Annotated in this window: 197 protein-coding genes and 8 pseudogenes (2 of these 205 only partly in view); 74 read left to right on the top strand and 131 right to left on the bottom strand. The window is 57.0% G+C overall.

Annotated elements, in window-relative coordinates; all coding sequences use genetic code 11:
• From ACA069_RS08670 to ccmA, 3 genes are all read right to left on the bottom strand, one after another.
• Positions 1 to 139, bottom strand: partial view of a heme ABC transporter permease gene (locus tag ACA069_RS08670; RefSeq protein WP_187677403.1) — the beginning only. Its footprint begins 617 nt before the window's first position; 139 of the gene's 756 nt are visible here — the first part of the coding sequence; the start codon lies at positions 137 to 139; the stop codon falls past the left edge of the window.
• Positions 140 to 217: 78 nt separating this feature from the next.
• The gene (ccmB, locus tag ACA069_RS08665; RefSeq protein WP_085710502.1) at positions 218 to 886 is read right to left on the bottom strand and encodes a heme exporter protein CcmB; all 669 of its coding nucleotides are present in this window, start codon (positions 884 to 886) and stop codon (positions 218 to 220) included.
• The gene (ccmA, locus tag ACA069_RS08660; protein ID WP_489878529.1) at positions 883 to 1518 is read right to left on the bottom strand and encodes a cytochrome c biogenesis heme-transporting ATPase CcmA; all 636 of its coding nucleotides are present in this window, start codon (positions 1516 to 1518) and stop codon (positions 883 to 885) included. The genes ccmB and ccmA overlap by 4 nt, the downstream gene beginning before the upstream one ends.
• Positions 1519 to 1716: 198 nt before the next feature.
• Between ccmA and fliK the strand changes: the two genes are divergently transcribed.
• Positions 1717 to 3291, top strand: a complete 1575-nt coding sequence (fliK, locus tag ACA069_RS08655; protein WP_497617083.1) for a flagellar hook-length control protein FliK — start codon at positions 1717 to 1719, stop codon at positions 3289 to 3291.
• On the top strand, positions 3288 to 3617 hold the full coding sequence (locus ACA069_RS08650) for an EscU/YscU/HrcU family type III secretion system export apparatus switch protein (protein WP_401271680.1): 330 nt from the start codon (positions 3288 to 3290) through the stop codon (positions 3615 to 3617). Before fliK ends, ACA069_RS08650 begins: the two co-directional genes overlap by 4 nt.
• A 124-nt stretch (positions 3618 to 3741) precedes the next feature.
• Here the strand turns inward: ACA069_RS08650 and ACA069_RS08645 are convergent, their stop codons facing one another.
• The 14 genes from ACA069_RS08645 to flhA form a co-directional block, all read right to left on the bottom strand.
• Positions 3742 to 4134 (bottom strand): DUF2802 domain-containing protein, encoded by a 393-nt coding sequence (locus tag ACA069_RS08645; RefSeq protein ID WP_401271677.1) that lies wholly within the window; start codon positions 4132 to 4134, stop codon positions 3742 to 3744.
• Complete coding sequence (locus ACA069_RS08640; protein ID WP_010456928.1) at positions 4135 to 4620, bottom strand: chemotaxis protein CheW; 486 nt, start codon at positions 4618 to 4620, stop codon at positions 4135 to 4137.
• Positions 4621 to 4710: 90 nt separating this feature from the next.
• Entirely contained in the window at positions 4711 to 5664 is a 954-nt protein-coding gene (locus tag ACA069_RS08635) for a CheW domain-containing protein (protein WP_401271675.1), read from the bottom strand.
• Between the two features lie 2 nt (positions 5665 to 5666).
• Positions 5667 to 6455, bottom strand: coding sequence for a ParA family protein (locus tag ACA069_RS08630; RefSeq protein WP_187677397.1), 789 nt, complete (start codon positions 6453 to 6455; stop codon positions 5667 to 5669).
• A gap of 43 nt (positions 6456 to 6498) precedes the next feature.
• Positions 6499 to 7389 (bottom strand): flagellar motor protein MotD, encoded by an 891-nt coding sequence (motD, locus tag ACA069_RS08625; RefSeq protein WP_187677396.1) that lies wholly within the window; start codon positions 7387 to 7389, stop codon positions 6499 to 6501.
• A 12-nt stretch (positions 7390 to 7401) separates the two neighbouring features.
• On the bottom strand, positions 7402 to 8142 hold the full coding sequence (locus ACA069_RS08620) for a flagellar motor protein (RefSeq protein ID WP_187677395.1): 741 nt from the start codon (positions 8140 to 8142) through the stop codon (positions 7402 to 7404).
• Complete coding sequence (locus ACA069_RS08615) at positions 8142 to 9278, bottom strand: protein-glutamate methylesterase/protein-glutamine glutaminase (RefSeq protein ID WP_489878524.1); 1137 nt, start codon at positions 9276 to 9278, stop codon at positions 8142 to 8144. The genes ACA069_RS08620 and ACA069_RS08615 overlap by 1 nt, the downstream gene beginning before the upstream one ends.
• Positions 9279 to 9327: 49 nt before the next feature.
• Complete coding sequence (locus tag ACA069_RS08610) at positions 9328 to 11601, bottom strand: chemotaxis protein CheA (RefSeq protein ID WP_497617080.1); 2274 nt, start codon at positions 11599 to 11601, stop codon at positions 9328 to 9330.
• A gap of 54 nt (positions 11602 to 11655) precedes the next feature.
• Positions 11656 to 12444, bottom strand: a complete 789-nt coding sequence (locus tag ACA069_RS08605; protein WP_027613919.1) for a protein phosphatase CheZ — start codon at positions 12442 to 12444, stop codon at positions 11656 to 11658.
• Positions 12445 to 12461: 17 nt separating this feature from the next.
• On the bottom strand, positions 12462 to 12833 hold the full coding sequence (locus ACA069_RS08600; protein WP_161986607.1) for a chemotaxis response regulator CheY: 372 nt from the start codon (positions 12831 to 12833) through the stop codon (positions 12462 to 12464).
• Between the two features lie 166 nt (positions 12834 to 12999).
• Complete coding sequence (fliA, locus tag ACA069_RS08595; protein WP_003222919.1) at positions 13000 to 13740, bottom strand: RNA polymerase sigma factor FliA; 741 nt, start codon at positions 13738 to 13740, stop codon at positions 13000 to 13002.
• Positions 13737 to 14567 carry a flagellar synthesis regulator FleN gene (fleN, locus tag ACA069_RS08590; RefSeq protein WP_003222917.1) on the bottom strand — a complete coding sequence of 277 codons (831 nt, stop codon included), beginning with the start codon at positions 14565 to 14567 and terminating at the stop codon, positions 13737 to 13739. Before fleN ends, fliA begins: the two co-directional genes overlap by 4 nt.
• Before the next feature lie 116 nt (positions 14568 to 14683).
• Positions 14684 to 16024: a flagellar biosynthesis GTPase FlhF gene (flhF, locus tag ACA069_RS08585; RefSeq protein ID WP_497617078.1), complete on the bottom strand. Its 1341-nt coding sequence runs from the start codon at positions 16022 to 16024 to the stop codon at positions 14684 to 14686.
• Between the two features lie 11 nt (positions 16025 to 16035).
• Entirely contained in the window at positions 16036 to 18165 is a 2130-nt protein-coding gene (flhA, locus tag ACA069_RS08580) for a flagellar biosynthesis protein FlhA (RefSeq protein WP_187677392.1), read from the bottom strand.
• Positions 18166 to 18808: 643 nt separating this feature from the next.
• On the opposite strand from flhA, the gene ACA069_RS08575 reads away from it, so the two are divergent.
• Together ACA069_RS08575 and ACA069_RS08570 are read left to right on the top strand one after the other, a co-directional pair.
• A complete protein-coding gene (locus ACA069_RS08575) occupies positions 18809 to 19168 on the top strand; it encodes a DUF6124 family protein (RefSeq protein ID WP_401271978.1) in 360 nt (119 codons plus the stop codon).
• Between the two features lie 246 nt (positions 19169 to 19414).
• Complete coding sequence (locus ACA069_RS08570) at positions 19415 to 22171, top strand: immunoglobulin-like domain-containing protein (RefSeq protein WP_497617076.1); 2757 nt, start codon at positions 19415 to 19417, stop codon at positions 22169 to 22171.
• 214 nt (positions 22172 to 22385) lie between these two features.
• Here ACA069_RS08570 and ACA069_RS08565 read toward each other — a convergent pair whose 3' ends face one another.
• From ACA069_RS08565 to ACA069_RS08295, 55 genes are all read right to left on the bottom strand, one after another.
• On the bottom strand, positions 22386 to 23054 hold the full coding sequence (locus ACA069_RS08565) for a hypothetical protein (RefSeq protein WP_497617075.1): 669 nt from the start codon (positions 23052 to 23054) through the stop codon (positions 22386 to 22388).
• Positions 23055 to 23186: 132 nt separating this feature from the next.
• A complete protein-coding gene (locus tag ACA069_RS08560) occupies positions 23187 to 23438 on the bottom strand; it encodes a hypothetical protein (protein WP_497617073.1) in 252 nt (83 codons plus the stop codon).
• Positions 23439 to 23566: 128 nt separating this feature from the next.
• Positions 23567 to 24706 carry a flagellar biosynthesis protein FlhB gene (flhB, locus tag ACA069_RS08555; protein WP_305442064.1) on the bottom strand — a complete coding sequence of 380 codons (1140 nt, stop codon included), beginning with the start codon at positions 24704 to 24706 and terminating at the stop codon, positions 23567 to 23569.
• Positions 24707 to 24709: 3 nt separating this feature from the next.
• Positions 24710 to 25495, bottom strand: coding sequence for a flagellar biosynthetic protein FliR (gene fliR / locus ACA069_RS08550; protein ID WP_489878519.1), 786 nt, complete (start codon positions 25493 to 25495; stop codon positions 24710 to 24712).
• A 3-nt stretch (positions 25496 to 25498) separates the two neighbouring features.
• Positions 25499 to 25768, bottom strand: coding sequence for a flagellar biosynthesis protein FliQ (gene fliQ / locus ACA069_RS08545; RefSeq protein ID WP_008077662.1), 270 nt, complete (start codon positions 25766 to 25768; stop codon positions 25499 to 25501).
• On the bottom strand, positions 25765 to 26523 hold the full coding sequence (fliP, locus tag ACA069_RS08540; RefSeq protein WP_123465773.1) for a flagellar type III secretion system pore protein FliP: 759 nt from the start codon (positions 26521 to 26523) through the stop codon (positions 25765 to 25767). Before fliP ends, fliQ begins: the two co-directional genes overlap by 4 nt.
• Positions 26523 to 26981, bottom strand: a complete 459-nt coding sequence (gene fliO / locus ACA069_RS08535) for a flagellar biosynthetic protein FliO (RefSeq protein ID WP_497617072.1) — start codon at positions 26979 to 26981, stop codon at positions 26523 to 26525. Before fliO ends, fliP begins: the two co-directional genes overlap by 1 nt.
• Positions 26982 to 27437: a flagellar motor switch protein FliN gene (gene fliN / locus ACA069_RS08530; RefSeq protein ID WP_123533702.1), complete on the bottom strand. Its 456-nt coding sequence runs from the start codon at positions 27435 to 27437 to the stop codon at positions 26982 to 26984.
• Positions 27438 to 27493: 56 nt separating this feature from the next.
• Positions 27494 to 28462, bottom strand: coding sequence for a flagellar motor switch protein FliM (fliM, locus tag ACA069_RS08525; protein WP_003222890.1), 969 nt, complete (start codon positions 28460 to 28462; stop codon positions 27494 to 27496).
• Between the two features lie 9 nt (positions 28463 to 28471).
• A complete protein-coding gene (gene fliL / locus ACA069_RS08520) occupies positions 28472 to 28975 on the bottom strand; it encodes a flagellar basal body-associated protein FliL (protein WP_007920033.1) in 504 nt (167 codons plus the stop codon).
• 210 nt (positions 28976 to 29185) lie between these two features.
• Positions 29186 to 30556 carry a flagellar hook-length control protein FliK gene (locus ACA069_RS08515; RefSeq protein ID WP_497617070.1) on the bottom strand — a complete coding sequence of 457 codons (1371 nt, stop codon included), beginning with the start codon at positions 30554 to 30556 and terminating at the stop codon, positions 29186 to 29188.
• Between the two features lie 106 nt (positions 30557 to 30662).
• The gene (locus tag ACA069_RS08510) at positions 30663 to 31010 is read right to left on the bottom strand and encodes an Hpt domain-containing protein (protein WP_187677384.1); all 348 of its coding nucleotides are present in this window, start codon (positions 31008 to 31010) and stop codon (positions 30663 to 30665) included.
• A 31-nt stretch (positions 31011 to 31041) separates the two neighbouring features.
• On the bottom strand, positions 31042 to 32748 hold the full coding sequence (locus ACA069_RS08505) for an ATP-binding SpoIIE family protein phosphatase (RefSeq protein ID WP_497617069.1): 1707 nt from the start codon (positions 32746 to 32748) through the stop codon (positions 31042 to 31044).
• A 5-nt stretch (positions 32749 to 32753) separates the two neighbouring features.
• On the bottom strand, positions 32754 to 33059 hold the full coding sequence (locus ACA069_RS08500; protein ID WP_489878513.1) for an STAS domain-containing protein: 306 nt from the start codon (positions 33057 to 33059) through the stop codon (positions 32754 to 32756).
• Positions 33060 to 33137: 78 nt separating this feature from the next.
• Positions 33138 to 33587 (bottom strand): flagellar export protein FliJ, encoded by a 450-nt coding sequence (gene fliJ / locus ACA069_RS08495; protein WP_305442054.1) that lies wholly within the window; start codon positions 33585 to 33587, stop codon positions 33138 to 33140.
• A gap of 6 nt (positions 33588 to 33593) precedes the next feature.
• On the bottom strand, positions 33594 to 34952 hold the full coding sequence (gene fliI, locus ACA069_RS08490; protein ID WP_187677380.1) for a flagellar protein export ATPase FliI: 1359 nt from the start codon (positions 34950 to 34952) through the stop codon (positions 33594 to 33596).
• Positions 34942 to 35748, bottom strand: a complete 807-nt coding sequence (gene fliH / locus ACA069_RS08485) for a flagellar assembly protein FliH (protein WP_187677379.1) — start codon at positions 35746 to 35748, stop codon at positions 34942 to 34944. Before fliH ends, fliI begins: the two co-directional genes overlap by 11 nt.
• A gap of 4 nt (positions 35749 to 35752) precedes the next feature.
• The gene (gene fliG, locus ACA069_RS08480; protein ID WP_095191139.1) at positions 35753 to 36772 is read right to left on the bottom strand and encodes a flagellar motor switch protein FliG; all 1020 of its coding nucleotides are present in this window, start codon (positions 36770 to 36772) and stop codon (positions 35753 to 35755) included.
• Positions 36765 to 38552 carry a flagellar basal-body MS-ring/collar protein FliF gene (gene fliF, locus ACA069_RS08475; RefSeq protein WP_187677378.1) on the bottom strand — a complete coding sequence of 596 codons (1788 nt, stop codon included), beginning with the start codon at positions 38550 to 38552 and terminating at the stop codon, positions 36765 to 36767. Before fliF ends, fliG begins: the two co-directional genes overlap by 8 nt.
• A 15-nt stretch (positions 38553 to 38567) precedes the next feature.
• The gene (fliE, locus tag ACA069_RS08470; RefSeq protein WP_401272007.1) at positions 38568 to 38897 is read right to left on the bottom strand and encodes a flagellar hook-basal body complex protein FliE; all 330 of its coding nucleotides are present in this window, start codon (positions 38895 to 38897) and stop codon (positions 38568 to 38570) included.
• A 127-nt stretch (positions 38898 to 39024) separates the two neighbouring features.
• Entirely contained in the window at positions 39025 to 40416 is a 1392-nt protein-coding gene (locus tag ACA069_RS08465) for a sigma-54-dependent transcriptional regulator (protein WP_187677376.1), read from the bottom strand.
• 5 nt (positions 40417 to 40421) lie between these two features.
• Positions 40422 to 41615, bottom strand: a complete 1194-nt coding sequence (locus tag ACA069_RS08460; protein ID WP_489878735.1) for a sensor histidine kinase — start codon at positions 41613 to 41615, stop codon at positions 40422 to 40424.
• A 127-nt stretch (positions 41616 to 41742) separates the two neighbouring features.
• Positions 41743 to 43218, bottom strand: a complete 1476-nt coding sequence (locus ACA069_RS08455; RefSeq protein ID WP_187677375.1) for a sigma-54 dependent transcriptional regulator — start codon at positions 43216 to 43218, stop codon at positions 41743 to 41745.
• 172 nt (positions 43219 to 43390) lie between these two features.
• Complete coding sequence (fliT, locus tag ACA069_RS08450) at positions 43391 to 43687, bottom strand: flagellar protein FliT (RefSeq protein ID WP_187677374.1); 297 nt, start codon at positions 43685 to 43687, stop codon at positions 43391 to 43393.
• Positions 43688 to 43697: 10 nt separating this feature from the next.
• The gene (gene fliS / locus ACA069_RS08445; protein WP_187677373.1) at positions 43698 to 44093 is read right to left on the bottom strand and encodes a flagellar export chaperone FliS; all 396 of its coding nucleotides are present in this window, start codon (positions 44091 to 44093) and stop codon (positions 43698 to 43700) included.
• A gap of 128 nt (positions 44094 to 44221) precedes the next feature.
• Entirely contained in the window at positions 44222 to 45652 is a 1431-nt protein-coding gene (gene fliD / locus ACA069_RS08440) for a flagellar filament capping protein FliD (RefSeq protein WP_497617064.1), read from the bottom strand.
• Positions 45653 to 45734: 82 nt separating this feature from the next.
• The gene (locus ACA069_RS08435; RefSeq protein ID WP_187677371.1) at positions 45735 to 46100 is read right to left on the bottom strand and encodes a flagellar protein FlaG; all 366 of its coding nucleotides are present in this window, start codon (positions 46098 to 46100) and stop codon (positions 45735 to 45737) included.
• A 74-nt stretch (positions 46101 to 46174) separates the two neighbouring features.
• Entirely contained in the window at positions 46175 to 47026 is an 852-nt protein-coding gene (locus ACA069_RS08430; RefSeq protein ID WP_123465735.1) for a flagellin domain-containing protein, read from the bottom strand.
• Between the two features lie 252 nt (positions 47027 to 47278).
• Positions 47279 to 47542, bottom strand: a complete 264-nt coding sequence (locus ACA069_RS08425) for a hypothetical protein (protein WP_497617061.1) — start codon at positions 47540 to 47542, stop codon at positions 47279 to 47281.
• Positions 47539 to 48831, bottom strand: coding sequence for a motility associated factor glycosyltransferase family protein (locus ACA069_RS08420; protein WP_497617059.1), 1293 nt, complete (start codon positions 48829 to 48831; stop codon positions 47539 to 47541). The genes ACA069_RS08425 and ACA069_RS08420 overlap by 4 nt, the downstream gene beginning before the upstream one ends.
• Before the next feature lie 92 nt (positions 48832 to 48923).
• A complete protein-coding gene (locus ACA069_RS08415; RefSeq protein ID WP_401271060.1) occupies positions 48924 to 49850 on the bottom strand; it encodes a ketoacyl-ACP synthase III in 927 nt (308 codons plus the stop codon).
• A gap of 228 nt (positions 49851 to 50078) precedes the next feature.
• Positions 50079 to 51131: a pseudaminic acid synthase gene (gene pseI / locus ACA069_RS08410; protein WP_401271057.1), complete on the bottom strand. Its 1053-nt coding sequence runs from the start codon at positions 51129 to 51131 to the stop codon at positions 50079 to 50081.
• Positions 51128 to 52630 (bottom strand): UDP-2,4-diacetamido-2,4,6-trideoxy-beta-L-altropyranose hydrolase, encoded by a 1503-nt coding sequence (pseG, locus tag ACA069_RS08405; RefSeq protein ID WP_497617057.1) that lies wholly within the window; start codon positions 52628 to 52630, stop codon positions 51128 to 51130. The genes pseI and pseG overlap by 4 nt, the downstream gene beginning before the upstream one ends.
• Entirely contained in the window at positions 52627 to 53322 is a 696-nt protein-coding gene (pseF, locus tag ACA069_RS08400; RefSeq protein ID WP_497617056.1) for a pseudaminic acid cytidylyltransferase, read from the bottom strand. Before pseF ends, pseG begins: the two co-directional genes overlap by 4 nt.
• A complete protein-coding gene (locus ACA069_RS08395) occupies positions 53319 to 53939 on the bottom strand; it encodes a pseudaminic acid biosynthesis-associated methylase (protein ID WP_497617054.1) in 621 nt (206 codons plus the stop codon). Before ACA069_RS08395 ends, pseF begins: the two co-directional genes overlap by 4 nt.
• Before the next feature lie 31 nt (positions 53940 to 53970).
• Positions 53971 to 55128: a UDP-4-amino-4,6-dideoxy-N-acetyl-beta-L-altrosamine transaminase gene (gene pseC, locus ACA069_RS08390; protein WP_187677364.1), complete on the bottom strand. Its 1158-nt coding sequence runs from the start codon at positions 55126 to 55128 to the stop codon at positions 53971 to 53973.
• Positions 55125 to 56126: a UDP-N-acetylglucosamine 4,6-dehydratase (inverting) gene (pseB, locus tag ACA069_RS08385; RefSeq protein WP_305442024.1), complete on the bottom strand. Its 1002-nt coding sequence runs from the start codon at positions 56124 to 56126 to the stop codon at positions 55125 to 55127. The genes pseC and pseB overlap by 4 nt, the downstream gene beginning before the upstream one ends.
• 31 nt (positions 56127 to 56157) lie before the next feature.
• Positions 56158 to 59091, bottom strand: coding sequence for a TIGR00180 family glycosyltransferase (locus ACA069_RS08380; RefSeq protein WP_489878503.1), 2934 nt, complete (start codon positions 59089 to 59091; stop codon positions 56158 to 56160).
• 52 nt (positions 59092 to 59143) lie between these two features.
• Positions 59144 to 59881 carry a cephalosporin hydroxylase family protein gene (locus ACA069_RS08375; protein ID WP_187677361.1) on the bottom strand — a complete coding sequence of 246 codons (738 nt, stop codon included), beginning with the start codon at positions 59879 to 59881 and terminating at the stop codon, positions 59144 to 59146.
• A gap of 17 nt (positions 59882 to 59898) precedes the next feature.
• On the bottom strand, positions 59899 to 60969 hold the full coding sequence (locus tag ACA069_RS08370; RefSeq protein ID WP_497617053.1) for a class I SAM-dependent methyltransferase: 1071 nt from the start codon (positions 60967 to 60969) through the stop codon (positions 59899 to 59901).
• Positions 60966 to 61817 (bottom strand): NAD-dependent epimerase/dehydratase family protein, encoded by an 852-nt coding sequence (locus ACA069_RS08365; RefSeq protein WP_497617051.1) that lies wholly within the window; start codon positions 61815 to 61817, stop codon positions 60966 to 60968. Before ACA069_RS08365 ends, ACA069_RS08370 begins: the two co-directional genes overlap by 4 nt.
• The gene (locus tag ACA069_RS08360; RefSeq protein WP_401271040.1) at positions 61814 to 63040 is read right to left on the bottom strand and encodes a methyltransferase domain-containing protein; all 1227 of its coding nucleotides are present in this window, start codon (positions 63038 to 63040) and stop codon (positions 61814 to 61816) included. Before ACA069_RS08360 ends, ACA069_RS08365 begins: the two co-directional genes overlap by 4 nt.
• Entirely contained in the window at positions 63037 to 63597 is a 561-nt protein-coding gene (locus ACA069_RS08355; RefSeq protein WP_497617050.1) for a dTDP-4-dehydrorhamnose 3,5-epimerase family protein, read from the bottom strand. The genes ACA069_RS08360 and ACA069_RS08355 overlap by 4 nt, the downstream gene beginning before the upstream one ends.
• Positions 63594 to 64676, bottom strand: coding sequence for a CDP-glucose 4,6-dehydratase (gene rfbG / locus ACA069_RS08350; protein WP_187677356.1), 1083 nt, complete (start codon positions 64674 to 64676; stop codon positions 63594 to 63596). The genes ACA069_RS08355 and rfbG overlap by 4 nt, the downstream gene beginning before the upstream one ends.
• A complete protein-coding gene (gene rfbF, locus ACA069_RS08345) occupies positions 64658 to 65431 on the bottom strand; it encodes a glucose-1-phosphate cytidylyltransferase (RefSeq protein ID WP_401271033.1) in 774 nt (257 codons plus the stop codon). Before rfbF ends, rfbG begins: the two co-directional genes overlap by 19 nt.
• 248 nt (positions 65432 to 65679) lie before the next feature.
• Positions 65680 to 67650 (bottom strand): calcium-binding protein, encoded by a 1971-nt coding sequence (locus ACA069_RS08340; RefSeq protein WP_497617048.1) that lies wholly within the window; start codon positions 67648 to 67650, stop codon positions 65680 to 65682.
• A gap of 173 nt (positions 67651 to 67823) precedes the next feature.
• A complete protein-coding gene (locus tag ACA069_RS08335; RefSeq protein WP_497617047.1) occupies positions 67824 to 71384 on the bottom strand; it encodes a glycosyltransferase in 3561 nt (1186 codons plus the stop codon).
• 96 nt (positions 71385 to 71480) lie between these two features.
• Positions 71481 to 73046: a flagellar hook-associated protein 3 gene (locus tag ACA069_RS08330; RefSeq protein ID WP_401271028.1), complete on the bottom strand. Its 1566-nt coding sequence runs from the start codon at positions 73044 to 73046 to the stop codon at positions 71481 to 71483.
• A gap of 14 nt (positions 73047 to 73060) precedes the next feature.
• Positions 73061 to 75121: a flagellar hook-associated protein FlgK gene (gene flgK / locus ACA069_RS08325; protein ID WP_401271026.1), complete on the bottom strand. Its 2061-nt coding sequence runs from the start codon at positions 75119 to 75121 to the stop codon at positions 73061 to 73063.
• A gap of 22 nt (positions 75122 to 75143) precedes the next feature.
• Entirely contained in the window at positions 75144 to 76439 is a 1296-nt protein-coding gene (gene flgJ / locus ACA069_RS08320; RefSeq protein ID WP_401271023.1) for a flagellar assembly peptidoglycan hydrolase FlgJ, read from the bottom strand.
• 11 nt (positions 76440 to 76450) lie between these two features.
• Positions 76451 to 77539: a flagellar basal body P-ring protein FlgI gene (locus tag ACA069_RS08315; RefSeq protein ID WP_401271073.1), complete on the bottom strand. Its 1089-nt coding sequence runs from the start codon at positions 77537 to 77539 to the stop codon at positions 76451 to 76453.
• Between the two features lie 27 nt (positions 77540 to 77566).
• Entirely contained in the window at positions 77567 to 78262 is a 696-nt protein-coding gene (flgH, locus tag ACA069_RS08310; RefSeq protein ID WP_187677349.1) for a flagellar basal body L-ring protein FlgH, read from the bottom strand.
• A 52-nt stretch (positions 78263 to 78314) separates the two neighbouring features.
• Positions 78315 to 79100 (bottom strand): flagellar basal-body rod protein FlgG, encoded by a 786-nt coding sequence (gene flgG / locus ACA069_RS08305; RefSeq protein ID WP_187677348.1) that lies wholly within the window; start codon positions 79098 to 79100, stop codon positions 78315 to 78317.
• Positions 79101 to 79145: 45 nt separating this feature from the next.
• A complete protein-coding gene (locus ACA069_RS08300; RefSeq protein ID WP_187677347.1) occupies positions 79146 to 79886 on the bottom strand; it encodes a flagellar basal body rod protein FlgF in 741 nt (246 codons plus the stop codon).
• A 286-nt stretch (positions 79887 to 80172) separates the two neighbouring features.
• The gene (locus ACA069_RS08295) at positions 80173 to 81735 is read right to left on the bottom strand and encodes a sigma-54-dependent transcriptional regulator (protein WP_489878497.1); all 1563 of its coding nucleotides are present in this window, start codon (positions 81733 to 81735) and stop codon (positions 80173 to 80175) included.
• Positions 81736 to 82107: 372 nt separating this feature from the next.
• Here ACA069_RS08295 and phhA point away from each other — a divergent pair, with 372 nt between their 5' ends.
• The 6 genes from phhA to ACA069_RS08265 all read left to right on the top strand — a co-directional run bounded on the left by phhA (position 82108) and on the right by ACA069_RS08265 (position 86454).
• Complete coding sequence (phhA, locus tag ACA069_RS08290; protein WP_158830660.1) at positions 82108 to 82899, top strand: phenylalanine 4-monooxygenase; 792 nt, start codon at positions 82108 to 82110, stop codon at positions 82897 to 82899.
• Between the two features lie 69 nt (positions 82900 to 82968).
• The gene (locus ACA069_RS08285) at positions 82969 to 83325 is read left to right on the top strand and encodes a 4a-hydroxytetrahydrobiopterin dehydratase (protein WP_003222798.1); all 357 of its coding nucleotides are present in this window, start codon (positions 82969 to 82971) and stop codon (positions 83323 to 83325) included.
• The gene (locus tag ACA069_RS08280; protein WP_489878495.1) at positions 83325 to 84518 is read left to right on the top strand and encodes an amino acid aminotransferase; all 1194 of its coding nucleotides are present in this window, start codon (positions 83325 to 83327) and stop codon (positions 84516 to 84518) included. The genes ACA069_RS08285 and ACA069_RS08280 overlap by 1 nt, the downstream gene beginning before the upstream one ends.
• 246 nt (positions 84519 to 84764) lie before the next feature.
• Positions 84765 to 84896, top strand: a complete 132-nt coding sequence (locus ACA069_RS08275) for a hypothetical protein (RefSeq protein WP_262410290.1) — start codon at positions 84765 to 84767, stop codon at positions 84894 to 84896.
• A gap of 72 nt (positions 84897 to 84968) precedes the next feature.
• Positions 84969 to 85151 (top strand): hypothetical protein, encoded by a 183-nt coding sequence (locus ACA069_RS08270; protein WP_497617045.1) that lies wholly within the window; start codon positions 84969 to 84971, stop codon positions 85149 to 85151.
• Positions 85152 to 85254: 103 nt separating this feature from the next.
• Positions 85255 to 86454 carry an MFS transporter gene (locus ACA069_RS08265; protein ID WP_489878493.1) on the top strand — a complete coding sequence of 400 codons (1200 nt, stop codon included), beginning with the start codon at positions 85255 to 85257 and terminating at the stop codon, positions 86452 to 86454.
• Here ACA069_RS08265 and arfB read toward each other — a convergent pair.
• On the bottom strand, positions 86451 to 86864 hold the full coding sequence (gene arfB, locus ACA069_RS08260; protein ID WP_497617044.1) for an alternative ribosome rescue aminoacyl-tRNA hydrolase ArfB: 414 nt from the start codon (positions 86862 to 86864) through the stop codon (positions 86451 to 86453). The two genes, ACA069_RS08265 and arfB, sit on opposite strands and share 4 nt — an antisense overlap.
• A gap of 140 nt (positions 86865 to 87004) precedes the next feature.
• Between arfB and queC the strand changes: the two genes are divergently transcribed.
• Positions 87005 to 87703: a 7-cyano-7-deazaguanine synthase QueC gene (gene queC, locus ACA069_RS08255; protein WP_489878492.1), complete on the top strand. Its 699-nt coding sequence runs from the start codon at positions 87005 to 87007 to the stop codon at positions 87701 to 87703.
• Positions 87704 to 87767: 64 nt separating this feature from the next.
• Here queC and ACA069_RS08250 read toward each other — a convergent pair whose 3' ends face one another.
• Both ACA069_RS08250 and ACA069_RS08245 read right to left on the bottom strand, forming a co-directional pair.
• Positions 87768 to 88646: a queuosine precursor transporter gene (locus ACA069_RS08250; protein WP_489878491.1), complete on the bottom strand. Its 879-nt coding sequence runs from the start codon at positions 88644 to 88646 to the stop codon at positions 87768 to 87770.
• Positions 88630 to 89235 carry a helix-turn-helix transcriptional regulator gene (locus tag ACA069_RS08245; RefSeq protein WP_489878490.1) on the bottom strand — a complete coding sequence of 202 codons (606 nt, stop codon included), beginning with the start codon at positions 89233 to 89235 and terminating at the stop codon, positions 88630 to 88632. Before ACA069_RS08245 ends, ACA069_RS08250 begins: the two co-directional genes overlap by 17 nt.
• Positions 89236 to 89767: 532 nt before the next feature.
• On the opposite strand from ACA069_RS08245, the gene glyA reads away from it, so the two are divergent.
• Positions 89768 to 91117 carry a serine hydroxymethyltransferase gene (glyA, locus tag ACA069_RS08240; RefSeq protein WP_497617041.1) on the top strand — a complete coding sequence of 450 codons (1350 nt, stop codon included), beginning with the start codon at positions 89768 to 89770 and terminating at the stop codon, positions 91115 to 91117.
• Positions 91118 to 91171: 54 nt separating this feature from the next.
• Here glyA and ACA069_RS08235 read toward each other — a convergent pair whose 3' ends face one another.
• The 7 genes from ACA069_RS08235 to ACA069_RS08205 form a co-directional block, all read right to left on the bottom strand.
• A complete protein-coding gene (locus ACA069_RS08235; protein WP_497617039.1) occupies positions 91172 to 92593 on the bottom strand; it encodes an amino acid permease in 1422 nt (473 codons plus the stop codon).
• A gap of 818 nt (positions 92594 to 93411) precedes the next feature.
• A complete protein-coding gene (gene rluB, locus ACA069_RS08230) occupies positions 93412 to 94626 on the bottom strand; it encodes a 23S rRNA pseudouridine(2605) synthase RluB (protein WP_489878487.1) in 1215 nt (404 codons plus the stop codon).
• A 143-nt stretch (positions 94627 to 94769) separates the two neighbouring features.
• Positions 94770 to 94961, bottom strand: coding sequence for a DUF1289 domain-containing protein (locus ACA069_RS08225; protein WP_187677335.1), 192 nt, complete (start codon positions 94959 to 94961; stop codon positions 94770 to 94772).
• A 44-nt stretch (positions 94962 to 95005) separates the two neighbouring features.
• Positions 95006 to 95977, bottom strand: a complete 972-nt coding sequence (scpB, locus tag ACA069_RS08220; RefSeq protein WP_497617037.1) for an SMC-Scp complex subunit ScpB — start codon at positions 95975 to 95977, stop codon at positions 95006 to 95008.
• An 11-nt stretch (positions 95978 to 95988) separates the two neighbouring features.
• Positions 95989 to 96810, bottom strand: coding sequence for a segregation and condensation protein A (locus tag ACA069_RS08215; RefSeq protein ID WP_103305317.1), 822 nt, complete (start codon positions 96808 to 96810; stop codon positions 95989 to 95991).
• Positions 96811 to 97440, bottom strand: coding sequence for an L-threonylcarbamoyladenylate synthase (locus tag ACA069_RS08210; RefSeq protein ID WP_401268964.1), 630 nt, complete (start codon positions 97438 to 97440; stop codon positions 96811 to 96813).
• Positions 97441 to 97453: 13 nt separating this feature from the next.
• A complete protein-coding gene (locus ACA069_RS08205) occupies positions 97454 to 98317 on the bottom strand; it encodes a PHP domain-containing protein (RefSeq protein ID WP_187677332.1) in 864 nt (287 codons plus the stop codon).
• Positions 98318 to 98404: 87 nt separating this feature from the next.
• Here ACA069_RS08205 and ACA069_RS08200 point away from each other — a divergent pair, with 87 nt between their 5' ends.
• The 6 genes from ACA069_RS08200 to ACA069_RS08175 all read left to right on the top strand — a co-directional run bounded on the left by ACA069_RS08200 (position 98405) and on the right by ACA069_RS08175 (position 102642).
• Complete coding sequence (locus ACA069_RS08200; RefSeq protein ID WP_187677331.1) at positions 98405 to 99001, top strand: septation protein A; 597 nt, start codon at positions 98405 to 98407, stop codon at positions 98999 to 99001.
• A gap of 1 nt (position 99002) precedes the next feature.
• A complete protein-coding gene (locus ACA069_RS08195) occupies positions 99003 to 99302 on the top strand; it encodes a YciI family protein (RefSeq protein ID WP_187677330.1) in 300 nt (99 codons plus the stop codon).
• A gap of 120 nt (positions 99303 to 99422) precedes the next feature.
• Complete coding sequence (locus ACA069_RS08190; protein ID WP_187677329.1) at positions 99423 to 99833, top strand: SH3 domain-containing protein; 411 nt, start codon at positions 99423 to 99425, stop codon at positions 99831 to 99833.
• A gap of 7 nt (positions 99834 to 99840) precedes the next feature.
• The gene (locus ACA069_RS08185) at positions 99841 to 100518 is read left to right on the top strand and encodes a response regulator transcription factor (RefSeq protein ID WP_187677328.1); all 678 of its coding nucleotides are present in this window, start codon (positions 99841 to 99843) and stop codon (positions 100516 to 100518) included.
• A gap of 135 nt (positions 100519 to 100653) precedes the next feature.
• Positions 100654 to 101103, top strand: a complete 450-nt coding sequence (locus ACA069_RS08180; RefSeq protein ID WP_497617034.1) for a Spy/CpxP family protein refolding chaperone — start codon at positions 100654 to 100656, stop codon at positions 101101 to 101103.
• A 198-nt stretch (positions 101104 to 101301) separates the two neighbouring features.
• Positions 101302 to 102642, top strand: coding sequence for a sensor histidine kinase (locus ACA069_RS08175; RefSeq protein WP_497617032.1), 1341 nt, complete (start codon positions 101302 to 101304; stop codon positions 102640 to 102642).
• Between the two features lie 225 nt (positions 102643 to 102867).
• Here ACA069_RS08175 and ACA069_RS08170 read toward each other — a convergent pair whose 3' ends face one another.
• Entirely contained in the window at positions 102868 to 103434 is a 567-nt protein-coding gene (locus ACA069_RS08170) for a nitroreductase family protein (protein WP_187677325.1), read from the bottom strand.
• Between the two features lie 121 nt (positions 103435 to 103555).
• Between ACA069_RS08170 and ACA069_RS08165 the strand changes: the two genes are divergently transcribed.
• The gene (locus tag ACA069_RS08165; RefSeq protein ID WP_187677324.1) at positions 103556 to 105010 is read left to right on the top strand and encodes a TrkH family potassium uptake protein; all 1455 of its coding nucleotides are present in this window, start codon (positions 103556 to 103558) and stop codon (positions 105008 to 105010) included.
• Here ACA069_RS08165 and ACA069_RS08160 read toward each other — a convergent pair.
• Positions 104967 to 106028: an AraC family transcriptional regulator gene (locus ACA069_RS08160; protein WP_401268954.1), complete on the bottom strand. Its 1062-nt coding sequence runs from the start codon at positions 106026 to 106028 to the stop codon at positions 104967 to 104969. The genes ACA069_RS08165 and ACA069_RS08160 overlap by 44 nt on opposite strands.
• A gap of 164 nt (positions 106029 to 106192) precedes the next feature.
• On the opposite strand from ACA069_RS08160, the gene ACA069_RS08155 reads away from it, so the two are divergent.
• Positions 106193 to 106504, top strand: coding sequence for an Mpo1-like protein (locus ACA069_RS08155; protein WP_187677323.1), 312 nt, complete (start codon positions 106193 to 106195; stop codon positions 106502 to 106504).
• Between the two features lie 22 nt (positions 106505 to 106526).
• Positions 106527 to 107111: an HD domain-containing protein gene (locus ACA069_RS08150; protein ID WP_187677322.1), complete on the top strand. Its 585-nt coding sequence runs from the start codon at positions 106527 to 106529 to the stop codon at positions 107109 to 107111.
• Positions 107112 to 107190: 79 nt separating this feature from the next.
• Here ACA069_RS08150 and ACA069_RS08145 read toward each other — a convergent pair whose 3' ends face one another.
• Positions 107191 to 108006 carry a UDP-2,3-diacylglucosamine diphosphatase gene (locus ACA069_RS08145; RefSeq protein ID WP_497617030.1) on the bottom strand — a complete coding sequence of 272 codons (816 nt, stop codon included), beginning with the start codon at positions 108004 to 108006 and terminating at the stop codon, positions 107191 to 107193.
• A gap of 135 nt (positions 108007 to 108141) precedes the next feature.
• Here ACA069_RS08145 and ACA069_RS08140 point away from each other — a divergent pair, with 135 nt between their 5' ends.
• On the top strand, positions 108142 to 108906 hold the full coding sequence (locus ACA069_RS08140) for a helix-turn-helix transcriptional regulator (RefSeq protein WP_497617029.1): 765 nt from the start codon (positions 108142 to 108144) through the stop codon (positions 108904 to 108906).
• A 126-nt stretch (positions 108907 to 109032) separates the two neighbouring features.
• Positions 109033 to 109926 carry a DMT family transporter gene (locus tag ACA069_RS08135; protein ID WP_187677319.1) on the top strand — a complete coding sequence of 298 codons (894 nt, stop codon included), beginning with the start codon at positions 109033 to 109035 and terminating at the stop codon, positions 109924 to 109926.
• Here the strand turns inward: ACA069_RS08135 and ACA069_RS08130 are convergent.
• A complete protein-coding gene (locus tag ACA069_RS08130; protein WP_095187805.1) occupies positions 109920 to 110207 on the bottom strand; it encodes an Rdx family protein in 288 nt (95 codons plus the stop codon). The two genes, ACA069_RS08135 and ACA069_RS08130, sit on opposite strands and share 7 nt — an antisense overlap.
• 71 nt (positions 110208 to 110278) lie before the next feature.
• Here ACA069_RS08130 and ACA069_RS08125 point away from each other — a divergent pair, with 71 nt between their 5' ends.
• A complete protein-coding gene (locus ACA069_RS08125; protein ID WP_497617027.1) occupies positions 110279 to 112468 on the top strand; it encodes a patatin-like phospholipase family protein in 2190 nt (729 codons plus the stop codon).
• A 106-nt stretch (positions 112469 to 112574) separates the two neighbouring features.
• Here ACA069_RS08125 and ACA069_RS08120 read toward each other — a convergent pair whose 3' ends face one another.
• From ACA069_RS08120 to recQ, 3 genes are all read right to left on the bottom strand, one after another.
• The gene (locus tag ACA069_RS08120; protein WP_497617026.1) at positions 112575 to 114359 is read right to left on the bottom strand and encodes a motility hub landmark protein FimV; all 1785 of its coding nucleotides are present in this window, start codon (positions 114357 to 114359) and stop codon (positions 112575 to 112577) included.
• A gap of 127 nt (positions 114360 to 114486) precedes the next feature.
• A complete protein-coding gene (locus ACA069_RS08115) occupies positions 114487 to 114921 on the bottom strand; it encodes a MarR family transcriptional regulator (protein WP_187677316.1) in 435 nt (144 codons plus the stop codon).
• A gap of 134 nt (positions 114922 to 115055) precedes the next feature.
• Positions 115056 to 117185, bottom strand: a complete 2130-nt coding sequence (gene recQ / locus ACA069_RS08110; protein ID WP_187677315.1) for a DNA helicase RecQ — start codon at positions 117183 to 117185, stop codon at positions 115056 to 115058.
• A gap of 277 nt (positions 117186 to 117462) precedes the next feature.
• Between recQ and ACA069_RS08105 the strand changes: the two genes are divergently transcribed.
• The 3 genes from ACA069_RS08105 (at position 117463) to ACA069_RS08095 (ending at position 119219) form a co-directional block, all read left to right on the top strand.
• The gene (locus ACA069_RS08105; protein WP_187677314.1) at positions 117463 to 118050 is read left to right on the top strand and encodes a UPF0149 family protein; all 588 of its coding nucleotides are present in this window, start codon (positions 117463 to 117465) and stop codon (positions 118048 to 118050) included.
• A 10-nt stretch (positions 118051 to 118060) separates the two neighbouring features.
• Positions 118061 to 118456: a YbaN family protein gene (locus tag ACA069_RS08100; RefSeq protein WP_025110581.1), complete on the top strand. Its 396-nt coding sequence runs from the start codon at positions 118061 to 118063 to the stop codon at positions 118454 to 118456.
• A 403-nt stretch (positions 118457 to 118859) separates the two neighbouring features.
• Positions 118860 to 119219 carry a DUF6124 family protein gene (locus ACA069_RS08095; protein ID WP_489878478.1) on the top strand — a complete coding sequence of 120 codons (360 nt, stop codon included), beginning with the start codon at positions 118860 to 118862 and terminating at the stop codon, positions 119217 to 119219.
• Positions 119220 to 119433: 214 nt separating this feature from the next.
• Here ACA069_RS08095 and ACA069_RS08090 read toward each other — a convergent pair whose 3' ends face one another.
• A complete protein-coding gene (locus ACA069_RS08090) occupies positions 119434 to 128037 on the bottom strand; it encodes a retention module-containing protein (protein WP_497617025.1) in 8604 nt (2867 codons plus the stop codon).
• 533 nt (positions 128038 to 128570) lie between these two features.
• On the opposite strand from ACA069_RS08090, the gene ACA069_RS08085 reads away from it, so the two are divergent.
• From ACA069_RS08085 to ACA069_RS08075, 3 genes are all read left to right on the top strand, one after another.
• Positions 128571 to 129929 (top strand): TolC family outer membrane protein, encoded by a 1359-nt coding sequence (locus ACA069_RS08085; protein WP_187677312.1) that lies wholly within the window; start codon positions 128571 to 128573, stop codon positions 129927 to 129929.
• A gap of 171 nt (positions 129930 to 130100) precedes the next feature.
• Positions 130101 to 132260: a type I secretion system permease/ATPase gene (locus tag ACA069_RS08080; protein ID WP_497617023.1), complete on the top strand. Its 2160-nt coding sequence runs from the start codon at positions 130101 to 130103 to the stop codon at positions 132258 to 132260.
• 9 nt (positions 132261 to 132269) lie between these two features.
• Positions 132270 to 133631 (top strand): HlyD family type I secretion periplasmic adaptor subunit, encoded by a 1362-nt coding sequence (locus tag ACA069_RS08075; protein ID WP_497617021.1) that lies wholly within the window; start codon positions 132270 to 132272, stop codon positions 133629 to 133631.
• 34 nt (positions 133632 to 133665) lie between these two features.
• On the opposite strand, the gene ACA069_RS08070 is transcribed toward ACA069_RS08075, so the two are convergent.
• Complete coding sequence (locus ACA069_RS08070; RefSeq protein ID WP_497617020.1) at positions 133666 to 134262, bottom strand: tRNA-uridine aminocarboxypropyltransferase; 597 nt, start codon at positions 134260 to 134262, stop codon at positions 133666 to 133668.
• A gap of 4 nt (positions 134263 to 134266) precedes the next feature.
• Entirely contained in the window at positions 134267 to 135160 is an 894-nt protein-coding gene (locus ACA069_RS08065) for a LysR family transcriptional regulator (RefSeq protein ID WP_497617018.1), read from the bottom strand.
• Between the two features lie 349 nt (positions 135161 to 135509).
• Here ACA069_RS08065 and speB point away from each other — a divergent pair, with 349 nt between their 5' ends.
• The 6 genes from speB (at position 135510) to ACA069_RS08035 (ending at position 141114) form a co-directional block, all read left to right on the top strand.
• On the top strand, positions 135510 to 136460 hold the full coding sequence (gene speB, locus ACA069_RS08060; protein WP_123536038.1) for an agmatinase: 951 nt from the start codon (positions 135510 to 135512) through the stop codon (positions 136458 to 136460).
• 10 nt (positions 136461 to 136470) lie between these two features.
• The gene (locus ACA069_RS08055; protein ID WP_489878472.1) at positions 136471 to 136893 is read left to right on the top strand and encodes a YybH family protein; all 423 of its coding nucleotides are present in this window, start codon (positions 136471 to 136473) and stop codon (positions 136891 to 136893) included.
• A gap of 56 nt (positions 136894 to 136949) precedes the next feature.
• Positions 136950 to 138452: a purine-cytosine permease family protein gene (locus ACA069_RS08050; protein WP_489878471.1), complete on the top strand. Its 1503-nt coding sequence runs from the start codon at positions 136950 to 136952 to the stop codon at positions 138450 to 138452.
• A gap of 177 nt (positions 138453 to 138629) precedes the next feature.
• A complete protein-coding gene (locus ACA069_RS08045) occupies positions 138630 to 140009 on the top strand; it encodes a sodium:solute symporter family protein (RefSeq protein ID WP_401266630.1) in 1380 nt (459 codons plus the stop codon).
• Positions 140010 to 140095: 86 nt separating this feature from the next.
• Positions 140096 to 140821, top strand: coding sequence for an MBL fold metallo-hydrolase (locus tag ACA069_RS08040; RefSeq protein WP_489878470.1), 726 nt, complete (start codon positions 140096 to 140098; stop codon positions 140819 to 140821).
• A gap of 44 nt (positions 140822 to 140865) precedes the next feature.
• The gene (locus ACA069_RS08035; protein WP_187681250.1) at positions 140866 to 141114 is read left to right on the top strand and encodes an acyl carrier protein; all 249 of its coding nucleotides are present in this window, start codon (positions 140866 to 140868) and stop codon (positions 141112 to 141114) included.
• A gap of 107 nt (positions 141115 to 141221) precedes the next feature.
• Here the strand turns inward: ACA069_RS08035 and ACA069_RS08030 are convergent, their stop codons facing one another.
• The gene (locus ACA069_RS08030; protein WP_007914492.1) at positions 141222 to 141350 is read right to left on the bottom strand and encodes a PA1414 family protein; all 129 of its coding nucleotides are present in this window, start codon (positions 141348 to 141350) and stop codon (positions 141222 to 141224) included.
• Positions 141351 to 141492: 142 nt separating this feature from the next.
• The gene (gene ptrR, locus ACA069_RS08025) at positions 141493 to 142386 is read right to left on the bottom strand and encodes a putrescine utilization regulator PtrR (protein WP_497617015.1); all 894 of its coding nucleotides are present in this window, start codon (positions 142384 to 142386) and stop codon (positions 141493 to 141495) included.
• 104 nt (positions 142387 to 142490) lie between these two features.
• Between ptrR and ACA069_RS08020 the strand changes: the two genes are divergently transcribed.
• Positions 142491 to 143669: an MFS transporter gene (locus tag ACA069_RS08020; RefSeq protein WP_497617014.1), complete on the top strand. Its 1179-nt coding sequence runs from the start codon at positions 142491 to 142493 to the stop codon at positions 143667 to 143669.
• Here ACA069_RS08020 and ACA069_RS08015 read toward each other — a convergent pair.
• The 3 genes from ACA069_RS08015 to ACA069_RS08005 all read right to left on the bottom strand — a co-directional run bounded on the left by ACA069_RS08015 (position 143617) and on the right by ACA069_RS08005 (position 146029).
• Complete coding sequence (locus ACA069_RS08015; RefSeq protein ID WP_222944310.1) at positions 143617 to 144501, bottom strand: DMT family transporter; 885 nt, start codon at positions 144499 to 144501, stop codon at positions 143617 to 143619. The two genes, ACA069_RS08020 and ACA069_RS08015, sit on opposite strands and share 53 nt — an antisense overlap.
• A 241-nt stretch (positions 144502 to 144742) precedes the next feature.
• Positions 144743 to 145147 (bottom strand): DUF2177 family protein, encoded by a 405-nt coding sequence (locus ACA069_RS08010; RefSeq protein WP_187681254.1) that lies wholly within the window; start codon positions 145145 to 145147, stop codon positions 144743 to 144745.
• A gap of 45 nt (positions 145148 to 145192) precedes the next feature.
• Entirely contained in the window at positions 145193 to 146029 is an 837-nt protein-coding gene (locus tag ACA069_RS08005; protein WP_187681255.1) for a CvfB family protein, read from the bottom strand.
• 341 nt (positions 146030 to 146370) lie between these two features.
• On the opposite strand from ACA069_RS08005, the gene ACA069_RS08000 reads away from it, so the two are divergent.
• The 3 genes from ACA069_RS08000 (at position 146371) to ACA069_RS07990 (ending at position 148437) form a co-directional block, all read left to right on the top strand.
• Positions 146371 to 146559: a PFL_1563 family small protein gene (locus ACA069_RS08000; protein ID WP_016985943.1), complete on the top strand. Its 189-nt coding sequence runs from the start codon at positions 146371 to 146373 to the stop codon at positions 146557 to 146559.
• Positions 146560 to 146774: 215 nt separating this feature from the next.
• Complete coding sequence (locus ACA069_RS07995; RefSeq protein ID WP_497617013.1) at positions 146775 to 147491, top strand: TorF family putative porin; 717 nt, start codon at positions 146775 to 146777, stop codon at positions 147489 to 147491.
• 76 nt (positions 147492 to 147567) lie between these two features.
• On the top strand, positions 147568 to 148437 hold the full coding sequence (locus tag ACA069_RS07990) for a DUF6279 family lipoprotein (RefSeq protein ID WP_497617012.1): 870 nt from the start codon (positions 147568 to 147570) through the stop codon (positions 148435 to 148437).
• Positions 148438 to 148514: 77 nt separating this feature from the next.
• On the opposite strand, the gene ACA069_RS07985 is transcribed toward ACA069_RS07990, so the two are convergent.
• A complete protein-coding gene (locus ACA069_RS07985) occupies positions 148515 to 148907 on the bottom strand; it encodes a transcriptional regulator (protein ID WP_401266616.1) in 393 nt (130 codons plus the stop codon).
• A gap of 175 nt (positions 148908 to 149082) precedes the next feature.
• Here ACA069_RS07985 and ACA069_RS07980 point away from each other — a divergent pair, with 175 nt between their 5' ends.
• Positions 149083 to 149823 carry a DUF899 domain-containing protein gene (locus ACA069_RS07980; RefSeq protein ID WP_497617011.1) on the top strand — a complete coding sequence of 247 codons (741 nt, stop codon included), beginning with the start codon at positions 149083 to 149085 and terminating at the stop codon, positions 149821 to 149823.
• A gap of 80 nt (positions 149824 to 149903) precedes the next feature.
• Here ACA069_RS07980 and ACA069_RS07975 read toward each other — a convergent pair whose 3' ends face one another.
• From ACA069_RS07975 to ACA069_RS07965, 3 genes are all read right to left on the bottom strand, one after another.
• On the bottom strand, positions 149904 to 150083 hold the full coding sequence (locus tag ACA069_RS07975; protein WP_497617010.1) for a hypothetical protein: 180 nt from the start codon (positions 150081 to 150083) through the stop codon (positions 149904 to 149906).
• An 8-nt stretch (positions 150084 to 150091) separates the two neighbouring features.
• Positions 150092 to 150502, bottom strand: a complete 411-nt coding sequence (locus ACA069_RS07970) for a hypothetical protein (protein WP_497617009.1) — start codon at positions 150500 to 150502, stop codon at positions 150092 to 150094.
• Positions 150503 to 151151: 649 nt separating this feature from the next.
• Positions 151152 to 162593: a two-partner secretion domain-containing protein gene (locus ACA069_RS07965; RefSeq protein WP_497617008.1), complete on the bottom strand. Its 11442-nt coding sequence runs from the start codon at positions 162591 to 162593 to the stop codon at positions 151152 to 151154.
• 447 nt (positions 162594 to 163040) lie between these two features.
• Here ACA069_RS07965 and ACA069_RS07960 point away from each other — a divergent pair, with 447 nt between their 5' ends.
• From ACA069_RS07960 to ACA069_RS07950, 3 genes are all read left to right on the top strand, one after another.
• On the top strand, positions 163041 to 163316 hold the full coding sequence (locus ACA069_RS07960) for a hypothetical protein (RefSeq protein ID WP_497617007.1): 276 nt from the start codon (positions 163041 to 163043) through the stop codon (positions 163314 to 163316).
• Between the two features lie 268 nt (positions 163317 to 163584).
• Complete coding sequence (locus tag ACA069_RS07955) at positions 163585 to 164169, top strand: C39 family peptidase (protein ID WP_497617006.1); 585 nt, start codon at positions 163585 to 163587, stop codon at positions 164167 to 164169.
• 12 nt (positions 164170 to 164181) lie between these two features.
• On the top strand, positions 164182 to 164781 hold the full coding sequence (locus ACA069_RS07950; protein WP_497617005.1) for a hypothetical protein: 600 nt from the start codon (positions 164182 to 164184) through the stop codon (positions 164779 to 164781).
• 62 nt (positions 164782 to 164843) lie between these two features.
• On the opposite strand, the gene ACA069_RS07945 is transcribed toward ACA069_RS07950, so the two are convergent.
• The gene (locus ACA069_RS07945; RefSeq protein WP_038358505.1) at positions 164844 to 166184 is read right to left on the bottom strand and encodes a DEAD/DEAH box helicase; all 1341 of its coding nucleotides are present in this window, start codon (positions 166182 to 166184) and stop codon (positions 164844 to 164846) included.
• 192 nt (positions 166185 to 166376) lie between these two features.
• On the opposite strand from ACA069_RS07945, the pseudogene ACA069_RS07940 reads away from it, so the two are divergent.
• The 5 genes and pseudogenes from ACA069_RS07940 to ACA069_RS07920 all read left to right on the top strand — a co-directional run.
• A pseudogene (locus tag ACA069_RS07940) lies at positions 166377 to 167078 on the top strand (mechanosensitive ion channel family protein); the annotation flags it as partial.
• A 1298-nt stretch (positions 167079 to 168376) separates the two neighbouring features.
• Complete coding sequence (locus tag ACA069_RS07935) at positions 168377 to 169726, top strand: tyrosine-type recombinase/integrase (RefSeq protein WP_497617004.1); 1350 nt, start codon at positions 168377 to 168379, stop codon at positions 169724 to 169726.
• Positions 169727 to 169728: 2 nt separating this feature from the next.
• A complete protein-coding gene (locus ACA069_RS07930) occupies positions 169729 to 171627 on the top strand; it encodes a hypothetical protein (protein ID WP_497617003.1) in 1899 nt (632 codons plus the stop codon).
• Positions 171624 to 173597, top strand: coding sequence for a hypothetical protein (locus ACA069_RS07925; RefSeq protein ID WP_497617001.1), 1974 nt, complete (start codon positions 171624 to 171626; stop codon positions 173595 to 173597). The genes ACA069_RS07930 and ACA069_RS07925 overlap by 4 nt, the downstream gene beginning before the upstream one ends.
• A gap of 8 nt (positions 173598 to 173605) precedes the next feature.
• On the top strand, positions 173606 to 174034 hold the full coding sequence (locus ACA069_RS07920; RefSeq protein WP_497617000.1) for a hypothetical protein: 429 nt from the start codon (positions 173606 to 173608) through the stop codon (positions 174032 to 174034).
• A 499-nt stretch (positions 174035 to 174533) separates the two neighbouring features.
• On the opposite strand, the gene ACA069_RS07915 is transcribed toward ACA069_RS07920, so the two are convergent.
• From ACA069_RS07915 to ACA069_RS07890, 6 genes are all read right to left on the bottom strand, one after another.
• Positions 174534 to 175370, bottom strand: a complete 837-nt coding sequence (locus tag ACA069_RS07915; protein ID WP_497616998.1) for a hypothetical protein — start codon at positions 175368 to 175370, stop codon at positions 174534 to 174536.
• A gap of 247 nt (positions 175371 to 175617) precedes the next feature.
• Positions 175618 to 176133, bottom strand: a complete 516-nt coding sequence (locus tag ACA069_RS07910; protein WP_497616996.1) for a hypothetical protein — start codon at positions 176131 to 176133, stop codon at positions 175618 to 175620.
• A gap of 344 nt (positions 176134 to 176477) precedes the next feature.
• A complete protein-coding gene (locus ACA069_RS07905) occupies positions 176478 to 178667 on the bottom strand; it encodes a DEAD/DEAH box helicase (protein ID WP_497616994.1) in 2190 nt (729 codons plus the stop codon).
• A complete protein-coding gene (locus ACA069_RS07900) occupies positions 178664 to 180283 on the bottom strand; it encodes a HamA C-terminal domain-containing protein (protein WP_497616993.1) in 1620 nt (539 codons plus the stop codon). The genes ACA069_RS07905 and ACA069_RS07900 overlap by 4 nt, the downstream gene beginning before the upstream one ends.
• Before the next feature lie 717 nt (positions 180284 to 181000).
• Positions 181001 to 182005 carry a GIY-YIG nuclease family protein gene (locus ACA069_RS07895; RefSeq protein WP_497616992.1) on the bottom strand — a complete coding sequence of 335 codons (1005 nt, stop codon included), beginning with the start codon at positions 182003 to 182005 and terminating at the stop codon, positions 181001 to 181003.
• A gap of 234 nt (positions 182006 to 182239) precedes the next feature.
• A complete protein-coding gene (locus tag ACA069_RS07890) occupies positions 182240 to 182689 on the bottom strand; it encodes a hypothetical protein (RefSeq protein WP_497616991.1) in 450 nt (149 codons plus the stop codon).
• Positions 182690 to 182960: 271 nt separating this feature from the next.
• Here ACA069_RS07890 and ACA069_RS07885 point away from each other — a divergent pair, with 271 nt between their 5' ends.
• On the top strand, positions 182961 to 184463 hold the full coding sequence (locus ACA069_RS07885; protein ID WP_497616990.1) for an HNH endonuclease: 1503 nt from the start codon (positions 182961 to 182963) through the stop codon (positions 184461 to 184463).
• 660 nt (positions 184464 to 185123) lie between these two features.
• Here ACA069_RS07885 and hyoA read toward each other — a convergent pair.
• Positions 185124 to 189467: an NACHT domain-containing antiphage protein HyoA gene (hyoA, locus tag ACA069_RS07880; RefSeq protein WP_497616989.1), complete on the bottom strand. Its 4344-nt coding sequence runs from the start codon at positions 189465 to 189467 to the stop codon at positions 185124 to 185126.
• Positions 189468 to 190153: 686 nt separating this feature from the next.
• Between hyoA and ACA069_RS07875 the strand changes: the two genes are divergently transcribed.
• Both ACA069_RS07875 and ACA069_RS07870 read left to right on the top strand, forming a co-directional pair.
• A complete protein-coding gene (locus ACA069_RS07875; protein ID WP_497616988.1) occupies positions 190154 to 190831 on the top strand; it encodes a histidine phosphatase family protein in 678 nt (225 codons plus the stop codon).
• Positions 190828 to 191445 carry a 3'-5' exonuclease gene (locus ACA069_RS07870; RefSeq protein WP_497616987.1) on the top strand — a complete coding sequence of 206 codons (618 nt, stop codon included), beginning with the start codon at positions 190828 to 190830 and terminating at the stop codon, positions 191443 to 191445. Before ACA069_RS07875 ends, ACA069_RS07870 begins: the two co-directional genes overlap by 4 nt.
• Here the strand turns inward: ACA069_RS07870 and ACA069_RS07865 are convergent.
• Positions 191426 to 191749, bottom strand: a complete 324-nt coding sequence (locus ACA069_RS07865; protein ID WP_497616986.1) for a hypothetical protein — start codon at positions 191747 to 191749, stop codon at positions 191426 to 191428. The genes ACA069_RS07870 and ACA069_RS07865 overlap by 20 nt on opposite strands.
• A gap of 331 nt (positions 191750 to 192080) precedes the next feature.
• Between ACA069_RS07865 and ACA069_RS07860 the strand changes: the two genes are divergently transcribed.
• Positions 192081 to 193142: an SDR family oxidoreductase gene (locus ACA069_RS07860; protein ID WP_497616985.1), complete on the top strand. Its 1062-nt coding sequence runs from the start codon at positions 192081 to 192083 to the stop codon at positions 193140 to 193142.
• A gap of 143 nt (positions 193143 to 193285) precedes the next feature.
• On the opposite strand, the gene ACA069_RS07855 is transcribed toward ACA069_RS07860, so the two are convergent.
• Both ACA069_RS07855 and ACA069_RS07850 read right to left on the bottom strand, forming a co-directional pair.
• Positions 193286 to 193963 carry a glutathione S-transferase family protein gene (locus ACA069_RS07855; RefSeq protein WP_497616984.1) on the bottom strand — a complete coding sequence of 226 codons (678 nt, stop codon included), beginning with the start codon at positions 193961 to 193963 and terminating at the stop codon, positions 193286 to 193288.
• A gap of 208 nt (positions 193964 to 194171) precedes the next feature.
• A complete protein-coding gene (locus ACA069_RS07850) occupies positions 194172 to 195044 on the bottom strand; it encodes a patatin-like phospholipase family protein (protein WP_497616983.1) in 873 nt (290 codons plus the stop codon).
• A gap of 175 nt (positions 195045 to 195219) precedes the next feature.
• Here ACA069_RS07850 and ACA069_RS07845 point away from each other — a divergent pair, with 175 nt between their 5' ends.
• The 6 genes and pseudogenes from ACA069_RS07845 to ACA069_RS07820 all read left to right on the top strand — a co-directional run bounded on the left by ACA069_RS07845 (position 195220) and on the right by ACA069_RS07820 (position 198343).
• Complete coding sequence (locus ACA069_RS07845; protein WP_497616982.1) at positions 195220 to 195858, top strand: cytochrome b/b6 domain-containing protein; 639 nt, start codon at positions 195220 to 195222, stop codon at positions 195856 to 195858.
• Positions 195855 to 196631, top strand: a complete 777-nt coding sequence (locus ACA069_RS07840) for a molybdopterin-dependent oxidoreductase (RefSeq protein ID WP_497616981.1) — start codon at positions 195855 to 195857, stop codon at positions 196629 to 196631. Before ACA069_RS07845 ends, ACA069_RS07840 begins: the two co-directional genes overlap by 4 nt.
• Positions 196632 to 196701: 70 nt before the next feature.
• On the top strand, positions 196702 to 196983 hold the full coding sequence (locus ACA069_RS07835) for a pentapeptide MXKDX repeat protein (RefSeq protein WP_497616979.1): 282 nt from the start codon (positions 196702 to 196704) through the stop codon (positions 196981 to 196983).
• 250 nt (positions 196984 to 197233) lie between these two features.
• Positions 197234 to 197401: pseudogene (locus ACA069_RS07830) on the top strand (transposase domain-containing protein); the annotation flags it as partial.
• A 22-nt stretch (positions 197402 to 197423) separates the two neighbouring features.
• Positions 197424 to 197930 carry a P-loop nucleotide/nucleoside kinase family protein gene (locus tag ACA069_RS07825; protein WP_339508664.1) on the top strand — a complete coding sequence of 169 codons (507 nt, stop codon included), beginning with the start codon at positions 197424 to 197426 and terminating at the stop codon, positions 197928 to 197930.
• 80 nt (positions 197931 to 198010) lie between these two features.
• On the top strand, positions 198011 to 198343 hold the full coding sequence (locus tag ACA069_RS07820; RefSeq protein WP_497616978.1) for a GNAT family N-acetyltransferase: 333 nt from the start codon (positions 198011 to 198013) through the stop codon (positions 198341 to 198343).
• Between the two features lie 86 nt (positions 198344 to 198429).
• Here ACA069_RS07820 and tnpC read toward each other — a convergent pair.
• A pseudogene (gene tnpC / locus ACA069_RS07815) lies at positions 198430 to 199221 on the bottom strand (IS66 family transposase); the annotation flags it as partial.
• A gap of 2 nt (positions 199222 to 199223) precedes the next feature.
• Here tnpC and ACA069_RS07810 point away from each other — a divergent pair.
• From ACA069_RS07810 to ACA069_RS07800, 3 genes and pseudogenes are all read left to right on the top strand, one after another.
• A pseudogene (locus tag ACA069_RS07810) lies at positions 199224 to 199454 on the top strand (DUF393 domain-containing protein); the annotation flags it as partial.
• 279 nt (positions 199455 to 199733) lie between these two features.
• Positions 199734 to 199892, top strand: a complete 159-nt coding sequence (locus tag ACA069_RS07805) for a DUF2256 domain-containing protein (RefSeq protein ID WP_497616976.1) — start codon at positions 199734 to 199736, stop codon at positions 199890 to 199892.
• A 30-nt stretch (positions 199893 to 199922) separates the two neighbouring features.
• Positions 199923 to 200390, top strand: a complete 468-nt coding sequence (locus tag ACA069_RS07800; protein ID WP_497616974.1) for a PAS domain-containing protein — start codon at positions 199923 to 199925, stop codon at positions 200388 to 200390.
• 367 nt (positions 200391 to 200757) lie between these two features.
• On the opposite strand, the gene ACA069_RS07795 is transcribed toward ACA069_RS07800, so the two are convergent.
• The 3 genes from ACA069_RS07795 to ACA069_RS07785 all read right to left on the bottom strand — a co-directional run bounded on the left by ACA069_RS07795 (position 200758) and on the right by ACA069_RS07785 (position 203217).
• A complete protein-coding gene (locus ACA069_RS07795; protein WP_497616972.1) occupies positions 200758 to 202047 on the bottom strand; it encodes a sensor domain-containing diguanylate cyclase in 1290 nt (429 codons plus the stop codon).
• The gene (locus ACA069_RS07790; protein ID WP_497616970.1) at positions 202044 to 202412 is read right to left on the bottom strand and encodes a hypothetical protein; all 369 of its coding nucleotides are present in this window, start codon (positions 202410 to 202412) and stop codon (positions 202044 to 202046) included. Before ACA069_RS07790 ends, ACA069_RS07795 begins: the two co-directional genes overlap by 4 nt.
• Positions 202413 to 202887: 475 nt before the next feature.
• Positions 202888 to 203217 carry a YuaX family protein gene (locus ACA069_RS07785; RefSeq protein ID WP_187680976.1) on the bottom strand — a complete coding sequence of 110 codons (330 nt, stop codon included), beginning with the start codon at positions 203215 to 203217 and terminating at the stop codon, positions 202888 to 202890.
• A 210-nt stretch (positions 203218 to 203427) separates the two neighbouring features.
• Here ACA069_RS07785 and ACA069_RS07780 point away from each other — a divergent pair, with 210 nt between their 5' ends.
• Positions 203428 to 204228, top strand: coding sequence for a CHAD domain-containing protein (locus ACA069_RS07780; RefSeq protein WP_497616969.1), 801 nt, complete (start codon positions 203428 to 203430; stop codon positions 204226 to 204228).
• A 57-nt stretch (positions 204229 to 204285) separates the two neighbouring features.
• Here ACA069_RS07780 and ACA069_RS07775 read toward each other — a convergent pair whose 3' ends face one another.
• Together ACA069_RS07775 and ACA069_RS07770 are read right to left on the bottom strand one after the other, a co-directional pair.
• Positions 204286 to 204468 (bottom strand): hypothetical protein, encoded by a 183-nt coding sequence (locus ACA069_RS07775; protein ID WP_187680978.1) that lies wholly within the window; start codon positions 204466 to 204468, stop codon positions 204286 to 204288.
• Between the two features lie 52 nt (positions 204469 to 204520).
• Positions 204521 to 204742, bottom strand: a complete 222-nt coding sequence (locus tag ACA069_RS07770) for a hypothetical protein (protein ID WP_187680979.1) — start codon at positions 204740 to 204742, stop codon at positions 204521 to 204523.
• A 231-nt stretch (positions 204743 to 204973) separates the two neighbouring features.
• Between ACA069_RS07770 and ACA069_RS07765 the strand changes: the two genes are divergently transcribed.
• Positions 204974 to 205396 (top strand): arsenate reductase ArsC, encoded by a 423-nt coding sequence (locus tag ACA069_RS07765; RefSeq protein WP_497616967.1) that lies wholly within the window; start codon positions 204974 to 204976, stop codon positions 205394 to 205396.
• Between the two features lie 500 nt (positions 205397 to 205896).
• Here ACA069_RS07765 and ACA069_RS07760 read toward each other — a convergent pair whose 3' ends face one another.
• Both ACA069_RS07760 and ACA069_RS07755 read right to left on the bottom strand, forming a co-directional pair.
• Positions 205897 to 206262: a histone-like nucleoid-structuring protein, MvaT/MvaU family gene (locus ACA069_RS07760; RefSeq protein WP_497616966.1), complete on the bottom strand. Its 366-nt coding sequence runs from the start codon at positions 206260 to 206262 to the stop codon at positions 205897 to 205899.
• A 196-nt stretch (positions 206263 to 206458) separates the two neighbouring features.
• Entirely contained in the window at positions 206459 to 207169 is a 711-nt protein-coding gene (locus ACA069_RS07755; protein ID WP_497616965.1) for an SOS response-associated peptidase family protein, read from the bottom strand.
• A 98-nt stretch (positions 207170 to 207267) separates the two neighbouring features.
• On the opposite strand from ACA069_RS07755, the gene ACA069_RS07750 reads away from it, so the two are divergent.
• On the top strand, positions 207268 to 207699 hold the full coding sequence (locus tag ACA069_RS07750) for a LexA family protein (protein WP_497616964.1): 432 nt from the start codon (positions 207268 to 207270) through the stop codon (positions 207697 to 207699).
• A complete protein-coding gene (gene umuC / locus ACA069_RS07745; RefSeq protein ID WP_497616962.1) occupies positions 207686 to 208966 on the top strand; it encodes a translesion error-prone DNA polymerase V subunit UmuC in 1281 nt (426 codons plus the stop codon). Before ACA069_RS07750 ends, umuC begins: the two co-directional genes overlap by 14 nt.
• Before the next feature lie 164 nt (positions 208967 to 209130).
• On the opposite strand, the gene ACA069_RS07740 is transcribed toward umuC, so the two are convergent.
• Entirely contained in the window at positions 209131 to 210189 is a 1059-nt protein-coding gene (locus ACA069_RS07740) for an SDR family oxidoreductase (protein ID WP_497616961.1), read from the bottom strand.
• A gap of 138 nt (positions 210190 to 210327) precedes the next feature.
• Here ACA069_RS07740 and ACA069_RS07735 point away from each other — a divergent pair, with 138 nt between their 5' ends.
• The gene (locus ACA069_RS07735) at positions 210328 to 211284 is read left to right on the top strand and encodes a LysR family transcriptional regulator (RefSeq protein ID WP_497616960.1); all 957 of its coding nucleotides are present in this window, start codon (positions 210328 to 210330) and stop codon (positions 211282 to 211284) included.
• A gap of 266 nt (positions 211285 to 211550) precedes the next feature.
• On the opposite strand, the pseudogene ACA069_RS07730 reads toward ACA069_RS07735, so the two are convergent.
• Positions 211551 to 214364, bottom strand: a pseudogene (locus tag ACA069_RS07730) (beta strand repeat-containing protein); the annotation flags it as partial.
• 1632 nt (positions 214365 to 215996) lie between these two features.
• Between ACA069_RS07730 and ACA069_RS07725 the strand changes: the two are divergent.
• Positions 215997 to 217458, top strand: a pseudogene (locus ACA069_RS07725) (IS1182 family transposase).
• 457 nt (positions 217459 to 217915) lie between these two features.
• On the opposite strand, the gene ACA069_RS07720 reads toward ACA069_RS07725, so the two are convergent.
• Together ACA069_RS07720 and ACA069_RS07715 are read right to left on the bottom strand one after the other, a co-directional pair.
• A complete protein-coding gene (locus tag ACA069_RS07720; protein ID WP_497616959.1) occupies positions 217916 to 221095 on the bottom strand; it encodes an autotransporter outer membrane beta-barrel domain-containing protein in 3180 nt (1059 codons plus the stop codon).
• A 1048-nt stretch (positions 221096 to 222143) separates the two neighbouring features.
• Positions 222144 to 222326, bottom strand: a pseudogene (locus ACA069_RS07715) (ice nucleation protein); the annotation flags it as partial.
• Between the two features lie 389 nt (positions 222327 to 222715).
• Here ACA069_RS07715 and ACA069_RS07710 point away from each other — a divergent pair.
• The 3 genes from ACA069_RS07710 (at position 222716) to ACA069_RS07700 (ending at position 225105) form a co-directional block, all read left to right on the top strand.
• Entirely contained in the window at positions 222716 to 223012 is a 297-nt protein-coding gene (locus ACA069_RS07710; protein ID WP_497616957.1) for a hypothetical protein, read from the top strand.
• Between the two features lie 92 nt (positions 223013 to 223104).
• Positions 223105 to 224307, top strand: coding sequence for an HBL/NHE enterotoxin family protein (locus ACA069_RS07705; protein WP_497616956.1), 1203 nt, complete (start codon positions 223105 to 223107; stop codon positions 224305 to 224307).
• 237 nt (positions 224308 to 224544) lie between these two features.
• On the top strand, positions 224545 to 225105 hold the full coding sequence (locus tag ACA069_RS07700) for a fasciclin domain-containing protein (protein WP_428551970.1): 561 nt from the start codon (positions 224545 to 224547) through the stop codon (positions 225103 to 225105).
• A gap of 352 nt (positions 225106 to 225457) precedes the next feature.
• Here ACA069_RS07700 and ACA069_RS07695 read toward each other — a convergent pair whose 3' ends face one another.
• Positions 225458 to 225757: a hypothetical protein gene (locus tag ACA069_RS07695; protein ID WP_497616954.1), complete on the bottom strand. Its 300-nt coding sequence runs from the start codon at positions 225755 to 225757 to the stop codon at positions 225458 to 225460.
• Positions 225758 to 225910: 153 nt separating this feature from the next.
• Between ACA069_RS07695 and ACA069_RS07690 the strand changes: the two genes are divergently transcribed.
• Complete coding sequence (locus tag ACA069_RS07690) at positions 225911 to 226207, top strand: hypothetical protein (RefSeq protein ID WP_497616952.1); 297 nt, start codon at positions 225911 to 225913, stop codon at positions 226205 to 226207.
• A 61-nt stretch (positions 226208 to 226268) separates the two neighbouring features.
• Here ACA069_RS07690 and ACA069_RS07685 read toward each other — a convergent pair whose 3' ends face one another.
• The 5 genes from ACA069_RS07685 to ACA069_RS07665 form a co-directional block, all read right to left on the bottom strand.
• The gene (locus ACA069_RS07685; RefSeq protein WP_497616950.1) at positions 226269 to 226793 is read right to left on the bottom strand and encodes an HAD domain-containing protein; all 525 of its coding nucleotides are present in this window, start codon (positions 226791 to 226793) and stop codon (positions 226269 to 226271) included.
• Between the two features lie 42 nt (positions 226794 to 226835).
• Complete coding sequence (locus ACA069_RS07680; RefSeq protein ID WP_497618207.1) at positions 226836 to 226988, bottom strand: antitoxin VbhA family protein; 153 nt, start codon at positions 226986 to 226988, stop codon at positions 226836 to 226838.
• A 101-nt stretch (positions 226989 to 227089) separates the two neighbouring features.
• Entirely contained in the window at positions 227090 to 227653 is a 564-nt protein-coding gene (locus tag ACA069_RS07675) for a hypothetical protein (protein WP_497616948.1), read from the bottom strand.
• A 78-nt stretch (positions 227654 to 227731) separates the two neighbouring features.
• Positions 227732 to 228136: a DUF6957 family protein gene (locus ACA069_RS07670; RefSeq protein ID WP_497616946.1), complete on the bottom strand. Its 405-nt coding sequence runs from the start codon at positions 228134 to 228136 to the stop codon at positions 227732 to 227734.
• A 22-nt stretch (positions 228137 to 228158) separates the two neighbouring features.
• Positions 228159 to 228479 carry a hypothetical protein gene (locus ACA069_RS07665; protein WP_497616944.1) on the bottom strand — a complete coding sequence of 107 codons (321 nt, stop codon included), beginning with the start codon at positions 228477 to 228479 and terminating at the stop codon, positions 228159 to 228161.
• Positions 228480 to 228780: 301 nt separating this feature from the next.
• Here ACA069_RS07665 and ACA069_RS07660 point away from each other — a divergent pair, with 301 nt between their 5' ends.
• Both ACA069_RS07660 and ACA069_RS07655 read left to right on the top strand, forming a co-directional pair.
• Positions 228781 to 229245, top strand: a complete 465-nt coding sequence (locus ACA069_RS07660; protein ID WP_497616942.1) for a helix-turn-helix domain-containing protein — start codon at positions 228781 to 228783, stop codon at positions 229243 to 229245.
• 432 nt (positions 229246 to 229677) lie between these two features.
• Positions 229678 to 230274, top strand: a pseudogene (locus ACA069_RS07655) (mechanosensitive ion channel family protein); the annotation flags it as partial.
• 123 nt (positions 230275 to 230397) lie between these two features.
• Here ACA069_RS07655 and ACA069_RS07650 read toward each other — a convergent pair.
• Positions 230398 to 230686 carry the 3' end of a carboxylate/amino acid/amine transporter gene (locus ACA069_RS07650; protein ID WP_497616940.1) on the bottom strand. Its footprint extends 578 nt past the window's final position, so the window shows 289 of its 867 coding nt (coding positions 579-867); its start codon lies beyond the right edge, outside the window; its stop codon occupies positions 230398 to 230400.

Genomic DNA, 230686 nt, shown 5'->3' with positions numbered 1-230686 from the left:
GCGGCGCGAAGGCCAGGCCCCAGACGACGCCAACGCCAATCAACAGCAACGCAGCGATGCTCAGCCACGGCAAAAACTTGCTGCTGATGCCGTAGAACCACTTGGGCGAGCCGAGCTTGTGAAACCAGGTCCAGTTCATACTGTTTCCATCACGGTTGCCGCTCATCAGTGTGAGCGGTCTCAGGGTCTTTGCTGGTTAAATTTTAACCAGACCTCATTATTCGCCGACGCTGATCTTCAGGCCAGCCGCTATTGCAAAGGGTGTCAGGGTGATCGCCAGGGCGGTCAGGCTACCAAGCCACAGCAGATACCCGGTCGCCGGCATGCCTTGCAACGCCGCTTGCAGGGCGCCACTGCCAAGGATCAACACCGGGATGTACAACGGCAGAATCAGCAGCGCCAGCAACAGGCCGCCACGTTTCAAACCGACCGTCAGTGCCGCGCCCACCGCGCCGAGCAAGCTCAGCACCGGTGTCCCCAGCAGCAACGAAAGCAGCAACACCGGCAGACAAGCGGCAGGCAAACCGAGCATCAACGCCAGCAAGGGCGAGAGCAACACCAGTGCCAGTCCGGAAAAAAGCCAGTGTGCCAGCACCTTGGCCAAGACCAGAAGAGGCAGCGGGTGCGGCGAAAGGACCCACTGTTCCAGGGACCCGTCTTCGAAATCACTGCGAAACAGCCCGTCCAGCGAGAGCAGGACCGACAAAAGTGCGGCCACCCAGACTAACCCCGGGGACAGGTTTTGCAAGACTTGAGTTTCCGGGCCGACGGCCAGCGGGAACAAAGCGATGACGATGGCAAAGAAAATCAGCGGATTGGCCAGTTCCGCCGGGCGGCGAAACAGCAGTCGGGACTCACGGGCAACCAGCAGGCCGAACACACTCATACTGCCCAGTTCCCCAGATCGATGTCGCGATAACCGGCCGGCATCCGGCTCAGGGTGTGGTGGGTGGTCAGGACGACGAGGCCGCCGCGCTCACAGTGCCCGGCCAGGTGTTCTTCCAGTTGCGCCACGCCCTGCTTGTCGAGGGCGGTAAACGGCTCATCGAGAATCCACAGCGGCGGGCTGTCCAGATACAACCGCGCCAGCGCCACGCGGCGTTGCTGGCCGGCGGAAAGCGCGTGGCAGGGAACATCTTCGAATCCGCGCAATCCTACGGCTGCCAGTGCCTGCCAGATCGCCTCGCGTTCGGCGGGTTGATGCAGGGCGCAGAGCCAGGACAGGTTTTCTTCCGGGGTCAGCAGATCCTTGATCCCGGCGGCATGGCCAATCCACAAGAGGTTGCGCGCCAGTTCGCCGGGCTGTTCGGTCAAGGGCTGGCCGTTGAGCAACACCTGGCCGCTGGTCGGTTGCATCAAACCAGACAACAATCGCAAAAGGCTGGTTTTACCGCTGCCGTTGGGACCGCTGATCTGCACCATATCGCCACTGGCCAGTCTCAATTCGAGATTTTCGAAGAGCAGTCGCAGGTCTCGCTCACACGCGAGGGCAACGGTTTGCAGGACAGGACTGGTCAAGGGATCACGGGCCTTATACGGTTCAAGTCGGCTCTGGCGCGGCCGTTAAAGAGATGCAGCATAGATGCATTGACGGCTCGATCTAGAGAGCTGCGTCAAACAATTGCTATGTTTTTTTGAACGAAGCGCAAGACGGGCGGCATTATACATGCCGTGCCTTACTCTCAAGAGTGCAATTTCCTCAGGTTGTGTCCGCGTATGACAGGCGAAATGAACATCCTCCCGCTCCCGCCAACCACCCCGGCGACCGCTCGCCCGCAGGTCGGCGAACTCCTCAAGCTGCTGACGCCAGTCGAAGGCTTGATCGGTGCCGGGCAAAGCGCCAAGGCTGAGGTGTTGTCGCTTAAACAGGCAGATCAGACCTTTCAATTGTTGCTGAAGGTGACACTGGACAGCGGCCGCCAGACCACCGTGCAAGCGACCAGCAATCTACCGCTGGCGCAAGGCACCAGTCTGGCAATCACTCAACCGTCAGCGGGCAATCTGGCGATTACCGTGCAACAGGCGATTGCCAGCAGCGTGGCCAACCTCACCCGCATCGATACTGCGCAATTGCCGGTGGGCACGTTGCTGCAAGGCAAAGTCGTGACGTCGCAGGCATTGCCACAGACGCCGGGGCAAGCGACGGTTTTTCGTTCGATGGTCAGTTTGCTCAACACGGCGTTGAGCGGGAGCACATTGACGATCGACAGCCCGCAGCCGTTGCGCATCGGGACTTTGCTCTCGGCGCTGGTGCAGGATTCGCAAACCCTCAAGTTCGTGCCGCTGAGCAACCGTCAGGAACAATTGGCGGTGAGTCAGCAACTGGTCGGCCAGCAGAGTCGCCAGGCGTCGCTGAACGGTTTGTTGAATGCGCTGCAAAGCCTGCCGCCAGCCACCGATCAGACATCGGCGGATTTGCGCGCCGTGGTCGACAAACTGCTCGCCAGCCTGCCAGACGTGCAGCAGATGAGCACTGCCAAAGGTGTCGCCCTGGCGCTGGCCAACAGCGGCGCCTTCCTCGAAGCCAAACTGCTCACCGGGCAAAATCCTACGCTGGCCCCGGACATGAAAGCCGATCTGCTCAAACTGATCGCACAACTGACCCCGGGCCTGCCGAGCAGCACCAGTTTCAACGCCATCATCGCCGCCAACACCCTGGCGCAGGCGCTGCCGAGCTTCGTGCGCAACGCCCTCGGCACCCTCGGCCAGGTCAGCGCGAAACCCGTGCCGAGCAGCTTTCCCCTGCCCGACCGCTTGCTGCAAAGCCTGGAAGGCGAAGGTGATCTGGAGCAATTGCTGCGCCTCGCCGCCGCTGCGGTGTCGCGCTTGCAAAGCCATCAACTGTCGAGCCTGGAACAGACCGGCGTCACCGATGACGGCCGCCTGCTCAGCACTTGGCAACTGGAAATCCCCATGCGCAACTTGCAGGACATCGTGCCACTGCAGGCCAAGTTCCAGCGCGAAGAAGCGCCGCAGAAAGACCCCCAACCCGACGAGCGCCGCGACGAACGCGAACCGAAGCAACAACTGTGGCGCGTCGATCTGGCGTTCGACATGGAGCCGCTCGGGCCGATGCAGATTCAGGCGCAGTTGATCGCCGGCAGCCTGTCGAGTCAGCTGTGGGCCGAACGACCGTACACCGCCGACCTGATCGAAAACAATCTGGCCGCGCTGCGTCAGCGTCTGCTGGATCGCGGCTTGAATGTCGGCGATCTCGACTGCCACCTCGGCACCCCGCCGCAAGGCAACCAAACCCGCCTCGAACACCGCTGGGTCGACGAAACCGCATGAATGACACTACCGCTCCACGCCAGGCCATCGCCCTCAAGTACGACGGCAACCACGCCCCGACCCTCACCGCCAAGGGCGACGAAGAACTGGCCGAAGAAATCCTGCGAATCGCGCGCGACTGCGAAGTGCCGATTTACGAGAATGCCGAATTGGTGCGCTTGCTGGCGCGGATGGAACTGGGCGACAGCATTCCCGAGGAGCTGTACCGCACCATCGCCGAGATCATCGCGTTTGCGTGGAATCTGAAAGGGAAATTCCCCGAGGGACGGGATCCGGATGCGCCGATGGTCGAGAAGGACGTCACCGATCGCGGGGATGATTACTGAGGTTTCAAAGGCGCTTTCGCGAGCAGGCTCGCTCCCACATTTGGCCGCGCTCCTACTGGAGGAATGCGATCGAATGTGGGAGCGAGCCTGCTCGCGAATAGCGCTTTGAGCTTGAGCGCAAAAATCAGCTCTTGTGCAACTTGCGCATCAACTCCGCCTCAGCCTGGGTCAAACCGCAGGACTGAGTCAGTTCATCAACGCTCGCGCCCATGCCCACCAGTTTCGCCGCCTGGGCGAACGAAAGGCTCGACGGGTCGCGCTGTTCCAGCTGAACAATTTTGTCCGGCAACGGACCGACTACCGCGCGCAGCTCGTGCAGGGCCTCGCCCATGTGCACATTACCGTTCTGGTAGTCGTCAACGCGCTTGGCCAGGTCCTTGATGCGCTGATCACGCAGCGCATCGCCCTGAGCCTGTTGCGCAGCGATGACCCGCTGCGCCTTGATGTACGCCAGAAACATCGCCAGCGTGCCCGCCCAGAAGAGGAACAGGACAATGACCGCAACCTCGAGAATCAATCAGATGTTCTCCAGATCCGACCATTCTTCTTCGCTCATCATCTTGTCCAGTTCGACCAGGATCAGCAGTTCGTTGTTCTTGTTGCACACGCCTTGAATGAACTTGGCCGACTCTTCGTTACCGACGTTCGGTGCGGTTTCGATTTCCGACTGACGCAGGTAAACCACTTCCGCCACGCTATCGACCATGATCCCGACCACTTGCTTGTCGGCTTCGATGATGACGATACGGGTGTTGTCGCTGATCTCGGCATTCATCAGGCCGAAGCGCTGACGGGTGTCGATTACGGTGACCACGTTACCGCGCAGGTTGATGATGCCCAGCACGTAGCTTGGCGCGCCCGGCACCGGAGCGATTTCGGTGTAGCGCAGCACTTCCTGAACGCGCATCACGTTGATGCCGTAGGTTTCGTTGTCCAGCTTGAAGGTCACCCATTGCAGGATCGGATCTTCAGAACCTTTTGCATTCGTCGCCTGACTACTCATACCCTGACCCCTCGAAAAAACCGCACTGAGCGGTGTGTGTTCTGTGTGGCGGCATTCAACAATGCCGTCGCCTGATTGTTATGTCGGCTGCTATGTCGGTTTATGTAGCGGCTTGCTGCCGCCCAAGTGCTTTGCCCCACCGCTGGCGATCAACTCGGCCAGTGCGGAAACGTCCAGCAATGCACACATGTGCTCAATCACGGTGCCGGCGAGCCATGGCCGCTGACCCCGGTGACTTCTCCATTTGATTTCATTCGGATCAAGACGCAACGAACGGCTGACCTGATGCACCGCCAGGCCCCACTCGTAACCTTGTACCGAAATCACGTACTGCAAGCCCTGACGGAAGTCATCACGATAACGATCCGGCATGACCCAACGCGCGGTGTCCAACACTTTCAGGTTGCCGGCCTGGCTCGGCAGAATCCCGAGGAACCATTCCGGCTGACCGAACAGCGGTGTCAGCTCGTGACCGGCCAGTGAATAGATCGAGCCGAGGCACACCAGCGGCACGGCAAGGGTCAGCCCGGCAACGTCGAACAGCAAACATTCGAACGCTTCGGAGGCCCAGGCCGGACGGCCGTCGGTTTCAACCGGCGGCGGTGTGTTGCTCGGCGGCAGATGCACTTCCACCAGTGGCGGCACCAGCGTCTGTTCGACGGGTGCGGGCACGACTGGCGCAGGCTCGACCACTGCCGGTTCCGGTGTGGTCTTCAGCAACTGAGTTTGCAGCAGCGGTGCCAATGTCGAGACCGATGCGCGAACCGGTTCGGCTTCTTCGATCAACGCCACCGGCGCTTTGGCAACTGGCGCCATCGCAGGCGCGGCAACCGGCGTGACAGGTTTGGCGGCTTTCTGCGCATCACGCGCCTGCTCTTCCAGCACGGCAGCCTGGAATTCATCCAGCGCTTCAGCGCTTTCAATCACCTCAGGCTGTGCCGCAATCTGCGCCGGCAATTCGTCGGGAATCTCCTCCAACAAACTGTCCAGATAAGACTGCAACGCCAACTGCGGCTTCGACGTCGATTTCAGCGGCCGATTCATGCTCAAGCCACCTGCGGAACAAGTTGTTGCGCCAACAGATGTTTGAGCAGCGCACGGTAAGCCAGCACACCACGGCTCTTGCCGTCGAATTGCGAAGGCGTGACACCGGCGCGGCTGGCGTCGCGCAGACGAGTATCGACCGGGATGTAACCCTGCCAGATCTCGTCCGGGAATTTGTCGCGCAACACACGCAAGGTGCCCAGCGATGCCTGAGTACGGCGGTCGAACAACGTCGGCACAATGCTGAAAGGCAGCGCCTGTTTGCGCGAGCGGTTGATCATCGCCAGGGTGTTGACCATGCGCTCCAGGCCTTTGACGGCCAGGTGTTCGGTCTGCACCGGGATCACCAGTTGCTGACTCGCCGCGAGGGCGTTGACCATCAGCACGCCAAGCAACGGCGGGCTGTCGATAACGGCGTAATCGAAGTCCTGCCACAGCTGCGCCAGACTCTTGGCGATCACCAGGCCCAGACCACTCTGCCCCGGCGACTGACGCTCGAGGGTGGCCAGCGCGGTGCTGGACGGCAACAGGGAAATGCGTTCGTCACTGGTCGACAGCAACAGTTGCCCCGGCAGGCCTTGCGGCACGGTGCCCTTGTGCAGAAACAGGTCGTAGTTGCTGTGTTCCAGGCTGTCGGGGTCGTAACCGAAATAACTGGTCATCGAGCCGTGCGGGTCGAGATCGACCACAACCACGCGCTTGCCCGCCTCTGCCAGCAAACCGGCTAAAGCGATGGAAGATGTGGTTTTACCAACACCACCCTTTTGATTGGCGACTGCCCAGACTCTCATTCGTTTCTTTCCTCCCGGCCGAGATGCTCGACCGAGACATGGCTCAGCGTATTAATGCGGGCGACGGAGAATTGACGGCACTCTCGCGTCCCGGCGTCTTGACCGGGGTCGGTGCAGTTTGTGTGCCAGCGCGCTTCAGTGCGGCATCCGGTTGCGCGTTGGCGGTTCCGGTGCCCGTGAGGCTGCGGCGTACATCGAGATTGCGCGACACCACCAACACCACACGACGGTTTTTCCCGCGACCTTCGGCGGTGGCATTGTTGGCCACTGGCTGGAACTCACCGTAACCCACCGAAGCCAGACGGCCGGGATTCACACCCTGCATCGCCAGCATGCGCACGATGCTTGCCGAGCGCGCCGAGGACAGCTCCCAGTTGGTCGGGTACTGCGCGGTGCGGATCGGTTGATCGTCGGTAAAACCTTCGACGTGGATCGGGTTGTCGAACGGCTTGAGGATCGCCGCAACCTTGTCGATGATGTTGAACGCAATGTCGCTCGGCATGGCGTCACCGCTGCCGAACAACAGGCTGGAGTTGAGTTCGATCTCGACCCACAACTCGTTGCCGCGCACGGTCATCTGGTTGGAGCTGATCAGGTCGCCGAACGCTGCGCTGATGTCATCGGCAATGCTTTTCAGCGGATCGCTGGCACCGGCGATACCGGCGTCAATCTGCTCGGCGTCCTTGACCAGCGGCTTGGCCGGGGTCACGGTCTTCGGTCGTTCGTCGCCAATCGGGATCGGTTTGAGCGCGCGGTCGGAATCCTTGAAGACCCCGACCAGCGCTTCGGAAATTTCCTTGTACTTGCCTTCGTTGATCGACGAAATCGAGTACATCACCACGAAGAACGCGAACAGCAAGGTAATGAAGTCCGCGTAGGAAACGAGCCAGCGCTCGTGGTTGACGTGTTCTTCCTGATGTCTGCGACGAGCCATGAGGTTATTCCCTTAGTCCATGAAGCCTTGCAGCTTCAACTCGATGGAGCGTGGGTTTTCACCTTCGGCGATCGACAGAATGCCTTCCAACAACATTTCGCGATAACGCGACTGCCGCAACGCGATTGACTTCAACTTGGCCGCCACCGGTAGCAGGATCAGGTTTGCACTGGCCACGCCGTAAATGGTCGCGACGAATGCCACGGCGATGCCGCTACCCAGTTGCGTCGGGTCGGCAAGGTTGCCCATCACGTGGATCAGGCCCATCACCGCGCCGATGATGCCGATGGTCGGCGCGTAGCCGCCCATGCTTTCAAAGACCTTGGCCGCTTCGATGTCGCGGGCTTCCTGGGTGTAGAAATCCACTTCAAGGATGCTGCGGATCGCTTCCGGCTCGGCGCCGTCGACCAGCAGTTGCAGACCTTTGCGCGAGTAGCTGTCGGGTTCGGCATCGGCCACCCCTTCCAGACCCAGCAGGCCTTCCTTGCGTGCGGTGAGACTCCAGTTGACCACGCGGTCGATGCCGCCGGCCAGATCCACACGCGGCGGAAAGAAGATCCAGGCGAGGATCTGCATGGCGCGTTTGAACGCGCTCATCGGTGATTGCAACAGCGCAGCACCGATGGTGCCGCCCACTACGATCAGCGCCGCCGGGCCGTTGGCCAGCGCACCGAGGTGACCACCTTCAAGGTAGTTGCCGCCGATGATGGCGACGAACGCCATGATGATGCCGATAAGGCTTAGAACATCCATCAGATACAGGCCTCGACGATGTGCTTGCCGATATCGTCCAGACCGTACACCGCATCAGCGAGGTCGGCTTTGACGATGGCCATCGGCATGCCATAGATCACGCAGCTTGCCTCATCTTGCGCCCACACCGAGCTACCGCCCTGTTTGAGCAGACGCGCGCCTTCGCGGCCGTCGGCGCCCATGCCGGTCAGTACGACCGCCAGAACTTTGTCACCGTAGGATTTCGCGGCGGAACCGAAAGTAATGTCCACGCACGGCTTGTAGTTCAGACGCTCATCGCCCGGGAGGATTTTCACCGCACCACGGCCGTCGATCATCATCTGCTTGCCACCCGGAGCCAGCAGCGCCAGGCCCGGACGCAGGATGTCGCCATCCTCGGCTTCCTTGACGCTGATGCGGCAGAGCTTGTCCAGACGCTCGGCGAAAGCCTTGGTGAACGCCGCCGGCATGTGCTGGATCAGCACGATCGGTGCCGGGAAGTTCGCCGGCAACTGAGTCAATACTCGTTGCAGCGCAACCGGGCCGCCAGTCGACGTGCCGATGGCAACCAGTTTGTAGGCCTTGCGTTTCGGTGCCGGCGACGAAGCACTGGCAGCCGATGCGCGAGCAGGTACAGGCGCGGGTGCCGGACGTGCCGGAGCAGCAGTGCTGTGGCTGCTGTAACTCGACGCAGCCGGAGCTGCCGCAGGTGCAGGCGCTGCGGCCGGGGCCGGCGCGCTGTAGGCACTGAAACGACGGTTACTGCGCGAGATGCTGTGAACCTTCTCGCACAGTAGTTGCTTGACCTTCTCCGGGTTACGGGAGATGTCTTCGAAATTCTTCGGCAGGAAATCCACCGCGCCGGCATCCAGCGCATCCAGGGTTACCCGGGCGCCTTCGTGGGTCAGCGAGGAGAACATCAACACCGGGGTCGGGCAGCGCTGCATGATGTGCCGCACTGCCGTGATGCCGTCCATCATTGGCATCTCGTAGTCCATGGTGATCACGTCCGGCTTGAGGGCCATGGCCTGATCGATCGCCTCTTTACCGTTGGTTGCCGTGCCGACAACCTGGATGCTCGGATCCGCTGAAAGAATTTCCGAGACGCGGCGGCGGAAAAAACCCGAATCGTCCACCACCAGGACTTTGACTGCCATAAACACTCCATTAGGTGCAGCGGGGCGTCGTCGCCCCGCCGCCCCGGATTCAAATACGCCGTGCGGCGTAACGCTTGAGCATGCTTGGAACATCGAGAATCAGTGCAATGCGGCCGTCACCGGTGATGGTGGCGCCGGACATGCCCGGAGTCCCTTGCAGCATTTTGCCCAATGGCTTGATGACCACTTCTTCCTGGCCAACCAGTTGATCGACGACGAAGCCGATCCGCTGCGTGCCCACCGAAAGGATCACCACATGGCCCTCGCGCTGCTCTTCGTGAGCGGCGGAGCTGACCAGCCAGCGCTTGAGGTAGAACAATGGCAATGCCTTGTCCCGCACGATCACCACTTCCTGACCGTCCACGACGTTGGTGGTCGACAGATCGAGGTGGAAGATTTCGTTGACGTTGACCAGCGGGAACGCGAACGCCTGATTGCCGAGCATCACCATCAGGGTTGGCATGATCGCCAAGGTCAGCGGCACCTTGATGACGATCTTCGAGCCCTGGCCCTTGGTCGAGTAGATGTTGATCGAACCGTTGAGCTGGGAAATCTTGGTCTTCACCACGTCCATGCCGACACCGCGGCCGGACACGTCGGAGATCTCGGTCTTGGTCGAGAAGCCCGGAGCGAAAATCAGGTTGTAGCACTCGGTGTCGCTCAGGCGATCGGCCGCGTCCTTGTCCATCACGCCGCGTTTTACCGCGATCGCACGCAGGACGTTCGGGTCCATGCCTTTGCCGTCATCGGAGATCGACAGCAGGATGTGGTCGCCTTCCTGCTCGGCTGCCAGTACCACGCGACCGCCACGGGCCTTGCCCGACGCTTCACGTTCTTCCGGCGACTCGATACCGTGGTCGACGGCGTTGCGCACCAAGTGGACCAGCGGGTCGGCCAGAGCCTCGACAAGGTTTTTGTCGAGGTCGGTTTCTTCGCCGACCAGTTCCAGGTTGATCTCTTTCTTGAGCTGACGCGCCAAGTCGCGAACCAGACGCGGGAAGCGCCCGAAGACTTTCTTGATCGGCTGCATCCGCGTCTTCATCACCGCGGTCTGCAAGTCAGCCGTGACCACGTCGAGGTTCGACACGGCCTTTTGCATGGCTTCGTCGCCGCTGTTGAGACCCAGGCGCACCAGACGGTTACGCACCAGCACCAACTCGCCGACCATGTTCATGATTTCGTCGAGACGTGCAGTGTCGACCCGCACGGTGGTCTCGGCTTCGCTCGCCGGTTTTTCCGGTGGCGGTGCAGCCGGAGCACGGGCCGGAGCCGGTGCAGCAGCGGCAGCGGCAGCCGGTTTTGGCGCTTCAGCTTTTGGCTCAGGCTTGGCGGCAGGTTTCGGCGCAGCAGCGACCGGTGCCTTCGCGGCAGGCGTGGCGACTGTCGAAGCGGAGCCTGCAGCAGCGGCGCCAACTTCAGTGAACTTGCCTTTGCCGTGCAATTCGTCGAGCAGCGATTCGAACTCGTGATCGCTGATCAGATCACTGCCGGCAGCGGCAGCCACCGGAGCGGCAGGCGCAGCAGGTGCCGAAGCAATTGCCGACTCCAGCGCTTCAACGGCGAAGTTGCCTTTGCCGTGCAACTGATCGAGCAGTGCTTCGAATTCGTCGTCGGTGATGTCCGAACTGTCGCCCGCCGCAGGTGCCGCAGGTTTGGCCGCTGCTGGCGTGACCGCGTCGGCTGCAAACTGACCTTTGCCGTGCAGTTGATCGAGCAACGACTCGAACTCGGCATCGGTGATTTCATCGCTGGCTGCCGCATCGGCAGTTTGCGCAGGTGCAGCAGCGGCCGGGGCCTCGGCTTCGGCCTTGACGGCGTTCAGCGAGTCCAACAGCTGTTCAAATTCGTTATCGGTGATGTCGCCAGAATCGCCCTCGACGACCAGTTCCTCGATCATCTCGGCCACTGGCGAAGCCGGGGCTTCATCCGCCGTTTGCGGCTCGGCCAGACGTGCCAGTGCAGCCAGCAGTTGCGGAGTCGCCGCGGTGATCGGGGCACGTTCACGGACTTCGCTGAACATGCTGTTCACCGCGTCCAGTGCTTCGAGGACAACGTCCATCAGTTCTGCATCAACGCGACGCTCACCCTTGCGCAGGATGTCGAACACGTTTTCGGCGATGTGACAGCACTCCACCAGCTCGTTGAGCTGAAGGAAGCCGGCGCCCCCTTTTACAGTGTGAAAACCGCGAAAAATTGCGTTGAGCAGATCTGCGTCATCCGGACGGCTTTCCAGCTCGACCAGTTGTTCGGACAGTTGCTCAAGAATCTCGCCGGCCTCAACCAGGAAATCCTGAAGGATCTCTTCATCGGCGCCGAAGCTCATTAATGGGGTGCTCCTACAGGTCTAAAAACCCAAAAAACCTAAAATTCAAAAACTCTAGAATCCAAGGCTGGATAACAAATCGTCCACATCGTCCTGACCGGACACAACGTCTTCTCGTTTATCGGCATGAATCTGCGGACCTTCACCCTGCGAGAGATGTTTTTGTGGATCTTTTTCTGCAAGCATCGCCGCACGGTCATGTTCGATGCCCGCAAAGCGGTCCACCTGACTGGCCATGAGGACGAGTTTGAGCAAATTGCTTTCGACTTCGGTGACCAGTTGGGTCACACGCTTGATCACTTGACCGGTAAGGTCCTGATAATCCTGAGCCAGCAGGATGTCGTTCAGATTGCTCGACACCGCACGGTTGTCCGTGCTGCTGCGCGACAGAAAACCGTCGACCCGGCGCGCCAGTTCGCGGAACTCTTCAGCCCCGACTTCACGACGCATGAAACGCCCCCAATCGGTACTCAAGGCCTGGGCTTCTTCAGCCAGACCATTGACCACCGGCGTGGCGCTTTCCACCAGATCCATGGTGCGGTTGGCCGCGGCTTCTGTCAGCTTGACCACATAGCCCAGGCGTTCGGTGGCGTCGGTGATTTGCGACACTTCCTCGGCCTGCGGCATGTGCGGATCGATCTGGAAGTTGACGATCGCACTGTGCAGTTCGCGTGTGAGCTTGCCCACTTCCTGATACAGGCCGCGGTCACGGGTCTGATTGAGCTCATGGATCAGTTGCACAGCGTCGCCGAACCTGCCTTTTTCAAGGCTCTCGACCAGTTCGACCGCGTGTTTTTTCAGGGTCGATTCGAAATCGCCCTGTGAAGATTCGTTATGCTCCATAGCTCCCCCGCGCGTCATCAGCCGATGCGTTCGAAAATCTTCTCGATTTTGTCTTTCAACGCCTGAGCCGTGAAAGGTTTGACCACGTAGCCGTTCACACCGGCCTGAGCGGCCTCGATGATTTGCTCGCGCTTGGCTTCAGCGGTCACCATCAGCACTGGCAGGTGCTTGAGTTTTTCATCGGCACGCACGTGACGCAGCAGATCGATACCGGTCATGCCCGGCATGTTCCAGTCCGTTACCAGAAAGTCGATGCTGCCGCTGTTGAGTACCGGAATGGCGGTGACGCCATCGTCGGCCTCTACGGTGTTGGTGAACCCAAGATCCCGCAGCAGGTTCTTGATGATCCGCCGCATCGTTGAGAAGTCATCAACGATGAGGATTTTCATGTCTTTGTTCAATTCGACCTCCAAGCAGTCTTAAACGCGCCCAGCACCTGGACGCGCCACTTCAATCAATCGGCGCAGCACTCGAAGACTGTCTGGAGCACAACAGAGCAAGACCGGTGCCGTTTATCACCGCACCAGCCTCGTTCGCAGTGTCCCCACACTGCCTTCAGCGCGCTCGCCACTCCCCCAAACGCCCCCGCAAACGGGCCGCGCACTGGCTGTGTAACTGGCTGACCCGCGATTCACTGACGCCAAGGACTTCACCGATCTCCTTGAGGTTCAGCTCTTCGTCGTAGTACAGCGCCAACACCAGTCGCTCACGCTCCGGCAAATTGGCAATCGCGTCCGCCAGCGCTGCCTGGAAGCGTTCATCTTCCAGATCGCGTGACGGCTCAAGATGAGCACTGGCGCCATCCTCGTGCAGCCCTTCGTGTTCGCCGTCCTGCAACAGGTCGTCGAAACTGAACAAGCGGCTGCCCAGGGTGTCATTCAAAATCCCGTAGTAATCGTCGAGACTCAATTGGAGTTCGGCCGCAACCTCGTGATCTTTAGCATCACGGCCGGTTTTAGCTTCAATTGCACGAATCGCGTCACTGACCATACGGGTGTTGCGGTGAACCGAGCGTGGCGCCCAGTCCCCTTTGCGCACTTCGTCGAGCATCGCGCCGCGGATTCGAATGCCCGCGTACGTTTCGAAACTGGCGCCTTTGCTGGCGTCATATTTGGTCGAGACTTCGAGCAGACCGATCATCCCGGCCTGGATCAGATCCTCGACCTGCACACTCGCCGGCAATCGCGCCAGCAGGTGATAGGCAATGCGTTTTACCAGTGGCGCGTAACGCTCGATCAATTCGTACTGCGCGTCACGTGCCGACTTCTTGTAGTAATTCATACCGCTGGCGGTCATAGCACAGGCCCTGCCGTTTGCTGCACGAGGCGTTCGACGAAAAACTCAAGGTGGCCGCGCGGGTTGGCAGGCAGCGGCCAGGTGTCGACCTTCTGGGCGATCGCCTTGAACGCCAGCGCGCACTTGGAACGCGGGAAGGCTTCATAGACCGCACGCTGCTTCTGCACCGCCTTGCGCACGCTTTCGTCGTAAGGCACGGCGCCGACGTATTGTAGGGCCACGTCAAGAAAGCGATCCGTGACCTTGGTCAACTTGGCGAACAGGTTGCGACCTTCTTGCGGGCTCTGGGCCATGTTGGCCAGGACGCGGAAGCGGTTCATGCCGTAATCGCGATTGAGCAACTTGATCAGGGCGTAAGCGTCAGTGATCGAGGTCGGCTCGTCGCAGACCACCAGCAACACTTCTTGCGCGGCGCGAACAAAACTGACTACCGAGTCACCAATACCCGCAGCGGTGTCGATCACCAAAACGTCGAGATTGTCGCCGATGTCACTGAAGGCCTGAATCAGACCGGCATGTTGCGCCGGGCTGAGGTGAACCATGCTCTGAGTGCCGGACGCAGCGGGCACGATGCGGATCCCGCCCGGGCCTTGCAACAAAACGTCGCGCAGCTCGCAGCGGCCTTCGATCACGTCGGCCAGCGTGCGTTTGGGCGTCAGGCCCAGCAGAACGTCGACGTTCGCCAGCCCCAGATCGGCGTCCAGCAGCATGACCCGACGGCCAAGCTCTGCCAGCGCCAGAGACAAGTTCACTGACACGTTAGTCTTGCCGACGCCACCTTTGCCGCCGGTCACCGCGATCACCTGTACGGGATGCATGCTGCCCATGTTATTTCTTTACCTTGTCTTGCATAGACGGAGGCCACATTACTGGCTGCGCGTTCACAACCGGAACAATGCGTGGCAGACCATCGATGTAGGTACAAAAACTGTTCATGAATACCTCAGCCTACCTGCTTGGTCGGGCTGTGATAGATATCAGCGAACATGTCAGCCATGGCTTCTTCGCTGGGTTCTTCCTGCATTTGCACGCTGACGGCGCGGCTGACCAGTTGATGACGGCGCGGCAGATGCAAATCATCCGGAATCCGTGGGCCATCGGTCAGGTACGCGACCGGCAATTCATGACTGATCGCCAGGCTCAACACTTCGCCAAGGCTGGCCGTTTCATCCAGTTTAGTCAGGATGCACCCGGCGAGCCCGCAACGCTTGTAACTGTGATAAGCGGCGGTTAGAACCTGTTTCTGGCTGGTGGTTGCCAAGACCAGATAATTTTTTGAACGAATGCCACGACCGGCCAGGCTTTCGAGCTGCATGCGCAGTGCCGGATCGCTGGCTTGCAGGCCGGCGGTATCGATCAGCACCACGCGTTTGCGCAGCAGCGGATCCAGCGCCTGGACCAGCGACTGGCCCGGATCGACGTGGGTTACCGGCACGTTGAGAATCCGGCCCAGGGTCTTCAGTTGTTCCTGAGCGCCGATGCGGAAACTGTCCATGCTCACCAGCGCGACGTTCTGCGCGCCGTATTTGAGCACATAGCGCGCAGCAAGCTTGGCCAGCGTGGTGGTCTTGCCCATGCCGGCAGGGCCGACCATCGCAATCACACCGCCCTCTTCCAGCGGCTCGACTTCCGGTACGGCAATCATCCGCGCCAGGTGCGCCAGCAACATGCGCCAGGCCTGACGAGGTTCTTCGATATCAGTGATCATCGCCAGCAAGTCGCGCGACAGCGGGCCGGACAGACCGATCCGTTGCAGACGGCGATACAGGTTGGCTTGCGCCGGACGGCTGCCTTGCAGCTGATTCCAGGCCAGGGTGCCGAGCTGGACTTCCATCAGCTCGCGCAGGCTGTTCAATTCAAAACGCATCGAATCCAGTGCACGCGGATCAACACCGCCAGACGATTGCGCAGGTGCCGGAGCTGAACGCGCTGGCGCAGCGTAAGTCGGCTCGCTCAACGGTTCGGCGGCAGTCAGCGGCAGGCCAGCGGTCAACGGCAGCCCGGCAAAGATCTGGCGATTGCTATTGCCGTCGGCTTCGCCACGCAGGCTCAGTTCGGCTTGTGCAGTGACGATACGCGACTGGGTCTTGCGCAGTTCATCCTCGAGTTCCATGTTCGGAACTCGTGGCGCCAGCGCCGACAGTTTGTAATCCAGCGCCGCCGTCAGCTCGACGCCGCCGGCAATGCGGCGGTTGCCAATGATGGCGGCATCAGCGCCCAGCTCATCACGAACCAGCTTCATGGCCTGACGCATATCGGCGGCGAAAAAACGCTTAACTTGCATAAACCACTACCTCAGCCGTTGGGCCCTACTGTCGCAACGATCGTCACTTGCTTGTTGTCCGGGATTTCCTGGTAGGCCAGCACGTGCAGCCCCGGAACTGCGAGGCGACCGAAGCGCGAAAGCATCGCGCGAATCGGGCCTGCTACCAACAGGATCACCGGCTGACCTTGCATTTCCTGACGCTGCGCCGCTTCGATGAGCGACCGTTGCAGCTTCTCGGCCATGCTTGGCTCCAGCAGAACGCCCTCTTCCGAGCCTTGTCCTGCCTTCTGCAGACTATTGAGCAATATTTGTTCCAACCTTGGCTCCAACGTGATCACAGGCAGCTCGGACTCAGTGCCTACAATGCTTTGGACGATGGCGCGGGATACGCCGACGCGCACGGCGGCCACCAGCGCGGCGGTATCTTGACTCTTCGCGGCGTTGTTAGCGATAGCTTCGGCAATGCTGCGGATATCGCGTACCGGCACGTGTTCGGCCAGCAGCGCCTGCAACACTTTGAGCAACTGCGACAGCGAGACCACACCCGGCACCAGCTCTTCGGCCAGTTTCGGCGAGCTTTTGGCCAGCAATTGCATGAGTTGCTGCACTTCCTCGTGGCCGATCAGCTCACTGGAATGCTTGTACAAAATCTGGTTCAAGTGGGTCGCGACCACAGTGCTCGCATCAACCACGGTGTAACCAAGGGATTGCGCCTGCGCCCGTTGGCTGATTTCGATCCACACCGCTTCCAGACCGAAAGCCGGATCTTTGGCGTTGATGCCGTTGAGCGTGCCGTAGACCTGGCCCGGGTTGATCGCCAGTTCGCGATCCGGGTAGATCTCGGCTTCAGCAAGGATCACGCCCATCAGGGTCAGGCGATAGGCGCTCGGCGCCAGATCGAGGTTGTCACGAATGTGCACAGTGGGCATCAGGAAGCCCAGATCCTGCGAGAGCTTCTTGCGCACGCCTTTGATCCGCGCCAGCAATTGTCCGCCCTGATTGCGGTCCACCAGCGGAATCAGGCGATAACCGACTTCCAGGCCGATCATGTCGATCGGGGTCACATCGTCCCAGCCAAGCTCCTTGGTTTCCATGGCGCGGGCCGGCGACGGCAGCAGTTCCTGCTGACGCTTGACCTCTTGCAGCGCCTGCACCTTGACGACGTTTTGTTTCTTCCAGAACAGATACGCGCCACCGGCGGCCAGTGCAGCCATGCTCAGGAACGAGAAGTGCGGCATGCCCGGCACCAGGCCCATGACCGCCATCAAACCAGCAGCCACCGCCAGCGCTTTCGGCGAGGCGAACATCTGACGGTTGATCTGTTTGCCCATGTCTTCCGAACCGGAAGCACGGGTCACCATGATCGCTGCCGCTGTTGATAACAACAGTGATGGCAATTGCGCCACCAAACCGTCACCAATGGTCAGCAAGGCGTAAACCTTGCCGGCGTCGGCGAAGGTCATGTTGTGCTGGAAGATACCGACAGCCATGCCGCCGATGAGGTTGATGAACAGAATCAGCAAACCGGCGATGGCGTCACCGCGAACGAATTTGCTGGCACCGTCCATCGAACCGTAGAACTCAGCCTCTTGGGCGACTTCCTGACGGCGCGACTTGGCTTGGTTCTGGTCGATCAGGCCGGCGTTGAGGTCGGCGTCGATGGCCATTTGTTTGCCAGGCATTGCATCGAGGGTGAAACGTGCGCTCACCTCGGAAATCCGCCCGGCACCCTTGGTCACCACAACGAAGTTGATGATCATCAGGATCGCGAAGACCACGATACCGACCACGTAGTTACCGCCGATCACCACTTCACCAAAGGCCTGGATCACCTTACCGGCGGCGGCGTGGCCGTCCTGCCCGTGGAGCATCACCACCCGCGTCGACGCCACGTTCAACGCCAGCCTCAGCAATGTCGCGACCAGCAGAATGGTCGGGAACACCGCAAAATCCAGCGGCCGCAGCGCGTAAACGCAGACCAGCAGGACGACGATCGACAGAGCAATGTTGAAGGTAAAAAACACGTCCAGCAGGAACGGCGGGATCGGCAACATCATCATTGCCAACATGACCAGCAGCAACAACGGCACGCCCAGATTGCCTCGACTGAGGTCGGCAACGTTAGTGCGAGCAGTGTTGAATAACTGAGAGCGATCCACCGGTTTTCCCCGTTCCTTTAAAGCAAACTTTTGACGCCCAGAGCGGGCTCACGGCGGCTATTGCAAGAAGCCTTCCAACTTTTGCCGGGGAATGAAATAGAGCGGGTTGGCGGGGAGTTTTTTGCTGATTGGGCTGGCCCTTTCGCGAGCAGGCTCGCTCCCACAGGGAACCGCATTCCAAATATGGAATGAAATACAAACCAAAATGCGGGATTGGAATGCATTCCAAATGTGGGAGCGAGCCTGCTCGCGAAGGGGCCAGTGAAGTCAGCGAAAATTGCGTCTTAAACTCAGGTGTTTAAAAGACACCTTCTGACACGCCTCCAAGGCTACAAATCCTTGCGCCATTGCCTACAGCCAAGCCAGAATCCGCCGGCTTGTGCACCTTGGGGTCGGGTTCTATTGTGGTCCGGTCGCTGACCAATCAGCGATCGGGTTTAGCGACTCGGATCAGATTAAAGGTGCATCAGCGTTCCTGGCTTCGTTGCGGATCTGTATGTCTGCAATGTCTCTATGGTGGCTGTATGCGGGAGACCCTCGCGGTCTACCGGGTGCCTTTGACCGGTTCGCTAACCTGCGTACAGCCGCCACCCCTCCTGTTTAGCGACAGGATTTGGCGGCTCCCCCTCAAAGGAGCTTCACCATGATCAAACCAACACCCAACCCGCCCGAAACCGATCCCACCTCGCCCTACGAATCCCTCGATTCGAAAAAGCTCCACGAAGCCGCCGACCGCGCCCTCGATCACTATCTCTGCCCGCCCGGTTCCACGCCGCCGCCACGTAAAACCCGTGCGATGTACGCCGTTACCGCAGACTTCAAAAACGAGGAACTCTTGGCCAACGCTTGCGAAACTCTCGCCTCAGCAAGAACCATCGCCAATGACTTCGCCCATCTCATACCCGCCTCGCAACGCAGGACGCTGCTGGGCATTGCGCAACTGATCATGCTCGGGGAACTGGCGGTGAATCGGGTGCTGGATAATCTGGAGTTGCCGAACTAGCCCGCTGCCCCCAGGCCTGAAGATCGTTCCCACGCTCTGCGTGGGAACGATCAAAAAAACCGCCGCCCCGTTCAATCGGGACGGCGGTTTTTTTGGTTTCAGCTGTTTGAGATCTATCAGAGACAACCCACATTTACTTCGCACTGATGACCACTCGTCGCCACCTGTCAGATCTGACAGGTGTCTAATTCATCGTTTAGCGCTCTGATAGCTCCTGCCCGTTCCCTCTGCGCAGGAGCTTCGCCCATGACCACCTCAACCCCACCAGACAACACCATTCTTGTGCTCCGCCCACCCCGAGTAATTGAAGCCACTACCCCGGTAGTCGGCGCCATTTATGGTGTGCCCAAACATGTCTATGACCTCAAACCCATGGGCCTGACAATCGCAGTCGATCCGCCGGCGTCGGGTACGGTTGATGCCGGCGATGTCATCCGACTCGTGCTGAACGGCGCCAGCACCGAGGCCACAAAAACCATCCCGGATGGCGGAGAGAACAACATTCAAACGTTGTATCTGCCCATAGGCCTGCTGCTGACAGACCTTGTCAATGAACTCGTTTACACCATCACCCGCGGCAGTCTGAACAAGGGGACTTCGACGCCGGCGCTGACATTGCTGTACAACCGCATCCGTCCTGGCCTCAAAGATCGCTTGACCGATCCCGGTGGTCACTCCGAACTCAAATTGCTGCTGCCCGACGCCATCAAGAACGGCGTCGCCCCGGACTTCGTCAGCGCAGAGGTGTGTGTGGCGTACCCCTACTGCCGGGCTTACGACCGCATCAGCCTCAAATGCAACGGCGAACTGATGACGGCCGATGTCAATCCGAATCAGGCGCCGCAACCACCGGATCATGGCTCCGAAGTGCCGATCACCATCTGCTTCACCGTGGATCGCGCTTACCTGGACAAGGCGAAACGGCTGGATCACAAACTGAATTTTTCCTACACCGTCATCGACCAGCTCGGTAACGGCCCGGACACCGATGCACCGTGGTCGCCGGCGCAGACCGTGGATGAGGATCTGGATGGTGTCCTGCTGCCGATGCCGATTCTGCTGGAACGGCTGGAAGATTTTCCGGGTGATGATGCGAGCATCATCGATCTGGAAAAACTCGCCGGTAATCCGTTGCTGATGGTTGTGATAACGGCGGACAGCCGTTTTGTGGCCGGTGACGATGTCCTTGCCACCTACACCGCGAAAAATACAGGCCAACCCGCCGACGTGGTAGTGACTGTCCCCGGCAAAGTTGAAGCGGATCCTTTCGGTTCCAAGAAAACCTTGTTCCTTGAAATGGCCAACGACAAGGTCTTCGCTGGCAGTAGCGTGACAGTGACCTACGAACTGCGCCGCCCCAACGGTGATCTGGTGGGTAACTCAAAACCCGCGAAGGCCACGGTGACGGGTGCGGCCCCGATTAAATTGTTGAAGCCAAAAATCAAGCAAGCCCCCAACGATACAAGCCTCGAGCCGCTCGTTGCCAAGGACGCCCTGACGGCCGTGATTCCAGCCTACCCCAACATGATCGGCACGCAGGTCACCGTGACCTGGAGCGGCACCGCCGGTTCGGGCAGCCAGACCGTCGGCCCCATCAATGTGAGCACGCAAGGGGATCTGAACATCCCTCTGGACAACGCAGTCGTGGCGTTCAACCTTGGTAAAACGGTGACGGTGACCTACATCGTGACCGGCAATAGCACACCATCGGATCCGCTGGATCTGAGTGTGCTGCCGATTGCCGATGAAAACCCCGCCATGGGCATACCGTTAATCACCCAGGCGGCCAACAATGGTGCCGGCCCCGAGTTCGACGTCAGCAAGCTGACCACTGCCGCAACCGTGCGAGTGAACCGTTGGCCACTGATTGCGCTGGCTCAGTACGTCTGGCTGCGCCTGACAGGCACCAAAAAGGATGGCAACAACTACGACGAAACGTTTTGGCAACCACCGGGCTCGCAAACCAACACTACCTGGATCAGCCAAGGCTATTGGGAGCGCTTGATCCCCCTCGCCACCTTGCAGAATCTGAAAGACGGTAGCGAACTGACACTGGAGTTCAAAGCCGGACTTGGCGGAAGTCAGGACGTTGGTCTGGCGCTAATCTTCAAGAAACGCATTTATACCGTCAAGGCCGTTGAGGATGTGAAGCCTGAGATCACAATGATCACCGGCTCGCCGAGTGGAGACGAGATTCCCCCTGACGGTAAGACACTGGAAACGGCGGTCATCGTGACAGGCACGGCCAGTAAAGGTCAGGCGGTCAATGTTTACGACGGAATCACGCTTAAAGACCGGGCAGAGGCTAATCCAGACACCGGGATCTGGACCTTGAAGCTCAGTGACCTGAAGGTCGAAACACACCGCATTACGGCCGAAGCTATCTATGGATCTGGCGCGGTCTCCGCCCCCCGAATGTTCGAGGTATTGGCCAAGTTGAACTTTGGAACCGCACTCACGCTGAGTCTCCCAAACTATAGCGTTGTACGGGGTATTCCACCGCTGAACCCTGTAGGCGATGCTGCCTATACGCGAACGCCGACCGGCGGAATCGAGCCCTATCGTTTCAGCTCCAGCAACACCAACGTCGCATTGATAGACGCAAACACAGGCAAGGTACGCGTCTCTGGGCGAGGGACCACAACACTGAAAGTCACAGATCATCAAAACAATGAAGCCACTTATACACTCACCACGACAGGGTTAAAGATGTTCGTCAGGCTTGGTAATTTCATGACTGAGCCCGACGCAGAGCGAGCCTGTATAAACGCCGGGGGAGGTCTGCCCAACAATCGAGCTGAATTGCGTGCTGTATACAACACCTACAAAGGGCAACCAGGAGGCATTGTTGCTGCTGCAAACTGGCTCCCCAATAACACATGGACCAATGAAGGCCACCCACAGACGAACCATTTTTGGGTAATACGCATGGAGGACGGAGCAGATTCCTTTGCACATACCATCCAGGGCCAATCAGCGGTTGCCTGCCGAGTAGATACTTGAGTCAAGTCCGCGAACTGCCAATAAACCCGCTCGGGGAAGTACAACGGGAGCAAGCGCGGGTAACGACACTGTAGCTGCCGAAGGCGATGATCTTTTTTAACTTTGAGTTTTTAAAAAGCAAGATCAAAAGATCGCAGCCTTCGCCAGCACCTGCAGGAGTTCATTTCAACTGTAGGCGCTGGCGAAGACTGCGATCTTTTGCTTCAAGCGCTTGTTACTGCGCCGTCAGAATCTGACTGGGAGCAATATTACCGAAGCTGAGTTGCCGGCTATTGATGTATCGCGTCCCCCTGAACATCTGCAGACCTTCAACCTCAACCAGATCCTCATGTGCGTACATGAGCACGACCTTGGTTATTGGCGCCGTCACCCCCGGCTCCTCAGCATGGCCTTCCAGCAGATTGAGGGCCCATTGAAAACGAATGACCGGCAAGTCCTCGATTTCAATCTGACGTGAATCGTCCAGTACCCGGAAATCCTGGTGCGCGGTGATTCGCAGTTTGCGCTCGACAAGGCCAAACACTGGCTTGGCATAGCGCACCTCCAGATCATTACTGGCGGCCCAATCATCCATGTAGTTGTCTGGCGAGGTGAACAGTTTGAACAACGCCTCGTTATCGCGAATATTGCCCGCCGAGGAAAACAGGTAGTTGTAGGAATAGTGATAAGCCAGGCCGTCCAGCTCAGGCCTAATCGCGTTGACCGGACTATCCAGGTAACGCGGAATATAAACATTGGCCATTTGCACGAAGTGGGTGAAGTCCAGATCCATATCGAAGGACACCGTGTAACGAATGGCCCGCTCCTCGGGACGCTGTTCGAGCCGCCCTGACACATATTCCAGTGTCATTCCTTCAAGCTTTTTGTAGATTCGCTGTGTCATGAGTGCAGCCTCTGCGCTGTGGGATTATTCCCAAACACATGGGAGCGCTACCGGAGGTCGACGTCTACTGTCAGAACTAACAGGTATGCTGGCCTTTCAGACAGACGGAAGGCGTCAGAAATCAGCCGCAGACTACTTCAGAGGGCGATCCGGGCCCAGACGCAGATTTGTGGCTTTTCCTCGCGCCGTTTTCGGCTCGTCGAATTCCACAGAATCGCCCACTTTGATCTTGTCTCGATTTGAATCGGTCTTTGGAATGTGGAACTCGTAACCTGCGTCCGACAAAAAGAAGCCTGTAGCGGCCGCAAAAGAAGTCCCGGAGCGCTTAGGCGTAATGATGCCCTTGCCGGTTTTTGGGTCATAGCTACTGAATGTGCCTTTCATTGTCTTGCTCCCTTGCGCGTGCCGAGTACTCGCGCCAAGTGCGCGGTATAACCTGCATAAAACTGCAAAGACAAAACGAACGCACCTGTCAGAGTTGACAGGTATGCACCGTTTTCAGACAAACGGCATCAGGAGTCGCGGCGCAGATCCGGCGGAATCGGCAGGTCGTCCTTGAGCGGATCCGGGCGTTTGCCCTTGCCGGCGCGATGTTGGCGGATCTGATAGACGTAGGCCAAGACCTGGGCAACCGCCAAGTACAGCCCACCGGGGATTTCCTCATCGAGTTCGGTGGAGTAGTAGATCGAACGCGCCAGCGCTGGCGACTCGAGGAGCATGACGTTGTTGGCCACGGCGATTTCGCGAATCTTCAACGCCAGGAAATCGCTACCTTTGGCCAGCAGCAATGGCGCACCACCCTTCTCGGCGTCGTATTTGAGTGCCACCGCGTAGTGGGTCGGGTTGGTGATGATCACGTCGGCATCGGGAATCGCCGCCATCATCCGTCGCTGGGACATTTCGCGCTGAGTCTGGCGGATGCGCTGTTTGACCTCCGGCCGCCCCTCTTGATCCTTGTGCTCGTCACGCACTTCCTGCTTGGTCATTTTGAGCTTTTTCATGCTCTCCCAGATCTGCACCGGGACGTCGACCGCCGCGATCAGGATCAACCCGCAGGCCATCCACAAAGTGCTCCAACCCACTAGCAACACGCTGTGAATGATGGCCTGATCCAGCGGCTCATGGGCGATACGCAACAAGTCGTCGACGTCCGCAGACAACACCACCAGCGCCACGGCCAGCACGATGAAAAACTTGGCCAACGCCTTCAGCAACTCGACGATGGCTTTCATCGAAAACATGCGCTTGAGGCCCGCGCCGGGGTTCATCCGGCTGAATTTGGGTGCCATCGTGCCGGCGGAAAACAACCAACCGCCCAAGGCAATCGGACCCAACAGCGCGGCCAGCAACAGGGTAATCATGATCGGCTGAATCGCCACCAGCGCGAGCTTGCCGGAATGCATCAGAAAAGTGCCCATGGAGCGCTGATCCATGATCACTTCGCGCGGCAGCGAGAAGTTCATGCGCATCAGATCCATCAAGTCCTGCGCCAGCATGCCGCCAAACACCAGCAAAGCACCGGCACCGGCCAGCATCACGGCCAGGGTGTTGAGCTCTTTGGAGCGCGCGACCTCACCCTTTTCGCGGGAGTCCTTTTTGCGCTTCTCCGTGGGGTCTTCTGTTTTGTCCTGACCGCTTTCGCTTTCAGCCATGACTCAGCGCGCCTGTGCCAGTTCGCGTAAAAACTGCAAGGCCTCGGTGGCCAGCGGTTGATACTGATTGAGAATGTCCGCCAGGCCGACCCAGACGATGAAGAGGCCGAGCACCAGGGTCAGCGGAAAACCGATGGAGAAGATATTCAACTGCGGCGCCGCGCGGGTCATCACACCAAAGGCAATGTTGACCACCAGCAACGCCGTGATCGCCGGCAGCACCAGCAATAATGCTGCGCCGAGCACCCAGCCGAGTTTGCCGGCGAGCTCCCAATAGTGTGTCGTCATGAAGCCGCTGCCAACGGGCAACGTGGTGAAGCTTTCCGTGAGGACTTCGAACACCACCAGATGGCCGTTCATCGACAAGAACAGCAAGGTCACCAGCATGGTGAAGAACTGCCCGATCACCGCCACCGACACACCGTTGGTAGGGTCGACCATCGAGGCAAAGCCCATACCCATCTGGATCGCGACAATCTGCCCCGCCACCACGAACGCCTGAAAGAACAGCTGCAAGGAGAACCCCAGCACCGCGCCAATCAGGATCTGCTCGCCAATCAGCAGCAGCCCGCTCAGATCCAGCGCATTGACCGGTGGCATCGGTGGCAGATTGGGCGCAATCACCACAGTGATCGCCAACGCGAAATACAGACGGATACGCTTGGGCACCAGCGTCGTGCCGAACACCGGCATGACCATCAGCACCGAGCCCACACGAAACAGCGGCAACATGAACGTCGCCACCCAGGTACTGATCTGGGTGTCGGTCAGCTGAAGCAGCGATTGCATGGCTTAGCCGATGACCATCGGAATGTTGTGATACAGCTGAATGATGTATTCCATGAAGGTCTGCACCAGCCACGGGCCGGCGACGATCAGGGTAACCAGCATCACCAGCAGACGCGGGAGAAAGCTCAGGGTCTGTTCGTTGATCTGCGTCGCGGCCTGGAACATCGCCACCAGCAGACCGACCAGCAGACTCGGAATCACCAGCACCGCAACCATCATGGTCGTCAGCCACAGCGCTTCGCGAAAGATGTCGACCGCGACTTCCGGCGTCATGGCGAGACACCTCCAAAACTGCTGGCCAGCGTACCGATAATCAGGGCCCAGCCGTCCACCAGCACGAACAGCATGATCTTGAACGGCAGGGAAATGATCAGCGGCGAGAGCATCATCATACCCATGGCCATCAGCACACTGGCCACGACCAGGTCGATGATCAGGAACGGAATGAAGATCATGAAACCGATCTGGAAGGCGGTTTTGAGCTCAGAGGTCACAAACGCCGGCACCAGAATTGTCAGCGGCGCCTGATCGGGCGTGGCGATGTCGGTACGCTTGGACAGGCGCATGAACAGCTCAAGATCGCTGGAGCGAGTCTGGGCGAGCATGAAGTCCTTGATCGGCACCTGCGCCTTTTCCACCGCTTGCTGAGCGGTGAGTTTTTCCGCCAGATACGGCTGCAAGGCATCGTTGTTCACCCGATCGAACACCGGCGCCATGATGAACAGGGTCAGAAACAGCGCCATACCGGTGAGGATCTGGTTCGACGGTGTCTGCTGCAAGCCAAGGGCCTGACGCAGGATCGAGAAGACAATGATGATCCGGGTAAAACTGGTCATCAGCATGACGAACGCCGGGATGAAACTCAGCGCAGTCATGATCAGCAGAATCTGCAGACTGACCGAATACTCCTGCGCGCCATCGGCGTTGGTGCCCAGCGTGATCGCCGGGATCGACAACGGATCGGCGGCGAATGCCAGCGGCGCAGCCAGCAACAGGGCCAGCGTCAAGACGATGCGAAGCGCACCCATTACTTCTTATCCTTCTGATCCTTGCCGAGAATTTTCAGCAGATGCTGGGCAAATTCCGGGGTCGCTTTCTCGGTAGTGCTCGGCACTTGCACCGGTTCCTTCAGCACATGCAGCGCGGTGATGGTGCCGGGGCTCAAGCCAAGCAGAATCTGCTCGTTGCCGACCTGAACCAGCATCAACCGGTCACGCGGACCGAGCGCGCGGGAACCGATCAGCTCGATCACCTGCCCCTTGCCCGCCGGCCCTGCCTGCTGCACACGGCGCAGTAACCAGGCGAGGAAGAAGATCAAGCCCAACACCACCAGCAGGCCCAGCACCAACTGCGTCAATTGCCCGGCCACGCCGCTGCTGACCATTGGCGCGGTAGCGGCAGGCGCGGCGGCGGCGGCGCTGGCAACCGGCTCGGCGGCCAGCACGCCCAAAGGCAACGCCAGCAGCACCCAGAGAAACCTTTTCACTCAGCGCAGCTTCTTGATGCGTTCGCTTGGGCTGATCACGTCGGTCAGGCGGATGCCGAACTTCTCGTTGACCACTACGACTTCGCCGTGAGCGATCAGCGTGCCGTTGACCAGCACGTCCAGCGGCTCACCGGCCAAGCGATCAAGCTCGATCACCGAACCCTGGTTCAGTTGCAGCAGGTTGCGGATGTTGATGTCGGTACTGCCCACTTCCATCGAGATGGACACCGGGATGTCGAGGATCACGTCCAGGTTCGGGCCGTCCAGCGTCACCGGATCGTTGTTCTTCGGCACGCTGCCGAACTCTTCCATCGGCAGACGGTTGGAGCCCGACGCACCGGCGTCGGCCGCCAGCAGCGCATCGATGTCGGCCTGGCCGTCACCGGTCTCTTCCAGGGCCGCAGCCCATTCATCGGCCAGTGCCTGATCGTCCTGGGCGTTCATATCGTCGTTCATCATTTGTCCTCGGCGGGCAACAATTCAGCTAAATGTGTGGGGGTAAGAGCGCCGCTTCAGCGACGCTCGATCGGCTCGATCACCTGCAACGCGAGGTTGCCTTTGTGCGAGCCCATCTTGACCTTGAAGGCCGGCACGCCGTTGGCGCGCATGATCATGTCTTCCGGCATCTCGACCGGGATCACATCCCCCGGCTGCATGTGCAGGATGTCGCGCAGTTTCAACTGGCGGCGGGCCACGGTGGCGCCGATCGGTACGTCGACATCGAGCACGTCCTGACGCAGGGCGTTGACCCAGCGCTCGTCCTGATCGTCGAGGTCCGACTGGAAACCGGCGTCGAGCATTTCGCGCACCGGCTCGATCATCGAGTACGGCATGGTCACGTGCAGATCGCCGCCACCGCCGTCGAGTTCGATGTGGAATGTCGACACGACAATGGCTTCGCTCGGGCCGACGATGTTGGCCATGGCCGGGTTCACTTCCGAGTTGATGTACTCGAAATTGACTTCCATGATCGCCTGCCAGGCTTCCTTCAAATCGACGAAGGCCTGCTCCAGCACCATGCGCACTACGCGAAGTTCGGTCGGGGTGAACTCACGCCCTTCGATCTTGGCGTGACGGCCGTCGCCGCCGAAGAAGTTGTCCACCAGCTTGAACACCAGTTTGGCGTCGAGGATGAACAGCGCGGTGCCGCGCAACGGTTTGATCTTGACCAGGTTGAGACTGGTCGGCACGTACAGCGAGTGCACGTATTCGCCGAACTTCATTACCTGTACGCCACCGACGGCAACGTCCGCCGAGCGGCGCAGCATGTTGAACATGCTGATGCGGGTGTAACGGGCAAAACGCTCGTTGATCATTTCCAGAGTCGGCATGCGTCCACGGACGATGCGATCCTGGCTGGTCAGGTCGTAGCTTTTGACACTGCCGGGTTCGGCAGCGTTATCGGTCTGTACCAGACCATCGTCGACGCCATGCAACAGCGCGTCGATTTCATCCTGGGACAGCAGATCCTGCACGGCCATGTCGTGTTCCTACTGCAGTACGAAATTAGTGAAAAGCAACTGTTCGATCACCACTTTGCCCAGCTCTTTCTGCGCCACTTCCTGCACGCTCGCTGTAGCCTTCTGGCGCAACATCTCTTGCCCGACCGGTGTCGCCAAAGTGGCGAAATCCTGACCGGAGAAGAGCATCACCAGGTTGTTGCGGATCACCGGCATGTGCACTTTGAGCGCTTCCAGATCAGCCTGGTTACGCGCCAGCATGGTGATGCTCACCTGCATGTAGCGCTGACGGCCGTTCTGGTTGTAGTTGGCGACGAATGCCGGTGCCATCGGTTCGAAAATCGCCGGCTGCTTGCCGACCGGCGCAGCATCGGCGGCCTCGGCAGGCTTGCTCTGGGCACTGTGCATGAAGAACCAGGTCGCCCCCACGGATGCGCCAATGGCCAACAGCAACGCCAGCACGATCACGATGATCAGCTTGAGTTTGCCTTTGGTCGCGGGGTCTTTTACTGCTGCTGTTTCGCTCTTCGCCATGCCAATAATCCGTCACTATTCGGGTTTTCACAGTCGCACGGCAAGGCAAGAGCAAGTGTTATGCCAGAAGTGTCGGAGCACATTGGGAGAGCATCACAAAACAGTGTGGGAGCGAGCCTGCTCGCGAATACGATTTAACATTCAACATTTATGTCGATTGTTACACCGCTATCGCGAGCAGGCTCGCTCCCACAAGGGTTATGCGTTTGATCAGGCGTAATAGTCGACGGCGCTGGTGCCGATCACGCTGGTGGTCTGCGCGACAGCTTCAGCCACGCTGACAGGCGCCAACTCTTCATCCGCCGAATCCAGTCGACCACCCGCAGCGCTGGTGCGTCCACCCTGCCCCTGCTGCGCCTGCTCCTGCCCTTGCTGACCCTGCCAGCCACGGTTCTGGTCAGAGACATTGACGTCAACCTGACCCATGCCTTGCTGGGTGAACATGTCACGCAGGCGATGCATCTGGCTGTCGAGCGCTTCACGCACGCTTGGATGCGCGCTCATGAACGTCACCTGAGTCTGCTGGTCCGGAACCATGTTCACGCGAATATCCAGACGCCCCAACTCGGCCGGCTGCAACTGAATGTCAGCCGCTTTCAGACTGGTACTCGACAGATACATGACGCGGTTGACCACTTCCTCTGTCCAGCCGCTTTGATTCATGGCGATCGGCTGATTCACCGGCACAGCGTTCGCGGTCTTCGGCGTCGCGGCTTGAGTCAGCGCCGCCAGACGGTTGGCGAAGTCATCAACGCGGGTGTCACTGGTGGCGGATTTCAAGTCTTGAAGACCGTCATCGATCAATCCGCTGAAAGCTTTCTCGCCACCCTGACTGGTGCTGTCCTTGTCGGCCTGCACGTCGAGCATGCTCGCCATGCCAGCAGCGAAGTTCTGTGCCGAGGTCAATTCGCCATCGGCCTGGGTCTGGGCGGGTGAAGCTTTTGGCTGAGCCTGACTGGCGGCGGAAATGTGGCCGCCCTGCTCCATGGCCATGCGCACGGCTGGCAAAGCATCGAGGGGATCGGCCGAAGGATCGAAATCGCTGTCGGTCGTGGCCGCAGGCTCCTTGGTCACACTCGGCAACACGGCCAGCGCGGGAGTTTCGGTTTTTGCCTCGGCAGCCGTTTCGACAACCGGGGCCGCCACGACCGGCGTGGTCACCACCGGCTGAACGACTTCTGCCAACGCCGGTTCCAGCGTCGGGTCGACCGGAGCGGCATCGGCCACCGGGGTCTCTGCCGTATCAGCGGCATCGTCGCTGGTGGCGGTCTTGTCGTCGGTCGATGCCGGCTTGTCGGCAGGCAAGGCATTGCCGCTATCGGCAACTGCTGGCTGCGTATTGGCCGGTTGATCCTTGCCGACATCTTTCTTGCCGCTGTTGTCGGCGACCTTGTCGCGCGCCGATTTCAAAGGACTGTCTGCCGTCACCGCAGACTTGCCCGGCCCTTGATCGGCAAACACCTGAGCGAAGCTTGAGGCCTTGTCCCCGGCGTCTGCGGCCATTGCCGACGTTTTGGTCGAGGCGGCTTGCGCCTTGGCCTGAGCGGCGGTCTGAAGAAGAATGTTAGGGGTCGCAGGCATGAAACGGTCTCCGCTGCACTGGGATCGTAGGTACAGTTGGCGAAGTTAATTGCAAGTGCCGGGCCAGTTTTGCCCGGCGACTGAGAAAAGCGCCGGACGGCGCGAGTCAGTGGGTGTGAGAGTGCTGTTGCTCGTCTTCGTAGACAGGACGAACCTGCTCAAACTCGCCGCAGATGTCGGCGACCATCAGGGCAATTTCCGACGGACTTTTATGCCTGGCCTGGGCTTCGAGTTCATGACACAACTCAGCCAGTCGAATGGCTCCCATGTTGCTGGCGCTGCCTTTGAAACTGTGGGCAACGTCGGACAACGCCTTTGCATCGACGGTATTTTTAAGTTCGCCCAAGCGCGTTTTGGAATCCGTCAGAAAGGTATCCAGCAATTCCGGATAACTATCCTCCATGACGTCGCGCAATGCGCTCAGCGTTTCGCGATCTACATGTTCGTCAGTCACTTGCTCACTCCTTGATCAAGAATTGCGCGAATTATGCCTCAACCTCCCAGAAAAACTCTACGTGGGCACTGCGACCTTCGTCCGACCAACTGGCGTTACGCCCCAATTGTCGAACCAGACTGACCCCACGCCCCGACAAACGGACACCGTCCAGTGGCCGCTCCATCACCCGCGCCACGTCGAAGCCTTTGCCGCTGTCGTCGACTCGAATGACCAGACAGCCGCCCTCGCCTTGTGGCTTTACCTGCAAATGTACGCGCACATAGCCGTCCTGCAAGGCCTCCAGACGGGTGTTGCGCTGCTCATAGTAGCGGGCGAATCCCACAGCATCGCGCTTGAGGCTGGAGTCGAGCCCCAACACGCCGTGCTCCAGCGCATTGGAATACAACTCGGCGAGCACGCTGTACAACGCGCCGCTTTGCGCACGCAACCCATGCACCTCCTGGAGCAACTGCAACAAGTACGGCAACGGATTGAAACGCTTGAGCGTAGCACCACGAAACTCAAAGCTCACCGACCAGTCCAGCGGGCACGACTGGCCGCTGTCGGAATAGACCGGGACTGTCGGATTGACCTGCGCAGGCTCCAGCAGGCTCACCTCGACCATGCTCACATCGTCGCGCGCCTCGCCACGAAAATTGCGCAGCGCCTGCTCGATGTCCTCGAACAGGCAATCCGGCTCGCGATTGGCGGCAAACACCCGCTGCAAGCGTTCAACGCCGAACAATTGATCACTGGCATTGCTGGTGTCGATCACTCCGTCGGACAACAGAAAGACCCGATCACCGACGGCCATCGAGTAGACCTGGGTACAGTCATCGAATGCCTGCGGACTCAACACACCCAACGGCAGATGCCGCGCCGCCAACGGTACGCGCTCACCGCTGGCGATCCGATGCAGATAGCCGTCAGGCATGCCGCCGTTCCACACCTCGACCGAACGTCTTTGGGAACTCAGGCACAACAGGGTTGCGCAGCAAAACATGTCCACCGGCAAGATGCGCTTGAGCTTGGCGTTCATCTCGCGCAGCGTTTCGGCCAGACCGTAGCCCTTGGCCGTCATGCCGTAGAACACTTCGGCCAGCGGCATCGCCCCGACCGCAGCCGGCAAGCCATGACCGGTGAAATCGCCGAGCAGTACATGCATGTCCCCCGCCGGCGTGTACGCCGCCAGCAGCAGATCACCGTTGAACAGCGCATAGGGCGATTGCAGATAGCGAATATTCGGCGCGCTCAGACAGCCGGAATGCGCGACCTTGTCGAACACGGCTTTGGCGACGCGTTGTTCGTTCAGCAGGTAATCGTGATGTTTGGCGATCAGATCGCGCTGCTGCAGCACGGTCGCCTGCAATCGGCGCAAGCGATCCATCGCCTTGATTTTGGCGGCAAGGATCACTTGGTTGTAGGGCTTCGCCAGAAAGTCGTCGCCACCGGCCTCCAGACAACGGGCCAGCGCCTCGCTTTCAGTGAGCGAGGTAAGGAAGATGATCGGCACCAGCGTTTCCCCTGCCAGCGACTTGATCTGCTGGGCCGCTTCGAAGCCGTCCATCACCGGCATCATCGCGTCCATCAGGACAAGGTGGGGTTGCTGGCGGCGGAAGACGTCGACGGCCTCGGCACCATTGGCCGCCGTCAGGACTTCATGGCCCTGACGACGGACAATGGTTGAAAGCAGCAGCCGGTCGGCGGCGCTGTCTTCGGCGATCAGGATCGTCAGCGGCTCGGCATCAGCCTGCATTGCGTTTATGCCACGTCGAAGATTTGTTCGAAGTTCGAGATCGCAAGTATCTTGCGTACGTCGGCATTCGCGTGGGTCAAGGTGATTTCGGCATTTTCGCCGCCCGCATGGTCACGCAACAACAGCAGCATGCCGAGCGCGGAACTGTCGAGGTAAGTGGCGTCTTTCAAATTCACTTCAAAAGACTCGGGCTTCGGCTTTACACCCTCGTAGGACTGCCGAAACTCCTGATGCTTGGCGAAATCGAATCGGCCCTTGACCGAGATAGTCAGTTTTTTCCCACCCGAAGAGACTTCTGTAACGACTGACATTGACTGGCTTCCTTGTCATTGGCGAACGTGTACAAGGTTTAGCACTTGGACAGGGTTGGGGCAAGGTTGGAAGCCAGATCAAAACGGATCGTGTCGAGGTAAACGCTGAGACAACTCATCCAGTAATTTCTGCTCGCGCTTGTCTTCGAGGCGCTGAGCCTCGTCGCGATAGCGCTGGACCAGTTTGCGCAACCCCTCGACACGAGCGAACGCTTGCTGCCAAGCCTCCCGCGCCTTGTCCAGGTTGTTCTGGTGCCAGACCAGGCTTTGGCGTTGCTGATCGACGGCGGTGTCGAGTTGCGCCAGAAAGCCCTGAAAGCCGAGCAGCCATTGCCCGCTGACGCCGGTGCTGCCGCGCACGATCCACTGCTGCGAATAATCCAGACGAAAGGCGTGCAAGTCAGCGAGTTTGCTTTCGGCCACTTTGACCTGCCCCTGGAAATACCCGAGGCGTTGCACGGCGGCTTTTTCGGCCTTCTCGGCCATGTCCACCACCGGCACCAGACGCGCGGCTCGACTCTGGGCCATGGCGAGTTAGCCGCCAGGAGCCGGAGCAAAGATCGAGGCCAGCTGATTTGCACTGGCGCCCATGTTGATGTTGTCGTTCAAGCCCTGACGCAGATACATCGACATCGTCGGTTGCAGCTGGATCGCGGTGTCGGTTTCCCGGTCACCACCGGCCACATAAGCACCGACGCTGATCAGGTCGCGACTCTGCTGATAGCGCGACCAGTACTGCTTGAACATCTGCGCATGGTTCATGTGCTTGATGCCCACCACGGCCGGCATCACCCGGCTGATCGACGCTTCGATATCGATGGCCGGATAGTGCCCTTCCTCGGCCAGACGCCGCGACAGCACGATGTGACCGTCAAGCACGCCCCGCGCCGAGTCGGCGATCGGGTCCTGCTGATCGTCACCCTCGGACAGCACGGTGTAGAACGCGGTGATCGAACCGCCGCCCTTCTCGGCATTACCGGCGCGCTCCACCAGTTTCGGCAGTTTGGCGAACACCGAAGGCGGATAACCCTTGGTTGCCGGTGGTTCGCCGATGGCCAAAGCGATTTCCCGCTGGGCCTGGGCGAAACGGGTCAACGAATCCATCAGTAACAGGACGTTCTTGCCCTTGTCGCGAAAATACTCGGCGATGCGCGTGCAGTACATCGCCGCGCGCAGACGCATCAGCGGCGCATCGTCCGCCGGCGAGGCAACGACGACGGAACGCTTCAAGCCTTCTTCACCGAGGATGTGCTCGATGAATTCCTTAACTTCTCGACCCCGCTCACCGATCAGACCCACGACGATAATGTCGGCCTCGGTAAAGCGAGTCATCATGCCCAGCAGCACGGATTTACCGACACCGGTACCGGCGAACAGACCGAGACGCTGGCCACGCCCGACCGTCAACAAACCGTTGATGCAACGGATGCCGACGTCCAGCGGCACGCTGATCGGATCACGGTTGAGCGGGTTGATTGTCGGGCCGTCCATCGGCACCCAGTCTTCGGCTTTCATGCCGCCCTTGCCGTCCAGCGCGCGACCGGCGCCATCGAGTACACGACCGAGCATGCTCATGCCCATCGGCAGGCGACCGGTGTCGGCCAACGGCACCACGCGGGCGCCCGGGGCAATACCGGCGACGCTGCCGACCGGCATCAGAAAGACTTTACTGCCCGAGAAGCCCATGACTTCCGCTTCCACCTGCGAGGGGTGATAGCTGTCGTCGTTGATCACCAGGCAGCGCGTGCCCATGGCTGCGCGCAAGCCTTCGGCTTCGAGAGTGAGGCCGACCATGCGCAGCAGGCGACCTTCGAGAATCGGCGCGCCAGCCATTTCGGTGGCTTCGGCATACGTGCTGAGGCGCTTGGCGAAACTGGTGCGTTCAAGGCGCATCGGGTTCGTCCGCGAGCGGCTCGTCAGGGATGGCCGCCGATTTTGATTCTTCGGGGATATCCAGGCTCAGATCCGCTGCAGCCGGGTGCAGGGCCTGTTCGTGCAACTGATCGAACAGTTTGTCCATGACCTGAGTGACGCGGGTTTCAATGCTCGCATCGATGCGGCTGTGCGCAGTTTCAACCCGGCAACCGCCCGGCATCAGCGACTCGTCTTCGACGATGCGCCAGGTTTCCTCATGACGTTCGCGCAGGGCTTTGGCCTGTTCGAAGTCCTGTGGATTGACGTACAAACGCACATTGTCGACGCCCAGCGGCAACAGCTTGAGGGCGTCGCGCATGACGTGTTCGATCTGACTGGAGTCGATGGCCAACTCGCGCTTGATCACCTGTTTGGTGATGTGTTGCACGAGGTCAACCAGCGACTTTTCGATCTGGGTATCTTGCTCGGCGATGGGTTCGAACAGATGACCCATCAACTGCTCAAGGCTGGCGAGTTTCGCCGCCAGGGCCACTTCGGCTTCTTGACGCACCTTGAGCGTGGCACTGTGAAAACCTTCTTTTTCGCCGACGGCGAAGCCCTCGTTGTAAGCCTCCTGACGGATGCTTTCGAGTTCTTCGAGGGTCAGTGGCTGGACTTCTTCCAGCGGCACTTCTTCCATTTCCGGCGGTTCAGGCTCCGGTTCCGGCTCGGGTTCCGGTTTCGGCGGATCGAAGCTGGGCAACGCCCAGGATTCGAAACCACGGACATCGCGGGCACGGATCAGATCCGTCACATCGTCATCGTGCTTATCCATGGGCTTAGATCATTTCCTCGCCGCCCTTGCCACCGAGCACGATCTCGCCGGCTTCGGCCATGCGACGGGCAATGGTGAGGATTTCTTTCTGTGCGGTTTCCACGTCGCTGACCCGTACCGGGCCCTTGGCCTCGAGGTCGTCGCGCAACAGTTCGGCGGCACGTTTGGACATGTTCTTGAAGATCTTCTCTTTGACGCCTTCGTCCGAACCCTTGAGGGCCAGTACCAACACGTCGGAAGACACTTCGCGCAACAGCGCCTGAATACCGCGGTCGTCGACATCGGCCAGGTTGTTGAACACGAACATGAGGTCTTCGATCTGACCGGACAGGTCTTCGTCGACTTCGCGGATCGAGTCCATGAGCTGGCCTTCGATCGAGCTGTCGAGGAAGTTCATGATGTCTGCCGCACGCTTGATGCCACCCAGGGTGGTGCGCGAGGCATTCGAGTTGCCGGAGAACTGCTTCTCGAGAATCTGGTTGAGTTCTTTCAATGCCGCCGGCTGCACGGTGTTCAACGACGAGACGCGCAGGATAATGTCCAGGCGCACCTTGTGGTCAAAGTTGCCGAGCACTTCACCAGCCTGATCCGGGTCGAGGTAGGCAACCACGATGGCCTGGATCTGCGGGTGTTCATAACGGATCACGTCGGCAACGGCGCGCGGCTCCATCCATTTCAGGCTGTCGAGGCCGCTGGTGTTGCCACCGAGCAGGATGCGGTCGATCAGGCCGTTGGCCTTGTCTTCACCCAGCGCCTGCGTGAGCATCTTGCGCACGTAGTCATCGGAACCGACGCCCAGGCTGGTCTGGTCGCCGACGATGTCGACGAACTCGCTCATGACCTGTTCGACCTGCTCGCGATGGACGTTGCCCATCTGCGCCATCGCCACACCTACACGCTGAACCTCTTTCGGGCCCATGTGACGCAGCACTTGCGCAGCATCGGTCGACCCCAGGGACAGCAGCAGAATTGCGGCTTTATCAACCCGGGTCAGTTTGGCGACGGCGGCTCGGTTATCACTCATCTGCGTTAATCCACTCTTTCACGACCTGAGCCACACGACCCGGGTCTTCTGCCACCAGACTCTTGATTGCATTCAGCTGCGCGTCATAACCCTCGCTCGGGCTCGGCAACAGAATGCTCTGCGGACCACCGAGGCTCACGCGGTCGTTGGAAAGTTCGCCGTCCAGGCCGCCCATGCCACCGAGTTCCACGTCGCTGCCCAGACCGGCCAGCTCCTTGCCTTTGCCACCGCCGGTGATGTTGTTGAGCACCGGACGCAGCACACCAAACACCAGCACCAGGATGAACAACACACCCAGCACCTGTTTGACGATGTCCCAGAACCATGGCTGGGAGTAGAACGGAATATCGGCGATCACTTCACCGCGCTCGGCGGAGAACGGCATGTTGATCACGCTGACGCTGTCGCCACGGCTGGCGTCGAAGCCGACGGCGTCCTGCACCAGACGAGTGAAGCGCGCCAATTCGTCGGCGGTCCACGGCGCGCGGGTGGTTTCACCATTAGCCGCGTTGACCTTGACCTGATCATCGACCACCACCGACACCGACAGACGATTCAGGCGACCCTGCTGCTGCTTGGTGTGGCTGATGGAACGATCGAGTTCGAAGTTCTTGGTGGATTGTTGACGCTTGTCGGCCGGGTACGGCGCGAGCATCGGCTGACCGGTGGCCGGGTCCATGATCTGCTGACCGTTGGCGTCAACCAATGGCTGACCTGGCTGGATCATGCCGGCGGCGGCTTGAGCACCACCGGTGGTTTGCGGTGCCGAGGCTGGCGATGGCGGCTGGTTGCTCAGGGCACCCGGCACACCTTGCGGGCCGTTGCTGGCGGTACGTTGTTCGTTGACCGACTGCTCGCTGCGCAACGCCGGTTGATCCGGGTTGAACTGCTCGGCAGTCGATTCGACGGCACTGAAATCGACATCGGCCGAGACTTCAGCCTTGTAGCGATCATTACCCAGTACCGGTTGCAGAATATTGTGCACACGCTGAGTGAGCATGCTTTCCATGCGGCGGCTGTAATCGAACTGCTTGCCGGCCATGGTCATTTCAGAGTTTTCCGCCTGATCAGAGAGCAGGTTGCCCTTCTGGTCGACGACGGTGATCTGCGATTTGCTCAGCTCAGGAACGGAAGTCGCCACCAGGTTGATGATGGCAACCACTTGACCCGGCTCCAGCGAACGACCGGAGTACAACTCGACCAGTACCGAAGCGCTTGGCTTGCGTTCATCGCGCACGAACACCGAACTCTTCGGAATCGCCAGGTGCACGCGGGCACCCTTGACGTTGTTCAGGCTGGAAATGGTGCGCGCCAGTTCACCTTCAAGGCCGCGACGATAACGGGTCGCTTCCATGAACTGGCTGGTGCCCAGACCTTGTTCCTTGTCGAGGATTTCAAAACCGATGTTACCGTCGCTGGGAGTGACACCAGCGGCCGCGAGCTTGAGGCGCGCACGGGATAGGTCATCGGCCTTGACCAGCAAGGCGCCGGAGTTCGGTTCAACGGTGTAAGGAATGTCGGCGGAGGCCAGGGTATCCATGACCTGCTTGGCGTCCATGCCGGCCAGACTGCCGTACAACGGACGGTAATCCGGCTGCTGCGACCACAGCACCACGGCAAAGCCAATCGCCACGCTCGCAGCCAGGCCGACCAACAGGCCCACCTGACGCAGCACGGTCATCTCGGAGAGGTTTTCCAGGAAGGACAGGCCGAACAGCGGCGGTTTGCCGTCTATCGGGGTGGCCTTGGCCGGAACGTTATCGGCGACTGCTTCTGCCATGACTCAATCTCGTCCTTATACCGGCATCTGCATGATGTCTTGATAAGCCTGAACCAGTTTGTTGCGCACCTGGGTCAGAGCCTGAAACGACACGCTGGCTTTCTGTGAGGAAATCATCACGTCCGTCAGATCGACGCCGCTCTTGCCCACTTCGAATGCATTGGCCAATTGAGCCGACGCCTGCTGGGTATCGCTGACTTTATTGATCGCCTGACCGAGCATGTCGGAAAAGCTGCTGCCCGCCAGTTCAGGGACAGCGGCAGTCGATTTCGGCGCAGACATGGCATCCATTTGCATGGCCTTCATGTCCATCATCAACCGATTGAATTCAATACCTTGGCTCATGGTCTACTCTCTTGGGCGGCCCGCAATTTTTTGACACTCACTCGGCGGGTACACAGGTATTAGCAACAAGGGTGCCAGCTCATGGGCAGCCTTTTCAGAAAAGCGTTTTCAAGCATTGCGCCGGCAATCAGGTGGCGAACAAATAGCCTTCGACGTCCATGCCCGCATCGCGCATTTGCGCCAGTTTGTAACGCAGGGTGCGCGGGCTGATTCCGAGTTTTTCAGCCGCTTCCTTGCGTCGGCCACGCTCGCTGCGCAGGGTGTCGATGATCATCTGAAACTCCCGGCGGCGCAGGTCGTCGCCCAAGGCACCGGCCGAATCGGCGTCGATTTCGACCTCACGATTCACCGCAGGCGTCGGCGACTTGACTGGCAATGCAGCGAACGTCACGTAGCCCGCCAGACAAAAATCCTGCGGCTGGATCAAGCCGCCCTGCTGCAAAATCAGCGCACGCTGAATCGCGTTATCCAGTTCACGCACATTGCCCGGCCATGGATAACCGGTCAGGCACGCTTGCGCCTCAGGCGAGAGTTTCGCCGCGGCATGCTTCATTTTATTGACGTGTTTGGCCAGCAACCGCTCAGCCAGCGGCAAGATATCGGCAGTACGTTCGCGAAGTGGACGCCACGCCAGCGGGAAAACTGACAGACGGTAGAAAAGATCTTCACGGAAGCGACCCGCTGCCACTTCGCCGGCGAGATCGCGGTTGGTGGTCGCGACCACACGGATATCCAGGGTGATCGGCTTGCGCGCACCGACCCGCTCGACTTCTCGCTCCTGCAGCACACGCAGCAGTTTGGCTTGCAGACCGAGGGGCATTTCGGAAATTTCGTCGAGCAGGATAGTGCCGCCGTCGGCCTGTTCGAATTTGCCGGCCTGCGCCGCGATGGCGCCAGTGAACGAGCCCTTTTCGTGACCGAACAGCGTCGCCTCGAGCATGTTGTCAGGGATCGCGGCACAGTTGATCGCGATAAACGGCTGATTGGCACGATGGGATTGCTGGTGGATATAGCGCGCCAGCACTTCTTTGCCGGTACCGGACTCGCCCGAGATCAGCACGGTGGAATCACTGCGTGCGACCCGCGCCGCCAGCTCAAGCAATTGAGCACTGGCCGGCTCGACCGCAATCGGGCCTTCGGCATCACTGGCACCTAGACTGCCGAGAGCATGTCGAGACACCAGATCGAGCAGCGCCTTGGGCTCGAACGGTTTGACCAGATAATCCGCCGCTCCCTGGCGCATCGCATCGACGGCTCGCTCGACGGCGCCATGCGCAGTCATCAGCAACACTGGCAACTGCGGCTGCCGGGCACGCAGCAGCGCAAGCAATTGATGCCCATCCATGCCAGGCATGTTGACGTCGCTGACCACCAGACTGAACGCTTCGCGCGCCACCGCCGTCAACGCCTCTTCAGCGCTGCCGACCGCGTGATAATCGTGGCCCGCCAACAGCAGCGTATCGGCCAGCGCTTCGCGCAACGAACGGTCATCCTCGACCAGCAAAACCTTGATGCCCATGTCTTTCACTCAGCTCCCTGTACAGCGGAAAACAGCGGCAGGATCACCTGCGCGCACGTACCGCGCCCGACTCGCGAACGCAGCTGCAATTCTCCCTGATGCGCACGGGCGACAGCCTTGACCACGGTCAGGCCCAGGCCCGTGCCAGTGACTTTAGTGGTGAAAAATGGCTCGCCGAGCCGCGCCAGCACCGCCGGCTCAATCCCGCTACCGGTATCGCTGACACACAGCCGCAGGGTGTTGTCGCGGGTGTAGCAATGCACTTTCAAGCGCACATCGCCGGCGCTGGCCTGAATGGCGTTTTCGATCAGGTTCAAAAGAGCGCCGACCAGCGTGTCACGATTGCACAGCAACTCGCCGACATGGCTGTCGCACTGCCAGCGGATGGGCAAATCCTGCACATGGGTCAATGCGGCCGCTTGCAGCGACTGCATCAAGGCGTTAGGCGTGAGGCGGTCGGTCAGTGGCAATTCACCGCGGGCAAAAACCAGCATGTCGCGCACCTGATGCTCCAACTCATGCAGGCGTTCCTTGAGGCGGCCAGCGAACCGCTGCTGAGTGGCGACGGGCAGCTCCTGCTCAGTCAAATGGCTGGCGTAGAGCAACGCGGCGGATAGCGGGGTGCGGATCTGATGAGCCAGCGAGGCGACCATCCGCCCCAACGAAGACAAGCGTTCGTGGCGCGCCAGTTGATCCTGTAGATGACGGGTTTCGGTCAGGTCGTTGAGCAGCACCAATTGCCCCGGCTCGGCATCCAGCGAGCGGGTGGCAATCGACAGGCGCCGACCGTTTTTTAGAGAGATTTCGTGACCGTCGTCTTCACGCGGGGCGAAGCAGCGCGCGATGACATGGCGCCACAGCTCGCCTTCCAGTGGCAAACCGAGCAACTCGATGGCCGCCGGGTTGGCTTCGACCACAATGCCGTGACCATCGATCACGATGACGCCACCGGGCAATAGATCAAGGAGGTTTTGCAAACGGTTGGCCAGACGCTCTTTTTCCGCCAGTTCCTGCATGCGCTGAGCACTGACCACCGCCAGCTCACCCTTGAGCTCAGTCACCCGCGCTTCAAGCATGCTATAGGAGTCAGTCAACTGACTGGACATCTGGCTGAACAGCGCGAATGCCTGCTCAAGACCCTGTCGGCTGACCTGCTCTACGGAGGACGGCTGCCCCTCGGGACTGGAGGCAGAAGACATCTGGGCGACTTGGGGCATTGTGCTCTCTCGCTGGCTGACCGTCAGTTAAACGGAACGTTGCGAGGGATGTAGCAATACCCGTGCCTAAAAAAAACTGCTTATAAATGAAGAGGTTGAAAAACAGGCGTCAATCATCCGCCTGTTCATCACCATCGCGCCGGCTCATGCCGTACTTGCGCATCTTCTCCACCAGCGTGGTACGGCGAATGCGCAAGCGCTCGGCCGCACGCGCAACGATGCCATTGGCATCGTCCAGCGCCTGCTGAATCAGGCCCTGTTCCAGACCACCGAGGTAGTCCTTCAGATCCAGGCCTTCCGGCGGAAGCATGGCGTTGGCGGTGAAGTCCGGCGTATGGCCGTTGATTGCCACGCGCTCTTCCAGATCACTGCGCAGGCTGTCGACCAACTGCTCGTCTTCATCGTCGACGTAGCGGAATTTCTTCGGTAGCTCGACCACGCCGATCACCCCGTACGGATGCATGATCGCCATGCGCTCCACCAGGTTGGCCAGCTCGCGGACGTTGCCCGGCCAGCCGTGACGGCACAGCGACATGATTGCCGCCGAGTTGAAACGGATCGAACCGCGCTTTTCGTGTTCCATGCGCGAGATCAGTTCGTTCATCAGCAGCGGGATGTCTTCGACGCGCTCACGCAGCGGCGCCATCTCGATCGGGAACACGTTCAGGCGATAGTAGAGGTCTTCGCGGAAGGTGCCGATCTCGATCATGCTTTCGAGGTTCTTGTGGGTCGCGGCGATGATGCGCACGTCGACGCTTTGGGTCTTGTTGCTGCCCACACGCTCGAAGGTGCGTTCTTGCAGCACGCGCAGCAGCTTGACCTGCATCGGCAGCGGCATGTCGCCGATTTCGTCGAGGAACAACGTACCGCCGTTGGCCAGTTCGAAGCGGCCGGCACGGCTGGTGATTGCGCCGGTGAAGGCGCCCTTCTCGTGGCCGAACAGCTCGCTCTCGAGCAGCTCTGCCGGGATCGCCCCGCAGTTCACCGGCACGAACGGCGCGTCGCGGCGCTTGGAGTGGTAATGCAGGTTGCGCGCAACCACTTCCTTGCCGGTGCCGGACTCGCCGAGGATCAGCACGCTGGCGTCTGTGTCGGCCACTTGCTGCATCATCTGGCGCACGTGCTGGATCGCCCGGCTGGTGCCGACGAGGCTGCGGAACAGGTTGGGTTCACGATGACGGCCGCGCTCGCGGGCCTGGTCATACATCTCGCGATAGACCTGGGCACGGTGCAGGGAGTCGAGCAGTTTGCTGTAGCTGGGCGGCATTTCGAGGGTCGAAAGCACTCGACGACGCTGGTCTTCAGGCAAGTCAACGGAAGAATTATCGCCCATCAGCAAAACCGGAAGGAACTCATCCCAGGTTGAGAGTGTCTTTAACAAGCCCAAAAGCGCACCAGGAGCATTGACCGTCCCGATCAGTACGCAAATGACCTCACGACTAGATGACAAAGAGCCGACTGCCTGCTGCCAGTCATGGCTTCCGCAGGGTAAATTTTCTTCGCCGAGAAAATTTAAGATCACCGCCAGGTCGCGGCGGCGGACGCTATCGTCATCGATCAGCAGAATTTTGGTTTCACGCCACATGCAATAGCAACTTCCCTAGTCAACTCAATGCCCGAAAAATGGGGCAAGCGAGACGCTTGCAGGACACCATGTGCCTGTAGACGCCTGAAATCTGAAATCAGCCACTAGTTAAGTCAAAAAACCGTGCACAGTCAAATTTATGGCGCACATATCTGGATTAACTGGGGGTTAATTAACCAAACAGATGGTAAACCTTTGCCGCGTTCTGCGCTTGGGTGATCTGCGACATCTCGTTGGCTATCGCCTGCCGCTCCCCCGTCGCCGCCTCGAGCAGCTTTTTGTAAACCCCGAGCAATTCCTCAAGGTTATCGCGCAACGCGGCCTCGTCCACCGAAGCTTCACTCAAGACGTCTTCCATGCAGGAACGGCAAGCCAGATCCAGCTCGCCAATAGCTTCCCAGTTGCGCTCGGCCAGAGCACCGACCAGAGCCTCGCGGGTTTCTTCGATTCGCTGCAATACAAGACTCATGGTGATCTCCTTAAAACTGTGGAGCCGGCGTGCCGATGGCATCCCAGCCGTCCTTGACCGTGCGCAGCAGGTCAGCGACTTCGTCGAGGATCTTTGGATCGGTCTTGGCGTTGGCTTCGGTCAGACGCTTCATCATGTATTCATAGAGATTGGCCAACTCGCCAACCTGCTCCGACCGATTATCCAGATCAAGCCCTTCAAGCAGACCACCGATAATGCCGATGGCTTTGCCGATCAGGATGCCCTTGTTCGGGATGTCCTTGCGCTCCATGGCACCTTTGGCCTGGGCAATACGATCCAGACCACCTTCCATCAGCATCTGTACCAGACGGTGCGGACTGGCTTCGGAAGTCTGCGCCTGAGCGCCAATCTTCTGGTATTGGCGAAGGGCTAACATCGGATTCATGTTCTACCTCATCAAATTTCTATGGGACGCATATCAAGGGTATCGACGATGCGTCAAAAAACTTTAGATTGAAATACAAAAAGCCCGGAGCGTATAAAAACGCTGCCGGGCTTTTGGCGTTTCAGGCCTTAGCCTTTCTGTTGAGCGGTCAACGCCTCGAACATCGAAGTGATGTTGCTGGCGGTGGCCTTCAGCTTGCCGACAAGGGTGTCCATGTCGTTGTACTTTTTGGTCAGTACAGCGGTCAGGGTTTCGATACGACGATCGAGCGCAGCCTGATCATTGGTCAGTTTGGTCTTGGTCTTGTTCAGACTGGTGGTGCGCTGATCCAGAATCCCGCCAGTAGTGGAGAACGGCGTAATCGCTTTTTGCATGCGCTTGAGCAGACCGTTGTCAGAACCCAACTCGCCAACGAACATCTTCTGGACTTCGCCACCCAGCTTCTTGTCATTCATGGCAGCGGTGAACTTGGTGCTGTCAAAAGAGAGCGCACCGGTTTTCTGATCGGTGGTAATGCCCAGTTGCGCCAGAACGGTCAGCTTGTCGCCCGAACCGGTTTGCGACAGCGGCTCACGGATGGCCGACAGGATCGAACGCGGCAAGGCGTCGCCAGTCAGAGCCGCCGCAACGGTCGGCTTGCCATCATCGTCCAGGGAAGGCTTGGTCAGCGCAGTGATGCCGTTGGCCAGAGCATTGTAGGCATCGACGAACTTCTGAATGGAAGCCTTCAAGCCATCGTTGTTGCTGGCGACGGTGACAGTGGAGGTACCGGTCGCTACCAGATTCAAGGTCAGGCCGGAAACAGCCTTGTCGACGGTATTGCTCTTGCTGGTCAGGGCCATGCCGTCGATGGTGAATTCGGCATCGATCGCCAGAGCACCAATGGAACCCGCGGAAGTCGCCGTCATCGGCGAGCCGCTGGTGCCAATCACGGTACTGCCATTGATGGCCAGCTCGGAAATTCCGCTGACGGAAATATCGGAACCCGCACCCGTGGTAGTAGAACCCAATACCAGACGCGAACCAAAGGAGTCAGTGACGATGTTGGCACTGATGCCTGCGCTCTTGAGCTTGTCGTCACCGTTGATCGAGTCGCGCACCGATTGCAGTGTCGCCCCAGCCTTGATGTCGAGGTTATATGTGCCAGTACCCTGCTTGATGGTCAGCGTGCCAGCCGTAATCGGACTGGTGTTACCACCTGCAAAAGCGGCACTGGCAACCTTCGAGGAGGTGGCCAGCTTGCCGACGGTCACAACGTAGTTACCATTGACCGCCGTGTTGCCGGCAGTGGCGCCGAGGATCTTTGGATCAGAGGAAGTGGCAGCAAAACCCGGGAACTGTGGGTTGGAGAGACTGCCCAGGTCCGTCAAGGTCTGAGTGAAAGCCGTCATCAACGACTTCAGAGTACCGATACCGGAAATGCTTGCGGTGTTGGTCGCAGTCCCACGGTCGATCTGACCTTGCTTGGCCGCTTTGTCAGCGTTTACCAGGGCTTTGACGATAGCACCGGTATCAAGGCCGGAGCCTAAACCCGTGCCCGGTAGAATTGGACTTGCCATGTGGAACTCCCTTCAGTGTGTCGCCGGTCTTTTGACCACTACAACGCCCAAAAGAACATAGCAACAAAATTCGTGCCAGCTGTCAGACTTTAGCGCTGAACAACAGGCTGCTTGCATCATTCAAACTATTTGCCAGTTTCAGCACTTCTTCGTTGGGGATCTGACGGATCACCTCACCGGATTCGCTGGCAATCACTTTGACCACTACTTTGCCTGAAGGCTCATCGATCGAGAACTCCAGATTGCGCTTGACCGACTGCACAAACTTTTCGATTTCCTGAACGGCCATCTTCAGTTTTTCCTGCTCGGTCTGATCGCTTTTGCGTTCATCCTTGACGATAGCTACCGGGGCAACCACCGGGCGAGGCTTCTCCGCAGGCTTGTCGGCAACAGTCGTCGCCTGCTTGGCCGCAGGATAAGACAAGTTCAGCTTGGCGCTCATATCCATGTCCATCACCTCTTAAAAAAGTAAAAAGCGAGAGAGCGCGACAAGCGCACTCCCCCGCCAAAACTCACCAGCTATTACTGAAGCAGTTTCAGTACAGCGGATGGCAGTTGGTTGGCCTGAGCCAGAACTGCGGTCGAAGCTTGTTGCAGAGTTTGTTGCTTGGTCAGCTGTGCAGTTTCAGCAGCGAAGTCGGTATCTTGTACGCGACCCAGTGCAGCACTGGCGTTTTCGTTGATGTTTTGCAGGTTGGAGATAGTGCTGGTCAGACGGTTCTGAGCAGCACCGAGGTCCGCACGGCTGGTGTTGATGGTTTTCAGAGCTTTGTCGATCGCGTCGATTGCAGCTTTGGTGCTTGCTTCAGCAGTGGTGCTGTCGGTACCGGTAACAGCGATAGTAGCCGAACCAACGCTCAGAGTTGCAGCGTCGAAGCCGCTGTTCAGAGTGATGGTGATCTGGTTGGTAGCGCCAGTGTTGGAACCAACCTGGAAGGTCATGGTGCCAGCAGTACCGTCGATCAGGTTTTTGCCGTTCAGGTTGGTCGACTTGGCGATACGAGTCAGCTCGTCCGACATGGTCGCGAATTCTTTGTTCAGAGCAGCACGGTCGTCGGTGCCGTTCGAGTCGTTTCGTGCTTGAACAGCCAGTTCACGCATACGCTGCAGAATGTTGGTCGATTCTTGCATCGCGCCTTCAGCGGTCTGAGCGATCGAGATACCGTCGTTGGCGTTTTTGATCGCCATGGTCTGACCACGGATCTGCGAAGTCATACGGGTAGCGATTTGCAGGCCGGCGGCGTCGTCTTTAGCGCTGTTGATTTTCAGGCCGGAAGACAGGCGAGTCATCGAAGTCGACAGAGCGTCGGAAGCACGGTTCAGGTTTTTCTGAACGTTCAACGATGTGACGTTAGTGTTTACTGTTAAAGCCATGACGAATTCCTCGTTGGTTGGGTACTGCGGCTTCCGGCCCTGGCAACCGCCGGGTATGGCCTAGAGAACCTTCGTAATAGTTATCGTCGGGATTGGGACTTGCTTTAGGGGATTTTCGAAAAAAATTGCCATCAGACGGCCACCCCTCGTAAATCAAGGACTTGGCGGCCGTCGACAAACGAAAAAATGGCGTCAGGAATACGCCGGAAGCTCAAGATCGGGAGCCAGAACCGACGAGTGGGGAGAAATTGTCTAAACGGACAGACTGTCCGTGACCAGTTGAGTCAATTCGTATTCGAGGTAATCCGCCAGTGCCAGCCAGTTTTGCGCTTCCTGACATTCCAGCATCAGACTGAGAACCTGCAGCCATTGGTGTTGATTATCCGCACCCGCTTGATCGAAGGATGGTTGCAGCGCAGCGGCCAGATCAATCATCGCCAACCCTGCCTCAACGTCACGCCCCAGCCGGAACAACGTCGCACACTGCTGTGCCTGCTCGACAAACATTGCACTCATAGCGCCAACTCCGGATGAAAGGCGGTCCCGGCAATGATCGCCCCGGCCCGACTGCTGTTGTAAAAGCGCACCTGAGGATGCCCGGCGATAAAGCGCTCCAGTTCGCACAGATAGCTACGGAAGTTGAGTTGGGTTTTGATGCGTTGGCCGTGGCCATCGAGCACCCAGTGTTTCGCCGCACCGAGTTGAGGTCCCAGTTCACCGTCATTCCAGCCGGCATGGGTCTTGTCGCCCGGGAAGGCAAAGTCGGCACCGAACAGGGTGATTTCCCCGGCACCCATTTTCACCGCCAGATCCACTGCAGGGTGGATCACGCTACCGCCCCCATGCAATTCACCTCTGGGAAATTGCTGGCGCAAGGCCTGATAGATCGAACTAGGTGAATAGGCTACATAGCGCGGGCCTTGCCAGGCACTCAACACTGACGGATCGACCATGGGCATATACACCAGACGAATGGCGCTCGTGCCGGCCGGTGGCAAGTGACGCTCGGCAATGCGCTGATCGATCGTAACCACGATGTCGGGGCGAATCCCCTGTTCAAGCAACGGTCTATACGCGGTGTCGACACAGATAAACAGCGGCCGTGGCTGTTGCTCGCGGATCGTCCGCAATCGCTGGAAGTGCATTTCCAGGCTCGGCCCTGTCGCAATCACAAACACCGGCATGCCCGCGCATGTGCCGAACAGCTCGGCGACATCCGCATCGACGTGCATCAGCGTCTGACTGGCATGCAAGCGTTCGACAATGTGCGCAGCGTGCGGATCGAACTCGCGATTATTGAACGTAAGGTGCGTCTCGCTGATCAGTCGGTCGCGGATTTTCGCGTTGTAGTCGTCTGCCAGCACCAGCTCGGACGGCAAGGCAAAGAAAGGCAGGCAGATTTCCTCGCGATCACCGGCGTAGTGCAACTGGACGCGTGAATCGCCGAGCCACGGTGCTTGATCAAGCAGTTGCAGCACCAGCGAAAACACGGCGCCATTGAGAATGTGCACGTGCAATTGCGCGAGTGCCGGACGTAGCAGCAGCTCGTGTTGCAGATCGCCCAACCCGGCACCGTAGATGTGTAACACCGGGCTGTCGGCTGCCAGGCTTGCGGCCTGCACCTGCGCTTCACGCATACGGTCATGCCGACTGGTCAACTGAATGCCATTGACGCTCAAGGTCGAGCCCAGTCCTTCCAGCAGATCGGCCTGCAACGAGCTCGGGTCTTCGCTCAGCAGACGCGCAGCCACCGCAGGCCAGCGCTTTTCGATGATCTGGGTATTGGATTGAAAAAACTCGCTCATGGCGCCTCGCCTGACATCCGGGCAAAAAAATAGCGCTCAAGGTTACACCTTGAGCGCTTTTTTGTGCCGCGTTTTATAGAAAATCAGATGACTCAGGGACGATAGATGATCGCCGAACCCCAAGACAAACCAACGCCGAAACCACTGATCGCAACGCGACTCCAGTCAGAATCGAGCACGTGTTTTTCCAGCAGCAACGGAACACTCGACGACACGGTATTGCCGGTCTCGACCATGTCCTTGATGAACTTCTCCGGCTCGCCTTCGAAGCGCCGCGCCACCGCATCGACAATTGCCGCACTGCCCTGGTGAATGCAGAACGCATCGATGTCGTCAGCCTTGAGGCCGGAATCGTCGAGCAATTCATGCAGATGCGCCGGGACTTTGAGCAGCGCGAAGTTGAACACCTGACGACCGTTCATGAAGAACACACCATTGCTGACCTTAAGGTGCGGAGCGCCGGAGCCGTCAGTGCCGAACTTGGCTTTACCCAACGCCCAGGTCGGATCTTCGCCCATCCAGGTGGCGGTGGCGGCATCGCCGAAGAGCATGGTGGTGTTGCGATCTTCCGGGTCGACGATCTTCGAATAAGGGTCAGCGGTGATCAGCAAGCCGTTCTTCAGGCCTGCGGCTTCCATGAAGCCCTTGATCGCATAGATGCCATAGACGTAACCGGAGCAGCCCAAGGAAATATCGAACGCCGCGACATTGGTCGGCAGACCGAGCTTGTCCTGCACGATCGCGGCAGTATGCGGCAGGCCTTCTTCGTCACCGTTCTGAGTGACGACGATCAGCGCGTCGATCGACTCACGTTTCAGCTCAGGGTTGCTGGCAAACAGCGCATTGGCCGCTTCAACGCACAGATCGGAGGTTTCTTGTTCAGCGTCTTTGCGCGGCAGGAATGCCGAGCCGATCTTGCCAAGGATGAAGTCTTCATCCTTCTCGAATTTTGCACCTTGTGCGTAATTGTCCACGCCGGCTACAGGAACGTAGCTCGCAATGCTTTTTATGCCAATCATTACGGCTTCCCAATAAAAAACAGCCCAAAACCACCGCTCGCAAGGATTCGAGGGGCGCCGACAAACAGAAAATGGCTGCCACAACGGGCAACCAGAGGGGGAGCGCAAAGGGCTATCACTGGAACCGATAAAGGGCCAGGCGCCATCTCCCCGATCAATACAATACAGTGAAGATGCGCGTTATGACTCGCAGGTCACGCTATTTTGCCGAATCGGCTGTAGATCGGGTTATTCGACCAACGACCAATCCAGCGGCGTACCGCGCTTGATCGCGGCGCGAGCGTGGCGCCCGAGAACCGCATCGGTGTGCTTGGGCGGCAGACCGAGACCGGGGCGGATGGCACGCAGATTGGCAGCGGTGAAGGCCTCGCCCGCCGCCATGTCGGCGGTGACGTACAGCGAACGGCGGTAGACCAGCGACTTGCGCTCGGCCTCGGTGGGGCCGTATTGCACTTGGCCCATGGCCTGCCAGGCACGCTCGGTCTCGAGCACCAGACTGGCCATTTCCGCAGGTTCCAGCGAAAAACTGGCATCCACCCCACCTGCCGAACGGTCGAGGGTGAAGTGTTTTTCCACCACCGTTGCACCGAGCGCCACAGCAGCGACCGACACGCCGACGCCCATCGAGTGGTCAGACAGCCCGACCTCGCATCCAAACAGCTCACGCAGATGCGGGATCGTGCGCACGTTGCTGTTAAGCGGTGTCGCCGGATAAGTGCTGGTGCACTTGAGCAACACCAGATCCTTGCAGCCGGCCTCACGGGCAGCGCGCACGGTTTCATCGAGCTCTGCGATGCTGGCCATGCCGGTAGAAATAATCAGCGGCTTGCCAGTAGCGGCGACACGACGAATCAACGGCAGATCAGTATTTTCGAAACTGGCAATCTTGTAGGCCGGCACATCGAGGCTTTCGAGAAAATCCACCGCGCTGTCATCGAACGGCGTCGAGAACGCGAGCATCCCCAGTTCTTTCGCGCGGGCAAAGATCGGCGCATGCCACTCCCACGGCGTATGGGCCTTTTCATACAAATCGTAGAGCGAAGTGCCCGCCCACAGGCTGCCCGGATCCTTGATAAAGAACTCACCCTCTGCCAGGTCCAGTGTCATGGTCTGGGCCGTATAGGTTTGCAGTTTCAGCGCATGCGCCCCGGCCTTGGCCGCCGCCTCGACGATTTGCAGAGCAACGTCCAGCGACTGGTTATGGTTGCCGCTCATCTCGGCAATGATGAACGGCGGCGCGTCGGCACCGATCAGGCGATTGCCAATCTTGAAACTGCTCATTTGCGGTGATCCTTCAAAACACGGGTGAACGCGCAGGCACTTTGAGTGAACCCGGCGTCGCGAAAAACATTCAGTGAGGCCTGGTTGGCCGGCAACACTTGAGCGGTGATCGCGCTCATCTGCGGCCAATGTGCAGAGGCGAACGCTTCGCCCCGCGCCAACAGTGCACCGCCCCAGCCGAGACCAAAACGCCCTTGCAGCAAATACAGCGAGACCTCCGCGTCAAAACCACGCAAGTCATAGCGCAGAACGCCGACCGGGCCGTCATCGCCTTCAGCGACCAACAGCAGCCGCTGAGGGTTACGCAAGCTCGCAGTCAGCCAGTCCAGATGTTGCTTCCAGTCGATAACGCCAGCATCCAGTGACCAGCGGCGTACCGCCTCGGCATTGCGTCCGTCAAACAACAACTGCGCGTCGTCCAGCGTGGCCGGGCGCACCTTGAGCACCGCGCCCGCCAATGCCGCCGCAACCCGCAGCGCGCCGCGCCCGTCGACCAATTGCCGCGAACGTTCCGCCAGGCTTTGGCGCAGATAAACATTGTCGACGACCAAGCCGATGGCTTGGCGCAATTGCTCGACACTGACCTGCTCGCGGGCGCCCATGAACACATGCGCGCCAGCCGCCGCCATGACTTCGCCGTTGGCCTGCTGATTATTCGACACGGCTATGCAGATCGTTGGCAGCCCCAGTGCCGCGCGCTCCCAACTGGTGCCACCGCCGGCGCCGATAAACAAATCGGCCTCGGTCATGCGTTGATGGAAATCGCTGACAAAACTGTGCAATCGCCAATTCGGCCGTGTCTCGGCCAGGGCCTGCATCTGTGCCCATGCCGGGTTGTCGGCGCCGGCGACGAAATCCACTTCGAGCTCGGGAAAATCCGCCAGCGCCAGCATCGCGTGATGAGTCTGCATCGCCGCGTCGAAACCGCCGAAATTCACCAATACCCGCCGAGCCTTGGACTTGATCTCGATGGCTGGGCAAATGAACTCCTCGCGCAGCATGGCAAAACGCGGACCAAGCAATGTGCGACAACCGTCAGGCAACAGCGGCGCGTAATTCTCGCTCAGGCCGGAGAGGTTCTGATTGAGCAGCAGGTCAACGCTGTAGCACCGAGTGGCCAGATCATCCACTGCTGCAATCCGTGACGCCCAACGCCGGGCCGCCGTTTGCCAGTGATGATCGAGGCCATAGTGGTCGGCAATGATCCAGTCGAACCCTTCATGGCCGTCGAGCAATACATCCAGTGCATCAATGTCCGCTTGCCACGGCAGCATCGATTCGATGGCCTGCTGTGGATCTTCTTCGGCATAGCGTTCGGGTAATGCGAACGTCTCGAAACCCTCTGCCTGCAACGCATCAAGCCGGTGCCCCGGCAAGCGCCGACAGGCAAATGCGACGTGACCGCCCTGCTTGCGCAACACCCGGGCCAGCGTCAGGCAACGGGCAATGTGACCACTGCCGATGGTCGGCGACGCGTCCGCACGGATCAGCACTCTCATTGCACTTCCCCGCCAGCCTTGAGCGCGGCGTACAGGTATTCGGCGCGTATCCAGTCTTCGACGGTGTCGATGTCCTGCACCAGATGCCGAGGCAGGATTACCGGCAGACTGGCTGGCGAATACAACACCTCACCGCGCAGCCATGCCTGGCATCGGCCCCAGTAGAACTGACCGGCATCCTGGAATGCTTCAGGCAGATCCTGCGAGCGGGTGTTGCGAAACTCTGGATACAACGCCGTCAATGCCCCCTGCCCGTCCAGCGTTAACGCACGCTGCACGGGAAAACCAAAGCTGCAAACAGAAAACGCGAAGGACTTGTCGCACTGCTGCTCCAGCAATTCGAAGCCTTCACGCAGAAACCGCGCCTGCAACAACGGCGCCGTGGCATAGACGCAACAGGCGTAATCAAACGCTGGCAGTTGCTGCAAGGCATGCACGATCACTGCTGCCGTGCCGGTGAAATCATCGGCCAGATGCGCAGGACGCAAAAATGGCACCGTGGCGCCATGAGCCCGCGCGAGCTCGGCGATTTCTTCGTCGTCAGTACTGACCACAACCTCGTCGAACAATCCCGAGTCCAGCACCGTGCGAATCGAACGGACAATCATCGGCACGCCATCGAACGGCGCAAGATTCTTGCGCGGAATGCGTTTGCTGCCCCCGCGGGCCGGGATGATTGCAACGTTGCTCAAGGGCGTTTTTCCAGAAGGAACCAGGTGACGTCGTCAGCAGGAAATTGCCGGTCACGGTGATACACGAAGCCGTAATCCAGCAGGTGCAGATCAGCGTAGCGATCAAGCATTTCACCGGCGAAATCGCGTTTGAACAGTTTGCCGCTGTTGCCGCGATAGGACACTTCCACCGGCGCCGGATTGTAGTACTCCGCGATCAGGATATAGCGCTGGCTGAGCTCGTACAGCTGCGCGTAGGCCTTCGGCAACAGTTCCGGGGCAAGATGAATCAACACGCCTTTGCTCAGCGTCAGATCGTAGGAGCGTTCGTAGGGATAGTCGAACAGCGAACCGTGCCAGATCTTTGCGATGTCCAGTGCTTTGGCCTGTGCACAGGCATTGGCGTTGATCTCGACGCCGGACAACTCGCATTGCGGCAACAGTTGATGCAGCGCCTGCAAGTTGTTCCCGACATTGGTACCGAGTTCCAACAGGCTGTCGATCCGCCCCGTTCTTGCCAGCGCCTTGGCAAACAACGCCAGATTGGCCGCCACCAGCGATTGCCCGACGTTGCGCGCAACGTACTCGTTGCCGAAGTCACCCTGCCAGAATTGTTCCTGTTCACTCAGATTGCGCATTGCCATTTCCCATCCACCGCCACAGCGGTGTTCACTCAGTCAACCGTCGCAATTGCTCGACCACATAGTCCTGCTGCTGATCGCTCAGCAAAGGAAACAGCGGCAGGCTGATCGCTTCGGCGTAATAGCGCTCGGCTTCGGGGAAGTTTCCCTCGGCGAAACCCAGGTCGCGATAGTACGGCTGCAAATGCAGTGGAATATAGTGCAGATTCACCCCGACTCCGGCCGCGCGCAAGCCTTCGAAGACCTGGCGGTGGCTGAGATTGATCCGATCGGTCTGCAAGCGGATCACGTACAGATGCCAGGCGGATTCAGCGAGCGGTTGGGCGCTCGGCAAGGTCACGGGCAAATATGTCAGCAAATTCGCGTAACGTGCCGCCAGCTCGCGTCGACGGGCGATGAAACCGTCCAGTTTGTTCAGTTGCGACAAACCGAGCGCGGCTTGCAAGTCGGTGATCCGATAATTGAAGCCTAGTTCCACTTGCTGGTAATACCACGGGCCGTGGCTGGCTTCAGTCATCTGCTGCGGATCGCGGGTCATGCCGTGGCTGCGCAGGCGTTGCAAGCGCTCGGCCAGTTCCGGGCGATTGGTCAAGACCATGCCGCCCTCGGCACTGGTGATGATCTTCACCGGGTGGAAGCTGAACACGGTCATCGCGGCGAATTCGCCGCACCCGACCGGCCGCCCGGCATAGCTGGCGCCCACTGCATGGGAGGCGTCTTCGATGACGGTGAAGTTGTAGCGCTCGGCCAACTCGCCGATCTTGCGCATGTCGCAGCTCTGACCGGAAAACGCCACCGCCACCAGTACTTTTGGCAGTGTGCCGTCCTGCTCGGCCTGATCCAGCTTCGCTGCCAGCGCGAAAGCATCGAGGTTCCAGGTCAGCGGATCGATATCGACAAAATCAACGTCGGCGCCGCAATAACGCCCGCAGTTGGCCGACGCCAGAAAGGTGTTCGGCGTCGTCCACAGGCGGTCGCCCGGGCCAAGTCCGGCCGCCAGACAGGCAATGTGCAGCGCTGCGGTGGCGTTGCACACCGCCACCGCATAATTCGCCTGACAACGTTCGGCCATCGCCTGCTCGAAACGCTCGATGGTCGGACCCTGGGTCAGCCAATCCGACTGCAATACCTCGACCACCGCATCGATGTCAGCCTGATCGAGGCTCTGGCGGCCGTAGGGAATCATGCCGAGAGCTTCGCGTGCAGGTCAGCGATCTGTCCCACCGAGAGGAACTGCGGGTTGGTGTCGGAGCGGTATTCGAAGTCCTCACTCACCGGCTGGCCGCGCTCGCCGAGCTTGTCCACGGCAAAATCGACATCGACGCTGGTGAAGCGAATCGATGGCTGGATGGTGTAGTGATCCTCGAATTCAAGGGTCATCCGCGCATCGTCCAGCGGCACCATCAGCTCATGGAGTTTTTCCCCCGGACGGATGCCGACGTTTTTATGCGGCAGATGCTCGGCCATGCCCCGGGCCAGATCGACAACGCGGATCGACGGGATCTTCGGCACAAACACTTCACCGCCGTGCATGCGTGCAAAGCTGTCGAGCACGAACTGCACACCGTGATCGAGGGTGATCCAGAAACGCGTCATGCGCTCGTCGGTGATCGGCAGTTCGGTGGCCCCGTCAGCGATCAGCTTGCTGAAGAACGGCACTACCGAACCGCGCGAACCGGCCACGTTGCCATAACGCACCACGGCAAACCGGGTCTGCTGCTCGCCGGCAATGTTATTGGCGGCGACAAACAGTTTGTCCGACAGCAACTTGGTCGCGCCGTACAGGTTGATCGGGCTGGCAGCCTTGTCGGTGGACAGCGCGACAACTTTCTTCACGCCGTTATCGATGGCGGCGGCGATAATGTTTTCAGCGCCGTTGACGTTGGTACGAATGCACTCGGTCGGGTTGTATTCCGCTGCCGGCACTTGTTTGAGCGCGGCGGCGTGAACCACGTAATCGATACCGCGCATGGCTTGACGCAAACGATCGGCGTCGCGCACATCGCCGAGGAAGTAACGCATGCACGGCGCGTTGAACGTCTGCTGCATTTCGTACTGCTTGAGCTCATCGCGGGAGAACACCACCACGCGCTTGGGTTGGTATTGCTCCAACAGGCGACGAATGAAATTACGCCCGAACGAGCCAGTGCCGCCGGAGATGAAAATCGATTTACCGTTGAACATGTCTAGAGTCCTGTTTCCTGTGCACGAGGCGTCAGGCGAGCAACTGCGCCCAGTTCACACTGGACGCAGCGCCGAGAGTAAAGCCCTTGCCGGTCAGGGAAAGGTTCTGGTTGTAAGCCGTGTCTTGAGCGAAGCGAGCCTGCCACTTGTCACGTAGCGCGGCAGCCAGTTGCGGCGCTTCGGGGAGCACGCCCGGATGCTGGATTTGCGCTTGTGGGCACCAGACCGTCAGGTAACCGGCATCGGCTGCTTTCAGACACAGATCAATGTCGGCGAACGCCGTGTCGAAATGTTCTTCATCCAGACCACCGAGTGCTTCGAACAGTGCTTTGCGAATCATCAGACAGGCGCCGGACACCGCCGAATAGTTCTGTTCGACCAGATGGCCGAACAGGTAGCCCGGAGCGTCTTTTTTCTCACCGACGTACGCCGCGCCAAGCAGATCGTTGAGTCCCAGAATCAAGCCACCCTGAGTGGTGACGCCACGTGCATCCTGCAGTTTCGCTCCGACGATCCCGACTTCGGGCCGTTGCGCCTGATTGAGCAGTGCATCAAGCCAGTTGGCATTGACCACTTCGGCGTGCGCGGAAAACAGCACCAGGTATTCACCTTTGGCTTCAGCGCCAGCGAGGTTGTACAACGCCGATTCGCTCAACCGCTCGCTGCTGCGCAGCACCCGAACTCGCTCACCCTTGCCCTCCAGATTGCCCAGCCATTCAGCCAGTTCCGCAGACTGGCTATGGTTGTCGACAATGAGGATTTCGTGGCGCTGATAGCGGGTTCGTTGCAGCAGGCTGACCAGCGCCGACTGCAACGCTTCGAGGTTGTCCTCACTACGCAGAATGATCGACACCAGCGGCCGTTCGCTGTGCTGATAGTCGATTTGCCAGGTTTGCGGCAACGTCGAACCCACTTGGCCGCGGTATCCGCGCTTGGCGAGATGACGTGTCAGGGTCTGACGCTCATGAGCGTTTTCTTCAGCAGGCGGTGCGTCGCAGATCAGCAACGGCTCCGCCAGATGAGCAAGGCCAGCCAGCCCGCCGTCTTCGATCAAGCGCAGCAAAAGGTCGAATTCCAGCGCATCGCTGTACTCGGCGGCGAAGCCTTTGGCCTGAACCAACACATCGCGCTGGAACAACCAGTGTCGCGCCATCATCGACGGCACGGTTTGCAGCAGGTCGAAGTTGACCCCCGGACGGAACACATCCGCCAGCGCACCGCCCGGCTGACGCTGGATTTCATCCATCGCCACGGCGCGCACTCCTTCGGCCCCCAGTAGTTCAAGGCTTGCACGCAGCAGACCGCTGGCAGTGAACTGGACCCCCGCCTCGGCGAGCATGATCCAGTCGCTACCGATCTGAGGCAGCAGTTGATTGATCCGCTCGACGTAGTTGGTCGTGGTCACTTTGACGAAATGCACGGTATCGCGCACGGTCGTGGTCGCCGGCAACTCCCCGGTGGTGAGTACAACCAGTTTGAACGCCTTGCAATGGCCGCCAACCAGGCTGTCGAAGGTCGTCTGCAGCTTGACCATGTCGGCATCCAGATCCAGCAGGAGAATGCCCATTTGCGGACCGCCGGCATGGCTGGTCAGGTGCCGGGTGATTGCTGGCAGTTGCGCAGGCTCGGGATCACGCGCTTCGAGCCATTGCAGCAGCCGCCCGGTCGGCATGTTTTCGAAAAGCTTGCGCTCCTGTTGCCCCGGTACCGAATTCAAACGCTCCAGCCAGGCCTGTAGCTTCACCCCTTCTTCAGGCTCTTCACTGGCAAGCATGGACTCGGCCAGGCGTTCGACTACCTCGCGATTGAACATGTTCAGGGTCAGCGCTTCCCATAGACGCGCGCGAATCGTCCGTTCATCGTCATTGGGATGAACACGCATCAATTCGTGCTGACGCAGCAACACACCTTCCAGCTCCTGCAATTGCAGGCGCCCGGCAGGCATGGCGTGCAGCAGGAATTCGTACTCGGTCAACAAGTCGAAAACCGGCTTGTTGTAGAACGGCATCTCGACAAATTGCTCGGGCGCGAATGAGCGCACCGGCTCCTGACCCGGCTCAATCCACGCCGAGCGGAAAATCGCTGCACCGGACAGCGAACGCCCCTTGAGCAGGCAGTCAGCCATTTCGGCAAAACTGTTCAGGGCAATCTGCTTGATCGCGGCCGGATCCTGACCACTGAAAGCAGTAGGGATCGACGCCAAAAACTCGGCAAAGCGCTCGCGCTCGGCTACGGTTTTCGCGTCTTGCCAAGTCAGGACCGTCAACACGTTGGTGTTGTGATCAGAGCTGCCGTAGTTGGCTTCGCGCACCGCAAAAGCAATCGGCAGAACCCGCGCCTTGGCGCACGCCAACAGATAAAACGTGTGACCGATTTCCTGCCATTCGAAACTGGTGCCCGCCGGCAGCAAGCTATACCACTGCTTTAGCAGATCGGTTCGGGTCACCGCATAGAACGGCGGCAGGAACTGCCCCATGAATTCCATGACACGGGTTTCCGGCTGTGCCGAGTCATAGTCTTCCTGAATAAGCTTGTCGCGACGGTAATAGGTCACTTCGCTGGCACGGGTCAGGTACATGAACCCGTAGCCGTGGCACAGGCCGTAGTCAGGATTGGCCTGGAGGAAATCCACGGAGGCCGTCAGTGCGTCATGGATCAGGAAATCATCGTCGGCCGCAAACACCATGTACGGCGTAGTCACCTGCTGCACGCCCCAACTGAGCTTTTCCTGCAGGCCTTTGTAGGAGTACTGCGGCAAATGACGATAGTCCACCGACGGAAAATCGACAGCGATGCGATCATCGCCCTGCACCGTCGAATCCAGCACCAGCACCTTGGCCGCGTAGCTGCTGTAGTACTGCAATGTACGACGCAGAAACGCATTGCGGTTGTGGGTGATCACCACCACCGTGAACAGCTCGTTCAGCGGTGTCGTGTTGGTTTGAGTGCTGCTTTGAACCTGCATTTTTCCTATCCCCACAACCGGCCAGACGCCTGATGCCTGAAACTGTTTTTGATTAACGAACGCGACGCAGATAACCGTCCGGCGCCACGGTGATCAGCAGTTTGTTTTGCAGCTGCTGGTCAATCTCGAAATCCTTGTTCTCTTCCAGGTATTTCCATACCGCGGTTTTCGGGTTATCGCCCGGGCCCCATGGACGGTCCGGGAAGAAATCGGCCGGCATGTCTTCAACCACGGTGTCCATGACCACGCAGTAGCTGTCGACCGACACCAGCGGAGCGTACAGACGCAGCTCTTCGAGCACGTGATCGTGGGTGTGGTTGGAGTCGAGCACCAGAATGACTTTCTTGCCGGCGGCTGCGGCTTGCACCTGAGCGGCGATGGCCGCGTCGATGCTCGAACCTTCGATCATCTTGATGCGCTTGGCCATCGGATGGCTTTCGATCGCTTCACGGTTGTGCGGGCGAATATCGAGGTCGATGCCCAGCACTTCGCCGTGGCCTTGCAGCTCCAGCAGGGAGGCGTAGTAGATGATCGAACCGCCGTGGGCGATGCCGCACTCGATAACCAGATCCGGTTTGACCTGCCAGATGATCTCCTGCATCGCCATCATGTCTTGCGGCAACTGAATGATCGGGCGACCCATCCACGAGAAGTGGTAGCTGTACTTGTGTTTGGCCGATTCGTTGAAGAAATCACGGGCCAGGCCAGTGAGTTTCTGGTCGTCACCTTGCTGGGCGATCTGCTCGCGGCATTCGGCTTCAAAGGCTTGGTTAATGCTGTTGTCGGTCATGGTCAAAATCTCAATGGTCACTGGAACGAAGCGCTATCGACGGCGTGATAGACGTAGCGTCCACCGGTCATCCGCTTGATTTCTTCGAGGTAATTGGAGTTCATCACAAACAGGTTGGCGCCTTCGGGCAAGGCGTCCATGGCCTCTTGCGGCGAGGACACGCGAGCGCCGCTCAACGGCAGATAACGACCCTGCTTGGCCGGGTTGATATCCACCACACGATCCACCGCCACTCCCGCACGTTGCAGGGCCAGCGAATAGATCACGCCTTTGGAGGAGGCGCCCCAGATCGCCGAACCCTGCTCGGGGGCGGCCTGAATGATCTGCACCGTGCGCTCGAGGCTGGCGGTGAAACCGTCAGGCAGCGTCAGGCGTGGCACCGGTTGTTCCGGGGTCAGGCGCAGCGTTGAAAGGTCGGCGACGATGTACAGGTATTGGCCACCGAACAGGTGACCGGCCTCGTGCACGGTGCCGAACATCCGGCGCAGGTCATCGAGGCGGAAATAATTGACGTGTTCGTAGAACAGGTCGAACCAGGCTTTGTGCTCGAGGATCCAGTCGAAGCACGGCACTTCGATGTAGATCTGCCCGCCCTGATTGGCTTCGGCGATCACCGACAGGAAGCTCAGCGGGTCCTCGATGTGTTCAAGCACATGACGCAGCACGATAGCGTCCGCCGCCAGGCCAAGACCGCGAGTGAACGGTGCCTTGATCACGTCGGCATTTTCGCCTTCGTAAGCCGGATCGATGCCGGTGATCGAGTAGCCGAGGCCCTTGAGCAACTCAAGGAAGTAGCCTTTGCCACAGCCAACTTCGATCAGTTCCTGACCCTTGAAGTGTTTGGCGATGATCCCTTCAACGTCGCTCAGGTGCTTCTGGAACTGGCCGGAATGCGCCTGCTCGTTTTGATAGTCGGCGTCGTAGCTGAGTTTGTCGGCGTCGAACGCGGCGTTGAAGATCAAGCCGCTGCGCTCATCCTGCACCAGCAGCATGTCGGCACTGGCCGAGGCCTGCGCCGACTCGGGATCGGCGAAGGTGCGGTTCTGCAGCACCGGCAAATTGGTGACGCGGTACAACTCGTGCCTCATTGCGGCTCTCCCAATAACTGTTGCAAACGCTCGGTCACCGCCCAGAACGCCAGCGGTTCGTGGGTTGGGTATGGGTAGTGGCCGAGGTTCAGCTCGATGGACTTGCCGCGCTCACGCAGGCGTTGTTCGACCAGCGCGCGTACCGACACTGGCTGACCGCTGGCGCAATTGATCACGCCATTGAAATCGCGTTGATGCAGGATCGCGGCAAGGTTATCGGCAGCGGTCTTGATCGGCAGAAAGTCGCGCAGTTGTTCGCCGGCAGACATGTTGAACGATGGTTCACCCGCATCGATCGCCCGGTCCAGCGCCGCCAACAGACTGTTAGGGTTCTGCCCTTCTCCATGCAGGTAAAACAGCCGCGCCCATTGCAAGGTGAACGGATGTTCCTGCTGCAGATTCTGCAAAAACAGGTGCAACGTATGCTTGGCCAACCCGTAGGGATTGCTCGGGCGCGGCTCGGTACTTTCGCTTAGCGGCCCGCTCTGCATCCCATATTCAAAGCAGGTACCGGTCACCAGAACCTGCTTCACACCCGCCTCGACCGCGCTTTTGATAAAGCGATAATCGGCCATCAGGTTGTGCTCGAAATGAAACAACGCGCGATAGTTCGGCAACCCCGGCCAGGCCAGATGCGCCAGCGCATCGACATCCTCGGTCAATACAACGACGTCGAGATCGGCAGCGTGAATATCCGCCGCGACGAATTCGACGTCGTTGATCCACGGCATGCCCTGCGCGGTTTCTGCATTGCGCGCCACGGCTCGCACTGCGCAGCCGCGCGCCAGCAATGCCGCGACCAGATGCCGGCCGACGAAGCCCGTGGCTCCCGTCACCAGCACTTTCACAGCACGCTCAACTCAGGCACGGCGATCACGAAGCGGCCGTCCCATTGACGCACCTGCGCCAGTTGCTGACTGACTTCGTGCAGCAGGTTCCATGGCAGCACCAGCACATAGTCCGGTTTCTCGATGTCGATCTGCGCCGGCGCGACAATCGGGATGCGACTGCCCGGCATGAACTTGCCCTGCTTGTGCGGGTTGGCATCGGCCACCCAAGCCAGCAGGTCGGGTTTGACCCCGGCGTAATTGAGCAAGGTGTTGCCCTTGGCCGCTGCGCCGTAGCCGACCACACGCTTGCCATCGGCCTTGGCCTGCAACAGGAAGCGCAGCAGTTCATGCTTGATGCGTTCGGCAGCCGGCGCGAGGGTCGTGTAGTACGCGGCAGTTTTCACACCCGCATCGAGTTCAGCCTGCAACTGTTGCTGCACTGCCGGTTGTACCGCGCGGCGCTCGCCGTCCTTGCGCTGCACGAACACCCGCAGCGAGCCACCGTGAGTGTTCAACTGGCTGACGTCGAACACTTCCAGACCATTGCGCTCGCACAGGGTCTGCACGGCGGTCAGCGACAGGTAGGAATAGTGCTCGTGATAAAGCGTGTCGAACTGCGCGCCAGCCATCAGCGTCAGCAGTTGCGGGAATTCAAAAGTGGCTACGCCGGCAGGCTTGAGGAGTGCCGCGAAACCGCCCAGAAAATCGTTGATGTCCGGCACATGCGCGAGCACGTTGTTGGCCGCCATCAGGTCGGCGCCCCAGCCCTCGTTTTTCAGCTGCGCGGCCGTGTCGCGACCGAAGAACAGCTCACGAATCTCCAGACCCTTTTCCCGCGCTGCCTGCGCGGTGCTGCGAGTCGGTTCGACGCCCAGGCACGGGATGCCGCGACCGGCGACGTACTGCAACAGATAACCGTCGTTGGCGGCGACTTCAACCACACGGCTTTCAGTGCTCAGGTCAAAGCGTTCGACCATCTCGGCCACATAGCGCTCGGCATGCGCCAGCCAGGTGCTTGAAAACGAACTGAAGTAGGCGTATTCGGCGTCGAACAGGCTGTCGGCGCGGGTGTAGTCCTCGGTCTGCACAAGCCAGCATTGCTCGCACACGGCGACCTTCAATGGCACCCATTGCTCGGCCTGTTCCAGACGATCGGCATGCACGTAAGCATTGGACGGTGGCGAGGTACCGAGGTCGATCAGCGGCAGGCTCAACGGTGCGGCGCACCCACGGCAGTTCATAGACGCACTCCAGCAAAGTGTTGATCGAGCGCGGGATGGCTGGAATCACGCACTGACAAATTATTGACAGGCAACGGCCAGGCAATCGCCAGCCGTGGATCGTTCACCGACAGACCGCCCTCGTGCTCCGGCGCGTAATCGGCGCTGTGCAGGTAGAGCAACTCAGCATCTTCGGTCAGCGTCTGGAAACCGTGGGCGAACCCGACCGGGATCAACAGGCTGCGACCGTCACCGGCCTTCAGGTGCTCGGCGTGCCAGTGCAGAAAGGTTTCGGAATCGGGACGCAAATCCACCGCCACATCCCACACTTCACCGCGCAGGCAGGTGATCAGTTTGGCTTCCGGCGCATTCGCGTTTTGATAATGCAGACCGCGCACACTGCCCTTCTCGCGGGTGCAGGAATGGTTGATCTGGCGGATGTGAAATTCGCTGCCAAACGCACTCAAACTGCCTTCGCAGAACAGTCGAGCGAAGTGCCCGCGCTGATCTTCGAAGCGTTTGTGCTGGACACTGAACAGTCCGGACAGCGGCAATGCGAGCAAGGAGAACTCGCTCACAGCGCGCCTCGGTACAGATTCAGTTGGCCGAGAGTGACGGCGCGCATGTCGTCGCCGTTCTGCCACGCCAAATGCCAGTCGAGGGTCTGGGCCAGGCATTGCTGCAAGGTCCAGCGTGGTTGCCAGGCAAGCAGTTGACGTGCGCGGCTGCTGTCCAGACGCAGCAGACCGGCCTCATGCAGTTCGCTCGGCTCGATGCGCAGGCCACGCGCCTGTGGCCAGCCACTGGCGAGCAATTCGACCACTTCGCCGACGCTGCACATATCCGCTTCGCTCGGGCCAAAGTTCCACGCACCGGCGTATTCCGGGCCTTGTTCGTAGAGGCCGGCGGCCAGTTGCAGATACCCAGCCAATGGCTCCAGCGCGTGCTGCCATGGGCGCACGGCTTGCGGGTAGCGCAGGGTCACCGGCTCGTCTGCCGTCCAGGCCTTGAGTACGTCGGGAATCAGTCGTTCCGGGGCGAAATCACCGCCGCCCAAAACGTTGCCGGCACGCGCCGTGGCCAGGGCCAGACCGTGTTCGGCGTACTTTTCAGCCGGGAAGAACGACGCCGCATAAGACTGCGCCAGCAATTCACAGCAAGCCTTGCTGCTGCTGTAAGGATCGTGACCACCGAGGGCTTCGTCCTCGCGGTATGGCCACAGCCATTCCTTGTTGGCGTAGACCTTGTCGGTGGTCACCAGCACGCAGGCGCGCACGCAACCGACCTGACGGATCGCCTCAAGCAGGTTCAACGTGCCCATGACGTTGCTGGAGTAAGTGCCGAGCGGATCACGATAACCTTCACGCACCAGGGGCTGGGCCGCCAGATGCAGGACGATTTCAGGCTCGGTGTCAGCGATGATCTCCAGCAAGGCGCCGAGATCACGCAGATCGCCGCGTTGGTCGTTGATGCCTTCGTGGACCCGCGCCAGTTCGAACAGGCTTGGTTCGGTCGATGGATCGAGGGAAAATCCGCTGACTTGCGCGCCAAGGCTTTGCAGCCACAGGGTCAGCCAGCTGCCTTTGAAACCGGTGTGGCCGGTGACCAGCACACGCTTGCCACGCCAGAAATCAGCACTCAGGCCCATTGCTTCCATGGGGCCTCCCCGCTCATCCACAGCGCTTCAAGATGGTTCTTGTCGCGCAGGGTGTCCATTGGATGCCAGAAACCTTCGTGCTCGAAGGCTTTCAATTGTTCGTCCTCGGCCAGACGGGCCAAAGGTTCGGCTTCCCAGGTCGTCTCGTCACCGCTGATGTACGGCATCACTTTGGGGGAGAGCACGAAGAAGCCGCCGTTGATCCAGCCGCCGTCGCCACGAGGTTTTTCGGTGAAGCCAAGCACCTGATCGCCTTGACGTTCAAGGGCACCGTAGCGACCCGGCGGCTGCACCGCCGTGACGGTCGCGAGACGGCCGTGAGCTTTGTGGTAATCCACAAGCTGAGCGATGTTGATGTCGGAGACGCCGTCGCCGTAGGTGAAGCAGAACGCCTCCTCATCCTTCAGATAACGCGCGGCACGCAGCAGACGGCCACCGGTCATGGTTTCCTCGCCGGTGTCGATCAGCGTGACGCTCCATGGCTCGCTGTAGTTCTGGTGCACGTCCATGCGGTTTTCGCGCATGTTGAAGGTGACGTCGGAGGTGTGCAGGAAGTAGTTGGCGAAGAAGTCCTTGATCGCATAGCCCTTGTAGCCAAGGCAGATCACGAAGTCGTGAATTCCGTGGGCGGAATACTGCTTCATGATGTGCCAGAGAATTGGCTTGCCGCCGATCTCGATCATCGGTTTGGGCTTGAGGTGCGACTCTTCACTGATGCGCGTGCCGAGGCCACCCGCCAAAATAACTGCCTTCATCGTCTCCCCTCTTGTTCTTCACCTGACTCGGCCAAGCGGTTGCAGGCCTTTTGGCTAAACCTTTGCCAATCCGGGCGCGGGTCAATGACCGCGAGCGCTCGTTTTATGGCGATTTGAGGGGGACTTGCAGGAAACGCGCCAGCTCGATGGACGCTGCGTCGGCAGTGCGACGGGCATAAAAAAGGGACGAATCCAACAGTGGACTCATCCCTTCATCGCGCACGCCTCAAGTTGAAGGCGTCAAAGGATCAACCAAATAGGGCGAAAGCGTCACCGGTGGCCGGCAGATCGTAGATCATGCCGTCGGCCGTCTGGATATGCTCGATGGTGTTGCCCTGCGCGTACCAGTTTTCCAGCTTCACGCCACTGGCTGGAACGCCGCTACTGCCATCATTGGCACTGTGCAAATAGGCGTCCTTGCCCACCCGAGTGACACTCAACTGGCTGGCATTGGCGATGGTGTTCAACACCAGCGTGTCGTTAAGACTGCTGCCATATTCCTGAATGGTCACCAACCCCGTGGAGTTCACGACATAGGTGTCATCACCCTCACCGCCACGCGCCTGACCACCCGTGCCCTGGCTGCCCACGAGGTTCAGGATCAGCAGGTCATCGCCGTTGCCTGCGGACAACGTGTAATAGCTGCCGGTGCCGGTCAGAACATCATTGCCGTCGCCGCCGTCAGCACTGCCCCGATTGACCGTGATAGTGTCATTTCCCTCATCGCCACTGGCAAAAGTAGCCAGGTCGTTGGCAGCGCTGACGATAACGTCATCACCCTCGCCCCCCCAAAGCGTATCGCCCTGCGGTGCCGTGCCGTCGAGACCGGATGCCAACCCGCCATAAATGTGATCGGCCCCTTCGCCACCGCGAATGAAATCGTTGCCGGCACCACCCTCCAGATAATTGCCATTCGAATCCCCATCCAGCCAATCATCAAACTGACTGCCGCGCAGGCCTTCGATATCGTAGAACGTGTCACCCGAGGCAATACCGGTTTGTGAACCCCACGCCAGATTGATGTTTACCCCGGCATCACTGTCGTCATAACTGACAATGTCGATCCCCGCACCACCGTAAAAGGCATCACTGCCCGCGCCACCCGACAACACGTCATTGCCGGCGCCGCCTGTCAGCATGTTGTCACCGGCATTGCCATGGCCGGTGAAGTCACCCGTGCCGGTATAAGTCATGCGCTCGATGAACGGATCCATGGTCATCACTGACAGACTGGTATACAGCTCGTCCACACCGCCACTCTCTATTTCGGAAATGGTCACACCGGTACTGTTGATGATGTAGACATCATTGCCCTGACTACCGTCAACCGTTACGCCACCGGTGTCGATCGTGAAATGGTCGTCCAGCAGGGAGCCGACGATTTTTTCCACATTGCTGACCAGACCACCGATACGCAGCTCAACACTGACAGCCTCCGATGAATCGGAATAGTTCAGAACGTCGTAGCCATCGCCACCATCGAACGCTTGCCCGGCTTCCTTGCCAAACAGTACATCGTCAAAGCCTGAACCCTGAATGGCTTCGATTCCGGTGAACGTATCACCGTTGGCGAAACCGGTAGACATCCAGCCTTGCGCCATATCAATGAACACGCCTTCACTGCTGTCGGCGTAGCTGACCGTGTCAAAACCCTCACCACCAACAAAGTGATCCGCGCCGTTTCCCCCGAACAGCAGGTCATTGCCGGCACCACCAATGATCAGGTTGTCACCGGCATTTCCATAACCGGTGAAATCGCCGGTGCCGGTGAAGGTCATTTTTTCAACGGAAGCGTCCATCTGCATGTTGTTGAGCGTCGTGCGGAGCTCGTCGTATCCACCACCTACTCCCTCAACAATTTTCACGTCATCGCTGCCAATGATGTAGATGTCATCGCCGTCCTGACCATCCAGAGTCAGTCCAGCGATATTGCCAATGAAGGTATCGTCGAATTGAGTGCCCATGACGCCTTCAATTTCGATCAACGTATCGCCTTCAGCTTCACCGCCATGGGCGATCACCGAACCATCCTGAAACTCGATACTGATCGCTGCGGCAGAACCACGGTAATCGACCCAGTCAAAGCCCTCACCGCCATTCAGCAGATCAGCCCCTTCCCCCCCATAGAGCAAATCCCCGGACTCCAGCCCGTAGAGTTCGTCATTGTCAGGAGTACCGATGAGGTAGTCTGCTTCACCCGTTCCATTTATCACTGCCATGTGTTTCTTCCTTGCGTTGTTGTTGAACCCTGTCCCTGGGGCGAGGCACTCCTCGCTTGAGTGGGCACACATTTGAAATTTATCGACCAGTGCCATTAAAGGCTGAGAGCAAGACAAAAAAAAACGCAGGCAACCGTGAGTTCACCTGCGTTTTTTTGCCCGCCGAGTTCAGATCAATCCGGCAACCAGCCCCACAACCAATGATTGAGGTTGTCACCGCGTAACATGAAATCACGGTGCACCGCTTCCTTCAGTTCGTCGCCCATGCGGTAGCTGGCGTCCGGGTCGGCGAGGTGCATGCGAATCGCTTGCAGCCATTCTGCGGTGCTGTTGCTGTAGACCTTGGTGCATGGCAGGTGCCCGCGATAGGCCTCGGTGTCGGTGCAGATCACCGGGTAGCCGCAGGCACCGTACTCCAGCAGACGCAGGTTGCTCTTACAGTCATTGAAAATATGGAATTCCAACGGCGCCAGTGCCAGGTCGAGGTTCAGACTGGCCAGTTTGAACGGGTAGCTCTGCAGGCTGATGGCCGAATGAAATTCATGAATGTAGGGACGCAACTCGTCCGGGCACATGCCGAAGAATACCCACTCGACTTCGTTCGCCAGTTCCCGAACGACCTCGGCAATGATCTCAAGATCCCCCGAGTGGCTGGTGCCGCCACCCCAACCCACGCGCGGCTTGCTCGAGGTACGACGGTGACTGGTCAGGGTCGCCCACGGCTCCGGCGAAAGCATATTCGGCACAATGCGAATATCGCTGTGCATGCTCGACAACGCATCGGAAAGTGCCTGGGTGGTAACCACCACACGATCACACAGCGCAATACCTTCGCGCAGCATCTGTTCGGTGTTGACCGGTTTATTGCGCGCGTGGGTGTTTTTCTTTGGCGCACTGATCACGTAGTCGTCGAGTTCGAAGATTCGCAGCGCGCTGGAGTACTTCTTGATTCGCTGAATATCGCTGACCGCACCGTCGCTATAGCGGCATTGCAGAATGATCGAATCCGGGGCCAGACGCTCGATTTCGACGGTCGAAGGCGACTCGTAAGCCCAGCGGCCAAGCGCCCGGCCAGAGGCTTCAAGCTCGGCCAGCGGCCCGGTCACGCGGTAATGACCGACAGCCGAACTGTTGACCGGCAAGCCGAGAATCAACGGCAAGTGACGGGAACAGAACGGATTCCAGTTATTGCGCAACGACGGCTCCAGACTGAAGCTCGACACGCCGAGGCTGAGCGACGGACTGTACGCCGGATCCTTGATGATTTTCGGCATCCACTGGCGATGGAACGCTTCTTCCTCTTTTTCAGAGAGGGCAAGCGGCGCATTCTCGGTCAACGGCGCAATCACGACACTGGCATAAGGCGTCCAGACCACCAGGTAGCCATCGCTGCCTGCCCGCAGACACAGATCGACGTCGCTCAAACCCCGCGCGAACGTCTCGCCATCGAACTGCCCGAGCGCATCGAAAACTTGCTTGCGGACCATCAGGCATTGACTGCTGACCGCGCTCCAGTTCTGCACCACGTGCAGACGCTGCATGTAGCCGCGAGAGCTTGCCGACTCACCGGCAAATGGCGAACCGACCGGCCCCGCCAGCCCCAGAATCAAACCGGCACTGACAATCGCCCCTTCAGGGCTGAGCAGGCGGGCACCGACCACGGCAACCTCCGGACGCCGGGCCTGGTTAAGCAGTTCGTCGAGCCAGTCGCTTTCATAGATCACCGCCTCGGCGTCGAGCAGCAGTAAATACTCGCCCCGCGCCTGATCGGCGGCGAAGTTACGGAGGGCGGCGACATTGTCGGCTCCGGCGTACTGCACGACCCGCAGCATCGAGGCGCCCAATTGAGCCATGGCAGCCAGCCATTCGATCATCGCCGACTCAGTGCTGCCGGTGTCAACCAGCAGAATTTCGTAGCGACTGTAGGCGGTATGCTCAATCAGGCTCTCGGTGCAACGCTGCAAGGCGTGCAACGAATCGCCGGCCTGAATGATGATCGACACCAGCGGATTTTCTGCGTGGTGATAGTCGACGCGGTTGATCAGCGGCATCTCTTCATGACGAATGCTGTAATCCACACCGATGCGCTGCAAATGCGCGCCGACCATCGCGGCGTTGTGATCGATCACTTCCGGCAGCGACAGCCACTGGGCATACGTCAGGCTGGACTCCACCTGAATCTCGGCGATGTGCTCGATGGTCTGCGGGCCGGCTTCTTCCACCAGGCGCCACAACAAGTCATGCGGAGCGAGTTCGCCATGGGCCGGATCGAAGCCACCCACAGCCAGATAGCGCTGACGCTCGAAAGCCAGAGCGCGTCCAACATAAGGGTAGGCGCGCATCAGATCGAGATTGAAGTCCGGCTTGAATACCGGTTCGATTGATTCACCTTCGATCAGCGCCCCCTCATCGCTGTAGGCACACAACAGGCCCGGCGTTGCGGCGATGCGCTCGGCCAGAATCAACAGCGCTGATTCGCGCAAGGTGTCGCCGGCACGCAGCAGGTAAAACCAGTCGGCACCTTCCAGTTGCGGGATCACCGCGTTGAGTTGCTGCGCCCAGTCGGCCTGAAACGGCAACTGCAGCACTCGCTCGCCGACATCGCACTGCGCATCCGAAAGCAGCACAACCGCCGCCGGTGCATAAAGCTGAGCCTCGATGCCGCGCAACGTGGCCTGCAAGGCTTCTATATCGCCGTCAGGGTCGATGACAATCGGCACAATCTGCGCCCGCGTCGACCAACTGGCGATGCGTTGCGGCATCTGCTGTTGCTCGACCGGCGAGAAGCAGCGGATCGATAGCCACTCCCGATAGAAATCGTCATAGCTTTCGCTTTCGGCGCCGACCCGGCCGCTGACCACGGTATTGCGGTTACCGAGAATGCGCGTCACGCACAGCTCTTGCCAGGCGTGGGGCTGATCATTGATGTTGGCCAAATCGATATAGCGCACCCAGCCAGCCGCCGGCGCGGCTTCGCCACTACGGGCAACAAGCATTTGCGCCAGCCATTCCCACTCCACTCGCGCTCGCTTGAGCATTTCCGGTGTACGGCTCAGCCGCTCCGGGTACAACCGCTCGGTGCTCAGCACGGTGTTGAGCGAGACCATATTGCCGCGGCGCATCAGACACACGAACAAGGCGAAATCGAGCGTGGCGACAAAACCTGCACCCTCTTGAATAAGCGCAGGCAGTAACTCCAGCACGTCGGCGCGACGCATCAACGCGGCACTGAAGTTGCCGACAAAATTCAACGGCGTGGATTCGAAGATCGCCAGCATGTCGTCGCCCTTGAACAAGGCGTCGTTCGGGCTGAACCGGCAATTGTCAACGCGCGGCGGCAAGAGGAAATTGCCGGCGTCGCTGAGCATGCGCAAGGCAAACACCAGATTGGCATCAGCGTGATCAATCAGCACCTGCGCCTGCAGGGCAATGCTCGGCGCGAACAGTCGATCGTCATCGCACAACACTTTGACGAACTCGCCACGAGCCTCTTCGACGCAACGCAGCACGTTGTTCTGTAACCCCAGACGCTGTGGGTTACGCAGATAGCGGATCGGATGAGCCGGCTCGGCGAACGACTCGACAATCTGGCGAATCTGCTCATCGTCCGAGTCGTCACAAATGACGATTTCGAGGTGCTCATACGTCTGCGCGAGCGCACTCATCAGCGCCTGATCGAAGAAGCGCGGGTTGAAGGCGGGGATGACGATACTGACGAGGGGGTGTTGATTCACGGCGGGAAACTCTCGAGCGGCGGGTCCCTGCCCTCTTCAGGCAGGAACCCCGTAACCGCTTAGGAAAAGACGGTTGGCAGCTCGACAGGCACAGACTCAGATCTTGTTGAACAAGCCCAGTTGCGCAATCTTGCTGAAGGCCAGTTGCGAGGCTTGCAACATGGTTTGCTGCAGGGTCAGACGGGTCATGACCTCGGCCGGATCGGATTCGCGGATCGACGATTGTGTCTGCGCGTTGGCCAATACCAGCGACTGATTGGTATCGCTCTGGGTCACCAGCGACGAGCCACGACCACCGACCGAACTGATCGCACTGGATAACTGATCGGTGCCACTGGCGAGGTTGCCCAGACCGGAGGCCAGACCGGCCTGCAATTGCTGGATAGCCAGCGCATTGCCATTGGTTGGCGTGTTCAGCACGTTTTTCAACTGACTCACGCTGTCCAGAATGTTCTGGGTTTCGTGAGTATTGACGGCCACGCTGAACTGATCGTTGGCAGCCGGTGTACCGCTGATGTTGAAACTCACACCCGAAGCAGTGGCCACGCCTGCGACCACAGTGCCGCTGGACACCGGTTTGCTGTCAGCGGTCAACGGTGCAGCGTACAGATCGAACGCGGTCGCGCTGGTGAATTTCATCACCGCTGAACCGGTCGGGAAACTGGCTTTGTAGTCCGTCGAGTTGGTGACGCTGCTGCCGGTGATCTGGGCCGACGACGGGTTGCCCGGGCTGCGGGTGCCGGTGAAGGTGTCAGGCTTGGCCGCCAGTGTGAACGTATGACCCGGCAGCACGGTGCCCGGTACATCGCCCGATTGCAGGTTGATGTTCAGCGTCAGGTCCACGCCCCGGAAGCTGACCGTCTGACCGGCCGTGCTTTTCGGATCGAACGCGCCACCCTGACTGGCTTCGGCCGTCACATCATTACCGGCCGAGTCAGTGATTTTGAGCTGGGTGCCGCTGACAAAATCAACAGTGTACGGCTCGCCGCTACGGAACTTGCTGTTGTAGCTGACGTTCGACGACACCTGACCGTTGGACAGAACCACGCGATTGTCATTGACCGCAGGCGCCGTCATGGTGACCTGGCTGCGGCTGGTGTTGACCGCTTGCTGGAAAGCTTCCCAACCGGTGGTGTTGGTGGCCATCTTCATGTTGTCACCGATCGCCAGATCGAGGGTCACCTGGTCACCGTTGTAGGCGTAAGTGCCATCGTCATTGCGAGTGAACGGTACGGTGTCGCCCTTGGAGCCGGCGAAGATGTATTTACCGTTCTCGTCCTTGCTGTTCATCAGGCTGAGCAGTTGCTCTTCGATCTGACCCAGCTCGGACGCTGTGGCCTGACGGTCGGCGTCCGTGTACCCGGCGTTGCCGGCACTCACAGCCAATTCCTTGGCACGCTGCAGCACGTTGTTGATGCTGGTCATCACCGCTTCAGCGGTACCCAGTGTGCCTTTGATGGTAGTGGCGTTGGCTTCGTACTGATCAAGCATCGAAGCCTGTTGGCCCAATTGCAGCAGACGCGAAGCGCCAACCGGATCATCTGCCGCCGTGTTGACGCGAATCAGGCTGCTGGCCTCTTCGCTGCTCTTGACCACGTTGGCGAAGTTTTTCTGATAGTTGGCTGCCGAAGATTCGTAAAACTGGCCGGTAGAAATGCGCATGGATTACGACTCCCTTAAAGACTGTTGATCAGTGTGCTGAAAATTTCCTGCGCAGCCTTGATGATCTGCGAGGACGCGGTGTAGTACTGCTGAAACTTGACCAGGTTGCCGGTCTCTTCGTCGAGGTCGACGCCGGACAACGAATCACGCGCGCCCTTGGCGTTGGCCAGAATGGCGTCGGTGGCCGCGCTGTCGAGCTTGCCCTGGGCAGCTTTGGCGCCGACACCTTCGACCAGTTTGCCGTAGGAGTCGGTCAGGGAAATACCTTTGCTGGCCGAACCGGTGTCCACTGTCTGCTTGGTCTGCAAGTCAGCCAGTACACCGCCGTTGCGGTTGTCCAGTGTGCCCGGCTGGCTGAGGCTGACATTGATCGCCGAGCCTTTGCCTGGCGAGCCGGCGACGGTCATATCGAAATTGACGGTGTACTGGGTGGCCGGAGCTGGCGGGATCGCAGCGCCGGTCGAGTCCTTGAGCGGAATACTCAGGTTCAGGGTGTTGTTCTGGCCCGGCTTGATGGTGCCGCTGCTCAACACACCGCCCTTGGCATCGAGTAGCTGGTAACCCTGACTGGTGCCGTCCGCCGAAGGATCGCCAAACACCACTTTGACCGGCGTCGAGTACTTCATGCCGTTCTGCATCGCCGTGGTGGTGGTGGCGTCGTAGATATCGAACTTCGTGGTCAGGGTCGGTTGACCGCTGGCCGGAATAGTCAGCGTGCCGCTGCCGCCGGGGGCAATGGCAGCGCCCAACGGAGCTGCGATGGCCAGACGCTTGGAGTCGGTCATCTCGGTCTTGATGTTGGCCGCCGCGCTGCGCGTCGGGGTGATCTTGAACGTGTCGCCCGCCGCCGCCGTGCCGCCAGTGAGTTTCAACGAGAAGCCGTCGATGACCGGAGGCGGGTTGGTGGTGGTACTGAACGCGCCCATGGCGGTGCCTTCCGGCAGACGCTGCACGGTGTAGTCCGTGGCGCTGGTGAAGGTCACTTTGTAATCGTTGATGGTCAGCTTGCCGGTGTCTTCGATGCTCACATCGAATTTGCCGGAACCTGCGCTGTTGCCGATAGTGGCGGTGCTGCGCGCAGACATGTTCGCCGCAGTATTGATACTGGTGAACAGGCTGCCGCCAAAGTCACCGTTCTTGTCGATGCCTTGCGCCTGAATCGTGTTCATCTGATCGGCAACGACCAGTGCCACGCGGCCCAGCTCGTTCATCGCAGGGTCGAGCACGGTGCTGCGATAACGCAGCAGGCCACCGATCTCGCCACCGGTGATGCCCGAGGTGATGTCGACAGTGCTGGAGCCGTTATTGAGCTGCAGGGCCATACGCGATGGGTCGGTCTTGCTTGGCGTGACTTCCAGCTTGCTGACCGTGCTGCCCATCACCAGCGGCTGACCGTTGCCCAGATATATATCCATGTTGCCGCCACGCTCGACGACCTGCGCACCGGTGAAGGTCGACAGTTGGCGAATGGTCTCGTTACGCGCGTCGAGCAGCTCGTTGGGCTGGCCACCGGAGTTGGAAATTTCGGAGATTTTCTGGTTTAACTGAGCGACAGTGTTCGCCAGTTTGTTGACCTGATCAGCCATGCTCGTCAGGTTGCCGTTGATGTCCGAGTTCTGCGCGTTCAACTGGCTGGAAACCGAGTTGAAGCGCGCGCTCAAGGCTTGGGCATCACTGAGCAGCAGTTGGCGCGAAGCATCATCACCCGGCTTGGCGTTGACGTTCTGCACCGAGGCGAAAAACTTGGTCAGCGCGCCATTGAGGCCGGTGCCGCTATCGGACAGCAATTTGTCGAGCGGAGTGACCTGACCCAGATAAGCCGCCGCATCGCTGTTGAGCGAAGTGGTGGTCTGCAACTGGGCGTCGATGTAGCTGTTGTAGACACGGCGCACGTCGGCCAGGGTCGTACCGGTGCCGATCCAGAGGTTGCCGTTCTGAATCGAGCTTTTTGAATTCTGCACGGTTTGCTGGCGCGAGTAGCCGGCCGTATCGACGTTGGCAATGTTGTTGCCCGTCACCATCAAAGAAGATTGGCTAGCGGATAAACCCGACATCCCGATGTTGAGCAAACTCATGGTTCAAACCTTACTTTATGTTTTATAGAGGCGTTGTCGAAACGCCCGCCGCAGCGTAGTTCTGGTTAACGTTCATCTGCTTGGCAATCTGCGAAATCTTGCTTGCGTAGTTCGGGTCGGTGGCGTAACCGGCCTTTTGCAACTCGCGTACAAACTGTTCTGGGTTATCGGCCGACTTCAGCACTTCTTGATAGCGATTATTGCTCTGCAGCAAAGTCACCAGATCGTGGAAGCTGTCCTTGTACGAGGCATAGGAACGGAACTCGGCCGTCTCCTTGACCATCGCGCCATTACGGAACTCGCTGGTGATTGCCCGGGCCGAATCACCCTTCCAGTTGCTGCTCGCCTTGATACCGAACAGGTTGTGGCTGCTACTGCCATCCTGAGCACGCATGACCGACTTGCCCCAACCGGTTTCCAGTGCGGCTTGCGCCACCAGGTAACGCGGATCGACGCCGATACGAGCGGCGGCTTCCTCGGCCATCGGCAGCATGGTGTTGACGAATTCGTCGGCAGAACTGAAGGCTTTTTTCGCCGGCGCCAATGGAATCTGCGCCATCGCCCGGCCGTAAACCTGCATCTGCCCACCGGAGGCTTTGTCAGCCTCGGCGCGTGCCAGCCAGTCGCCGTTGTACAGCGGACCTGCGCCAGTGGTGGCGGCAGTCGTGGCACGCTGTGGCAATTGCGTTGCGGCGCTTGTCGTGGTGGCCGAAGGCACCAGGCCTGCGAGCAAACGATCGGCCAGTTTCGGCGGCAGAGCCAAACGGCGCTGGTTGATCAATTCCATGTCGTTGCGGTGGGCCAATTGCGTGTTAGGCGCATTGACCGAACGCGAGGCCCACAGCGGACGCTCACCATTGAGGCGCGACAACGGGCCATTGGTGGCGACGGTGCCAGCGGCAATCGGCGTGGCCACGGCAGCGGCCTTGGCTTTGGCTTCTTCCTGCTTGGCGGCGGACGCGGCCGCAGCCTCACCCGGCGCCATTGGTTTGTTCTTCGACATCTGGCGCATCAGCACGTCGGCCAGACCGATACCACCGCCCTCGCGTGACATGGAAACGGCCAGTTGCTGGTCGTACATTTCCTGATACTGCTTGGCGGCCGGCGTGTTGAGAGGATTGTCCTCACCCAGGGCATTGGTCGCCGAACGCATCGATTTGAGCATCTCGCCGAGGAACAGCGATTCGAATTCCTGCGCAACTTTGCGCATGTTCGCATCACTATCCTTGTCACCGACCTTTAGCTGGTTCAGACGATTGAGGTCAGAGTAAGAACCCGAATCGCTGCTGCTGACCAGACCGCTCTTGCGCATATCCATAGTCGTCGGCCTCAGATCACGATCAGGTCGGCTTGCAACGCGCCGGCCTGCTTCAGTGCTTCGAGAATGGCCATCAAGTCACCCGGTGCCGCGCCGACCTGGTTCACCGCACGGACGATCTCGTCGAGGGTGGTGCCCGGACCGAACTTGAACATCGGTTTGGCTTCCTGTTCGGCGTTCACGCGCGAACGTGGCACGACAGCGGTCTGGCCGTTGGAAAGTGGGCCTGGCTGGCTGACGATCGGGTCTTCAGTAATGGTCACGGTCAGGCTGCCGTGGGTTACGGCGGCCGGCGAGACTTTCACGTTCTGACCGATGACGATGGTGCCGGTGCGCGAGTTGATGATGACTTTCGCCACCGCCTGACCCGGATCGACTTCGAGGTTTTCCAGGATCGACAGGTAGTCGACACGCTGGCTCGGATCGAGCGGTGCGGTAACGCGGATCGAGCCGCCGTCGATGGCCTGAGCGACACCAGGGCCGAGCATGTCGTTGATCTTGTCGACGATGCGTTTGGCGGTGGTGAAGTCGGAACGGTTGAGGTTCAACGTCAGGCTATTACCCTGATTGAAACCGCTCGGCACCGAGCGCTCCACCGATGCACCGCCAGGGATGCGACCAGCCGACGGAACGTTGACAGTGATCTTCGAGCCGTCTCGACCTTCAGCATCGAAACCGCCCACGACCAGGTTGCCCTGGGCGATTGCATAGACGTTGCCGTCGATACCCTTGAGCGGGGTCAGCAACAGGGTGCCGCCACGCAGGCTCTTAGAGTTACCGATCGAGGCAACGGTGATATCGACCTGTTGGCCTGGCTTGGCAAACGCCGGCAGATCAGCACTGATGGACACCGCCGCGACGTTCTTCAACTGCACGTTGCCCGATCCCGGCGGCACTTTGATACCGAACTGCGAGAGCATGTTGTTGAAGGTCTGCAGGGTGAACGGAGTTTGCGTTGTCTGGTCACCGGTGCCGTTAAGCCCGACCACCAGGCCGTAACCGATCAATTGGTTGGACCGCACGCCGGAAATGCTGGCGATATCTTTCAGCCGCTCGGCGTGGGCACCAAAGGCTGCGGACATCATGGCCGCAGCGAGCATGAGGCTCTTGAAGTTCAACGTAGCCACCTAGAAAGGGAACAGCGGGCTGAGGAAGAAACGGTCGAACCAGCCTGGCTGACTCGCATCGGCAAACGAACCGGTGCCCGAGTAGGTGATGCGCGCGTCGGCGACACGGGTCGACGAAACAGTGTTGTCAGTGGCGATGTCATCGGCACGCACCAGACCGGCGATCCGCACCAGCTCATCGCCCGTGTTGAGGGTCATCCACTTCTCGCCGCGCACGGCGATGATACCGTTGGGCAATACGTCGGCCACGGTCACGGTGATCGAACCGGTCAGGGTATTGCCCTGCGCAGCCTTGCTGTCGCCCTTGGTCGCGCGGTCAGCGCTGTAGCCGGCGTTCAGGCTCAGGTCATTGCTGCCCAGCGGGTTATTGGTGGTCAGACTGGAACCGAACAACGAAGTCAGGCCGACCGTGGTATCGCTGTTCTTGCCGATCTGCGAGTTAGCGTTTTTGCTCGCCTGGGTTCTCTCGTTCAGGGTGATGGTGATGATGTCACCGACCCGGAACGCCTTGCGATCGCTATACAGGTTCTGCTCGAAGCCGGCCTGATAGATCGAGCCGTTGTTGGCGGCCGCCGGCAACGGCGTGCGCGGCAACACCGGGGCGTAGTAAGGGTCATTGGGCTTGGGCGTCGGAGCGACGCAGCCCGCGAGCGAGACGACTCCACTCAATGCCAGAACAGATACGAAGCGATTCATGACCCTACCTCACGGTGTTGCAGGCGACCTCATGGCCGCCTCATAGACTTGATTACAGATTCTGCGTTACGAACGAGAGCATCTGGTCGGCGGTGGAGATCACCTTGGAGTTCATCTCGTAAGCGCGCTGAGTGGTGATCATGTTGACCATCTCTTCAACGGTGCTGACGTTGGACGTTTCCAGGGTGTTCTGCAGCGTGGTACCGAAACCGTTCAGGCCCGGAGTACCGACTTGCGGCGCGCCGGAAGCAGCGGTTTCCAGGAACAGGTTGTTGCCCACCGCTTGCAGGCCGGCCGGGTTGATGAAGTCGGCGGTTTGCAGGTTGCCAATCACTTGGGAAGCCGGGTTGCCGGCAACGGTGATCGATACGGTGCCGTCACGGCCGACGGTGAAGGTCTGGGCATCGTTCGGAATGACGATGGCTGGTTCCAGAGCGAAACCGCTGGCGTTGACGACCTGGCCATTGGAATCGAGGTGGAAAGTACCGTCACGGGTGTAGGACGTGGTGCCGTCCGGTTGCAGAATCTGGAAGAAACCGCGACCGTCAACGGCCAGATCCAGCGGCTGTTCGGTGGTTTGCAGGCTGCCGGCGGTGAAGTTTTTCTGCGTGCCGACAATGCGCACACCGGTACCCACTTGCAGACCCGACGGCAGTTCGCTGTCCTGGGTCGACTGGGCGCCTGGCTGACGCTTGATCTGATACAGCAAGTCCTGGAACTCGGCGCGGTCACGCTTGAAACCCGTGGTCGAGACGTTTGCCAGGTTGTTGGAAATGGTGGTCAGGTTAGTGTCCTGGGCGGACAGACCGGTTTTGGCAACCCATAGAGCCGGAAGCATTCGATTCTCCTCGTGCGCCTGTTTTACGGCGCGACGTTCTGATAATTAGCTGATCTGCAAGACCCGAGCCATGGCTTGGTCGTCGTCTTTGGCGGTGTTCATCATCTTGACGTGCAACTCGAACTGCTTGGCCAGGGCCAGTACCGAAGTCATTTCTTCCACGGCATTGACGTTGCTCGACTCCAGGAAACCCGACACCAGTTTGACGTTGGCATCGATCGGCGCAGGCTGGCCGTCCTTGGTGTAGATCGAGCCGTCGAGGCCCTTGTTCATGTTCTTGATGTCCGGGTTGACCAGTTTGATCCGGTCGACTTCCGCCATGACGCGCGGGCCTTCGCCCATCGCACGAATACTGATGGTGCCGTCTTCGCCGACTTCGATCTGCTGCTCGGGTGGCACGGCGATCGGACCGCCATTGCCCATCACCGGCATACCATTGCCGGCACGCAGGACGCCGAGGGCGTCGACATTCAGGCTGCCGGTGCGCACGTAGCTTTCGCCGCCGTTGGGATTCTGCACGGCGATCCAGCCATTGCCGGTCACGGCGACGTCGAGGTCACGGCCGGTCTGCACCAGCGAGCCTGGCGTGAAATCAGTGGCGGGCCGTTCGCTCAGGGCAAACGCGCGCGCCGGAAAGCTGTCACCGAACACCGGCATCGAACGCGCCTGCTCCAGGTCGCGCTGAAAACCGTTGGTGGAGATGTTCGCCAGGTTGTTGGCATGAGCCTTCTGCGCCAGTGCGTTCTGGCTGGCGCCGGTCATTGCCACATAAAGGTACTTGTCCACACTCTTTCCTCTGCATGCCGGACGTTTGCCGCCCACCGCTGTACTGCTGAGCCATAAGCAATTTGCAGACCAACTTTTTTCTGGCGGCTTGAGGCCCGGCAAACAAAGGACTTGAGGGGTATTGCGGGGAATTGGGAAATGTATCGAAGTCGAAAAACCGGCGGTGTTATGCCGCTTCGCGGCAATCGACCAAATGATCGCAGCGTGCCGCAGCTCCTACAGGAATCCGCATTCCAACTCTAGAAGCTGCCGAAGGTTCGGGCCGCGTTCGGAGGATCTTTCGATCTTAGGCTTCAGGCTCTTTGCCCACCTCATACTCACGCAACTTATTGGCAATGGTCGTATGCGAAACGCCAAGGCGCTTACCCAGTTGCCGACTGCTCGGGTGCTCGGAATACAGACGTTCCAGCACGGCCTTCTCAAACCGCCCGACGATCTCGTCCAGCCCACCTTCAAGGGAAAAATCGCCAAGCGGCTGACGCACGCCATAATCCGGCAGACGAATATGCTCGGCCTTGACCGTGCCGCCATCACACAGCGACACCGCCTGAAACAGCACATTCTCTAACTGCCGCACATTGCCCGGCCAGTGATAATGACTGAGCCGATCCATGGCCGTCGGCGCCAGTTTTGGTAGCGAGCAGCCGATCTGCCGACTGGCCTGATCGAGGAAGTGCTCCACCAATGGCGTCAATCCGTCGAGGCATTCGCGCAGCGGCGGAATGTGCAGCGAAAGCACGTTCAAGCGGTGGTACAAATCCTGACGAAACTCGCCGCGAGCGCACAACTCGGACAAGTCCACCTGTGTTGCGCAGATCACCCGCACATCCAGATAAACCTCTTCATCGCTGCCGACGCGACGGAAACAGCCGTCCTGTAAGAAGCGCAGCAATTTCACCTGCAAGCGCGGGCTCATTTCGCCGACACCATCGAGAAACAGCGTGCCGCCCGCCGTCAACTCCAGCAGACCGAGCTTGCCTTCAGCGCGTGCGCCTTCGAAAGCACCGGGGCCATAGCCGAACAGCTCGGTCTCGGCCATAGACTCCGGCAGGCCGGCGCAGTTGAGCGCCATCAGCGGCGATTGTCCGCGCGGACTGGCGAGGTGACAGGCGCGTGCCAGCAACTCCTTGCCGGTGCCGGTTTCGCCTTCTATCAATAGAGGTGCATCAAGGGGCGCCATGCGACGCGCTTCGCGCACCACCGCCGCCATGACTTTCGAGCTTTGGAAGATGCTGTCGAAACCGCGCAACTCCTGCTTGCGCACGTTATAGATGCGCTCGCCGACACGGTCGGCGCGATGCAAGGTCAGCACCGCACCGGCCATCGCTTCGCTGTCGTCGTGCTCCGATTGCAGCGGAGCGATGTCGGCGAGAAAAACGTCGCCCTTGACCTTGACCCGCATGCCGTTGATTCGCGATTTATTGGCGCGCACCAGTTCCGGCAGGTCGAAATCTTCGGCGTAGCGGGACAGCGGAATCCCCGGCACCTCGTCGACGCGCACGCCGAGCAACTGCGCCGCCGCGCGGTTGGCGGCGACAATCGAGCCACCCATATCGATCGACAACACCGGAAATTCCAGCGCACCGAGCAGTGCGTTCAACTCCATGTGCCGCCGCTCGCTGGGCATCAGCCCTACCCGCTTGACGCCGAACACCCCGGCAATCGATTCGAACTTCGGGCGCAACGCCTGGAACTGGATGTTGATCAGGTTCGGGCAATGCAGATAGATCGCGTTGCCATGCTCACCACCAACCTCGCCGCGCGCGACGTTGATCCCGTACGCCACCAACAGGTTGAGAATGTCGCGCAGGATGCCGATGCGGTTTTGGCAGTGGACTTTGATACGCATATAAAAGGCCCGAAAACGATGATTAACCTGTAGGAGCGAGCCTGCTCGCGATGAGGCAAGTCCAGCCAACTTCCTCATTGACTGATACACAGCAATCGCGAGCAGGCTCACTCCTACAGGGGGGTTGCGCCAGACTTTTCTGTCGCAGCGCGCAGATAGTTGTCAAGATTATGTGACAGCGATGACCCTTTTCAAACCTGCAAATCACTGCAAACGCGAGATATCCGTCAAAGCGTAACGATTAATTTACGAATTAAAGGGAAAATTCCTACGCGAAGGCGATTCAACCTGCTGCACATCAACACGCTCTCGGGTAATTCTGAGTCCATCGCTGGACATAACAAGAACGAATTCCCCTAGCAGGAGAGCAGTATGAAGCAGACGCAATACGTGGCCCGCGAGCCCGATGCGCAAGGTTTTATCGACTACCCCGCCGAAGAACATGCGGTGTGGAACACGCTGATCACTCGCCAACTGAAAGTGATCGAAGGTCGTGCGTGCCAGGAATACCTGGACGGTATCGAAAAACTCGGTCTGCCCCACGACCGCATTCCGCAACTGGGCGAGATCAACAAGGTGCTCGGTGAGACTACCGGTTGGCAGGTCGCGCGCGTTCCGGCACTGATTCCGTTCCAGACCTTCTTTGAATTGCTCGCCAGCAAGCAATTTCCCGTGGCCACCTTTATTCGCACCCGCGAAGAGCTGGACTACCTGCAAGAGCCGGACATTTTCCACGAGATCTTTGGTCACTGCCCGCTGCTGACCAACCCGTGGTTTGCCGAATTCACCCACACCTACGGCAAGCTCGGCCTGCAAGCCACCAAGGAAGAGCGCGTGTATCTCGCGCGCCTGTACTGGATGACCATTGAATTCGGCCTGGTCGACACCCCGCAAGGCAAACGCATCTACGGCGGGGGCATCCTCTCCTCACCGAAAGAAACTGTTTACTCGCTGTCGGACGAGCCCGAGCATCAGACCTTCGATCCGCTGGAAGCCATGCGCACGCCTTATCGCATCGACATCCTGCAACCGCTGTACTTTGTCCTGCCGAACCTCAAGCGTCTGTTCGACGTGGCCCATGAAGACATCATGGCCATGGTCAAGCAAGGCATGCAGTTGGGTTTGCACGCACCGAAATTTCCGCCGAAGCCGAAAGCGGCCTGAGCAGAACCCGCTCGCGACTTGCGCGCAAAGATAGTAATTTCCAACAAGAATCGAATTCAGGAATACACCATGTCAACTTTGAACCAAGCCCACTGCGAAGCCTGCCGCGCCGATGCGCCACAAGTCAGCGACGAAGAACTGCCGATCCTGATCAAGCAGATCCCTGATTGGAACATCGAAGTTCGCGACAGCATCATGCAGCTGGAAAAAGTCTTCCTGTTCAAGAATTTCAAGCACGCGCTGGCGTTCACCAACGCCGTCGGCGAAATCTCCGAGGCCGAAGGTCACCACCCGGGTCTGCTGACCGAGTGGGGCAAAGTGACCGTGACCTGGTGGAGCCACTCGATCAAAGGCTTGCACCGCAACGACTTCATCATGGCCGCGCGCACTGACGAAGTGGCCAAGACCGCAGAAGGACGCAAGTAATGCACTTCGACGCCATCGGCCGGGTGCCCGGCGACCCGATCCTCGGTTTGATGGAGGCGTATGCGCAGGATGCCAATCCGCGCAAATTCGACCTCGGCGTTGGCGTCTACAAGGATGCCCAAGGCCTGACCCCCATCCCTGAAGCGGTGAAAATCGCCGAAGCGCGGCTGGTCGAGAGCCAGGACACCAAAACCTACATCGGTGGCCACGGCAACCCGCTGTTCGGCAAAGTCATCAATGAGCTTGTGCTGGGTGGCGACTCGAAACTGATCGCCGAACAGCGTGCCGGCGCCACCCAGACCCCGGGTGGCACCGGTGCCCTGCGTCTGGCTGCCGACTTCATCGCCCAATGCCTGCCGGGCAAAGGCGTGTGGTTGAGCAACCCGACCTGGCCGATCCACGAAACCATTTTCGCCACGGCTGGCGTCAAGGTCAGTCACTACCCTTACGTGGGCAGTGACAACCGTCTCGACGTCGACGCCATGCTCGCCGTGCTCAACGAAGTGCCGAAAGGCGACGTGGTGCTGCTGCATGCGTGCTGCCACAACCCTACCGGTTTCGACCTGAGCCACGACGACTGGCAGCGCGTGCTGGACGTGGTGCGCCGTCGCGACCTGCTGCCACTGATCGACTTTGCCTACCAAGGCTTTGGCGACGGTCTGGAGCAGGATGCGTGGTCGACCCGCTTGTTCGCCGCGCAAGTGCCGGAGTTGCTGATCACCAGTTCCTGCTCGAAGAACTTCGGCCTGTATCGCGACCGTACCGGTGCGCTGATCGTCTGCGCGAAAACCGCCGACAAGCTCATCGACATTCGCAGCCAACTGGCCAACATCGCCCGCAACCTGTGGTCAACGCCACCGGATCACGGCGCGGCCGTGGTCGCGACCATCCTTGCCGACCCGGAGCTGAAAAGCCGCTGGGCCGACGAGGTGGAAGCCATGCGTTTGCGCATCGCGCAGTTGCGTAGTGGTTTGGTGGAAGCCCTGGAGCCGCACGGTCTGCGCGAGCGTTTTGCGCACATTGGCGTGCAGCGCGGGATGTTCTCTTACACCGGCCTGTCGCCGGAGCAAGTGAAACAACTGCGCGAGCATCACAGCGTGTACATGGTGAGTTCGGGCCGGGCGAACGTGGCCGGTATCGATGCGACACGTCTGGCGCTGCTGGCCGAGGCCATAGCCAACGTCTGCAAGTAATACCGCAATACCCCTGTAGGAGCTGCCGGAGGCTGCGATCTTTTGATCTTGTTTAAAAGCAGGATCAAAAGATCGCAGCCTTCGGCAGCTCCTACATTTGTTTCGGCGACCTGTCTCCCTGCGGCCATTTGTCGCAATAATTCGAATTAAAAGTCTGATTGTCATTTTTCCTGCTGTATCCTGCGCAGGCTTTCCAAAAGCGCGGATCTACCAGATCTATCAACAGACTTAGCGAGGAGCGCAACCATGCACGAGATTCCTAATCTCCCCTTCCCAAGCCTGCACGTACCTGAGCAGACGACCACGCAACAAGCCGGTGCCCAACAGCCCGAGTCGAAAGAAGCCGTTGAGAGCCGCCCGGCCGACAGCGAAGAGTAAAACCCGCCGTACAGACCGTGTGGAAAGCGCTAACATGCGCTTTCCACACTGCCTGAATGCCCGAGCCCTGCCATGACCGACGAATTCTCCGAAAACCAAGCCGCCGTTCTGATCGGTGCCACCGAGAAAATGATCGAGATCTGGAGCCGACTCTCCCCCGAAAAACAGGCCGCTCTGCTCGCCCGTTTTGGCAGCGAAGAAAACGCCCTCGCCGCACTGATCACCACGCAACTGGTCGCCCCGGCCAAACCCTGAAACCGCCGTCCGGCAAATAGTTTTACTTTTCCCCGCCCCAGAGCCGTTCGCGTCGGTATCATAAGCAGCCTATCTAATCTGCTGCTCCCGTGGACCTTTTCCCATGTCGTTCTCCAAGTCAGAGCCCCAGCGCCCCCTGGCGGTCACGCTGCAAGTCGTTTCCATCGTCCTCTTCACCTTCATCGGCTACCTGAACATCGGCATTCCGCTGGCTGTATTGCCGGGCTACGTCCACAGCGACCTGGGCTTCGGCGCAGTGATCGCCGGCCTGGTGATCAGCGTGCAATACCTCGCCACCCTGCTCAGCCGCCCTTACGCCGGCAAGATCATCGACAACAAGGGCAGCAAACTCGCGGTGATGTATGGCTTGGCCGGGTGCGGTTTGAGCGGCGTGTTCATGCTGATTTCGGCGTGGACTCCGAACATGCCGATGCTCAGCCTGATCAGCCTGTTGATCGGTCGACTGGTGCTGGGCAGCGCGGAAAGCCTGGTCGGTTCCGGCTCGATTGGCTGGGGGATCGGCCGCGTCGGCGCGGCGAACACCGCCAAGGTGATCTCGTGGAACGGCATCGCCAGTTACGGCGCACTGGCCGTCGGCGCACCGTTCGGGGTGTGGCTGGTCGGCCAACTTGGCTTGTGGAGCATGGGCGTCAGCATCATTTTGCTGGCGGCGTTAGGCCTGCTGCTGGCATGGCCCAAGACTGCCGCGCCGATTGTCATCGGTGAGCGTCTGCCGTTCATGCATGTGTTGGGACGGGTCTTTCCTCACGGTTGCGGACTGGCGCTGGGTTCGATCGGCTTCGGCACCATCGCCACCTTCATTACCCTGTATTACGCCACTCAGCATTGGGACAACGCGGTGCTGTGCTTGAGTCTGTTCGGCGCCAGCTTCATCGGCGCGCGCCTGCTGTTCGGCAACCTGATCAACCGCCTCGGCGGCTTCCGCGTGGCGATTGCCTGCCTGTCGGTTGAAACCCTCGGCTTGTTGCTGTTGTGGCTCGCGCCGGATGCGCACTGGGCATTGGCCGGTGCGGCATTGAGCGGTTTCGGCTTCTCGCTGGTGTTCCCGGCGCTGGGTGTGGAAGCAGTGAATCTGGTTCCAGCGTCGAGTCGCGGCGCAGCTGTCGGCGCCTATTCGTTGTTCATCGACTTATCGCTGGGGATCACTGGACCGGTGGCCGGGGCAATTGCTGCCGGATTCGGCTTCGCCTCGATCTTCCTGTTCGCCGCCCTCGCCTCCCTGAGTGGGTTGGCGTTGAGCGTGTATCTGTACAAGCACACCGCAAAATACCGGGAAGACTAGAAATCCACCTTGCCACGCCCGGCCTTGATACTGCCGCGCTTGGTTTTCGACTCGAGCCGACGCTTCTTCGAGCCGAGCGTCGGCTTGGTCGGACGGCGTTTCTTTTCGACTTTGGTGGCGCTGAGGATCAGCTCGACCAGACGCTCAAGTGCATCGGCACGGTTGGCTTCCTGCGTGCGGTACTGCTGGGCCTTGATGATCAACACGCCATCGCTGGTGATACGACTGTCGCGCAACGCCAGCAGCCGTTCCTTGTAGAACTCGGGCAAGGACGAGGCCGAAATATCGAAGCGAAGGTGCACGGCACTGGAGACCTTGTTGACGTTCTGCCCCCCGGCGCCCTGGGCGCGAATGGCCGTCAATTCGACCTCGGCATCCGGCAGATGCACGTTGTTGGAAATCACCAGCATGGAAAAGCGTCCGTATTCAGAACGCGCAGGATACCGCGAAACAGATGCCGGGCTTGCTCGCCATTTGAATCAGGCCGCCACCGTGTTTGAGTTACCATTCCAAATCTTGCCCTTACTACATCAATGCAGGAAGCATAAGCATGACCAACAAAGCAGTTATCGTTTTCAGCGGCGGACAGGACTCAACCACCTGTTTGATCCACGCACTGACTCACTACGATGAAATACACTGCATCACGTTTGACTACGGTCAGCGTCATATCGCCGAAATTGAAGTCGCGCAGCATCTTTCCAAAAAGCTCGGCGTGACCGTGCATAAAACCCTTGATGTGTCCTTGCTCAATGAGCTGGCGATCAGCAGCCTCACGCGCGACAACATTCCGGTCCCGACCGTGAATAGCTCCGGAGAAAGCCTGCCAAGCACTTTCGTGCCGGGAAGAAACATTCTTTTTCTGACCCTGGCTTCAATCTATGCCTATCAAGTTCAGGCTAAGACGGTCATTACCGGTGTTTGTGAAACAGACTTCTCTGGTTACCCCGATTGCCGGGATGAATTCGTCAAGGCACTGAATAAAGCCCTTGAGCTAGGCATGGATTATAAGTTGCAACTTGAAACGCCACTGATGTGGCTGAACAAGGCAGAGACCTGGGCCTTGGCGGATTACTATAACCAGCTGGAACTGGTTCGCGAAGAAACACTGACCTGTTACAACGGCATCAAAGGCAGCGGATGTTCCGATTGCGATGCATGTAATCTTCGCGCGAAAGGGCTGAATGAGTTTCTGACCAACAAAGAACAGGTTACGCGCAGCCTGAAAGCGAAACTGAGTTTGAAGTAAACCCACAGCAAGAAGCGCTCACTAAAGCATGAAAATATCATGCCCAGTGAGCGCCATCCTTCATTTATTGCGTCTGCGCACCTGTCAGATATTTCTTGAACAAAGACCTCGCGCCGTAGGCTGGCAAAATATTAAAAAACGCGAAGCCTACCTTTATCGCAATCTGAACATAGATCATGCCGAGTATCGCGCTGTTCTCCATCGTTCCGTAAAAGGCGATATAGCAGAATAGAAAACTATCGATGATCACCGCAAACAACGTACTTAAGAACACTCGCAAAAACAGAAATCTGGAATTGGTGAGTTCTTTTATCTTGCACAACAAATATGAATTTATATTCTCGGAAACCAGAAACGAAACCGAAGAGGCTACCAGGACTGCAGAGAGTTGACTGATAACATCATTGTAAGCCCCATCAAGCTTCCAACCCGGCAGCCCTGGAAGATGGGTAGTAATGGCCAGCAAGATGATAATGGCCGCATTACTGATGAAAGCAAAGAGAATCGCCTTTCGCGCGAGCCTGAGGCCGAACGTCTCATTCAGCAGGTCAACGATCAGAAACGTCAGCGGATAAAGAAAGGTCCCCGGCGTGACGACAATATCAAAATATTCCAGATAGATCGGCTTCGTGGCGGCAATACTGGTAAAGATGTAAAGCGTGAACAGCATCAGGTTCAGGATGATGTAGATCATCCAAGAACTCTCGTGACGGTCATTTATTTCGTAGGCGGTGAGCGCTCCGCCCTGGGAATAAAACTTCTTGTACAGGTTTTTCACTTCTATTTTATTTAGATTATCCATAATCTCACTATTCAACACTTCACTTAGCTTTATTTTGATTATTTTTCCGGTCGCAATGACCATAATGACGGCCAGGCTTTTTCCATTTTCAAACCCTAGCAGCTTGTACTTGCTGTTTTCCGTTTCAACGCTGCAGTCCATTAAATCGTTCCTCGATTATATCCCCGACAACACAAACACGATCAGAGCCAGCGTCAACTTCATGGGTAATAAACATTTTGCCTGTGAGTTTGTCATACACCAGCTTTTCCTTATCGCTGCTCGCCGCCCCCTTCTGCACGATCAATAAGTCGCCCGGCTCATTCATACCCCTGATCTCATTCTCCAGCAGCACGCCTATCAAGTTGAAGGATGTACCGAAGTAGTAAGTCAGTGGGTAAATCGTGGCCAGCTCACCAATTCTTTTGTCAAGACTCTGGACAACCAGGCTTTCCTTTATCACTGGCACGGCCGCTGGATTCATGTTTCCCTGCGGCGAAATGCTGCTGTCTATTATTTCTTTCTCTTCAAAGTCGATCGTCTCTATTTCCTCATAAGAAACCCCGAAGAAATCAGAAATCTTGCGGACAGTGGCGTGCTGTACATTGACCACCTTGCCCTCAAGAATGTTGTAGATGGTCGTTCTGGTCAATCCACTGGAATTGCACAGAGACAACTGCGTCTCGCCCCTGCTCTTTATCAAGTATTTGATATTGTTTTTCAGATTCTCCGATCTTTCTCTTCTGTGCATAAAATGCTTACCATCTTTTTATAAAGGCAATTGGAAACACGCCACGAGTGATCATTCAGTGGTCACAGGCAAACTATGCAGATAGTTGTACTGGTGTTAGAGCCGCGAGAGATCATAGCATTCTCCATCCTTGGTTCCGGTACAAAAAGTCATCTGAAAAACAGCGCATGGTGCAGCTTCGCAGGATCACTTCGCAATCTGTAATGACTCGTTAATTCACTTGGCCTCCCCCCGAGGCTTGGAGCGCCCAAGCTCCCGACCTGCAGTTCTACACCCACCTACCGGACAAAAAGAATCATTTTCTTTGAACAATGTTCATTTTTTTGATTAATTTTTCTGGCGTTCCCCAGTGAAAAATCTATGATGCGTCGAGCAACCCGCTCCTCCACCAACAAACGGCGGCCATGGAAACGGGTTATTCATACAGGGATAAGTTTGCGCGTACTGACGCCAAAACACGGAATCCAACTGTATAGCGCTCAGCCAACACGGACGTACGCGAACACGCGAAACCAGGGAAGGAATAGCAATCATGGCAGTCACTACCGAACCGCTTGTAAACCAGGCTGACCTACTGCAACGAGGCCTGGCGGAACTTCGAACGGAAGATGCCGAACTGGCGGCGATCCTCGACGCTGAAGTCGCACGCCAACACCAAACATTGTCACTGGTCTCTTCCTCCTGCGCAGTCAAGCCTCGTACTTTGGTGGCATCCGCGTCAGCGCTGGTCAACGTGACGGCCGAGGGCATGCCCGGCAGGCGCTATAACGCAGGGTGCGAGAACGTCGATCTGGTCGAGTCGCTGGCCATCCGCAGAGCTCGGGAGCTGTTCGGCGCCCAATACGCAAACGTCCAATCACACTCGGCATCGAACGCCACTTACCAGGTGCTTACTGCTTTGCTCGAGCCGGGCGATACCCTGCTGGGAATGGCCGTTGAACACGGCGGTGATCTCACCCACGGCAGCTCAAAAGCCTTCTCGGGCGCCTACTACAAAGCGATCCAGTACGGGACGACTTCAGAGGGTGTCATCGACTACGACAATGTGCGCAGACTGGCCCTTGCTCACCGCCCGCGCATCATCATGTGCGGCGCAACAGCCTATTCGCGGGCCGTGGATTTCGAGCGCTTTCGCGAAATTGCCGATGAAGCCGGGGCCATTCTGCTCGCTGACATTTCGCATATCGCCGGACTGGTTGCCACGGGACGGCATCCCAGCCCGATCGACGTCGCACACATCACGACGACCTGCACACACAAGCAACTGGCGGGACCTCGCGGCGGGTTGATCCTCTCGGGTCGTGACGCGAACACCAAGGTTCCCGGCTTGCGGATAACCTTCCGTCGCGCCCTCGATCAAGCGGTGTTTCCGCAAATGCAGGGAGCGCCAGCCGTCAACATGATCGCGGCCAAGGCTGCCGCGCTGGGCTACGCAATGTCTGCAGAGTTCGACGCGTGCATGGGGCGGATTCGCAGCGCGGCAGATGAACTCGCCAGTGCGTTTCAGGCCCATGATTACGAGGTAGTGGGCGGGCGCAGTGAAAACCACACCGTGCTGATTCGCTTGCGTGGCGGCATTACTGGTGCCATTGCCGAGTCGGCGCTGGAGCGCTGCGGGATCATCGTCAACAAACATCGTGTTCCCGGCGAGACCCGACCTGCCCTCATTACCAGCGGGTTGCGCATCGGCACCGGCTCGATGGCGCAACGTCACATCGACGGCAAGGGATGCCGTGAAGTCGTCGATTTGATCTGCCAGATCCTCGACAAGGTGACGCCGCTCGGCGAGCAGGAGTACACGCTGGAGCCCTCGTTACAGGAGCAATTCCGTTCTCAGGTCGAAGCGTTGTGCAAGGCCTATCCCATCGCCGATTACGTATAACGGCGAACACAAAAAACCCGGCACTTGGCCGGGTTTGTTGTTTTTGCGGTTGCCTTACTTCGCCACAGAACCCGCCGCGTGCAACGCCTGCTGCGCACCACGCTTGTTTTTGATCACGTAGCAGCCCCACATGAACACAACCCACACCGGAATCGCGTAGACCGAGATCTGGATGCCCGGGATCAGCAGCATCACACCAAGGATGAACGCTACGAACGCCAGGCAAATGTAGTTGCCATACGGATACCACAGGGCCTTGAACAGCGGCGTCTGCTTGGTCTTGTTCATGTGCTGGCGGAACTTGAAGTGCGAGAAGCTGATCATCGCCCAGTTGATCACCAGGGTCGCCACTACCAGCGACATCAGCAACTCCAGCGCGTGTTGCGGGATCAGATAGTTGAGCAGCACCGCCACCAGCGTCACCGCCGCCGAAGCGAGGATCGAACGCACTGGCACGCCGCGCTTGTCGATCTTCGCCAGACCTTTCGGCGCGTCGCCCTGCTCGGCCATGCCCAGCAACATGCGGCTGTTGCAGTAGGTGCCGCTGTTGTACACCGACAGCGCCGCAGTCAGCACGACGAAGTTGAGGATATGCGCTGCGGTGCTGCTGCCGAGCATCGAGAACACTTGTACGAACGGGCTGCCGCTATAGGAATCGCCGGACGCATTGAGGGTTTCCAGCAGGCTGTCCCACGGGGTCAGCGACAGCAGAATAACCAGGGCGCCGATGTAGAAAATCAGGATCCGGTAGATCACCTGGTTGATCGCTTTCGGGATCACGGTTTTCGGCTTGTCGGCTTCGGCTGCGGTGAAACCGAGCATTTCCAGACCGCCGAAGGAGAACATGATGATCGCCATGGCCATCACCAGACCGCTAACGCCGTTGGGGAAGAAGCCGCCGTGAGCCCAGAGGTTGCTGACCGAGGCCTGCGGGCCACCATGGCCGCTGACCAACAGGTAGCTGCCCAGCGCGATCATGCCGACGATCGCCACGACCTTGATGATCGCGAACCAGAATTCGGCTTCACCGAAGACTTTGACGTTGGCCAGGTTGATCGCATTGATCAGCACGAAGAATGCAGCGGCGGAAACCCAGGTCGGGATATCCGGCGCCCAGTAATGAATGTATTTGCCGACCGCAGTCAGCTCGGACATGCCCACCAGAATGTACAGAATCCAGCAGTTCCAGCCCGACAGAAAGCCGGCGAAGCCGCCCCAGTACTTGTGCGCAAAATGACTGAAGGAACCGGCCACCGGCTCTTCGACAATCATTTCGCCGAGCTGGCGCATGATCATGAAGGCGATGAAGCCGCAGATGGCGTAGCCGAGGATCATCGACGGGCCAGCGGATTTCAGCACCCCGGCCGAGCCGAGGAACAATCCGGTACCGATCGCGCCACCGAGGGCGATCAGTTGAATATGGCGATTTTTCAGGCCGCGTTTCAGCTCGCCTGATTGCGAGGGTTGTCCACTCATGAAAAAGGTCTCACGCAAGGTTTGATGATGTTCAGTAGACGTTGCTGCAAGGTTGCGATTTCAAGCAGCCCCGATCAAACCCCAGCGCAGGCACCAGGAGTTCAGCTTTTTTACAACGGTCATGCGTCACCTGTTTGTTTTTATCTGTGACGAAATCGAACCCGACACGCTTGTGGCGCGGCGGAGTGAACAAGGCGGGTAGCCTTGAGATTTGCGCGATTACGCAGAGGGTCACAGTTAAAACGCGGCGCATTGTACACCGCTAACCCCCTGCTGCCAGACTCCGCTGGATCAGCGTGTCGGTTGCCGGGATTGCGTGTGTCCGCCTCGAGACGCTCGAGCGGCTGCAAAAATTGAGTCAGACCTTTGCAGGTCATCGACGGGGACGAGGGGAAAACCGTCCCACGGTGAGAGGTGGAGATCAGTCACGGCGTTCATTGCGCCTCCTTCTTGTTATGCACCTGCACGACAGGCATGGGACGCATCTCACCCTTCCAGCGCAGCTGAAACAAGCGTGCCAGAGCCTTGCACAACACCCAGCTGGGCGAGCTCCGGCAGTTTTTCCTTACAGCTTCGGCGCACGTTGTCGTTCATTGGGTTTTCGCGTGGTTTTCGTAAATATTTCTTTACGAGGCGTAACGTGAAATTTCCATTTCAGAATTTCCTGTCAGACGTCTGCACATTGACGGTGGTTTGCGCTGGATGACAATCCGCTGGCTGATGGGCGTTTTGTTTCCAAGTGAGCGGAAATATTTTTGCCAGACGAAAAAAAACGCCAACCCTGAGGTTGGCGTTTTTCATTCAGTCACTGAATCCGATCACTCAGGCTTCTTGCGACCGAACCCCGGACGCTGACCAGAACCGGCCGGTGCGCCACGGCGATTGCCCGACGGCTTGTCACCGTCAACAAGCTTGATGCCCGGACGCTTCGGCGCCGGTTTGGCCGGACGCTTGTTGGTGGTGTCAGCAGGACGATCCGCTACCGGTGTACCGCGACCGGCAGGTGCACGGCCTTCGCCACGCTCGGTACGGCCGCGTGGAGCGCGCTCGCCATCCGGACGCGCGGCAGGCTTGCGACCCGGACGCTCACCTTCGATCTGCGGCTCGCGGCCTGGACGTGGGCCGGTCGGCGCGCCAGCGGCTGGACGCAGAGTGCGCACGCGCTCGGTCTTGGCCATCGGCCGCGACGATTTGCGCTGCATGCGCTCAAGCTTGTCTTTGCTCTTGGCGTTCAGTTGTGGCATCGCTACCGGCGTCAGACCGACTTCAGCACTGAGGATGTCGACTTCGTACTGGCTCATTTCGCGCCAGCGGCCCATCGGCAGGTCGGAGTTGAGGAACACCGGGCCGAAACGCACGCGCTTCAGACGGCTGACAACGAGACCTTGCGACTCCCACAGACGACGAACCTCACGGTTACGACCTTCCATGACCACGCAGTGATACCAGTGGTTGAAACCTTCGCCGCCCGGAGCCTGCTTGATGTCGGTGAACTTGGCCGGGCCGTCTTCCAGCACGACGCCAGCCTTCAGACGCTCGATCATTTCGTCATCGACTTCACCGCGTACACGCACGGCGTATTCACGGTCCATCTCGTAGGACGGGTGCATCAGGCGGTTGGCCAGTTCACCGTCGGTGGTGAACATCAACAGACCGGTGGTGTTGATGTCGAGGCGACCGATGTTGATCCAGCGTCCTTCTTTAGGACGTGGCAGCTTGTCGAACACGGTCGGACGGCCTTCCGGGTCGTCACGGGTGCAGATCTCGCCATCGGGTTTGTTGTACATGATCACGCGGCGTACCGATTCGGCAGCTTCTTCACGCTTGATCACCTTGCCATCAATGGTGATGGCGTCGTGCATGTCGACGCGCAGGCCGAGGGTGGCGTCTTTGCCATTGACCTTGATCCGGCCCTGGCTGATCCAGGCTTCTACGTCGCGGCGTGAGCCGACGCCGATACGGGCGAGGACTTTCTGCAGTTTTTCGCCTGCTGGGCCGATTTCCTGGTCGTCTTTCTGAATGATGTCGCTCATCTGGGCACCTCCCGGTGTGGTCTGTTCAGGCGGCGCCTGAAGCATTGAAAACTGTTTGCTTTGCCGAAGGGATCGACGAAGGGTCGCGAATCATACGCGGATGTGGGCCATCGCGCATCAGAGACTAGCTGATCGATCGACAGTTATTTCTTTTTCCGCCGACCGGCGCCGCCAAGCTTGATCAGGCGCAGCGCAGCTTCGGCCAGCACGATGCGCTTGTCATCCTTGTCGAGTTTCTTCCAGGCTTTGATTTCGCGCTTGCTGCGCCCGCAGCCGAGGCAAATGTCATCGGTGAATTTGCAGAGGCTGATGCAGGGGTCTTTAGTCGAGCTCATGGGGTCTCACTTGAAGATCAAAAGATCGCAGCCTTCGGCGAGCCTCAGTCCTCGAACTCGCGGCGTTCGGCTTCGATCGCTTCGGCCAGCGCGCGGGCTTCGGCTTCTTCTTCGCTCAGTTCGGGTTCTGGTGCGGACTGCTCCAGGGCAGCAACGGCAGCCAAGAGTTTTTCCCGGGCCTCGGCAACACCAAGAATGTCCTCTTCAGGTTCGGCTTCAGGCTCGGTCTCAGGTTCAATCTCAATGACTGGCTCGACAACTTCAACCTCAGGCTCGGTCGGCAGCACGTCGCCATCGGCACCATCACGCAGCAAATCGTCGAAGTCGGTCTTGATCCCCTCCTCCATGCTGTCCAGCTCCAGCAGCAAGGTGTGGAAACTGGTTTCCTCCTTCTCCTCTTCCGGCTCGGCACTGGCGTCGGCCAGTTCCTGCAAACTCTGCGGCACCGGGGCATCGTCGAAATCCAGCACCGGGTCGGCTTCCATCTCGCGCAACTCGGCCAGCGGCGGCAGGTCTTCAAGGTTCTTCAGGTTGAAGTGATCGAGAAACGCCTTGGTGGTGGCGAACATCGCCGGTTTGCCCGGCACGTCGCGGTAACCGACGATGCGGATCCACTCGCGCTCGATCAGGGTTTTGACGATGTTGCTGTTGACCGCCACACCACGAACGTCTTCGATCTCGCCTCGGGTGATCGGCTGGCGATAGGCAATCAGCGCGATGGTTTCCAGCAAGGCACGGGAATAACGCTGCGGGCGTTCTTCCCAGAGGCGGCCAACCCACGGCGAAAACTTCTCGCGAATCTGCAGGCGATAGCCGGACGAGACTTCCTTCAGCTCGAACGCGCGCCCATCACAGGACTTGGCCAACAATGCCAGGGCTTTCTTGAAGACCGGCGGTTCTGGCCGCTCGCCCTCTTCGAACAGTTCGTAGAGGCGCTCAAGGGATTGCGGTTTTCCCGAGGCCAACAGAAAGGCTTCAAGCAGGGACGCCAGCTCGCGGGGTTCAGTCAGGTTCATGTTTCGACTCGTTATTCGGCTCGGGCTCGCACGTGGATCGCGGCGAACGGCTCATTCTGCACCAGCTCGACCAAGGATTCCTTGACCAGTTCAAGGATCGCCATAAAGGTCACTACCACACCGAGGCGACCTTCTTCGGCAGTGAACAGCTCGACGAACGGCACAAAACCGCCGCCCTTGAGCCGTTCCAGCACATCGCTCATGCGCTCGCGGGTGGACAGGGCCTCGCGGCTGACCTGATGGCTTTCAAACATGTCGCCACGGCGCAGCACTTCGGCCATGCACATCAGGATTTCTTCCAGCGCCACATCGGGCAACAACTTGCGCGCCCGGGCTTCCGGGGCGTCGAGCTTGGGCACCACGACGTCGCGGCCAACCCGGCTCAAGCCATCAATGCCTTCAGCGGCCGCCTTGAAGCGTTCGTACTCCTGCAAGCGGCGGATCAGTTCGGCGCGCGGGTCGTCTTCTTCGTCTTCGACGGTTTCGGCCCGTGGCAGCAGCATGCGCGACTTGATCTCGGCCAGCATCGCGGCCATCACCAGATACTCGGCGGCCAGTTCAAGACGCACCGACTGCATCAACTCGACATAACCCATGTACTGGCGGGTGATTTCCGCCACCGGGATGTCGAGGATGTTGATGTTCTGTTTGCGGATCAGGTACAGCAGCAGGTCGAGCGGGCCTTCGAAGGCTTCAAGGAAGACCTCGAGTGCATCCGGTGGAATGTAAAGGTCCAGCGGCATTTCCATGACCGCCTGGCCATAGACCATGGCAAACGGCAGTTCCTGCTGGGCGCCGGCCTGCGGATCGACAACGGTTTCTACTGCGGACATTCAGGCCTCGACCATGAACGGGGAAGGATCGCCGCAACCGACGCGGATCACTTCCGGATCGTCGCCGGTCAGGTCGATCACGGTGGAGGCCTTGATGCCGCCAAAACCGCCGTCGATGATCAAGTCCACTTGGTGTTCGAGCAACTGGCGCATTTCGTACGGATCGCTCAGTGGATCTTCGTCGCCGGGCATGATCAGGGTCACGCTCATCAGCGGCTCGCCGAGCTCGGCCAACAGCGCCAACGCAATCGGGTGGCTCGGCACACGCAGGCCGATGGTGCGCTTCTTCGGATGCAGGAGCAGCCGTGGCACTTCACGGGTGGCATTGAGAATGAAGGTGTACGGCCCTGGCAGGTGAGCCTTGAGAATGCGGAAGGTGCCGGTGTCGATCTTGGCGTAGTTACCCAGTTGCGACAGATCGCTGCAGATCAGCGCGAAGTTGTGTTTCTCATCGAGCTGACGCAGCCGCCGCACGCGCTCAATGGCCGTCTTGTCGCCAATCTGGCAACCAATGGCGTAGGAAGAGTCCGTGGGATAAATCACCACCCCGCCCTTGCGGATGATCTCGACTGCCTGTTTGATCAGGCGCGCTTGCGGGTTTTCCGGATGAATCTGGAAAAATTGACTCACATTCTCTACCTGTTCAGACGGCGGCAATAACTGTGTCATGTTTGAACCGACACCACAGGGGTGGAAGGTCCTCGGGAACCGGCCGGTATTGGCCGATCTCGGACCAGCCTCCAGGGCCATGAAAATCACTGCCGGCGCTGACCAGCAGACCGAACTCACGGGCAAGGATTGCCAGGCTGCCCACCTGTTCCGCAGGCTGATGGCCATTGACCACTTCGATCGCATGCCCGCCCGCTTGAATATAGTCGGCAATCAGCTTTCGGCGCTTGCTGCGGGTGAAATCGTAGTGCCATGGATGCGCCAGACTGACCCAGGCCCCGGCGGCGCGCAGAGTACCGACAGTGTCTTCCAGAGTCGGCCAGTGCAGTTTGACGTCGCCCAGCTTGCCGGCGCCAAGCCATTTGCGGAATGCCTCGGCGCGATCCTTTACATAACCTTCACGCACCATCCAGTCGGCGAAATGCGGACGGGCCGGCGCGTTGCCGCTGTCACCCAGTGCTTGCTGGATCTGTCGTGCGCCGTCGAGGGCGCCGGGCATGCCCTTGAGGGCGAGCTTGCGGCTTATTTCTTCCGACCGCAGCCAGCGGCCATCGTGCAACTTGGCGATGGCCTCGACCAGCGGCGCGGCATTGACGTCGAAACCGTAGCCCAGCACATGGATGGTCGCGCCGCCCCAGGTGCAGGAGAGTTCGACGCCATTGACCAGTTGCATCCCCAACTCAGTCGCGGCCATGCGCGCTTCGGCGAGGCCTTCGAGGGTGTCATGGTCGGTCAATGCCAAGACTCGCACGCCGTTCTCGAACGCACGCGCAACCAGAACCGCAGGCGCCAGGGCGCCATCGGAGGCCGTGCTGTGGCAGTGCAAATCAACATTCACGGGGAGTTGTAACCTCAAATCAGCCGGCGCTATCGCGCGCCCATATGTTTGTTATTATGCCGCCACATCCAGCTTCTGGCTCTCACTGTGAAACAATTCATCGATTTCATCCCGCTTCTGCTGTTTTTCATCGTTTACAAACTTGATCCACGGGTCGTCGACATTGCGGGCCATGAAGTCACTGTAGGCGGTATTTACAGCGCCACTGCGATGCTGATCATCAGCTCTCTGGCGGTGTACGGCGCGCTTTTCATCAAACAGCGCAAGCTGGAAAAGAGCCAATGGCTGACCCTGATCGCCTGCCTCGTGTTCGGCAGCCTGACCCTGGCCTTCCACAGCGAGACGTTCCTGAAATGGAAAGCCCCGGTGGTCAACTGGTTGTTCGCTGTCGCCTTCATCGGCAGCCACTTCATCGGTGACCGCCTGCTGATCAAGCGCATCATGGGCCATGCACTGACCCTGCCGGACCCAGTCTGGACGCGCCTGAACATCGCCTGGATCGCCTTTTTCCTGTTCTGCGGGGCCGCCAACCTGTTCGTCGCCTTCACCTTCCAGAGCATCTGGGTGGACTTCAAGGTGTTCGGCAGCCTGGGCATGACCGTGCTGTTCCTGGTGGCTCAGGGCATTTATTTGTCCCGTCACCTGCACGACACCGATACCACAACACCAAAAACCGAGGACTGACATGCTCTACGCAATCATTGCCACCGACGTTGCCAACTCGCTCGAAGCTCGCCTGGCCGCGCGCCCTGCGCACCTGGAACGCCTGCAAGTGCTCAAGGGCGAAGGCCGCATCGTATTGGCCGGCCCGCACCCGGCCGTCGACAGCAATGATCCGGGTGCAGCGGGTTTCACCGGCAGCCTGATCGTCGCCGAATTCGATTCCCTTAGCGCCGCGCAAGCCTGGGCCGATGCCGATCCGTACATCGCTGCAGGGGTCTACGCCACTGTGATCGTGAAGCCGTTCAAGCAAGTCCTGCCGTAACTTTCCCCCGCAAATCCTCCACGCGATGAACCTTGTCGGTTGATCGCGTTCTCAATCGCTCATTATTCTTGTTTGCCTGCCGACAACCTGCCCAATATCCATTTGGAAACAGGTGTCGCGATGCGCAAGGGTCCGTTGTGTCTGATGTTGGTCACGTTGTCGATCATGGCGCCCGCCCATGGTGAGGAAGCCACCGAAGGCGGCAGCTCTACGCCATTGTCATTGAGTGCCGGCAGCCAGATCACCGAGTTGCAACAGCGTCTCAAGGCCAGCGAGCAGCAGCGCGAAGAATTGAACAAACAACTGCAAAATGCCGACAACACCCGCGAGAGCGCCCAGCTCGCCCGGTTGCGCCAAGAGAACCAGCGCCTCAAGCTGCAACTCAAGGAAGCCCAGGCCAGCACGCTGCCGCGCCTGCTGACCGATCAGCAGCAGTGGTTCGTCACCGGCGCCGGGGTAGCGCTATTGGCGCTGCTCTGCGGTATCTTTGCCAGTGGTGCAAGCCGAAAACGTCGGCAATGGCTAAATTGAGTGAGTCATGAGCGAGCTGTTACTTATTGATGATGACGTGGAGCTGTGTGAGCTCCTGAGCAGTTGGTTGAGCCAGGAAGGCTTCCAGGTGCGCGCCTGCCACGACGGTCAGAGCGCCCGCAAGGCCTTGGCCGAAACCGCTCCGGCGGCAGTGGTGCTGGACGTGATGCTGCCCGATGGCAGTGGTCTGGAACTGCTCAAGCAATTGCGTAACGATCACGCCGATCTGCCGGTGCTGATGCTCTCCGCCCGTGGCGAGCCGCTGGACCGCATTCTCGGCCTGGAACTGGGCGCCGACGATTACCTGGCCAAACCCTGTGACCCGCGTGAACTGACCGCCCGCTTGCGCGCCGTGTTGCGCCGCAGCCATCCGGCCGCCGTGTCGACACAGTTGGAACTGGGTGACCTGAGTTTCAGCCCGGTGCGCGGCGTGGTCAGCATCGACGAGAAAGAACTGACCCTTACCGTTTCCGAAAGCCGCTTGCTCGAAGCGTTGCTCAAACAGCCCGGCGAGCCGCTGGACAAACAGGAACTGGCGCAACTTGCCCTCGGCCGCAAGTTGACCCTGTACGACCGCAGCCTCGACATGCACGTCAGCAACCTGCGCAAAAAGATCGGCCCACACCCCGACGGCCGCCCGCGGATCGTGGCTCTGCGCAGCCGCGGTTACTACTACAGCCTCTGACGCTGTGTCATTTTTGTCAGGTCAGCGCCGTATCGTCTTTACCCAAGCTTTACGTAGCGCTGACCGCCGCTGACCTTGATCTCCGTAATCTGAACTCATCCGGAACGTACCGGGAACGAGACAAGGAGATACACCATGCGCAAGACTCTTATCGCTCTGATGTTCGCTGCCGCTCTGCCAACCGTCGCCATGGCCATGCCGCAAGACGGTGGCCCGATGGGTGGCCCGCTCGAAGGCCCACGCCACGGCGGTCAGATGCACGGCATGCACGGCAAAGGCCCGTACAGCCAACTCGACCTGTCCCGCGAACAACGCGAGCAGATCCGCAAGATCATGGGCGAGCAGATGCACGAGCGTAAGCAAGTGGTCGACAAGTACCTGGAAAAACTCTCGCCAGCCGACCAGAAAGCCATGAAGGACGAAATGGCGGCCAACCACAAAAAAGCCGAGTCCGATGTCCGCGCCGTGTTGAAACCGGATCAACAGAAGAAATTCGACGAGATCCAGAAGAAACAGGCCGAACGTCGCGCAGAATGGGCCGAGTTCAAGGCCTGGAAAGCGCAACAGCCGCAAAAGGCGCAATAATGTTCTGACTACAGGCCCAACGGCTTAAACCGTTGGGCCTGCTTACATTCGACCCTGTAGGAGCTGCCGCAGGCTGCGATCTTTTAGCTGTGGGACGCAGAGCGTCCCCGGCTGCGTTCCCACGCAGAGCGTGGGAACGATCAGATCGCAGCCTGCGGCAGCTCCTACAGGGGTTTTGTGTCTGATTGAGGATTTTCTGTGCGTTCATTGTTCTGGCGTATTCTCGCGAGCTTCTGGCTGGCTATCGCTCTGGTGGCAGGGCTCTCCATTCTGCTGGGGCACATGCTCAATCAGGACGCGTGGATCCTCAGTCGTCACCCCGGCCTCAACACTCTGGCCGCCGAGTGGACGCAGACCTACGAAGCCCAAGGCGAAGAAGCCGCCCAGAACATCCTCGAGCAACGCAAACGCCAGTACCACATCGACGTTCAGGTCCTCAACGAGACCGGCGACCCAGTGGTGCGCGGCACCTTTCCCCGCCGCGCGGCAGCCTTCGAAGCCCGCCAGAACAACGATGACCGCCGCCTGCCATGGCGGCGTCTGACCGATGAATTCACCAGTGATAAAACCGGCGACACCTACCTGTTCATCTACCGCATCCCGCACCCGGAACTCGACGCCTGGCACCGCGAAAGCCTGCTCTGGCCGTTAAGTGCGCTGGGTATCGCGCTGGTGGTGCTAACCCTGTTCAGCCTGCTGGTGACGTTCTCCATCACCCGCCCGCTCAGCCGCTTGCGCGGCGCGGTGCATGATCTGGGGCAAACGACTTATCAGCAAAATAGCCTGGCGAAACTGGCCAACCGCCGCGATGAATTCGGCGTGCTGGCAACCGACTTCAACCGCATGGGCGCGCGCCTGCAAAGTCTGATCGGCAGTCAGCGTCAATTACTGCGAGACGTGTCTCACGAACTGCGTTCACCGCTGGCACGCCTGCGCATTGCCTTGGCGCTGGCCGAACGGGCAAACCCTGAAGAACGGGAAAAGCTCTGGCCCCGCCTGACCCGCGAATGCGACCGGCTCGAAGCGTTGATCAGTGAAATTCTGGTGTTGGCGCGGGTCGATGCCGACAACGCCAGCGCTGAAGACGTGGACTTGAACGCACTGCTCAGCCTTCTGCAAAAGGACGCGCAACTCGGCTCGCCAGAGCAGACCGTGCACCTGGACGTCGAGCCGCAACTGAATTTCAAGGGTTGGCCGACCATGATCGAGCGCGCTGTCGATAACCTGCTGCGCAATGCCCAGCGTTTCAATCCGGAGGGCCAGCCGATTGAAATGAAGGCCTCACGTCAGGGCGAACGCATCGTGGTGAGCGTGCGTGACCATGGGCCGGGGGTGCAGGCCGAGCATTTGAACCAGTTAGGCGAGCCGTTCTATCGGGCGCCGGGGCAGACTGCCGCCGGGCATGGTCTGGGATTGGCGATTGCCAAGCGTGCGGCGGAGCGCCATGGCGGGAGTCTGGTGTTGGCGAATCATTCTGAGGGCGGGTTTATTGCCAGTCTGGAGTTGCCGTTGGTGCCGGGTGCTGTAGTGCAGCCCTAAGAGCCACCCTCACCCCAGCCCTCTCCCGGAGGGAGAGGGGGCCGACCGAAGGGTCTTGCGTCATACATCGACCTGAAAAACCGTGTCGATTATGGTTACACCAAGCGCTAAACCGAGTCGATTCCGGATTCACCAAAAATCGCTCAGGTCGGCGTATCTCTGGAGTATCCCCCAATCAGTCCCCTCTCCCCCCGGGAGAGGGTTAGGGTGAGGGGCTTTTGATCTTCAGGCTTTACCCGGCCAAGCGCTGACAAACTCCGCCAGATCAACCTTCTCGGCCACACGCGGTTCTTTCTGCGGCGTGCCGAGGTACAGGAAGGCAATCACTTCTTCACCTTCCGCCAGCCCCAGGCCTTTGGCCACATGCGCCGAATAAGCCAGATCACCGGTACGCCAAACAGCACCAATCCCCTGCGCATACGCTGCCAGCAAAATCCCGTGCGCCGCACAGCCCGCCGCCAGCAATTGCTCAGCCTTCGGGTACTTGACGTGTTCCTGCAACTTCGCGATCACCACAACTACCAACGGCGCCCGCAGTGGGCCGTTGCGGGCTTTGTCGATCATTGCTTCAGTGACTTCGCCTTCCTGCTTCTGCGCAGCCTCGGCCAGCAACTCGCCCATCTGCTCACGCGCCGCACCTTCGACAGTCAGGAAGCGATACGGCTGCAAATGCCCGTGATCCGGTGCACGCAGCGCCGCGCCAAACAAGGCTTCGCGCTGCTCGGCAGTCGGGGCCGGTTCGACCAGTCGGGGAACGGAAACACGGTTGAGCAAAGCGTCGAGAGCCTGCATCGGCCACCTCCTGAGAAAAATGTGCGGCTATTCTAGCTGTATCTGTCAAAGGGATGCCGGTTTACATGCCCTGCCCCACAGGTAGAATGGCGCCCTTCCCACATCAGCCCGAGCGGACTTCATGGCGTTGCCGACCTTACGGATCATTGGTTTCATCATCGGCATCTTCCTGATCACCCTGGCGATTGCCATGGTCGTGCCCATGGCCACCCTGGTGATTTTCGATCGCACGGGCGATCTGCCGTCGTTCCTCTGGGCAAGCATGATCACCTTCGTCGCCGGCCTCGCGCTGGTGATTCCCGGTCGCCCGGAACACATTCATCTGCGCCCGCGCGACATGTACCTGCTGACCGTCAGCAGTTGGCTGGTGGTATGTATCTTCGCGGCGCTGCCGTTTCTGCTGACCCAGCACATCAGCTACACCGACTCGTTTTTCGAAAGCATGTCCGGCATCACCGCCACCGGTTCGACCGTGCTCACGGGTCTGGATAACATGTCCCCCGGCATCTTGATGTGGCGCTCGTTGCTGCACTGGATCGGCGGCATCGGCTTTATCGGCATGGCGGTGGCGATTCTGCCGCTGTTGCGCATCGGTGGCATGCGCCTGTTCCAGACCGAATCGTCGGATCGCTCGGAAAAAGTCATGCCGCGCTCGCACATGGTGGCGCGGCTGATCGTGGCGGCTTACGTCGGCATCACCATCCTCGGCAGCCTGGCGTTCTGGTGGGCCGGGATGAGCCTGTTCGACGCGATCAATCATGCGATGTCGGCGATTTCCACCGGCGGGTTCTCGACCTCCGACCAGTCGCTGGCCAAGTGGACGCAACCGGCGGTGCACTGGGTGGCGGTGGTGGTCATGATTCTCGGCAGCTTGCCGTTTACCCTCTACGTAGCCACGTTGCGGGGCAACCGCAAGGCGCTGATCAAGGATCAACAGGTGCAGGGTTTGCTCGGCATGTTGCTGGTGACCTGGCTGGTGCTCGGCACATGGTATTGGTGGACGACCAATCTGCATTGGCTCGAAGCTTTGCGCCATGTGGCGCTGAACGTGACGTCGGTGCTGACCACCACCGGTTTTGCCCTCGGTGACTACAGCCTGTGGGGCAACTTCTCGCTGATGCTGTTTTTCTATCTGGGTTTTGTGGGTGGCTGCTCGGGCTCGACTGCCGGCGGGATCAAGATCTTCCGTTTCCAGGTCGCCTACATCCTCCTCAAGGCCAACCTTAACCAGTTGATCCACCCGCGCGCGGTGATCAAGCAGAAGTACAACGGTCACCGCCTCGACGAAGAGATCGTGCGCTCGATTCTGACCTTCTCGTTCTTCTTCGCCATCACCATCTGCGTGATCGCCCTGCTGCTGTCACTGTTGGGCGTGGACTGGATGACCGCGCTGACCGGCGCCGCCAGTACCGTATCCGGCGTAGGCCCGGGGTTGGGCGAAACCATTGGCCCGGCGGGCAACTTCGCGACGCTGCCGGATGCTGCCAAGTGGATCCTGTCGTTCGGCATGCTGCTCGGCCGACTGGAGATCATCACGGTGTTTGTGCTGTGTATTCCGGCCTTTTGGCGTCACTGATCGCATTCGGCGCCTGTAACAACCGCGCCCGGTAATCGCCGGGCGTGGTGTCGAACCAACGCCGGAACGCGCGAAAGAAATTGCTCGGATCGGCAAAACCCAACAGATAGGCGATTTCCAGCAGGGTCATGCTCGGTTGCGCCAGGTACTGCTCGGCCAGTTCGCGGCGGGTGTCATCGAGCAATTGCTGAAAACTCGTGCCCTCCTCCTGCAACCGGCGCTGCAGCGTGCGCTGCGACAAGTGCAAGGTCTGCGCGACGGTATCGCGCTTGGGCTCACCCTGCGGCAGCAAACGGCAGAGCACCTGGCGGGCCTTGTGGGTCACGCGACTTTCGGAAAACCGCGCCAGGTATTCCCCGGCAAACCGGTCATGCAGCAGCGCCATCGCCTCGTTGGCGGTGGGCAGCGGCGCCTCCATGTCGGCGCGCTCGAAAATCAACGCGTCGTAAGGTGCGTTAAACGTCAGCGGTGCGTGGAAAGCCTGTTTGTAAGGTTGCAGATTTTGCGGTTCATCGCCCTGCACCAGCACTTTGACCGGGTGCAGCGTGCGCCCGCTCAGCCAGCCACACAGGGCCAACGCACACGCCAGCGAGGCTTCAGCGCTTTGCCGGGTCGGCGGCAGGTGGTCGCCATGCACCGTCAGAATCAGCGCATAACCTTCTTCCAGCAGGCGAAAACTCAGGTCGGCACTCTCGGCAATGATCCGCTGATAGCGCACCAGTCGCTGAAAGCCTTCGGCCAACGTGTTGCTGGACATCAGCGCATAACCGGCGACATGAAACGACGCCGGTCGCACCACTTTGCCCATGTTCAGGCCGATCGCCGGGTTGCCGGACAGCTCGACCGCCCGTTGCCAGAGTCGGGTCATGGAATCTTGCGGGAAGCGCGCATCCGGATCATCCAGGGCGGCGTAATCGAGCCCCAACTGCTTGAACAGAACCCGGCAATCCAGGCCGTCCATCTCCAATGCTTTGACAATCCCCATCGCCCAGCTTGCAGAAGTCGTTCGTTCGCTCATGGTGTTTTTCTTTTACATGAGGGGCCGCGTGCTACGGCCTGATTTGCGAAGGATACTAAAGTGGCGCCGATAGTCACTGGCCCACGCCAATGATCACTCTAGACTCAAATAAGCTACCCGCAGAACAACTCGTCGCCAGAACAACAACCACAGAGAACGCGGTCGTGGAAAACATCAAGCATTTCAACAGCTTCGCTGAGTTTTACCCGTATTACCTCAGCGAACACAGCAATAGCACCTGTCGTCGCCTGCATTTCATCGGCACGACACTGGTGATTTTTATTCTCGCGCTGACCATCGCCAAGGGTGCCTGGCTGCTGTTGCTGGCCTTGCCGCTGGCCGGTTACAGCTTCGCCTGGGTCGGGCATTTCTTCTTTGAAAAGAATCGACCGGCGACTTTTCAGCATCCGCTGTACAGCTTGCTCGGCGATTTCGCCATGTACCGCGACATGATTCTGGGTCGCGTGGCCTTCTGAAAACCGACATTGAGGATGGCCAATGAACGCCAATGCCCGCTTCACCCACATGAAGGACGGTACGCAGGAAGACTGGGCGATCATCGCCGCAGACTTCAGTGCCTACGCCAAACAGCTGCCATCACGGATCATGACCCACCTGAAATTGCTTGAAGGTGATTTCGGCGGTTTCCCCGTGGATCGCCTGACCCACTCGCTGCAAACCGCGACCCGCGCGTATCGTGACGGGCGTGACGAGGAATACGTGGTGTGCGCATTGTTGCATGACATCGGCGACACCCTCGGTTCTTACAACCATCCGGACATTGCCGCGGCGATTCTCAAGCCGTTCGTCAGTGCCGAAAACCTTTGGATGGTGGAAAAGCACGGGATCTTCCAGGGCTATTACTTCTTCCATCACCTGGGCATGGATCGGCACCTGCGCGAGCAGTTCAAGGAGCACCCGCAGTTTCAGGCGACCGCCGAATTCTGCGCAAAATACGACGCGGCGGCGTTCGATCCGGCGTATGACACCCTGCCGCTGAGCTTTTTCGAGCCGATGATGCAGCGGTTGTTTGCCCAGCCGAAGCACTCGATTTACAAGGCGGCGATGGAAGAACACGCCTGAAGATCAAAAGCTCGCAGCCTTCGGCAGCGCCTGCATGAGGCCATGTGCAGGAGCTGCCGAAGGCTGCGAGCTTTTGCTTTTAAGCGATCTCGGCCAGTTTGGCAGTCTTGAGTTCAGCCTCACGCGCCTGCGCATCCGCCAACCGATAAAGCTCGATCGTGCCGTCCCAGTGTTCGATCAACGCCGTACACGACTCCACCCAATCGCCACAATTGAGGTAATCCACCTCGCCGACCTTACGGATCTCGGCATGGTGAATGTGCCCGCACACCACGCCATGCAATTCACGCTTCACACACTCATGGGCGATCGCTTCTTCAAAATCGCTGATGAAGCTCACGGCGGTCTTCACTTTGTGTTTGAGATAGGCCGAAAGGGACCAGTAACCGTAGCCATACCGCGCGCGCCAATGGTTGAGCCAGCGATTGAGCGTCAGCGTAAATTCGTAGGCCGAGTCGCCGAGAAACGCCAGCCAGCGGTGGTATCGAGTGATCACATCAAACTGGTCACCGTGAATCACCAGCAGATGCCGGCCATCCGCCGTGACATGCACCGCCTCATCGACCAACTGAATGTTGCCCAGAATCAGCTTCGAATAACGACGCAGGAATTCATCGTGGTTGCCGGTGACGTAGATAACCTCGGTGCCGCGCTTGCTCATGGTCAGCAAGCGGCGGATCACATTGGTATGCGCCTGAGGCCAGTACATGCCGCCACGCAGTTTCCAGCCGTCGATGATGTCGCCGACCAGATAGATCTTGTCGGCGTGATAGCCCTTGAGAAATTGCGACAAGTGTTCGGCCTGGCAATCCCGAGTGCCCAGATGCACGTCGGAGATCCACAAGGTGCGCACCCGTTGTTTGCGGCTGGGTTTGGCGAGCTCGGCGCTGGTCATGGGCAACCCTCTGCGATGTTTTCGCCACAGTGCGCCCGTCCGGTTAATCGACCATGACAGTCACGAGTCAGTCCTGTGACAGCGCATTCCGGGGGCGCTGGTGTAGACTGGCGATCACTTCGGAGACGATCTGCCATGCGACCGATCCTTACCTTGCGTCAGTACACCCGCGATCTGATCGTCCACAGCCACGAGCACGCCCAACTGGTGTTCGGCCTGTCCGGCGCGCTGGATTTCGAGGTGGAAGGTTGTGGCAGTCAGGTGCGTCAGCAGAGCTTCGTGGTGGTCCCCTCCGGCGCCCATCACGCCTGCGGCAGTCCACAGGGGAGTCGTTGTCTGGTGCTGGATATTCCCGATGGGCAATGGGTCGCGGATTCACTCGGTGACCATGCCGACGCCAGTCGCCGCTTGCTCGACAACCCTGCGCGCCTGTCGCTGGATTCCGGGCAAAGCCAGTTGGTCAACTGGCTGGCGAACAGTCCGGTCACCGATCCAGTGATTGCACAGCAAGGTGCAGTGCTGTTGTTGGCCAGTCTGAATCACGCCAAACCTGCCGAACTCTGCACTCGGCGCCTGCCCTACGCGGCGCTGGATGCGCACATTGAGCAAAACGCTGCATACCCGCTGCAAGTCGCCGATCTGGCGCAAGTGGCCGGGTTGTCTACGGCGCGCCTGCACGCACGGTTTGTCGCTGAATGCGGGCAGACACCGATGGACTACATCCGCAGTCGGCGGCTGCACAAGGCCATGGGCCTGCTGCGCGAGACTGTGCTGCCCATCGGTGAAATCGCCAGTCGCGTTGGCTACAGCTCGCAAAGCGCTTTCTCGGCCGCTGTCCTGCGTGAGTTTGGTTCATCGCCCGGCCAGCTACGACGCGATTCCTGCAACAAAACCCGATAGTCCGCCGACAGACATATACGTCGTTACACGGTTCAATGTGTAGGAGCTGCCGCAGACGATTGATCGTTCCCACGCTCCTGCGTGGGAACGATCAATCAAAAAACCTTGTCTGGATTAAGGATTGCAATGACCCCGCGTACCGCCCTCGGCGCCCTGCATATCGGCGCTCTGATGTTCGGCCTGACCGGCGTGTTCGGCAAACTCGCCGCAGCATCGCCGGCCGTGATCGTCTTCGGACGTGCCGCTTTCGCCGTACTTGCCCTGGCGTTTTTCGCCCGTTTCGCCAGCCAGAGCGGCTGGCAAAAACTGCAAGCCGTGGACTGGCGGCGCCTGGCGCTGAGCGGCGTACTGTTGGCCGGACATTGGGTGAGCTTTTTCATTGCGGTGAAGGTTGCCGGCGTGGCGATCGCGACGTTGGGCTTCGCCAGTTTCCCGGCCTTCACGGTGATTCTCGAAGGGCTGATCTTCCGTGAGCGCATCCGCGCCAATGAAATTGTGCTGGTGGTGCTGGTGAGCGTCGGTCTGGTGCTGGTGACCCCGGCGTTCGATCTGGCCAGCGGCTCTACCGTCGGTTTGCTCTGGGCGGTGCTGTCCGGGCTGTTGTTTTCCCTACTGTCGCTGACCAACCGCGCCAGCTCCGGACGCATCCCGGCGGTGCAGGCGGCGTTGTGTCAAAACGTGGTGGTGGCGTTGTGTCTGCTGCCGGTCGCGGCGCCGCAACTGAGCGAAGTGCGCGCACTGGACTGGTTGTGGATCGCCCTGCTCGGGGTGTTCTGCACTGGCGTCGCCCACAGCCTGTTCGTCGCCAGCCTGGCGGTGATCAAGGCGCGCACCGCCGCAGTGGTGTTCGCCATGGAGCCGGTCTACGGCATCACCATCGCCTGGCTGCTGTTCAATGAGAACCCGACGTTACGCATGCTTCTCGGCGGCGCATTGATCATCGTCGCCATCGTGGTGTCGGCGCGCATGTCCGGCCATGCCGACAAAAAAACCGTCGCCGCCGAGGCAACCTCTCACTGAGTACGGTCGTTGTGGCCGAGGTCGCGGTCAGGATCGATCTGATCGCGCACTCGCTGCTTGAGCACCTTGGCTTCGGGAAAACCACCATCGGCCTTGCGCTCCCAGATCTGCACGTCATCGCAAGTGATGTGAAACACCCCGCCGGTGCCCGGCACCAGTGACACTTTGCCCAGATCATCGCCGAAGGTGCTGAGCAGTTCCTGCGCCAGCCACGCGGCGCGCAGCAGCCACTGGCATTGGGTGCAATAAGTGATGACAACTTCTGCTTTTGCGACGGTCATGTTCGTGGAAACTCCTGAGACAGAGGGCGCCGCTATAATAGCCGGCTTTACCGCTTGCCCCGAGACTCACAATGCGCCGTCTGCTGTTCTGCCTGCTGCTTGGTTTCCTTCCTCTGTTCGTTTTCGCCAGCGAAACGCCGCGACCGAAAGTCGGCCTCGTGCTGTCCGGTGGTGCCGCTCGCGGGTTGGCGCACATCGGCGTGCTCAAGGCGCTGGAGGAGCAAGGCATCAAGATCGATGCGATTGCCGGTACCAGCATGGGCGCGGTGGTTGGCGGCCTGTATGCCTCGGGCTACAAGATCGACGAACTGGAAAAACTCGCCCTGAGCATCGACTGGCAACAGGCGTTGTCCGATGCGCCGCCCCGGGAAGACGTGCCGTTCCGGCGCAAGCAGGATGACCGCGATTTTCTGGTGAAGCAGAAACTGAGCTTTCGCGACGACGGCAGCGTCGGCCTGCCGCTGGGGGTGATTCAGGGCCAGAACCTGGCGCTGCTGCTGGAAAGCCTGCTGGCGCACACCAGCGACACCCGGGACTTCGACAAACTGCCGATCCCCTTCCGCGCCGTGGCTACCGACATCGCCAACGGCGAGAAAGTGGTGTTCCGCAAAGGCCACCTGCCCCAGGTGATCCGCGCCAGCATGTCGATCCCTGCGGTGTTCGCCCCGGTCGAACTTGATGGCCGACTGCTGGTGGATGGCGGCATGACCGACAACATCCCGCTCGATGTCGCACGGCAAATGGGCGTCGATATCGCCATTGTCGTCGACATCGGCACACCGCTGCGCAACCGCAAGCAACTGACCACCGTGGTTGATGTACTTAACCAGTCGATCACCTTGATGACCCGGCGCAACTCCGAGGAGCAACTGGCCGCGCTGAAGCCGACAGACGTGCTGATCCAACCGGCGCTGGCGAGTTTCGGCGTCACTGATTTCGGCCGCGCCCAGGAAATGATAGATGCCGGTTACCGCGCCACCAAAATCCTCGATGCCCGCCTGGCACGGCTCAAACCGGTGATTTCTCAGGACGCCCAACTCAACGCCGCGCGCGCGCCCGGCCAACGCACGCCGATCATCACCGCGATCAAGGTCGAGAATGACTCGAAAGTCGACGACGATGTGATCCGTTACTACATCCGTCAGCACATCGGCGAGCCGCTGGATCTGGGCCGACTCCATTCGGACATGGGCACCTTGTACGGCCTCGATTACTTCGAGCAGGTGCAATACCGCGTAGTGCACAAGGGTCAGGATCACACGTTGGTGATCAGCGCCCGGGGCAAGCGCAGCGGCACCGACTACCTGCGAGTCGGCCTCAACCTGTCGGACGACATGCGCGGCGCCAGCGCCTTCAACCTTGGCGCCAGCTACCGTATCAACGGCATCAACCGCCTCGGTGCGGAATGGCTGACCCGCGCGCAGATCGGCGAAAAACAGGAGCTGTACAGCGAGTTTTATCAGCCACTGGACGTCGGCTCTCGCTACTTCATCGCGCCCTCGGTGGTGTTTGAGGCACAGAACGTCGATGCGGTGCTCGACAATGATCCGATCGCCCAATACCGGGTCGAGCGCTACGGAATGGCCCTGAATGTCGGTCGGCAGATCGGCAACAACGGCGAAGTGCGTTTGGGTATCGGTGAAGCCTGGGGCAAGGCCGACGTGCGTATTGGCGATCAGGATCTGCCCAGCGAAAACTTCAACGAAGGCTTCTATTCGTTGAAATACTCCTACGACTCGCTGGACAACGTTTACTACCCGCACGAGGGCAAGGACGTCAGCCTGACCTTCCTGCAATTTGAACCGAGCCTGGGTTCAGACACACGCTACCGACAATGGGAATTCAAACTCGATAAAGCCATGAGTCACGGACCCGACACGCTGATTCTGGGGGGACGCTATGGCCGCACACTCGACGACACCAATGTGGTGACGTCGAGCTTCCTGCTCGGCGGCGCTCGGCAGTTGTCAGGTTTCCGTGAGGACGCGATTTCCGGGCAGAACGTCAGTTTGATGCGGGCGGTGTATTACCGTCGGCTGACACCGCGTTCGTATCTGCCGCTGGATTTCCCGCTGTACGCCGGCGCCTCGCTGGAACGTGGGCGAGCGTGGAATAACGACAATGAATTCGACAGTGGCTACATCAATGCGGCCAGTGTGTTTATTGGCTTCGATACACCACTGGGGCCGTTGAATTTCAGTTATGGGTTGAATGATGCGAATGAGCAGGCTGTGTATTTGAATCTGGGCCAAACCTTTTGAATACCCCTGTAGGAGCTGTCGAGTGAAACGAGGCTGCGATCTTTTGATCTTGCTTTGAAAAGATCGTCCGATCGCGGCCCGAGCCTTCGGCAGCTTCTACAGGGGATCAGCGGATGCCTGCCAGAAGGGTCCGCGCGGTTTGCTTTAAAGGCTCATCCCCTTCCTTGAGCAATTCATTGAGCAACGCAATCGCGCTGTCGATATCGCCGTCATCGATGCAGGTCTGAGCCTGTTCGAGCTTCCCGGAACCTGCCGCCTCTTCGGGCTCCGACATTTGCAACGCCAACGGCTCCAGCGCGAGCGATGGCTCCGGATCAGAAAATTCATTGAGAAAGTCATCGTCCAGCGGCTGCGCGTCCGGCTCGGGGATCCACTCAAGCTCGGCTTCCTCGCTGGTCACGGTTTCCGGCAATTCAAAATCCTGCGGCAACACTTGCAGGCTGGAACCCAAAGCGGACGCTTCGGCTGGTGGCTGAACCGGTGCCGCACGGCTGTCCTCCAGATCCCAGCTGGAATCCATCGACAACTCATCCAGATTCAACTCGAAATCATGCTCAGCCGCAGCGGATTCGGGAGCGGCAACAATGACAGGCGTAATGCTGGCGACCAATGGCGCCGTTGCCGCCAGCGGCTCAGTACTCGTCAGTTTCGGATGCCGGGCGCGAATATCCTGCAACTGGTGAGCCTCCACTCCACGCGCACGCAAATGACTTTCCTGCTGCTCGTAAGCAGCACTATCGCCCTGACGCCCCAGCACCTCGAGCAATTGCAGGCCGAGATCGATGCGCTCCGGCTCCTTATGCTGCGCATCGCGCAACAACCCGGCTGCTTCGCCAAGTCGCCCGTATGCCAGGTAAATGCCCACGGCTTCCAGGACATCACCCGCCGCCGGCTCTTCACGATGCTCGGCTGAGGCGTGAGTCCTGGCCGGTTCGGCGCTCTCGGGTTCATCCACATCGACCTCATTGCGCAGCGGCAACAGCGGCACTGGTGCGTCACTCGGCATCTGTTGTTGGCGTCGACGGTGAACGAACAACGCAGCCAATGCCCCCAGCAGTAACAACAGACCTCCGAGCAGTGGCCAGTTCAACCCGTCGTCCGTGGACTCGACCGGTACAACAACCGCAGCAGGTGCCGGAGTTACCACCGGCGCTGGCGGTGGCTTCTGAGATTCGGCCAAGCGTGTCTGCAGATCACTGACCTGCTTCTTGCCGTCGGCAATCTGCACATCCTGTGCCTGCAGTTTCGCATTCAGCTCGTCCAGGGACTTTTGCAATTGTTGGCTCTGCAGCACGCTGGCGGCCAATTGCTCGGCCAGCGCCTCGTTGGCCGGCGCCGTCGTCGGTGGTGGCACCGCAGGTGTTCCGCGCTTGCCCTGCGCTGCCTGGGGCGGCGCGGTGACCGGTTCGACCGTGGGAAACGCCGAAGACTGCGCGCGCGGATCCGGTTCATCGGTGGCTGGCACGATACCCGGCGAGCCCGGCGGATCGATCAGTACGGTGTATTCGCGCAACAAGCGGCCATTGGGCTGATTGAGCTGCACGAGGAAATTCAGAAAGGGTTCATTGACCGGTTTGCTGGAGGTGACCCGGATCATCTGGCGATTGCCATGCAGGATCGGCGTGAACTTGAGGTCGTTGAGAAAGAACACCCGTTCGACCCCGGCACTGCCGAATTCGTCTGCCGTGGCCAGGCTCACCGACAGGTCACTTTGCGTCAAAGCACCGACATCGATCAGCGCAATATCGGCCTTGAGCGGCTGATTAAGGCCCGAATGAACCGTGATGTCACCCAGCCCCAGAGCCAACGACAAGGTTGAATAGCCGACGGCGCCAGCGACCAACAGCCCTTTGGCGCAAATGCGCAGTACCACGTGCCAACTTGCGAGCATGAGCATCCCTTTAATAAGCAAAACCGACTTCTATGCGTTCGCACATCCGGTACGAACACGATATTGCCTAGTAGTTCTTATAGCTTGCTCAGCGCGATCCCTCAAAAAACCGGCACGTGGTTATGCCTCAAGATTTTTCCAGGTTGCCCAGAATGTGCCCGTGAACTCGCATGCACACCTTCAAATCCGCCTCGTCGACGCCTTCGAACAATTCGTGACGCAGTTGGGTGGCAATGGTTTCGATTTGTTCGATAAGCGGCAGTGCGGGTGCGCAGAGGACGATTTTTTTCGCCCGGCGGTCTTCCATCACGGACTGGCGTTGCACCAGACCCTGGCCTTCCAGACTATCGAGCAAGCGTGCCAGCGTCGGGCCTTCAACGCCGACGCTTTGCGCCAGCTCTCGCTGGGTCGGGGCGTCTTCGAAACGCGCCAGGTGCAGCAGCACCAGCCAGCGTGCCTGGGACAGCCCCAGGCCCGCCAGCCGGCGGTCCAGTTCGGCACGCCAGCCGCGCGACATCTGGGCCAGTTGCATGCCAAAGCGGTGTTGATCGGTTAACGGCATAAAACTCTCGTGATTAAACTGAAGTAATAGAGAAAAACTAATTATTAGTCAGCTAAGCATGAGCTGCAGCTATAGGCAAGGGGCGCTCTGTACTGAATCGTTACAACTGTATGGGGCTTGGCGCAAACGCCGCCTTACATTTCGAATTCCGATTGCAGCGCAGCCCGCACGCAATAAAGAACACCTTCTGGAACACGACCAGCAAACAGCTCAGCCACTTCGGCGACCGGCGGCAGTTCGCCCTCGCCATCAAGGAATGCGTCCTGCACTTCACCCATCAGTTCTTCCGGCAGGTCGAGCGCCTGCTCCAGCGATAACTGCTGCTTGCCAATAGCCTCGGCGAGCATGGTGTAGACGTTCTTTTCCGAGCATTGCAACTGACCGGCGATCTGCATCGGCGTCATGCCGGCGCGAGCCAGGGTGATCAATTCGTGACGCACGTCGGCCACCACTTTCGGCGCCTCCGCTTCGCCGCCGAGCACTTCGAGGAAGGCCTCGCCATAACGTTCCAGCTTGCGCGCGCCGACGCCGCTGACACGAGCCATGTCCGCCAGCGATGTCGGTTGGCTGCGGAGCATTTCCAGCAAGGTCGAGTCGGGGAAGATGACGTACGGCGGCACACCATGCTCTTCGGCGAGTTTGCGCCGCAGCGCACGCAGGGCTTCCCACTGTTCGCGCTCTTCGCCGCGCACCAATTGGCTGGCCGGGCTCTTGCTGCCGCTTTTGGCGGTGACCTGCGGCTTGAGATCGCGGCGCAGTTCCAGCGTAACCTCGCCCTTGAGCAGCGGCCGGCAGGTGTCGCTCAGACGCAGGCCGCCGTAGCCTTCGTGATCGACATCGGCCAGGCCGCGCGCCACCAACTGGCGGAACAGCGAGCGCCATTCACTCTCGCTCAGCGCCTTGCCGACGCCGTACACAGAGAGATGCTGATGGCCGAAGCTGCGAATCTTTTCGTTGTCCTTGCCCAGCAGCACATCGACCAGATGGCCGACGCCATAACGCTGACCGGTGCGATAGATCGCCGACAGCGCCTGACGTGCAGGCTCGGTGGCGTCCCAGGTCTGCACGCCATCGACGCAGTTGTCGCAATGGCCGCAAGGTTCGGCCATCTCTTCATCGAAATAGGCCAGCAGGGTCTGACGACGGCAGCGGGTCTCCTCACACAGCGACAGCATGGCGTCAAGCTTGTGCTGCTCCAGACGCTTGTGACGTTCGTCACCTTCGGAGTTCTGCAGCATCTGCTTGAGCATCACCACGTCTTGCAGGCCGTAGGCCATCCACGCATCCGCCGGCAGACCGTCACGGCCGCCGCGTCCGGTTTCCTGGTAATACGCCTCAAGGGATTTCGGCAGATCGAGGTGAGCGACGAAGCGCACGTTGGGCTTGTCGATGCCCATACCGAACGCCACGGTGGCGACCATGATCAACCCTTCCTCATTTAAGAAGCGCTTCTGATTGAACGCACGCAGCTCATTGGGCAGGCCGGCGTGATAAGGCAGCGCCGGGAAACCCTGCTCGCTGAGGAACGCCGCAACTTCCTCGACCTTTTTACGCGACAGGCAATAGACGATGCCGGCATCGCTGCGCCGCTCGGCCAGAAACGCCAGCAACTGCTTGCGTGGCTGCTCCTTGGGCACGATGCGATAGAAGATGTTCGGCCGGTCGAAGCTCGACAGGAAGCGCTCGGCGTTCTGCAGATGCAGGCGGGTGACGATTTCTTCGCGAGTTCGCTTGTCGGCGGTGGCAGTCAGGGCGATGCGCGGCACATCGGGGAACATCTCGGCCAATTGGCCAAGTTGCAGGTATTCCGGACGGAAGTCGTGGCCCCATTGCGATACGCAGTGGGCTTCGTCGATGGCGAACAGGGCAATGTTCAGCCCTTGCAGGAACGACAACATGCGCGGCTGCACCAGACGCTCGGGCGCCAGATACAACATCTTCACCTCACCGCGCTTGATCCGCGCCGCCAGATCACGCTGCTGTTCGGCGCTCAAAGTGGAGTTCAGCGCGGCGGCGGCCACACCCAGCTCTTCAAGGGTGGCGACCTGATCGTCCATCAAGGCGATCAACGGCGAGACCACCACCGCCAGGCCATCGCGCAACAACGCGGGCACCTGAAAGCACAGGGACTTGCCGCCACCGGTAGGCATCAGCACCAGCGCATCACCGCCGCTGGCCACGCGCTCAATGATTGCACCCTGCCGGCCACGGAAACTGTCGTAGCCGAAGATGTCCTTGAGGACGCGTTGAGCCTGTTCGAGCATAAAAACTCCAAAAATCTACCGAAACATCCCTGCTCAGGCTGGTTCAAGACAGCCTGAGCTGCTTAAACAAAACGTAAGGGCGCGTTGCATGGCGGCCGCAATACGGGCAGGGATCGCAAAACGCGGCAGTATACCCGAGCCCTCCCCCGCAGAGGGTGCCGCTGATAAGAGACTCGAGAAACCTGCCGCAATCAGGCAAATCTGCCATGCGGCTGGCTTGAGCGCTCAAGAAGGCCTAGAATTCCCGCATTGTTTATTCCCCCAAGGTAGCCCCGTAATGTCCTTCGCTGAGCAACTGACCCGCCTGCAAGTCTTCCTCGACGCCGACGAACTGCATGACGAGGCGCTGGATTACGTGGCCGCCCACGGTTACCTCACCGCGTTGTCGATCTGCGCGGAAGACGTATCGGAACGTGAGTGGATCGACGCCCTGTTCGCCGAAGAGCCGCATTACAGCAGCGAGGCACAGCGCGAAGAGATCGAAGCCACCCTGATCGGCCTCAAGGCGCACATCGCCCGCCAACTGGCGTCCGACGAAGAATTCGAACTGCCATGCGAACTGGATCTGGGCGAAGAGCCGGACGATTCGGAACTGCGTGGCTGGTGCATCGGCTTCATGGAAGGCGTGTTCCTGCGCGAAGCGGCATGGTTCGAAACCGCCGAAGAAGAAGTCAGCGAAATGCTTCTGCCGATCATGGTCGGTTCGGGCCTGTTCGACGAACAGCCAGAGTTCGAAGACATCGCCAAAGACGCCAACCTGATGGACGACATGATCGTACAGATCCCGGAAGCCCTGACCGCGCTGTACCTGCTGTGCCAGGCTCCAGACGAAAAACCGGCGATTCTCAAGCCTCGTCACCACTAAGATACGGCCTATGGACAACCCCATAGGCAACCGCCCCCTGATGTTGCGCTACATCCTGCTGGCCATCGGCTGGCTTAGCGTCGCATTGGGGGTGATCGGGATTTTCCTGCCTGTCCTGCCCACTACCCCCTTTCTATTGCTCGCGGCCGCGTGTTTCGCCCGCAGCTCTCCGCGTTTTTATCGCTGGCTGGTCGAGCATCCGCGCCTTGGGCCGTGGATTCGCGATTACCTCGATGGCAACGGCATTCCGCTCAAGGGCAAGGTCTACGCGATCGGGCTGATGTGGGCGAGCATACTGTTTTCCTGCTATCTGGTGCCGCTGCCGTGGGCGCGAGGGTTCATGCTGACCAGTGCGGTGTTGGTGACGGTTTATATTCTTCGGCAGAAGACCCTGCGTAAATCCTGAAACGCTAAAAGATCGCAGCCTGCGGCAGCTCATGAAGATCCTCTGTAGGAGCCGCCGCAGGCTGCGATCTTTTGACTTTAAACACCTACGTTTAAACCAGGCCTGCAAACACTCTCTGAGGCTACACAGCCTTGCGTAATTGCCTACAGCTACGCCAGAATCCGCCGGCTTGTGCGCCTTGGGGGCGGGTTCTATTGTGGCTCGGTCGCTGACTTTTCAGTGATCGGGTTTAGCAGCCCGGGTTTTCTCTAGACGCACAAAGTCCGTTGCCGTTATGGCGGCTTTGCGTGGGGCACTTCGGTGCGCCGGGTTCTAGAGTCCTGGTCTGCTAACCCGCGTACAGCCGCCACCTCCTTCGTTAGCAGCGAACGGTGGTAGCTTCACTACTCTAGAGACTTTAACCATGATCAAACCAACGCCCAACCCGCCTGAAACCGACCCCACCTCCCCCTACGAATCCCTCGACTCGAAAAAGCTCAACGAAGCCGCCGACCGCGCCCTCGATCATTACCTCTGCTCGCCTGGCTCGACGCCTCCGCCACGTAAAAACCGCAGAATGTACGCCGCTACCGCGGACTTCAAAAACGAGGAGCTACTGGCCGATGCCTGCGAAACCCTCGCTTCAGCACGAACCATCGCCAATGACTTCGCCCATCTCATACCCGCGTCGCAGCGCAGAACCCTACAGGGCATTGCGCAACTGATCATGCTGGGAGAACTGGCGGTGAATCGGGTGCTGGATAATCTGGAGTTGCCGGGCTGATGCCGGCGTGGTGAACACCCGCTGAGCATTCGATGGCAACTCTGGCCCCTTCGCGAGCAGGCTCGCTCCCACAGTGGAACGCGGTCAATGGTGGGAGCGAGCCTGCTCGCGAAGGCAGCCCCTCAGATAACACCTGTCTTGGGCATGAAAAACCCGCCGCCCCGTTCAACCGGGACGGCGGGTTTTGTCGTTTCAGGCCTGGATCAAAGGCCAATCACACCGTATCCACCTTCAACGAATGATCATTCAACATGCCGCTGATGATCGTCGCCGTGTCATGCCCGCTGGCAATCACCCCACCCGCCCCCGGCGTAACACCATAGTGGCTAGCCAGGTTGACGCCGGCCAGGTCGATGGTCTGGTTCGGCGTGGCGCCGGCCATGGCGCTGACGTCGATGCTGGTGAGCACCGACGCGCCGCTGCCAGTGACAGTGAAGTGCAGGTAGTCATCGAGTGACGACGTGCTGCCGTTTTCACCTTGCAGCAGTTGCGACAGGTCGAGCTTGTCGGTGCCGGGGGTGAAGTCGGTGATGAGGTCGTGGCCACTGTTGCCTTTGAGCCACTGGAAGGTGTCAGCCCCTGCGCCGCCGGTCATCGTGTTGTTGCCCAGACCGCCGATCAGCAGGTCATCGCCGCCGCCACCGTTGAGGGTGTCGTTGCCCAGACCGCCGTTGATCACGTTGTTATTGTTGTCGCCGGTCAGACTGTCGTTGAAGTTCGAGCCGACGAGGTTTTCGATGCCGGTCAGGGTGTCCGTCCCGGCGCCAAGGGTGTTTTGCGCACCAAGCAGGCCGAGGTTGACCGTGACCCCGGCAGTGGCATGGGCGTAGCTCGCGGTGTCGATGCCGCTGCCGCCGTCGAGCAGGTCATTGCCCGGGCCACTGTAGATCAAGTCGTTACCGGCGCCGCCGTGCATTTCGTTATTGCCGGAGCCTGCGGTGAGCACGTCGTTACCGTCGCCCGCGTTGAGGATGTTGTTGCCGGTGCCGGCCACCAGCACGTCATCGCCCGCAGTGCCGGTGAGGGTGTGACCATCCTGATAGCTGATGGTTACGGCGGCCGTGTCGCTGCCACCGTGGTTGTCGTTGGCGGTGTAGGTGCCGTTGTAATCCGGAGTGATGTCATGTGCCCCGGCGTAGTTGAGGGTCATGGTCAGTTGGTAGTTTTCCGACCCGTTGGCGTTACCACCCGTGGGGTTGGTGATGTTGGTGATGTGGATCTGGTAGACGCCGTTCGACGTCGCGGTGAGGGTTTGGCCGTCCGCCAGCGCCATGTAGGCGCCACCGTTGATCGAGTACTCCATGCTGACGTTACCGGCTGCCAGGTTGTGATCCAGATTGAGGGTTTCGCCCTGGCGCAGGTTGACGGTGATGCGATCTTCATCGTTGGCGTTGGTGTTGGTCACCGCACCGAGGTAGCCGCTGACCACCAGCACGGCGGTCATGGTCGCCGCGTTGGCCGAGAACGAATTGCGCACGTTGGCCAGGTTCTGGTTGGCGGCGGTGTTGGGGTTGGTGCCGGTGAAGCTGATGGCGCCAGTGCCGGTGAAGTCCGCCGCTTTCGAGATCCAGCCGGTGTTGAAGCTGGTTGGCGTAGCGTTGAGCGTATCGCCGTTCGGATCGGTGTCGTTGGCCAGCAGCAGCTCACCCGGCACGACGATGTTGCCCGACAGCACGTTGGTGATGATGTGGTCGTCCATCGCCACTGGCGGCGCGTTGGGGATCACCTTCACGGTCAGCGTCGAGCTGGCGAGGTCGCCGTCGTTGTCACTCACGGTGAAGCCGATGTTCTCGGTGATCACCGTGGTGGTGGTTTTTTGCGAGGTGTAGGTGTACTCGCCGGTGTCGAGGTTGATCAGCAACGTGCCGCTGTTGTTGGTGGCGATGCTCAACGTGTTGTTTACGGTGTTGAACGTGCCGTGATTGACGCCGCCGCTTGGCACCAGCGAACCCTGGCCGCCGTTGGCTTTCGGATCGTAGGTGTAGGTGGTGCCGTCAACCACGATGGATTTGATGAACCCGCCATCGGCGCCGAAGGTGCCGCCCTGGCCCAGCAACGAACCGGTAACGGGCGCGCCTTCCACGGTGCCCGACAGCACAGAGTTGAGCTGGTTGAGGTCGGTGACCACCACCGCGTTGGTGTTGGTGTGGTTGATGCCGTCGTAGGCCAGTGGATCGAGGTTGGCATTGCTCACGCCGCTGCCCAGGCCGATCGCGTAGTTCTTGATGTTGTTGGCATCGAGGAAGTTTTTCAGCGCGGCTTCGTCAGCGGCGTTGATGTCGCCTTCGTTGGGTTTGCCGTCGGAGAAGAAGTAGCCAACGTTCTGCGCCCCGGTGAGTTTGCCCGAGGTATTGAACGCAGTTTGCATCACCGCCACGGCGGCGTCGTAGTTGGTGCCGCCACCCGCCGTGAGCCCGGCGAGAATGGTTTTGGCCGTGGCCACGTCCACCCACACCGCGGTTCTGTCAGTGGCGTTGCTGCTGAAGGTGACGAGCTGCACTTTCACATCGCCCAGATCATCGTACTTGTCGAGCAAGGCGCTGATGGCCTGCTTGGCCAGCGCCAGCCGCGACAGGCCCGGCACGCCGGACGCGTCAGCCATACTGCCGGAGATGTCGAGGACGATCAGCAGATTGGAATCGATCTCCACCGCTGTCACCGAACGATCCGAGGCCACGGCTTTCGGCACGTCGTCGACGATGTTGACGACGAGGGTGCTGGTGGTGCTGTTGCCCAGCGCGTCGGTGGCTTTGTAGGTGAAACTTTCGCTCAGGGTGTTGGCCCCGTCGTTGGCGTTCGGAGAGGTTTTCGGCGCCGAAGTCAGCGTGTAGGTGTAGGTGCCGTCGGCATTGAGCTGAATCTGCCCGTAGGTGCCGGTGGCGCTGCCGACCAGTGTGTAAGTGATCGCGCCACTGCCGCCGGTGACGGCGCCAACCAGTGTTCCGGTGGCGGTTTCGCCAGTGTTGGTCGGATCGCTGCCGGTGACCGTGCCGGGGGCCAGATCCTGGCCGTTCTGGGTCAGGTCGAGAGCTTTTTCGTAAACCGTCACGTCCTGATCGACCGAGGCCACGAGCTTGCAGTCAGCGACGTTGATGGTGATGGTCGTGGTGCTTTCATCGCCGTCACTGTCACGGATGGTGTAGGTGAAGGTGTCAGTGGCGCCCGGCGGGCTCACCGAGTTCGGGTTGCTGTGGTAAACGGCGTTGCCCGCCGCGTCCAGGGTCAGGTAACCGTAGGCGCCGTTGATATTGCTGTTGAGGCCGCCGACGGCCGAGGTGCCGGTGTTGCTGCCGGCGCGCACGCCGACCACCGTGGCCGCGCCATCGGCACCGCTGAGGTCATTACCCAAAACGCTGACATTGACCGTGCCGCCCTCCGCCACTGAGCCGGTGTCGGGTTTGGCGGTCGGCAGGTCATCGACGATGTTGACGTTGATCTGGCCGCTGGCGGTGCTGCCATCGGTGTCGGTCGCCACCACTGTGAAGTTCTCGGTGAGGCTGTTGGCACCGTTGGCATTTGGATGGGTTTCGTTATCCACCAGGGTGTAGCTGTAGCTGACCACACCGGTCGCCGGGTTGTAACCGGTGATGGTGAACGTGCTGCCCAGTGGCGAAACAGTCGATTGCGGGAAACCTGCGGCCACGCCGTTGGTGACCACCGCGATCCCGCCGACGGTAAGGGTTTGCAGGCCATCAAGCGCGGTGACGGTAAAGGTGCCGCTTTGGGTCAGCGCCGGGGTGTTGGGGCTGGTGCCGTCGCTGAGGTTTTTCTCGTAGACGGTGAGTTCGCCGCCGTAGACGTCGAGGCCGTTGATGATCACCGGATCGTTGTTGTTGTGGATGTTCAGCACCAGGTTGGCGGTGCTGGTGTCGCCGTCGGCATCGGTGAGGGTGTAGGTGAAGGTTTCCGTGCCGTTGCCGCCACCGTTCAGGGCTTTGAAATCGGCGTCGCTGGTGTTCAGCGTGTAGGTGTAAGTGCCGTTGGCGTTGAGCACCAGGGTGCCGTAAGTCCCGACAAACGTGCCGGCAGTGATCGGCCCGGTCGCGACCACGTCCGCACCTTGAACATCATTGGTCAGCACATTGCCGTTGAGGGTCAGCAACGATTCCGAAGCGGTGTTCGCGTTGCTGTCGTTCACAGCTTTTGGCACGTCATCGACGATGCTGACAACGATGGTGCTGGTGACAATATTGCCCAGCGAATCGGTGGCCTGATAGGTGAAGGATTCGGTCAGGGTGTTGGCGCCGTCGTCGGCATTCGGCGAGGTGGTCGCCGGCGCTGTCAGGGTGTAGGTGTAAGTGCCGTTGGAATTGAGCACGATCTGCCCGTAGTTGCCGGTGGCACTGCCAACCAGCGCATAGCTGATCGCACCGACCGCACCGGTGACCGAGCCGACCAGCGTGCCCGACGCGGTTTCGCCAGTGTTGGTCGGGTCGCTGCCGGTGACCGTACCAGGGGCCAGATCGGCGCCGTCCTTGGTCAGGTCGAGGGCTTTCTCAAAGACGGTGACGTCGGTGTCACTGACCGCATACAGTTTGCTGTTGGCTACATCAATGGTGATGGTCGTGGTGCTTTCGTCACCGTCGGCATCGCGCACGGTGTAGGTGAACACATCCACCGCACCGGGGCCGTTCACCCCATTCGGATTGCTGTGGTAGACCGCGTTGCCGTTGGCATCGAGCGTCAGGTAGCCGTAGGTGCCGTTGATTTGCGCGTTCAAGCCACCGATGGCCGAGGTCGACGTGTCGGAACCTGCACGCACGCCGACCACCGCGCCGGTAACCGCCGGGCCGTCGGCGCCGCCGATGTCGTTATTCAGCACATTGCCGCTGACGGTACCGCCCTCGGCCACCGACGCCGCATCGGGATAGGCGCTCGGCAGGTCATCGACGATGTTGACGTTGATCTGGCCGCTGGCAGTGCTGCCGTCGGTGTCTGTGGCGACGACGTTGAAGTTCTCGGTGATGCTGTTGGCGCCGTTGGCGTTCGGATGGGTTTCGTTGTCGACCAGGGTGTAGCTGTAGCTGACCACGCCGGTTGTCGGGTTGTAACCCGTGATGGTCAGCGTGCTGCCCAGCGGCGTGACGATCGATTGCGGGAAGCCTGCGGCCACGCCGCCGGTCACCACGTTTATGCCGCCCACGGTCAGGGTTTGCAGACCATCGAGGGCGGTTACGGTGAAGGTGCCGCTCTGGGTCAGCGCCGGGGTGTTGGGGCTGGTGCCGTCGCTGAGGTTTTGCTCGTAAACCGTCAGCTCGCCGCCATTCACATCCAGGCCGTTGATGATCACTGGATCGTCGTTGTTGTGGATCTGCAAAACCAGATTCGCAGTGCTGGTGTCACCGTCCGAATCGGTGAGGGTGTAGGTGAAAGTTTCCGTGCCGTTGCCGCCACCGTTCAAGGCTTTGAAGTCGGCATCGCTGATGTTCAGCGTGTAGGTGTAAGTGCCGTTGGCGTTGAGCACCAAGGTGCCGTAAGTCCCGGTAAATGTGCCGGCAGTGATCGGCCCGGTCGGCACGCGGTCGGCGCCTTGCACATCGTTGGTCAGCACATTGCCGGTCAGCGTGAGCTGGCTTTCCGAAGCGGTGGTTGGGTTGCTGTCGTCCACCGCTTTTGGCAAGTCGTCGACGATGTTCACGTCGAGGGTCGCATTGGCGGTGGTGCCGTTGTCATCGACCACGGTGACCGCAAATTGCTCGGGCAAGTTGTTGGCGCCGTTGGCGGTCGGATGCGCTTCGTTATCGGCGAGGGTGTAGCTGTAGCTGACCACGCCGGTTGTGGCGTTGAATCCAGTGATGGTGAGCGTGCTGCCCAAAGGTGTAGTGATCGATTGCGGGAAGCCTGCGGCCACACCGTTGGTGACCACTGCAATGCCGCCGACGGTCAGCGTGGTGACGCCGTCCAGCGCAGTGATACTGAAGGTGCCGCTTTGAGTCAGCGCGGTGGAGTCCGGCGCACTGCCGTCGCTGAGGTTTTGCTCGTAAACCGTCAGCTCGCCGCCGTTGACATCGAGGCCGTTGATGATCACCGGGTCGTCGCTGTTGTGGATCTGCAAAACCAGATTCGCAGTGCTGGTGTCACCGTCCGAATCGGTGAGGGTGTAGGTGAAAGTTTCCGTGCCGTTGCCGCCACCGTTCAAGGCTTTGAAGTCGGCATCGCTGATGTTCAGCGTGTAGGTGTAAGTGCCGTTGGCGTTGAGCACCAAGGTGCCGTAAGTCCCAGTGAAAGTGCCGGCAGTGATTGGGCCGGTTGGGACGCGGTCAGCGCCTTGTACGTCGTTGGTCAGGACGTTGCCGGTCAGCGTGAGCTGGCTTTCCGAAGCGGTGGTTGGGTTGCTGTCGTCCACGGCTTTGGGCAGGTCATCGACGATGTTGACGTCAAGGGTCGCGTTGGCCGTGGTGCCGTTGTCGTCGACCACGGTGACAGCGAATTGCTCAGGCAGGTTGTTGGCGCCGTTGGCGGTCGGATGCGCTTCGTTATCGGCGAGGGTGTAGCTGTAGCTGACAACGCCGGTTGCGGCGTTGAACCCGGTGATGGTGAGCGTGCTGCCCAAAGGTGTAGTGATCGATTGCGGGAAGCCTGCGGCCACGCCGCCGGTGACGACATTGATACCGCCAACGGTCAGGGTTGTTACGCCGTCCAGCGCGGTGATGCTGAAGGTGCCGCTTTGAGTCAGCGCAGTGGAATCCGGCGCACTGCCGTCGCTGAGGTTTTGCTCGTAAACCGTCAGCTCGCCGCCATTCACATCCAGGCCGTTGATGATCACCGGGTCGTCGTTGTTGTGGATCTGCAAAACCAGATTCGCGGTGCTGGTATCGCCGTCGGCATCGGTGAGGGTATAGGTGAACGTTTCCGTGCCGTTGCCGCCACCGTTCAAGGCTTTGAAGTCGGCGTCGCTGATGTTCAGCGTGTAGGTGTAAGTGCCGTTGGCGTTGAGCTGTAACGTGCCGTAAGTCCCGGTGAAAGTGCCGGCAGTGATCGGGCCGGTCGGCACGCGGTCGGCGCCTTGTACGTCGTTGGTCAGGACGTTGCCGGTCAGCGTGAGCTGGCTTTCCGAGGCGGTGGTTGGGTTGCTGTCGTCCACGGCTTTTGGCAAGTCGTCGACGATGTTCACGTCGAGGGTCGCATTGGCAGTGGTACCGTTGTCGTCGACCACGGTGACAGCGAATTGCTCAGGCAGGTTGTTGGCGCCGTTGGCGGTCGGATGCGCTTCGTTATCGGCGAGGGTGTAGCTGTAGCTGACAACGCCGGTTGCGGCGTTGAACCCGGTGATGGTGAGCGTGCTGCCCAAAGGTGTAGTGATCGATTGCGGGAAGCCTGCGGCCACGCCGTTGGTGACCACTGCGATACCGCCAACCGTCAGGGTTGTTACGCCGTCCAGCGCGGTGATGCTGAAGGTGCCGCTTTGAGTCAACGCGGACGAGTCCGGTGCGCTGCCGTCGCTAAGATTTTGCTCGTAAACCGTCAGTTCCCCGCCCTCGACGTTCAAACCGTTGATCACCACCGGATCGTCATTGTTGTTGATCTGCAAAACGAGGTTGGCGGTGCTGGTATCGCCGTCGGCATCAGTGAGGGTATAGGTGAACGTTTCCGTGCCGTTGCCGCCGCCGTTCAGGGCTTTGAAATCGGCGTCGCTGGTGTTCAGGGTGTAGGTGTAAGTGCCGTTGGCGTTGAGCACCAGCGTGCCGTAAGTCCCGGTGAACGTACCGGGCGTAATGGGACCGGTCGGAACGCGGTCAGCGCCTTGTACATCGTTGGTCAGAACGTTGCCGGTCAGCGTGAGTTGGGTTTCCGAGGCGGTGCCATTGCTGTCATCGATCGCTCTGGGCACGTCATCAGTGATGTTGACGTCCAGCGTTCCGGTCGCGGTGTCGCCATTGCTGTCGCCAGCAATCACGGTGAATTGTTCACTGAGACTATTGCTGCCGTCACCCGCCGCGTGGGTTTCATTGCCATTGAGCGTGTAGCTGTAAGTGACCACGCCTGTCGCCGGGTTGTAACCGGTGATCGTCAGGGTGTTGCCCAGTTGCGTGGTGATCGACTGCGGGAAGCCGACCGCCACGCCGCCGTTGATCAGGTTGATGCCGCCGATGCTGAGGCTGGTCAAACCGTCCGGCGCCGATACGGTGAAGCTGCCGCTCTGGGTCAGGGCGCCGGGATTGGCCGCCGAGCCGTCTGGCAGGTTGGCTTCATTGAGGTTCAGCTCTCCGCCGGGCGTCGCCAGGCCGTTGAGGGTCACCAGATTATTCACCGGCGGCGGTGGCACAACGGGTGTGACGCCGTCGTCGCCATTGTCGCCATTGTCGATGACCGCGTTACGCCGCTCTTCGGGGAACTCGGGAATGCCGTTGAACCCGGCGGTGGGGAACCCGATGATCGGATCGACCCGCCCGCCGACTTCCGTCAGCAGGACAAAACTGTGCCCGCCGCCCAATTCGCCACTGGGGTTGCCGGGGGCGTTGGGGCCGGCGGCGGTGGCTTCGGCGGTTTTGGTCGGGTCGTCACCGGCAGCGATGGCTTTCTGAATCTGCTCGACATCGGTCAGTTGCGCGTCGCTCGGGGTCACGGCCTCCGCGGTGTTCACATGAGCTGCCTGCCCGGCCAGCAGCTCACTGGTCATGGTCAGGTTACTGCCGCGGCCCAAGGTCAAATCCTGGCCATTTTGCAGATGAACGGCGACGGCGCCTTCGGCTCCGGTGATCAGTTGATCGCCGGCAAACAACTTGTCGCCCTCGACCAAGGCGCGACGAGTGCCGTCGATGCCCTGCGCGAAAACCTGACCAATGACTTTAGTAACGGTGCCGATGAGCGTTGCCATGTGAAATCCTCCGCTGCCGACCACCGTCGGCACTGGTTCGCGAAGCAGCCCATGGCTCAATCGGGTTGTCGGGGCGACGCTCGCACCCTCGACAGTTCGTTTCGCAGGTTCTGTCTGAGCGGGAAACTTGAGTGCTATCAAGCACTTCCGAATCCTGATCAAGGCAGCACGCCTACTAACGCTACGTAACGGTGGTGAATCACCCAAGTGACAAAAATCTGTCACTCATTGACCGTTACGCGTCCCTCCCCTTCAGCAGTACTTCGCCGTATGTCGCAAAGTGAATGGAACTTTCCTCAAGCCTTTTTGAGCTCCCTGAAGCGCATAAAACAAAGGCTTTCGAGCTGAACAATGTGCCGGTTTTTACAAAGCGCATAAGTTTTTTTCGGCATAAGCCTTATGAAAATTTTTTCTTAGCTACGCTTCAGGATGTTCTTAGCTCTGTTGTTACAAGAGTGAAACGCTTACACCTAAAAATATCGTCAAATATTTGGCGACAGTAAGACACCATCAGGACTCAGGGAGATGCACCCATGCGCGTTCTAACCCCCCTCTGCAGCGCGGTTTTGCTGGCCATGGCTTGCACTTCTCAAGCCCAGGCCATGAACCTCACCGAAGCCATCCAGAGCACTATCGCTACACACCCGGAACTTGCTTCGCGCGTGGACGCACGCCTGTCGGCAGATGAACAAGTCAAAGTCGCCAAGGGCGGCTTCTATCCGTCGGTCGATTTGAACGCCGCTTATGGTCGCGGCTACAGCGACAACACCAACACCCGCGCGTTTGGCAATCACGACACGCGCATTCTCAATTACACACAATCCGAGCTGCGCTTGCGGCAGATGCTGTTCGACGGTTTCAACACCGCCAACGAGGTCGAGCGCACCAAGGGCGTGTCCAACTCGCGCGCCTACTATGCGCAAGGCACCGCGCAGGATCTGGCCTTGCGCACCATCGAGGTGTATCTCGAAGTGCTCAAGCGCCGCGAACTGGTGACCCTGGCTACCAACAACCTGCAAGCACACTTGCGCGTCAACGATCAGATCGGCCTGCGCACCGAGCGCGGCGTTGGCAGCACCGCCGACTCCGACCAGTCGGGAGCCCGTAAGGCGCTGGCGCAAAACAACCTCGACACCGCCGAAGTCGATCTGTCCGATGCCGAAGCCAACTTCTACAGCGTGGTCGGGCGCATGCCCGATGAGCTGGAAACCCCCGCCTCGACCCGCGGCGAATTGCCTACCGATCTGCGCGAAGCCCAGCAGAGCATGGTCGACAACAACCCTTACCTGAAATCCGCCCAGGCCGACGTGCAATCGGCCGAAAGCCAATACGAAGTTGCCAAGTCGCCGTTCTACCCACGTTTCGACGCAGAGGCGGCGGTCGGCGCGAACAACAACGTGCAGGGCGATGAGGGCCACGACAACGAATGGCGTGTGGGTGTGGTGATGAACTACAACCTGTTCCGCGGCGGCAGCGACAAGGCTCGCCTGGCTGCGAACGCCCACGACATCAATCAGGCGATGGACATCCGCAACAACGCCCTGCGCCAGCTCAATGAAAACATTCGCCTGGCCTGGAACGCCATGGAGAACGCCAAGAAACAAACCCCGACCGCCCGCGAATACGCCGACACCACCAAGCGTGTGCGCGCCGCGTATCAGGATCAGTTCGGCCTCGGCCAACGTACCCTGCTCGACTTGCTCGACAGCGAAAACGAGCTCTACAACGCCAACCGTCGCTACACCGAAATCCGCTACACCGAGGAATATTCGATGTACCGCGTGCTGGCGAACATGGGCCAGTTGCTGAGCAAGCAACGGGTGGTGCTGCCGGCCGATGCGATCGCCACAACCGAGGTGAAGAACGAAGCACGTCTGCCAGAGCTGAAATGACGTAAACCTCCTGCCGAAGGCTGCTGATCCTGATCGTTCCCACGCTCCGCGTGGGAATGCAGCCCGTGACGCTCCGCGTCACTGGACTCAAAGCGTCCCTGGAGGCATTCCCACGCAGAGCGTGGGAACGATCAGTAGGCCAAATGAAGCGGTAACAGGGGAGCGATCAATATGACCAGCATGGAACCCGGTAACGTAGGGGTCGATCCGCGGCTGAGCTTCGATGATCCGTTACTCGACGGTCTGTTGATCCTCTGCAAACTCCATGGCGCGACGGTCAGTCGCGCCAGCCTGAGTGCCGGGCTGCCCCTGAACAAACAACGCCTGAGCCTGGATCTGCTGCCCCGCGCCGCCGCCCGGGCCGGGTTGCAGGCGCGACTGTTGCGCCGTGAACTGAAAGACATCTCGCCACTGAATCTGCCGATTCTGCTGCTGCTCAACGACGGTCGTACCGCCGTGCTGCGGCGGTTTGGCGATGACGGTAAAGCGCTGATTCTGCCCAGTGAAGCCGATGGCGGCGAGCAATGGGTCAGCCGCGAAGAACTCAGCGAACACTACAGTGGCCAGGCCTTGTTCGCCCGGCCACGCCACGAACTCGAAGATCTGCGTTCTCCGCTGGTGCCACGGGTGCATGCGTGGTTTCGCGACACCCTGAAGCTGTCGAAATGGCTGTACAGCGACGCGATCCTCGCCAGTTTTCTGATCAACCTGTTAGGCCTGATGGTGCCGCTTTTCGTCATGCAGACCTACGACCGCGTGGTGCCCAATCAGGCCACGTCGACCCTATGGGTGCTGTCGATCGGGCTGTTGATCGGCACCGGTTTCGAACTGGTGCTGCGGGTAGTGCGCGCACACTTGCTCGACACCGCCGGCAAGAAAACCGACGTGATCCTTTCCGCGACTTTATTCGAGCGCATCACCGGCATGTCGATGAAGGCGCGGCCGGCGACCATCGGCGGTTTCGCCCAGAGCATTCATGACTTTCAGGGCTTGCGTGAATTCCTCACGGCCGTGACCCTGACCAGCCTGATCGACCTGCCCTTCGTGGTGTTGATGCTGGTGGTGATCGGCCTGCTCGGCGGCTGGTTGGTGGTGATTCCGCTGCTGGCGTTTCCGCTGACCATCATCTTCGCGATGATCATTCAGGTGCGCCTGCGCGACACGGTGCAGAAGAGTCTGAGCCTCGGCGCTGAACGCCAGGCGCTGCTGATCGAAACCCTCGGTGGCCTGGAAACCCTCAAGGCGTGCAGCGCCGAAAGCGAGCGCCAGCACAAATGGGAAAGCACCCACGGCGCCCTCACCCGTCTCGACAGCCACGCGCGCAACCTCTCGGCGCTGGCCACCAACGGCACGCTGTTCATTCAGCAGTTCTCGGGGATGGCGACAATTGTCGCCGGGGTCTACAGCATCATCGCCGGCAACCTTAGTGTCGGCGCATTGGTGGCGACCTACATGCTCGGCAGCCGCGTGCTGGCGCCACTGGGGCAGATCGCCGGGCTGATCACCCGCTACCAGCAAGCGCAACTGACCATGAAAAGCACCGATGCGCTGATGGCCCTGCCCCAGGAGCGTGACGGTAAACAGCGGCCACTGGAACGCACACAACTGCAAGGCGCCCTCGACGTAAACGGTGTGACGTTCCACTACAACGGCCAGAACGCGCCGGCCCTGAGCAATGTCAGTTTCAGCCTGAAACCCGGTGAACGGGTCGGCATCATCGGCCGCAGCGGTTCGGGTAAAAGCACCCTGGCGCGGCTGGTGATGGGTTTTTACGAGCCCGAGGAAGGCCAGTTACTGCTCGACGGCCTCGCGCTGCAGCAACTGGATGTCGCCGACCTTCGCCAGCAGATCGGTTACGTCGCCCACGACTTGCCGCTGCTGGCCGGCAGCCTGCGCGACAACCTGACCCTCGGCGCGCGCTACATCAGCGATTCACGCATGCTGGAAGTCGCCGAACTGACCGGCGTCACCGAACTCGCCCGCCAGCATCCACAAGGTTTCGACCGGCCGGTGGGCGAGCGCGGACAGTTGCTCTCCGGCGGTCAACGTCAAGCGGTGTTGCTGGCCCGTGCGTTGCTGCTCGATCCACCGATCATGCTGCTCGACGAACCCACCAGCGCCATGGACAACAGCAGCGAAGACCTGCTGCGCCAGAAACTGCATGGCTGGGTACAAGGCAAAACCCTGCTGCTGGTCACCCACCGCACCTCGATGCTGAGTCTGGTGGATCGCTTGCTGGTGCTGGACAACGGCCGGGTCGTCGCTGACGGCCCGAAAGAAGCGGTCATCGATGCACTGCGCAAGGGCCGTGTCGGCTCGGCGGCGGTCTAGGAGTAAGCCATGTCTGCTGCATCCGATGGCAAATCACGCGGCTACTTCGACAGCTTCGGCAAAAGCGCCGAGGCCGAGTTCATGCCGGAAACCGCCGGCGCCTCGTTACAGGATTCGCCACGCTGGTCACGGATTACTGTGTGGCTGGCGGCGGGCCTGCTGATCAGCGCACTGGTCTGGGCCAAGTTCGCGGTGCTCGAAGAAGTAACCATGGGCGAAGGCAAGGCGATTCCGTCGAGCAAGGTTCAAGTGATCCAGAACCTTGAGGGCGGGATCGTCACCGAGCTTTTTGTCCGCGAAGGGCAGATGGTGAACAAGGGCGACACCCTACTGCGCCTGGATGACACGCGGTTTCGCTCGAACAAGGGTGAGAGCGAGGCCGACCGTTATGCGCTGACCGCGCAGGTCGAACGCTTGTCGGCGGAGTCTGAAGGCCGGCCGTTCAAGCTCTCCGATGAAGTGATCGCCAAGGCACCGCAAGTCGCCGAAGACGAACGCTCGCTGTACGAACAACGCCAGCGACGGCTGGCCAGCGAACAACGCACCCTCAGCGAACAACTGCGGCAGAAGACTCAGGAACTGGCGGAGTTTCGCTCCAAGCAGGGCCAGTTCAGTTCAAGCCTGGCGCTGTTGCAACAAGAGATGAACATGTCCGAACCGCTGGTGAAAACCGGCGCGGTGTCGCCGGTGGAAATCCTGCGGCTCAAGCGCAGTGCGGTGGAAATTCGTGGCTCGCTGAATGCCACCACACTGGCGATTCCCCGGGCGGAATCGGCGATTGCCGAGATCCGCAGCAAGATCGACGAGTCGGAGCAAACCTTCCGCTCCGAGGCCGCCAAGGAGCTGAACGAGAAACGCACCGACCTGTCGAAAATCACCGCGTCGAGCATCGCCATCGACGACCGCGTCAGCCGCACCACCGTGACCTCGCCAGTGCGTGGGGTGATCAAGCAAATGAAGGTCAACACCATCGGCGGCGTGGTCCAGCCGGGCAGCGACATGGTCGAAATCGTGCCGCTGGAAGACAACCTGCTGATCGAAGCCAAGGTGCGACCGCAGGACGTGGCATTCCTGCATCCGGGCCAGAAAGCCATGGTCAAGTTCAGTGCCTACGACTACACGATCTACGGCGGGTTGAGCGCCAAACTTGAGTTGATCGGTGCCGACACGATCACCGATGACAAGGGCAACAGCTTTTACCTGATTCAGGTGCGCACCGATAAAAACCACTTGGGCGGGGATGTGAAACCGTTGCTGATCATTCCGGGGATGGTAGCAACGGTGGACATTATTACCGGGGAGAAAAGTGTGCTGGATTACCTGCTGAAACCGGTGCTCAAGGCCCGTACCGAGGCAATGCGCGAGCGGTAGCCAATGATGGTTCCCACGCAGAGCGTGGGAACCATCATCTGTCAGCATGATTACGCTGAAAAACCTCCTCCCCCATCGCTGCAATCTGCCCGTCGATCAATGCCTCGAACGGCTTGAGCAACAGCTCGAATGAGGCCGGGGCTTCCAGCGTCTGCAACGCCTGCACAATCGCTTCAAGCGTCGATAACGCCCCCGGCCCCGGTGCCTTGCGCAACCGATACCGCGACACACCACCTTCGGCCAGCGTCACCCGCGGCAACGCCGCCAACAGCGGATTGAGGTGCAACATCTTGCGCGCCTTGCGCCAAGTGCCGTCCGGCACGACCAGCAACAGCGGTTGCTCGGACTCGCCGTAAGCCTGCATCGGCTGCGCATCGTCCGCCGGAAACAGCAAACGCGCCTGATACCCCGGCCGGTTCAACAGCGTCGGCAAATCCTCGAACACCTCACCGACGATCAGTTCGGCATTGGTCAAACCCAGCGCCGCCAGCCGCGCGGTGTTCAACGCATGATTGACCTCACTCGGATGCTGCAACAGCAACACCCGGGTGCGGCTGTCGAGACTGGGGATCAGCGCGCACAGGCAATGGGTTTGTGGGCGCAGGCAGCGCGGGCATTGGGGTCTGGACATATTCTTAGGCCTGATTGAGCTGGGCTTTGAGCAAATCGCGGAACGTCTGGATCAGCGGCTCACGACTGCGGCCACGGCGCATGATCATCGAGAACGGCGCCTGATAACCGAAGGTCGCCGGCAGCAGCACGCGCAAATCGCCCTTGTCGGCCCAAGCCTGGGCGTAATGCTCCGGCAGATAACCGATGTAGGCGCCGGACAGCACCAGAATCAGCTGCGCTTCCATACTCTCCACGGTCGCGGCGCTGTGCTTGAAACCGTGGCGGGCGAGTTCCGCCTGACTCCAGTAGCCACGGCCGACCATGCGTTGCTGGGTAATGACTTGTTCGGGAATGCGCCGCTCGTTGAACAACGGGTGTCGGCTGCTGCAATACAGCCAGTGTTGCTCGCGGTACAGCGGCATGTAGACCAGACCGCTCATGCGCGTGGAGAACGCACCAATGGCCAGATCGAGGCGGTTGTCTTGCACTCCGAGTTGCAACTCATAAGGGCTCATCACCGACAAATGCAAATGCACCGCTGGGTGTTCCTGACTGTAGGCGCCGATGGCTTCGGCGAACGGCAGGGCCTTGTCGCTGACGGTCGAGTCGATCACCCCGAGGTTGAGCGTGCCGCGCAGTTCGCCTTTGAGCGCGGCGGCGTATTGCTCGAAGCCTTCGAGTTCGGCCAATAGGCGCAGGGTTTCCTGATGGAACAGCTCACCCTTTCTGGTCAGGCTGAACCCGCCACGGCCGCGATGGCACAGCACCAGACCGAGCGCGGCTTCGAGCTGGCTCATGTAGGTGCTGATCGCCGAAGTCGACAGGTTGAGTTCCTGTTGCGCGTTGGCGAAACCCTGATGACGGACCACGCTGACGAAGATGCGTAATAGTTTCAGGTCGGGTAAAGCGTTGGCCATGCGGCTCTCCAAACATCTGTCGAACGCTGATGACTTTGTGGTGAGGGGATTTATCCCCGACCGGCTGCGAAGCAGTCGTAAATTCAATACACGTGGGGTGCCTGATGGACCGAACCGCAGGAATTGGGGCGGCTTCGCCAACCATCGGGGATAAATCCCCTCGCCACAGGGTCATCAACACAGGGCCTGAGAGTCTATCCCGCGCCTTGGCATTAGTTTAGAAAAATCTGAACTAAGTATTTGCCCGTAGCGATTCTTCCCCCTCACTACATTTCGCAGAATCGGCCCACAGCGGTGCCCGCCTGCCGGTGCACCGACATAAATAAAACAAGACGATGAGGCCCTACCCGTGGACAAGATTCTTCACCAACCACTGGGCGGCAACGAAATGCCGCGCTTCGGCGGCATCGCCACCATGCTCCGACTCCCCCATGTACCGACCGCTGCCGGTCTGGACGCTGCCTTCGTTGGCGTGCCTCTGGATATCGGTACTTCGCTGCGCCCCGGCACCCGCTTCGGGCCGCGCGACATCCGCGCCGAATCGGTGATGATCCGCCCGTACAACATGGCCACCGGCGCTGCGCCGTTCGATTCGTTGTCGGTTGCCGATATCGGTGACGTGGCGATCAACACCTTCAACCTGCTCGACGCCGTGCGCATCATCGAAGAAGCCTACGACAACATCCTCGAGCACAACGTCATCCCGATGACCCTGGGTGGCGACCACACCATCACCCTGCCGATCCTGCGTGCCATCCATAAAAAGCATGGCAAGGTCGGTCTGGTACACATCGACGCCCACGCTGACGTCAACGATCACATGTTTGGCGAGAAAATCGCCCACGGCACGACTTTCCGTCGCGCCGTCGAAGAAGGTCTTTTGGACTGCGACCGCGTGGTGCAGATCGGTCTGCGTGCGCAGGGCTACACCGCTGATGACTTCAACTGGAGCCGCGATCAGGGTTTCCGCGTGGTGCAGGCCGAAGAGTGCTGGCACAAGTCGCTGGCCCCACTAATGGCCGAAGTGCGCGAGAAAGTCGGCGGTGGTCCGGTGTACCTGAGCTTCGACATCGACGGCATCGACCCGGCTTGGGCGCCAGGCACCGGCACCCCGGAAATCGGTGGTCTGACGACCATTCAGGCGATTGAGATCGTTCGCGGCTGCCAGGGCCTCGACCTGATCGGTTGCGATCTGGTAGAAGTCTCGCCCGCTTATGACACCACCGGCAACACCTCGCTGCTGGCCGCCAACCTGCTGTACGAAATGCTCTGCGTACTGCCAGGCGTGGTTCACCGCTGAGGGTTGGGTCATGAACGAACGTGATCAGGTTCTGAAAGCGGCCGCCGATCTGGTGTCCGCCTTCGCCCGTAATGATCGCGAAGCCTACTTCGGCGCATTCAGCGCCGATGCCAGCTTCGTGTTTTACACCCTCGAACAGCCGCTGCTGTCGCGCGATGCCTATCAGGCGTTGTGGGACAACTGGCGCACCGAGGACGGCTTCGAGGTGCTTTCCTGCACATCAAGCAACGCCTTCGTCAGCCTGCAAGGTGACGTGGCGATTTTCATCCATGACGTGGCCACCGAGCTGCGCATGCAAGGGGAGCAACACTTCAGCCAGGAGCGCGAGACAATTGTTTTCAAGAAACAAGCGTCGAGCCTAGAACAACAAGGCCATTGGCTGGCCTGCCACGAACATTTGTCCGCAATGCCGGAAGGGCTGCCATCCCCTTAGCCAAACAGGTGACGCCTCACACACGATGAGGCGCGCCTTTATGATCGGAGCAGATCATGAATAACAACAACAACGACCAAAGCCTCACGCAGATTGAAACCCACGGGGTCGAACAGATCCCGGACAATGAACGCACCGCAGGCCCGACGGATTTGTTCCGGATGATCTTCGGTGGTTCCAATACCTTTGCCACCGCCGTGCTCGGCAGTTTCCCGGTGCTTTTCGGCCTTTCGTTTCAGGCCGGCGTCTGGGCAATTGTCTCGGGCGTGCTGCTCGGCTCGCTGATCCTCGCACCGATGGGCCTGTTCGGCCCGCTCAACGGCACCAACAATGCCGTGTCGTCCGGTGCGCACTTCGGCGTGCACGGGCGGATTGTCGGTTCGTTCCTGTCGCTTTTGACCGCCATCGCCTTCTTCTCGCTCTCGGTGTGGAGCTCGGGGGATGCGTTGATCGGCGGTGCAAAACGCCTGATCGGCCTGCCGGAAACCGACCTGACCCTGGGCCTGGCCTACGGTCTGTTCGCGATTCTGGTGCTGACCGTGTGCATCTACGGCTTCCGCTTTCTGCTGTGGGTGAACAAGATCGCGGTGTGGAGCGCCAGCCTGTTGTTCCTGCTGGGCATCTTCGCCTTCGCCGGGCCTTTCGACGCGCACTACGCCGGTACTGTCAGCCTCGGTCAACCGGGCTTCTGGGCAGCGTTCATTGGCGCGGCGCTGGTGGCCATGAGCAACCCGATCTCCTTCGGTGCGTTCCTCGGCGACTGGTCGCGCTACATCCCGCGTGACACTTCCAAGCAGCGGATCATGGCCGCCGTGGTGCTGTCGCAGATCGCGACGTTCATCCCGTTCCTGTTCGGCCTGGCTACCGCGACCATCGTCGCGATCAAGGCGCCGGACTACATCGCGGCCAACAACTATGTGGGCGGCTTGCTGGCGGTGTCGCCGAGCTGGTTCTTCCTGCCGGTGTGCCTGATTGCAGTGATCGGCGGCATGTCCACCGGCACCACCTCGCTGTATGGCACCGGGCTGGACATGTCCAGCGTGTTCCCGCGTGTGCTGTCGCGGGTCAAGGCGACGTTGCTGATCGGCGTGCTGTCGATTGCCTTCATCTTCATCGGGCGCTTCGCTGCGAACCTGGTTCAGAGCGTGTCGACCTTCGCCGTGCTGATCATCACCTGCACCACCCCATGGATGGTGATCATGATCATCGGCCTGGTGGTGCGTCGCGGCTTCTACTGCCCGGATGACCTGCAAGTGTTCACTCGCGGCGAACAGGGTGGCCGCTACTGGTTCACCCACGGCTGGAACTGGCGTGGGCTGGGCGCGTGGATCCCGAGCGCGGCGGTCGGCCTGTGCTTCGTCAACTTGCCGGGGCAGTTTGTTGGCCCGCTGGGTGAGCTCGCGGGCGGGATCGACGTCAGCTTGCCGGTGACGTTGGGCCTGGCTTCGGTGGTGTATCTGACGCTGCTGAGCCTGTTCCCGGAACCGCGCGAAGTGTTCGGCCCAAAGGATGCTCGCAGCCAAGTCGCAGCAAAACCTGAACTGCGTCAGGCCGCCTGACGTAGGTCCCCTGTAGGAGCGAGCCTGCTCCGGGCGGCGATCCGACGAAGACTTCAGCACATTCAACATTGATGTGACTGACGGACCGCCTTCGCGAGCAGGCTCGCTCCCACAAAGGGCAGCCACACCAAACCAAATTTGTTTCACCATAAAAAAGACAATCGGAGACACGCCATCATGGCTTTGGATTTATTCGTCGTCCTCATCTACGCCGCCGGCATGCTCTTGCTCGGCTACTTCGGCATGCGCAAAGCCAAGACCAACGAAGACTTTCTGGTCGCCGGTCGCAACCTCGGCCCGAGCCTGTACATGGGCACCATGGCTGCGACCGTTTTGGGTGGGGCGTCCACCGTCGGCACCGTGCGTCTGGGCTACGTGCACGGCATCTCCGGCTTCTGGCTGTGTGCGGCGCTCGGTTGCGGCATCGTCGCGCTGAACCTGTTCCTCGCCAAACCGCTGCTGAAATTGAAAATCTACACCGTTACCCAGGTGCTGGAAAAACGCTACAACCCGATGGCCCGCTCGGCGAGCGCGGTAATCATGCTGGCCTATGCGCTGATGATCGGCGTGACCTCGATCCTGGCGATCGGCACCGTGCTGCAAGTGCTGTTTGACCTGCCATTCTGGATCTCGGTACTCGTCGGTGGTGGCGTGGTGGTGATCTACTCGGCCATCGGCGGCATGTGGTCGCTGACCCTGACCGACATCGTCCAGTTCATCATCAAGACTGTGGGCCTGATGTTCATCCTGTTGCCGATCTGCCTGTACCGCGTTGGCGGTTGGGATGAGCTGGTGCTGAAACTGCCTGCTACTGCATTCAGCTTCACCACGATCGGCTGGGACACGATCATCACCTACTTCATGATCTACTTCTTCGGCATCCTGATCGGTCAGGACATCTGGCAACGGGTGTTCACCGTCAAGACCGCCAAAGTCGCCCAGTACGCTGGCAGCATCGCGGGCATCTACTGCATCCTTTATGGTCTGGCATGCGCCCTGATCGGCATGGCTGCGCACGTACTGATCCCGGATCTGGACAACGTCAACAACGCCTTCGCCGCGATCGTCAAACTGTCGCTGCCGGATGGCATCCGTGGTCTGGTGATCGCCGCTGCTCTGGCCGCGATGATGTCCACCGCCAGCGCCGGCCTGCTCGCCGCTGCCACTACACTGACTGAAGACTTGCTGCCGAAACTGCGCGGCGGCAAACAGTCGAGCCTGGGCATCAACCGCCTGTTCACCCTGCTGACCGGCATCGTCGTGCTGGGTATTGCGCTGGTGGTGAACGACGTGATCAGCGCCCTGACGCTGGCGTACAACCTGTTGGTGGGCGGCATGCTGATCCCGCTGATGGGTGCGATCTTCTGGAAACGCGCAACCACCGCCGGCGCGATCGCCAGCATGGGTATGGGTTTTGCCACGGCGCTGGTGTTCATGTTCAAGGACGGTCTGGACGCCAACACGCCGATCTACTACAGCCTGGCCGTAGGTCTGGTGAGTTTTGTGGTGGTCAGCTTGGCATCGCGTCGTCCTGCGCCCCTGGCTAGCGCGATCTAAGCTGAAACATGATGACTTGATGCTTTCTTCGACGAGTGTGGCGTCGGTTGCCACACTCGTTTTTTTTCGTCTAAAGGAATGTGCTGATGAAGATTGTTTCCCGCGATCAGTGGTTCGAAGTGCAAACCCTGAGCGATGGCATCCGCCTGATTCATGAGCCGTACATCCGCCCGTTCTATCGCTGCAACTTGTGGCACGTTCAGGGTCGCGACAAGGATCTGTTGCTCGACAGCGGCTCCGGGCTGGTCAGCCTGCGCGAGCAACTGCCGTGGCTGACCGAGCGGCCACTGGTGGCGGTGGCCAGCCACTGCCATTTCGACCACATCGCCGGGCATCACGAATTTACCGAGCGACTGGTGCACCCGGCCGAGGCGGACATTCTGGCGGCGCCGGATGGCGAGAATGATTTAAGTCGCGCCTTCGTCGGCGACGACATGTTCGAGGCGCACCCGGACTGCCCTCTGTGCTATGCCGAATACCGGGTCAAAGCCGCGCCGGCCACCGGGTTTATCGAGGATGGCGACGTGCTGGATCTGGGCAATCGTACGTTGCAGGTGCTGCACACACCGGGGCATTCGCCCGGCGGCATCAGCCTGTATGAAGCGGCGAGCGAAACGCTGTTCAGCGGCGACATCATCTACGACGGGCCGTTGATCGAAGACGCCTACCATTCCAATCTGAATGACTACGCCGCCAGTCTGCGCCGTTTGCAGGCACTGCCCATCCGCACTGTGCATGGCGGGCATTTCGGTAGTTTTTCCGGGGAGCATTTGCGCTCGATGATTGACGAATGGTTGCGCGGGCACGCATGACGCCTGCTGTACTCAAGCAGAACAACAACCAGAAAAAATTTGCCATGAGAAGAGCTGCCGTGCGTGCCGCCGTACATCGGTTCATCCGGCGTCTGCTGGAAAACCGCGAATTCGATGACAAGACCAGTCTGGTGCAATTGGGCCTGGAGAAGGCGGATATCGAGGATCTGATCTTCCATCTGGAAGATGAATTCGGACTGACGGCGTTTACCGCCGAAGAGGATCACCTGCTCAAGAAAGCGAAGACCGCGAATGACTTGAGCCGGTTTTTGCTGATGATTGCGCGTCACTGAAAACAAAAAATCGCAGACTTCGACAGCGCCTACACTGATCTCTGTAGGAACTGCCGAAGGCTGCGATCTTTTGATCTTAAGTCTTTTGAACCTTTACGTCGGGGGCCTTACCGCCGACGCTGCTGACGCCGACGCTGTTCGTCGTCCGTACGAATCGGTACCGGTTGCAGAGGCGGTTCGATCAAGCCGAGGGCAACACCCAAATCGTGCAGCCAATTTTGAATTTTCTCTTTCATCGTCATGCCCCCTTCAGGGTGGTGCCGAGCGACCGGAATTCTGAGGCCGCTTCGCACTGATAATAGTCCGAACTCCTACGCAATGCTCGGGCAATTCCGCAATGATCTGTTACTGAATTGAACAGAGTCTGCTGACATTGGTTCAAGCCGTTTCCCGAGTTTCAGCCAAAGGCGCGGGATAGACGGCGTGCTGCACTTCGATCCATGCATTGAGGTTGGCGCCAACCATGCCCCGGCGCCACATGAGCCACGTTGTCGCACCCGCAAACGGCTCTGCCAAAGGGTGCACTGCGACGCTCTCGCGCCCCGGCAGACTGGCCAGCATCGACTCCGACATCAGCGCCACGCCACTGCCGGCAATCACACAAGCGAGCATGCCCTGATAGGACTCAATCTCCATCGCCCGGCCCATCGCTGCGTGATCGTGCGCGAACCATGCCTCCAGCCGCATGCGATACGAGCAACCCTGGCGAAAGGTGAAAACAGAGCGCCCTTCGACATCTCTGGCACTGCTTACCGGCGGATGATCGGCTTCAGTGATCAGCACCAGCCTTTCCTCACACAACGGCACGCCGTCGAGCCCGGCCAGCTCCAGCGGCCCGTCCACCAGTGCCGCATCGAGGCGTCCGGTGAGCAAACCTTCAAGCAACTCACCGCTCGGCGCGGATTGCACTTGCAGGTTCACCGCCGGATATTGCTTGTGATACCGCGCCAGCAGCGCCGGCAAATGGATCGCCGCCGTGCTGTACATGGTGCCCAACACAAAATCCCCCGCCGGTTGCCCGCCCATCACCGCCGCGCTGGCCTGATCACGCAGGGCAAACAGTTTGCCGGTGTAGTCCAGCAGGACTTTTCCCGCGGGCGACAACTGCAAACGCTGACGCTCACGGACGAACAATTCGACGCCCATTTGCTCTTCCAGCTGTTTCAGGCGGGTCGAAAGATTGGAAGGCACTCGATGCAGGCGCTCGGCGGCGCGGGTGATCGAACCTTCCTCGGCGACTGCCTGAAAGATCCGCAGTTGGCTGAACTCCACAACATTTCTCCATAACAGAACAAGTTACTCACTATTATTCATTTTTAAAGAAAGTCAATCAGTCTTAGCCTGACGGTCATTGCTCTTCCAACGGAATCCAGACCATGTCACCACTGATTCGCTTATCCGCTTGCTTCGTCGCCCTGATGATGGCCGTGGGCATCGGGCGTTTCGCCCTCACACCACAAATGCCGCATATGCTCAGTGAAGGACAGATCGACCTGACTGCCGCTGGTCTGATTGCCGCGGCCAACTACCTTGGTTACCTGCTCGGTGCGGTGGATGCGATGTTCGCCCACCGTCCGCAGCAGGTTCAGCGCCGATTGCACGGTGGCCTGTGGCTGTGTGTGCTGCTGACGCTGGCGTCGTTTTGGGCCAATGGCTTCTGGTCGCATCTGCTGCTGCGCTTTGGCACCGGGGTGGCAAGTGCCTGGGTGATGGTGATGATTACGACGCTCAGTCAGCCACTGGCTGCCGCGGCGGGTCGCCCACGGCTTGGGGCGCTGGTGTTTGCCGGACCCGGCTTGGGGATTTTTCTGACAGGCGTGTTGGCGCTGGTCTCACATCTGCTGAACCAGACTTCTGCGACGTTGTGGCTGATTTATGCAGCGGCGGCATTGGTGATGATGCTGGGGGTCTGGCGACTCCTGCCGCAACCAGTCGCGGCGAAGACGGCTGTGGCAGCCGTCAATCCATCGAGTCGTGGCATCGGGCGTCTGGCAGTGATCTACGCCCTGTACGGTGTCGGCTACATCATCCCGGCGACGTTCCTGTCGCAGATGGCCAACGCGCAGTTTCACGGGCAATGGCAGGCAGACCTATTCTGGCCGAGCTTCGGCCTGTGCGCGGCAATCGGCGTGTTGCTGGTGAGTCTGCGCCGTCACGATCCGCAGACCACGCGTCACTGGTTGATGGCGACGCTGTGGCTGCAAGCAGCCGGAGTTTTTGCCTGCCTTTTGGGCAGCGGTTGGGGGTTGGCGCTGGGCGTAATCCTCTGCGGCACACCGTTCCTGGCTTGCATGCAACTGGTCATGCAGCGCTCGCGGGAACTGGCGCCCCACGCCACCCAGCGCAACGCCGGCATGCTCACCGCCTGCTTCGCCGCTGGCCAGCTCAGCGGCCCGCTACTGGCCGCGCTGAGCAGCCATTTCAGCGGGGGCTTGCAGCCCGCGCTGGTGATCGCCGGCAGCGGTTTGCTGATTGCCGGCGGGCTGGCGATGCAATCGACTGTTACTGGCCCAGCGCTTTGCGCAAACGCCGACGCACCCACTGTTCAGCGCTGACAAAAGTGATGCCGAGCAACACCAGCACGGCACCGATGACGAAGTTCAGGCTCAGTTGCTCGCCGAGCAGCAACACGCCGAAAGTGACGCCGAACAGCGGCGTCATGAACGAGAACACCGCGAGATTCGCCGCCAGATAACGGCGTAATAACCAGAACCACACCAGGTAACTGAAGAAGGACACGACCAAACCCTGGAACAGCACGCTGGCCACCGCCACGGTAGTCAGATTTACATGGCTGATCTGGCCGCTGAACAGCGCGATCAACAGCAGGCCTATGAAGCCGACGATCAACTGATAGAACAACGTCAACGTCACCGGCGCTTCCGACAGTCGCGAGGCGCGCACCACCACGGTGGTCGCGCCCCAGCAGGCGCCAGCCAACACACCAAAGGCATCGCCCAGCAACATGCGCCGGTCAAGGTTGTCCCACGACACACCGCCGGCAAAGGCAATCGCGATGCCAATAAACGCGAGCAGAATCCCCAGCCACTGCAACGGCCGCAGACGCTCGCTGGCCAACAGAAAATGCACGCCCAGCGCGGTGAATATCGGTGCCGTATAGAGGAACACCGACATGTGCGCAGCGGTGGTCAGTTGCAAGCCTTCGCTGATGAAGAAGAACTCCAGACCGAACAATGCACCGGCCAGCAAGCCGCCGCGCCAGGTGTTGCCGACCTGATCCCAGCCGCCCTTCCAGCAGATGAGCAATCCTACAAGCAACGCGGAAATCCCTGACCGCCCCGCTGCCTGCATCACCGGCGCAATGTCCGGCGCCGCCCACTTGATCATGACCTGCTGCACACCCCAGATCAGGCATAGGCCAATCATCACCTGCAAGGCAAAACGGTCGGCATTGCGCCGCTCGACAATCACCGCAACACCTCGAACACACACAACATGGCAGCCATCCAATGGTCAAAAAACAGTGCCGGGGATTATCAATCAGTCAGACAGAAAAAGCCGTCTGGAAAAGACATTTAGTTCATCGCAGACGTCAGCGGTGAATGGTTGTCGGCTGCGCCGTCATTCGCTGGCAAGCCAGCGAAGAGGCCGGTCAAGGCAACACAAATCAACGATTCGAAACACCAAACCGTCGAGCCACCAAAAACCCGATGGTACAAGCCACAGCGGTGGCAAACGTCCCCCACGCCCAATCCATCAATGACACTTGCGCCGACCACCCACGCAACGTCGCCCAATTGGTCAGGTCATAGGTGCCATACGCCACCAGCCCCAACAACGCGCCCATCTTCGCCGCGCGCTGCCAACTCAGTGCCGGCAACACCACCAACAGCACACACCCGAAAACGTACAGGCAATAAAAAACCGCTGCGGGAATCAGCAGCGGTTTTTCAAGCATCAGCGGACCGAGCAGTTCGCGATAGGTCGGCGCCATCAACAGGCCGAGCCAGACGCCGTCGAGCAAAAGAAACGTCACCAGGGTGGCGACATAGGCAATCAACGATTTTTTCATTTACCCGACCTCAAGTGAGCCCATGCAACATGGGCCACGCCAGGCTCAGGTTAGTTCAATGCGATCGGCGTGAATGACGATCTTGCCTTCCTTGTACAGCGAACCGATGGCCTTCTTGAAGTTGCCCTTGCTGACACCAAAAAGGCTGCTGATCAACGCCGGATCGCTCTTGTCGCTGACCGGCAGCGAGCCATCGTTTTCGCGCAGCTTGGCGAGAATCTTCGAGTTCAGGCTGCTGGCCGCTTCCTGACCAACCGGTTGCAGGCTCAGGCTGATCTTGCCGTCGGCGCGCACTTCCTTGATGAAGCCTTTCTCGATCATGCCGGCGCGCATGAACTTGAAGATTTCGTTCTTGTGAATCAAACCCCAGTGCTTGTTGTTGATGATCGCCTTGAAGCCCATGTCGGTGGCTTCGGCAACCAGCAGGTCAACTTCCTGGCCCTGGCTGTAGTTGGCCGGGGTTTTGTCGAGGTAACGATCCAGACGTGCGGTCGCGGTGATGCGGCGGGTGTGCTTGTCGAGGTAGACGTGCACCACGCAGTACTCGCCGGCGGTCATCTGACGTTTTTCTTCGGAATACGGCAGCAACAGATCCTTCGGCAGGCCCCAATCGAGGAACACGCCGATGCTGTTGACTTCAACCACTTTCAGACTGGCAAATTCACCGACCTGAACTTTTGGTTTTTCAGTGGTGGCGAGAAGTTTGTCTTCGCTGTCCAGATAAATAAAAACATTGAGCCAGTCTTCATCTTCGCTGGGAATATCTTTGGGAATATAACGGTTGGGCAAAAGAATCTCGCCGTCAGCACCGCCGTCCAGATATAAACCGAAGTTAGTGTGTTTAACCACTTGCAAACTGTTGTAACGCCCGACTAAAGCCATTTTCCAGAACCCTCATTGCGTGGGCGGCATTCTACCCGGTTTTGCCCCCAGCGTTGACTGGCAGATTCCTGCCTTCAGCGAAATAGGCGCAAAGCCTTGATTTTCCGTGGACGCGCACGTGACGGTTGCCGCTCGTCAGTCCGCTGTGGCGCATTGCGGCAGCCCCTCAAAGCGCCGAAAAATATAAATGATCTTATTTAAAACAGCAGGTTAGCCGGTTATTTCGAAAATTGAATCGAGAATAATCCACCATGGAGGTTGGTTATTCCCGGGGATATTTACCAAGCAATTGTCAAGTTATTACTGTACGATGCCTGGCCGAGTTACTTTTCTACAGGTTAATGGCCGCCATGCGTGTAAAAGCATCCACCAGCAAAGCAAAGCCAGCTCCAGCCGTTGAAACCAGCGAATCGATCAACGATCAGATCGCAGCGTTCCTCAAGTCCGGCGGCGAGATTCAGCAAATTGCCAAAGGCGTCAGCGGCCAGACGTTCGGCCCGTCCAAGCAGATCAGCTTGGGCAAGAAGTAACACCCGGTAATACACCCGTCCATAGGCGCTTTGAGCTTCGAAGCGCCTGGACTGGCACCGCAAAATCCCCCTCCGCTTTAAACAAATCATCATCCATTCTTTGCAAATCGACGAACGGCCATCAATGCCGAGCATTCGCCGGTATCCTTGCACGCGTCTAGATCAAGCGTTTCAGCAGGCTTGCCGCCCTGCGCTCGCTGTTAATGGAGTGACGCATGCGCAAAACATCCTGTTTATCGCTCGTAGGCCTACTGGCTTGCACGACTGCGCACGCGCAGATTTTCCAGCGTGAACTGGGCGACTTCGACCTCAAACTCGGCACCATGCCCAGCCGCAGCATGGCGCAAGGACTGGTCAAACCGGCGTCCACCGGCTCGTTTCATGGCGGACTAGACCTCAGCCATGACAGTGGCCTGTATTTCGGCCAGTACGCGCCGAGCATGGGCATTACGCCGGGCAAGAACCTCGAAATCGACTCCTACTTCGGTTTTAAACAACCCTTCGATCAAACCCTCGGCTACGAAGTCGGGATGATCCACTACAGCTATCCCAAAGTGGACACCCTCGACAGCCAGGAGTTGTTCGGTGGTCTGACCCTGCTCGGCAGCCGATTCGGCATTGCCTTGAGCAACGATCCGGACAAACAGAACAACACGCTGTTTGCCGATCTGCGCGGCAATCAACCCTTCGGCATTGGCGTGAGCATGAAATACACCACCCACCAACTGAACACTCCGGTGGCGGTGGACGGTGGTTATGTCAGCAGTTTCACCGATTGGTCGGTGAAGTTTTCCCGGCCGGTCATGGGCGTCAATCTCGACCTGATCTACAGCAATTCCAGCCTCAGTGGCAGCGATTGCTCGGCCTACTCCGGGCACAACAGCGAGTGCGACGGCCTCGTAACACTCAAAGCCGAGCGCGCGTTCTATTGATCGGCTGAACTGCCGGGTTCATTCTGCGTTCACATAAGAATCAGACCCCAAGGCTGGCCATCGCAAGGATTCGCCCATGTCTCGCTGGTTCACACACATTGTTGCCCTGCTGATATTCACCCTCGCCCTCGGCGCCTGTAGCCGCGTAGGCCTGGCCTATCGCAATCTCGACGTGATCATTCCGTGGACGCTCAGCGACTACCTCGACATGAACGGCGAGCAGAAAGGCTGGTTCAACGAACGCCTTCAGGAACACCTGAGTTGGCACTGCACCACGCAATTGCCGGGCTATCTCGACTGGCTCGACCGCTTGCAAACGATGGTCGAGACCAACCAGGTGACTGACGCCGCGCTTGCGGCGCGCACCGGGGAAGCTAAAAAAGCCATTGCTGAAACTGCGCGGGAGATCACCCCGTCGGCCATCGAGTTGCTGCAAGGGCTGGATGACAAACAAGTCGCCGAGATGAACGACGCATTTGCCAAGGATCTGCGCAAGCGCCAGCAGGAATACCTGAAACCGCCGCTGACCCAGCAGATCGCCGAACGCGGTGCACGCATGGTCAAACGCCTCAACGATTGGCTGGGACCGTTGAGCGCCACGCAAGAACAGCGGGTCATGGCCTGGTCGACGGCGCTGGGCGACCAGAATACCCAATGGATCGCCAATCGTGCCCATTGGCAGCAGCAGTTCAGCGCAGCCGTTGCTCAGCGCAAGAGTCCGGAGTTCCCACAACGTATCGAGACGCTTCTGGTCAATCGTGAGCGTTTATGGACGGCGGATTACCGCCAGGCGTTTGCTGACACCGAGGCGCAGGGACGATCGCTGGCGGTTGATTTGATGGCGGAGAGTACACCGCAGCAACGTCAGCGGTTGTTGAAGAAGATTGAGGGAGTACGCAAGGACTTTAATGATTTGAAGTGTCTGAAAGCCGCTAAGCAGGGTTGAAGATCAAAAGATCGCAGCCTTCGGCAGCTCCTACACGGTTATGCGTAGGAGCTGCCGAAGGCTGCGATCTTTTGCTTTCAGGCAATCTGCGCCTTTGAAGCCACTTCATCAAACGTCGCCTCAGCCAGCGCATCCTCCTGCTCATCCAGTACTTGGCGTGGATGATCGTTGCCGGGAATGCTGCTGTCGATCAGGCTCAGCAGGCTGGAACCGCGCGGCGTCAGCACGAAATTGCTTCCTGTGGCGCCCTCTTCATCTGGACGCGGTGCGATGTAGCCACGCAAGAGCAGCAACCTTTCATAATCGCTGGCCAGCGTTTTCAGGCCATCCAGATTCTCGATCGGCTCGCCCGCGCTGGCTTTCTCCGCCGCGTAGTCCTCCGCGTATTTCCGAGGAGCGAAACTTTTGCCTGCACTGTTCTGCACTTCATGCAGCAAGCGCTCAATCAAATCCCAGTTGTAAGTCGTCATCCTGATTCAACCTCCGGTGCGCGTAATTAATGGCGCGGTCATAGGTTGTGACCCGGGCGTGCCGCAGCCGTTCAGCCGCATTTCTCGCCCCGACCGACCGGCGGTCTGTCGAATTCCCTGCCGGTTAAACGACTAGTCTGAAACAGACGGTTTCAACCCCGCAGGAGAAATCATCATGAACGTCGAGAATCATCCGGTGGTGTCGCGCGAAGAATGGCTCGCCGCCCGTAGACAACACCTCGATCACGAAAAAGCCTTCACCAGGGAGCGCGACCGCCTCAGCGCCGAACGTCGCGCATTGCCTTGGGTGAGAGTCGACAAGGATTACCACTTTCAAGGCCCGGACGGCGAATTGAAACTGGCTGACCTGTTCGGCAAGAACAGCCAATTGGTCGTCTACCACTTCATGTTCGCCAAGGATTGGGAGGAAGGCTGCCCAGGGTGCTCGTTTCTGAGCGACCACATTGACGGCGCCAATCAGCATCTGGCGCATCACGACATTTCCATGGTCGCGGTTTCCCACGCACCGTTCAACGAGTTTCAAGACTTTAAACGGCGGATGGGCTGGAAGTTTGACTGGGTGTCGTCGGAAGGTTGCGACTTCAATTACGACTTCGGCGTTTGCGCTCAGGCCGAGGATGTCGCTGCGGGAAAGGCTACTTACAACTATGAAAAGACTGATAGCGCCGAGGAGGAAATGCCGGGACTGAGCGTGTTTTATCGCGATGATAAAGGTGGGATTTTCCACACTTACTCAACGTATGCCCGTGGGCTGGACATGTTGGTGGGCGCCTACAACTACCTCGATCTGACGCCCAAGGGCAGGAATGAAGGCGAGATCATGGAGTGGGTGCGGCATCATGATCGGTATGAGTCGGCAATGAAGCCTGCTTGCTGTCATGGCAAAGAGGGTTGAACCAAATCTAAAGAAGCGGGTGAGCTGATGCTCATCCGCTTCCAAGTATGCGTTCCCACTGCCAACGAATGGATGGCTCTTCAATACTCGAATTTCGTTCGTACTTGTTCTCCCTCACGATAAGAAAGAACAAACGACTTCCATTGCTCACCGCGCTTGACTGCGTTTGCCTGCAACTCATCAACAAGACGGAGAATTTTCGCCCCATTGATATCTGTTTCGGCGTTCCAATCTTCCACCCCATCTTTCTCGACCGCCAACTCTGTCTCTATGTACCCTTCCCCCATATCCACAACGTAACGTAACGGAACGCATCGTAGCTATGCACTATCCCGTCATCGACCAACTGGAAAATCTCCTGAACAATTTTTATATCTTCAGTGATCACTAAATAACCTCCGGAATTTGATGGGGTTCGTTTCTGAAATATACGGTTTTTGCCATCTATAACGTAGATAACACTTAAGGCATCTTGGCGAATTGAGCCGGGATCTGCACGTTCAAACTTGATCGTCGTCGTCCCCACAGGGTTTACTTCCCTATCGAAGCAAATTGAGCAAGGCAAGAATAAATACGCGATCAAACAGCAAGTCGCCATGGCGGCAGCAAAAAGCACGATCAGCCCCAAGGCATAATCCGGGTAACTGGCTACTTCGATATCTCGCACAATAGCGAACATAAATGGAACCACTCGAAGCGTGGCAATGCATGCACCTCAAAGAAAAATCAGCGTGCAATTGCGCCGTACTCTCTCGGTATTCATCCATTCAATCAGCTACGCAAAAAGCAGTAACGGCACGAGATAGACCAATATCGTCAAAAATGGATAGAGAAACTGCATGTCCATCAGTTGCGGCCCCTCCTCGCCGATCAGCCGTGGATATATCGTCAAATGTCCAATCGCTTTAATCGTCTTGACGATACCACCGATAAAACTTAGAACCATTGGGCAAAAAATCAAACCCCAGAATACTTTCAGGCGCGGGCAACCCGAGTTATTCAAAGAAGAGGCCTCTGTCCATGAGCACGCGAGGCACGGATCACTTGACCATGCCCCCCCTTTCACTGATGGAAGAGAAGAAGAGCGCACAAGCACTCAGCCTTCCACATAGCCTTTTACTTTATCAAAGTTCTTGTAGATCCAACGTACTGACAGAAAAATTGATAGAGGCAGACCAAACCACTTGAATACCACATTAAAATCCGGTTCAAAAAACATATACAAAACTGCCATAAGCAAACAAACCACAACCAGCGATAGCAGTAGAAACGCGGACCAAACAAACCCGATCACGCTGAAGAAAATGACACCCCTTAGAATAATGTTTTTATTTCGCACCATCCACTTCCTTATAAAAATCAAACACTTTTCCGCCCACTCCACCTATGTAAACACCCAGTGCCGAACCATAAGGCAGACCGATACCTGTGAGCGGTATAAACTTATTATTATCGAACTGCCTTACCGTCACACCGAATAAAGATGTCGACTTCAGGCCATCTGACGCAACGACTTTTAACGGAACCTTTACAAACCCTGCCCCTGCAGAAAACACTAAGTCGGCTCCACTATACACAGCAGGCCCGTATCCGCCTGGAATATGATAAAACGCATCCTTGACCGGGTTATAGCTGGACGGTTCATCCCCCCAGAAATGATTGTATAAGCCAGACCCACCTTCAAAGGTGTTACCTGCACCAAAAACAGCCATCGGACCACCAAAAACACAGCCTGCTGCTGTCGCGCAAAGCGTTGCTCCGGAAGCCGTGGATCCAAGGCCCAAACCGGTTTTCAGAACATCCGTTGCAACGGGAAGACCATCTCGAGTCGTAAAATCTGATAGCGAATCAAAGTAGGTATAATCAAACAGTCCGTTATCACGCTGTGCATCCGCCCACGTAAGCTCGTTGCTAAGCCCCACCATGTCGGCTTCTGTCAGGTAATTTGCACGATATTTCGGACTCCCACGCTCGTACTGCGCCCAACACTTGATCATGTAGCACGTCGCTTTATCCAGATTTTCCTTCTTGAAGTCGCCTTTTTGGGCTTCTTCTTCCTTTGCATGTTCCTCTGCTTCATGTCCTTGGCGATTGAATGCCGTAGCATTTTTAGCGATGTCGGCGCCGAGTTGCACGTCACCTCCCACCGCAGTTGCCGCCAGAATGCCGGTGAGTTGGGAAGCCATTAATTCCAGCTGTTTGTCACCTGCAGTCATTCCATCAAGTATTCCACTCAAGGCCTCATTGGCACCAGCCGCCGCTGCGCCTGTCTTGAAATCACCACCGGTTATCCGCGCCAGCAATCCCCCCATCAACGTATGAGCCAATACTTTTTCGAGACTTCCCGCAGGAAACTTCACATAATCGCCAACAAAATTGAAACCAGTCGCCATAGCGACATTATTGGCTTGAGAGGCTATTGCCGTTTTTAGGTTGTCGCCGAAACTGCCACCATTAATCAGGGTACCAATCCCCGCCTGCGTTACTCCCTGAGCAGCGGAATACGCCAAGAACTTACTGATGTCACTCAAACTGCCCAGGTCGAAACCTTTTGTTATTCCTGCGGTTGAGTTACTTGCTGCGCCAAAGGCACCATCGAGGTAACCGGCAGTAAAACCTGCCGTCAGTGCCGAAGTAGCGTACCCCTTCAGGCTATCGCTACTGGTCAGATCTTTGATCACAGCCCCTATATCACCTTTATGGTTGATTGTTCCAACCGCAGCCGAGCTTGCCATCGATGTCAGCACACTGGTTGCCATGACGTTGCCCCATCCTGCCGCTGCCGTCGCCGTCCCCGCCGCCATAGCAGTGCCGGAACCCGCCGTGGCACCAGCTGCCGTGCCGACTGCTGCACTGGCCGCGCCTGCGGTCAGTACAGTAACAACAATAATGATGGCTAACATCGCGCCCTGGCCCAGGCTCGAATTGCTGTATTTGAACGACTCGTGGGTTTCCTTGATCAGGCGCCAGTCGACATCACCCCGCTGCTCAGCGTCCTTAAGCCATGCCATTTTCGGGTCAGCTTTCACCATGGCATCAATAGCCTGACTTACGGTTTGCTGGTTGACTTGTTTAACATCAATTTTCAAACCATTAACCGCATTGATCGTCAGCTTTCCTTCGTTGAGCATCTGAGTCTGTTTTAGTGTTTCGTCGGTATTACCCTTGCCTGACATCGAAGTCCAAGCCTGACTGGAGCTGCTTTTTTCATGGCTCTCCTGGCGCAGATCCTTTACCCCTTCAAATGTGATCGCTCCACCACTATGGATAGTCAGGTCCGCACCACTTTGCAGTTGAGCGGCTTGATAGTGTTGATCCCCGCCACTTGCAAGTACTGTATTAGAGCCAGACGTAATTTCACTACTGATATGGGTAACTTGGGTCACCTCATCTCGTTTGGTTTTCTTTGACCCGAATGAGCCTTTTTTCTTCTTGTCATATAAGGAGTAATCAGTGTCCTGCGCAGCCAGTATATCGAGCTTGTCCCCTGCAACCAGATAGGCTTCATCACCTGCACCAATGCGACTGGAGATCACCGACATGTCATCACCTGCACTTAGGGCGACACTGCCTCCAGCCTTGATCTCGCTCATGACCTGGCTGACATGATCTTCCTGTACAGTCAGTTTCTTGCTCTTTGATAAGGAGTGCTCTTCATCGGCGGCAGAACTGATCATCAAGTCACCGGTGGCAGCCATCGCAATATTGCGCTCAGCATCAATGTTGCTGGCGATGACCGAAATATCACGTCCTGCCTGCATCGTTACATCACGGCCCGCCTGCAGATCCGCACCTAATTGAGTTACATCGCTGCTGTTGTGCTTACTGTCATAAAACACGCTGTTTGCAACCTGCGTAGACGTAACATTGATGTCCCTTCCCGCGTTGAAGTTCATATCCCTACCGCTTTGGACCACTCCACCGAGTACATTGATGTCCTGGCCAGCCATCACAGTCAGATCATTAGCTGCCTCGATTCTCGCTGCGTTATCGGCAAAGTCATGACGTTGATTGCCAAAACGAGTATCCGTGACTTGAGATGTAATCGTCCTTTCGTTGAGCACATCCCCCCTGACTGCTGTCACCGTTACGTCCCGACCGGTGATTACTCCTCCAGATTTGTTGACAACATCGTTACCTGCCAATAGATCCAGACGGTTACCCGCCTCTATTAAACCGCTGTTAACCACATCTTTAGCCGCGACAGCAAGGAGATTATTCGTCGCCTTCAACGTCCCGACGTTATCGAGGTTCTCACCAGCAATCAGCGTCACATCATTACCGGCAATCAACGCCCCAGTCGGGCCCAAACGGCCATTGGCCTGGGCCAGATACACCACCGGCACCAGCACTTTTTCGCCGTTCACTTCGTGCTCTTCGAGCCAGACGATGTCGTGGGTCAGCGCGGCCACTTGCTGCGCGCTGAGGCCGACGCCAACCGACAGGTTGAGCGCGTCCTTGCTGGCGATGGCGTTGTTCATCAGGTACTTGAACATGGCCTCGTTGGAGGTCTGGCCGTCGAGGAAGGCTTGGCCGGTGCGGGCGGTCACGGCTTGCTGGATCAGGCGCTGTTCGTAGAGACCGTCCCCCAGACGTTTGGCGCTTTGGTCGGGGTTGTAGCCGAGTTTTTCCAGCAGGTAATCCGAGCTCATGAAAGACTTGAGGTTGGTGAGCACCGGGTTGGTTTCGATCAGGTATTTGTGCGGATTGGACGGTGCCTGAGTGTCCGGCAGACCGGTGACGCGGGTGACCGGCCGGTTGTCGATCGACTCTTTGGCGTCGTTGCCTCGGTCTTTCATGCCCGGGCCGGCGGAACTCACCGGCACATTGACGTCGACCGTGCTGGCGACAGCCTTGACCACGCTTGGGGTACGGTGGAAGGTATCCACTGCGCGAGTGCTGTCAGAAACTGGCGCCGGAGCATCAATAAACAGATTGCGCGGGCCGCCAATGGTGCCGGCGACTACGTGGTTCTGCGCATTCACCGCTTCGCTGCCGACGGTCCAGGTCGGCGCCGGCCCGGTATTGCCAGACAATGCGGCATTGCTTGTGCCCTGGCCGCTCAAACGGAACAGACCGTTTTCACCGGTTGGCAGGGAGAAGCCAGGCAGGCTCAGTGGATTGACTTGCTGTTGGGCAAGATCCGGCGGCAGTTGGCTGTTGACTCGAACGACTGTAGTACTGGAGTTGCCGACCGAGGTATTGCCTACTTTATTAGTGCCACCGCTGGAACCGTAATCCTGGTGGATAACGCTGTTTTCCAGCTCCTTGGCCGCAGTGATCGAAACATTGCCTCCTGCCTGGATGACCGCATTGCGACCGGTGTTGGTGCTGACGGCTCCGGTGCTGTCGACGGCGACTTCAATGACTTTGTCCGGTGTGCGCTGGGTCAATTGGCTAGGCAGCGCAACGAGATTGTTGGGGTCATAAAGAGAGGGTGTTGATGTTTCAAAGCCATTGCTCAACCCGGACAGTGCGCGGCCATATTTTCGATCGCTGACGATTTCTCCTGTTTCGGTGTCCTTGAGTGACACGACTTTGAAGGTCTCACCCTCGCGTCCACCCTCTCGCTTGGTGCTTGAATAAGCGATCGCCTTGCGGATCTGGCTTTGCGGATCGAGGTAATACACATACGGGAAATCAGGGTTATTTTGCTGGTTATAGGGCATCACGACACCGGAGAAAAACCGTCCAGTGCCACCATCCGTCAAGTCCATCGAGTAGTAGCGTGTGACTTCGATGGTCCCGGTCTTTGCTCCAATGTTCTTCAGGCTGTCGGCGTTGATAGTGATGTTGCCACTGGCGGCCACGGTGCTTTTACTATTGAGAAAGGTACCGCCCTGGAAAACAAAATCCTTACCGACGTTAAGCAAGGCAGACGCGCTGGTATCGCTGTCAGTGCTTTGATAGGTCTCACGAGCAGCCAGGAACACGGAGTAATTGTCCCCGACGCAGTCACCACAACTACCGGCGATAAAACCCGATATCAACTTGCGGTCACCCGACATCACAGGGCCTTCGGTACGGTTCTCGAACACATCGGCATTGATCGTGAAACCACCCCCACTCTCCATCGAGCCAGAGATGTTGTAGACCCCGGCGGCCCGTGCCGCACCGCCATAACCACCGATGACCACATTGCCCAGACCGTAAATATCACCGTGCTGGTTGGTCAGGTTGCCGACGTTCAACGTTATGTTGTTGCCGCTGAAAATCAGCCCGCGATCATTGAGCAACGAAGGCGTGTTGATGATGAGGTTCTGCGCCGCGCCCAGAGTGCCGTAGTTGGCAACGCTGCCCGCGTTGATCGTCAGGTCTTCGCTGGAGGTCATGCGTCCGGCGTTGGTGAGCTGCCCGCCGACATTGATGGTCGACGTCGCACCCGCCGCAAAGCTGCCGCCCGCCGCGACGTTCATCTGCGCGGCGGAAAGGTAAGCCCCACGCTGACTGGTCAAACGGCCGCTGCCGGCATAGGTTCCGCCGATTTGCATATCGAGGATGCCATCACTGGCGATCAAGCCATCGTTGGTCCAGTTGCCGCCACGGATCTGCAGGGAATCGGAAGCCAGCAATTTGCCGCTGGCGGTCTGGGTGAACTGGCCAACGTTGACGTTCAGGCGACCGGCCTGAATGACATTGGAGTTGCTCCAGCTGTTGGCGTTGAGTTCCAGCAGCCCACCGGTGACGATGCTGCCGCCGGCGCCGATGACATTGGCGGTGGAGATCTCGAACGTGCCGCGGCCGACATGGTTGAGTTGCCCGCCGGCGTTGAGGAAGCCGCCAACGGCCAGGGTCATGTCGGTGTTGGCGGTTTCCAGCACGCCATTGCGGTTGTCGAGCAAGCCACCGATCTGGAACAGGGTCTTGCCGCTATTGCCCAGCGAGCGCAGACGACCGTTCTGGTTGTCGACGCTGGCCGCTTTGACGGTCAGTTGCGTATCGCTTTCGATGACACCTGCGTTGTTGCTCAGCGCACCACTGAGACCAAAGTCGATGCGGTTGGCGGCGATTTGTCCGCCGACGTTGTTCAGGCTTGCGCCAGTGACGCCCAACAATCCTTTCGCATAGAGCACGCCATTGCCGTTATCCAGCGCCGCGGTGGTGATACTCACGTCTGCCGCTTGCGCCGAAATTCGCCCACCGTTGTTGCTCAGGCCAGCCAACGCCGACAGCGTCAGCGCTTGCGCCTGAATGATGCCGCCCTGACGGTTGTTATTCAGGTCATAGCCATTGCGCAGAACGCCAACCGTGCGTGCCTCCAATGCGCCTTTGATGCTGGAAAGCGTGCCGCCACGGTTATCGATGTTGGCCGCTTTGATCGACACATCGCCGTTTTGCGCGATGACTTTGCCGCTCTGGTTGTCGAAGTCGCCACTGACTTCAAGCGTCAGCGCCTTTTCGCTCTGGATCGAGCCTTTACCGTTGAGCAGACTGGCCGCTTTCAGCTGAACATCGGCGTTCTGGCTGTAGATCAAGCCATCGGCGTTGTTTTTGACGGTGCCAGTCGCGGTGATTTGCAACTGGTCATTGGCGGCGAGAGTGCCCTTGTTGCTGTTGTCCAGCGAGCCGGTTCGCACATCCAGAGTGCTCTGGCTGGCGAGCTGGCCATTTTGATTGCGCAGATCGGTCACGCCCTTGATCAGCATCGGACCGGCGCCGGCCAATTTGCCTGCGTTGTTGCTCAGGTCGCCGCTCAGGTCGAGGGTGATCGCGCCGTTAGCAGCAATCTGACCAGCGTTGTTGTTCAGGCGCGAAGCCGTGACATTGATCGCCTGTTGGGCGTTAACGGCGCCGCCGGCGTTGGTGAATGCCGTGCTGACGATATCCAGTGCCGCACCACTGGCAATCAGGCCACCCAGATTGTTATTGAGTGCGCCGCTTAGTGTCAGGGTCTGCCCCGCGCCACTGCTGAGATTGCCTTTGTTGCTGTTATCAAGGCTGCCGGCCTTGATGCTCAGGCTGTTCTGGGCAACCACTGCGCCTGCGCCGCTGTTGAGCAGCGCGTCTTTGAGATCAACCGACACATCGCCAAACTTGCTGGAAAGCGTGCCGCTGTCGCGGTTATCCAGGCTGTCACCGTTGACCGTGAGTCCTTGCCAGCCGGAGAGCAAGCCTTTCTGGTTAATCAGACTTGTGCCGCGCAACAGCAGTTTTTCACCGCTGATGATTTTCCCGGAGGTGTTGTTTACCGCTCGGGCGATAAGGTCAAAACCGAGGTTGCTGGAGACTTCGCCGTTCTGGTTGTTGAGGTCACGCAGACGTTTGAGAGTCAGTGGACCTTTGGCCGTAAGCAATCCGTTTTGGTTGTTAAGGTCGCCATTGGCCAGATCGACGGTGACGGATTTTTCGCCCATAAGGCGTCCGCCGTTCTGGGTCAACGAGGTCAGCGTCAGGTTGATGTCACCGCTGGCGGAGACTTCGCCATCATTGCTTGAGTCCAGACCTTTTGCGGTCAAGGTCAGGTTGCCCTTGCTGATGATCAAACCACTGTCGCGGTTGTTGAGCTCGCCACTGTCGATGTGCAGCGCTTGCGCCGCGCTGATCAACCCGCTGTCATCGTTGCGCAGCAAGCCATCCACGGTCAGTTCGAGGTCGCCTCGGCTGACCAGGCTGCCGCCGCTATTGTTCAGGCTGGCAGCGCGTGCATCAATCGACGCGGCGCCGATCAGGCCTTTGACGTTGTCCAGCGCGTTGGCAATGCGCAAGGTCAGGCCCTGATTGCTCAAAAGCTTGCCGTTGCTGTTATCCAGATTTTGCGCGGTCAGAGTGAACGCTTCACCGCTGGAAATGGTACCGCCCTGATTGTTGACGCCGTTGAGTTGCTTGAGCAGCAGCGCACCTGGCGAGTTGATCAGACCGTTCTGGTTGTTCAACTGGCCATTGTTCAGGTCGAGGCTCAGGCGGGTGTTGCTGAACAGCTTGCCGCCCTGTTGATCGAGGCCCGAGACCGATGCGGTGAGCGCCCCCTGACTGCCGATACTGCCGGCATCGTTGTTGGTCACTTGACCGGCAACGAGGTTAAGAGTGTCGGCGCTGCTGAGCGAACCGCTGCTGTTATCGAAAGCACCGGTGGTGACGGTGACCGCACCTTTACCACTGAGCGTGCCATTTTGGCTGTTATTGAGGCTGCCGCTGTTGAGCACGAGCACACCGTCAGTAACGATTTGGCCACGCTGGTTGTCGACGCTGCCGTCGCTTTCGAGGGTCAGATCGGCGGCACTGGAAAGACTACCCTGAGTGTTGATCAGTTGGGCTGTCTTGACGCCCAGCGTGCCCTCGCTACTGACCTTGCCTTCGCTGTTATCGAATGCACCGTCGAGGGTCAGTTGCGTGTTTTGCTGGCTGAGCAACTCGCCGCCGCTGTTGTTCAGCGACTGCCCTTGCACAGTCAGTAGTGTGCTGGCGCTGATCAGGCCTTTGTTGCGGTTGACCAGTTCATCAACGGTCAGGGTCAACGCCTTGCCGCTGAAGATTTTGCCTGCATCGCTGTTGTCGAGTTTTTTACCCGTCACCAGCAAATTGCTGTTGGTGCTGATTTCGCCGCCACGGTTGTCCAGATCATCGACCGTCAAGGTCAGGTCTTTGCTGGCACCGAGCAAGCCCGCCTGACGGTTATCGAGCACATCGACGTGTACGTCGAGCGCGCCGGTGGCGACCAACTTGCCTTTGTGGTTATCGAGTTTTCTGGCTTTGACAGTGGCATCGGACTTGCCAGCGATGCTGCCACCACGGTTATCCAAAAGATCAGCCGTGAGCGTGAGCTGACCGTCGGCGATGACTGTGCCGAGCTGGTTATCCAGCGTCTTGTCAGCCGTCAGCAACATCTCGCCGCGACTGCTGATAAGGCCTTCGCGGTTGTCGAGACTGCCGCTATGGCTATCCAGCGATGCGCCGGATATGACGCCTTTGAGGTTATTCAACGCTTGCGCAATGCGCAGCGTCAGGCCCTGCTGACTGAGCAGTTTGCCGTTGCTGTTGTCGAGGTCTTGAGCGGCGATTTCGAAGGCTTGCTGGCTGGAAATTTCCCCGCCCTGGTTGTTCACGCCATTGAGGTTTTTCAGCAGCAGTGTGCCGGGGGCGTTGATCAAACCTTTCTGGTTGTTCAACTGACCGTTGTTCAGATCAAGGGACAGGCTGCTCTTGCTGAACAGTTCGCCGCCCTGCTGATCCAGGCCGGTGACCGAGACATTCATGGCCTGCTGGCTGGCGATCCGCCCAGTGGCGTTATTGACCTGAGCGGCGTCGAGATCAAGCGTTGCGCCGCTGATCAGGCGACCGCCCTGGCTGTTATCGATATCGCCCGTGGTGATGTGGCTGGCGCCTGCACCGGAGAGCAAACCCGTCTGGCTGTTATCCAGGCTGCCGCTGTTAAGGGTCAAGCTGCTGTCGGTGCTGATCGAACCGGCCTGGTTGATCACTGCGCCACGGCTGGTGATCTTCAGAATGCCGGCGCTGCCGAGGCTGCCGAGGCTGTTGTCGATTCGTCCGACATTGGCTGTCAGCATGCCTTCGCTGCTGATATTACCCTGAGCGTTGATCAGCGCTTCGTCGAGGGTAATCACCAGACCCTTGAGGCTATCGAAGCGACCAGCGCTGTTGTCCAAGCTGTTGCCGGTCAGGGTCATCGCACCTTGTGCATTGATCAGGCCTTTGCTCTGGTTGATCAGTTTGGCCACGGTCAGACCGAGGTCAGTCCCGCCGAGAATTTTGCCGCCATCGCTGTTATCCAGGCGCAGGCTGGTGATGTTCATCAGCAGGCTGCTGGAGATTTCACCGGTGCGGTTGTCGATATCGTCGACATTCAACGTCAGCGCTTTTGTACTGCCGATCAGCCCGCCATTGCGGTTGTCGAGGGTTTTACCGGTCAGGCTCAGATTGCCTTGGGAGACCAAAGCGCCGCCCTGTTGCTGCAGCAAACCGATGGTGGCGGTGAGGTCGTTCTGGCTGGAAATTCGGCCTTTGGCATTCTGCACTTCACTGGCGTTCAAGTTGACCGGGCCGGCGGCGCTGACCAATCCGCCGCTGTTATCCAGACGCGTGCCGGTGTAGGCAATACCCGCCTTGCCGCTGACCACGCCTTTGTCGCGGTTGTCCAGACGATCGACATTCAGCGTCAATTGCTGATCGGCCTGAATCACGCCGCCACGGTTATCCGCCGTATCGCCGCGCAGTGCCAAGGTGCCTTTGCCGATGACCTTACCGTCGCGGTTGTCGAGGCTGCCGGTTTGCCCATCGATGGCACCTTTGGCGGTGATTTCACCTTTGTTGCGGTTGTCGAGCAGACCACTGACGCGCAACGTCATGCCGCCATCGCTGACCAGCACACCGGCCTCGCGGTTATCCAGGCTGGCCGCTTTGAAATTGACCGATTGGCCGGAACCCAGCACACCGTCACGGTTATCCATGGCGCCGCTGAGGTCGATAGCCAGCCCCAGATCGCCGAGGATCTGGCCGCTGCGGTTATTCACTGTGCCGGCGATGACACGGGTGATGCCACTGCTGGACATTTCGCCGTTTTGGTTGTTCAGGGTTTGCGCGGTGTTGACCGTCAGGTTGCGACTCGCGGTGAGGCTTTTGCCGCTGTTGTCGAGGTTCTGCGCGGTCAGGCTCAGATCACCGTTGTTGTTGCGGCTGCCATCGATATTGACGCCCGCTTCGATGGCGCCGGCGTTGGTCAACTGGCCACCGGCACTGAGCACCACGCTGTCGCGTGCGGCGAGGGTTTGTCGGTTGGTTAGGTTACCTTGGGTTTGCACGTTCAGCGCCGTGCCTGCGTAAACCGGACCCTGCGCATCTAGGCTGGCCGCTTTGACGTTGACCGCACCGGTCGCCGAGGTGTCGGCCAAACTCAACTGGCCGTTGGCATCGAGCTGAATATCACCGCCGCTGGCGATCAGTTTGCCGTCGAGTTTCACCCCGACCCCTGCCTCGGTGCCGACCAGTTTGATCGCCCCGGCGTACATGCCGCCCAGCGCCGAGGAGTCGATCGCCAACTGCGGCTTGGCGCTGCCATCATCGGCACGGGCCGTGGCATTCAAGGTTTGCGCGTTGACGTCGTTGCGCCCGGCAACAATCGTCAGGTTCTGTGCCTGGAGTTGCGCGTTGATCTTCGCGCTGCGGGTGATGATTTCGAAACGGTCGACGTTACTTGCGTTAAGCCCCGCGCCTTCGATGGCCACAGAGCCCTGATCGACCTGGAAGCGATCCAGCCGACCGTTGTCGAGCACCGGTTTGCCGGTGGTCAGCGTCACGCGTGGCGAGTTGATGAAGCCGCAACCGTTGCAGGTGATGCCGTAAGGGTTGGCAACGATGACCCGCGCCGACTGCCCCGCCACCTCGGTATAACCGCGCAACTGGCTCGGGTTACCACTGATGACTTCGTTGAGAATCGCCTGCGCCGAACCGCTGTTCTTCAGGTTCGGGTTGCCGATAACGTGGCCGCCCAGTTGCGTAGCGGAGGTTTGCGTGGCGCCGTTGTTGAGGATGACGCCCTGCGCACCGACGTTGTAATCATGGAACTGGTTATGCGACAGCCCGCTGCCATTGGGCGTGGCGATGTTGATGATCGGCACGCCGTTGCCGGCCCGATCCAGCGAGGTGTTCGGGTTGGCCACGACAATTCCATCCGCCTGCGCCCACATCGGTTGCCAGAACATGACGTTCGCCAATAGAAACGCCAACCCGCGTTTGGGCATGCCCAGAAATGATTCACGAGTTTTCACGGCAGCAACAGGCTGGCGTGCGAGGAAGGCGTATTGGCGAACATCCATGTTTAAAGTCTCATTGCAACGGGCGAATGTGGTCAGGGCAATCGACAGGCAAAACAATCCCTACCCGGCCAAAAGAGGCTTGCCGGTAGAGTGAGAACATTGAATAAGGGGATACAGGCGCGCTTCGGTCAGGACGTCCAAAGCGATGCGAAAACAATCACAGGGCAGCCTGCGAAAAGTCTGTTCGATCCCTCGACAGCACACATTGATAGCAATGTGATGGCGCGATGGTAGATTGCCATCATTCTGGCGTCAATAAGTCGTATACAGCCTTTTTACGAAACCGCTCTAGAACGCGACCTTTCGCCGAAAATTGGTTTTTTTTTCGGAGATCACAACAGTTCGGTCACACAAGATCGATGGGGCAACGTACTCAACACTGAACTTTTCACTCTCAAAAACCCTCAACCGATTAACCCGCCTTAACCGGAACTGAGGCCTGCCACCATGAATACCCTGATCAAGCTCACCCTCGCTGCCACTCTCGCCTGTGCCCTGCCCGCTTGGGCTTGCACGCCGGAAGAAGCTACCGCCAAACGCGAACAACTGGCCAAGGAAGTCTCCAAGCTCACCGAGCAGAATCCGGCCAAGGCAAAGGAGATCAACGCCGAATTGCAGAAGATGGACCTGGGCACCGCCAGTGCGGATTTGCCGGACAAGTGCCAGTTGATTGATCAGCGGTTAAAAGAGCTCAATTCGGCCGAGAAGAAAGCCGAGGGTTAACAAACCAAAGTCAAAAGATCGTCCGATCGCGGCCCGAGCCTTCGGCAGGTCCTACAAGGATCGGCCCGCGATCGGACGATCTTTTGATCCTGATAATGCACTAGTGCATTTATTTTATTGCATTAATGCATACTGCGACTAAGGTTACCTCGAGCAAGGAGATCGGCGCCCGCCATGGAACATGGCCAACCTTTAACCCCGATCGCTCGGCAACACCGCTGCACCCATACAAGCTGGACGCTTGTTTTCACTCATGGAGGATTGAAAAATGTTAACCAATGAAGCAACCCGATTCACCGGCGAGACCCTGCCAAGGTGCCTGATCGGCCATCTGCTCGACCCGCAACTGGTCGAGGTCGAGGCCGCTGAACACGCCAATGCCTTGGCTGCCAGCAGCCTCAACTTCAGCATGCAACAGCAGACCCAGACCAACTGGTGCTGGGCGGCCGTTTCCGCCTCGGTCGGCAACTATTACGGCACCGGGAACTGGACCCAGTGTGGCGTTGCCAGTTCGGAACTCAACCGCAACTGCTGCAACCAGCCGGGGCCGTGCAACGTCTATGGCTATCTTGATTCCGCCCTACGCACCACGCGCAGTTATAACGGTATGAATCAGGGTTCGCTGCAGATGTCGGCCATTCAGAACCAGATCAACATGGGCCGCCCCGTCGGCCTGCGCTGTGCCTGGTACGGCGGCGGTGCGCACTTCCTGACGATCTATGGCACCAACGGCAACTACGTGCTGGTCGCGGATTCGATCTACGGCTATTCGACCCGCGCGCTGAACGCGTTCCCCGGTTCGTACAACGGCGGCGGCAGCTGGACCAACACTTACTTCACCGCAAAAAACTAGGAGGGCGACATCATGCAACTGACTTATCCAAAGGCGCCTTCCAACGGCGTACAGACTTTGCGTCCGGCACTACAGGCCGCCCTGCAAACCCAAGGCTTCGGCGCGAACCGGCAGTTTGCCAACGCTGTACCTGCGAAGATCAGCCTCAGTGAGGCCTGGCGTGGTTACTCGCTGAGCCTGGAGGACTTGAGCAACGGCAAAGGTCTGCCAGATGCCCGAGTGGGCGATTGGCATTACCTGGTGTTCGCCGATGGCGTGACCATTGCCGATGCGCAATTGGTCGACGTTCGCGGCCATGTCGAGTTCGCTTCGTTGAACCATGGTGGCCTGGCGGCTGCCACGGTCGGTGCGCTGAAATTGGCCGAGCAATCGCCGCAATTGCAGGGCAAAACCGTGGAACCGCGGTTGTTGTTTGTTTCGGCGTTGCACGTTGTAGCGATCTGGCTGCACGCCGATGGTGAAGATGTGCTGATTCCAATCGAGCCAACGCCCAAGGAATTGGCGGGCACCAGGTTGTACAGCGAGGCGGCGCTGCTCGCGTTGCTTAAACCGGCGGCTGACAAGGCCAAGCAACGTTTTGACGCCGACACCAGCGGGCTGCTCGGGAGCTGACAAATCCCGGCGATAAAAAAACCCGGACACTGTCCGGGTTTTTTATGTGCGCCTGAAACGACTTACTCAGCCGCAGGCTCTGCCGGCTTGCGGCGCTTGAGCGGCGCCATGCCGTCGCTGCTCACCAGAGAATCCGGCTTCGGACGGTTGACGCTCTTGCGCTTGGTCGGCGTCTTGGCGGCGGTTTTCTTCTTGTCGCCCTTGGCGTCGGTCTTTTTCTTCTTCACGCCGACGGCTTTGCCCGAGGCCTTGACCTTTTTCGGTCCGCCGTAGGTGCCTTTGACTTCCTTGATGGTGCGGCGCTCGAAGCTCTGCTTCAGGTAGCGCTCGATGCTCGACATCAGGTTCCAGTCGCCGTGGCAGATCAGCGAGATCGCCAGACCGTCGTTACCGGCACGACCGGTGCGGCCGATGCGGTGCACGTACTCGTCGCCGCTGCGTGGCATGTCGAAGTTGATCACCAGGTCCAGGCCATCAACGTCCAGACCACGGGCCGCCACATCGGTGGCCACCAGAATCTTCACGCCGCCCTGCTTCAGACGATCGATCGCCAGTTTGCGATCCTTCTGGTCTTTCTCGCCGTGCAGTACGAACGCCTTGTATTCCTGAGCCACAAGGCGGCCGTAGATGCGGTCGGCCATGGCGCGGGTGTTGGTGAAAACGATGGCCTTCTGATAGGTCTCGTTGGCCAGCAGCCAGTTCACGATTTGTTCTTTGTGCTGGTTGTGGTCGGCGGTGATGATCTGCTGACGAGTGGTCGAGTTCAACTGGCTGACCGCGTTGAGCTGCAAGTGCTCAGGGTTGTTCAGCACTTTGCCGATCATCTCGCGCAGGCCGGAACCGCCGGTGGTGGCGGAGAACAGCATGGTCTGCTGACGGTTCGGGCATTCGTCGACCAGACGTTGCACGTCTTCGGCGAAACCCATGTCGAGCATGCGGTCGGCTTCGTCGAGCACCAGCACTTCGACTTCTTTCAAGTCGAGGTTGCCAGCGTTGAGTTGCTCGATCATCCGGCCCGGGGTGCCGATGAGGATGTCGGGCACCTTGCGCAGCATCGCCGCTTGCACCTTAAAGTCTTCACCGCCGGTGATCAGGCCGGATTTGATGAAGGTGAACTGCGAGAAGCGTTCAACTTCTTTCAGCGTTTGCTGAGCCAGTTCACGGGTCGGCAGCAGGATCAGGGTCTTGATGCTGACGCGAACCTTGGCCGGGCCAATCAGGCGGTTGAGGATTGGCAGGACGAAAGCAGCAGTCTTGCCGCTACCGGTTTGCGCCGTCACCCGCAGGTCACGCCCCTGAAGCGCCAGCGGAATGGCCGCTGCTTGCACAGGCGTTGGCTCGACAAATTTCAGCTCGGCCACAGCTTTGAGCAGGCGTTCGTGCAGGGCGAATTGGGAAAACACGGGTGCTACCTCGAAGATATGCAAAAAAACAGCTGCATAGATTACCGGTTTCGAGCGCTCAGGCCGAGTTTCTTTATACAAACGGTGCTAATCAGTGGCTTTTTTGTTGCTCGATTTGTCTCTTACGGTAATACGCAGCGTCTTAAATGCTCTAATCGCCCATCGCGTCTTTATAGAAGAATCGTTTCTCTTATGGATTTCAAACAGCTCTGGCTCAAAGCCCAAGACCTATGGGGCACCCTCGAACAGCATCCGTTTCTGCAATCCGGCCTGGCGCTGATCCTGCTTTTGGTGATCGCTCTGGTGCTCGGACGAGTGGCGCGCTACTTGATCCTGCACGCCAGCCGCATGCTCGGTCGCCAACCGGCACTGCACTGGCTCAACGACTTTCGCCACAACAAGGTGTTCCAGCGTCTGGCGCAGATGACGCCGTCACTGGTGATCCAGTTCGGCTTGCATCTGGTGCCGGAGCTGAGCAAAACCGCGATGACGTTCCTTGGCAACGTCGCGCTGTCGTTCACCATCTTGTTCCTGTTGCTGTCGATCAGCGCCCTGCTCAATGCCTTGCTCGACATCTACGCCCGCACCGAACACGCCCGCACCCGCTCGATCAAGGGTTACGTGCAACTGGCGAAAATGGTCTTGTACGTGTTTGGCGCGATCATCATCGTCGCCACGCTGATCGACCGTTCGCCGTTGTTGCTGCTGTCGGGTCTGGGTGCGATGTCGGCGGTGATTCTGTTGGTTTACAAGGACACCTTGCTGTCCTTCGTCGCCAGTGTGCAACTGACCAGCAACGACATGCTGCGGGTTGGCGACTGGATCGAGATGCCGCAAGTCGGCGCCGATGGCGACGTGGTCGACATCACGCTGCACACGGTCAAGGTGCAGAATTAAGCGTGAGTTGCAGCCCTTTTCAACGTATCGTGAGCTCAATAGAATCCGGACAGCTACTAACGTGTATACGCTGCTGAACACCTTGTCGCCTCAACACTCCCTCCCCCTCTCCAGTCCTCTCCCTCTCAACGTCTAGTACACATCATTCCCCCACAGACTGTTCACTCGCCCCCTATTGACCTCTCAGGGTGCTACTTCTCAACGGAGCATGGATGAATTTCAGTGAACCGTGCTTGATCAGCCTTTTCCTCTAGGACAGCAGCAACTTTCACCATGGTCGCGCTGGTGCATCTGCCGATTGAAATCTAGACAGAAAACCTCCCGGCACGGCTGCAATGGCAGACGAAACGAATTCAGTTCCTTGATCTCCTACAGGCCGCGCTAATCCCGTCGGTCAGGCCAGATGCGATGAAACCGTTAGGCTCGACAACTCGCTATCCAGTTTCTTTCGAGCAAGCGCCTCTATTCACGCCCTATGACGTAATTCTGTAATTGCAGAACCAGAGTGTTTCGTACTTTGTTCAGGGAGTGTTGACAGTCCTACAAGGCCTCAGAACCGAATCAGCGCACGATGAAAGCAGAAAACTAACCTAGCCATGTGGCAATGAATCCGGGAGCAATGCCCGTGTTCTTGAGCGTCGGTAGCATGGCCAGCGATCCTCGCTGGTGACACTAGAACAGTACCTTCAAAACCGCCATCCAAATGGCTCGACCTTGAACAGGAGCTTAGCTTGAAGTGGAAGACCGATCAGAAATCGGTCAGTTTCAGTTTTTTTTGCCCACTTGGTGATTTTTTTCGTAGGCATAACACTCCATGTCAATTGACGACTAATCATCTCTTGGAGAGGGTGGTCAACCAATTTCTAGTAATTATTGTAAGCATGGCCCAAAAGTGCCGAACCCATCTACCATAGGGCTTAGAGAGCTAGGCACGGTTCCCTGGGCGCCCTCGCCAAACCCATTTAACAAGAATTGTCATACAAGAAAACGATAAAACCGATATTTAGTATCGGCGCCCACTGAAGCTACTGTCAATATTTGAAATATGATTAACCATACCCTAGGCATTCTGCGCCCTCCAGCTAACTCCGCCCCTATAATCCGCAAGTAAAAACATCTAAAAAATAACTAAAAACTCATTGTCAATTTATGGATAAATAAAAACTTCAGCAAAGCAACTTTCTAAAAAACTAGTTGCGAAATTTCAAGCAGCCATTACTCTTGCCGGCGACCGAAAGCAAAATCGAATCCGAACCAAAATTCTTTTTGACAAGCAACTGATCTGCAGGCACGCCATGTTCACAACAGTGGAATTAAAAAGACTTACTCCTTTCACCAAGTGTTATGACGATGCGATAGAGGGGGTGATCTCAGTACCCACCGAGCCTCCTTTTTTTTACCCTGTAAAATTCGAAGACTCAGATTTCATTGAGGGGATGAAGCTTATTCTTGAGCCGGACGGTACTCCATGGGTCGATGGAAATCTTTTTCTCTACTGGCGAGCAAAACAGCACCCCAAGCTTTCGGATACAACATTAGGTGCTGAAGCTGTCAATCTCAAAGAATTCATGAATGTCATGCACGGCCAAGGTCTAGATCACCTCGATTTCAAAGGTAGAGAATTTGAAAGGCCGACATATATTTTCAAGGCCCACTTCAAACTTGACGTCGCACGCGGTGCGATAGACGCAGAAACCGCCAATAATAAAATAAGGTCGCTAGTACGTTACTACAGATGGAGAATGAAATTCCGATTTTTTAGGCCGACCAAACCTCCTTGGAAAGAAAGTATTATCTGGGTCACGCATACCAACCGATTTGGTTTTACAAGAACCAGAGAAGTAGTCACGACAGACTTAACGTTTGCCAAGAACACAGAAGAATCGAGCAACTACATTTATGACGGGGGAAAACTAAGGCCTCTCGACAAGCAGCAGCAAGACGCGATGATACAGGCACTTCTTGAAAGTCATAACACTGAAATGCTCTTGGCCTTTCTATTAGCACTTGTTTCAGGAATGCGAATTCAGACGGCACTCACTATTCGCATCGGAGACGTACTCGAAGCGAGCAACATTGACATGAATTCCTATTCAATTAATGCTGGAGAAGATTGTCTTGTAGATACAAAGTATGACAAAAAACACAAGATTCAAGTGCCTGGCTGGATGCACCATAGGCTTTTTACTTACCTTCAGTCTGAGCGATATCTCGCTCGAAAAGAAAAAGCAATTGAAAGAGAGCCCAGTGAACAATACGTATTTCTCAGCAGAACGGGAAAGCCGTTGTACGTGAGCAAACTAGACAAAGACAAATACAAGGGACATGAAAAAGGCTCAGCAGTTAGAAAATTCATTAGGGACACTTTGTCTTCACTTCTCAAGTCACGAGGGCACAACTTTAAATTCAGTTTTCACGACTTAAGAGCCTCCTACGGTATGAATTTGGTAGAAGAGCGTAAAGAACTCCTGACTAAGGGTGAGATCGGTCTACTGGAGCTGATTGACTTCGTAGCCAAACGTCTGCACCACTCAAATCCAAAAACCACAATGGGTTATTTGGATTACCGAAGGATCAACAAATTGGTTCACGAAGCTGACGCCCAATTCCAGCAACATATTATCGATCTGCTTGGGAACAAATAACGATGGACAGACCGGTTGTTGAAATCCGCCTCGACGGCCTTGTCAATAATGCTGACCTCTTAAGGTCAGCGCAGAACATTCTCGCAAGTAACCCCATCGAGAGAGTAATAATACGATTTAGCCATCGTCACGCATTCGATTTCGGTGCTTGGTGCTTTGCTGCACGGTTCGGTAGTAGGGCAACAAAGAAAGTTGAAATATCAACCCACTTACCGAGAAGATCAGCAGCACTAAAGAACATAGCAAGTTACATAATAACTGAAAGCCTGACTAACAATACTCCTGCTACGGGATATTCCACAATCGCCGACTGGGTGATTATGGCTAATTGGTGTGAGTGCAATTGTCACCCAAGCTTTCTAGACACGCCAGCACAGTACCATGAAGCTCTTAAGGCCTTCTCCGAGCACTTGAACAGCGATCATCGCCAATATTCAACTCGGCGCCGCATGCAGACAGTATGCGTGAGATTAGGGGAAGAAGGCTTTTTTGATAGCGGATATATTTTCACGACAAAATTAGCGCCTATCAAACGTCCTGAGGGTTCAAAAACTTCCTTACCACAAACTCCCTCAGAGGAAGCATTAAAGCATTATCTCCAGGTTTGCGAGCCAATATTTACTGGGCTAACTCAATTCTTGATTACCAATAGTAAATTCCCTTACCAACTAAATTTCAAGGAAGATTCTGTATGGCTTGTTGCTGATCAGCGATATCCATTGATCAGCCAAAAAGTATTGAGTCAAAGTGGAAAACGCTCAGCAAACTCCGTCACCTTTGACTACGGAGAAGGAAGAATGAGGACATTGCAGGAATATCTTATACGCACCAATTCATCAGAATCACTGGCCAAAAAATCTTATTACGATGCAGAAAAAGCCTATTTATTCAGGACGGCAGAGGCGAATGGTTCAGACGGGAACCAGTACCGAATTCGCTTAGGGCGCATAGCGCATGATTCCTTCGTTTCAATATTTGTCGCCGCGACCGGAATCAATGAGTCACCATTAAGGGCGCTACCTTGGGATGAAGAGTTTAAAATTGAATCTGACGAGATTGGTTTCAAAGCCATAAAGTTTCGCGCAAACAACAAAACATTTACTGTCAAAGTCAAATCAAGCTTCATTAAGCACTTTCAAAAATACATACAACTTCGAAATTTTCTTTGCAAAGAGATTGAGCACCCCTACCTTTTCATTGGCTTCAATGGAAATAAGATGTCAAACACCCGAATGCTCGATACAAACATATTGAGTCGCCTACATGCTAGCTTGCACCGTTTCGCAGATCCCGACTTACCCCGCTTAAGCTATAGAACGCTCAGAGATTACAAGGACAATTACATCGCGAAAACACACGGGCATGAAGCCTCAAGGAACATACTGCAGCACAGCGAAAAAACTCAATTAAAAAGCTACTTAAAAGCTAACGAGCAAACAGCTATCGACCAAATCAACAAGTTCCACTCAGCCGTTAATGCATTTTTCGGTGTTCCACATCCCTTTGCTACACCATTGGGTGGTTGCGAGAAGGAAGGTACACCCGAAGTAATTTCCGAAGGCTTGGTCACAGTAACGCCTGACTGCAAAAATAACGTGGGATGTTTGAATTGCGTCAACTATAAGGCCCATGCCAACCGAGAAGATGCATGGAAACTCATAAGCCTTGAATATATCACTAATCAGATGATTCACTCCAGTGCCGATACTCAACACTTCCATACAACTCACGGCCCCACACTTCAGCGGATTGATAGTCTCCTGAGCGGTATGATCTCTTTTGAACCGGGCATCATAAATACAATTACCGAGTTGCGGAAAGAGGTCTATGAGGATAATAGCCTGACCGATTACTGGCAAAGACACCTCGAACGGCTTGTAAAACTCAAGATAATCTTATGAAAGATATGCAAAAAAAGGTCGAATATGGCACTCAAATTACCGACAACTGCGTCAATCCGCAGTTGGAAGCTGCTTACATTGGCATGAATTTAAATGAGTTGTGTGTAGATACCGTGATCAGTTACGGCCTTGATGGCCAGGCCATCTATCTAAATGACGCAGAATGGGACTTTCCAACTCTCGCACTTACTCCAATTGACAAGACCTCATTCAACTTTACCACCGTAGAGTCGGCAGCACCATTTAATCAAAAAAACATCCTTACCAGTCAAATAATTCTGGCAACAGAGATATTTTCTCTAAATCGCAAAGGAGAACCCCTAAGAATAACTAGCATTAGAAATACATTCAGAGCGATTCTTCGTCTTGTCAAAATCGCAGACAAACGCAACATGACTATTCAAGAATTAATCTCGCCTGAAAACCACCCTAAAAACTTCGTCAAAGAGATTCCAATAGGACTCTGTGGAAACCTATCTAAGCTGATTAGTAGTTATCTTATACTCACTGATAATGCGCTTAGCTTACATCCACACAAGGCCCTTCATACAGAGCTGCAGAAACGTCATCGAGAGAGAATAAAAAGTGGTAAGCAGACTCCGGTAATACCAAGCCGCATACTGCACGCTCGTTATCATCATTACAATGACATTGTGCAAGATTTCACTGGCTCTGCAGAAAAGCTGCTGGCCTTGGCTGAAGGGCTGTCTTCAGATCCTTATTACGGTAGAGATATATCCAAGGCCAGCAGACCCACTAAGGCCAATCATGGCCTCGAGAACCATTACCAAAAATCTGACTTCGCGAAAGCGACTCTAGATCACGGCCTTATTTCTTATTGTTCCAGAAACAACATCAAGTCTGCTGCGAATTTTAGCTCACACATTGGACTAGTACAACATTGCGCCAAAAGCCTAGTGCATATTTACACTTTAGTTCGCGACCATGAAGCCAAGCTACTTGAAAACAATTGCGTCCAAGCAGCACAAGGCTGGAGCTCAAAAGGGCTTTACATGATGGGCGTTTCCACAAAGCTAACCGGGACAGTTAAAGACACTGCCTGGATTGCCAACGAGCTAATCGTTGAGCCAATTGCGGCGCTGAAGACTATCAAATCAATGATCTCTCCCTATTTGCCCGATGACTTCCTAGATGGAGACTACTTACTTATTACACCATCATATTTGCCATTTTGCGGAACAAATCCTGGAAAAACCGTAATCCGAGCAGACACTACGAGATATGAAAAATACCTTCCTCCTATTCTCATCGAAGAGGCTGACATACTTCAACTCGAGGCCATTGACCCACTTGCCGACTGGCGGTCAGACCCGAAATACAAGATCGGTAAGCCTTGGAAAATCGCAACGCACCAATTCCGCAGGACGATGGCTGTATTTGGTGCTCAAAGCCAGATGCTGGATATCCCAGAACTCAAACTCCTTCTCACCCACCTGACTGAGTCTATGAGTGTCTACTACCAACGAGGCTGTTCAGCGGGTGGCTATAACATGAAATTGAAGAGTCCTCAGCTTGCTAAAGAAATCAAACAGGCGCTACAGGATACTCAATGGATTTCTTACCTCAATGAAGTTTTGTACTCAACAGAAAAACTGCATGGCGGACACGGCGACCGAATTACCCCGCCGGATAAGAAAGACGACATTGACAGGATTATTTTTCGCCAGACTGCCGATGAAACTAGGCATAAAGTCAAAAAAGGCCTTCTATCTTGGCAGCCAACCCCTATGGGTGGCTGCACAAGCAATAAGCCATGCGATGACCGAGCACATGGCAATTTTGCGAATTGCTTCGGATGCGCCAGTTCAGTCCTCAAAGCTAGCCGTGTTGAATCAGTGATCGAGCATGCTAAGGCCGACCTTATAAATTTAGATCCTAAATCTTTCGAGTATCGAATGGAAAAACGCAACATCCAAGACTATGAATTCATACTTAGCCACTTGAATTAGAAAACAACATGACATCGAACAACATTAAGGGCGCAGGACTTGAAGAACTATTTGAGGCGCTCCTTCGCTTGTACAATAACAATGCAGAGCGGGTGCCGAAGGGTACGAAAATCACGCTTAGCTCCGTTGCACTTGAATCAGGCAAAGATCCTAGCCTTATCAAAAAAGGGCGTAAAATTTATCAAAAACTTATTGAAGACATCAAATATTATGCTGCCATTCAGAAAGAAAAACTTTCGCAGAAATCATCTGATACAGCTGCTCTAAAGGCTCGAATTATACACTACCGTAGTGAATCCGTAAGATTCGAAGACCTATGGAAAGCCGCACTTGGCAGAGAGCTTATGCTTTTGGCCCAACTTGATGAATATGAGCTGCGCTGGAAAAAACACTCCAATGTAGTGGACATTTCCGCGCCCGACAGAGCCGCGGAATAATTGCCCACCCTAAGAACCCTAAACATTCACCTACCAAAATAATTTGGCAATCACAAAAGGCCACCTCAATGAAAGGCAAAAAACGCATAGAAGATCTTAGTATTAATCACGCTTTGCTCAAAAAGCATCTCAACAGTTATAATCAGCTAGCCATGACTGCTTATTACGTGAAAACCGCCCTTGGGGGTTGTACCAACACTTGCCTTTCCAATTCAGCTTTTACAGAGGCACTTGAATGCCAAACTTGCGGATCGCCATCTATAGGGGATGGCTTTTAAATACCGAAACTCCGCTTGGGCTTAAAGCATCTAACGAGTGCTACTAGCTGTCTACTACCCACGCCTACTTATCCCAATGACAACCGGGGTTAGGCGTGGGCGCTAGAGGGTCATAGGCTGTTACACAACAGTACTTCCGCAATCGCGCTCTTGTAGAGATCGGTTGATCAACCTTACCTAATCGCTAGAATAACTAGGTACTACATTGCACGTCCAAGAAGCTAGGTACGTTCTTTTTGGGCTTGTTGAGCTTCACGTGTCGCTCGGTGTATCTGGGCTTCCCGCCGCACTTTTTCGCTAAATGCTTGGGCTCTGTCATATTCATCCTTCGATTCCTTTTCTAGCCGACGATGCAGAACGGGACAGTAAATCCATTCACTGTCAGATGCGTTACGATGAAGTGGCGTCACCATCAACACGAAGAATACGCTCAAACCCAGCCATACTGGAGTGCTTGACCACTGCTCTTCAACCCAGCCGACAATCGAAATCGCATCCCCGATTCCCGACCAGTAAAAATTTAGACTCGCGAGAACTAAGGCGCTGAAAGCGTAAAGCTGAATCCTATACAGCTCCGCATCCTGCGCAGCTCTTTCCTGTTGATAGCGGTCGTAGATCCCGATAAGAAATTCGCTTTGAGTTTCATGAGCCTCCTCCCGGATTTCCCACGGCCGCACGCAGTCAGTACGTCGAGTCCATCTTACTTGGAATTGCTCAGGCCTTGAAGAGGCTAAACCGCGTACAAGTTTCGCTTCGAGATTTTTTAGGATTTCGATCGCTGTTTCGTATACCGATACTGTTAGGGGATATAGCAACGTAAAAACCAGCGATAGCAGACCGGAAAAGCAAACGAACGCAACCAAAAGCTTGATGCCTAGAGCGAAATCCGTTTTGAGTTCCACCTTCTGTATCCCAACCATGCCTGCGCCGGAGAAGTGCACCATCATTGAGTCGAAAAGAAGCAGAAAGCTGGCGATCAGAAGGAAAAACTTAACCTTGCTAGCGCTCTCCAACATTGAGAAAAACTTATCTTTAGCGAGGTCTTCCGAAGCTGACATCCTAATTCTCCTAGGCAGTTGCAAATGCGATGTTCTTTTTCGGGACAGAGGGGTGGCCAGGGTCGTGTTCCTCTTCTTCCGTATGGCAAAATTCGAACGCGATGGAATCACGCGCCGAACGACCGTTCGCTCATCCTTGACTCTATGAACTAGCTGCACACGTGACGTTTCGACAGATTTTGCCCTTTGTCCAGAGACAATTTCACACCCCTAAAGTCCGCCAAGGCCCGCAAACAGCCGTTGACGGTCACAAGGAGGTTTGAATGTTCCTCTTAAAGTTATAAGAAAATCTATCGCCATAAATAGACTTTACCGTTAATGTAAAGTCGAAACGACCATTTGTAATAGACATCAGGCTCAGTCGCGTCAAGGCACACTGGAGTGCTGGCGCCGATTTCGGCACACCGATTAGCGAAATTTCTTCGCCAGTTTTTAAGCTATCATTCGGACGCGGTTCGCTAATTGATAAACATCCTGGAACTAATCCCAACTTTGCAGCGGCCTGAAAAAATTTACCATCACCCTCAATTCTTACCCCATCCACTATGACATCCATGCTCTCCATAAAAGCAGGCCCCAGCCCATTGTTAATAATGTGCAGTCCTAAATTTTCAAGTTTTTGCTCGTTTGTGGGGTAGGCATTGAGCCGCGGCTGAACAGCTATATGATTCTGTTCACGCTGCAGGTATAGCTGGCCAGCCGAGAAAAATAAGGCAACTAGCGCGATTGAAACTGTAGCGATATTAGCAGCAGGTTGTTTCATTTGATTACAGACCATTTTATCAGTGAGTACATCTCTGGATACGGCACCCACGCCGCAACGACGCGCGCCCCCCGAACTGATGACACGCTCATGTCTCAGCGCCCTAATGGCGCAGGTCATCTAAAAAGGGGAAAAAATGCCCTTCCTGAAAGGCGATGCATTCAGAAAAGCCAAATAAAAGCATATCGCGTTTTTGCTGATGTAATTCTGACCCAGGTTGCTGGAAGCAATTGACACAGCCGAATGCTCCCTAAACGATGGCCTTGTTCGAGATCGCATAGGCTGCAGACGGGTCATCCAAACTCAGCCATTTGGTCAAAATCGTATCGGCACCAACAACCCCATCACTGAAGCTCGTTTTGGCCTAGAGCACGCCTGATGAAACTTTGGTCGACATATCCCATCAATTTCCAAGCCTGCTCGTTATTCCGAAGGTGTTCAGCTAGCTCATCCACCCCCGCTCCGTCTGGGAAATCGAGAAGGGCAGACATACGGTGTAGCGTCTGGATTGGAATGCCTATCTCCTCAAGCGCGTTCAGCCCTGCAGGAAGATGAAGGCTCTCAAAGGTCATTCGAACGTAACTGTAGTCAATTTTAGTCAGAATTCCCTTCTTAATGGCATGCAAGCGAACGACGTCTTCAAGCAGTCCAAGCACTTTCGGCATGGTGTAGCCGAAGGTATTGCTCAGTAGCTTCAAATCGTTATTCAGCATGGTGGAAAGGTTGGCTTTATCATCGACCTTGAGGCGTTGCTTGGCGTACTCGATCTGGTTCTTCAGATATGCCGAGTAACTCTCTGCCTTCTGATAGCTCGTCAGCTTGGCCAAGATGTTATCGGGGGTCTTGGTCTGCAGGCCATTCGTGGAAAAAGTCTTGGGCACCAGCCTACTGCTGATCTTCGCCAAGGTTTTCAGAAAACCAGTTGCTGGTGACAGCTGGAATACAAGCGATTCGAATTCGTCCTCTCCGAGCATCTCCACCATGCTGTACAACTGCTCGAACTGCTCCATCCTGAAATAGGAATGCTTCTTGACCAAATCGATCGAAAACTTCTCTTCAGTGAAGGCGGCATCAAACCTGTCTTGGGAAAACTCGAAGAGGTGATCAGGTTGTGCGCTTGCGAGCAGATTGAGAGGGGTGTCTGCATCCTGAATCCCAAGGGGAATGTCCACCTCTTGGTTCAGGTTGTCTTCTGGAACGTCCTCCAGGCAAAACACCTTGCCTACGAAATGAACGCCCATACGGCCCGCACGCCCCTTGATGTTGCCATGGGTGAACTTGTCGATTCCTCGGCTGCCATTGCGGTTGTCATAGATGATGACGTTCTTCGCAACGGTGTTAACTCCCTCAATGATGGTAGAGGTGCATAGCAGGAATCGTAGGTCGCCGGCATTGAATCGGTCGGCGGTGTACTGCTGCAGCGCTCTAGGCAAGCCCCCAAAATGCAGACCGATTCCATTCCGGAGCGCATAGGTAAAGTCCCATTCAGGATCGAATTCCTCCGCGACCCAGTTGATGTGCTCGCTTTTGAATGAATGGCCGTAGCCAAGTCGGACGAGCTCGCGGGCAACCTTCCCAGCGACGCCTGGTGACTTACAGTAGATAATGGTCGCGCCTTCGCACTGGGGTGCGATCGTAGCCAACATCGTTAGCTTGCCTGCCTCATCGTTGGCATCCACACCGAAGGTCTGTACGTCTACGGCCACGGTATTGAAGTCGGCCGAAATGAACGCGTGGTCGTAGCCCAGCTCCGTCAAGCCTCGGATGCTGTTGACGAAGGGCCCGGTCAGATAAAACTGCTTGGACACCTTAAGCAGCTTGCTTAAAGCAATATTGAGCTCGATGACCCGCTCATCATTGTAATCAGTGGGGCCGCTTTTCAGCTTCCGGAAGGCCAGCTTGTAAAATTCATCAATGACGAACAGGTCGATGTATTTGATGTCATCACGTTCGTTGACCCTTTCCTGGGTCAGGACGTACACGACGCGATCACTGCGGCATTCTTGAGAGCTGTGATGGATGATCTGATAGCTTTCACCGAAGCGCTCTTGAAGACGTCTGCGCGTCTCGTCAGCGAGCGCGACAGTGGGCACCACCAGTACGACTCGCTTGAAACGCCCGAGCCCCAATAGCGAGTCGACGATGGCACTCTTGCCCATGCTGGTGGGAGCACTCAGAACGACGTTGCGGCCTTCCTTGAGCAAATCGAAGATCCGGAACTGCATCGAGTGGAAGACGAAGTCTTCCGAGAATGGCGTCCGGTAGACGTCGAGTGCAACGCGGTCACCGGGCGAAAGCTCAGAAAACTCTTTCTTCAGATATGGAAACAGCCCAGCCTTCCTGACCATGTTTCGCAAAATGCCGGTGTGATCTGTGAACTTCTCTCGGGCACCAAGCGCCCGGATAGTCAGGTCTCTTCCCAAGCCGGTCGAGACAGGATTGGACAGGAGGGAATTGACCGTCGACAGATACCGAAATGCTGAGAACCCCTTGTTTCCCAAGCTCAGTTTGGCTGCATCATAAACTTCAGTCATACGGTCTCCCTGACCTTCTGTTCAACCATCGTAGTCAACGTATCTAAACTAGGCGCTGGGTAGATGAACACATCAATGTTGAGCTCTGCGAACGTCGAGCCATGCTGCAGGTCATCTGCAAATGCCTGAAACAAGGCTGCCGTTTCGTGTTCCAGATGATCTTCGTGCCCCGGTGTCTCAGGGTCGGTCAGCAACGACGAGTCATACCCAATAAAGAGGACAAATCGGAAGCGATCGAGGTGCGCATCGAACGGGTTGCTCTCGTCCAGAATCACATCGATGTCGTGGCGCAGTAGGTAATCGTCATCCTTGATATCGAGGATTTTCCCCCTGGCAGTGCAGAAGTATTCATCTATTTCCGCGTACAAGTGCTCCCTTATTTCAGATAGGCGCGTGGTTACATTCGCCGCCGTGACAAGCTCACTGAAACCGACCCAAAGCTGATCACCCTCCGGATCTCGCCGAACGATATGCACGTTTTCAAGGATTTTTTCTTCGCCCTGCTCTTCGAGGTAAAGCAGGCAGGGTATGGGCTGACTCGCATGCATCTGGCGTATCGTCGCATGGAGAAGCACTCGGCCCAGGAAGGAGCGAACATCAGCCAAGGAAGCGAAAACAGTCGTCTTAAGCCGCTGAGCTTGCTCAACCAGCGACAGTTTGTGAATGTCAGCAAGTTCATTGGGACGGAGAAAGACTTCATCCAGCCATTTGCACACGTTGTCGACGATGTGTTTGTAGCGGTAGCGTTTGAGGCTGTACTGCTGGTGGAGTACACGACCATTGCGCTTGGTGCACGGGGTGGCCATGGGATTGCGAAACGGAACCAGAATCTGAGGTAGCTGCCGCCTGACATATACCTTGCGACCCGCCCGTTTCTGATCCTCCTCGACCAGTCCTTGAAACCACTTGTTCAAATCGGCGCGATGGTAGGATTTGCTATCTATTGAGTGGATTCTGCGAGACAAGGCACCTTTACGGGTAACGGTGTCCAGAATACCTCGCCAGATATCCTCCGCCGAAGCTTCGGTACTCAACAGGACACCATGCAAGTTGTCCGCAGCGAGTCGAATATTCCTGATGCCCAAGAGCTCAATCTCGCGCATGGTACGGAACACCTCCCAGCATGCCGCATCGACCCAGGTCGCCACACTCACCCCGCTAGGAGCGATGAAGTTGCCTGTTTTGAGGTTGAGGTAATCGACCAATTCCTCACACCCAGGCTTCCCGTTGCGCTCGTCGCGCTTTATGAGGAGGTATTCTAGAGTGGCGTTTACCGGATGCTCCGTGACAATTCGGAACTTCCTTGGAACGGTCAGCGAGGGTTCGCACTGCATCGACTTATGCATTATCGAGCTGCATGGAATCTTTTTTATCTTGCCGGCACCGGGGGTTAGGACAACCAGATCGCTCCTATTCCAGTGCGCCTTCGTCGTGGTTTTCACCTGCACGAATTCGACGAAATCATCACAGACGATATCGATGTCGTCCGTGACTTCGCAGCGGATGCGTTGGATCGATTTGTCACGCAGCATCTGGGTGACGTAGTAGGCAGCAACGCAATCCTGAAAGATGAAGCCGTGCTTGGCGGCGACTCCGCCGGCGTCATTAGGTTCCATCTCGACTTCCATGGCATAGATGGATTGGAATTTATGGCAATCGCAGTCGCCCGTCCACACGATTGGTGGCGTTTAGCCAACTATCGCGATATTGGCCTCATGCGTTTAGCAATCTGACTCTCATCGAAAAAGTTCTAGCCATGCAATTGCGATGTCTGTATCTGACCTGCTTGCGATACCGCTGCTCAAAATCAACGAAGACAAATCAGGTTTCGTACTCGCAATTATGGAACTCATAAATTCGATTAATTCGTGTAGATCAGCGCAGGAACCTATGTGGACGCTGTTCAAGAGCTTGGAGCCTTCATTGAACGATATCCTGATGCGGCTTGGGCCTCTTCAGGGCAGCTTGAGCGTGATGCCAGATTCGCTGCGTGCCTTTCCCTGTTCGCTGGTCTGTAGCACTTCAACGTCAGGCGTGCAGGCTTTTATGACGATCGACCGAAATCACTTAAGCAAACGGTAGAGTCGTTGCCCTTGGTTTGTCTGGGTACCTATCATCGAGGAATCGACGATGCTAGGAACGTTGCAGCCATCATTAAGGAAATGCTCGGCTGATTAGGTAAGCCGGGGCTCGTGGCCCCGAAGAAACGACCTAAAACGATGCGTCATAGACATCAGTAGCCTCGGCCAGCGTCTTGGTTAAAGAGATTTCTGAATTAGTAGTTGAGAAACGCTTGCGCGCCTCGCTTCCCCATCACCAACAGGACACCTAAGTTAGGGAAGATCCTTAACCCTCGTGTAGGTCTTCCCACTAATGATGCTCCGGATCTGGTCGACTTTCGCCCCAGTTCTCTCTGCAATTTCTTCCAAAGCATGACTGGTGGCTAACTCACGTATAGTCGTGATCTGAGAGACCGAGAGGCGGTCTGAGCGGCTACATATCTGGGCGGCAGCCCACGTCTCATCTTGCCACCTCTCGGTGAGAGTTATGAGAGGAAGGCTTTCTCCTTGATGATCACTCAACCACGCATCTAGGAAACCGTCTCTTTCATCCGGCGCAGCGACCACTCCCTTACTAAGTATCGAGTGTTCCCTGAGGTATCGAAGGCCCGCCCTACCGCCTGGGATCATGTTGAGGCGTCGCTCATCGTCCCAATGGCCATCAATCAAAAATTTTTCGGTGTTGTAGAGTTTATCGAGGTCGTCAGTGATCGCCATCACCTTGTGATGGATGTAGGTAATTCTGCCCGCCTCCCTCTCTTCTCTCAATTTGCGATGAAAAAGCAAATTGCTGCCCTTCTCCACTGCTCGAAGATGTTCAGCCCACCTAGTCTGCCATCGCCGCTTTGTGATCCCAACGTAGAAGAAACCATCATCGGGATAAGAGTTACCCATTCCGAAGATATGCTGATAAAGCGCATACGCCTTATCAGGCCATCGCTCCGGCGACAGTAGGTAATGTGCGGGGATGGTAAACACGACGCTTGGAGTCTTGACCCCGAGGATATGTCCCCCGAACTGCGATCTCCTGGCGGCATTGATGAGCGCCTCATCGGTCACTACATCCAGCCGAATCAATGGCCCTATTGCAACTTCGGTCTCAGCGAGTGGACGTCCCGACGCAAACTCCCTTGCACCTACGAATCTATGCCCAATCCTTACCGTACTCTGGGGGACAATAAAAATCGGCTGGTTACCAAGAGCAACGAGATGCACCACCGGAATAATTTGGCAGGGAAGAAGCCTTATTGCTTGCCCAGGCTTTCGGGCGACGCTCAACCAGTGCTGCCCATAATCGGTCTCGCACCAGCGCGACAATTGCTGCTCCACTTCTCTTAATCGACGATGCATCGACTTGGGAGCTAGGTGCTCCCACCACAGGCGATTCAATCTGACCATCAAGCTATGCCCCTCTGAGTAGTCAACTGGTCGTTCACACCCAATGCGGCGCCCCCCCCTAAACTCCGCCCCCCCTTTAACGCACTTTTGCAAGTAGATCAGCCGAGCATGTTCTCATTGACCATCAATCTGACTAGCCTCCGCCTGATTGGCTTCGATGGCTTTGAGCATCTGTTCACCCAAACTCCCCGAGGAGCCATCGATGACGTTACCGTGCTCTTCGCAAGTATCGGAGAGCATCTGGTAAAATGCATTGGCAAAGCTGTCGGCAATGATATTTGAACTCTCATCAACTGTGCGCTCAATGACGTCGAGCCGACCGTTCATGATGTCCTCAAAGCTCAACCTTGTTTCGTGCTTGATCGTCTGCAACTGGACGACACGGTCAGGGTCGTAGCTGTGATGTGATTGCCAAGATCCTCCGTGGCTGAAACTTTGGACTTTATCGCCCCCACCGACTTGCCTCCGCGCTTGATTGAGCTTTTCCCCTGTAGCTTTCATGAATGTCTTCATGACGAGCTCTGCCTGCGCATCAAACGGGAAAGGATGGGCTTTATCCCTCATGTCTCACTCCTCATTGATCAAGCATACCCCGTTCAACCAGACGGCGTGGCGCCGCCATCAGAACCAGAAAGCCTCCGCCTAAGAACCAGCGCGATGGCGGGAAACGGACGAATGTCTTTAGCGCAGAATGCGCGTATGCCAAAGCGGATTTGACGCTTCATTGCTTATTTCGGCATGCTAGCAAAAGGCCGCGATTTGGTGTGGTATTTTCAAAGGTGCAACTGCCCCTCCGCCAAACAAACTTAAACCAGTCAACAATATTGAAAATCAAATGAGTAAAAAACTATTTAGCATCTATCAGGCGGCAGCTCTTTTGGGCATATCTCCAAAACTGCTCACGTATTTTACAAAGAAAACCGTAAAATCAAAAGATCCGCGAAAGCTAATGTCGAAGATGAACAATCAGCATTTGTATTTCGAAGAAGATGAACTAATAAATTATGATAGTTGGTTAAAGGCCCCTTGGCCCGCACCACCCAAAAAACGCCCCCACCTCCCCGAAGCCATCAGAGATGAAATTAAAACCGAAGCAAATATGGAGTGTGCGTTATGCTGTAAATCAGGTGAGGCCGGGGAAGCTGCACACATTGACCCACTTAAGCATAGCAAGTGCAATCACCCACACAATCTGATTTGGCTTTGCTCAAATCATCACACCAAGTTCGATAACGGCTGTTTTGGGCCGACGGGAGCATCAAACGAAACCATCCGCTCCTTGAAAAGTACCCTTCAGCATTTCAAAAGATTTTCTTGGCAAGGTCAAGCTGACGTCAGTCAGCAAATCGCGACAGTTCTTCATATTTGCAAAGAATTAGAGGAGCGCTTCAAAGAACCGATTACTAATACTGAACGCGTCGCAATTGAACGAACCGCTAAAAAGGTACTCGACCTAATACCCCACCTTGCTGAGCAACAAAATACTGCGACTGTTAAACAAACGCTATCGCAGTTATCAGAAGACCTAGAAAGCGAACGAAGCAACCCCGTAATCAACACACGAAAACAACTTAAAATTGCCACATCCTATGAAGAAGAGTATCTCGAAAAGAGTGGCCTAAAGCGCTGTCCGCTTTGTTTGGGAGGGAATGCTCACTCATTCTATGACTGCACAGTCTGTGGCGGGGATGGCTCCATCCCTTCCGGTTACTACCCTGATCTAACCCCTTTTGAAATGGTTGAGTGCGGCCTGTGCCATAGATCTGGCTTCCATAACCAAACGACATGCCCGGTCTGCGCAGGAGACGGCGAAATCGAGCGTCGTTTTGATGAGGTCATTGATTACAGACAGTATGATGATGTGGAATGCCCTCACTGTGATGGAACCACAAAATACAACTACGAAGACTGCCCGGTCTGTAATGCTGAGGGGTACCTCCCTCGTAAAGTTCTAGATCGTTTAGACTTGCGTGATTTCGAGTATGTTGATTGCCCTCGTTGCGAAGGAAGCGGCATTTACAATTATGATACATGCATGGCCTGCCGTGGTGAAAGAACCATGCAAAAGCGTTATGCAGCAGAAATCGATATATCTGAATTCGAAGATGTCAAGTGCCCAGTTTGCAAAGGGCGAAGGACTCTATTTGGGGAGCAATGCGCAGCATGCAATGGGGAGGGCTGTATGCCTGCTGGAGCGGCAGATCAGATAGATACTTCGCTTTACACATTAGTTAAATGCCCGGAATGCAAAGGAAAAAAACCACGCTACGGCGATGATTGCACTCACTGTAACGGTGAGGGAAAAATGCTTAAACTCTATGTTATTAAATACTTTTAAATGCGAGAGCAAAACCTCCACTCAAATAACAAGAGCCAATCTTGATCACCTGCATATCTACGCATGATTGATCAAGCAAAAAGTCCGCTCCGGTTTAATGCCTTCCTGCACGTCGTAGATTTGTATTCGGTGAAACAGCAAGGAGGCTTAAACCGCAAAAATCCGAGAGCAGGTGTTAGATCAACACCACTAGCAATGTTTCAAAAGCTCCAATTGAACCGCCCCGGATTCTCTAGACACCTTGCAAGCTCATTGCGTAACGCTTTTCAAACTCTAGCAGTCGTGACCAATGACTATAACCACCGTTATGCATGCGAAGATGGCGATTAACCATTCCCAGACAGTTGGGCAAGTCGAGTTGGGTTCTTCGATGAGCGCGACCTCATCACATTCCCATCGGCGGTGAAGCAGCGTCGCAAGCGGATTCGCGATCAACTGGCGGCTTTGCCCCCAAACGAACAAGCGAAGTACCAGTTCGTTCATGCCGATGAATTAGAAGCACTGGAACGAAAACAGCGAGCTACGGAAAAACTCAGCGAACTGATCGCGCGTCATGATTAGCCTAGGAAACTCGAACGGCCATTCACGAATGTTGTAACCCTGCTTTTGCGCGAGCAAAGCAGCGCCTTTGACGCTTCATCTGCCAGGTCAACCATGGGCTCACTTATCTTCGGGACAGTTGGCCATCGCTAAATTACCTTCGATTGCTTTGGCCGCAGACTGCCCTCCACGCTTGGTAAGGTCGATGCCAATAACCTCGATGTCCTCAACGTTTGGAAACTTCGGAACGATCGTCAGCCAGTAATCCTGTAAAGCTGCGACCAGATCCTCGAAGTTTACCAGGCCACTGCTTGGCGAAGCCCAGCTGGCTTGACCACCATGGTTCACCAGCAAAAAGATGCCACAGCTCGAATTGATGCCTCGCAGGTAATCACCGCATAGCTGGTTCTCGAGCCGTTCGAAATGCGCAGGGCCACTCCAGTTTTGCGAAAGCTTCAGTTCGACAGGTACCGGCTCGTAGAAGTCGCTGTTCTGGATCCTATAATCAGGACGCTTGTCATCGGCTAGCTGCTCCTCCTGAGGAACGACGTAGCGCCCTGCCGCATGATCTCTCAACCAGTTCCCGATGAATTTACGGATCGAAGTCTCTTGGTTCGTCTTCAGGAGTATCTCGGCATAACTCGAGTCGCCGTCCTCCAGGTCGTGCTTCAAGTCCAGAAGCCGATCGACAGCCAGACTCCAGAGCTCACGGTGTGTGGAGGGCGTGCTTTCCAGATTCTTATGGAATTCGATGACCTTTTCCGGCTCCCAGGGTGGTGTTTGCGAGTCAGCGGTGGCTTTTTGCTGCGCATAGAAAGCGCTCCACGGTCGGAGGCTCTCAGCGGGGTGAGACTCTGCAATTTCTTGAAGGGCTAGGAATGACGCTTTACCAGGTGTCTCTCGAATGATGGCGAGAAGCCCGTCACGCGCATGCTGGGCATCATCACGAAGGCCAGGTGAATATACTCCTCCGCCTGTACGATCAATGTCGTCTGCGATGCGAACATATCTGTGTATCAGCAGATACAGAGCCTTGGCATGCTCAACAGTTTTGTAGTGCTGCCTGCAGCGACTGGCCGTGCGGCTACCCACCAGAGCGATGAGGCAGAGCATTGCGAATTTAGCTTTCTCATCATCGGATGGAAGCGATTCGATACGAGCCGCCAGGGCCGGTATGGCGAGAGAAGGTTGAGTACCAATCCACACTGCATACCAAGTAGGTGCAATCTCAGAACTCCCCTCTTCAATCACCCGTCTGCTCGCGAGGGAACCTAGCAAGTCATCACTGATCGACGACGCTTGGACGATCGTGAGAGCAAGCTGAACAGACTCTAAGTTGCCAACAGGTTGCTTCAACCGGGCCAAGAGTGGGGCTGCTAGCTCCTCGTACATCCACTCCCCTGCCCAGCGCAATTTTTGCAACACGCGGTTCCCTCCAGGTTCGGATTGAGGGCTGTCTAGCTCGTATTGAATTTCTTGAGCGACTATTTCTTGAATCAGCTGCGGATGATGTGCGAGCAGACCGGGAAGCCACTCTGGGAAGCCATTCAGTTCAAGCAGACCATAACGCGCTGCATTTCGAGCATCCTCTGCGGACATCTGGCCAAAGCGAGAGGGTTCTTCTTTGCCTTCGATAGCAAGACCTGTGAGCCCAAAAATCACCTGATACGGCGTTGAGTTGGGAGCGGCTCCCTCAGAAAGTAGCATTGGGCGATATCCACGCCAGAAGCTCATCGCGCCATCGCGGAACGCTTGGGCTACAGGCAGGCCGAACTCAGCAATGAGCGAAGGCCAGTCGCTTTTGCCCCAAGTAGTTGATGACGAGGAGCTTTCGCGCACATGCTCTAGCAGGTAAGCCTGGCTGCGGGTCATCACTCCTGGTTCTGGACTATTAATGCGATCTACGTCAGCAGCGAGGCCCTCGCGCCAAGAGCGGCGACGCTCTGTCTCTTCGGCTTTACGCTGAGCAGATTTTTCTTCCCACTCAGCTTTTTTGATCTCCCACTCCTGTACTTCAAGCGTGGGAGGATTCAAAAATGTCTCGAGTTGAGAACGGAGCTCGCTATGGCTATCGGTGGCTTGTTTGAGCTGGTTTAACCAAGAGAGTGATTTACCATGCTCCGTGAAAATTCTGAACGCCATGCTGAGCGCCATGAGACGATCTTGCAGTTCCGTTAGATTCATGATGTCGTCGCAGGCAACGTTGAAGCTTTCTTTGTTCAACGACCAAAATGGTTGGAAGCCCAGTAACTGCGAGACATGAATAACGGAGTCGCGATGCACGCGCCCTTCACGGGCCACAGCAACGTCATACCAGAACAGTTTGTAATCGAGCTCAGGCCACGCCGGTACGCCCTCTTTCAGCCTCTCTTCAATTTCTCGATTATCACGCTCATCATAGTCATGCCCCTGGGCCAGCTTGCTTAGAATCGACAGCACCGACTCGTCAAACGCAAAACGATCACGCGCGTCGAGCAGACGGAGCACTGCTATGCCAGCGATTTCCGCAAGCCATCGAAATCTCTTGGAGATAGCGCTGAAACCTTGCTCTTTGAGTGGTGGCTTATCCAGTAGTCCGGCAAGGCCACGAATCAGGGCTGGAAGCTGTTCCAGAGGGCTCTCTTCCGCCAACGAAGACAGCTTCATCACCAGCGTATCCCGACCGCTGAAACGCTCCTTTTTGGAGGTTCTCTTGATCGCTTGAAGAAGCCATGGCAGCCAGACGTCATCGAGAATAAGTCCATCAATCACTTCGGCTAACCACTCCCGGTTAACCTTGGTCTCCCCGGCCAACAGCCCGTGTCGTACATCAGCAATATCTTGAGCCGTTCCCAGATCAATAATGGCTCGCATTGCGGCTAGACGCGTGTGTTTGTGCTGAGCATGGAGGGAAAACTGTTTGACCTCCGCAATCGCACCTACCACTTCGCCGTGCCAAACCATCCTCAACAGGAACCAGACGATGTCGTCGTTGGAGCGATAAAGCACCAACAGCTCGTTGATGTCATCTGTGAGGTCGCTGTGTGCGAAGCGCTGCACAGCCGTATAGTCTGTCATCGCCCAGCTATGAGCAGGCTGAGCTAACTGTTCGCACGCCTTGCGCAAAATGTTTTGGCGAGTGCTTAGTGGGAGCTCACTAGGATCGCCCCCTTCAAAGAAGACTTCTGGGGCCAGTTCTTCGAGCCGCGTGCGGATACGCTCGTCCAAGATTGCCAACCAAGGCAATATAGGACGCATGGAGGGATTGATAACCCGCAGCCCGTACTGCGTGCGGAAAAAAAAATTCTCGATTTTGACCCGCGAGGAGGCGCCACGAATAAGCTCATGGAGCCATTCTGCGGCTAGGTACTCTCGGACAGTTCGGTGGTGGAACCGAACGGTGCCATAGATCCCAGGCTCGAAAATGGGGCGGCTCAGCAAAGCTCCCGCGTCTGCGTCGTTCCAGCCTATCAGTACGGAACGAACTGGAACTCCCTTTTTATTTGCGTCTCCATCGGGGACACGGATTGCGGCGTTGTGTCCCAGCGTCGTTGCTGCCGCAAGTAAGCGCACACCCTCACGCAATCGCTCTGGCGCGATGGGCTTTAATTCGGCTCGATCCTGATCGCGCTCTTCAAGCCGGCGATTGATGCTGCTCTTCATCAGCTCCAACCGTGTACCGATTTGATGGTGCTCATGCCAGAAATCGACGAGTTCCAAGAAATCTAACGGACGGGTGGTCAGCGATTCCGCCTCCTTTCGTTCTACAGCGGTGCGAAACGCTCTGACGTTTTTGACACCAGTAGCCTCGAGGAACCGATCGATCTGTTCGCCATGAATATCATCCAAGGTCACCACGAGGAACGATGAATCTGGCACAGTTTCATTTGCGGTCGTTTGCACAGTGCCTTCGACGCCACCGTCTTCAGCGGGTAGAGCCTGACGAGGGTTAGCGTCGAACTCAAAAGCCCGTTCGCAGGTCGCTAGATCTGTAACCGCACGCCAAGCAGTGCTTCGTCCTGTAATGAGGATGTGCGCTTTAGCGCGAATATCTTTGGTCAACCGACCAAGCTTTCGTATCGCGTTTTCGAATTCTCTTGGATCACCCAGCCTAGCCTCGTCCACCGAATCCAAAAGCAGCCAACCTTCAGTGTCCGAAATGCGCCAGCGCTCAAACTCGTCGTATGAGCCATCTTCCTCAAACGCATCCTCCAATTGAGCCATAACGTGTTCAATTCGGAGGAAGAACGCGGTTTTTCCCTCAGCCCGAAGCCGGCGGGTCGCATTCCGAATTTCAGCTGTCTTTCCAGACCCCGCTTCCGAGAGCAGCACCACTCGGTGATGGTTGAGCAAATCTGGCCAACATAGATCCCCGCTTTTGCCATGCCGACGACTTAAATCGGTATCATCGGAAATATCACTATCCATACGGATTTTTGAGAAGGTTCGGTCAAGATCAATGAAGGCGTCCAATTGCCTAGTCATAACGAGTCTCAAACTGGTCTGGGGCAGTCCCGACATGGTCTGCAGCGGTTAAGGCATCCTACCGCATATCGGCCTTGATCGAGTCAAACGAGGCTCTTGAAACTTGGATCTAGTGGCGCGTTGGAGAAGGGCCACCCAGAGCCTCAAGTCGGTACCGGCGCGCATGTCCATCGGTTCGGTGGCGAGCCAGATGGTGTCGATGCGGATCATTTGGCAGAAGCGTGCACAACCGTCAGGATCGGAGGCTGGTTACACACGCAGCCCTCCGGATAGCGGCGCGAGGTGAGACACGCAGGGCAAACGTCTGTGAATTATTTAAATTATTGGCCAGCCATAATTATTACCCTGCCATAATTCTCAATAATTTTGCGCTTATCAACGTAGGAAAATAGCAGGCTGTTTGGGTCGCCAGTCATAGGCGGGCACAAGGCCCGAAGGGACGACACCACCACGTACGGCCCAGTGATTACGACGCGTCTCTCTACTACGGAAGACGCCATGATGTCGTGCGCCGACCAGCTTCCCTCCCTGCTTAATTAGCAGCTCGCTCTGGATGCGAGTGATAATGGAGTTCACTGGGTCGAGCTTTCAGAAGTCTACATGCCCCCCATCACCCCTCCCCTAATCCAGCCATGCCCCTAGCAACGATACCGGTGTCATGCGCCGGCGAAACGACAGGTAAGTAAATGAAGAATGTCAGGCTAGTGCGTCATGGTGAAAGCGCAGCTAATGCCGGTGCAGCTACCCTTGATCACGCAAGTATCCCGCTCACCGAAAAGGGCATCGAACAAGCTAAACGAGTGGCGCAATCCGTCGACCGTACGCCTGAGTTAATCGTTGTCTCCCCTTTCTCTCGGGCTCGAGCGACCGCGGATGCGACCATCTCCGTGTTCCCAGAAGCACCATTCGAAACATGGCCAATCGAGGAATTCACCTACCTTGATCCGACCAGGTGTGTGAACACCACCGTAGGGCAACGGAAGGCATGGGTCGAGCAGTATTGGGCGAACGCAGATCCGTCCTACATTGATGGAGAAGGTGCTGAGTCGTTTCTGGAGTTTGTTGGTCGCGCACGATCGTTCCTAGATCACCTCGCCACGCACCCGGCGCAAGACATCCTAGTCTTTTCGCACGGGCAATTTCTCAATGCGGTAGCTTGGCTCATCGAGCGCAAACCACTCCAGGTAGATGCCCAAGCGATGATCGACTGGCGCAGGTACGAGATCGATAATCACGTCCGTAATGGTTGTGGGTATGTCGTGACCCGTGCTCTAAGCGATTCCTTGTGGACAGTGAGCAATTCAATCGACATAGATGGGGCGGTTAATCTCAACAAGCTCCAAGTAAGGTCTCACATGCCATGAGCATCGAAGCAAAGTTCCTTCAGCTCCAAGCAATCCTTAACCTCCTTGCGCCATACCGCTACCTCTATTGCGTAGACCTTGAGGCAACCTGTGATGACGTTGGGGTAAGCGAATCTCCAAGGTCGCTTGTGGTCGTTCCTGATCAGATGGAAACGATTGAGATTGGCCTGGTAGTCATCGATCTGGAATCGCTTGAGATCGTCGATGAATTCCAGCGTTTCGTACGCCCCCAGATCAACCCTAGACTTACTGATTTCTGCAAGCAGCTCACATCCATTCAGCAATCTGACGTGGACGGTGCCCTAACCTATCAAGAGGTTGGTGAAGAACTGCGAACGTTTGCTGCGCTTTATCCGAATGCGGCCTGGGCGTCATGGGGTGACTACGATGCGAGACAGCTTGATCGCGATGCTGGCTTAGCTAGGTGCCCTTCCCTGCTCGAAGGCTTACCTCATTTCAATGCCAGGAAATGGCATAAAGGTCTATACGACGATCAGCCGAAAAGCCTAAAGGAGACAGTTGAGTCACTGGGCCTAGTTTGGGAGGGCACTTATCATCGAGGTATCGACGATGCGAGGAATGTGGCCTCGATCATCAAGGAAATGCTGGGTTAGTAATGAGCCGGGCCTTAGGGCCCGAAAGTGCGATTGCCTCATACATGCGCACCAGACCGAACGAATCGTTAACTGGTGATCTGCGCTCTACGGCGGTCGATATCTCAGGCAATGATTGGCGTCTCAATGACTCGATCAGCCGACTCCAAGCCGACTCCAAGTAGGAGGCCAAATCGATGATTTGACGAAGACAAACGACGACCTCAAGTTTCTGATCGTCGTCGGGCAGCCCTATCTGTTTTAGCATCGCTTTCGCGTCCTCTTCGATCGCTGCTAGCGCATCAATATCGCTCTGCAACCTCATGTCGGCCTCCTGCCAGGGTGAGATTAGAGATAAATACCTCACTTCTTCATACCACGCCAGCCGGCACATGCGCGGCTCCGCTCGGCATTGACACAAAGCAGCGTCGCCTCATCTGCTTGTCGACGATATGCCTACCTAGATTTCAATGTGCTCGGCTCATCAGGCTGGAAAGATCCCCCATTCCACATAAACGCCCGCTTCGTCACCGTTGACCAAGCGACAATTCGATTCGGATGATCTGCCAGCGAGAGAGGCTTTGCCAATGCGGATCCGGTTAGGTTGAACCTCTGTTACTTATGGGGACTCCCAAACCTAAATCCAGGAGAAACGTATGACCCAGACAGCTTTGGTCGTGGGCGCCAGCGGCATCGTCGGCAGCGCCATCACTCAGTTACTCATCGAAAACCAGTGGCAGGTCGCCGCGCTCTCGAGGCACCCGTCACAAGTGCAAGGCGTGATACCTGTCGCGGCAGACCTTCAGGATCCTGCTTCGCTGGAACATGCACTGGCGGATTTGAAACCCACTCATGTGTTCATTAACACATGGTCACGGCAAGCCACGGAGGCAGAGAACATACGTGTTAACGCAGCCATGGTACGCAACGTGCTCACTGCCATCCGCCCAGCCAAAAGCGTCGAGCACGTAGCGCTGGTTACCGGCCTGAAACACTACCTCGGCCCGTTCGAAGCCTATGGTAAAGGCAGCCTTCCGCAAACACCGTTTCGCGAAGAGCAGGGTCGTCTGGATGTCGAGAATTTCTATTACGCCCAAGAGGACGAGCTCTTCGCCGCTGCTGAAAAGGACGGCTTCACTTGGAGCGTTCATCGCCCGCATACCGTTACCGGGGTTGCTGTAGGCAACGCGATGAATATGGCAACCACCCTCGCCGTCTATGCCTCGATTTGCAAACAAACCAATCGCCCTTTTGTGTTTCCAGGATCAAGAGTGCAGTGGGACAGCCTTACCGATATGACGGACGCCCGGCAGTTGGCGAAACAACAACTGTGGGCGGCCACCACGCCGGCTGCGGCCAACCAGGCATTCAATGTCACCAACGGCGATGTGTTTCGTTGGAAATGGATGTGGAGCCGACTTGCCGAGTATTTCGACTTGCCTGCTGCCGATTATCCCGCTTCACTCTCACCGCTTGAGAAACAAATGGCTGACGACCAAGCCGTGTGGACGCAGATAGTCTCGGAGCACGGCTTGAAAGAAGCCGATATTGGTCACCTGATATCCCCATGGCATACCGATGCAGACCTTGGTCGACCAATCGAAGTCGTCACTGATATGTCGAAAAGCCGTGCAATGGGCTTCACCGCCTACCAAGCGAGCGATCAAGCATTTTTCGATGTGTTCGACAAACTACGCGAGATGCGCTTGATACCCTAGGTCGTGCCACAACGGACAGAGCACTTTGAAGAGGTAAAGGCCGCACGTTGCGGGCCCCTTTTAGGGGCCCGCAATCATGAACCGAGCAAATTGATCCACTTTACCAATGCTCACTGGAGCAATGCCGTGCGCAAGCGGCGCGTCTACTTAGTAATCTGAGGGAACATTGCCTTACGCGCGTCAGCATCCATCTCAGTCTTGTAACTGTGCTGGTTCTTCAGTTCTTCGGTTCGCTGTGCTGCCGGTCGAGCATTGATGTCATCAAGGAGCCGTTTTACGTTTGGAAGTTTTACCCAAGCGTCATTGCCTAGGATGAAAGGTACCGCGCGCGCCCACCCCCATACGGCCATGTCCACCAGCGTGTACTCACTTCCGAGCATGTAAGGCTGTTTGGCCAGGTGCTCGTTGATGATCGTCCAGTGACGCCAGGCTTCGAAGGTGTAGCGGGTAACCGCGTAATCTTTTGGCTCGGGTGCGAAGTGCTTAAAGTGAACAGCCTGTCCAGAGTAAGGGCCGATACCGGTCGCGACGAACATGAGCCAGGAATACATCTCCCCTCGCGCCTTGAAATTGTCAGCAGGCAGGAACATCCCTGTCTTTTCGGCTAGATAGAGCAGTATGGCGTTGCTGTCGAATACCACGTTGTCACCATCAATCAGAGCCGGTGTCTTGGCATTCGGATTGATCTTAAGAAACGCCGGATCGTGCTGTTCACCCTTGCGGGTATCCACAGGGATGAGTTCGTACTCAAGGCCTAACTCCTCCAGGAAAAGCGCAACTTTGGCGGGGTTAGGAGACGGGTGATAGTAGAGCTTGATCATATTGACTCCGTGCAGTGGTTTTCAGTGAACATCGCTAAAGCCAAGGGAGGAAGACCAAGGCTTTTGATTGCAATACTAATGGCGTCTGTTACACACGCGGGATCGGGATTGATCCGTGCCAAAACTCGAATGCCCAGCAACACACTGAGCAAATGATGCGCCCCCTGCTTCACATCAATCGGTAGACCTGTCTTTTGAGAGGCGAAGATCACCCTTCACCAAAATGATGTGTATGGGCAAGTAGCGAATCGGGTATCCCATCGCGAATCAATCCGCCCTCTTCTACCCAGGCTTGGGTTGACTGATAAGCACGTTGCAGCAGTTGGTCTGTCTGGTTGAAGTCGAACACTGAAGCGTCCAGTGGGCACAACGGCGGGACGACATGAATGGCGGCGCGTGCGCGGTACAACTCGATGTCACGCACCAGTTGGCGCATGCTCATCAAGTTGAGCGTGTGTAAGGCCAGCGCAACGAGTCCACTGGGCGGACATGGGCAGGCACAACCGAACCCGGTGGGCAGCACCAGAACCCGATTTGCACCCAATGCCACCGCGCTGGCAATCGGCGTATTGCTGCTGACACCGCCGTCAACCAAAAACTTTTCGCCGACTCGCACGCCGGGAAATACAAGCGGAATTGCCGCGCTGGCGAGCAAAGCCTGTTCAGCATCACCACTGGACAAAAGCTCTTCGGCACCACTGAGCAAATTGGTGGTGACGATATAAAGCGGCAACTCGGTGTCTTCGATCCGTTCGACCGGCAGTGCCTTGCTCACCAAGCGATGCAAAGCGGATGCACTCAGCAAGTGCCCACGACGATTCAGGATGCCCTTGAGTGTGTCGAACGCCGAGAACGGAAACACATCCGACTTGCGCAGGCTGCGCCAGAAGTCCGCAAGTTCGCTCACGCCTTTGGCATTCGGTCTGGCTGCGAAGTAGGCACCATTGATGGCGCCGACCGAAGCCCCAACCACCAGGTCGAATACGACGTCAGCCTCAACCAATGCCTGCAACATCCCGACCTGAACCGCGCCCAGGCTGCCACCACCGGCCAGGACAAGTGCTGTTTTTGCAATTGGCATCTCCCCACCCTCACTTCGGGATCCTCTTCAGCTAACAAGCCTAGCTGGCTCGAGACCGTGGCTACGAGAATGATTAAAACAAACTCCGCCAACCTTGGAGGGAGGCATCGTGGTTTGAGTTAGCGTCTACACTCGATTCAGGTTATGACGTTATTCAGATTTGGAGCGTACTCCAATGCCCGGTGTGCCTGAAACGACCCGTGCCAATAAGCTGAACCCGCAAAACAGCCATCCAGGCTGGTTGAGGCTGGCTCATTGGTTGAACGCCCTGGCAGTGTTGGTCATGGTCACAAGCGGATGGCGTATTTACAACGCCTCTCCCCTTTATGGTTTTGATTTTCCCAAGTCGATCACCTTGGGCGGCTGGCTGGGTGGCGCGTTGCAATGGCATTTCGCGGCCATGTGGCTGCTGGTGGTCGTCAGTCTTTTTTATGTACTTTTCAATCTATTTAGTGGCCGTCTGTCGCGACGATTTTTCCCTGTATCACCCAAAGGTTTTTTTCACGACTTGGGGGCTGCACTGCATGGCCGGCTGGGACATGACGATATAAGCCATTACAACCACGTGCAGCGTGTGGCGTATTTGTTCGTGATGCTCGACGTTACCGTTCTGGTGATTTCCGGGTTGGTCTTGTGGAAGTCAGTACAGTTTCCGCTACTACGCGAACTGCTGGGCGGCTACGACAGCGCACGGCACGTGCACTTCATTGCAATGTCTTTGCTGGTGGCGTTCATCGCCGTACACCTGGTGATGGTCGCACTGGTACCAAAGACGTTATGGGCCATGATTGTCGGCCATAAGGAGCACGTATGAGGAAGCGCCCGGAGCTGGATGACTCGGACATTTTGAAGGACGCGCGAAAGATTATTTCGCTCAAGGTCGAGGATCACTCTCGACGCGCCTTCCTGCTGCGTAGTCTGACCCTTGGCGGCGTGGCGATGTTGTCCGGCTGCAACATCTCCGATAACGATCAAGTTGAAACGGCGCTGTCGTCCATGTCGCGCTTCAATGACAGGGTACAGGGCTGGTTGTTCAACCCCAACGCCATGGCCCCCACCTATCCTGAGTCGATGATTACGCGGCCATTCCCCTTCAATGCCTTTTACGGCATCGACGAAGCACCGGCCGTCGATGAAGACAGCTACCGTCTGGAAGTCTCCGGCATGGTCGCCGACAAGCACAGCTGGAAGCTTGAGGAACTGCGAGCCATGGCGCAGACCGATCAGATAACCCGGCATATTTGCGTCGAGGGCTGGAGCGCGATCGGGCGCTGGGGCGGTGTGCGCTTCAGCGATTTCCTCAAACGCGTAGGGGCCGACACAGATGCCAGGTACGTCGGCTTCAAATGCGCCGACGACTACTACACCAGTATCGACATGCCCACGGCACTGCATGCGCAGACGCTACTGACGCTGACTTACGACGGTGCTGTACTGCCGCGTCAATATGGCTTCCCAATGAAACTGCGCATGCCGACCAAACTTGGCTACAAGAACCCGAAACACATTCAAGCGATTTTCGTCACCAACACCTATCCCGGTGGTTACTGGGAAGACCAGGGCTATAACTGGTTCGGTGGTAGCTGACGCCCGTGGCAACTCCATTGCGCAGCCCGGGCTGCGCTTATCCGCAACCTGAGTCTCAAGGAGCTTCACTATGAAAAGGTTAACTACTGCAATCCTAGGTATTTGCCTGGCAGTGGGCGTCGCCGTTGTACACGCCGACGATACGATGAGCAATGACACAATGAAGAAGGACACGATGTCCCACGATACGATGAAAAAGGACACCATGAAAAAGGATGGAATGCATAAAGACTCCATGGGTAAGGACACGATGAAAAAAGACTCCATGGGCAAAGACACCATGAAGAAAGATTCCATGTCCAATGACGGCATGAAAAAAGACGATATGAAAAAGAATGACATGTCTCAGTAAAGCGGGGCATCGCAGGAAATTATACTGCGTCTGGAAAACCCGCCTCAGCGGGTTTTCTCATCGCCCGGCGCCTGGTTGTGCACAATGGTCAGAAGATCAGAAAGGCCTTGGACTAAGGCCTCAAACAGCGAAGATTGCTTAAGCCCCTATGGCCGGCGCTGCTCGTTTGACTCGGGACGATCGGTTTGGCCTTGACCCAATTGCACTGCTCAGCACTTTGAGCGTTTCCTGAAGGTGCTCGAACGGAGCCAGCGTCAAACGGGCAGCGGCGATCATGAGTTTGATTCTGTCTGCGCGGTTGAATGGGCATGATCCGTATGCTTATTTGAAGGATGTTCTCGCGCGGCTGCCGACACAGCGGGCGAGTGAAATCGACCAGTTGCTGCCGCATAACTGGCAGCCACCTAAACTGGGTTAACTCACTAACCTAAGGACATAGAATGCTCATTGTCTTCAGCGGCCTTCCAGGTACCGGAAAAACGACTATCGCAAGTGACCTTGCCACCAAAACAAGTGCCGTGTATCTGCGGATCGATACGATTGAGCAGGCTATTCGAGACTCCGGTGCTCTTGCACAAGACGTAGGGCGGAGCGGTTACATGGTCGCCAATGAGCTTGCTCTGAGCAATCTTCGTTTTGGCAGCACGGTCATAGTTGACTGTGTTAACCCAGTAATCGAAAGCCGAAAGGCGTGGAGCGATGTCGCCACACGCTCTGGTGCTCCATTAGTGAACATCCAAGTGATCTGCTCTGATAAACATGAACACCAGCGCCGGGTAGAAACCAGAAAGATTGATATTCCTGGGCTGACTCCACCAACCTGGCAGTCTGTACTGGATCATGAATACGAGGCGTGGGAAAGCGCTCCGTTTAATATAGACACAGCCCTGACGTCTCCGGCGCAGGCGGTGGCGATGATCACCGAACGATTTTTATCCCAGGAGTAGCGCCAGCTAAAGGCCCAAGGTCGCAAGGTCGCAAGGTCGCAAGGTGTGATTAGCAGACGCTTACTGATTTTTGCCTGGTAATGTCTTCCAAAGTAAGCGCAGATGACGATATTCCAGAGCTATGGATTGACCATCTGTCAGCGTCGGGGACAACTGCGAGCCTAGACTTCTTGATTGGAGAAGAATCCTTTTTGGGCATTGGTCTCGCGGGGCCAACACTCGAAGCCTTTATCAATTTCTACAAGGCAGAAGTTGATCCTTGTATTGAAACCATCATCATTGATCCCGACAAGTCGAACCCCAAAGCCATCAAGGCATACACGAACGCGGGGGTTGTAGCCGTTGGGGATTTTTTCCCGAACTCAGGCGTTTTTGAGGGGCTTGAGACGGTGTTGATGATCAAGACTCTCTAACTGTCAGCGTCGCCCACAGGTGACCTGCACTGGTTCGGGTGCCCTTGGTGTTGCTTACAAGCGTAAGCCCATCAGACCTTGCGTAACTACGCGGGCGTCCAATTGTGCGGCAGCAACTCCATAATCTCACTCGCTCGCTGCGTCGGTAGGCGCGTGAGCGCGTCCTTCAAATAAGCGTACGGATCATGCCCATTGAGCCGCGCAGACTGAATCAAACTCATGATCGCCGCCGCACGTTTACCGCTACGTAACGAGCCAGCGAAAAGCCAGTTCGAGCGCCCAAGAGCCCACGGCCGGATTTGATTCTCGCACCAGTTGTTATCGATGGGCACAGCACCGTCATTGAGATAGCGCGTCAGCGCTATCCAGCGCTTGAGGCTGTAATCCAGAGCTTTGGCTGTGGCCAAACCCTCGGGCACAAGTCCACGCTGGGCCAGCATCCACTCATGTAGTTTTTCAGCGATGGGCACCGCCGTTTCCTGGCGTAGTCGCCAGCGATCTTCGTCGCTCATTTCCTTGGCGTGTCGCTCGACTTCGTACAGCCCACCAATCGAGTGAAGCGCCTGCTCCGCCAACTGGCTTTTATTGGCCACATGCAGGTCGAAGAAATTGCGGCGCGCATGCGCCATGCAGCCGATTTCGGTGATGCCCAGCTCGAAGCTGGCCTTGTAGCCGGCGAAGTCATCGCAGACCAGCTTGTCGTTCCAAGTGCCCAGGAAGCTGCGTGCGTGTTCACCGGCACGGCTGGGGCTGAAGTCGTAGATCACGGCCTTGAGGGCCGAAAACGGCGTAGAGCTGTAGGCCCAAACGTAAGTGCGGTGGGTTTTCTTCTCGCCGGGCGCCAGCATTTGTAACGGCGTTTCATCGGCGTGAACCACGCGCTACCTTGTGGAGTTGGCGAGCCGCCGGCTTGGGGGGTTGGGCTGCGCCATTGACATGGCGTGCCATCCGACCGCTGCTTGATTTAGGTTATCGCCTATTCTGCCGCTTGCGCCCCTATTTGGCGTGGCTTCCTCACCCTGATGGCCGCCGTCGCTGCGTCGATGACCGTTACGGGGTGCCGGAGTCAAACCCCGCACAAGACAAGCGGCCCACTTTGAAAACAAAGTAGACCTAGAAAGCTTCGTTTTGTCATTGATTGGCCGCCGAAGTACCTTAGTCATCACTGATCTTGTGAGCAACGTGTTTTCTGGTGCGCAACAGGCACTTCCCTACAGCGAAGGATTGCCGCCACATCAAGAGCAACAGGGCTGCGAGAAATTAAAATGACTCCGTCATTAGTCGAGCACTACCGTCAAATTCTCGTAGGCGCAGGCGAGAACCCAAACAAAGATCGCTCTGGGAACGCGGCCAGAAACTGCTCGCGTGACTTGATGCATGGGGGGGCATTTTGAAGAAGAGTGGGCTCCCAGTTAAAACCTGCATGACCTGCGGCCTTCCCTTCACATGGAGGAAGAAGTGGGCACGCTGCTGGGAGGAGGTACGCTACTGCTCGGAGCGTTGCCGGCGCAAATCGCCTCTAAAAGTCAGATCGGAAAAGTTGGTATAGACTTCCTTGAAACTAACAGGGACTCTGAAAATGATTAATGCCGAACTGCTGAAACTGATGATCGAGACCTCCAACGATGGCATCGTTGTGGCAGAGCAGGAAGGCGATGAGAACATCCTTATCTACGCCAACCAAGCATTCCAGCTCCTGACCGGCTATAGCACTGATGACATCCTGTATCAGGACTGCCGGTTCCTGCAGGGGGATGACCGAGACCAACCTGGCCTTGCCGCTATCCGCGAGGCAATAAAGAATTTTCAGCCTTGCCGCCAAATCATTCGAAACTATCGAAAAGACGGTAGTGCTTTCTGGAATGAGTTGTCGATTACCCCAGTATTCAACGACGCGGATCAACTCACTTATTACATCGGTATCCAGAAAGACGTTAGTATCCAGGTTGAGGCTAGCGAGCGCGTACACGAACTAGAAGTTGAAATCGCGAACTTGAAGGATCAACTAAATCAAGCAAAACGAAACGCCCAAAAAAATGAGGATTAAATGCCTTGGCCACCCTATTGTTTGTACTTGCAACAGCTAATTTTTCTAGTTTTCGAGCTGTGGGTAGTAACGCGCCATTCGTCAATTAAACGTGACATTACGCCACCCCCCCCAACTATGAGCAAGCAATGACCCTGACACTTAAAAACATGAAAAAACCCCATCGCATCACAGGCATATCGGATACTTATTAAAACATGCTCGGCACGCCATAACTCAAAAAGCCTGCAACTGGTTATGAATATTTAAATTAATTCATGCCAGTAGAGATTGACGATCTGACATATTGCGGCGCCCCTCTAGAAGAAACTAAAATGCGTGTATTTTTCCCGCCTGACTTACGCCAGTCACCCCCAAACACCTTTCACTACAGGTCGTCAATATCAACTATGCGATTTCTACCCTTAGATTTTGCATGGTAGAGCGCGCTATCTGCGGAGACTAACAACTGCTTGAGAGTGGCTCTCGACTCATTCATTGAGGCGCAGCCAATACTGACAGTGATTTTTATTTTCTCACCACCAGCATCCACACTAGACGCCTCAATACTGCTCCTAAGTCGCTCAGCAATAACGGACGCCTCGATACTATTGATCTTAGGCAACATAACGACAAATTCTTCGCCCCCAAACCTAGCTATCGTATCTCCGGGACGAAGAACTCCCTCAGCAATTTTCACTATAGACTTAAGAACTTCGTCGCCAACTGGATGCCCCCAGCTATCATTAACACGCTTGAAGTGATCGGCGTCTAGCATGACTATAGATATTGAGTGTTGATATCGATGTGCCCTAGCAAATTCTTTCTCTGCCAAGTTGAAAAAGTGAGCGCGGTTAACTGCGCCTGTAAGGTGGTCTTTAGTGAGTAAATTAGCCAGATTATCACTCGACACCTTTCGCTCGGTGATATCTCGAAATACAACAGTATAGCCAGAAAACTCATCATCTTCGTCACGCAGGACGGCGATCATTGTTTGAGCAAAAAAATTGTGTCCTGATTTGTGTTGGCAAAGATAGTCTCGTGAGTGCCAACCTTCTTCGCGGGCGAATGTGAGTTGCTCATCCAAAATATCAACTTCCAAGGCGGACAAATTACAGAAGCGACCCAGCTTCTCACCAATAGCCTCGGATTCTGTGAAACCTGTTAAACGCTCTGCCGAAGGGCTCCAGCTATTGATTACCCCCTGCTTAGTCAAACCGAGAACTGCAAAGTCGTTAACAATCGTATAGATGGCGTCTAACCACGAGTCGGTCTGCCTTAATCTCCTTTCTGTTGCGACTTGACAAGATATATCAGTCAAAACTGTTATCAGGACATCTTCATTGACCTTTACGATTGTACATGCAAGGACAATACCTCCGTCTGCTGCTGACGACACGTGAACTCTATGATTTACACATATTGATCCGCACGACGCTCTAAAGCTCGTTACGAGGTTACGCAATTCAGGCGCCACAGAAGAAAGCGTCTCAAACAAGTTTTCAAGCCCTAGAGACTTAACTAGCGGCATCAACAATTGAGTTGCCATCGGATTAAGCATATCAATCTTGCCGCCTGGATCGGTTCTTACCAACCCTACGGGCGATAGATACATAAATGACAGTAGCGCTTCATACTCGGATTCAATTGAATCATTATCGTGCTCATCATTAATCATTTTGAAATCGCCCGATCAACCAACAGGAAGCGGGTGCTCGAATCACTTTCTTTCAGCAATCTTAACCTAACGGGTATTGGTCGCATTCTAAGTGCAAGGACATAAGAAATGATCACATCCAACTCAGATTCATTGTCAAATCTTTGAGCGACCATAGCATTATTTAAGCAGGGAGCAATTTCCAGAAATAAGTTCTTGCCTAAAACACGCGCCTGCCTTAAGGCCGCACTTGAGGCTTCATAAGTATTGTACACTACCACTTCTGAGCTGCCATTAAAGCCAATAACACCAAAGTCTAGAGTGTCCAGTCGGTCAGGTGCGGCCAACAATGCCTGTATCGATGCTTCTTCGAATGTAAGATTCATTTCCCTGCTCACTCGCGAAGTAAAATGTTGATTTGAGCACATCCTGGCTTGGCTTTATCCACCTAGCCGCACTGTAATGAGCGCACTCTCTTTTCAGTATTCAATACTGACATATCAGCAACCGAAAATTTTTGAGAGCGGACGGCTGTTTGCCAATTTAACCTTGAGGCCCTGTTCCACTGTCTCGCATCTCAAGCGCCTCCCTTCGGTACGCTGCAATACAGTGTAGTATCAAATCAAGAATGGCTCCTCATTTTACACTGGGGTGCCCACTCAGTTTTTTAACCAGCTCCCTGACTACAATCAGGGGAGCTATCGATCCTTTATGGAGGTTTTTTTGATATTGATACTCAAGCGCCTCTGGCTACGGCGCACTTTAGCTTAACAAAGCATTGGCTTCTCGACGCAGGCCTTTGCAATATCGCACTTCGCGTTGCCGTCTACTGGTCAATCATGGCAAGGGCCTAGTTCACTATTACGCTCTGCTGCTTCCCCGAAGAATATTCCAAGCTCTTGCAAGCGGATTGGCCGCCTTAAGCTGAGCGCTCTTGGACGCCACAACCTTGTGCTCGATGTTTTCCAGGTATTGGATCTTTAATTGATCTGCCAGCGGAGCAAGCACCGGGTTGCCCCTAAATCCAGCTAAGTGCGAGTCGATTACCGCCGATGTTTGCTTGGCAGCTGCCGCGACACTGGCGGGAATGGACGGGTCAAAGCGAATCGCCTCTAGCGTTAGATCAAGCTGCTGCAATATGGCCTCTGCATCACGCATCTGTTCACGAACTGCGTCTAGGGATATCTGCATCGTCCACTATCCTTAGTGAGGTTAATTGGGTGGGATTGAAAGAGCGCGCTGCGTTCAGTGCGCTGACTTGAAACTGAAATAAAATTGTAGGCTACAGTGAGCAAGGCGTGTGGCGACTGATAGGGATCAATGTCGTTCGTTGCGCGAAATGGAGACGGCACCAATTGCTGCTAGTCTTTTCGAGGTGTGATCACAGGGGAGGCTCACTGCATGTCGTTCGCCGACAAATTTGTGGCTGAAATACTGAGTCTACAAGTGAGACTGTACAACGCACATGCACGTCTTGAGGCGCGCACGGATGGTGAGGCGTTACACGATCTAAGGATAGCCGTACGACGAATTAGAAGCCTGCTGAGACCTTTCCGCTCAGTAGAGGAGATGCAGGTGCTGAGCGAGGCTGCTGCGGAGGTTGGTCAGCAGACTACGCCGGCGCGCGATCTGGAAGTCCTCATCCAAGAACTAGAAAATAGAAAACTACCCCGGCTGGCACAACCCAGACGTCTCAAGCTGAACAACTTCTATGAGGCCGTCCTCAATGGCTTGCCGCTGAAACGGCTAATGGCGGCACTCGATGCGTGGCCTCAAGGTTTCCGTGCAGTTGAGCTCAAAGGAGGATGGTCGGGTATCCAGCCGAGTATTGAAAAAACGATCAAAAAGCAGGTCGACCGGCTCAATGTCGCGATAGAAAATAAGGAGTTTGACCGGCACGAATTGAGGGTGTTGGTAAAACGCACTCGCTACCTGACGGACGCGTTTCCGGCGCTGTCCCCGCTGTCGAATAGCGAGAACAAGATATTGAAAAGCTTGCAATCAGCTCTAGGTGATTGGCACGACCACTACCAGTGGTGCCAGCAGGCGTTGATTGAAAAGGATCTACTTCCATTACAGGCTGTATGGACGGCCTGCGCTGCAGCCTCCCTTGAAGAGGCTGAGACCCGGTTGTCGGAAGCAGCAAAGCAACTTCCAAAATCGCTGAGCAAAAAAAAGCTGCCTAAGTTGGCAGCTAAGTAAAGAGCCCGCGATGAGCACGATGTATGCCGACATTATGCTGACTCTTTTGAGTCATCTTCATGACAGTGCCTCGTCAGCGAGATAGATGTGCTCTGGCAGGGAGTGCGGTGCATTTATCCGATCTGTCAGCCGAATGACAAATGCCTCCGCCTCGATATAGGTAGAGAACCTGACACGGCAGGTGTCGAGCACAACAAACCATCCGGTATCCGTGTCTGCCTCTTCGATTTTGATCAACATCCTTGGAGTCCTTTCGCTGGGTGGCATCAGGGCGGAATGGGTGGAGCTCCCTTCAGAGAGAATTGGAGTCTAGCTCCTTCAGCGCATTGATCTGTGCTCTGATGCGTTCCGAATTGATATCGAGTGTCGACACCGCCCCCAGGATGGTGCTGGAAGCTTCCGTTCCACCTCGCTGATCAATCCACATCCCTATCGACTCGACAGCATCCGCCAGCGCGAGCTGGTTTTCGTGGAGGGCTTCCAAAATAGCTGACAGCTGGTTTTGAACTGACATGACGCCACCTCATCAATACAGAATTGAGCTTAGCAGACGCCCCGCGCCGGATTGCGTTACGAAAGCGCCGCTGGTAGGCCGTGCATCCCCTCTGGAGCGAAGTCGCGTTTAGAAGGCTAATACAGAGGCTCGATGCTGTTCGTCGAGAAACTCCGTAAGCCTTCTAAATGCTGCTGTAATCAATGAGGATCTGGCCAAGGCTCAACCATCTGCTCTAACTGGGAGATAACCATGTCAGAGAAGTACAGAGTGCTGTTCGTGTGTGCGAAAAACGACGTTCGCTCATTGTTAGCTGAGGCTTTGTTAAGACACACTGACTCCGGCCACTTTGAGGCATTCAGCGCAGGGCTGACCGTTGGTGAAACCGATCAGCGCACGCTCGAAACGCTTGAGCATATTGGCGTCGATTCAAGTGGGCTACGAAGCAAGTCAATCGACGAGTTTCAGGGGCAGGATTTTCACTACGTTGTCACCTTGTGTGACAAATCATCTGAGGAAGCATCACGGATGCCATCATCAGAAGAGATAATGACTTGGAACTTCGAGGATCCGGCTACCAGTGAAAAGCCTGAGCCTTTTCGCCATGCCCTCCAGGAAATCCATGACCGCATCAAGATGTTCGTCACGGTAAAAACTCGAAATACCTCAGCGTAGGCCTACCCATTTCTTCAGAGCCTAAGGCGGACAAAAACGGTCGTCCAGAATGTCAGCCAGCAACCGTTGATCCATCGTCATCGCTCTGCCATTTAACTGTCACATTCCTCACCTAAGTTTCCTTCGCCAAGATGCTCAAAGGGGGCTATATGAATACTGCGTGCTGGCTAAAGACTCGGCGTATAGCTGCCAACCTCAGTTCACGAAGGAGGATCATTAGTGCGCTTTGCAGCCGTAATTCTCCAGTGATCAGAACAGCTGAATACCAGGCTACCCTTTTACAGCGATATCCAATGGGCCTCATAAGCAGTGCTGAAGTCGAAGCCTTGTTAGACAGTTGGCTTTCCTCTGCCGGGCGTTATCAGAGGTTGGATCTCACCTGATTCACAATAACTTGTACGGCGCTGTGGATTGATCAAAACAAGTCACGCGAGAGCAGTTACTGATTTGACTACAAACAAAAAGGGCCCTGAAGGGCCCTATGTTCTTTCATCCCGAAATTACTTGGTCAGCCAGGACTCAACGGTCGCGGAACCATGCTCTGACTTCCATTCTTTCAATGTCTTGTGGTTACCACCCTTTGTCTCGACAACCTCCCCTGTGTGAGGATTTTTATAAACCTTCAACTGGCGAGGCTTGCGACTGCCAGCTTTCGACTCGACGGCTGGAGCGCGACGACCGGCGTGTGGATCCAGCAGATTGATCACGTCTTTCAGGCTGTAGCCGTATTTTACGAGCAAATCACGCAGCTTGGTTTCGAATTCAATTTCTTTCTTGAGGCCGGCGTCACCCTTGAGGGCTTCGAGCGCTTGGAGTTGCTCGGCGAGGTGTTTTTCGAGTTGGCGGAACTCTGCGAGTTTGGACATGACTGATCTCGTTTTGATAATTAACTAAGAGTGTATTGCAGATCCGGAATTTGTGCTTGGATCGTAGCGCGTCAAAAATTACCCCGCTGATAATTATAAGTAAGCTTTAATCTGGAATAGTTCGATAGAGATCGGTTACCCCCCCAAAGCGGCTGAGTTCGCCAGCCCCAGCAATGTCGCCACATCGAGGTTCAACTCAGTCATCGACATCCGAGGCGAGAGAAATCGGTTCAATCAGATGTGGGCCCTGGTTACGGACGTTACCCACATCCCTGCTCACCTTGTACCAGTGAAAGTCAGCAGCGGGCCTGCAGTGCTGCAATGCAATTTCCCGTGCTCGCTCAGGTGAAGTGTCGGGATCGATCCATTCGCGAGCGTGCTCAGGTGACAAGACCAGAGGCTTGCGATCATGGATATCGACCATGCCTTGGTCACTCGCAGCGGTGATGATGACGAAGCCATCGCGATCATCCGGCTCCAGGCCTTCGTGTACTTCTGCCAAGCCGGCAAAGAACATCGGAATCTGCTCTTTCAGCGTAATGAAATACGGCTGTTTTTTTTTCGGATCATCTGCGTCATTGACCCATTCGAACCAACCGTTCGCCGGTGCGAGTACGCGACCATCTGGCCAGAGCTGATTGAAAAATTTCCCAGTCATGACGGTCTCGACTCTCGCGTTTATCGGGTCAGGACGCTTTCCCTTCGCCCAGAACGGCGCCCATCCCCATTTAACCTTATCGACACTCAAGCCCTCTCCCGCTGGCCGAATAATTTCCACCCGCGTCGAAGGCGCGACGTTGTACCGCTCGACGGGCCAGAGGTCATAGCCATTGATCACCAGCTGCTTTGGCGCAAGCTCCGTGAGGTAATGATCCATCGATTCGTAGATCGAATAGCGTCCGCACATGATGTCACCCGTCGAATTGTCATACCTATGAGATTGACCGCAAGCGAACCAAATCGTTAACTGTATGCATGTACAGTTAACCTCAAAAGGATTGCATCATGAGCATCACCATCCTTGGCCCTCTCGCGTCTGGCGGCAGGAGGCTGCCCCTATATTCATCTAGAGTGCCGGCGGGCTTCCCCTCCCCTGCAGCTGATCACATCGAAAAGCACATTTCCCTTGATGAACTGTTCGATATCCGCGCGCCGCACGTGTACCTGGCGAGAATCGATGGGGACAGCATGCAGGGCGCAGGAATCTATTCAGGGGATCTTGTGGTTGTTGATCGAAGCATCGATGCGGTCAGTGGCGATATCGTCATTGCCGCGCTGAACTCGGAGCCTTTCTGCAAGCGCCTACTTCTGCGTGAGAACGTCGTACTCCTCCTGTCGGAGAATCCGAAATATCCGGCAAGACATGTCATGGAGGGCGATGAGCTCGTGATCTGGGGTGTGGTGAAATACAGCGTTCGCGATCATGACAACACGTGAGCCAGTCTTTGCACTGATTGACTGCAACAGCTTCTACGCGAGCTGCGAGCGCGTCTTCAGGCCCGACTTGGCGAAGACGCCAATCGTGGTACTGTCCAACAACGACGGCTGTGTGATCGCGCGCAGCTATGACGCTAAGCCTTTCGTGAAAATGGGCCAGCCGTACTTCCAGATTAAAGACCATCTACGCCGGCATGGAATCGTGGCCTTCAGCAGTAATTACGCTCTGTACGGCGATATGAGCGAACGGGTCATGACGATCATCGAATCGATGGTGCCAGCGCTCGAGGTCTACAGCATCGATGAAGCGTTTGCCGATCTCACTGACCTCCCAGGCGATCTATCTGCTTTTGGGCGACACGTGCGCTCCACTCTCCTCAAGCGCACGGGAATTCCAGTCGGGGTGGGTATTGCCCGCACCAAGACGCTGGCGAAGCTGGCAAACCATACCGCCAAAAGGCTGTTGGATATCACCGGCGGCGTGGTCGATCTCTGCGACCCGTTCAAACGCGACTGGACGCTGCGCAACACCGATGTTGGAGAAGTTTGGGGAATCGGCAGGCGCATGAAAGCTCACCTAGAAGTGATGGGCATCAAGAGCGCCATGGATTTAGCGAAAGCTGATCCGAGGATGCTTCGCCAGAAATTCAGCGTGGTGATCGAGAAGACGGCACGTGAACTCGCCGGTATTCCATGTCTCGAACTAGGTGAGGCTGACCCGCCGAAGCAGGAAATCTGCTGCAGCAGAATGTTCGGCACGCGACTCACGCAGATCGAGCCGATCAAGGAAGCCGTTGCGACCTACACCCAGCGTGCGGCAGAAAAGCTCCGCGCGCAAAACTCGCTGTGCAAAAAGATCCGCGTGAGTATCAGGACAGGCATGTTAAATCCCGAAGAAGCGAAGTACGCGAACGGCGCCCTCGTCGAACTACCCTACCCGACAAACGACGTTCGACTCATGACCAAGGCTGCAACCGAAGCGGTCAATCGCCTCTTCCGACCGGGCTTCAAGTACAGCAAGGCGGAGGTTCTGCTGATGGATTTGCGACAGCCCGGCGAATTCACTGATGACCTGTTTGCACATTCCCAGCCTGTTACGGCGGACAAAGTGATGACCGTCCTGGATGAAATCAATGGCCGTTGGGGAAAGGGAGTTCTCCGGCTGGCCAGCGTGCCGGCGGCGCCCGATTGGGCAATGCGTAGAGAGCTGATGAGTCAGAGCTACACGACCAAGGTAAATGAGCTGTGGACGGTGAGAGCACGATAACGTCGCCGCAATAAGCAATTACGGCTTAAATAGCGCACTAGTGAATGACGGCTTTCGGCAATAGCGGTCAGTAGAGACTTTGTCTTTGCTGCGTTTCTCAAGCGCATCATTGCCGCTGGCGAGATCGCGTAAACCAGCGGCAATCTAAACAACTACTGATCTTTCTACGGAAGCACTCGCTGCTTCTTGAGGCTATCCAGCGCATCGAAAAGCGAAGCTTTCGAGTCGACCCTTTCAGTAAATCCGTATCGGTAGATTTTGTTCGTATCCGAGATGATGTCCGTCTCGGTGTGAAAGATGAAATCCCCAAACCCCCAGCCGACCAACTTGCCCAGATCAGGCTGGATCAAATTGTGGCATTCGGCGATTTCCCGCCACAGCGCGGCCTTGTCGGGCATGTGGCGTGCAAGCGTCAATGGAACCGGAGACGCCGTTTCCATCCCAAAATGTTTGGCCGTGTCTTGCCACATACGCTCCCAGCGGAAAATGTCGCCGTTGGCGATGTTGAAAGCCTCTCCACCAGCAGACTCGCTGAGTGCGGCCCAGACGCTGGCCCGTGCCAGTAACCCGGCATCGGTGAATTGCAGCAATTGACCGTAGGCTTTATCGGTGCCGGGAAATCGCAACGGGATATCCAGCGCACGGGACAGCTCGGTGAAAACGCCGATGACCAGCGCAATATTCATCGTGTTGCCGTAGATATCCCCGACCACCAGATCGGGACGCAGCGCCACGTAATCCCAGCGGCTGTGTTCGGCACGCTTTCTAAGCTGGGCTTCCTGTGCAAGGTACAGGTTCGGTGGCATATGCCCCGCATCACTCTCCAGTGCGGGCGTGCGAACCTTCGCGCCGAGGTGAGAGCCGTAAATTTTAAAGCCCTGATAGATGACCACTCGCTGAAGAGCGGAATTCACCTGCTCAAGTCCATCTAGCACGTTGGCCAGCATGTTGGCATTGCGACTTGCTTCCACCGCCAGATCCGGATCGGGACTGAAGGCCGCGTAAAAAACATGAGTCGTGTCTCGGGCAGCATTCACAGCGATGGCCACTGCTTCGGCATCCGTGAGATCCGCCAGTATCGTCTCGGTGCCCACGACGGTTCGGCGATCAAGCGCCCTGACCCGCCAGCCTTCGCGCTTGAGTTCCTCTGCCACGGCATGGCCGATGATGCCGTTCGCGCCGACAACAAGCGCGACTTTTGGATTTGCTGGAGTAGGGTTCATGCAGCATCCCCATTTCGAATTCTGTTCATTTCATTTCTCCTTCCGTACCTTGTGCACGGGGTTCAGAGAGATGATGCCTCCGAGATGATCTGTGATATAGACTGCTATCACGAATGGCTTATATGACATAAATTCACAATGGCACGCTGGGATATCAACCGTCTGGCAGAGATGGAAGTGTTCGTCCGAGTGATTGAACTCGGCAATTTTTCATTGGCGGCGCGGGACTTCCGCATGACACCTTCGGCGGTCAGCAAGTTGTTATCCCGCCTGGAGACTCGCCTTCAGGCACGCTTGCTGAACAGAACCACGCGGCGACTGACGCCCACGCCGGAAGGTCATTCGTTCTATGAACAATGCGTCAGAATTCTTGCGGATGTGGAGGATGCTGAACGCAGCACCTCCGGACAGGGCGATCCGCGGGGGCTTCTCAGGGTCAGTGCCAGTGTGCCTTTTGCCCGAGGAGTTTTATTACCCTTGATCCCCGAATTCCTCTCGCGCTACACAGGTATAGAGCTGGATATCGTACTGACGGATCAAGTGGTGAATCTGATTGAGGAGCGCACCGACGTTGCGATCCGTCACGGCCCGCTGGAAAGTTCGCGCCTGGTGGCGAGAAAGCTGGGCGAAACACGGATGGTCGTCGTCGCAGCTCCCCAGTATCTGGAGCGCCATGGTCTGCCGACCGTGCCAGAAGACTTGACCCGCCATAACCGCTTGGACTTCGGTTACACACGCACACTGAAAGGCTGGCCTTTCATCGTGAATGGCTCGCAATGGATTGTCTCGCCAGTGGGTAATGTGACGGCGAGTGACGGTGAGGCTCTTCGCCAGTTAGCGCTGGCAGGAGTAGGCTTGGCTCGTCTCGATGAGTTCCAAGTGGTTGAGGACATTGAATCAGGAAAACTTCTTCCGATACTGCAAGCCTTCAACCCTGGAGACATTGATCCCGTCCATGCGGTATTTCTCGGCCAAGGCACGCAGATGCCGTTACGGGTTCGTGTTTTTCTCGATTATTTGAGCGTGAACGTACAACTCAAAAGGCTGGAACATAGTCAGGAGCCTGATGAAAAGCGGATGGGCGAGGCTTGGTAAAACAGGTATTTAGTAAATGCCACCTCGCCACATGTGCTCACTTGAGCACCGCTTAGTCCGCAATGGGTCGTTTTCTCCGTCACGACTGGCTGCAAAGGGTCGTTCTCTGCTCTTAGCGACAGGCAACAATCGGCCACGAGCGGCCACGAGCGGACACTCAACATAACTCCTAGTCACCATGGTGCAGAATGCCCTTCCAAAGAGCGGCAGCCTCGATTAAATATTTTCTCACTGCTTAGGGATTACACCCCTCGAAAATATCGTTATTACTCCTCTGCTTTATTCACAATATTTCCATCTTCATCTACTTGATACGGCGTATCAGCCTCTACTCCATTTTTTCCTGTGTTGACTACCTTGTTGGTATAGCGCTTCCCATCCCAGCATCTGAAAATCAGTGTCGAGTTCTCCCCGCCAGTCAGAGTTGAGCCCAGGCTGCCGATGAGCCTGCTGTGGGCACCCGCTGTCAGAACGCTGTTCTTGCCGGCAGTGAGCGTGCTTCGGTCTCCGGCCATGAGCACACAATCGTTGCCGGCAGTTAGTTTGCTGCGATCGCCAGCGGTGAGATAGCTGTTGCTGCCAGCCAATAGTTTGCTTCGGTCGCCCGCAGTCTGCGTGCTGTCTTTACCAGCAATAAGCTTGCTGCGCTCGCCGGCCATCTGAATACTGTCGGCACCGGATATCAGCGTGCTGCGATAGCCTGCAGTTTGCGAGCTGCCCTTGCCGGCGATAAGCATACTTTTGTGCCCGGCAATTTGAGTGCTTTCATGACCCGCAATTAGTGAGCTTCGATGACTCGCAATCTGGTTGCTACCGTATCCGGCAGTCAGGCTGCTGTGCATCCCGGACGTCAAACTGCTGCCATATCCCGCCGTCAGTACGCTACGAAGCCCACTGATCAACGTGCTGCCGTAACCCGCCGTCAAGAAACTGCGAATGCCGCTGGTCAAAGTACTGCCATAACCCGCAATCAGTGAACTGTCCTGGCCTGCCGTTCCTGTGCTCCCGTAACCGGCGGTGAGCGTGCTGTCTCGCTCTGCCGTCTGCGTACTACCATAGCCGGCCGTCAACGTGCTCTCGTAGCCAGCGGTCTGGGTGCTGCCATAACCTGCGATTAATGAGCTGGAAAATCCAGCTGTTTCAGTACTGCCGTAGCCAGCGGTGAGCGTGCTGCTGTCTTGAGCGGTCAGCGTACTGCCATAGCCCGCCGTCAAAGTGCTCTCGTAGCCCGCGATCTGGGTACTTCCATAACCTGCGACCAGAGAGCTGTCATAGCCTGCAGTAGACGTACTGCCATAACCAGTCGTCAAACTGCTGTTGTAGCCAGCTGTTTGAGTACTGCCATACCCTGCAATCAAAGTACTGCTATAGCCAGCGGTTGAGGTACTGCCATAACCCGTGGTGAGTGAGCTTTCTTCCTGGGCAGTTTGGGTGCTGCCATAGCCTGCGGTCAGCGTGCTTTTGTAGCCCGCTGTTTGAGTACTTCCGTAGCCAGCAATAAGTGAGCTTTCGTAGCCGGCTGTTGATGTGCTGCCATAGCCAGTGGTGAGTGAGCTTTCTTCCTGGGCAGTTTGGGTGCTGCCGTAGCCTGCGGTCAGCGTGCTTTTGTAGCCCGCAGTTTGAGTACTTCCATAGCCAGCAATAAGTGAGCTTTCGTAGCCGGCTGTTGATGTGCTGCCATAGCCAGTGGTGAGTGAGCTTTCTTCCTGGGCAGTTTGGGTGCTGCCGTAGCCTGCGGTCAGCGTGCTTTTGTAGCCCGCAGTTTGAGTACTTCCGTAGCCAGCAATAAGTGAGCTTTCGTAGCCGGCTGTTGATGTGCTGCCATAGCCAGTGGTGAGTGAGCTTTCTTCCTGGGCAGTTTGAGTACTGCCATAACCGGCAGTCAGGGTGCTTTCATATCCCGTAGTTTGGGTACTACCGTAACCTGCGATTAGAAAACTGCTGAAACCTGCTGTTGAAGTACTGCCATAGCCGGCCGTGAGCGAACTGCTTTCCTGAGCGGTCTGGGTACTGCCATAGCCTGCTGTAAGAACGCTCCGGTAACCAGCAGTTTGGGTGCTGCCATATCCGGCAATGAGTGTGCTGTCATAGCCGGCTGTTGAGGTGCTGCCGTAACCCGCCGTGAGTGAGCTGCCTTCCTGAGCGGTTTGTGTACTGCCATAACCTGCTGTCAGTTTACTTTCATGACCCGCAGTCTGAGTACTCCCATAGCCTGCAATAAGAGAACTGTCCGGGCCAGCAGTCCCGGTACTGCCATAGCCGGCTGTGAGTGAACTCCCTTCCTGAGCCGTTTGCGTGCTGCCGTACCCCGCAGTAAGTACGCTGCCATGACCAGCGGTCTGTGTGCTCCCGTAGCCGGCGATCAGCGAACTGTCGGATCCAGCGGTGCCCGTGCTGCCATAGCCGGCGGTGAGATCGCTGCGTTCTTGGGCCGTCTGCGTGCTGCCATAACCTGCTGTTAGTGAGCTTTCTTCTCCAGCGGTTTGAGTGCTGCCGTAGCCGGCGATCAGCGAGCTATCGGATCCAGCGGTGCCCGTACTGCCATAGCCGGCGGTGAGATCGCTGCCTTCTTGGGCCGTCTGCGTGCTGCCATAACCTGCTGTTAGCGAGCTTTCCTCTCCAGCGGTTTGAGTACTGCCATAGCCGGCGATCAGCGAGCTATCGGATCCAGCTGTGCCCGTACTGCCATAGCCGGCGGTGAGATCGCTGCCTTCTTGGGCCGTCTGCGTGCTGCCATAACCTGCTGTTAGCGAGCTTTCCTCTCCAGCGGTTTGAGTACTGCCATAGCCGGCGATCAGCGAGCTATCGGATCCAGCTGTGCCCGTACTGCCATAGCCGGCGGTGAGATCGCTGCCTTCTTGGGCCGTCTGCGTACTGCCATAACCTGCTGTTAGCGAGCTTTCCTCTCCAGCGGTTTGAGTGCTGCCGTAGCCAGCAATGATCGAACTATCAGATCCTGAGGTTCCAGTACTCCCGTATCCTGCAATCAGTGTGCTGCGATCTCCAGCGGTTTCAGTACTGCCGTAACCTGCGATGAGCTGACTCTGATTTGAACCCGTGAGCGTACTACCATAAACAGCTGTCTCTAGCGTTTGTAGAGTTTGTAGAGTTTGTAGAGTTTGTAGAGTTTGATCTGTTGCTTCAGGTGGCCTGAAAGAGTCCTTGTTCATTTCCGGGCGCACTTCAGAAAAAGCAAATGGCTCAACCAAATCTGCTGAATGTGACGCATAGTTTGAAAAGTTACTCGAAATATACCCTAAGGCACTATTTCGTATTCCAACATGAACCACTTCAGCTCGGGGGAATTTAACGCATCCATCTATATCCAGACTAATAATTTCGTCAACTGCAACTTCACAGACGATCCATTTGGCGTCGGCTTGCATATTTAAATGGATGCTTGTTCCCTTTCCCCAGAGCAAGCCGGATAAACCATTTTCGAGTTTTCTCGTAGGCTCCCAAAATTTGCATTCCACGAGACCCGAAACGGGCCAGATCAGGCCGCAGTGATCACCCATGTTATTGGAGCAAGTGCGTAAAACTAAAACTTTTACATCATTCATCTCAACATCCCCATCATCTTTTTACTAAGGAATAGCGCCGCATGCTTGTAAAAAAATAGCAGTTAAAGACGGTGAGATGATTATTTATAATTTCATGATCGCGCGGGGCTAGTGTGATTACAAATCAATAACATGAAGTTAATTTTTTTATTAAAATCCATGTGGCAATCTATAGTAATTTTATATTGCAAACTTCAGGTTTTTACGCCAAATCACTTTGACTTTCGAGACGTAGAGGCTTGAGGAGCTTATTGAAAAATCATCAATAAATTCAATGCCCCACCTCAGCTCTAATAAAGTTTTTGCAGATATTGTAAGTGGCCGGGTGAAAGGCTGCTCTGTAGCTAACAATGAATATAAGTATATTGTCACTTAATATTACAGGGTGGGCCGCTCTCACTGGGATGTGGGATCGACTCCTCCTCGCACATCAGAGCAGCTAGAGTAGTAGAGGAAAGATTGAGCACGCACTAAAACAAAAGCAGTCGCTCGCTAAATCAGAATCTCGCAAAGAGTGATACCGATAATTACGGCGCGCGACGGAGTTAATGGCGAGCGACCGATTTTGGCCGATCTCTGCCGGTTGTTTGCTTTTAGCGAAGGGCTGGAACCAACCCTAATTATCATTCGGATAATGGGCTGTTGAACAAGATGTGCCAACGTTGGTTCAGCCCTCGGCGAGCAGTTAAGCGTTACAGCCATTGGTAGGAAGCCCCGTTGACAAGCTGCTGTCGGGCTTTGTTCGATAGCCATGGGAATCCAGACGCAAGACGAGCATCTGCAAGCGAGCAGCCATCGGCAAAGTCCTTGCTCGCAAGCCAACCTTCTCTCTCTATTGCTGTACCCCAGGCGCGCCACAGTTATTCGAGGTCATTTGCGTCGAGTGATCGTGCAGATGATACCGATTCATAAAACTCCCAAGGCTGCTCCCAGTGATCAAACGCCTCTATTGCTGAAATCAGCTTGCGATACGAGTCCATCCTGGTACCTAAAGGTTAGCAAAGTGGGCATACGTGGACGCCCCATTGAATGATTCGCTGCCGATCATTTTTCGCCAGCCTTGTCGCACAAGTTACTGTTTCGCCATTAGCCTGTCCAAGGGCCGCTATTGGCCCAGAGTGTGTAAAAACACCTTCGCGAACACTTGCTATGATTTCTGAGGATTTCAAGCAGGGATCGCCCACGAAACGCTTTATCCAATGTGAACATCGAGGCAAAGGCACCTTACTTCCCGAGAGCCTCGACGACTGCGTCAGCGATACCAATCCAGTGCGCGTAGTCGACCTCTTCGTCGACGAACTCGACCTGGTCAATCTGGGTTTTGAAGGTGCCATTCCAGCCGATACAGGCCGGCCTGCTACCATCCCGCGATTTTGCTGAAGATCTACATCTACGGCTATCTCAACCGCATCCAGTCGAGCCGACGTTTGGAGCGAGAAGCCCAACGCAACGTCGAGCTGATGTGGTTGACCGGGCGGTTGATGCCGGACTTCAAGACCATCGCCAACTTCCGAAAAGACAACATCAAGGCCATCCGAGGCGTTTGTCGGCAGTTCGTTGTGCTGTGTCAGCAGTTGGGACTGTTCGCAGAACATCTGGTCGCCATCGATGGCAGCAAATTCAGAGCAGTCAACAACCGCGACCGCAATTTCACCAGCGCCAAACTGAAGCGGCGAATGGAAGAAATTGAATCGAGCATCAATCGTTACCTGACGGCACTCGATGCTGCCGATCGGCAAGAACCAACAGCTTCCGAGCCCAGTGCCGTGAGGCTGGAAGAGAAAATCGCCAAGCTCAAAACTCAAATGAAGGAGCTTCAGGCGATCGAAATCCAGCTCAATGAATCGCCGGATAAACAGGTCTCACTGACCGATCCAGAAAGCCGCTCCATGATGACGCGCGGTACGGGAATCGTTGGCTACAACGTGTAAACAGCCGTCGATACGCAGCACTATTTGATCGTTGCGCATGAGGTGACCAACGTGGGTTCCGACCGCGATCAACTCAGCTCGATGGCCAAGCAGGCCCGAGAGGCGATGGCGTCAGAAACGTTGTCGGTAGTGGCTGACCGAGGTTACTTCAAAAGCGAACAAATCCTGGCTTGTCACGATGCAGGTATCACCGCCTATGTGCCCAAGCTGATGACCTCTGGAGCCAAGCCTGACGGGCGTTTCAATAACGATGCCTTCCTTTATGACGCGGAAAAAAACGAATACATTTGCCCGGCTGGAGAGTCGCTGATCTGGCACTATTCCTACGTTGAAAAGGCCTGAAATTGCATCGTTACTGGAGTTCGAAATGCCAGGGCTGCGCTTTGAAATCGCAGTGCACACCGAGCACGGAACGACGAGTTCGACGCTGGGAGCATGAAGACGTATTGGAGGAGATGCAGCATCGGCTGAGCAAAGCACCAGAGATGATACGAGTCCGAAAACGGACGGTTGAGTATCCCTTCGGGACGCTCAAACAATGGATGGGAGCGACGCACTTCCTGACGCGAAAGCTGGCCGGGGTGAGTGCGGAGATCAGCATGAATGTGCTCGCCTAAAACATGAAACGGGTAATGAAAATCATCGGTGCTCACGGTTTGATGAAGGCGCTGTCGGCCTAAAAAAGCTGATTTCGGCCCATCCCAGAGGCTGTAAAAACCGCATTGACGTGTTCCAGGTCGCGACCGATGCGACCCGCAACATTGACCGTACTATCGCTCAGCAAACGAACGTCGATGACCCAAGACGATGAGGCAATGAGCGTTTTTACACACTCTGGGCCGATAGCTGCCACCCACGAACGACCGCTTTCGGCTTTAGCTGCCGCTCACGAACACCTGCTTTCGGCCATAAGTGGGCAGTGGCCTAAACGTACAACTGCCAACCCAAACGTCAATCGCATACAAGTCATGCGCCCCTACTTGCTAAAGGCGCAGTTGATTTTCATGTAGGAACCGTTTCTTGCCTCGAATGACGAAATGCAACTGGCGATTCATATTAACAACACAAACGAACAAGACCCGAATTCATAGATCCGGGTCTTGTTCGCTTATTTGAAACTGCCTTCAGGAGAGGATTTTACCAAGCGTAGCGGTAGCCTACGTTCACCGAATAAGGCTGTTCGATGCCATCGCCCTTGGTGTATTCCGCATCGATGAAGAACTTGTGCTTCTCGGCGGTTTGCAGGATTACCCCGCCACCGATTTCGGCCCGCGAACCTGGCAACTTGCTGTCCAGTCTTACATCGTTGACGCTCACCTTGCTGTCACCGGCATGTTCGGTAATCCACGATGCTTTGGCGTATGGCTGCACGGACATACCGTTATTCAGTTTCATGTTACGACCGAACAGGCTGCCAACTCGGCTCTGAACGGAAGTAACGGCGTCCTGTTCGACCTTCAAGCCATTGCTTGCGGTGTAATCGCCACTGCCCACGCGGAACGCTTGCACTTCCAGTTGTGGTTCGACGAACCAGCCTTGTCCAAGATCGATTTGCTTGCCAACCTCTATGCTCGCCGCGATGGCGTGATTCTTGTATTTGCCATCCACCTTCTTACCCATATTGCTGGTGATGTCGACCTTGTTGTCCAAGTGGGTGTATTTCAGCACGCTGTCAACGTACACGCCGTTTTGGTCGATGTAGGTTGCATAGGTGCCGAGCATGGCGCTGTCGATCTGGCCTTTGCTGCCTTCGCCGAAGTTCTGACGAGCCTCACCTTGTCCGGCCATACCGCCGAGGTACAGCTTGCCGTTGTAGAAAGGAATGGCCTTGTCGGCGCCGATCTCGAAACCGTTGACCTGCTGCTCAAAGGCACGGCTGGAACCTGTATCGATGCGCTGCTCCTTCCCGAAGCCACGAGTCCACAGACCACCCTCATCATTGCCCATACGCAACTCGCCCAGTCGTTTGGTCAAGGCATTCATCTGCGCACCGATGAGTCCTGTGGCCGCCGCCTGTTGAGCGATGGCAGCGTTCGCGCCCTTACTCAGATTCTCCGGCTGAGGATTGCTAATAACTGGTTTAACGGGCGCAACGATACCTCCGGCACCGCCACCGGTATTACCCACTGGCTCCTCGCCATCGCCCGCACCGCCACCGGTATCAACCACTGGCCCCTCGCCACCGCCCGCACCGCCACCGGTATCAGCCACTGGCCCCTCACCACCGCCCGCATCCTCGGCAGTGCCGGCCAGGTACCAGTCATCGCCGCGCTGCTCGAGGCCATAACGGAAGGCACCCACGTCGACTTTACCGCCGTACAAATCGAACTTCCCCGCGCCGCCGTTGGTATCCACCAGCATCAGTGCTTCACCTTGGGCCTGGCGGCCGGAATCAGCAATGATCAGCGTGTGCTCCCCGTCAACTTGCCCTTCAACCTTGAGCAAGTCGCCTTGCAGCGTCGCCAAGTCAGTGTTGAGCAAGAAGCTGCCATTGCCGCTCAAATTGCCCACCGTCAGCGTCTTGAACAAGCCGTTGGAGTGGTCGAAATTTACACGGCCGTCGTTCAACGAAAGAGCGCTCACCGAAGAGTCGCCAGTCATAGTCCACATACTGCCACCACGGAGGCTCAGATTATGTAAACCAGTCGATGCGCCTTTCCAGGTAGAAGCTTCGTTAAGGTTAAGGCTGCTGTCGAGGGTGTAATTACGGTCGATCGCCACGTCCCCTTTAAGTCGGGAGCCGTTAGTGGCGCTCAGTGCTACGCTCACAACTTGCTGTCCTCCCGATTTGGCAGTCCCGCCGGCCATTAATGTTTTACCTTCGATGGTAGAGCTGTCAGCAGTCACATCAAAAGCAACGGATTCGCCCGCCTTGATAGCAACATTCTCGGAACTGACCACAGTATTCTTAAGCAGGACGTTTTTCTGATTCGCTCCGTAAGCGCCAATAGCAGTGGCAAATTTGCCATTTACCTTAATACTTGAATTATCGAAACTAACATTGGAAACAGGTGAACTAGAGCTCAGACGCAGGCCTATGTTGTCCTCTTTGTCGCTATCACCAGTCTTACTCATAGCAATATCGACGTTATTGCCCACAACGGTGCCCCCCCAGCGGGCGAGAATACCCAAGCCACCTACTTCGCCGTGAATACGAACATTATCGAGGGTTACATTTCCAGTATCAGCATAGATACCATGCCCCCCCGACATTTCAATATCGCTGTTGACAAGATTCACGTATGAATCAGTAAACGCCCACACCATTGGCGCACGCGCGCCGCTGTTTTTTATACTCACATTGTTCGCATTGACAATGCCTCCATTTGCGACAGAGATGGCAGTACCCGTTGAGTGCAGGTTTGACGACTCAACATTCACCGTCCCTCCAACTTCAGCCCTTATCGCTTCGCTTTTAGAGGCAATGTCCATGTTCTTGACATCAACGGTCCCCCCTCCATAGGCATTAACTCCGTAAGTGGTACCAGTTCCGCTTGCGGTGATACTGCCGCCGTCCAGACTTATATGAGCACCCTTTCCGTTGGCCTGCACTCCAAGACCATTGGCGCCCGAGGTACTGATCACGATATCGTTCGCCACCACCGTCCCGCCTGGGGTGGCGTATATTCCATAGCCCCTGTTATTGGTGGTTTTAATGGTGGCTCCGCGAACGTTGACGTTACTGGTTCCTAATGCTGCAATTGCAAATCCGAAAGATCCGTGGGTAACAATATCGAGATTGCTGACATCGGCCGTCGAATTCGTCACGATCAGGCCCGAGCCGGTACTGTTGATCTGCACATCGTTACCACGTAGCTGGCTTGCTTCTTTGACATCCAACGCGACGCTGTCACCCAGTGCAGCGACTTGGGTGTTCTGAAGGTTTACCTTAGAGCCGCCAGACGCCATCAACCCAGACGTCTTGGCCTTGAGGGAATTTACGGTCATGCCGATCAAATTCAGCGTGGAGTTGCTTCCTACCAGAACAGCGCCTAAGCCGGTGCCTGAAGTGCTGAGAATGCCGCTGCTCCAAGTCGCCTCACCGTCATTCATAACCTGCAATGCAGGGTTGTTGTTACCTGATGCCGCCATTGTCCCGGTTCCGCTATAGGTCGTCCCGTCGACGACCATAACAGCGGCGTGCCCCATGCTGGAAAAAGCCAACAACAAGCTGGCGGACAGCGTGTTCAAGGGAAAAGCCGGAGCTTTTGAAGAAAAGCGCACAAGGCTGTTGCGCGATTTTAAAGCGCCAGACGCCGACGGCAACGTAAAGTAGGTACGCGTGCGATTCCATATAGTTCGGTAGATGCTGTTCATAAATCCCTCACTCATTGGTTTTTTTCAGGACACGCTTAAACAAGCTGGCGCTGGAAAGTCATTGAGGAGAGATTTGAACAGGAAATTTAGCGGCAAAAACTCAGGCTCTTCCGACGGAGTTGTAGGAAATTTCCTACGCGTGAGCCGCTCTTTTTGGCACTCAGCAACTCGTATCACCGTCTACTTACAGATGAGACCTAGCGGAATTGAGGGGTAGGTATTAGGCGTTTCCTGCCCTTCGCGACAGTAAGCAATCGGCCAGAAGCAGACGCTCATAGACGACTGCGTTCGCCTCAAAGCTGCCGGTCAGCAGTGGTAGAAACCAGCGGTATGCAGCCTTTCAGCTCCAATGGTACTAAGCTAAAAGTGGCTACCGGGCAAGAAGGTGATAAAAGAGGGGCCCTGCTAATCTCGCCACCAGGATCGAGCGCGCCTTGATAGGCTTGGCGCCTTTCGCCATGACATCGCCAAGAAAACGTAATCAGGGACATCATCTAACAATGGAAAACGCTATGACGGCTCGGTGCCCCAACTGTGGCCATATCCCCATCAGGCTGTCGCCCACCCATAAGTGCCCCGAATGCGAAGTCTTTAATCATGAATGGCTGATTTATGACTGGGAAAGCTTTTCATCCTTCAGACGTCAGCACCTCAAATACAATATTCTGATAATCAGCATGGTAGTCATTAACATCGTCGCGCTGGTGACGCTTGAATCCAGCAATGTCGTTTTCTGGATGCTAAACGTTCTATCTATTCCAGCCACAATCAGTTTATTTCTATGCCTCAATGATCTTCGAGGACAAGCGAAGTACGAAGGGCATAACAGTCGCGCTGTTTTACCTTGGTTTTCGGGTTTCACGGGGTTCTGACCAGAGCGTCTGCTCCTGACCGATTTCAGCCCTTCGCGACATGCAGAAATCGGCCACGAGCGGACACTCAACATAACTCCTAGTCACCATGGTGCAGAATGCCCTTCCAAAGAGCGGCAGCCTCGATTAAATATTTTCTCACTGCTTAGGGATTACACCCCTCGAAAATATCGTTATTACTCCTCTGCTTTATTCACAATATTTCCATCTTCATCTACTTGATACGGCGTATCAGCCTCTACTCCATTTTTTCCTGTGTTGACTACCTTGTTGGTATAGCGCTTGCCGCCCCAGCATCTGAAAATCAGTGTCGAGTTCTCCCCGCCAGTCAGAGTTGAGCCCAGGCTGCCGATTAACCGGCAGTCAGGTTGACGTCCATTTGCAGCCCGCCGCCAGCGTGCAGAACTCGCAATCGACGTATCACCCAGGGGACGCGCCTATTGAAGGCTAAGCTTTGATCTCAAAACCGTCAATAAAACATCAGACTCGGAGTGACATCATCTGGAATCAACAATCTTATGAAATTATTAGAGTTTTCAATAATCCAAAATTAAAAGTATTTGTTCTTGGCACGCTTCCAGAACCACTCTATATTCAAGCGATGCTATCTAGCTTTGGCTCAAGAGGATTACTCACGCCGCAAATACAATTAAAAATCCGGAGCTCGCCACGAAAGATTTGAAGAGTTGTTGAAACAGCAAAAAACATTACGCACCAACATGAAGACCAAAATCAAAAGGACTTTAAGATGGAAATGGAACTTGAGAGCTGCCCTATAACTCCTGCAATTTATGGAAAATCTTCTTTGTCTGTGCACCAGACTTCACTTCAGAACGAAAAACTCACCCACGCGGGTATATTAGCTCAGCAGAGCGCCCTAGTATTGATGGCACAAATCCCGATTGATTCATTCTTCGCAGAAAGTGGCTTGGATGCAATCCCACTAGCTGCAACTCAAAGCTTACTTAAATTAAGTGCCAAATATTATTTAGATGGACTACAGACTATCGGAGATCAAAAGCTCTTTTTCACAGGATGCAGATAACGACTGGCTCGCATTTAATCTACAACTGCAAAAACCATCAAGAGCACTCAGCGGCTTAAGCAAATAAAGCCAAAATCTTATAAGGAAATAAAATGAACGCTCATCAAGAAAATGAAATACCAGACACTCTCACACCAGCACTGCAATCCATAACATCAATGCAGCAAATACATATCGGCGCGGAAATCACCATACAAGCTTACGCGCTGAGCATCTTAAATCAACAACCAATGGAGCTCCATAATTTTCCACACCTTAAAGACGAAGAGGACAAGATCAACCTTGCCCTTTCCGGTGCAAAAGCACACGCCAAAGACTATCTAGACGACCTACAACCAAAAATATTACGGTCGCTAGTGGATATGGAAAATTATATCGCTCTGCATCAGTCATCAACAAACTTTTTGAACGCCGAAATGCCTATCCAAGATTTTTTGGACATTCTAACAAGCTTAAAAAACAGTACGTCCGATTACCGAAACACAGCAAACGACGTCGTAGCAAAACTCACAACACTGCGCGACTCTTTAACTAGTGACTCTTCTGCGTTCGGCAAACTTGTATCTGACTTTCACTCAAAAACTGGTGGCGACGTGGATGAGTTGAAGAATATTACTGATCAAATAACAACTATTCAACATGACATAAGTTTGGATATTGCGTTAGCTGCGGCAAGCGGTCTGGGCATCCTCGCGGGCGGCGTGCTTATTTTTGTAGGCGCAGCCACCGAGGTTTTCACTGCTAACGCAAGTACATCAGCAGTGATAGGAGGTATCGGACTCCTCGCGGCAGGCATTGGCGGTGAAGCAGCCACAGGGGTTAGGCTTTGGCAACTAATACAAGAAAAGTCGGAATTAGTTAACAAACAGGTAGCTTTACAGGATGAAATCAAAGCTACACAAAACCTAGTCGCAGGCTATACAGGCTTGGCGCAACACTCTCAGGACTCTTATAACGCAGCAAAAAACATGGCGAACACCTGGAACTTGTTAGGTGATGGGCTGGACTCTATGATCTCGCTAATTACAAAAGATCAAAACCTCGCCAGTAAAGAATACGCCAAAAAAATCCTCATTAGAATTATGTGCGGAGCAGTGATCAACGAAATCAAAAACTTAGGTACAAATATAAAACTCATCGAAGAACAATACTCTGGCATCCATCAAAAAACCAGGTCGATTATAAACAATAAAGAACGTGACTCGGTATTTTACTTTCACGAATCTCGCTCAACTGCGACACCTCAAATAAACGTCGACCCTACCAAAACCGTATTAGAATTGATGAAGGGATAATTATATCAGCTCATGCCTTTTGAAGGCGTGAGCTCTCCGCCGCACATCCGCAAAAAGGAGCAAATTTATTTACAACTGACTGTCCGCTATTGGCCGAAAACAGCCGCTCATCAACGGTCGCTTTTGCCCGGAAGCAAGCATTCAAAAAATATTTACCCTGAGTTGCATCCGTTTCAGCAGCTGCTCCGTAAATTCAGCACCCTCATTCGAAGGGTCTAAGAATCAAGGAGACGCATCATGCACACGTCCATCAAACGCCTCGCCATTACCTGCCTTACTGTGCTGTCCCTCGGCACTGGATTGGGTTTCGCTGCCGACACCGTGATGGTCGGTGGCGCCGCCATGTATCCGACCAAGACCATCGTCGAGAACGCCGTCAACTCCAAAGATCACACGACGCTCGTCGCAGCGGTCAAAGCTGCCGGACTGGTTGATACGCTAAACAGCAAAGGGCCGTTCACCGTCTTCGCCCCCACCAATGAGGCCTTCGCCAAGTTACCCGCCGGAACCGTCGATACGCTGATCAAACCAGAACACAAAGCTGACCTGACAAAAATCCTGACTTACCACGTAGTCGCCGGCACTCACACTGCCAAACAGTTGATGGCGGACGCCAAAATGAACGGAGGCAAAGTGATGCTGAAAACCGTCCAGGGCGAATCACTGAGCGTGATGCTGCACGATGGCAAGTTGTGGGTAGAGGACGCCAAGGGAGACAAGGCTACCGTTACCATCGCCGACGTCATGCAATCCAATGGCGTGATTCACGTGATCGATACGGTCATGCTGCCGAATTGATTCTGCCAGCCTCGGCAGACGCTCGTCAGAGCGTCTGCTATGGGTCGAAAGCGGCTTCTGACCGGCTGCTTCTGGCCGATCTCTGCCGGTGCCGATGCGCTGCAATGGATCGCTCCGCCCCGCTCCTGAGTGCTAACCGTACAGGTCAAGTCCAATGCAAATGGCAGTTCAGAACGGATGAAAGCGGGTGGTCAAGTGAGTACGATTGGCACGCTGATTTAGTCTCCAGTACGACTAACCGCCTGGAGTTTTTGGTTCCACTGCCTACAGTATCAATGGGTCGATGAGATGCGTTACCACCAGATCGGCCGAAAAAGGTGAGGCGCTGCATTTGTGAATGGACGCGGGGGCTTCAGTCGTCTCCCCAAGGATCGAATTTGTCCCCATACCTAGCGCGTAGGGCGCGATTGCGCTCGATCCGCCGAATCCACGGATCGTAGTCCTCTGGCAATGCGGCGAGCTTGGCGCTGATGATCATTTGCACCGATTCGTCACGCAGTAACCTACTGGTCAGTTCGCGGTATTGGCCACGCGTAACCACACCGTAAGTGGCGTGATTTTCTTTTACGTAGAAGTCGGTCAATCCCACTCGCAGATGGCCGTAATTTTTTACGTCGTCGGGGTAGACGTCCTCAAGACTAAGGTGCCCCATATCGAACTCCAGGTTTCACAGCCGCCATCGAAAGCCTACGCCATCATTAAAATCGTTCCTTCGCGACAGCGCCTACGTAAACCAGCCAACAGCAGGCCATTAAGTGTGCGCGTGATAACCTCGGTACAGATATCACTGTTCTGAGAACCCGCTTTGAACACACCTGACGCACGTGCCGATTTCAATACCCTGATCAACGCCCCAAAGTTTTCGGACGACCCAGTCGGGCAGCACCAAAAGAAACGGTGGCGACTGCTGGCTGAAAACATGTACCAAAGCACCACAATAGAAGAACTGCTCGAAGCGAGAGGCAAAGCAGAAGGCTACATCCATGGCCTTGTGGATGCCGGACACCTCTCGACCAAGGACTACGAGCGTGATTACCTTATTCTGTGCATCGCTCAAAGGCGGCGTGAATTCCTGCGCAAATTGCTGAGCGAATACGGTTAATGAAGCAATAAACTCATGTTTTGCAGCAATGCAAAGCGTCTCGGGAAGTGTTTTTACGTCCTCATAAGGCTCTCAGTTTGAACCGTAGCTCCTCCTGGGTCAGCACTGAGCTAAGACCTAGGTCAGGATCAGTCCGGATCAGCCGTCGATCGTGATCCGGCCAGCTTTCAAAAGGATCATCATCTAGGGCGATCCAATTCGTCAGGCCGGCCCTAGTTACCGCAGCACGGATCTGCTGATATCGGCTGTGCATGTCGTAGCCCTCAAACGGAGCCCTGGGCATCCTTGAGTGCCAAGTACTGCTCACGGTGAGAGCTTGCAACTCTGGCGGCAAGGCGGCGCGTGCGCGGCGGTAACCGAGGATGCGCGCCCAGCTTGTCGATAAGCTGATTTCGACTTGAGGAAATTCCTTCAGTATCGCTACCAGGATTCCGGCATGCATCATGAGTTGCCCGGGTGCACGCAACTCCAAACCACTCCGGGTACGGTAAACGTCGTCTGGGTGCAGCACTCCATCAAAATCGAGAAATAGAACTCGATCATTCGGCGCCAGCCGGCTGCTTGTCTGGAGGTTCGAATCAAGCATGGTAAAGATCTGTCAAAGCCGGCCTTCCTGAAAGTTAACTGCTTACCGTGGAGAGCACTGCCGTATGCTCGCAATCAACTCCGTCAGTAGCTCGTCTAGACTTACCAGGCCATCTGCATATCGCTGCAGCTCAGCAAGGTGCGTAGAGGAAGGCCTCACACCATCGAGCAGCTGACAAGCAAGAACCTCCGCCACTGCTTTGCGACGTCGTTCGCGCTCGAGATCATCAGTCTGCACGTGCCACCTCTCCTTCGCTTAGAAAGCCTCCATCAAAGGGGAAGCCTGGTATGAAGTACTTATTTGAACGCCTTGCTGAAGCGCTGTGAAAGTGTCACAGCATCGATTACTGCCCAGCTTTCCGGTTGGCTACTTTTTCGAATAAAGTTGATCGCACATCCAACCATGAACACGCCAGCAGCGACTCCTTCCCAAGCCGCAGCCTTAAACGTCGCCGGAACGAGGTAACTCGGGTTGACGCTACCCGTTACGAGGTGGATCGGATAAGGCGAAATGAAGCAACCAGCAACGGCCACCGCAATCATCAAGGGTACCGCTGCAACTAGCATTAGAACCGGTACTTTGATCTGGTACTGCTTCGCCGCGACAAGCTTGCCGCTCGAGCCCTTTACTGCGTAGATGATGGCTTTGTTTTCAGTCTTGTCCTTTTTCTTCGTGAAGATGCCGTACAGGGTCACTCGCTCCCCCGCCTCAATCTCTTCAAAAATCTTTCCTGGCAGCAAAACATTTGGCAATACCTGCCCATCGATAACGATGCGCGCAGTCACAGTACCCTGCTCAGTAGCAATCACTCGTGGCTTCTCGATCACTCCAGTGACCTGCCGGCAATCAAATCGAATCAAAACGGCGCTCCTGCAATTTTTTAAGGCGTAGCTAATCGCACTGCCTGAATGGCAGCGTGGGTGAAAGTATTGAGTCAGTTACTGTCGAAACGAGAAAACGGTACTAAGTGCTGCTGGCTTCCTTAACCCATCACCAAGAAACAGGTAGACCGTGCCTTTGGTTTCAAACAAGCACGGGTGGTCATGCGAAATTCCGAAATTGGTGCGCACCCAGTGGCCTGGAGAAAAACGTCGGCGGCTGTCCAGGACGACCTCATGGGAGTAGACAGCATTTGGTAGCAACCCCATTGATGCGAGTCGATCCTGCTCCGCCTGAGTAAGCTGGAGATCAGCGATGATCCATTGCTTCACTAGGCAGAAAGGCTTCCCCGGAAAAGTCCTTTCAGCGAGCGCTATTAATTCTTCTTGCTCGCCATGCCAACCAAGAACGAATTCCCCACTTCCGTAAAAAAACTGAGCAATCTCATCAAGAGTTACTGGCATGGCGCCTCCAGTGTTTGAACCATTACGTGCGTACACTGGTGTAGATATGGCCCGTTCCGGTGATGAACTCGTAGACGGGGTTTTCCTCAGTGCCGGGCTGGATGCGAATTTCAGAGAGAAGCTCCATTGCGTATGACCCCTGCTCGCTCTTTGTGGGTGGAAGTATGAGATGGATGTTCGTCACGATCAGGAACTCACCCTGCTCCGCTCCACGCATCATCTGAACGGTTTCCACATCCGTAACTAGGTGAGCAACCGGACTAAAGCCACCATCCTCTAATCCCATTCCCTCAATCAGAAACGAGTACTCGCACCGACTGATATCGACCGACTTCCAGAGCATTCGAACACTGTCCGGAGTTCTAAATTGCCCCTGCAAATTGCTGCTATTGGTTACAAACACTCGGATAAACCCTATTTCAAACCCTGCCAAGCTCTGAAGAAGCTCAGCGTAGGCAGCCTTCGATTGACCCTGATCATGCTTCTGGCAACCGGATAGGGATGCTTCCGAAAGGCACGCGATTCCTTGGCGCTATGCATCCTGTTGAATGGCCATCATAAGCAAATATCCCACTATTAACAATTAGAGATATTTGGTGGGCCAATGCGAGTATGGCTCTATCCTTCATTTTGAGAAACTGAACGTGAAGGAAGAGCTAGCCGTCACGCTGCGCGCCATCCGGCAAATGAAAGGATTGGGTTATGAGGCCCTGGCGGGAACCATCAGCCAGAGCAACCTTAGCTTGCTCGAGCAAGGGAAAATCCAGGCGACGCTTCCGACCCTCGTAAAGATCGCCGAAACGCTCGATATCAACCTTCTGACACTATTGGCGTTGTGCTTGGCGATCCGTGACAAAGAGGCTCCTGAACATTTGATAAAAAATGCGCAGAAAGAGCTTCAAGGCTTCATCGAATCTGGTGGCCTTAAAATCATGGAGGATCAGATTCAGGACGGCGCATTGAAAAAGCGCTCTCGAGGAACTCGAGCGGATGCTCAGAGGGTGAGCGCCGTTGTTGAACTGAAAAAGCGGGGTCTGACACAAGCCGAAGCTGCGCGTGAACTAGGTTTGCCTACATCGACTGTTCAACGGTATTGGCAAAAGGAGTAAGCCTTTACAGGCAGAACCTCCACCACTAAGCGCCTCATCTCGCCTTATCCATCAACGTTCCCATACGGGAGGGAACGCGTCAGCGAACGCAGTGATAGGTGGGTTTGGAGCTTCACCACCGTGATCTAAGCAATCACCGCCGCTCACTAGGAAAAGCTAAACTTTCCGTAGAGTAGGGCGTTAAACAATTCGAGGTCACTCCTGGGATCCCGACTTCTGCGGAAACTCTCCACACCAGTCTTCACCCTTTCATAGCAATGTGTAGATGCTGGCTTGACCTAAAGCGGCTCATTCACCCAAACCTCATCTGAATCCAATCGAATTTGATGTCCATTTCAATCCTAAAAAAATGGACAAGGTCATTTGAACCCAAAGCGTTAATTTAGCGGGCTCTCAGCTGTCCATTTTTTTCTTAACTCACTATTAACGGGATTCGACAAGACGATTGTGTCGATCCCGACCTGGCGGCTGATGTCCGAGTCGTTCCGAAACTGGCGCGGCATGCAGCAGTCCGGCGGGCGGCGGATCAAGCGCAGTCTGTTCATCGACGCCAGCGGCGTGCGTTTCATCCGTGACGATGAAGAAGAGAAACTGAGCCAGGTGCATCTGCTGACCGGCTACATGAGTCGCAAGAAAGCCGAACTCAAGGCGTGGAACGAGGCGCAGGGCAATGTTGCAGCGATGTCGGCCAACCGTCGGCGGATGACCAACATCGGCACCTTTCGCGCTTACGCGCTGGCGTATCTGAAGAGTCACCCGGAGGTGCAGCCGAACATGACCTGCATGGTGCGCCAGATGCAAACCACGGCGCAGGGCATTCCGCTGGAAATCTACTGCTTCACCAGCACCACGGTGTGGGCCGATTACGAGCGGATTCAGGGGGATATTTTCGATTACCTGCTGGCGGTGCTGCCGGAGTTTGGGTTGAGCCTGTATCAGCAGCCGAGTGGCGGGGATTTGCGTGTGGGAATGCTGCCGGCGGTGCTCGGCGCGGCCAGCATTCCAGAGCCGCAAAAACATCTCATGTAAAACCACTGAAACCTGTGGGAGCGGGCTTGCCCGCGATGAGGGAGTGTCAGCGAGAAACTCATCGTCTGATACTCCGCTATCGCGGGCAAGCCCGCTCCCACAGGGATATTTGTCAGCCAGACGTCAGGTGGCGACCGTGGATTTGCGGATTCCCAAACGGCTGATCCACACCGCCGCCAGAATCACACTCCCGCCGAGGAACAACCTGCCCAGTTCCTCATCCTGATTCCAGATCAGCAAGTTCAGCAGCAACCCCACCGGTACATGCAGGTTGTTCATCACCGCCAGCGTGCCACCGTTGACCATGCACGCGCCTTTGTTCCACCAATACAGGCCCAGCGCCGTCGAGACCAGACCGAGGAACAGCAGCACGCCCCATTGCAGCGGCGCTTCGGGCAGGAAGTTGGCTTTG

It is taken from the genome of Pseudomonas sp. LBUM1652 (assembly GCF_059716105.1).
The sequence above is the reverse complement of the archived record's forward strand: the minus strand, read 5'-3'. Positions and strand labels throughout refer to the sequence as shown.

Bases quoted from the DNA above. Each gene is read 5' to 3' on its own strand.
- ACA069_RS07700 (WP_428551970.1), top strand. From the start codon at position 224,545: ATGCACACGTCCATCAAACGCCTCGCCATTACCTGCCTTACTGTGCTG.
- ACA069_RS08630 (WP_187677397.1), bottom strand. From the start codon at position 6,455: ATGAGAGTCTGGGCAGTCGCCAATCAAAAGGGTGGTGTTGGTAAAACC.
- ACA069_RS08615 (WP_489878524.1), bottom strand. From the start codon at position 9,278: ATGGCAGTCAAAGTCCTGGTGGTGGACGATTCGGGTTTTTTCCGCCGC.
- ACA069_RS07905 (WP_497616994.1), bottom strand. From the start codon at position 178,667: ATGACTGAAGTTTATGATGCAGCCAAACTGAGCTTGGGAAACAAGGGG.
- ACA069_RS08430 (WP_123465735.1), bottom strand. From the start codon at position 47,026: ATGGCTTTAACAGTAAACACTAACGTCACATCGTTGAACGTTCAGAAA.
- fliG (WP_095191139.1), bottom strand. From the start codon at position 36,772: ATGAGTGATAACCGAGCCGCCGTCGCCAAACTGACCCGGGTTGATAAA.
- ACA069_RS08070 (WP_497617020.1), bottom strand. From the start codon at position 134,262: ATGTCCAGACCCCAATGCCCGCGCTGCCTGCGCCCACAAACCCATTGC.
- ACA069_RS08370 (WP_497617053.1), bottom strand. From the start codon at position 60,969: ATGAGGCACGAGTTGTACCGCGTCACCAATTTGCCGGTGCTGCAGAAC.
- fliD (WP_497617064.1), bottom strand. From the start codon at position 45,652: ATGGCAAGTCCAATTCTACCGGGCACGGGTTTAGGCTCCGGCCTTGAT.
- ACA069_RS08095 (WP_489878478.1), top strand. From the start codon at position 118,860: ATGATCAAACCAACGCCCAACCCGCCTGAAACCGACCCCACCTCCCCC.
- ACA069_RS08600 (WP_161986607.1), bottom strand. From the start codon at position 12,833: ATGAAAATCCTCATCGTTGATGACTTCTCAACGATGCGGCGGATCATC.
- ACA069_RS08165 (WP_187677324.1), top strand. From the start codon at position 103,556: ATGGCGTTGCCGACCTTACGGATCATTGGTTTCATCATCGGCATCTTC.
- ACA069_RS08610 (WP_497617080.1), bottom strand. From the start codon at position 11,601: ATGAGCTTCGGCGCCGATGAAGAGATCCTTCAGGATTTCCTGGTTGAG.
- ACA069_RS07875 (WP_497616988.1), top strand. From the start codon at position 190,154: ATGAAGAATGTCAGGCTAGTGCGTCATGGTGAAAGCGCAGCTAATGCC.
- ACA069_RS08045 (WP_401266630.1), top strand. From the start codon at position 138,630: ATGGCTTTGGATTTATTCGTCGTCCTCATCTACGCCGCCGGCATGCTC.
- ACA069_RS08515 (WP_497617070.1), bottom strand. From the start codon at position 30,556: ATGCCTGCGACCCCTAACATTCTTCTTCAGACCGCCGCTCAGGCCAAG.
- flgK (WP_401271026.1), bottom strand. From the start codon at position 75,121: ATGAGTTTGCTCAACATCGGGATGTCGGGTTTATCCGCTAGCCAATCT.
- ACA069_RS07720 (WP_497616959.1), bottom strand. From the start codon at position 221,095: ATGAACAGCATCTACCGAACTATATGGAATCGCACGCGTACCTACTTT.
- ACA069_RS08170 (WP_187677325.1), bottom strand. From the start codon at position 103,434: ATGCAGGCTCTCGACGCTTTGCTCAACCGTGTTTCCGTTCCCCGACTG.
- flhF (WP_497617078.1), bottom strand. From the start codon at position 16,024: ATGCAAGTTAAGCGTTTTTTCGCCGCCGATATGCGTCAGGCCATGAAG.
- ACA069_RS08505 (WP_497617069.1), bottom strand. From the start codon at position 32,748: ATGCAGGCTGATGCCGAGCCGCTGACGATCCTGATCGCCGAAGACAGC.
- ACA069_RS07835 (WP_497616979.1), top strand. From the start codon at position 196,702: ATGAAAAGGTTAACTACTGCAATCCTAGGTATTTGCCTGGCAGTGGGC.
- flgH (WP_187677349.1), bottom strand. From the start codon at position 78,262: ATGAATCGCTTCGTATCTGTTCTGGCATTGAGTGGAGTCGTCTCGCTC.
- ACA069_RS08265 (WP_489878493.1), top strand. From the start codon at position 85,255: ATGTCGTTCTCCAAGTCAGAGCCCCAGCGCCCCCTGGCGGTCACGCTG.
- ACA069_RS08075 (WP_497617021.1), top strand. From the start codon at position 132,270: ATGTCTGCTGCATCCGATGGCAAATCACGCGGCTACTTCGACAGCTTC.
- ACA069_RS08245 (WP_489878490.1), bottom strand. From the start codon at position 89,235: ATGCACAGAAGAGAAAGATCGGAGAATCTGAAAAACAATATCAAATAC.
- ACA069_RS08650 (WP_401271680.1), top strand. From the start codon at position 3,288: ATGAATGACACTACCGCTCCACGCCAGGCCATCGCCCTCAAGTACGAC.
- ACA069_RS08010 (WP_187681254.1), bottom strand. From the start codon at position 145,147: ATGAAAAAATCGTTGATTGCCTATGTCGCCACCCTGGTGACGTTTCTT.
- ACA069_RS08500 (WP_489878513.1), bottom strand. From the start codon at position 33,059: ATGTCAGTCGTTACAGAAGTCTCTTCGGGTGGGAAAAAACTGACTATC.
- fliQ (WP_008077662.1), bottom strand. From the start codon at position 25,768: ATGACGCCGGAAGTCGCGGTCGACATCTTTCGCGAAGCGCTGTGGCTG.
- ACA069_RS08460 (WP_489878735.1), bottom strand. From the start codon at position 41,615: ATGTCTTCTGCCTCCAGTCCCGAGGGGCAGCCGTCCTCCGTAGAGCAG.
- ACA069_RS08565 (WP_497617075.1), bottom strand. From the start codon at position 23,054: ATGACACAGCGAATCTACAAAAAGCTTGAAGGAATGACACTGGAATAT.
- ACA069_RS08225 (WP_187677335.1), bottom strand. From the start codon at position 94,961: ATGAGCTCGACTAAAGACCCCTGCATCAGCCTCTGCAAATTCACCGAT.
- ACA069_RS08250 (WP_489878491.1), bottom strand. From the start codon at position 88,646: ATGGACTGCAGCGTTGAAACGGAAAACAGCAAGTACAAGCTGCTAGGG.
- ACA069_RS07710 (WP_497616957.1), top strand. From the start codon at position 222,716: ATGGAAATGGAACTTGAGAGCTGCCCTATAACTCCTGCAATTTATGGA.
- ACA069_RS08030 (WP_007914492.1), bottom strand. From the start codon at position 141,350: ATGAAAGAGAAAATTCAAAATTGGCTGCACGATTTGGGTGTTGCCCTC.
- ACA069_RS08120 (WP_497617026.1), bottom strand. From the start codon at position 114,359: ATGCTCGCAAGTTGGCACGTGGTACTGCGCATTTGCGCCAAAGGGCTG.
- ACA069_RS07985 (WP_401266616.1), bottom strand. From the start codon at position 148,907: ATGACGACTTACAACTGGGATTTGATTGAGCGCTTGCTGCATGAAGTG.
- ACA069_RS07900 (WP_497616993.1), bottom strand. From the start codon at position 180,283: ATGGAACCTAATGACGCCGGCGGAGTCGCCGCCAAGCACGGCTTCATC.
- ACA069_RS07860 (WP_497616985.1), top strand. From the start codon at position 192,081: ATGACCCAGACAGCTTTGGTCGTGGGCGCCAGCGGCATCGTCGGCAGC.
- ACA069_RS08285 (WP_003222798.1), top strand. From the start codon at position 82,969: ATGTCAACTTTGAACCAAGCCCACTGCGAAGCCTGCCGCGCCGATGCG.
- ACA069_RS07740 (WP_497616961.1), bottom strand. From the start codon at position 210,189: ATGAACCCTACTCCAGCAAATCCAAAAGTCGCGCTTGTTGTCGGCGCG.
- fliM (WP_003222890.1), bottom strand. From the start codon at position 28,462: ATGGCCGTGCAGGATCTGCTGTCCCAGGATGAAATCGACGCGCTGTTG.
- fliN (WP_123533702.1), bottom strand. From the start codon at position 27,437: ATGAACGACGATATGAACGCCCAGGACGATCAGGCACTGGCCGATGAA.
- fliA (WP_003222919.1), bottom strand. From the start codon at position 13,740: ATGACCGCCAGCGGTATGAATTACTACAAGAAGTCGGCACGTGACGCG.
- phhA (WP_158830660.1), top strand. From the start codon at position 82,108: ATGAAGCAGACGCAATACGTGGCCCGCGAGCCCGATGCGCAAGGTTTT.
- ACA069_RS08080 (WP_497617023.1), top strand. From the start codon at position 130,101: ATGACCAGCATGGAACCCGGTAACGTAGGGGTCGATCCGCGGCTGAGC.
- ACA069_RS08190 (WP_187677329.1), top strand. From the start codon at position 99,423: ATGCGCAAGGGTCCGTTGTGTCTGATGTTGGTCACGTTGTCGATCATG.
- ACA069_RS08465 (WP_187677376.1), bottom strand. From the start codon at position 40,416: ATGGGCATCAAGGTTTTGCTGGTCGAGGATGACCGTTCGTTGCGCGAA.
- ACA069_RS08340 (WP_497617048.1), bottom strand. From the start codon at position 67,650: ATGGCAGTGATAAATGGAACGGGTGAAGCAGACTACCTCATCGGTACT.
- arfB (WP_497617044.1), bottom strand. From the start codon at position 86,864: ATGCTGGTGATTTCCAACAACGTGCATCTGCCGGATGCCGAGGTCGAA.
- ACA069_RS07755 (WP_497616965.1), bottom strand. From the start codon at position 207,169: ATGTGCGGACGCTATTCGATCTACGAATCGATGGATCATTACCTCACG.
- fliE (WP_401272007.1), bottom strand. From the start codon at position 38,897: ATGAGCCAAGGTATTGAATTCAATCGGTTGATGATGGACATGAAGGCC.
- fliP (WP_123465773.1), bottom strand. From the start codon at position 26,523: ATGGGTGCGCTTCGCATCGTCTTGACGCTGGCCCTGTTGCTGGCTGCG.
- ACA069_RS08295 (WP_489878497.1), bottom strand. From the start codon at position 81,735: ATGCGTATCAAAGTCCACTGCCAAAACCGCATCGGCATCCTGCGCGAC.
- ACA069_RS08115 (WP_187677316.1), bottom strand. From the start codon at position 114,921: ATGCCGTTAACCGATCAACACCGCTTTGGCATGCAACTGGCCCAGATG.
- ACA069_RS08435 (WP_187677371.1), bottom strand. From the start codon at position 46,100: ATGGATATGAGCGCCAAGCTGAACTTGTCTTATCCTGCGGCCAAGCAG.
- ACA069_RS07930 (WP_497617003.1), top strand. From the start codon at position 169,729: ATGGACAGACCGGTTGTTGAAATCCGCCTCGACGGCCTTGTCAATAAT.
- ACA069_RS07780 (WP_497616969.1), top strand. From the start codon at position 203,428: ATGTCGTTCGCCGACAAATTTGTGGCTGAAATACTGAGTCTACAAGTG.
- ACA069_RS08330 (WP_401271028.1), bottom strand. From the start codon at position 73,046: ATGCGCATTTCTACCGGCCAGTTTTACGAATCTTCGGCAGCCAACTAT.
- ACA069_RS08425 (WP_497617061.1), bottom strand. From the start codon at position 47,542: ATGAGTGCAATGTTTGTCGAGCAGGCACAGCAGTGTGCGACGTTGTTC.
- ACA069_RS08315 (WP_401271073.1), bottom strand. From the start codon at position 77,539: ATGCTCGCTGCGGCCATGATGTCCGCAGCCTTTGGTGCCCACGCCGAG.
- ACA069_RS08420 (WP_497617059.1), bottom strand. From the start codon at position 48,831: ATGAGCGAGTTTTTTCAATCCAATACCCAGATCATCGAAAAGCGCTGG.
- rfbG (WP_187677356.1), bottom strand. From the start codon at position 64,676: ATGGAAGCAATGGGCCTGAGTGCTGATTTCTGGCGTGGCAAGCGTGTG.
- ACA069_RS08395 (WP_497617054.1), bottom strand. From the start codon at position 53,939: ATGCGCAATCTGAGTGAACAGGAACAATTCTGGCAGGGTGACTTCGGC.
- ccmB (WP_085710502.1), bottom strand. From the start codon at position 886: ATGAGTGTGTTCGGCCTGCTGGTTGCCCGTGAGTCCCGACTGCTGTTT.
- fliF (WP_187677378.1), bottom strand. From the start codon at position 38,552: ATGGCAGAAGCAGTCGCCGATAACGTTCCGGCCAAGGCCACCCCGATA.
- ACA069_RS08415 (WP_401271060.1), bottom strand. From the start codon at position 49,850: ATGATTGGCATAAAAAGCATTGCGAGCTACGTTCCTGTAGCCGGCGTG.
- ACA069_RS07925 (WP_497617001.1), top strand. From the start codon at position 171,624: ATGAAAGATATGCAAAAAAAGGTCGAATATGGCACTCAAATTACCGAC.
- ACA069_RS07765 (WP_497616967.1), top strand. From the start codon at position 204,974: ATGTCAGAGAAGTACAGAGTGCTGTTCGTGTGTGCGAAAAACGACGTT.
- ACA069_RS07980 (WP_497617011.1), top strand. From the start codon at position 149,083: ATGAACGTCGAGAATCATCCGGTGGTGTCGCGCGAAGAATGGCTCGCC.
- pseG (WP_497617057.1), bottom strand. From the start codon at position 52,630: ATGAGAGTGCTGATCCGTGCGGACGCGTCGCCGACCATCGGCAGTGGT.
- ACA069_RS07955 (WP_497617006.1), top strand. From the start codon at position 163,585: ATGTTAACCAATGAAGCAACCCGATTCACCGGCGAGACCCTGCCAAGG.
- ACA069_RS07960 (WP_497617007.1), top strand. From the start codon at position 163,041: ATGAATACCCTGATCAAGCTCACCCTCGCTGCCACTCTCGCCTGTGCC.
- rfbF (WP_401271033.1), bottom strand. From the start codon at position 65,431: ATGAAGGCAGTTATTTTGGCGGGTGGCCTCGGCACGCGCATCAGTGAA.
- umuC (WP_497616962.1), top strand. From the start codon at position 207,686: ATGACAACACGTGAGCCAGTCTTTGCACTGATTGACTGCAACAGCTTC.
- ACA069_RS08605 (WP_027613919.1), bottom strand. From the start codon at position 12,444: ATGGAGCATAACGAATCTTCACAGGGCGATTTCGAATCGACCCTGAAA.
- fliS (WP_187677373.1), bottom strand. From the start codon at position 44,093: ATGAATCCGATGTTAGCCCTTCGCCAATACCAGAAGATTGGCGCTCAG.
- ACA069_RS07850 (WP_497616983.1), bottom strand. From the start codon at position 195,044: ATGCCAATTGCAAAAACAGCACTTGTCCTGGCCGGTGGTGGCAGCCTG.
- ACA069_RS07695 (WP_497616954.1), bottom strand. From the start codon at position 225,757: ATGGGGCACCTTAGTCTTGAGGACGTCTACCCCGACGACGTAAAAAAT.
- ACA069_RS07970 (WP_497617009.1), bottom strand. From the start codon at position 150,502: ATGTTCGCTATTGTGCGAGATATCGAAGTAGCCAGTTACCCGGATTAT.
- flhB (WP_305442064.1), bottom strand. From the start codon at position 24,706: ATGGCTGAAAGCGAAAGCGGTCAGGACAAAACAGAAGACCCCACGGAG.
- ACA069_RS07665 (WP_497616944.1), bottom strand. From the start codon at position 228,479: ATGCTCTGGAAGTCGGTCGATATCAGTCGGTGCGAGTACTCGTTTCTG.
- ACA069_RS08635 (WP_401271675.1), bottom strand. From the start codon at position 5,664: ATGAATCGGCCGCTGAAATCGACGTCGAAGCCGCAGTTGGCGTTGCAG.
- scpB (WP_497617037.1), bottom strand. From the start codon at position 95,977: ATGAACCTGACTGAACCCCGCGAGCTGGCGTCCCTGCTTGAAGCCTTT.
- ACA069_RS07685 (WP_497616950.1), bottom strand. From the start codon at position 226,793: ATGCTTGATTCGAACCTCCAGACAAGCAGCCGGCTGGCGCCGAATGAT.
- motD (WP_187677396.1), bottom strand. From the start codon at position 7,389: ATGGCTCGTCGCAGACATCAGGAAGAACACGTCAACCACGAGCGCTGG.
- ACA069_RS08145 (WP_497617030.1), bottom strand. From the start codon at position 108,006: ATGACCAGCGCCGAGCTCGCCAAACCCAGCCGCAAACAACGGGTGCGC.
- ACA069_RS07760 (WP_497616966.1), bottom strand. From the start codon at position 206,262: ATGTCCAAACTCGCAGAGTTCCGCCAACTCGAAAAACACCTCGCCGAG.
- ACA069_RS08180 (WP_497617034.1), top strand. From the start codon at position 100,654: ATGCGCAAGACTCTTATCGCTCTGATGTTCGCTGCCGCTCTGCCAACC.
- ACA069_RS08085 (WP_187677312.1), top strand. From the start codon at position 128,571: ATGCGCGTTCTAACCCCCCTCTGCAGCGCGGTTTTGCTGGCCATGGCT.
- ACA069_RS07775 (WP_187680978.1), bottom strand. From the start codon at position 204,468: ATGTTGATCAAAATCGAAGAGGCAGACACGGATACCGGATGGTTTGTT.
- ACA069_RS08055 (WP_489878472.1), top strand. From the start codon at position 136,471: ATGAACGAACGTGATCAGGTTCTGAAAGCGGCCGCCGATCTGGTGTCC.
- ACA069_RS07885 (WP_497616990.1), top strand. From the start codon at position 182,961: ATGAGTAAAAAACTATTTAGCATCTATCAGGCGGCAGCTCTTTTGGGC.
- ACA069_RS08050 (WP_489878471.1), top strand. From the start codon at position 136,950: ATGAATAACAACAACAACGACCAAAGCCTCACGCAGATTGAAACCCAC.
- ACA069_RS07920 (WP_497617000.1), top strand. From the start codon at position 173,606: ATGACATCGAACAACATTAAGGGCGCAGGACTTGAAGAACTATTTGAG.
- ACA069_RS07865 (WP_497616986.1), bottom strand. From the start codon at position 191,749: ATGAGGTTGCAGAGCGATATTGATGCGCTAGCAGCGATCGAAGAGGAC.
- ACA069_RS08235 (WP_497617039.1), bottom strand. From the start codon at position 92,593: ATGAGTGGACAACCCTCGCAATCAGGCGAGCTGAAACGCGGCCTGAAA.
- ACA069_RS07770 (WP_187680979.1), bottom strand. From the start codon at position 204,742: ATGTCAGTTCAAAACCAGCTGTCAGCTATTTTGGAAGCCCTCCACGAA.
- ACA069_RS08380 (WP_489878503.1), bottom strand. From the start codon at position 59,091: ATGCAGGTTCAAAGCAGCACTCAAACCAACACGACACCGCTGAACGAG.
- ACA069_RS08020 (WP_497617014.1), top strand. From the start codon at position 142,491: ATGTCACCACTGATTCGCTTATCCGCTTGCTTCGTCGCCCTGATGATG.
- ACA069_RS08135 (WP_187677319.1), top strand. From the start codon at position 109,033: ATGACCCCGCGTACCGCCCTCGGCGCCCTGCATATCGGCGCTCTGATG.
- ACA069_RS08065 (WP_497617018.1), bottom strand. From the start codon at position 135,160: ATGGCCAACGCTTTACCCGACCTGAAACTATTACGCATCTTCGTCAGC.
- hyoA (WP_497616989.1), bottom strand. From the start codon at position 189,467: ATGACTAGGCAATTGGACGCCTTCATTGATCTTGACCGAACCTTCTCA.
- fliT (WP_187677374.1), bottom strand. From the start codon at position 43,687: ATGAGTCTTGTATTGCAGCGAATCGAAGAAACCCGCGAGGCTCTGGTC.
- ACA069_RS08090 (WP_497617025.1), bottom strand. From the start codon at position 128,037: ATGGCAACGCTCATCGGCACCGTTACTAAAGTCATTGGTCAGGTTTTC.
- rluB (WP_489878487.1), bottom strand. From the start codon at position 94,626: ATGAGCGACATCATTCAGAAAGACGACCAGGAAATCGGCCCAGCAGGC.
- ACA069_RS08640 (WP_010456928.1), bottom strand. From the start codon at position 4,620: ATGAGTAGTCAGGCGACGAATGCAAAAGGTTCTGAAGATCCGATCCTG.
- ACA069_RS08620 (WP_187677395.1), bottom strand. From the start codon at position 8,142: ATGGATGTTCTAAGCCTTATCGGCATCATCATGGCGTTCGTCGCCATC.
- ACA069_RS08275 (WP_262410290.1), top strand. From the start codon at position 84,765: ATGCACGAGATTCCTAATCTCCCCTTCCCAAGCCTGCACGTACCTGAG.
- ACA069_RS07855 (WP_497616984.1), bottom strand. From the start codon at position 193,963: ATGATCAAGCTCTACTATCACCCGTCTCCTAACCCCGCCAAAGTTGCG.
- ACA069_RS08195 (WP_187677330.1), top strand. From the start codon at position 99,003: ATGCTCTACGCAATCATTGCCACCGACGTTGCCAACTCGCTCGAAGCT.
- ACA069_RS08130 (WP_095187805.1), bottom strand. From the start codon at position 110,207: ATGACCGTCGCAAAAGCAGAAGTTGTCATCACTTATTGCACCCAATGC.
- flgJ (WP_401271023.1), bottom strand. From the start codon at position 76,439: ATGGATATGCGCAAGAGCGGTCTGGTCAGCAGCAGCGATTCGGGTTCT.
- ACA069_RS08035 (WP_187681250.1), top strand. From the start codon at position 140,866: ATGAGAAGAGCTGCCGTGCGTGCCGCCGTACATCGGTTCATCCGGCGT.
- ACA069_RS07800 (WP_497616974.1), top strand. From the start codon at position 199,923: ATGATTAATGCCGAACTGCTGAAACTGATGATCGAGACCTCCAACGAT.
- fliK (WP_497617083.1), top strand. From the start codon at position 1,717: ATGACAGGCGAAATGAACATCCTCCCGCTCCCGCCAACCACCCCGGCG.
- ACA069_RS07705 (WP_497616956.1), top strand. From the start codon at position 223,105: ATGAACGCTCATCAAGAAAATGAAATACCAGACACTCTCACACCAGCA.
- fliL (WP_007920033.1), bottom strand. From the start codon at position 28,975: ATGGCGAAGAGCGAAACAGCAGCAGTAAAAGACCCCGCGACCAAAGGC.
- ACA069_RS07935 (WP_497617004.1), top strand. From the start codon at position 168,377: ATGTTCACAACAGTGGAATTAAAAAGACTTACTCCTTTCACCAAGTGT.
- ACA069_RS08270 (WP_497617045.1), top strand. From the start codon at position 84,969: ATGACCGACGAATTCTCCGAAAACCAAGCCGCCGTTCTGATCGGTGCC.
- ACA069_RS08150 (WP_187677322.1), top strand. From the start codon at position 106,527: ATGAACGCCAATGCCCGCTTCACCCACATGAAGGACGGTACGCAGGAA.
- ACA069_RS07820 (WP_497616978.1), top strand. From the start codon at position 198,011: ATGTCTTCCAAAGTAAGCGCAGATGACGATATTCCAGAGCTATGGATT.
- queC (WP_489878492.1), top strand. From the start codon at position 87,005: ATGACCAACAAAGCAGTTATCGTTTTCAGCGGCGGACAGGACTCAACC.
- ACA069_RS07785 (WP_187680976.1), bottom strand. From the start codon at position 203,217: ATGCAGATATCCCTAGACGCAGTTCGTGAACAGATGCGTGATGCAGAG.
- ACA069_RS07995 (WP_497617013.1), top strand. From the start codon at position 146,775: ATGCGCAAAACATCCTGTTTATCGCTCGTAGGCCTACTGGCTTGCACG.
- ACA069_RS07890 (WP_497616991.1), bottom strand. From the start codon at position 182,689: ATGAGGGATAAAGCCCATCCTTTCCCGTTTGATGCGCAGGCAGAGCTC.
- fleN (WP_003222917.1), bottom strand. From the start codon at position 14,567: ATGGGCAGCATGCATCCCGTACAGGTGATCGCGGTGACCGGCGGCAAA.
- ACA069_RS08570 (WP_497617076.1), top strand. From the start codon at position 19,415: ATGACCACCTCAACCCCACCAGACAACACCATTCTTGTGCTCCGCCCA.
- ACA069_RS08040 (WP_489878470.1), top strand. From the start codon at position 140,096: ATGAAGATTGTTTCCCGCGATCAGTGGTTCGAAGTGCAAACCCTGAGC.
- ACA069_RS08375 (WP_187677361.1), bottom strand. From the start codon at position 59,881: ATGACCGACAACAGCATTAACCAAGCCTTTGAAGCCGAATGCCGCGAG.
- ACA069_RS08215 (WP_103305317.1), bottom strand. From the start codon at position 96,810: ATGTCCGCAGTAGAAACCGTTGTCGATCCGCAGGCCGGCGCCCAGCAG.
- ACA069_RS08015 (WP_222944310.1), bottom strand. From the start codon at position 144,501: ATGATTGGCCTATGCCTGATCTGGGGTGTGCAGCAGGTCATGATCAAG.
- ACA069_RS07790 (WP_497616970.1), bottom strand. From the start codon at position 202,412: ATGAATCTTACATTCGAAGAAGCATCGATACAGGCATTGTTGGCCGCA.
- ACA069_RS08140 (WP_497617029.1), top strand. From the start codon at position 108,142: ATGCGACCGATCCTTACCTTGCGTCAGTACACCCGCGATCTGATCGTC.
- ACA069_RS08160 (WP_401268954.1), bottom strand. From the start codon at position 106,028: ATGAGCGAACGAACGACTTCTGCAAGCTGGGCGATGGGGATTGTCAAA.
- fliR (WP_489878519.1), bottom strand. From the start codon at position 25,495: ATGCAATCGCTGCTTCAGCTGACCGACACCCAGATCAGTACCTGGGTG.
- ACA069_RS08005 (WP_187681255.1), bottom strand. From the start codon at position 146,029: ATGGCTTTAGTCGGGCGTTACAACAGTTTGCAAGTGGTTAAACACACT.
- recQ (WP_187677315.1), bottom strand. From the start codon at position 117,185: ATGCTCGAACAGGCTCAACGCGTCCTCAAGGACATCTTCGGCTACGAC.
- ACA069_RS07910 (WP_497616996.1), bottom strand. From the start codon at position 176,133: ATGAAACAACCTGCTGCTAATATCGCTACAGTTTCAATCGCGCTAGTT.
- ACA069_RS07750 (WP_497616964.1), top strand. From the start codon at position 207,268: ATGAGCATCACCATCCTTGGCCCTCTCGCGTCTGGCGGCAGGAGGCTG.
- ACA069_RS07795 (WP_497616972.1), bottom strand. From the start codon at position 202,047: ATGATTAATGATGAGCACGATAATGATTCAATTGAATCCGAGTATGAA.
- pseB (WP_305442024.1), bottom strand. From the start codon at position 56,126: ATGTTCAACGGTAAATCGATTTTCATCTCCGGCGGCACTGGCTCGTTC.
- ACA069_RS07870 (WP_497616987.1), top strand. From the start codon at position 190,828: ATGAGCATCGAAGCAAAGTTCCTTCAGCTCCAAGCAATCCTTAACCTC.
- ACA069_RS08280 (WP_489878495.1), top strand. From the start codon at position 83,325: ATGCACTTCGACGCCATCGGCCGGGTGCCCGGCGACCCGATCCTCGGT.
- pseC (WP_187677364.1), bottom strand. From the start codon at position 55,128: ATGATTCCCTACGGCCGCCAGAGCCTCGATCAGGCTGACATCGATGCG.
- ACA069_RS07915 (WP_497616998.1), bottom strand. From the start codon at position 175,370: ATGTCAGCTTCGGAAGACCTCGCTAAAGATAAGTTTTTCTCAATGTTG.
- pseI (WP_401271057.1), bottom strand. From the start codon at position 51,131: ATGAGCAGTTTCAAGATTGGCAATCGCCTGATCGGTGCCGACGCGCCG.
- ACA069_RS07965 (WP_497617008.1), bottom strand. From the start codon at position 162,593: ATGGATGTTCGCCAATACGCCTTCCTCGCACGCCAGCCTGTTGCTGCC.
- ACA069_RS08185 (WP_187677328.1), top strand. From the start codon at position 99,841: ATGAGCGAGCTGTTACTTATTGATGATGACGTGGAGCTGTGTGAGCTC.
- ACA069_RS07990 (WP_497617012.1), top strand. From the start codon at position 147,568: ATGTCTCGCTGGTTCACACACATTGTTGCCCTGCTGATATTCACCCTC.
- ACA069_RS07825 (WP_339508664.1), top strand. From the start codon at position 197,424: ATGCTCATTGTCTTCAGCGGCCTTCCAGGTACCGGAAAAACGACTATC.
- fliJ (WP_305442054.1), bottom strand. From the start codon at position 33,587: ATGGCCCAGAGTCGAGCCGCGCGTCTGGTGCCGGTGGTGGACATGGCC.
- ACA069_RS08455 (WP_187677375.1), bottom strand. From the start codon at position 43,218: ATGTGGCGTGAAACCAAAATTCTGCTGATCGATGACGATAGCGTCCGC.
- fliI (WP_187677380.1), bottom strand. From the start codon at position 34,952: ATGCGCCTTGAACGCACCAGTTTCGCCAAGCGCCTCAGCACGTATGCC.
- ACA069_RS08560 (WP_497617073.1), bottom strand. From the start codon at position 23,438: ATGAAAGGCACATTCAGTAGCTATGACCCAAAAACCGGCAAGGGCATC.
- ACA069_RS08125 (WP_497617027.1), top strand. From the start codon at position 110,279: ATGCGCCGTCTGCTGTTCTGCCTGCTGCTTGGTTTCCTTCCTCTGTTC.
- ACA069_RS07845 (WP_497616982.1), top strand. From the start codon at position 195,220: ATGCCCGGTGTGCCTGAAACGACCCGTGCCAATAAGCTGAACCCGCAA.
- fliH (WP_187677379.1), bottom strand. From the start codon at position 35,748: ATGGATAAGCACGATGACGATGTGACGGATCTGATCCGTGCCCGCGAT.
- glyA (WP_497617041.1), top strand. From the start codon at position 89,768: ATGGCAGTCACTACCGAACCGCTTGTAAACCAGGCTGACCTACTGCAA.
- ACA069_RS08000 (WP_016985943.1), top strand. From the start codon at position 146,371: ATGGCCGCCATGCGTGTAAAAGCATCCACCAGCAAAGCAAAGCCAGCT.
- ACA069_RS08105 (WP_187677314.1), top strand. From the start codon at position 117,463: ATGTCCTTCGCTGAGCAACTGACCCGCCTGCAAGTCTTCCTCGACGCC.
- ACA069_RS07840 (WP_497616981.1), top strand. From the start codon at position 195,855: ATGAGGAAGCGCCCGGAGCTGGATGACTCGGACATTTTGAAGGACGCG.
- ACA069_RS08360 (WP_401271040.1), bottom strand. From the start codon at position 63,040: ATGAACTGCCGTGGGTGCGCCGCACCGTTGAGCCTGCCGCTGATCGAC.
- ACA069_RS07950 (WP_497617005.1), top strand. From the start codon at position 164,182: ATGCAACTGACTTATCCAAAGGCGCCTTCCAACGGCGTACAGACTTTG.
- ACA069_RS08100 (WP_025110581.1), top strand. From the start codon at position 118,061: ATGGACAACCCCATAGGCAACCGCCCCCTGATGTTGCGCTACATCCTG.
- ACA069_RS08575 (WP_401271978.1), top strand. From the start codon at position 18,809: ATGATCAAACCAACACCCAACCCGCCCGAAACCGATCCCACCTCGCCC.
- ACA069_RS07735 (WP_497616960.1), top strand. From the start codon at position 210,328: ATGGCACGCTGGGATATCAACCGTCTGGCAGAGATGGAAGTGTTCGTC.
- flgG (WP_187677348.1), bottom strand. From the start codon at position 79,100: ATGCTTCCGGCTCTATGGGTTGCCAAAACCGGTCTGTCCGCCCAGGAC.
- ACA069_RS07670 (WP_497616946.1), bottom strand. From the start codon at position 228,136: ATGCCAGTAACTCTTGATGAGATTGCTCAGTTTTTTTACGGAAGTGGG.